The 219,992-nt window shown below is 57.4% G+C and carries 196 protein-coding genes and 2 tRNA genes; 81 read left to right on the forward strand and 117 right to left on the reverse strand.

Going from position 1 to position 219,992, the window contains the following annotated elements; genetic code table 11:
- Window positions 1-115: 115 nt before the first annotated feature.
- From fusA to fkpA, 8 genes are all read right to left on the reverse strand, one after another.
- On the reverse strand, window positions 116-2,230 hold the full coding sequence (fusA, locus tag QZQ97_RS20835) for an elongation factor G (RefSeq protein ID WP_311994993.1): 2,115 nt from the start codon (window positions 2,228-2,230) through the stop codon (window positions 116-118).
- Window positions 2,231-2,327: 97 nt separating this feature from the next.
- Complete coding sequence (gene rpsG, locus QZQ97_RS20840) at window positions 2,328-2,798, reverse strand: 30S ribosomal protein S7 (RefSeq protein ID WP_004951199.1); 471 nt, start codon at window positions 2,796-2,798, stop codon at window positions 2,328-2,330.
- Between the two features lie 96 nt (window positions 2,799-2,894).
- Window positions 2,895-3,269 (reverse strand): 30S ribosomal protein S12, encoded by a 375-nt coding sequence (gene rpsL, locus QZQ97_RS20845; RefSeq protein WP_004930426.1) that lies wholly within the window; start codon window positions 3,267-3,269, stop codon window positions 2,895-2,897.
- 143 nt (window positions 3,270-3,412) lie between these two features.
- On the reverse strand, window positions 3,413-3,700 hold the full coding sequence (gene tusB, locus QZQ97_RS20850; protein ID WP_311994994.1) for a sulfurtransferase complex subunit TusB: 288 nt from the start codon (window positions 3,698-3,700) through the stop codon (window positions 3,413-3,415).
- 9 nt (window positions 3,701-3,709) lie between these two features.
- The gene (gene tusC / locus QZQ97_RS20855) at window positions 3,710-4,069 is read right to left on the reverse strand and encodes a sulfurtransferase complex subunit TusC (RefSeq protein WP_311994995.1); all 360 of its coding nucleotides are present in this window, start codon (window positions 4,067-4,069) and stop codon (window positions 3,710-3,712) included.
- Between the two features lie 8 nt (window positions 4,070-4,077).
- Window positions 4,078-4,467: a sulfurtransferase complex subunit TusD gene (gene tusD, locus QZQ97_RS20860; RefSeq protein ID WP_442995390.1), complete on the reverse strand. Its 390-nt coding sequence runs from the start codon at window positions 4,465-4,467 to the stop codon at window positions 4,078-4,080.
- Window positions 4,467-5,189 carry a helix-turn-helix transcriptional regulator gene (locus QZQ97_RS20865; RefSeq protein WP_311994996.1) on the reverse strand — a complete coding sequence of 241 codons (723 nt, stop codon included), beginning with the start codon at window positions 5,187-5,189 and terminating at the stop codon, window positions 4,467-4,469. The genes tusD and QZQ97_RS20865 overlap by 1 nt, the downstream gene beginning before the upstream one ends.
- Before the next feature lie 414 nt (window positions 5,190-5,603).
- Window positions 5,604-6,446, reverse strand: a complete 843-nt coding sequence (fkpA, locus tag QZQ97_RS20870) for an FKBP-type peptidyl-prolyl cis-trans isomerase (protein WP_311994997.1) — start codon at window positions 6,444-6,446, stop codon at window positions 5,604-5,606.
- A gap of 370 nt (window positions 6,447-6,816) precedes the next feature.
- On the opposite strand from fkpA, the gene QZQ97_RS20875 reads away from it, so the two are divergent.
- Window positions 6,817-7,044, forward strand: a complete 228-nt coding sequence (locus QZQ97_RS20875; RefSeq protein WP_311994998.1) for a SlyX family protein — start codon at window positions 6,817-6,819, stop codon at window positions 7,042-7,044.
- Window positions 7,045-7,101: 57 nt separating this feature from the next.
- On the opposite strand, the gene slyD is transcribed toward QZQ97_RS20875, so the two are convergent.
- The 4 genes from slyD to kefG all read right to left on the reverse strand — a co-directional run bounded on the left by slyD (window position 7,102) and on the right by kefG (window position 10,404).
- Complete coding sequence (gene slyD / locus QZQ97_RS20880; protein WP_311994999.1) at window positions 7,102-7,698, reverse strand: peptidylprolyl isomerase; 597 nt, start codon at window positions 7,696-7,698, stop codon at window positions 7,102-7,104.
- Window positions 7,699-7,822: 124 nt separating this feature from the next.
- Complete coding sequence (locus QZQ97_RS20885; RefSeq protein WP_004951224.1) at window positions 7,823-8,026, reverse strand: YheV family putative zinc ribbon protein; 204 nt, start codon at window positions 8,024-8,026, stop codon at window positions 7,823-7,825.
- A 15-nt stretch (window positions 8,027-8,041) separates the two neighbouring features.
- Window positions 8,042-9,850, reverse strand: coding sequence for a glutathione-regulated potassium-efflux system protein KefB (kefB, locus tag QZQ97_RS20890; RefSeq protein WP_311995000.1), 1,809 nt, complete (start codon window positions 9,848-9,850; stop codon window positions 8,042-8,044).
- Between the two features lie 2 nt (window positions 9,851-9,852).
- Window positions 9,853-10,404 carry a glutathione-regulated potassium-efflux system ancillary protein KefG gene (gene kefG / locus QZQ97_RS20895; protein ID WP_006328470.1) on the reverse strand — a complete coding sequence of 184 codons (552 nt, stop codon included), beginning with the start codon at window positions 10,402-10,404 and terminating at the stop codon, window positions 9,853-9,855.
- Between the two features lie 133 nt (window positions 10,405-10,537).
- On the opposite strand from kefG, the gene QZQ97_RS20900 reads away from it, so the two are divergent.
- Entirely contained in the window at window positions 10,538-12,451 is a 1,914-nt protein-coding gene (locus tag QZQ97_RS20900) for an ABC transporter ATP-binding protein (protein WP_311995001.1), read from the forward strand.
- A 26-nt stretch (window positions 12,452-12,477) separates the two neighbouring features.
- On the opposite strand, the gene tauD is transcribed toward QZQ97_RS20900, so the two are convergent.
- The 9 genes from tauD to QZQ97_RS20945 form a co-directional block, all read right to left on the reverse strand.
- Window positions 12,478-13,326, reverse strand: a complete 849-nt coding sequence (gene tauD, locus QZQ97_RS20905) for a taurine dioxygenase (protein ID WP_311995002.1) — start codon at window positions 13,324-13,326, stop codon at window positions 12,478-12,480.
- The gene (tauC, locus tag QZQ97_RS20910) at window positions 13,323-14,159 is read right to left on the reverse strand and encodes a taurine ABC transporter permease TauC (RefSeq protein WP_311995003.1); all 837 of its coding nucleotides are present in this window, start codon (window positions 14,157-14,159) and stop codon (window positions 13,323-13,325) included. The genes tauD and tauC overlap by 4 nt, the downstream gene beginning before the upstream one ends.
- Entirely contained in the window at window positions 14,156-14,923 is a 768-nt protein-coding gene (tauB, locus tag QZQ97_RS20915; protein ID WP_311995004.1) for a taurine ABC transporter ATP-binding subunit, read from the reverse strand. The genes tauC and tauB overlap by 4 nt, the downstream gene beginning before the upstream one ends.
- Window positions 14,924-14,932: 9 nt before the next feature.
- Window positions 14,933-15,928 (reverse strand): taurine ABC transporter substrate-binding protein, encoded by a 996-nt coding sequence (gene tauA / locus QZQ97_RS20920; RefSeq protein ID WP_311995005.1) that lies wholly within the window; start codon window positions 15,926-15,928, stop codon window positions 14,933-14,935.
- Between the two features lie 93 nt (window positions 15,929-16,021).
- Window positions 16,022-17,158 (reverse strand): Gfo/Idh/MocA family protein, encoded by a 1,137-nt coding sequence (locus QZQ97_RS20925; RefSeq protein WP_311995006.1) that lies wholly within the window; start codon window positions 17,156-17,158, stop codon window positions 16,022-16,024.
- Window positions 17,155-18,219 carry a sugar phosphate isomerase/epimerase family protein gene (locus QZQ97_RS20930; RefSeq protein ID WP_311995007.1) on the reverse strand — a complete coding sequence of 355 codons (1,065 nt, stop codon included), beginning with the start codon at window positions 18,217-18,219 and terminating at the stop codon, window positions 17,155-17,157. The genes QZQ97_RS20925 and QZQ97_RS20930 overlap by 4 nt, the downstream gene beginning before the upstream one ends.
- Window position 18,220: 1 nt before the next feature.
- The gene (locus QZQ97_RS20935; protein WP_311995008.1) at window positions 18,221-19,294 is read right to left on the reverse strand and encodes a Gfo/Idh/MocA family protein; all 1,074 of its coding nucleotides are present in this window, start codon (window positions 19,292-19,294) and stop codon (window positions 18,221-18,223) included.
- Complete coding sequence (locus tag QZQ97_RS20940; protein ID WP_311995009.1) at window positions 19,287-20,546, reverse strand: MFS transporter; 1,260 nt, start codon at window positions 20,544-20,546, stop codon at window positions 19,287-19,289. The genes QZQ97_RS20935 and QZQ97_RS20940 overlap by 8 nt, the downstream gene beginning before the upstream one ends.
- Before the next feature lie 31 nt (window positions 20,547-20,577).
- Window positions 20,578-21,495 (reverse strand): GNAT family N-acetyltransferase, encoded by a 918-nt coding sequence (locus QZQ97_RS20945; protein WP_311995010.1) that lies wholly within the window; start codon window positions 21,493-21,495, stop codon window positions 20,578-20,580.
- A 242-nt stretch (window positions 21,496-21,737) separates the two neighbouring features.
- On the opposite strand from QZQ97_RS20945, the gene QZQ97_RS20950 reads away from it, so the two are divergent.
- Entirely contained in the window at window positions 21,738-22,718 is a 981-nt protein-coding gene (locus tag QZQ97_RS20950; RefSeq protein WP_311995011.1) for a LacI family DNA-binding transcriptional regulator, read from the forward strand.
- A 70-nt stretch (window positions 22,719-22,788) separates the two neighbouring features.
- Here the strand turns inward: QZQ97_RS20950 and QZQ97_RS20955 are convergent, their stop codons facing one another.
- Entirely contained in the window at window positions 22,789-23,571 is a 783-nt protein-coding gene (locus QZQ97_RS20955; protein WP_311995012.1) for a PhzF family phenazine biosynthesis protein, read from the reverse strand.
- 10 nt (window positions 23,572-23,581) lie between these two features.
- The gene (locus QZQ97_RS20960; protein WP_311995013.1) at window positions 23,582-24,184 is read right to left on the reverse strand and encodes a LysE family translocator; all 603 of its coding nucleotides are present in this window, start codon (window positions 24,182-24,184) and stop codon (window positions 23,582-23,584) included.
- Window positions 24,185-24,302: 118 nt separating this feature from the next.
- On the opposite strand from QZQ97_RS20960, the gene QZQ97_RS20965 reads away from it, so the two are divergent.
- The 3 genes from QZQ97_RS20965 (at window position 24,303) to QZQ97_RS20975 (ending at window position 26,533) form a co-directional block, all read left to right on the forward strand.
- Complete coding sequence (locus tag QZQ97_RS20965) at window positions 24,303-25,283, forward strand: hydrolase (RefSeq protein WP_311995014.1); 981 nt, start codon at window positions 24,303-24,305, stop codon at window positions 25,281-25,283.
- The gene (locus QZQ97_RS20970) at window positions 25,280-25,513 is read left to right on the forward strand and encodes a YheU family protein (protein ID WP_006319020.1); all 234 of its coding nucleotides are present in this window, start codon (window positions 25,280-25,282) and stop codon (window positions 25,511-25,513) included. The genes QZQ97_RS20965 and QZQ97_RS20970 overlap by 4 nt, the downstream gene beginning before the upstream one ends.
- A 150-nt stretch (window positions 25,514-25,663) precedes the next feature.
- Entirely contained in the window at window positions 25,664-26,533 is an 870-nt protein-coding gene (locus tag QZQ97_RS20975) for a phosphoribulokinase (protein ID WP_311995015.1), read from the forward strand.
- Window positions 26,534-26,577: 44 nt separating this feature from the next.
- On the opposite strand, the gene QZQ97_RS20980 is transcribed toward QZQ97_RS20975, so the two are convergent.
- Window positions 26,578-26,985: an OsmC family protein gene (locus tag QZQ97_RS20980; protein WP_311995016.1), complete on the reverse strand. Its 408-nt coding sequence runs from the start codon at window positions 26,983-26,985 to the stop codon at window positions 26,578-26,580.
- A 379-nt stretch (window positions 26,986-27,364) separates the two neighbouring features.
- On the opposite strand from QZQ97_RS20980, the gene crp reads away from it, so the two are divergent.
- Entirely contained in the window at window positions 27,365-27,997 is a 633-nt protein-coding gene (gene crp / locus QZQ97_RS20985; RefSeq protein WP_004090925.1) for a cAMP-activated global transcriptional regulator CRP, read from the forward strand.
- Between the two features lie 54 nt (window positions 27,998-28,051).
- Entirely contained in the window at window positions 28,052-30,127 is a 2,076-nt protein-coding gene (locus QZQ97_RS20990) for a YccS/YhfK family putative transporter (protein WP_311995017.1), read from the forward strand.
- Between the two features lie 38 nt (window positions 30,128-30,165).
- Here the strand turns inward: QZQ97_RS20990 and argD are convergent, their stop codons facing one another.
- The 6 genes from argD to ppiA form a co-directional block, all read right to left on the reverse strand.
- Window positions 30,166-31,383 carry a bifunctional acetylornithine/succinyldiaminopimelate transaminase gene (gene argD, locus QZQ97_RS20995; protein WP_311995018.1) on the reverse strand — a complete coding sequence of 406 codons (1,218 nt, stop codon included), beginning with the start codon at window positions 31,381-31,383 and terminating at the stop codon, window positions 30,166-30,168.
- Window positions 31,384-31,514: 131 nt separating this feature from the next.
- A complete protein-coding gene (locus QZQ97_RS21000; protein ID WP_311995019.1) occupies window positions 31,515-32,090 on the reverse strand; it encodes an aminodeoxychorismate synthase component II in 576 nt (191 codons plus the stop codon).
- 105 nt (window positions 32,091-32,195) lie between these two features.
- Window positions 32,196-33,722 carry a helicase HerA-like domain-containing protein gene (locus QZQ97_RS21005; RefSeq protein ID WP_311995020.1) on the reverse strand — a complete coding sequence of 509 codons (1,527 nt, stop codon included), beginning with the start codon at window positions 33,720-33,722 and terminating at the stop codon, window positions 32,196-32,198.
- 140 nt (window positions 33,723-33,862) lie between these two features.
- On the reverse strand, window positions 33,863-34,588 hold the full coding sequence (gene btsR, locus QZQ97_RS21010; protein ID WP_311995021.1) for a two-component system response regulator BtsR: 726 nt from the start codon (window positions 34,586-34,588) through the stop codon (window positions 33,863-33,865).
- The gene (locus QZQ97_RS21015; protein ID WP_311995022.1) at window positions 34,588-36,273 is read right to left on the reverse strand and encodes a sensor histidine kinase; all 1,686 of its coding nucleotides are present in this window, start codon (window positions 36,271-36,273) and stop codon (window positions 34,588-34,590) included. Before QZQ97_RS21015 ends, btsR begins: the two co-directional genes overlap by 1 nt.
- 159 nt (window positions 36,274-36,432) lie before the next feature.
- A complete protein-coding gene (gene ppiA / locus QZQ97_RS21020; RefSeq protein ID WP_006319053.1) occupies window positions 36,433-37,002 on the reverse strand; it encodes a peptidylprolyl isomerase A in 570 nt (189 codons plus the stop codon).
- 355 nt (window positions 37,003-37,357) lie between these two features.
- On the opposite strand from ppiA, the gene QZQ97_RS21025 reads away from it, so the two are divergent.
- The 4 genes from QZQ97_RS21025 to tsgA all read left to right on the forward strand — a co-directional run bounded on the left by QZQ97_RS21025 (window position 37,358) and on the right by tsgA (window position 41,569).
- Complete coding sequence (locus tag QZQ97_RS21025) at window positions 37,358-37,696, forward strand: PTS lactose/cellobiose transporter subunit IIA (protein WP_006328508.1); 339 nt, start codon at window positions 37,358-37,360, stop codon at window positions 37,694-37,696.
- Window positions 37,693-39,000, forward strand: coding sequence for a 6-phospho-beta-glucosidase (locus QZQ97_RS21030; RefSeq protein ID WP_311995023.1), 1,308 nt, complete (start codon window positions 37,693-37,695; stop codon window positions 38,998-39,000). Before QZQ97_RS21025 ends, QZQ97_RS21030 begins: the two co-directional genes overlap by 4 nt.
- A 96-nt stretch (window positions 39,001-39,096) precedes the next feature.
- Window positions 39,097-40,077, forward strand: a complete 981-nt coding sequence (locus QZQ97_RS21035; protein ID WP_311995141.1) for a LacI family DNA-binding transcriptional regulator — start codon at window positions 39,097-39,099, stop codon at window positions 40,075-40,077.
- Window positions 40,078-40,384: 307 nt separating this feature from the next.
- Window positions 40,385-41,569, forward strand: a complete 1,185-nt coding sequence (gene tsgA / locus QZQ97_RS21040) for an MFS transporter TsgA (protein ID WP_004951290.1) — start codon at window positions 40,385-40,387, stop codon at window positions 41,567-41,569.
- Between the two features lie 63 nt (window positions 41,570-41,632).
- Here the strand turns inward: tsgA and QZQ97_RS21045 are convergent, their stop codons facing one another.
- Window positions 41,633-42,901 carry a cytosine deaminase gene (locus tag QZQ97_RS21045; RefSeq protein ID WP_311995142.1) on the reverse strand — a complete coding sequence of 423 codons (1,269 nt, stop codon included), beginning with the start codon at window positions 42,899-42,901 and terminating at the stop codon, window positions 41,633-41,635.
- 303 nt (window positions 42,902-43,204) lie between these two features.
- On the opposite strand from QZQ97_RS21045, the gene nirB reads away from it, so the two are divergent.
- Genes nirB through cysG form a run of 4 tightly spaced genes read left to right on the forward strand, consistent with a single transcriptional unit; the run spans window position 43,205 to window position 48,362 of the window.
- The gene (gene nirB, locus QZQ97_RS21050; RefSeq protein WP_311995024.1) at window positions 43,205-45,754 is read left to right on the forward strand and encodes a nitrite reductase large subunit NirB; all 2,550 of its coding nucleotides are present in this window, start codon (window positions 43,205-43,207) and stop codon (window positions 45,752-45,754) included.
- Window positions 45,751-46,077 (forward strand): nitrite reductase small subunit NirD, encoded by a 327-nt coding sequence (gene nirD, locus QZQ97_RS21055; RefSeq protein WP_311995025.1) that lies wholly within the window; start codon window positions 45,751-45,753, stop codon window positions 46,075-46,077. Before nirB ends, nirD begins: the two co-directional genes overlap by 4 nt.
- Before the next feature lie 30 nt (window positions 46,078-46,107).
- Window positions 46,108-46,908 carry a nitrite transporter NirC gene (gene nirC, locus QZQ97_RS21060; protein WP_311995026.1) on the forward strand — a complete coding sequence of 267 codons (801 nt, stop codon included), beginning with the start codon at window positions 46,108-46,110 and terminating at the stop codon, window positions 46,906-46,908.
- Between the two features lie 50 nt (window positions 46,909-46,958).
- Window positions 46,959-48,362, forward strand: coding sequence for a siroheme synthase CysG (cysG, locus tag QZQ97_RS21065; protein WP_311995027.1), 1,404 nt, complete (start codon window positions 46,959-46,961; stop codon window positions 48,360-48,362).
- A gap of 50 nt (window positions 48,363-48,412) precedes the next feature.
- On the opposite strand, the gene trpS is transcribed toward cysG, so the two are convergent.
- The 12 genes from trpS to pilM all read right to left on the reverse strand — a co-directional run bounded on the left by trpS (window position 48,413) and on the right by pilM (window position 58,786).
- Window positions 48,413-49,417, reverse strand: coding sequence for a tryptophan--tRNA ligase (gene trpS, locus QZQ97_RS21070; protein WP_126485743.1), 1,005 nt, complete (start codon window positions 49,415-49,417; stop codon window positions 48,413-48,415).
- Window positions 49,418-49,419: 2 nt separating this feature from the next.
- On the reverse strand, window positions 49,420-50,118 hold the full coding sequence (locus tag QZQ97_RS21075) for a phosphoglycolate phosphatase (RefSeq protein ID WP_311995028.1): 699 nt from the start codon (window positions 50,116-50,118) through the stop codon (window positions 49,420-49,422).
- The gene (gene rpe / locus QZQ97_RS21080; protein WP_006319070.1) at window positions 50,111-50,788 is read right to left on the reverse strand and encodes a ribulose-phosphate 3-epimerase; all 678 of its coding nucleotides are present in this window, start codon (window positions 50,786-50,788) and stop codon (window positions 50,111-50,113) included. Before rpe ends, QZQ97_RS21075 begins: the two co-directional genes overlap by 8 nt.
- 112 nt (window positions 50,789-50,900) lie before the next feature.
- On the reverse strand, window positions 50,901-51,713 hold the full coding sequence (gene dam, locus QZQ97_RS21085) for an adenine-specific DNA-methyltransferase (protein ID WP_126485746.1): 813 nt from the start codon (window positions 51,711-51,713) through the stop codon (window positions 50,901-50,903).
- Window positions 51,714-52,029: 316 nt separating this feature from the next.
- Window positions 52,030-53,079: an SPOR domain-containing protein gene (locus QZQ97_RS21090; protein ID WP_311995029.1), complete on the reverse strand. Its 1,050-nt coding sequence runs from the start codon at window positions 53,077-53,079 to the stop codon at window positions 52,030-52,032.
- Window positions 53,080-53,237: 158 nt separating this feature from the next.
- Window positions 53,238-54,335 carry a 3-dehydroquinate synthase gene (gene aroB, locus QZQ97_RS21095; protein ID WP_311995030.1) on the reverse strand — a complete coding sequence of 366 codons (1,098 nt, stop codon included), beginning with the start codon at window positions 54,333-54,335 and terminating at the stop codon, window positions 53,238-53,240.
- Between the two features lie 95 nt (window positions 54,336-54,430).
- On the reverse strand, window positions 54,431-54,952 hold the full coding sequence (aroK, locus tag QZQ97_RS21100; RefSeq protein WP_004391482.1) for a shikimate kinase AroK: 522 nt from the start codon (window positions 54,950-54,952) through the stop codon (window positions 54,431-54,433).
- Between the two features lie 348 nt (window positions 54,953-55,300).
- Window positions 55,301-56,545 carry a DNA uptake porin HofQ gene (gene hofQ / locus QZQ97_RS21105; RefSeq protein WP_311995031.1) on the reverse strand — a complete coding sequence of 415 codons (1,245 nt, stop codon included), beginning with the start codon at window positions 56,543-56,545 and terminating at the stop codon, window positions 55,301-55,303.
- The gene (locus QZQ97_RS21110) at window positions 56,542-56,901 is read right to left on the reverse strand and encodes a hypothetical protein (protein ID WP_311995032.1); all 360 of its coding nucleotides are present in this window, start codon (window positions 56,899-56,901) and stop codon (window positions 56,542-56,544) included. The genes hofQ and QZQ97_RS21110 overlap by 4 nt, the downstream gene beginning before the upstream one ends.
- Complete coding sequence (locus QZQ97_RS21115; protein ID WP_311995033.1) at window positions 56,894-57,415, reverse strand: hypothetical protein; 522 nt, start codon at window positions 57,413-57,415, stop codon at window positions 56,894-56,896. The genes QZQ97_RS21110 and QZQ97_RS21115 overlap by 8 nt, the downstream gene beginning before the upstream one ends.
- Window positions 57,408-57,944, reverse strand: a complete 537-nt coding sequence (locus tag QZQ97_RS21120; RefSeq protein WP_311995034.1) for a PilN domain-containing protein — start codon at window positions 57,942-57,944, stop codon at window positions 57,408-57,410. The genes QZQ97_RS21115 and QZQ97_RS21120 overlap by 8 nt, the downstream gene beginning before the upstream one ends.
- Complete coding sequence (gene pilM / locus QZQ97_RS21125; RefSeq protein WP_311995035.1) at window positions 57,944-58,786, reverse strand: type IV pilus biogenesis protein PilM; 843 nt, start codon at window positions 58,784-58,786, stop codon at window positions 57,944-57,946. Before pilM ends, QZQ97_RS21120 begins: the two co-directional genes overlap by 1 nt.
- Before the next feature lie 122 nt (window positions 58,787-58,908).
- On the opposite strand from pilM, the gene mrcA reads away from it, so the two are divergent.
- Entirely contained in the window at window positions 58,909-61,467 is a 2,559-nt protein-coding gene (gene mrcA / locus QZQ97_RS21130) for a peptidoglycan glycosyltransferase/peptidoglycan DD-transpeptidase MrcA (protein WP_311995036.1), read from the forward strand.
- A gap of 59 nt (window positions 61,468-61,526) precedes the next feature.
- Here mrcA and nudE read toward each other — a convergent pair whose 3' ends face one another.
- Window positions 61,527-62,081 carry an ADP compounds hydrolase NudE gene (nudE, locus tag QZQ97_RS21135; protein WP_311995037.1) on the reverse strand — a complete coding sequence of 185 codons (555 nt, stop codon included), beginning with the start codon at window positions 62,079-62,081 and terminating at the stop codon, window positions 61,527-61,529.
- 457 nt (window positions 62,082-62,538) lie between these two features.
- Between nudE and QZQ97_RS21140 the strand changes: the two genes are divergently transcribed.
- From QZQ97_RS21140 to QZQ97_RS21170, 7 genes are all read left to right on the forward strand, one after another.
- A complete protein-coding gene (locus tag QZQ97_RS21140) occupies window positions 62,539-64,674 on the forward strand; it encodes an intracellular growth attenuator family protein (RefSeq protein WP_311995038.1) in 2,136 nt (711 codons plus the stop codon).
- A 96-nt stretch (window positions 64,675-64,770) separates the two neighbouring features.
- Complete coding sequence (yrfG, locus tag QZQ97_RS21145) at window positions 64,771-65,451, forward strand: GMP/IMP nucleotidase (RefSeq protein WP_311995039.1); 681 nt, start codon at window positions 64,771-64,773, stop codon at window positions 65,449-65,451.
- Complete coding sequence (gene hslR / locus QZQ97_RS21150; protein WP_311995040.1) at window positions 65,448-65,855, forward strand: ribosome-associated heat shock protein Hsp15; 408 nt, start codon at window positions 65,448-65,450, stop codon at window positions 65,853-65,855. The genes yrfG and hslR overlap by 4 nt, the downstream gene beginning before the upstream one ends.
- A gap of 25 nt (window positions 65,856-65,880) precedes the next feature.
- Window positions 65,881-66,759 (forward strand): Hsp33 family molecular chaperone HslO, encoded by an 879-nt coding sequence (gene hslO, locus QZQ97_RS21155; protein WP_311995041.1) that lies wholly within the window; start codon window positions 65,881-65,883, stop codon window positions 66,757-66,759.
- 196 nt (window positions 66,760-66,955) lie between these two features.
- The gene (gene pckA / locus QZQ97_RS21160) at window positions 66,956-68,575 is read left to right on the forward strand and encodes a phosphoenolpyruvate carboxykinase (ATP) (protein ID WP_311995042.1); all 1,620 of its coding nucleotides are present in this window, start codon (window positions 66,956-66,958) and stop codon (window positions 68,573-68,575) included.
- 125 nt (window positions 68,576-68,700) lie between these two features.
- Complete coding sequence (locus QZQ97_RS21165; RefSeq protein ID WP_126485774.1) at window positions 68,701-68,964, forward strand: FitA-like ribbon-helix-helix domain-containing protein; 264 nt, start codon at window positions 68,701-68,703, stop codon at window positions 68,962-68,964.
- Complete coding sequence (locus QZQ97_RS21170) at window positions 68,961-69,440, forward strand: type II toxin-antitoxin system VapC family toxin (protein WP_311995043.1); 480 nt, start codon at window positions 68,961-68,963, stop codon at window positions 69,438-69,440. Before QZQ97_RS21165 ends, QZQ97_RS21170 begins: the two co-directional genes overlap by 4 nt.
- Before the next feature lie 36 nt (window positions 69,441-69,476).
- Here the strand turns inward: QZQ97_RS21170 and envZ are convergent, their stop codons facing one another.
- Together envZ and ompR are read right to left on the reverse strand one after the other, a co-directional pair.
- Window positions 69,477-70,847, reverse strand: coding sequence for a two-component system sensor histidine kinase EnvZ (gene envZ / locus QZQ97_RS21175; RefSeq protein WP_311995044.1), 1,371 nt, complete (start codon window positions 70,845-70,847; stop codon window positions 69,477-69,479).
- Entirely contained in the window at window positions 70,844-71,563 is a 720-nt protein-coding gene (gene ompR / locus QZQ97_RS21180; RefSeq protein WP_004709363.1) for an osmolarity response regulator transcription factor OmpR, read from the reverse strand. Before ompR ends, envZ begins: the two co-directional genes overlap by 4 nt.
- 407 nt (window positions 71,564-71,970) lie before the next feature.
- On the opposite strand from ompR, the gene greB reads away from it, so the two are divergent.
- From greB to QZQ97_RS21205, 5 genes are all read left to right on the forward strand, one after another.
- A complete protein-coding gene (greB, locus tag QZQ97_RS21185; RefSeq protein ID WP_119805122.1) occupies window positions 71,971-72,444 on the forward strand; it encodes a transcription elongation factor GreB in 474 nt (157 codons plus the stop codon).
- Window positions 72,445-72,623: 179 nt separating this feature from the next.
- A complete protein-coding gene (locus QZQ97_RS21190) occupies window positions 72,624-74,954 on the forward strand; it encodes a Tex family protein (protein ID WP_311995045.1) in 2,331 nt (776 codons plus the stop codon).
- A 639-nt stretch (window positions 74,955-75,593) separates the two neighbouring features.
- Window positions 75,594-75,818 (forward strand): ferrous iron transporter A, encoded by a 225-nt coding sequence (gene feoA, locus QZQ97_RS21195; RefSeq protein ID WP_006319130.1) that lies wholly within the window; start codon window positions 75,594-75,596, stop codon window positions 75,816-75,818.
- A gap of 71 nt (window positions 75,819-75,889) precedes the next feature.
- Complete coding sequence (feoB, locus tag QZQ97_RS21200) at window positions 75,890-78,205, forward strand: Fe(2+) transporter permease subunit FeoB (protein WP_311995143.1); 2,316 nt, start codon at window positions 75,890-75,892, stop codon at window positions 78,203-78,205.
- Window positions 78,205-78,441, forward strand: a complete 237-nt coding sequence (locus QZQ97_RS21205; protein ID WP_311995046.1) for a FeoC-like transcriptional regulator — start codon at window positions 78,205-78,207, stop codon at window positions 78,439-78,441. Before feoB ends, QZQ97_RS21205 begins: the two co-directional genes overlap by 1 nt.
- 46 nt (window positions 78,442-78,487) lie before the next feature.
- Here QZQ97_RS21205 and QZQ97_RS21210 read toward each other — a convergent pair whose 3' ends face one another.
- Both QZQ97_RS21210 and bioH read right to left on the reverse strand, forming a co-directional pair.
- Window positions 78,488-78,769, reverse strand: coding sequence for a YdgH/BhsA/McbA-like domain containing protein (locus QZQ97_RS21210; protein ID WP_311995047.1), 282 nt, complete (start codon window positions 78,767-78,769; stop codon window positions 78,488-78,490).
- Between the two features lie 246 nt (window positions 78,770-79,015).
- Window positions 79,016-79,810: a pimeloyl-ACP methyl ester esterase BioH gene (gene bioH, locus QZQ97_RS21215; protein ID WP_311995048.1), complete on the reverse strand. Its 795-nt coding sequence runs from the start codon at window positions 79,808-79,810 to the stop codon at window positions 79,016-79,018.
- Window positions 79,811-79,852: 42 nt separating this feature from the next.
- On the opposite strand from bioH, the gene gntX reads away from it, so the two are divergent.
- Both gntX and nfuA read left to right on the forward strand, forming a co-directional pair.
- Window positions 79,853-80,536: a DNA utilization protein GntX gene (gntX, locus tag QZQ97_RS21220; RefSeq protein ID WP_311995049.1), complete on the forward strand. Its 684-nt coding sequence runs from the start codon at window positions 79,853-79,855 to the stop codon at window positions 80,534-80,536.
- A 58-nt stretch (window positions 80,537-80,594) separates the two neighbouring features.
- A complete protein-coding gene (gene nfuA / locus QZQ97_RS21225; protein ID WP_212557036.1) occupies window positions 80,595-81,170 on the forward strand; it encodes a Fe-S biogenesis protein NfuA in 576 nt (191 codons plus the stop codon).
- Between the two features lie 186 nt (window positions 81,171-81,356).
- Here nfuA and malQ read toward each other — a convergent pair whose 3' ends face one another.
- Window positions 81,357-83,447, reverse strand: a complete 2,091-nt coding sequence (gene malQ / locus QZQ97_RS21230) for a 4-alpha-glucanotransferase (RefSeq protein WP_311995050.1) — start codon at window positions 83,445-83,447, stop codon at window positions 81,357-81,359.
- Between the two features lie 9 nt (window positions 83,448-83,456).
- On the reverse strand, window positions 83,457-85,862 hold the full coding sequence (malP, locus tag QZQ97_RS21235) for a maltodextrin phosphorylase (protein ID WP_311995051.1): 2,406 nt from the start codon (window positions 85,860-85,862) through the stop codon (window positions 83,457-83,459).
- Between the two features lie 544 nt (window positions 85,863-86,406).
- Between malP and malT the strand changes: the two genes are divergently transcribed.
- Entirely contained in the window at window positions 86,407-89,121 is a 2,715-nt protein-coding gene (gene malT / locus QZQ97_RS21240; RefSeq protein WP_311995052.1) for an HTH-type transcriptional regulator MalT, read from the forward strand.
- An 83-nt stretch (window positions 89,122-89,204) separates the two neighbouring features.
- Entirely contained in the window at window positions 89,205-89,531 is a 327-nt protein-coding gene (gene glpE, locus QZQ97_RS21245; protein ID WP_062789891.1) for a thiosulfate sulfurtransferase GlpE, read from the forward strand.
- A gap of 34 nt (window positions 89,532-89,565) precedes the next feature.
- Here glpE and QZQ97_RS21250 read toward each other — a convergent pair whose 3' ends face one another.
- The 4 genes from QZQ97_RS21250 to rbsK all read right to left on the reverse strand — a co-directional run bounded on the left by QZQ97_RS21250 (window position 89,566) and on the right by rbsK (window position 93,618).
- The gene (locus QZQ97_RS21250) at window positions 89,566-90,858 is read right to left on the reverse strand and encodes an MFS transporter (RefSeq protein ID WP_311995053.1); all 1,293 of its coding nucleotides are present in this window, start codon (window positions 90,856-90,858) and stop codon (window positions 89,566-89,568) included.
- Window positions 90,855-91,337 carry a YhcH/YjgK/YiaL family protein gene (locus tag QZQ97_RS21255; protein WP_311995054.1) on the reverse strand — a complete coding sequence of 161 codons (483 nt, stop codon included), beginning with the start codon at window positions 91,335-91,337 and terminating at the stop codon, window positions 90,855-90,857. Before QZQ97_RS21255 ends, QZQ97_RS21250 begins: the two co-directional genes overlap by 4 nt.
- A 96-nt stretch (window positions 91,338-91,433) precedes the next feature.
- Window positions 91,434-92,357: a dihydrodipicolinate synthase family protein gene (locus QZQ97_RS21260; protein WP_311995055.1), complete on the reverse strand. Its 924-nt coding sequence runs from the start codon at window positions 92,355-92,357 to the stop codon at window positions 91,434-91,436.
- Window positions 92,358-92,412: 55 nt separating this feature from the next.
- Window positions 92,413-93,618 (reverse strand): ribokinase, encoded by a 1,206-nt coding sequence (gene rbsK, locus QZQ97_RS21265; RefSeq protein ID WP_311995144.1) that lies wholly within the window; start codon window positions 93,616-93,618, stop codon window positions 92,413-92,415.
- 407 nt (window positions 93,619-94,025) lie between these two features.
- Between rbsK and glpG the strand changes: the two genes are divergently transcribed.
- From glpG to glpD, 3 genes are all read left to right on the forward strand, one after another.
- Window positions 94,026-94,862, forward strand: a complete 837-nt coding sequence (glpG, locus tag QZQ97_RS21270; protein ID WP_311995056.1) for a rhomboid family intramembrane serine protease GlpG — start codon at window positions 94,026-94,028, stop codon at window positions 94,860-94,862.
- A gap of 36 nt (window positions 94,863-94,898) precedes the next feature.
- Window positions 94,899-95,657, forward strand: coding sequence for a DeoR/GlpR family transcriptional regulator (locus QZQ97_RS21275; RefSeq protein ID WP_004930797.1), 759 nt, complete (start codon window positions 94,899-94,901; stop codon window positions 95,655-95,657).
- Between the two features lie 266 nt (window positions 95,658-95,923).
- Window positions 95,924-97,432: a glycerol-3-phosphate dehydrogenase gene (gene glpD, locus QZQ97_RS21280; RefSeq protein WP_311995057.1), complete on the forward strand. Its 1,509-nt coding sequence runs from the start codon at window positions 95,924-95,926 to the stop codon at window positions 97,430-97,432.
- A 42-nt stretch (window positions 97,433-97,474) separates the two neighbouring features.
- Here glpD and glgP read toward each other — a convergent pair whose 3' ends face one another.
- The 6 genes from glgP to asd all read right to left on the reverse strand — a co-directional run bounded on the left by glgP (window position 97,475) and on the right by asd (window position 108,687).
- Window positions 97,475-99,922, reverse strand: coding sequence for a glycogen phosphorylase (glgP, locus tag QZQ97_RS21285; protein WP_311995058.1), 2,448 nt, complete (start codon window positions 99,920-99,922; stop codon window positions 97,475-97,477).
- Between the two features lie 144 nt (window positions 99,923-100,066).
- A complete protein-coding gene (gene glgA, locus QZQ97_RS21290) occupies window positions 100,067-101,500 on the reverse strand; it encodes a glycogen synthase GlgA (RefSeq protein ID WP_311995059.1) in 1,434 nt (477 codons plus the stop codon).
- 116 nt (window positions 101,501-101,616) lie between these two features.
- On the reverse strand, window positions 101,617-102,894 hold the full coding sequence (gene glgC / locus QZQ97_RS21295) for a glucose-1-phosphate adenylyltransferase (RefSeq protein ID WP_004951423.1): 1,278 nt from the start codon (window positions 102,892-102,894) through the stop codon (window positions 101,617-101,619).
- A 15-nt stretch (window positions 102,895-102,909) separates the two neighbouring features.
- Window positions 102,910-104,892 (reverse strand): glycogen debranching protein GlgX, encoded by a 1,983-nt coding sequence (glgX, locus tag QZQ97_RS21300; protein WP_311995060.1) that lies wholly within the window; start codon window positions 104,890-104,892, stop codon window positions 102,910-102,912.
- Complete coding sequence (glgB, locus tag QZQ97_RS21305; RefSeq protein ID WP_311995061.1) at window positions 104,889-107,075, reverse strand: 1,4-alpha-glucan branching enzyme; 2,187 nt, start codon at window positions 107,073-107,075, stop codon at window positions 104,889-104,891. The genes glgX and glgB overlap by 4 nt, the downstream gene beginning before the upstream one ends.
- 508 nt (window positions 107,076-107,583) lie before the next feature.
- Window positions 107,584-108,687 (reverse strand): aspartate-semialdehyde dehydrogenase, encoded by a 1,104-nt coding sequence (gene asd, locus QZQ97_RS21310; protein ID WP_065506727.1) that lies wholly within the window; start codon window positions 108,685-108,687, stop codon window positions 107,584-107,586.
- 327 nt (window positions 108,688-109,014) lie between these two features.
- On the opposite strand from asd, the gene QZQ97_RS21315 reads away from it, so the two are divergent.
- Window positions 109,015-109,608, forward strand: coding sequence for a YhgN family NAAT transporter (locus QZQ97_RS21315; protein ID WP_004951434.1), 594 nt, complete (start codon window positions 109,015-109,017; stop codon window positions 109,606-109,608).
- A 45-nt stretch (window positions 109,609-109,653) separates the two neighbouring features.
- On the opposite strand, the gene gntK is transcribed toward QZQ97_RS21315, so the two are convergent.
- The 4 genes from gntK to QZQ97_RS21335 form a co-directional block, all read right to left on the reverse strand.
- Entirely contained in the window at window positions 109,654-110,184 is a 531-nt protein-coding gene (gntK, locus tag QZQ97_RS21320; protein WP_311995062.1) for a gluconokinase, read from the reverse strand.
- 173 nt (window positions 110,185-110,357) lie between these two features.
- A complete protein-coding gene (gene gntT, locus QZQ97_RS21325; RefSeq protein ID WP_004951440.1) occupies window positions 110,358-111,674 on the reverse strand; it encodes a gluconate transporter in 1,317 nt (438 codons plus the stop codon).
- Window positions 111,675-112,059: 385 nt separating this feature from the next.
- On the reverse strand, window positions 112,060-113,055 hold the full coding sequence (gene gntR, locus QZQ97_RS21330) for a gluconate operon transcriptional repressor GntR (RefSeq protein ID WP_311995063.1): 996 nt from the start codon (window positions 113,053-113,055) through the stop codon (window positions 112,060-112,062).
- Between the two features lie 149 nt (window positions 113,056-113,204).
- Window positions 113,205-113,900, reverse strand: a complete 696-nt coding sequence (locus QZQ97_RS21335) for a pirin family protein (protein WP_311995064.1) — start codon at window positions 113,898-113,900, stop codon at window positions 113,205-113,207.
- A 388-nt stretch (window positions 113,901-114,288) separates the two neighbouring features.
- On the opposite strand from QZQ97_RS21335, the gene QZQ97_RS21340 reads away from it, so the two are divergent.
- Together QZQ97_RS21340 and QZQ97_RS21345 are read left to right on the forward strand one after the other, a co-directional pair.
- On the forward strand, window positions 114,289-114,810 hold the full coding sequence (locus tag QZQ97_RS21340; RefSeq protein WP_311995065.1) for a GNAT family N-acetyltransferase: 522 nt from the start codon (window positions 114,289-114,291) through the stop codon (window positions 114,808-114,810).
- Window positions 114,803-115,981: a P1 family peptidase gene (locus QZQ97_RS21345; protein WP_311995066.1), complete on the forward strand. Its 1,179-nt coding sequence runs from the start codon at window positions 114,803-114,805 to the stop codon at window positions 115,979-115,981. The genes QZQ97_RS21340 and QZQ97_RS21345 overlap by 8 nt, the downstream gene beginning before the upstream one ends.
- A 185-nt stretch (window positions 115,982-116,166) precedes the next feature.
- Here QZQ97_RS21345 and iolE read toward each other — a convergent pair whose 3' ends face one another.
- From iolE to QZQ97_RS21370, 5 genes are all read right to left on the reverse strand, one after another.
- On the reverse strand, window positions 116,167-117,063 hold the full coding sequence (gene iolE / locus QZQ97_RS21350; RefSeq protein ID WP_006328609.1) for a myo-inosose-2 dehydratase: 897 nt from the start codon (window positions 117,061-117,063) through the stop codon (window positions 116,167-116,169).
- Between the two features lie 59 nt (window positions 117,064-117,122).
- Complete coding sequence (locus tag QZQ97_RS21355) at window positions 117,123-118,007, reverse strand: sugar phosphate isomerase/epimerase family protein (RefSeq protein WP_311995067.1); 885 nt, start codon at window positions 118,005-118,007, stop codon at window positions 117,123-117,125.
- Between the two features lie 157 nt (window positions 118,008-118,164).
- Window positions 118,165-119,184, reverse strand: coding sequence for a Gfo/Idh/MocA family protein (locus QZQ97_RS21360; RefSeq protein ID WP_311995068.1), 1,020 nt, complete (start codon window positions 119,182-119,184; stop codon window positions 118,165-118,167).
- A gap of 65 nt (window positions 119,185-119,249) precedes the next feature.
- A complete protein-coding gene (gene iolD / locus QZQ97_RS21365) occupies window positions 119,250-121,190 on the reverse strand; it encodes a 3D-(3,5/4)-trihydroxycyclohexane-1,2-dione acylhydrolase (decyclizing) (RefSeq protein WP_311995069.1) in 1,941 nt (646 codons plus the stop codon).
- Between the two features lie 49 nt (window positions 121,191-121,239).
- Window positions 121,240-121,587, reverse strand: coding sequence for a hypothetical protein (locus QZQ97_RS21370; protein ID WP_311995070.1), 348 nt, complete (start codon window positions 121,585-121,587; stop codon window positions 121,240-121,242).
- Between the two features lie 86 nt (window positions 121,588-121,673).
- On the opposite strand from QZQ97_RS21370, the gene QZQ97_RS21375 reads away from it, so the two are divergent.
- A complete protein-coding gene (locus tag QZQ97_RS21375) occupies window positions 121,674-123,602 on the forward strand; it encodes a bifunctional 5-dehydro-2-deoxygluconokinase/5-dehydro-2-deoxyphosphogluconate aldolase (RefSeq protein WP_311995071.1) in 1,929 nt (642 codons plus the stop codon).
- Window positions 123,603-123,799: 197 nt separating this feature from the next.
- The gene (locus QZQ97_RS21380) at window positions 123,800-124,636 is read left to right on the forward strand and encodes a MurR/RpiR family transcriptional regulator (RefSeq protein WP_065506740.1); all 837 of its coding nucleotides are present in this window, start codon (window positions 123,800-123,802) and stop codon (window positions 124,634-124,636) included.
- An 83-nt stretch (window positions 124,637-124,719) separates the two neighbouring features.
- On the opposite strand, the gene QZQ97_RS21385 is transcribed toward QZQ97_RS21380, so the two are convergent.
- From QZQ97_RS21385 to QZQ97_RS21400, 4 genes are all read right to left on the reverse strand, one after another.
- Complete coding sequence (locus tag QZQ97_RS21385; RefSeq protein WP_062868957.1) at window positions 124,720-125,058, reverse strand: type II toxin-antitoxin system RelE/ParE family toxin; 339 nt, start codon at window positions 125,056-125,058, stop codon at window positions 124,720-124,722.
- Between the two features lie 14 nt (window positions 125,059-125,072).
- A complete protein-coding gene (locus QZQ97_RS21390) occupies window positions 125,073-125,342 on the reverse strand; it encodes a hypothetical protein (RefSeq protein WP_062868958.1) in 270 nt (89 codons plus the stop codon).
- Window positions 125,343-125,632: 290 nt separating this feature from the next.
- The gene (gene iolB, locus QZQ97_RS21395) at window positions 125,633-126,451 is read right to left on the reverse strand and encodes a 5-deoxy-glucuronate isomerase (RefSeq protein WP_311995072.1); all 819 of its coding nucleotides are present in this window, start codon (window positions 126,449-126,451) and stop codon (window positions 125,633-125,635) included.
- Window positions 126,452-126,537: 86 nt separating this feature from the next.
- Window positions 126,538-128,043 (reverse strand): CoA-acylating methylmalonate-semialdehyde dehydrogenase, encoded by a 1,506-nt coding sequence (locus tag QZQ97_RS21400; protein ID WP_311995073.1) that lies wholly within the window; start codon window positions 128,041-128,043, stop codon window positions 126,538-126,540.
- 558 nt (window positions 128,044-128,601) lie between these two features.
- On the opposite strand from QZQ97_RS21400, the gene QZQ97_RS21405 reads away from it, so the two are divergent.
- Window positions 128,602-130,044 (forward strand): sugar porter family MFS transporter, encoded by a 1,443-nt coding sequence (locus QZQ97_RS21405; RefSeq protein ID WP_311995074.1) that lies wholly within the window; start codon window positions 128,602-128,604, stop codon window positions 130,042-130,044.
- A gap of 32 nt (window positions 130,045-130,076) precedes the next feature.
- On the forward strand, window positions 130,077-130,913 hold the full coding sequence (locus QZQ97_RS21410; protein WP_311995075.1) for a TIM barrel protein: 837 nt from the start codon (window positions 130,077-130,079) through the stop codon (window positions 130,911-130,913).
- A 117-nt stretch (window positions 130,914-131,030) separates the two neighbouring features.
- Here the strand turns inward: QZQ97_RS21410 and fetB are convergent, their stop codons facing one another.
- From fetB to QZQ97_RS21435, 5 genes are all read right to left on the reverse strand, one after another.
- The gene (fetB, locus tag QZQ97_RS21415) at window positions 131,031-131,804 is read right to left on the reverse strand and encodes an iron efflux ABC transporter permease subunit FetB (protein ID WP_126485853.1); all 774 of its coding nucleotides are present in this window, start codon (window positions 131,802-131,804) and stop codon (window positions 131,031-131,033) included.
- On the reverse strand, window positions 131,791-132,468 hold the full coding sequence (fetA, locus tag QZQ97_RS21420; protein WP_311995076.1) for an iron efflux ABC transporter ATP-binding subunit FetA: 678 nt from the start codon (window positions 132,466-132,468) through the stop codon (window positions 131,791-131,793). Before fetA ends, fetB begins: the two co-directional genes overlap by 14 nt.
- A gap of 205 nt (window positions 132,469-132,673) precedes the next feature.
- Window positions 132,674-132,955, reverse strand: coding sequence for a FaeA/PapI family transcriptional regulator (locus tag QZQ97_RS21425; protein ID WP_311995077.1), 282 nt, complete (start codon window positions 132,953-132,955; stop codon window positions 132,674-132,676).
- A 15-nt stretch (window positions 132,956-132,970) separates the two neighbouring features.
- On the reverse strand, window positions 132,971-134,152 hold the full coding sequence (locus tag QZQ97_RS21430) for an FKBP-type peptidyl-prolyl cis-trans isomerase N-terminal domain-containing protein (protein ID WP_311995078.1): 1,182 nt from the start codon (window positions 134,150-134,152) through the stop codon (window positions 132,971-132,973).
- A gap of 2 nt (window positions 134,153-134,154) precedes the next feature.
- Window positions 134,155-134,568, reverse strand: a complete 414-nt coding sequence (locus tag QZQ97_RS21435; RefSeq protein WP_311995079.1) for a hypothetical protein — start codon at window positions 134,566-134,568, stop codon at window positions 134,155-134,157.
- Between the two features lie 765 nt (window positions 134,569-135,333).
- On the opposite strand from QZQ97_RS21435, the gene QZQ97_RS21440 reads away from it, so the two are divergent.
- The 9 genes from QZQ97_RS21440 (at window position 135,334) to QZQ97_RS21480 (ending at window position 144,350) form a co-directional block, all read left to right on the forward strand.
- Window positions 135,334-135,864: a fimbrial protein gene (locus tag QZQ97_RS21440; RefSeq protein ID WP_311995080.1), complete on the forward strand. Its 531-nt coding sequence runs from the start codon at window positions 135,334-135,336 to the stop codon at window positions 135,862-135,864.
- A gap of 88 nt (window positions 135,865-135,952) precedes the next feature.
- Entirely contained in the window at window positions 135,953-136,504 is a 552-nt protein-coding gene (locus QZQ97_RS21445; protein ID WP_311995081.1) for a fimbrial protein, read from the forward strand.
- 98 nt (window positions 136,505-136,602) lie between these two features.
- The gene (locus QZQ97_RS21450; protein WP_311995082.1) at window positions 136,603-139,104 is read left to right on the forward strand and encodes a fimbria/pilus outer membrane usher protein; all 2,502 of its coding nucleotides are present in this window, start codon (window positions 136,603-136,605) and stop codon (window positions 139,102-139,104) included.
- A 22-nt stretch (window positions 139,105-139,126) separates the two neighbouring features.
- Window positions 139,127-139,873, forward strand: a complete 747-nt coding sequence (locus tag QZQ97_RS21455; RefSeq protein WP_442995413.1) for a fimbrial biogenesis chaperone — start codon at window positions 139,127-139,129, stop codon at window positions 139,871-139,873.
- An 11-nt stretch (window positions 139,874-139,884) separates the two neighbouring features.
- Window positions 139,885-140,499: a fimbrial protein gene (locus tag QZQ97_RS21460; protein WP_311995084.1), complete on the forward strand. Its 615-nt coding sequence runs from the start codon at window positions 139,885-139,887 to the stop codon at window positions 140,497-140,499.
- Between the two features lie 14 nt (window positions 140,500-140,513).
- Window positions 140,514-141,518: a fimbrial protein gene (locus QZQ97_RS21465; protein WP_311995145.1), complete on the forward strand. Its 1,005-nt coding sequence runs from the start codon at window positions 140,514-140,516 to the stop codon at window positions 141,516-141,518.
- 18 nt (window positions 141,519-141,536) lie between these two features.
- Window positions 141,537-142,076 carry a fimbrial protein gene (locus QZQ97_RS21470; protein ID WP_311995085.1) on the forward strand — a complete coding sequence of 180 codons (540 nt, stop codon included), beginning with the start codon at window positions 141,537-141,539 and terminating at the stop codon, window positions 142,074-142,076.
- 25 nt (window positions 142,077-142,101) lie between these two features.
- Window positions 142,102-143,736, forward strand: a complete 1,635-nt coding sequence (locus QZQ97_RS21475; protein WP_311995086.1) for a PglL family O-oligosaccharyltransferase — start codon at window positions 142,102-142,104, stop codon at window positions 143,734-143,736.
- A 2-nt stretch (window positions 143,737-143,738) separates the two neighbouring features.
- Entirely contained in the window at window positions 143,739-144,350 is a 612-nt protein-coding gene (locus QZQ97_RS21480) for a helix-turn-helix transcriptional regulator (RefSeq protein WP_311995087.1), read from the forward strand.
- A gap of 12 nt (window positions 144,351-144,362) precedes the next feature.
- Here QZQ97_RS21480 and ctlX read toward each other — a convergent pair whose 3' ends face one another.
- A complete protein-coding gene (gene ctlX / locus QZQ97_RS21485) occupies window positions 144,363-145,289 on the reverse strand; it encodes a citrulline utilization hydrolase CtlX (RefSeq protein WP_311995088.1) in 927 nt (308 codons plus the stop codon).
- 134 nt (window positions 145,290-145,423) lie between these two features.
- On the opposite strand from ctlX, the gene QZQ97_RS21490 reads away from it, so the two are divergent.
- Window positions 145,424-145,846, forward strand: coding sequence for an Lrp/AsnC family transcriptional regulator (locus QZQ97_RS21490; protein ID WP_311995089.1), 423 nt, complete (start codon window positions 145,424-145,426; stop codon window positions 145,844-145,846).
- A gap of 5 nt (window positions 145,847-145,851) precedes the next feature.
- On the opposite strand, the gene QZQ97_RS21495 is transcribed toward QZQ97_RS21490, so the two are convergent.
- From QZQ97_RS21495 to QZQ97_RS21525, 7 genes are all read right to left on the reverse strand, one after another.
- Entirely contained in the window at window positions 145,852-146,757 is a 906-nt protein-coding gene (locus tag QZQ97_RS21495; RefSeq protein WP_311995090.1) for an arginase family protein, read from the reverse strand.
- A 70-nt stretch (window positions 146,758-146,827) separates the two neighbouring features.
- A complete protein-coding gene (locus tag QZQ97_RS21500) occupies window positions 146,828-147,118 on the reverse strand; it encodes a hypothetical protein (RefSeq protein ID WP_311995091.1) in 291 nt (96 codons plus the stop codon).
- 553 nt (window positions 147,119-147,671) lie between these two features.
- Window positions 147,672-148,265, reverse strand: a complete 594-nt coding sequence (locus tag QZQ97_RS21505; protein ID WP_311995092.1) for a PqiC family protein — start codon at window positions 148,263-148,265, stop codon at window positions 147,672-147,674.
- On the reverse strand, window positions 148,262-149,911 hold the full coding sequence (locus QZQ97_RS21510) for a PqiB family protein (RefSeq protein ID WP_311995093.1): 1,650 nt from the start codon (window positions 149,909-149,911) through the stop codon (window positions 148,262-148,264). Before QZQ97_RS21510 ends, QZQ97_RS21505 begins: the two co-directional genes overlap by 4 nt.
- Window positions 149,908-150,513: a paraquat-inducible protein A gene (locus QZQ97_RS21515; protein ID WP_311995094.1), complete on the reverse strand. Its 606-nt coding sequence runs from the start codon at window positions 150,511-150,513 to the stop codon at window positions 149,908-149,910. Before QZQ97_RS21515 ends, QZQ97_RS21510 begins: the two co-directional genes overlap by 4 nt.
- Window positions 150,506-151,138 carry a paraquat-inducible protein A gene (locus QZQ97_RS21520; RefSeq protein ID WP_311995095.1) on the reverse strand — a complete coding sequence of 211 codons (633 nt, stop codon included), beginning with the start codon at window positions 151,136-151,138 and terminating at the stop codon, window positions 150,506-150,508. Before QZQ97_RS21520 ends, QZQ97_RS21515 begins: the two co-directional genes overlap by 8 nt.
- A gap of 149 nt (window positions 151,139-151,287) precedes the next feature.
- Window positions 151,288-151,950, reverse strand: a complete 663-nt coding sequence (locus QZQ97_RS21525; protein ID WP_311995096.1) for a DUF3313 domain-containing protein — start codon at window positions 151,948-151,950, stop codon at window positions 151,288-151,290.
- A 261-nt stretch (window positions 151,951-152,211) separates the two neighbouring features.
- Here QZQ97_RS21525 and QZQ97_RS21530 point away from each other — a divergent pair, with 261 nt between their 5' ends.
- Window positions 152,212-152,838, forward strand: coding sequence for a TetR/AcrR family transcriptional regulator (locus QZQ97_RS21530; RefSeq protein ID WP_020439949.1), 627 nt, complete (start codon window positions 152,212-152,214; stop codon window positions 152,836-152,838).
- Window positions 152,839-153,040: 202 nt separating this feature from the next.
- Window positions 153,041-153,919 (forward strand): transcriptional regulator, encoded by an 879-nt coding sequence (locus QZQ97_RS21535; protein WP_311995097.1) that lies wholly within the window; start codon window positions 153,041-153,043, stop codon window positions 153,917-153,919.
- Window positions 153,920-154,165: 246 nt separating this feature from the next.
- Here the strand turns inward: QZQ97_RS21535 and QZQ97_RS21540 are convergent, their stop codons facing one another.
- Complete coding sequence (locus tag QZQ97_RS21540) at window positions 154,166-155,365, reverse strand: NAD(P)/FAD-dependent oxidoreductase (RefSeq protein WP_311995098.1); 1,200 nt, start codon at window positions 155,363-155,365, stop codon at window positions 154,166-154,168.
- Between the two features lie 301 nt (window positions 155,366-155,666).
- On the opposite strand from QZQ97_RS21540, the gene pitA reads away from it, so the two are divergent.
- Window positions 155,667-157,169 carry an inorganic phosphate transporter PitA gene (pitA, locus tag QZQ97_RS21545; RefSeq protein WP_004951543.1) on the forward strand — a complete coding sequence of 501 codons (1,503 nt, stop codon included), beginning with the start codon at window positions 155,667-155,669 and terminating at the stop codon, window positions 157,167-157,169.
- A 75-nt stretch (window positions 157,170-157,244) separates the two neighbouring features.
- Here pitA and uspB read toward each other — a convergent pair whose 3' ends face one another.
- The gene (uspB, locus tag QZQ97_RS21550; RefSeq protein WP_311995099.1) at window positions 157,245-157,580 is read right to left on the reverse strand and encodes a universal stress protein UspB; all 336 of its coding nucleotides are present in this window, start codon (window positions 157,578-157,580) and stop codon (window positions 157,245-157,247) included.
- A gap of 299 nt (window positions 157,581-157,879) precedes the next feature.
- Here uspB and QZQ97_RS21555 point away from each other — a divergent pair, with 299 nt between their 5' ends.
- The 9 genes from QZQ97_RS21555 to QZQ97_RS21595 all read left to right on the forward strand — a co-directional run bounded on the left by QZQ97_RS21555 (window position 157,880) and on the right by QZQ97_RS21595 (window position 167,562).
- Entirely contained in the window at window positions 157,880-158,170 is a 291-nt protein-coding gene (locus tag QZQ97_RS21555; RefSeq protein ID WP_311995100.1) for a hypothetical protein, read from the forward strand.
- 28 nt (window positions 158,171-158,198) lie between these two features.
- Window positions 158,199-158,645, forward strand: coding sequence for a universal stress protein UspA (gene uspA, locus QZQ97_RS21560; protein ID WP_004951550.1), 447 nt, complete (start codon window positions 158,199-158,201; stop codon window positions 158,643-158,645).
- Between the two features lie 322 nt (window positions 158,646-158,967).
- Window positions 158,968-160,311, forward strand: a complete 1,344-nt coding sequence (gene gdhA, locus QZQ97_RS21565) for an NADP-specific glutamate dehydrogenase (protein ID WP_311995101.1) — start codon at window positions 158,968-158,970, stop codon at window positions 160,309-160,311.
- Between the two features lie 339 nt (window positions 160,312-160,650).
- Window positions 160,651-161,637 carry an autoinducer 2 ABC transporter substrate-binding protein gene (locus QZQ97_RS21570; RefSeq protein ID WP_065506745.1) on the forward strand — a complete coding sequence of 329 codons (987 nt, stop codon included), beginning with the start codon at window positions 160,651-160,653 and terminating at the stop codon, window positions 161,635-161,637.
- Between the two features lie 238 nt (window positions 161,638-161,875).
- Entirely contained in the window at window positions 161,876-163,375 is a 1,500-nt protein-coding gene (locus tag QZQ97_RS21575) for a sugar ABC transporter ATP-binding protein (protein ID WP_311995102.1), read from the forward strand.
- Complete coding sequence (locus QZQ97_RS21580) at window positions 163,368-164,357, forward strand: ABC transporter permease (RefSeq protein WP_311995103.1); 990 nt, start codon at window positions 163,368-163,370, stop codon at window positions 164,355-164,357. Before QZQ97_RS21575 ends, QZQ97_RS21580 begins: the two co-directional genes overlap by 8 nt.
- A 1-nt stretch (window position 164,358) precedes the next feature.
- Entirely contained in the window at window positions 164,359-165,312 is a 954-nt protein-coding gene (locus tag QZQ97_RS21585; RefSeq protein WP_311995104.1) for an ABC transporter permease, read from the forward strand.
- Between the two features lie 13 nt (window positions 165,313-165,325).
- The gene (locus tag QZQ97_RS21590; RefSeq protein ID WP_311995105.1) at window positions 165,326-166,963 is read left to right on the forward strand and encodes an FGGY-family carbohydrate kinase; all 1,638 of its coding nucleotides are present in this window, start codon (window positions 165,326-165,328) and stop codon (window positions 166,961-166,963) included.
- Entirely contained in the window at window positions 166,963-167,562 is a 600-nt protein-coding gene (locus QZQ97_RS21595; protein ID WP_311995106.1) for a KpsF/GutQ family sugar-phosphate isomerase, read from the forward strand. Before QZQ97_RS21590 ends, QZQ97_RS21595 begins: the two co-directional genes overlap by 1 nt.
- 36 nt (window positions 167,563-167,598) lie before the next feature.
- Here QZQ97_RS21595 and rsmJ read toward each other — a convergent pair whose 3' ends face one another.
- The 4 genes from rsmJ to QZQ97_RS21615 form a co-directional block, all read right to left on the reverse strand.
- The gene (rsmJ, locus tag QZQ97_RS21600; RefSeq protein WP_311995107.1) at window positions 167,599-168,345 is read right to left on the reverse strand and encodes a 16S rRNA (guanine(1516)-N(2))-methyltransferase RsmJ; all 747 of its coding nucleotides are present in this window, start codon (window positions 168,343-168,345) and stop codon (window positions 167,599-167,601) included.
- 7 nt (window positions 168,346-168,352) lie between these two features.
- Window positions 168,353-170,395, reverse strand: a complete 2,043-nt coding sequence (gene prlC / locus QZQ97_RS21605; protein WP_311995108.1) for an oligopeptidase A — start codon at window positions 170,393-170,395, stop codon at window positions 168,353-168,355.
- 120 nt (window positions 170,396-170,515) lie between these two features.
- Entirely contained in the window at window positions 170,516-170,977 is a 462-nt protein-coding gene (locus QZQ97_RS21610; protein ID WP_311995109.1) for an HIT family protein, read from the reverse strand.
- A 16-nt stretch (window positions 170,978-170,993) separates the two neighbouring features.
- A complete protein-coding gene (locus tag QZQ97_RS21615) occupies window positions 170,994-171,398 on the reverse strand; it encodes an ASCH domain-containing protein (protein WP_311995110.1) in 405 nt (134 codons plus the stop codon).
- A 135-nt stretch (window positions 171,399-171,533) separates the two neighbouring features.
- Between QZQ97_RS21615 and QZQ97_RS21620 the strand changes: the two genes are divergently transcribed.
- Window positions 171,534-172,376: a 23S rRNA (adenine(2030)-N(6))-methyltransferase RlmJ gene (locus QZQ97_RS21620; RefSeq protein WP_311995111.1), complete on the forward strand. Its 843-nt coding sequence runs from the start codon at window positions 171,534-171,536 to the stop codon at window positions 172,374-172,376.
- Between the two features lie 129 nt (window positions 172,377-172,505).
- Complete coding sequence (gorA, locus tag QZQ97_RS21625; protein ID WP_311995112.1) at window positions 172,506-173,858, forward strand: glutathione-disulfide reductase; 1,353 nt, start codon at window positions 172,506-172,508, stop codon at window positions 173,856-173,858.
- A 93-nt stretch (window positions 173,859-173,951) separates the two neighbouring features.
- Here gorA and QZQ97_RS21630 read toward each other — a convergent pair whose 3' ends face one another.
- Both QZQ97_RS21630 and QZQ97_RS21635 read right to left on the reverse strand, forming a co-directional pair.
- Complete coding sequence (locus QZQ97_RS21630) at window positions 173,952-174,524, reverse strand: DinB family protein (RefSeq protein WP_311995113.1); 573 nt, start codon at window positions 174,522-174,524, stop codon at window positions 173,952-173,954.
- 129 nt (window positions 174,525-174,653) lie between these two features.
- A complete protein-coding gene (locus QZQ97_RS21635) occupies window positions 174,654-175,400 on the reverse strand; it encodes a helix-turn-helix transcriptional regulator (RefSeq protein WP_041417244.1) in 747 nt (248 codons plus the stop codon).
- 91 nt (window positions 175,401-175,491) lie between these two features.
- Here QZQ97_RS21635 and QZQ97_RS21640 point away from each other — a divergent pair, with 91 nt between their 5' ends.
- The 3 genes from QZQ97_RS21640 (at window position 175,492) to QZQ97_RS21650 (ending at window position 178,576) form a co-directional block, all read left to right on the forward strand.
- Entirely contained in the window at window positions 175,492-176,139 is a 648-nt protein-coding gene (locus QZQ97_RS21640) for a hypothetical protein (RefSeq protein ID WP_311995114.1), read from the forward strand.
- 161 nt (window positions 176,140-176,300) lie between these two features.
- Complete coding sequence (locus QZQ97_RS21645; protein WP_311995115.1) at window positions 176,301-176,795, forward strand: molybdopterin-dependent oxidoreductase; 495 nt, start codon at window positions 176,301-176,303, stop codon at window positions 176,793-176,795.
- Window positions 176,792-178,576 (forward strand): ATP-binding response regulator, encoded by a 1,785-nt coding sequence (locus tag QZQ97_RS21650; protein ID WP_311995116.1) that lies wholly within the window; start codon window positions 176,792-176,794, stop codon window positions 178,574-178,576. Before QZQ97_RS21645 ends, QZQ97_RS21650 begins: the two co-directional genes overlap by 4 nt.
- On the opposite strand, the gene QZQ97_RS21655 is transcribed toward QZQ97_RS21650, so the two are convergent.
- From QZQ97_RS21655 to QZQ97_RS21670, 4 genes are all read right to left on the reverse strand, one after another.
- A complete protein-coding gene (locus QZQ97_RS21655; RefSeq protein ID WP_311995117.1) occupies window positions 178,566-179,417 on the reverse strand; it encodes a helix-turn-helix domain-containing protein in 852 nt (283 codons plus the stop codon). The genes QZQ97_RS21650 and QZQ97_RS21655 overlap by 11 nt on opposite strands.
- Window positions 179,418-179,892: 475 nt before the next feature.
- Window positions 179,893-182,991 (reverse strand): autotransporter outer membrane beta-barrel domain-containing protein, encoded by a 3,099-nt coding sequence (locus QZQ97_RS21660; protein ID WP_311995118.1) that lies wholly within the window; start codon window positions 182,989-182,991, stop codon window positions 179,893-179,895.
- Window positions 182,992-183,060: 69 nt separating this feature from the next.
- Complete coding sequence (locus QZQ97_RS21665) at window positions 183,061-186,159, reverse strand: autotransporter outer membrane beta-barrel domain-containing protein (protein ID WP_311995119.1); 3,099 nt, start codon at window positions 186,157-186,159, stop codon at window positions 183,061-183,063.
- Between the two features lie 405 nt (window positions 186,160-186,564).
- A complete protein-coding gene (locus QZQ97_RS21670; protein WP_311995146.1) occupies window positions 186,565-187,113 on the reverse strand; it encodes a TetR/AcrR family transcriptional regulator in 549 nt (182 codons plus the stop codon).
- Window positions 187,114-187,469: 356 nt separating this feature from the next.
- Between QZQ97_RS21670 and QZQ97_RS21675 the strand changes: the two genes are divergently transcribed.
- Window positions 187,470-188,705, forward strand: coding sequence for a Tm-1-like ATP-binding domain-containing protein (locus QZQ97_RS21675; RefSeq protein ID WP_311995120.1), 1,236 nt, complete (start codon window positions 187,470-187,472; stop codon window positions 188,703-188,705).
- A gap of 95 nt (window positions 188,706-188,800) precedes the next feature.
- Here QZQ97_RS21675 and spy read toward each other — a convergent pair whose 3' ends face one another.
- Complete coding sequence (gene spy, locus QZQ97_RS21680) at window positions 188,801-189,295, reverse strand: ATP-independent periplasmic protein-refolding chaperone Spy (RefSeq protein WP_311995121.1); 495 nt, start codon at window positions 189,293-189,295, stop codon at window positions 188,801-188,803.
- Between the two features lie 195 nt (window positions 189,296-189,490).
- Between spy and QZQ97_RS21685 the strand changes: the two genes are divergently transcribed.
- Entirely contained in the window at window positions 189,491-189,757 is a 267-nt protein-coding gene (locus QZQ97_RS21685; RefSeq protein WP_311995122.1) for a hypothetical protein, read from the forward strand.
- 94 nt (window positions 189,758-189,851) lie between these two features.
- The gene (pdeR, locus tag QZQ97_RS21690) at window positions 189,852-191,846 is read left to right on the forward strand and encodes a cyclic di-GMP phosphodiesterase (RefSeq protein WP_311995123.1); all 1,995 of its coding nucleotides are present in this window, start codon (window positions 189,852-189,854) and stop codon (window positions 191,844-191,846) included.
- A gap of 16 nt (window positions 191,847-191,862) precedes the next feature.
- Here the strand turns inward: pdeR and QZQ97_RS21695 are convergent, their stop codons facing one another.
- Complete coding sequence (locus QZQ97_RS21695; RefSeq protein WP_006328758.1) at window positions 191,863-192,729, reverse strand: crotonase/enoyl-CoA hydratase family protein; 867 nt, start codon at window positions 192,727-192,729, stop codon at window positions 191,863-191,865.
- A gap of 339 nt (window positions 192,730-193,068) precedes the next feature.
- Between QZQ97_RS21695 and yhjD the strand changes: the two genes are divergently transcribed.
- The 3 genes from yhjD (at window position 193,069) to QZQ97_RS21710 (ending at window position 196,601) form a co-directional block, all read left to right on the forward strand.
- Complete coding sequence (yhjD, locus tag QZQ97_RS21700; protein WP_311995124.1) at window positions 193,069-194,088, forward strand: inner membrane protein YhjD; 1,020 nt, start codon at window positions 193,069-193,071, stop codon at window positions 194,086-194,088.
- Between the two features lie 328 nt (window positions 194,089-194,416).
- Window positions 194,417-195,739 carry an MFS transporter gene (locus tag QZQ97_RS21705; RefSeq protein ID WP_311995125.1) on the forward strand — a complete coding sequence of 441 codons (1,323 nt, stop codon included), beginning with the start codon at window positions 194,417-194,419 and terminating at the stop codon, window positions 195,737-195,739.
- Window positions 195,740-195,839: 100 nt separating this feature from the next.
- Window positions 195,840-196,601 carry a CDP-diacylglycerol diphosphatase gene (locus QZQ97_RS21710; RefSeq protein ID WP_442995421.1) on the forward strand — a complete coding sequence of 254 codons (762 nt, stop codon included), beginning with the start codon at window positions 195,840-195,842 and terminating at the stop codon, window positions 196,599-196,601.
- A 28-nt stretch (window positions 196,602-196,629) separates the two neighbouring features.
- On the opposite strand, the gene QZQ97_RS21715 is transcribed toward QZQ97_RS21710, so the two are convergent.
- Window positions 196,630-198,663 (reverse strand): AsmA family protein, encoded by a 2,034-nt coding sequence (locus QZQ97_RS21715; RefSeq protein WP_311995126.1) that lies wholly within the window; start codon window positions 198,661-198,663, stop codon window positions 196,630-196,632.
- A gap of 160 nt (window positions 198,664-198,823) precedes the next feature.
- Here QZQ97_RS21715 and QZQ97_RS21720 point away from each other — a divergent pair, with 160 nt between their 5' ends.
- Together QZQ97_RS21720 and QZQ97_RS21725 are read left to right on the forward strand one after the other, a co-directional pair.
- Window positions 198,824-199,060: a 4-oxalocrotonate tautomerase family protein gene (locus QZQ97_RS21720; protein WP_311995148.1), complete on the forward strand. Its 237-nt coding sequence runs from the start codon at window positions 198,824-198,826 to the stop codon at window positions 199,058-199,060.
- 168 nt (window positions 199,061-199,228) lie between these two features.
- Window positions 199,229-200,161 (forward strand): sugar kinase, encoded by a 933-nt coding sequence (locus QZQ97_RS21725; RefSeq protein WP_311995127.1) that lies wholly within the window; start codon window positions 199,229-199,231, stop codon window positions 200,159-200,161.
- A 198-nt stretch (window positions 200,162-200,359) separates the two neighbouring features.
- Here QZQ97_RS21725 and ilvC read toward each other — a convergent pair whose 3' ends face one another.
- A complete protein-coding gene (gene ilvC / locus QZQ97_RS21730; protein WP_062869030.1) occupies window positions 200,360-201,835 on the reverse strand; it encodes a ketol-acid reductoisomerase in 1,476 nt (491 codons plus the stop codon).
- A 169-nt stretch (window positions 201,836-202,004) separates the two neighbouring features.
- Between ilvC and ilvY the strand changes: the two genes are divergently transcribed.
- Window positions 202,005-202,886, forward strand: coding sequence for an HTH-type transcriptional activator IlvY (ilvY, locus tag QZQ97_RS21735; RefSeq protein WP_311995128.1), 882 nt, complete (start codon window positions 202,005-202,007; stop codon window positions 202,884-202,886).
- A gap of 134 nt (window positions 202,887-203,020) precedes the next feature.
- Here ilvY and QZQ97_RS21740 read toward each other — a convergent pair whose 3' ends face one another.
- The 8 genes from QZQ97_RS21740 to QZQ97_RS21775 form a co-directional block, all read right to left on the reverse strand.
- The gene (locus QZQ97_RS21740; protein WP_311995129.1) at window positions 203,021-203,722 is read right to left on the reverse strand and encodes a DUF2461 domain-containing protein; all 702 of its coding nucleotides are present in this window, start codon (window positions 203,720-203,722) and stop codon (window positions 203,021-203,023) included.
- Between the two features lie 21 nt (window positions 203,723-203,743).
- Window positions 203,744-205,288 (reverse strand): threonine ammonia-lyase, biosynthetic, encoded by a 1,545-nt coding sequence (gene ilvA, locus QZQ97_RS21745; protein WP_311995130.1) that lies wholly within the window; start codon window positions 205,286-205,288, stop codon window positions 203,744-203,746.
- 5 nt (window positions 205,289-205,293) lie between these two features.
- Window positions 205,294-207,144: a dihydroxy-acid dehydratase gene (gene ilvD / locus QZQ97_RS21750; RefSeq protein WP_311995131.1), complete on the reverse strand. Its 1,851-nt coding sequence runs from the start codon at window positions 207,142-207,144 to the stop codon at window positions 205,294-205,296.
- Window positions 207,145-207,283: 139 nt separating this feature from the next.
- The gene (locus QZQ97_RS21755; protein WP_311995132.1) at window positions 207,284-208,210 is read right to left on the reverse strand and encodes a branched-chain-amino-acid transaminase; all 927 of its coding nucleotides are present in this window, start codon (window positions 208,208-208,210) and stop codon (window positions 207,284-207,286) included.
- Window positions 208,211-208,232: 22 nt separating this feature from the next.
- Window positions 208,233-208,490, reverse strand: a complete 258-nt coding sequence (gene ilvM / locus QZQ97_RS21760) for an acetolactate synthase 2 small subunit (RefSeq protein WP_065506780.1) — start codon at window positions 208,488-208,490, stop codon at window positions 208,233-208,235.
- Entirely contained in the window at window positions 208,487-210,133 is a 1,647-nt protein-coding gene (ilvG, locus tag QZQ97_RS21765; protein WP_311995133.1) for an acetolactate synthase 2 catalytic subunit, read from the reverse strand. Before ilvG ends, ilvM begins: the two co-directional genes overlap by 4 nt.
- A 142-nt stretch (window positions 210,134-210,275) precedes the next feature.
- The gene (ilvL, locus tag QZQ97_RS21770) at window positions 210,276-210,374 is read right to left on the reverse strand and encodes an ilv operon leader peptide (protein WP_013814970.1); all 99 of its coding nucleotides are present in this window, start codon (window positions 210,372-210,374) and stop codon (window positions 210,276-210,278) included.
- A 133-nt stretch (window positions 210,375-210,507) separates the two neighbouring features.
- Complete coding sequence (locus QZQ97_RS21775; RefSeq protein WP_311995134.1) at window positions 210,508-211,740, reverse strand: MFS transporter; 1,233 nt, start codon at window positions 211,738-211,740, stop codon at window positions 210,508-210,510.
- 343 nt (window positions 211,741-212,083) lie between these two features.
- Here QZQ97_RS21775 and QZQ97_RS21780 point away from each other — a divergent pair, with 343 nt between their 5' ends.
- On the forward strand, window positions 212,084-213,604 hold the full coding sequence (locus tag QZQ97_RS21780) for a YifB family Mg chelatase-like AAA ATPase (protein WP_311995135.1): 1,521 nt from the start codon (window positions 212,084-212,086) through the stop codon (window positions 213,602-213,604).
- Between the two features lie 27 nt (window positions 213,605-213,631).
- Here the strand turns inward: QZQ97_RS21780 and QZQ97_RS21785 are convergent, their stop codons facing one another.
- Window positions 213,632-213,970, reverse strand: a complete 339-nt coding sequence (locus QZQ97_RS21785; protein WP_065506784.1) for a DUF413 domain-containing protein — start codon at window positions 213,968-213,970, stop codon at window positions 213,632-213,634.
- A 119-nt stretch (window positions 213,971-214,089) separates the two neighbouring features.
- Between QZQ97_RS21785 and hdfR the strand changes: the two genes are divergently transcribed.
- Complete coding sequence (hdfR, locus tag QZQ97_RS21790) at window positions 214,090-214,917, forward strand: HTH-type transcriptional regulator HdfR (RefSeq protein ID WP_311995136.1); 828 nt, start codon at window positions 214,090-214,092, stop codon at window positions 214,915-214,917.
- 4 nt (window positions 214,918-214,921) lie between these two features.
- Here the strand turns inward: hdfR and yjfF are convergent, their stop codons facing one another.
- The 6 genes from yjfF to QZQ97_RS21820 all read right to left on the reverse strand — a co-directional run bounded on the left by yjfF (window position 214,922) and on the right by QZQ97_RS21820 (window position 219,947).
- On the reverse strand, window positions 214,922-215,914 hold the full coding sequence (gene yjfF / locus QZQ97_RS21795) for a galactofuranose ABC transporter, permease protein YjfF (RefSeq protein ID WP_311995137.1): 993 nt from the start codon (window positions 215,912-215,914) through the stop codon (window positions 214,922-214,924).
- Window positions 215,911-216,933, reverse strand: coding sequence for a galactofuranose ABC transporter, ATP-binding protein YtfT (gene ytfT / locus QZQ97_RS21800; protein WP_311995138.1), 1,023 nt, complete (start codon window positions 216,931-216,933; stop codon window positions 215,911-215,913). The genes yjfF and ytfT overlap by 4 nt, the downstream gene beginning before the upstream one ends.
- On the reverse strand, window positions 216,930-218,444 hold the full coding sequence (ytfR, locus tag QZQ97_RS21805; RefSeq protein ID WP_311995139.1) for a galactofuranose ABC transporter, ATP-binding protein YtfR: 1,515 nt from the start codon (window positions 218,442-218,444) through the stop codon (window positions 216,930-216,932). The genes ytfT and ytfR overlap by 4 nt, the downstream gene beginning before the upstream one ends.
- Window positions 218,445-218,467: 23 nt before the next feature.
- Complete coding sequence (gene ytfQ / locus QZQ97_RS21810) at window positions 218,468-219,424, reverse strand: galactofuranose ABC transporter, galactofuranose-binding protein YtfQ (RefSeq protein WP_126485993.1); 957 nt, start codon at window positions 219,422-219,424, stop codon at window positions 218,468-218,470.
- 317 nt (window positions 219,425-219,741) lie between these two features.
- Window positions 219,742-219,817 (reverse strand) — tRNA-Trp (locus QZQ97_RS21815).
- A gap of 53 nt (window positions 219,818-219,870) precedes the next feature.
- A tRNA-Asp gene (locus QZQ97_RS21820) sits at window positions 219,871-219,947 on the reverse strand.
- Between the last annotated feature and the right edge of the window lie 45 nt (window positions 219,948-219,992).

The following is a 219,992-nucleotide window of genomic DNA, read 5'->3' on the forward strand; positions in this document are numbered from 1 at the left end:
AACGTTAACGTGCGGTTTGGAACGTTCAAATTTTTCTTTAGACACGGCTATATTCCTTACTCTTATGCTCTCTCCTCATGGAGAGAGCACTGATCAATGTGTTAAACCCGAAAGCTTATTTACCACGGGCTTCGATAACGGCCTGAGCGACGTTGTTCGGCGCATCATCGTACTTCAAGAACTCCATGGAGTAAGAAGCACGGCCTTTGGTCAGAGAACGCAGTTGAGTTGCGTATCCGAACATCTCGGACAACGGAACTTCAGCGTGAATCTGAACGCCAGTAGCGTTGGATTCCTGACCTTTCAGTTGACCACGACGACGGCTAAGGTCACCGATGACGTCACCAGTGTTCTCTTCCGGCGTTTCAACTTCAACCTTCATAATCGGCTCAAGCAAAACAGGTTTCGCTTTCTTAAAGCCATCTTTAAAGGCGATAGACGCAGCCAGTTTAAACGCCAATTCGGAGGAGTCAACATCGTGGAAAGAACCGAAATGCAGACGCACACCGAGATCAACAACCGGATAACCGGCCAGCGGACCAGACTTAAGCTGTTCCTGGAGGCCTTTATCAATGGCAGGGATGTATTCCGTTGGGATCACACCACCTTTAATGTCATTGATGAACTCGTAGCCTTTCGGATTTGAGCCCGGCTCCAGCGGGTACATGTCGATAACGACATGACCATACTGACCACGACCACCAGACTGCTTGGCGTGTTTACCTTCGATATCGGTAACTTTCGCACGAATCGCTTCACGGTAAGCAACCTGTGGTTTACCCACGTTCGCTTCAACGTTAAATTCACGACGCATACGGTCAACCAGGATATCCAGGTGAAGTTCACCCATACCTGCGATGATAGTCTGACCAGATTCTTCGTCAGTCCATACGCGGAATGATGGATCTTCCTTCGCCAGACGGCCCAGAGCCAGACCCATTTTTTCTTGGTCAGCTTTGGTTTTTGGTTCAACTGCAACGGAGATTACCGGCTCAGGGAACTCCATACGCTCCAGAATGATCACGTGGTTTGGATCACACAGAGTGTCACCGGTAGTCACGTCTTTCAGACCGATCGCTGCAGCGATGTCGCCCGCACGAACTTCTTTGATCTCTTCACGCTTGTTAGCGTGCATCTGAACGATACGGCCCAGACGCTCACGAGCAGCCTTCACTGAGTTCAATACGGTGTCACCGGAGTTAACGATACCGGAGTACACGCGGAAGAACGTCAGGTTACCCACGAATGGGTCGGTAGCAATTTTGAACGCCAGTGCAGCAAATGGCTCGTCATCGTTAGCATGACGCTCAGCCGGCGTATCTTTACCGTCGTCCAGGATACCGTTGATTGCAGGTACGTCAGTTGGTGCCGGCAGATATTCGATAACCGCATCCAACATTGCCTGCACGCCTTTGTTTTTAAAGGCAGAACCACAGGTAACCAGGATAATCTCGTTGTTCAGCACGCGCTGACGCAGAGCTGTCTTGATTTCTTCCTCGGTCAGCTCTTCGCCGCCCAGGTATTTTTCCATCAGCTCGTCTGAAGCTTCAGCAGCAGATTCAACCAGGTTCTGGTGCCATTCTTCGGCCAGCTCTTGCATGTCCGCAGGGATCTCTTCGTATTCGAAGGTCACGCCCTGGTCAGCATCGTTCCAGTTGACTGCTTTCATTTTCACCAGGTCAACGATACCGGTGAATTTCTCTTCTGCGCCGATAGCCAGCTGCAATGGCACTGGATTCGCGCCCAGACGAGATTTGATCTGACCAACAACTTTCAGGAAGTTAGCACCCATACGGTCCATTTTGTTAACGAACGCGATGCGTGGAACTTTGTATTTGTTAGCCTGACGCCATACGGTTTCAGACTGCGGCTGAACGCCACCAACAGCACAGTAAACCATTACAGCGCCATCAAGAACACGCATGGAACGTTCTACTTCGATGGTGAAGTCAACGTGCCCTGGGGTGTCGATGATGTTTACGCGGTGCGGCTCAAACTGCTTGGCCATACCAGACCAGAAAGCGGTAGTCGCTGCAGAAGTGATGGTAATACCACGCTCCTGCTCCTGCTCCATCCAGTCCATGGTGGCAGCGCCGTCATGAACTTCACCGATTTTGTGGTTTACACCGGTGTAGAACAGAATACGTTCGGTAGTGGTCGTCTTACCGGCGTCGATGTGAGCGCTGATACCGATGTTACGATAGCGCTCAATGGGTGTTGTACGAGCCATTTGATTCCTCTATTGCCTTAGGCGTTCAAGTTCGGTTAACCCAAGCGGGTTGGCTTCTTGAAGCGCCCGCTTGGTTAGCATAACTACTGCGTGGCAATTACCAGCGGTAGTGGGCGAACGCCTTGTTGGCTTCTGCCATACGGTGAACGTCTTCACGTTTCTTAACAGCAGAACCTTTGTTCTCAACTGCATCAGAAAGTTCGTTCGCCAAGCGCAGAGCCATGGATTTATCACCGCGTTTACGAGCAGCATCAACGATCCAGCGCATTGCCAAAGCATTACGACGGACCGGGCGGACTTCAACTGGTACCTGATAAGTAGAACCACCAACGCGGCGCGACTTAACTTCTACAGTCGGGCGAACGTTGTCGAGAGCTACTTCGAAAGCTTCCAGGTGATTTTTACCAGAACGCTGAGCCAGGGTCTCCAGCGCGGTATACACGATAGCTTCTGCAGTAGATTTTTTACCGTCTACCATCAGGATATTTACAAATTTGGCCAACAGCTCGGATCCGAACTTAGGATCTGGCAGGATTTTACGTTGGCCTATTACGCGACGACGTGGCATGGAAATACTCCGTTGTTAATTCAGGATTGTCCAAAACTCTACGAGTTTATTTTGACATTAAAGTGAAAATGTTTGGCCTTACTTAACGGAGAACCATTAAGCCTTTGGCTTCTTCACGCCGTACTTGGAACGAGCTTGCTTACGGTCTTTAACACCGGAGCAGTCAAGTGCACCACGGACGGTGTGGTAACGCACACCTGGCAAGTCTTTAACACGACCGCCACGGATCAGGATCACGGAGTGTTCCTGCAGGTTGTGACCTTCACCACCGATGTAGGAAGTCACTTCGAAACCGTTAGTCAAACGCACACGGCATACTTTACGCAGCGCGGAGTTTGGTTTTTTCGGGGTGGTGGTATATACGCGGGTACATACACCACGTTTCTGCGGGCAGGCTTCCAGCGCTGGAACGTTGCTTTTAGCAGCCTTCACAGAGCGTGGTTTGCGAACCAGCTGATTAATTGTTGCCATTAAAAAAGCTCCTGGTTTTGCTTCGTTTGTTGCTTCGTAAACATGTGATAAATCCCCTCGTATGCACTACTGGCAAAGTACGAGGCCGCAGAATTTTATGGCTGAGTGGTAGAGGTGTCAAGAAATATACAACATCACTCTCATCACCAAGCCATTTGGCTGTGGTGTTTTTCGGTTAATTCAACGAAGTGATTATAGCCGACGACCGTGATTTTGTGTGAAAAATGACCAACAAGACCTCTGGCTTCCAGGTCGTCCTTCAGCGCATAAAGTGATATGGGGGCATTGAGCAGCAATTCAAGGTGTGCGCTACCGGCCAACCCGGCCAGTACGCCATCCTGCAGCAGCAGCAGATCGTCGCCTTGTGTAGTCAAGCGCAGCAGCGCAGGCAAATCGCATTGAGTGGGAGAGTGGCTAAGGGTATACAGCATCCGAATGTCCTAAAAAGTCATTACCGCGTCATAGCCGGCCAACCGTTGGCGCAATGCATCCGGGGCCAGCACCTCGGCCTCCAGCATCCAGTCAGTAACCTGACTCAGACCGCGCTCCTGCAAAGATGCCTGGCACAGATAACACTGCTCGACGTCATACAGCGGCAGCACGCCGAAGGTGGCGATATAATTGCGCGCCAGGATTTTTTCCGGTTGCTGCCCCGGCAATAGCTGCAATACGCCATCGCCGATAAAAAAAACGCCCAGATCTTCACTCAGCGCCGAAGTCGCCAACAACGCATCCAACCCTTCCCTGCCGCCTGCGCTACCGTGCGGGCCTTGGGTAAAAACAAAAGCGACTCGTTTCATAAATTCTCTCAGAACTGCACCAGACGATCGCAACTCAGCGCCGCCTCTGCCAACGAACCCAACCCGCTAAGGGTAAAACCAGGTTGCAGATTAGCGGTTTCCAGCCCCTGCTGCGCAGCTTCCTGTTCATCGGTCACGCCGCGACGCAGCGCAGCGGCCACACAAACATTGAGCGCAATACCGTGCTGACGCGCCAGTTGTACCCAGCCGCGCACCAGATCGAACTCATCGCTGGCAGGCGATGTCAGTTGGTTGGCGTTCAGTACCCCTTCACGGTAGAAAAACACGCTGGAGAGCCGATGCCCTTTCGCCAGCAGGGCTAGTGCGAACTGATAGGCGCTGCTGGCCTGTTGAGTGCCGTACGCCGGGCCGGTGACCAAAAGGCAATAATCCAGCATCAGCGTTCGGTTCCCAGCAGGTCACCGCTTTTGAACTGGCGGATATACAGATACACGGTGTGCTTGGAAATATTCAGGCGATCCGCCACCTGATTAATCGCATCTTTGATATCAAAAATGCCTTTTTCATAGAGATTCAGTACCACCTGCCGATTTTTGGCATTGTTGGCGACATTACGATCGGCATTAACTTCCTCAATGGTGAACTCCAGCGTCTGTGCCACCAGATCGTCCACGGAAGAGGCAAAATTGACCGAGGGGGCCACGTCCTGGGTTTCCGGCGGCATGAAAGTCTGCATCACCTGGGAAAACGGCACATCGAGGTTCATGTTGATGCACAACAGGCCGATCACCCGCTGCTCGCGATTGCGGATGGCGATAGTGACCGATTTCATCAGCACGCCGCTTTTGGCGCGGGTGAAGTAGGCCTTCGAAACGCTGCTGTCATCACCTGCCATATCATGCAGCATGCGCAGCGCCAGGTCGGTGATCGGCGAACCGATCTGCCGCCCGGTATGCTCGCCGTTGGCAATGCGCACCGCCGAGCATTTCAAATCTTCCAGCGCGTGCAGCACGATCTCGCAGTGACCGCCGATCAGCATAGCAAGCCCATCGACCACGGCTTCATAAGACTTCAGGATTTCATGATCCGTCTGGCTAAACGGACGTTCATTCAGCAAATCAAGTTCGCTGGCTTCGCTGGATAAAAGCGAATTAGACATCGAAAATACCACCCTCAAAGATCGCCTGTGCCAGGGGGCGCAGCTAAAACGGCTCGTGCAGGCTCCCTTTTCACAGGCGGCATACCCTTGGGGATCCACAGGGCAGGCAGGCTGGTATCAGCATGAAACAGCACGACGGGCGTCCGCAGGCCAACACGGCCGGGAACAGTTTTAGGTACACGCCCTAAGGGGCAGACGGATGACTCATAAGTCCGGATTATTAGTCTAGCAAAACTACCAGAGTAAAGTCCTTGCGTTTGCGCGTGGTATTGACGTTAAGCCCGATGCCCGGCAGGCGTCAAGCAAACAGTGGGAGAGGGAAGTAAAAGTTACGCGTAATGGGGCATTCATCAGAGAGGCTGAAATGAGCACCGCCGCGAAAAAACTCGCGGCGGTGAGGGTAATCAGACAGGCTTATTGCGCTTTGGCGTCAGCCGCTGCGTCAGCCGGTTTTTCAGCCTTGGCGTCTGCTTTCGGTGCAGCTTTCACATCCAGCAGCTCAACATCGAATACCAGGGTAGAGTTAGCCGGAATGCCCGGAACGCCTGTTTTACCGTAGGCCAGCGCCGGTGGGATTACCAGCTTTATTTTGCCGCCCTTCTTGAGATGTTTCAGGCCTTCGGTCCAACCTGGAATCACGCCGTCCAGGCGGAATGACAGTGGTTCACCGCGGGTGTAGGAATTGTCAAACTCGGTGCCGTCGGTCAGAGTACCCTTGTAGTTCACTACCACGGTGTCGCTGTCTTTAGGCGCGTCACCCGCACCCGGTTTCTCTACCTTGTACAGCAAACCGGATTCAGTTTTCTTCACGCCTTTTTCTTTGGCGAAGGTCTCACGGTACTTGGCGCCTTTCGCTTCGTTGTCTTTGGCGTCTTGTTCCATTTTCGCCTGAGCAGAAGCCTTCACGCGCGCTTCAAAGCCCTGCAGCGTTTTTTCGATGTCCGCATCGTTCAGCTTGCTCTTGTTGGCGAAAGCGTCCTGAACGCCTGAGATCAACTGGTCTTTATCCAGTTTGATACCCAGTTTTTCTTGTTCTTTCAGAGAGTTGTCCATGTAACGCCCCAGGGATGCGCCCAGTGCGTAGGCCGCTTGCTCGTCATCGTTCTTGAACTTGCCGGTGCTTGGCGCTGCAGCTGCAGCGTCCGCTGGCTTGGCGGCTTCGGCCGGTTTAGCCGCATCAGCGGCCATAACCTGAGTCGCATTCAGAGCAAAAGCCATGGTGGTTGCCAGAAGCGTGACTTTAAACAAAGATTTCATCCATTTCTCCAGTGTCTGAAGCGGTGCCCCAAACAATCATTAAGTAAGATAACCGGGCTACTATAGCTGTCTGAAAGAAAACAAAACAGTCACACAGGTAACCAATCGAGTCAAAGTGTGACTCCGGGTTTAAGGAGAAGTTTCCTTAAATGTGCTACCCGCATGATAAATCAGATTTTTCTTGCACTCACACCATCGACGGTAACAAAATCAGCCAAGATAAGCGCTCTATTTTTCAGCACTTTACACAGTGTCCCGGCGCTTGAGATTATCCCCCGTTTCGAGAGGGGTGAAATAGCGCAGCGCAAAGCCGGCGGCAGCTGTTAACATAGCGCCAGATTCAGGATTAACCCGCTTCAGAGGTAGCATCATGCACAACGCCGATACCCAAAACCTGTTACTGCGGCTGGAAGAACTGGAGAGCCGCCAGGCTTTCCAGGAAGTCACCATTGAGGAACTCAACCAGACCGTGGTGCAGCACCAGCTTGAAATGCTGAAATTGCAGGAACACCTGCGCGTGCTGACCGATAAACTGCGCTCGACCCAAACGTCGATGATCGCCTCGCAGTCGGAAGAGACTCCACCGCCACATTATTGATAAACAATAAAAAAGGGCAGCCAATGGCCGCCCTTTTTTGCAATTGCCGCGCCGCGATTAGTGGCAGCCGCAACCACCGTTACCGCAACCGCCTTTCTTAGCCTGAGCCTGGTCATGCGCATGGTCATGATCGTGATCGTGGCCATGACCGCCGCAGCAACCGTCGCCGTGCTCGTGGTGGTGATCGTGCTCGCCGTGTACGTGACCGTGTGCCAGTTCTTCAGCGGTAGCTTCGCGGATCGCGACAACTTCCACGTTGAAGTTCAGGTTCTGACCCGCCAGCATGTGGTTACCGTCAACCACTACGTGATCGCCGTCCACCTCGGTGATTTCGACCGGAACCGGGCCCTGATCGGTGTCAGCCAGGAAACGCATGCCGACTTCCAACTCGTCAACGCCCATAAAGACGTCTTTCGGCACGCGCTGCACCAGGTTTTCGTCGTAGTTGCCGTACGCATCGTTAGCGCCAACATTCACGTCAAAACGATCGCCTGCTTCGTGGCCTTCGAGTGCTTTTTCCAGACCTGCGATCAGAGAACCATGCCCGTGCAGATAGTCCAGCGGCGCGCTCACCGGAGACTCATCAACCAAAACACCGTCTTCTGTACGTACTTGGTAAGCCAGGCTGACCACCAAGTCTTTTGCTACTTTCATGATATCTCCTACCGTTGGACACTTGGACGCAGCCCATCATCGGGTGCTGCGCCTTTACCGGACAGATTGTATCGGAAATCTGCCCCGCTGTACCCTTCAGCATAAAAAAACGCACCCGATAACGCTACTCCGGGTGGAAAATACCGATCACCTGCTCCTGCGGCCGGACGTGTTTTTCTACCTGCTGTTCGGTCTGTCGCTGGTGATGACCGCACTTGACGCACTCCACCACTTCGACCTGGTCTTCGCGCCAAACTGCCAGCGTATCCATAGCCTTACAGCTCGGGCAGACTGCCCCGGCGATAAATCTTTTACGTGTTGCGGACATCTTCTGTGCTCCAAATTATTCGTATTCATCCCAGCCGTCGAACTGGCGACTCTCTTTTTGCATTTCACGATGGAAAAGTTCCTCCAGCTCGCGCCGCGCCTCTTTCACGCGGGAAATCTGCGCCACATCGCCATGATGCGGCGGCATCAGCTCACGCAGCATACGCATGTCCAACCGGCGGAAGTGCTGCTGCGCGCGATAGGCCTGATGAGGATGCATACCCAGCTCCATCAGCGCCTTGCGCCCCAGTTCCAGTGCGCTGGAGAAGGTTTCGCGGCTGAACTGTTTGACCCCGGCCTGCAACAGTTCGTGCGCCTCCACGCGTCCGCGCGCGCGAGCCAGAATGCTCAACTCCGGAAAGTGCTGCTGGCACAAGCGCACGATCTCCATGGTATCTTCCGGCTCATTGCAGGTGATGACAATCGACTTGGCCTTCGCCGCGCCGGCCGCACGCAACAGCTCAAGTTCGGTGGCGTCGCCGTAATACACCTTGTAGCCGTAGCGGCGCAGCACGCCAACCGCGCTGACATCGCGCTCCAGCACGGTAATGCGCATCTTGTTGGCCATCAACAACCGGCCGATCACCTGACCAAACCGCCCGAAACCGACAATGATCACCTGCGGATCATCGTCCTCCACATACGGCGTTTCTTCGTCTTCATCCCTGGCGTTATACCGGCGTACCAGGATGCGATCGATAATCTGCATCAGCAGGGGTGTCGTCATCATCGACAAGGTCACCACCACCAACAGCAAGGCGAGTTGGTCAGACTGCAACACCTTCTGCGCGCCTGCGGCGGAAAACAGCACAAAGGCAAACTCTCCGCCCTGGCTGAGCACGCCGGCGAACTGCAAACGCACCGAACTGCGCAAGCCAAAGATGCGCGACAGCGAGTACAGCACCCCCGACTTGATCGCCACCAGCAGCACCACGCCGAGCAGCACTTCGACCAAATGGGTATAGAGTACGCCGATATTCAGCGCCATCCCCACCGAGATAAAGAACAGGCCCAACAGCAGCCCCTTGAACGGCTCGATGGCGATCTCCAGCTCATGGCGATATTCACTCTCCGCCAACAGCACGCCGGCGATAAAGGTGCCAAGCGCCATCGACAGGCCGAGCGTATCCATAAACAACGCCGCCCCCAATACCACCAACAGTGCGGCGGCGGTGAAAATTTCACGCACCCCGGAAGAGGCGATATAGCGGAACAACGGCCGCAGCAGAAAACGCCCGCCGATCAGCATGCCGCCGAACGCGGCTACCTTGATCGCGATTTCCGCCCAGTCGTCGCTGGTGCCACCGGCACCGGCCAGGATAGGGATCAGCGCCAGCGCCGGGATAACCGCCATATCCTGGAACAGCAGTACCGAGAACCCTAACTGGCCGCCTTCATTGCGGTTCATGCCCTTCTCGCGCATCAGCTGCAACGCCATCGCCGTTGATGACATCGCCAGCCCGATACCGCCGATAACGGCGGCCTGCCAAGCGAAATGGGTCAGATAAAGCAACGCCCCCAACACCGCGGCGGTGATCAATACCTGCCCGGCACCAACGCCGAATATCGAACGCCGCAGTTCCCACAGCTTGGTCGGGTTCAGCTCCAACCCGATGATAAACATCAGGAACACCACGCCCAGCTCGGAAAAGTGCAAGATCTCATCCACGTCGCGGATAAAGCCTAACCCCCAGGGACCGATGGCAATGCCGGCGATCAGATAGCCCAATACCGCGCCAATCCCCAGCCGACGGGCGATCGGCACCGTGACCACGGCGGCGAACAGGAACAGCAAAATTGCGGTCAGTAACGTCGAGCCTTCCATGATCATCTTCCTCCCTGCGGCAGCGGGTTACGCAGCCAGTCGCCATAGGCCGTGGCGTGACTTTCCAGCACCTCCGGCTTCTGCCGGCGCGCCCAATACACCAGCATCGGCGTCAGCCAGTGCATATGGCACATGGCGGCGGTCAGTTCGAACGGGCGCAGGATATCTTCCATCGGGTAACGGTTATAACCGCCGGTGCGGTAGGCGCCTTCAGGTTCTCCGGTGGTGATCACCGAACGCCAGTATTTGCCCGCCAGCGCATTGCCCCCCATGCCGCTGGCAAAACCGCGCGACAGCACGCGATCCAGCCATTCTTTCAGCAATGCCGGGCAGCTGTAGGTATAAAGAGGATGTTGAAAAACAATGACCTGATGTTCACGCAGCAATTGTTGTTCGTGGTGAATATCAATAAAAAAGTCAGGATAGTGCGCGTATAAATCGTGCACTGTGACATGTTCCAACTGCTGCGCCGGTCGAAGCAAAACCCGATTCGCGACCGAGTCATGGGATTCCGGATGGGCATACAGCAGCAAGACCTTGGGCGGCTGCGACATCATTCCCCTCCAAAGCGTCGTCAGGGTAACGGTTTTCCGTTACCATGCTACGCAAAGACTAATAATAGGACAGCCTGTGTCCTGTTAACTTAGAATCCTCTCAATTTAACATACTCTGAACATACGGCGCTTTATGATTGTATTCTCCTCGCTACAAATCCGACGCGGTACCCGCGTCCTGTTGGACAACGCCACGGCGACGGTTAATCCAGGTCAGAAAGTCGGCCTGGTGGGCAAAAACGGCTGCGGCAAATCCACGCTGCTGGCGTTGCTGAAAGGCGAAATCGCCGCGGACGGTGGTACTCACACCTTCCCCACTAACTGGGCGCTGGCCTGGGTCAACCAGGAAACGCCGGCGCTGGACGTGCCGGCCATTGAGTATGTTATCGACGGCGATCGCGAATTCCGTCAGCTTGAAGCCGAATTGCAATTAGCCAACGAGAAAAACGACGGCCACGCCATCGCCACGCTGCACGGCAAGCTGGATGCCATCGACGCCTGGACCATCCGCTCCCGCGCCGCCAGCCTGTTGCACGGCCTGGGCTTCTCCAACGAACAGCTGCAGAGCCCGGTGCGCGCTTTCTCGGGCGGCTGGCGCATGCGTTTGAACCTGGCGCAGGCGCTGGTCTGCCGCTCAGATCTGCTGCTGCTCGACGAACCGACCAACCACCTGGATCTGGATGCGGTCATTTGGCTGGAACGTTGGCTGAAGGGCTATCCGGGCACGCTGGTGCTGATTTCTCACGACCGCGACTTCCTCGATCCGATCGTCGATAAAATTCTGCATATCGAACAAGAGACCATCAACGAATACACCGGCAACTACTCCTCGTTCGAGCGCCAGCGCTCGACCAAACTGGCGCAGCAGCAGTCGCTGTATCAGCATCAACAGGAGAAAGTGGCGCACCTGCAAAGTTATATCGATCGCTTCCGCGCGCAGGCTACCAAAGCCAAACAGGCGCAGAGCCGCATTAAAATGCTCGAGCGCATGGAGCTGATCGCGCCGGCTCACGTCGATAACCCGTTCAGTTTCAGCTTCCGCCAGCCGGAAAGCTTGCCGAACCCGTTGCTGCGCATGGAGAAGGTCAGCGCCGGCTACGGCGAAAAAGTGATCCTGAAATCGATCAAGCTCAACCTGGTGCCCGGTTCGCGCATTGGCCTTCTGGGCCGTAATGGCGCCGGTAAATCTACCTTGATCAAAATGCTGGCCGGCTCGCTGGAGCCGCTGAGCGGTGAGATTGGCCTGGCGAAGGGCATCAAACTGGGCTACTTCGCTCAGCATCAGTTGGAGTTCTTGCGCGCCGACGAATCGCCGTTGCAACACCTGAGCCGTATCGCTCCCCGGGTGCTGGAACAGCAACTGCGCGACTACCTGGGCGGCTTCGGCTTCCAGGGCGACAAGGTCACCGAGGCCACCGAGCGTTTCTCCGGCGGCGAAAAGGCGCGGCTGGTGCTGGCCCTGATCGTCTGGCAGCGCCCTAACCTGCTGCTGCTCGACGAACCGACCAACCACCTGGATCTGGACATGCGCCAGGCCTTGACCGAAGCGCTGATCGATTTCGAAGGCGCGTTGGTGGTGGTTTCGCACGACCGTCACCTGCTGCGCTCCACCACTGACGATCTCTATCTGGTGCACGATGGTCAGGTCGAAGTTTTCGAAGGCGATCTGGACGACTACCAGCAATGGCTAAGCGACCTGCAGCGGCAGGAAAACCAGCAGGATGCGCCAGAGAAAGAAAACAACGGTAACAGCGCACAGGCGCGCAAAGATCAGAAACGACGCGAAGCCGAATTCCGCACCCAGACTCAGCCGCTGCGCAAGCAAATCGCCAAGCTGGAGCAGCAGATGGAAAAACTGGGCGCCGAGCTGGCGGCGGCAGAAGAGAAGCTGGCGGACTCTGCGCTGTATGACATCAGCCGCAAAGCCGATCTGACTGAGTGTCTGCAAAAACAAAGCCAGGCCAAATCCGCACTGGAAGAGACGGAAATGACCTGGCTGGATGCGCAAGAACGGTTGGAACAGCTGACAAACGAGTTTGAATTGTAGGAGCGCAGCGCGCTGCGCCCACGGCTTCACGCCTTGTAAAAAGGTTTATCCCCTAAAATGGTCGCACGGTGCATAATGCGCCGCTGCGGCAGATAATCCGCGTTGGCGTAATGCTGCGTCACGCGGTTATCCCAGATCGCGATGTCATTCTCCTGCCAGCGCCAGCGCACCTGGAACTCCGGCTTGGTGATATGAGCAAACAGGAAGTTCAGCAATGCCTCGCTCTCCTTCGGCGCCAGATCGACAATCCGCGTAGTGAACCCTTCATTGACGAATAACGCCTGCCGCCCGCTTACCGGATGGGTACGCACCACCGGGTGCAGCAACGGCGGGTTTTTCTGCTTCGCCACCTGCCAGCGCTGATGCTCCTCTTCGCTCGACAAATGCTTATGCTCAGGGAATGACTTGGTGAAATCATGTTCCGCCTTCAACCCGGCCAGCAGTTGCCTGAAGGGTTCAGACAACGCCTCATAGGCCGCGATGCCGCTGGCCCACAGAGTATCGCCGCCGAAAGACGGCAGCGTCTTCGCCGCCAGTATCGCCCCCTGCGGCGGGTTTTCGATAAAGGTGACGTCGGTATGCCAGTTATCGTTGTCCGGCGGATTATCGTCATGGGTATCCAGCACGATGATCTCTTCCACGTCGGTGGCGTGCGGGTAAACGGGATGGATGTGCAGATCGCCGAAGCGGCCGGCCAAATCACGCTGCTGCAACGGTGTGATCGGCTGATTGCGGAAGAACAGCACCTGATGTTTGAGCAACGCATGGTAAAGCTGCTCAAACTGACCGTCGCCCAGCGGCCTTGCCAGCGCGACGTTGTCCACCAGCGCGCCGATGTAGGGCCCCAGCGGGGTAATCTTCAGACGTTCGTTCATTGCTGTACTCCATGCCACGGGGTCAATCGGCGCTGCAAGGCGCGCAGCCCCAGCTCCAGCCCAAATGCAATAATCGCAATCACGCCGATCCCGGCCAACACCACGTCGGTGGCCAGAAACTCACCGGCGGATTGCACCATAAATCCCAGGCCACGCGTAGCGGCGATCAGTTCGGCTGCCACCAGCGTCGACCAACCGACGCCCAGCCCAATGCGGATGCCGGTCAAAATCTCCGGCAATGCGCTCGGCAACACCACAAAACGCAGCACCTGCCAGCGGTTGGCGCCCAAAGCGCGAGCGGCATGCACCCGCACCTGCGCCACACTGCGCACGCCGGCTACGGCAGATAACGCAACCGGGGCGAAGATCGCCAGGTAAATAAGCAGAATTTTCGAGGTTTCGCCGATGCCGAACCAAATCACCATCAACGGCAGATAGGCCAGCGGCGGCACCGGGCGGTAAATCTCAATCAGCGGGTCGAGAATGCCGCGCACCGTGTCGTTCAACCCCATGGCGATACCCACAGGAACGCCGATAATCACCGCCGCCAGCAGCGCCACCAAAATGCGTCCCAGGCTGGCCGCCAGATGCTGCCACAGCGTGGCGTCCATAAAGCCCTGCGGGCTGGCGATGACCAACAATTGGTGCAAGACCTGCTGCGGCGCCGGTAAAAATAACGGGCTGATCAGGTTCAGTGCGGTCACGCCCCACCAGACAGCCAAGACCACCAGCAAAGTAGCACCGCTCAACAAGACGTTGCGCGGTATGCGAAAACGACGCGACGCCGCAACCTGCGGTTGGGCAACCTCTTTGAGTGCGGAATGCAGGCTCATAGCAATGCCTCGCGCTGTTGGAAAACTTTGCCCAGCACGTATTCGCGCTGCGCGATAAATTCAGGATCGGACTTGATCGACCGGCAGGCCTCACCGTCGGCGTAGCGCTGGCCGAAGTTCAGCGACAGCCGTTCCACCACCTGCCCCGGCCCCGGCGAAAGCAGCAACAGCTCGCTGGCGAGGAACACCGCCTCTTCAATATCGTGGGTGATCAGCAATACCTGCTTGCCGGTATCACGCCAAATGGTCAGCAGCAGTTCCTGCATCTGCTCGCGGGTGAAAGCATCCAGCGCGCCGAACGGCTCGTCCAGTAGCAGCAAGCGCGGATCGGCGGCCAGCGCGCGGGCAATGCCGACCCGCTGGCGCATGCCGCCGGAAAGTTGCCAGATAAAGTGCTGCTCGTAACCCGCCAACCCCACGCGTTGCAACATCTGCTGTGCCACCTCGCGGCGCTCCTGCTTGCCGATACCGGCCAACTGCAGGCCAAACTCGACGTTATCCACCACATTGCGCCAGGGGAGTAAACCCTCATGCTGGAACACCACGCCCCGCTCGGCTCCTGGGCCGTTAACGGACGCTCCATCAAGCGTGATGCTGCCAGCTGAAGGCTCGATAAACCCGGCGATCAAATTCAGCAGCGTGGTTTTGCCGCAGCCCGACGGGCCGAGCACCACCACCAGTTGCCCGCCGGCAATCTGGAACGAGACGTCGCGCAGCGCGGGGCGCCCCTGATAGTCTGCTGAAAGATGGTTAACGTTTAGCATGCGGCTCCCCTACGACTGCGGCGCAGCCTGCACTTGTTTCACGAATCGGTCGGTCACATAGGCGCTGTAATCGCTGTCGACCTGCGGAATTTTGCCCTGCTGTTTGAGGAATTCGGCGGTATCGCGAATCGCCTTGTCCACCGGCTGACCAAGCTGGGTAATCTGCTCAGCCACCGGCAGATAGGTGTTGCCCTTCACCAGCACCGGCACCTGCTCCTCCGGCACGCCACTCAGGCGGGACAGCGTACCGAGATTGCTTTTGTCCTTCAGCCATTGCTCCGGTTGTGCCAGATAGGCTTTCTGGGCCTTCAACGCGCTGGCGGCAAAGGCCGTCACCACCTCCGGGTATTTTTCGGCAAAGTCCTTGCGCACCACCCAGACGTCGAGCGTCGGCGCCCCCCACTCCCCAACCTGTGCGGAATCGGTCAGTACCTTACCCTGTTTGGCCAGCTCGTTGACCACCGGCGCCCAAACGTAGGCTCCGTCGATATCACCGCGCTGCCAGGCGGCGGCGATGGCCGGCGGCTGCAGGTTGAGGATTTTGACCTGTTCAGGCTTGATGCCCCAATGCTTGAGAGAAGCCAGCAGGCTGTAGTGGGTGGTGGAGATAAACGGCACCGCAATGCGTTTACCGATCAGATCCTGCGGGCCTTTAATGTCCTTCTTCACCACCAGCGCTTCGGAACTGCCGAGCTGTGAGGCGATCAGGAATACTTCGATAGGGAGTTTCTGGCTGGCGGCCACCGCCAGTGGGCTGGAACCGATATTGCCGATTTGTACATCGCCGGAAGCCAGCGCGCGCAACACGCTGGAGCCGCTGTCGAATTTGCGCCAGTCAACGCTGGCGCCGGACTGTTTGGCAAAGCTGTTTTCTGCCTGCGCTACCTTGGCCGGTTCCGCCGAGGTTTGATACGCCACGGTGACGTCGACCGCCTGTGCACTGGCCGCACCGAGCGATAACACCAGCAGCGTTACGCCGCGTAATGAAAAGAGTTTGCTCGCCATGATCCGCTCCGTTGATAAAAATCTGTTCAGTTGCTGACAGTTTTATCCGAGCGGCGACGAGCGATAAAAGAATAAAAAAATATTCTTTATTACCTATTGAAATATTAACCCCGTCAATTCGACCCACTGTCCGCCGGCTGCACTGCTGCGCTGAGCGGCATCGATAAACGCCATCCCTTGCACGCCAGTTTCAATCCCTGGCAATAAGGGTGCAGCCTGTGGCCCTTCCCGCAGTCGAAGGGCAGCCTCGCGGTAAATCTGGCCAAACCCTTCCAGATAGCCTTCAGGGTGGCCCGCCGGCACCCGTGCCAACAAACGGTTTTCCACATACTGAAATGACGCCGCGCGGGTGATGCAATACGCCGGGGCATCTCGTGGGCGGATCCATAGCTGGTTAGGCTGTTCCTGACAAAACGACAGGCTGCCCTCGCTGCCGTATATCCGCAGCCGCAAGCCATTCTCATGCCCACAAGCGACCTGGCTGGCCCACAGTCGCCCTTTTGCGCCATTGGCGTAACGCATCTGAACTCGTACGTCGTCGTCCAGCCTGCGCCCCGGAATAAACGAGCTCAGTTCAGCGCTGATCGCCTGCGGCAGCAAACCGCTGACAAACTGCGCCAATTGCCAGGCATGAGTGCCCACGTCGCCAATGCAACCCGCGCCGGCCTTCTCCGGCTGCGCGCGCCAACCCGCCTGCTTGTTGTCGGTCAGTTCCAGCGGCTGCGCCAGCCATTCCTGCAGATACTCCACCTCGATAAACCGGACTTCTCCCAGTTCACCGGCCAGCACCCGGCTGCGCGCCTCGCGCACCAGCGGATAAGCACTGTAGTTATGAGTCAATATCAACTGCCTGCCGCTGCGCCGTACCGTTTCGGCCAGTTGCAACGCCTCGGCGTAGCTGTTGCACAGCGGTTTGTCGCAAATCACATCAATACCGGCATTGAGAAAAGCGGTCGCTACCGGCGCATGCAAATAATTAGGGGTAACAATCGCCACCGCGTCGATACCGTCGGCCCGCGCCGCCTCGGCCCGCGCCATCGCGTTAAAATCACGATAGCAGCGCGCCTCGTCCAGGTGCAGTAATGCGCCGGTGCGGCGGCAGTTTTCCCAGTCGGATGAAAATGCTCCGGCCACCAGCTCAAACTCATCGTCCATCCTCGCCGCCAACCGGTGTACGGCACCGATAAACGCGCCTTCGCCACCACCGACCATGCCCAGCCGTAACCTCATGATTTATCCCCTATACCCAGCATTTTCCTGACCTGTTGGCGATCGCCGCCGCCGGCGGCAAAATCATCAAAAGCCCGATCGGCGATCGGAATAATATGGCGGGCGATAAATGCGGCCCCCTCACGCGCCCCTGCCTCCGGCGATTTCAGACAACACTCCCATTCCAGCGTTGCCCAGCCGGCGTAGCCGTACTGCGTCAGCTTGCTGAAGATCGCCGGGAAATCGATCTGCCCATCACCGAGCGAGCGAAAACGCCCCGGCCGTTCCAGCCACGGCTGATAACCACCGTATACCCCGCTGCGAGCGCTGGGTCGATACTCGGCGTCTTTGACATGAAACGCCCGAATATGCGCGTGATAAACGTCGATAAAACCGAGGTAATCCATTTGCTGCAAATGCAGATGGCTGGGGTCATACAGAATGCGGCAGCGCGGATGATTGCCGACCTGTCGCAGAAAGCGTTCGAAGGTGACGCCGTCGTGCAAATCCTCCCCCGGATGCAGCTCATAGCAAACGTCCACGCCCGCATCATCGAAAGCATCCAGGATCGGCCGCCAGCGCTGCGCCAACTGGCTGAACGCCTCATCCAGCAGCAAAGCGTTGTGCGGCGGCCAAGGGTAAAAATAGGGCCAGGCCAGCGCACCGGAGAAGGTTGCATGCGCCGTCAACCCGAGTCTTTGCGACGCCTGCGCCGCCATCAGCAACTGTTCCGTCGCCCAGGCCTGCCGCGCCTGCGGTTTGCCGCGCACCTGGGAAGGGGCAAAACCGTCGAAGGCCAGATCGTAGGCGGGATGCACTGCCACCAATTGCCCCTGCAAATGGGTGGACAATTCGCTAATTGCCAGGCCGTGCCGTGCCAGGCGCCCGAGCACCTCGTCGCAATACTCCTGGCTGTGTGCCGCCAGCTCAAGATTAAAAATCTGCGGCTGACCGGTGGGGATTTGCAGGCTTTTAAACCCCAGCCCCGCCGCCCACCCGGCCAATCCATCCAGTGAATCAAAAGGTGCCTGCGCGCCGATAAACTGCGCCAGAAACAGCCCCGGCCCCTGAATCGTTTTCATGTTACCTCCGTAGCATTACCGTTCTTTGGCTGCGTACCGCTTCGTCCGCCGCCAGCACCACACGCAGGCTGTTTAACGCATCCTGCCAATGTCGGCCGAGATCCAGCCCGCCCTCTATTGCCTGAAGAAAATAGCGCTGCTCGCTCAGGCACAATGCCAGATGGTCCGGCTCGTCCTGACAATCAATCCAGCGATCCGGCCGCACAAACTGATTGTTTTCATCCAATGCCGCATGATGAATGCGCAGCGATTCCGTACGAGTATGGGCGTCGACGTTATCGGACTCCCCCGCCGCCGTGTGGCGTGCAACGATCGAAACCGCGCCTTTCGGCCCAATCACGTCTTTCACAAAGAAGGCCGTTTCGCTGATCATTGGCCCCCAGCCGGCCTCATACCAACCCACAGAACCGTCGGCGAAGCGCACCTGCAACTGGCCGTAGTTGTACATCCCCGCTGGCAACTCTTCGCTAAGCCGCGCACCAATGGCACTGACGCTGAGCGGTTCCGCCTGCGTCATCTGGCACATCACGTCGAGGTAATGCACCCCGCAATCGACAATCGGTGACAGCGACTGCATCAGGTTGCGATGCACGTCCCACATCTGGCCGTGGCTCTGCTGATTGAGGTTCATGCGCATCACCAGCGGTTTACCCAGCCCGCGCGCCAGTTCGACGAATTGCTGCCATGACGGGTGATGGCGCAGGATATAGCCCACCACCAACTGCCGTCCGGCCGCACGTGCCGCCGCGATCACCCGCTCGGCACCGGCCACGGTAGTGGCGAGCGGTTTTTCAATGAACAGGTGGCAGCCTGCAGCCAGAGCGGCCAGCGCATAAGCCTCATGGGTATCGGGCCAGGTCGTCAGACAGACAGCATCCGGCCGCGATGCCGCCAGCGCCTCGGTGAAATCACCGTACTCCGGGTAACCGCCGCCCAACTGAGCGTTGAGCCGACGACGCGAATCACCGCGCGCCACCAATCCGCAAATGTCGACCCCCTCCAGGGAGTGATAGGCTGCGGCGTGCGACGCTCCCATATTGCCGCAGCCCACCACCAGCACGCGTAAATCAGCCATCACGTTTCTCCCCTGCCGGGGTTTCCCGGTAGTTGAAAGTGAAGAAGAACAACGCCGCGATCACCAGAGCGCCGATGGCCGGATACCACCAGAAGTTTTGCCACTGCGGCAGCGCCGCCGCCCCTTCCGCAGTCACCATGCGATTGAACAGCGCACCGCTGATCTGCGAACCGATCAGCATGCCAAGGCCGTAAGTAAACAGCACCAACAGGCTCTGCGCCTGACCTTTCACCTTGTCGCCGGCCACCTTGTCGGTGTAGATAAACCCGATCACAAAGAAGAAGTCGTAACACATGCCATGCAGGATGATGCCGAGGTAGATCATCCAGCGCAGTTCTTCGGTGATACCCAGCGCGAACATCACGTAGCGCAGGAACCACGACAACATGCCAATCAGCAGCATCACCTTGATGCCCAATCGGGCAAACAGGAACGGGATCAACAGCATAAAGAACAGTTCGGACATTTGACCGAGCGACATCACGCCACCGACATTGGTGAATCCGGTTGCCGCCACGAAGGGTGCGGCATAAGCGTAGTAAGCCGCCAGCGGGATCGAGATCAGCGTGGCGCAAATGATAAACACCAGGAAATGGCGCTGTTTGAGCATGGCGAAAGCATCGGCGCACAGCAGGTCGCGCATTTTCACCGGTTTGCCGCGTTCCGGCGCCGGGGTGTGCGGCAGGGTAAAGCTGTAAATGCCCAATGCCAGCGAGGCCACCGCCGCCAGCGTGAAGATGCCGGTGCTGTCCGACAGGCCGCTGGCGCCGACAATCAGCCCGGCGACAATCCAGCCCAGGGTGCCGAACGCTCGTACCACCGGGAAGGCTTTATCGCTGTTGCTCAGGCTGTAAAACGCTACGTTGTTGCTCAGGGCGATGGTCGGCATATAGCACAGCATATAGCCGAAGATAATCCACAGCAGGCCACTCTGACCGGAGGAAAAGAAGCCGGGCATCAGCCACAGCAACCCCGCGCCGATCAGATGCAAGATGCCCAGTACCTTCTGCGAAGCGAAAAAGCGATCCACCACCATGCCAAGCACGAAGGGTGACAGGATCGAAGCAATCGGCCCCGTGGAATAGGCATCGCCTATGATTGCCGCCAGCCCGTATTTGCCCATCACCACGCCAAGCGTGACGTACCAGGCGCCCCAGACAAAAAACTGCAGAAACATCATCAGCGCCAACCGCGGCACTGCCCATTTGAATGCGACACTTCCGGCCCCCAGGACCACGCTGTCAGTTTGCATAACTCCCCCATCGGTATTGTTGTGATGTTGTCTAACCGCTTTCCGGCAGGAAGGACGGCATAACCACACCGCCGGGTTGTTGCGCTCGGCCTTTCACCTGCGCCAAATGTAATTCGCGAATCCGCCCGCCCCACTGCAACAGCACCTGGCTGAGGGCGGAACGTCGCGCCGGTACCAACACCACCGGCACGCTGCCGCGATGATGACGATCCAGCATCCAGCCCAGCAGTTCGAGGGCAATCTCTTCGCTGTGGCAACAGCCCGGCCCGAGCAAACGGGAGGCTGGATGCGCCACCGAAGCCAGATAGCCGCCAATGCCGCCGTCAAGCTCCCACACCGCCACTCGCCATAGCCCGCTCGCGTCATTAAGGAAATAGTCGATATCATTTCGGCGTTCGATACCCAGCAGCTCACGTTCCAGCAGCAGGATGCCGGGCAAATCTTCCGGCCGTGCGGCGCGCACCCGACCGCGCGTCAGCCGGGGAAATGAAAAACCCTGCGCCGGTACCGCTATCGCCATGTCCTGATAAACGGCATAGGGCGCAAAACCCGCGCGGTGATACAACGCATAGGAATCCATATTCAGCGCACTGGACAGCAGCCGCACCGGCAGATCGCCCGCCAATTCGTCGGCCTTGGCCAGCAACTGCGCGGCGATACCGCAACCAAAATAATCCGGATGCACATTCATGATGCCCAGCCCGAGATGAGTGTCGCGCGGGTGAAAGAAACAGGAACCGCAAAGCACGTCTCGCTCATCGCGGGCAATCCAGTGATGCCCGCGGTCCAGTCGATGGTAAACATCAACAAACAATTCGCAGCTTTCCGGCCCGGCGGGGAAAATAGCTTCCCGGCCATGGCGCTGGTACCAGGCATTGGTCGAAAGATGAATCAGCCGGGCAATCTCATTGCGATCGCCACTTTCCGCCAACTTCAGTTGCACTCGCATTCGCCACCTCTTTGCGGTTCTGAACTGAGTGAAATGATGCGAAATCGCAAAATGTAATCGATTTCATTTTCACCATGAGCAAAATGTAATCGATTTCTTTTTTTCATCAACCTGATTAATGTAGGGAGATGCATTCATTATTTGAATTTGTAAGCAACGTCACAAACCGGAGGTCGGGGTCGTACTTTATCCCGAGCTTCGGCATATTGTGCGAGGCAAATGGGCAGAAGGAAGAGCAAACCATGTCGATCGAAAAAGTGGCGAAAATGGCCGGGGTTTCCGCAGCCACGGTATCGCGGGTATTGAACGGCCAGCAGATCGTCAAACCGGTCACCCGGGAAAAGGTGCTGGCGGCAATTCGCGAATGTGATTATCAGCCCAATCTGCTGGCACGCCAGTTGCGCACCTCCCGCAGCCGTATGCTGCTGGTGCTGGTATCCAGCATCACCAATCCCTTCTGTTCGCTGGTGGTACGCGGCATCGAGGAAGAGGCCGAGCGTCACGGTTACCACATTCTGTTGTGTAACTCCGAATCCAATCCAACACGGGAATCCGCTTACCTCAGCCTGCTAAGCGGCAAGGTGGTCGACGGCGTGATCACCATGGATGCCGTCAGTTGCCTGCCTGGCCTGACCGCCATGATCGGTGACTTCCCCTGGGTGCAATGCGGCGAAGGCGATCCTGACTTCCGCGCGTCCTCCGTGACCATCGATAACCATCAAGCCGCCGTCGCCGGCGTACGTCATCTGGCAGGTCGGGGCCACCGACGTATCGCACTGATTAACAGTGATATGCGCTACCTCTATTCGCAACAGCGGGAACAGGGCTACCGTCAGGCGCTGGCCGATTTGGGGCTGGAATATTGTCAGGTGGAGTACGTAGAGGGGCTGGAGTATGCCGCCGGCGCACAAGCGATGGCGCGCCTGTTGAGCGCCGAACAACGACCCGACGCGGTTTTCGCCATCTCGGACGTGATTGCCGGCGGTGCGATAAGCACCTTGCACCAGCAAGGATTGCGCATTCCCGAAGACGTCGCGGTGATGGGTTTCGACGGCGTGCCGTTCGGCGCGATCACTACCCCGCCGTTGACCACCATCGAACAACCTATGCATCAGTTTGGCATTCGCAGCGTGCAGCTATTGCTGGAGAAAATTAAAAACCCCCAGTTACCGCCGAGCAATGAAGTGCTGACATGGCGCCTGGTAGAACGAGGTTCAGGCTGAACATCCGACGCCGAGGCAACCTCGGCGGCAAGCGTTCCCCGCTCCGCGGCCCCAGCGGTGCCGTGAATGATTAAGGCGTGATATCTCCACGTAAAAACGTCCGCGCATAGCCGCCAATCAGCGTGCGATCGCCTTTCCATTCGCAAAACAGCTCACCGCCACGAGCGGAAATCTGCCGGGCATGCAGCTTATGGCGCCCCAGGCGTGCAGCCCAATAAGGTGCCAGCGTGCAGTGCGCGGAGCCGGTCACCGGGTCTTCGCCGCCGTCGAGGGTAAAATAACGCGAGACAAAATCTACCTTTTCACCCGGGGCGCTGACGATGACCGCGCGGCCGGCCAGCGCGATTAACGCCGGGATGTCCGGCTGCAACGCCCGCACCTGGGCTTCGCTGTCCAGTAGCACCAACAACGCGGTGGCCTGCCACACGTCCTGCGGTTTCACGCCGAGCAGCGCCGCCAACCCGGCCGGCTCTGCCACCTTTTGCGGCAATCGCGAAGGGAAATCCAGGATCAACCGCTCGCCGTCGCCGGCATCACGCTTAACGTACAGCTCACCGCCGACCGAGCGGAAGCGGATATCCTGCAACGCCGGATTCACCGCGCTGAACATCACATGCGCCGCCGCCAGCGTGCCGTGGCCACAGAGATCCACCTCACGCTGCGGGGTGAACCAGCGAATCGCGGACATATCGCCATCGTCCCAAACAAAACTGGTTTCCGGCAGGCACAGCTCATTGGCAATGGCCTGCATCTCGGCAGTCGATAACGGTTGTTTCAGCAGGCATACACCCGCCGGATTGCCACGTAAGCCTTCGCCGGTAAACGCCACTACGTGGAAGTAATTTTCCGTCATCCGCAATTCCTTAATGCCAGATAAGTAACACACAGGCCGCGGTTAGCAGCCCCATGGAAAGGTTAAAAATGATCCAGGCCTTTTTGCTGCGCAGCAAGCGGCCAATCACCGTGCCGAACCCCAGCCAAATCACCCCGGCGACGACATTCACCACGAGAATACCCAGCGCAATCGCCAGAATAGAAGCGTTATATTTCTCGCCCGCCAGACTGAAGCTCGCCACCGCGCCCAACGCCATCAGCCAGGCCTTGGGGTTGAGGAACTGCAACAACCAGCCCTGATACAACCGTATAGGCTGCGGCGGTGCCACGTCGGTTTCCAGTTTCTCATAGGCAGCGGTAGCGACTTTCCACGCCAGCCATAACAGGTACAGGCTGCCGAGGACTTTCAGGATCAGGTGCAGCGCAGGATAAACCAAAATCAGGCTACCGACGCCAAATGCCACCAACAGCAAAATGCTTTGCATGCCGAGCATAATACCCATCATCAACAGCAGTGAGCGCATAAAGCCAAAGTTGGCGCCGGAGGTGGTCAGTAACATATTGTTGGGGCCAGGCGTGATCGCGGCAACCCACAGGAAGCCTAACATCGAAAGAAATAAACTCGGTTCCATGAAGCGGGTGCTCCTCACCCGGGGCGTTTTTTGCAGTATTATTGTTAACTCATGGTATTGAAGCTAACAGTGCGCTATTGATCAGACAATAGCCGCCAATAAGATTTTAACTCAGGTTATGCATGAATCCTTTCGCCCTTTGACCGGGGCCAGTAACCCACATTTGCAAACGCTGCTGCCACGGCTGGTGCGCCGCCGCGTGCGGTTGAAACCGCACTGGCAGCGGCTGGAATTGCCCGACGGCGATTTTGTCGATCTCGCCTGGAGCGAAGATCCGGCGCAGGCGGCCGGCAAGCCGCGCGTGGTGCTGTTCCATGGGTTGGAAGGCAACTTCTACAGCCCCTATGCCCATGGCCTGCTCAACGCCTGGCGTGAAAAAGGTTGGCTCGGGGTAGTTATGCATTTTCGCGGTTGCAGCGGCGTACCGAACCGCAAACAGCGCATCTATCACTCCGGGGAAACGGAGGATGCACGCTTTTTTCTGCGGTGGCTGCACGCCACCCACGGCGAAGTGCCGACGGCGGCGGTTGGCGTCTCGCTCGGCGGCAACATGCTGGCCTGCTACCTGGCGCAGCAGGGGGCAGACAGTCTGTTGCAGGCGGCGGTGATCGTGTCTGCACCCTTGATGCTGGAGCCCTGCTCATTGCGGATGGATCAAGGGTTTTCGCGCGTTTATCAACACTATCTGCTCGGGCAGTTGAAACAAAACGCCACCCGCAAGCTGCTGCACTATCCCGACACCCTGCCGCTCAAACTGTCGCAACTCCAGGCGCTGCGCCGTATCCGCGATTTTGACGATGTCATAACCTCGCGCGTCCACGGCTTTAGCGACGCCACCGATTACTACCGCCGTTGCAGCGCGCTGCCGCTGTTACCGGCAATTCAAACGCCGCTGCTGATCATCCATGCCAAAGACGATCCCTTCATGACCGACGCGGTGATCCCCGACATCGCCAGACTGCCGCGCAACATTGAATACCAGTTGACCGAGTTTGGCGGCCACGTCGGCTTTGTCGGCGGCAGTTTGAACAAACCCCACATGTGGCTGGAATACCGCATTCCATCCTGGCTTTCCCCTTATCTGGAACCCGCAACGTGATTATCCCCTGGAAAGAACTGGAAACCGAGACCCTGAACAGCCTGATCGAATCCTTTGTGCTGCGCGAGGGCACCGACTATGGCGAACACGAACGTTCGCTGGAGCAGAAAGTGGAAGACGTTCGCCGCCAGTTGCAAAACGGCGAGGTACTGCTGGTGTGGTCAGAACTGCATGAAACCATCAACATCATGCCGCGCGGGCAGTTTCGCGCCGGGCAGGAAGAAATTTAGTGCCTGCCGGTTCTATGACTGACGGAAAAAATCAGGTAACAATGAACCATTGCAAACCCGCGCGCGGAATTTTGCCCTTGGCGAAAGGGCGTCAAACAGACCAATAACCTACTCTGACGCCGGCGCATTTAACACGGAGTGACAACCACCATGTCCGCCAAACATCCCGTTATCGCAGTGACCGGCTCCAGCGGCGCCGGTACCACCACCACCAGCGTGGCGTTCCGTAAGATATTCCAGCAGTTGAACATCCAGGCGGCTGAGCTGGAAGGCGACAGCTTCCACCGCTATACCCGGCCGGAAATGGACGCGGCGATCCGCAAAGCGCGCGATCTGGGTCGTCATATCAGTTATTTCGGACCTGAGGCCAACGACTTCGGCCTTCTGCAACAAAGCTTTATCGAGTACGGCAAGAACGGCACCGGCCGGTCGCGCAAGTATCTTCATACCTACGACGAAGCGGTGCCCTATAACCAGGTACCCGGTACCTTTACGCCGTGGGAAGCGCTGCCGGCACCGACCGACGTGCTGTTCTATGAAGGGTTGCATGGCGGCGTGGTTACCGAACATACCGACGTGGCCAAACATGTCGATCTGCTGGTCGGCGTGGTACCGATCGTTAACCTGGAGTGGATCCAAAAACTGATCCGCGATACCGGCGAGCGCGGCCATTCCCGTGAAGCGGTGATGGATTCTGTGGTGCGTTCGATGGAGGACTATATCAACTACATCACGCCGCAGTTCTCGCGCACCCACATCAACTTCCAGCGCGTGCCGACGGTCGATACCTCCAACCCGTTCGCCGCCAAAGCCATTCCTTCACTGGATGAAAGCTTCGTGGTGATTCATTTCCGCGGGCTGGATCAGATCGATTTCCCTTATCTGCTGGCGATGCTGCAAGGCTCTTTTATCTCGCACATCAATACGCTGGTCGTGCCGGGCGGCAAGATGGGGCTGGCGATGGAGCTGATCATGGCGCCGCTGGTACAGCAACTGCTGGAAGGCAAAAAAATCGGGTAATGGCCAGAGCGCGGCGGCAGGCCGCGCCCCTGTATTCTTGCGCTTTACGCCACGTCGCGGATTTCAAAGCTGTGGGTCACGCTGGCGGCCTTGCTCAGCATCAGCGATACCGAGCAGTATTTTTCGGCTGAGAGGTTCACCGCACGTTCAACGACATTGTCGGTCAGATCTTTACCGGTCACGATAAAATGCAGGTTGATATGGGTAAATACGCGCGGCGCTTCTTCACGCCGTTCGGAGGTCAGTTTCACCTCGCAGTCACGCACGTCATTCCGCCCTTTTTTCAGGATCGACACCACGTCGATAGCGCTGCATCCACCCACCGACATCAGCACCATTTCCATTGGGCTGGGCGCTTTATCGCCGGCGTTGCCATCCATCAATACCTGATGGCCGGACGCGGACTCACCCAGAAACGTCAACCCTTCTACCCACTTAACTCTTGCCTGCATGCTGGTCACTCCGGTTAATTTCTTAAAATCAGGGTACGCTTTCGCATAGAAACTGGCAACGGAACCTGATGCTAATCATGCGCGAGCAAGACAACACGAGACACCCGCCTCACTCTGTGCTACAAACAGAGCCGCAATAAATCTTTCCGGGACACTGATTTCAGGGAAACTCCCAGAGAAAGGCTCCTTTACCGGTATGTTAATAGAATGTAGCTTGCAGCTCTCCCGGCAAGTTAATATGCTAGAGCGACAGCGTATATTTATGACACGCCTCAAAACCTGCTGCCAGCCACCCTTAAAACAACGGCGACAGCACGTTTTACAGGGAACTCTGACCCCTGTGACACAAGGCAGCGATAACAACAGAGGATAACAGCGAATGGTTCTCGGCAAACCGCAAACAGACCCTACACTCGAATGGTTCCTGTCTCATTGCCATATCCACAAATATCCATCCAAAAGTACGCTGATTCACCAAGGTGAAAAAGCCGAAACGCTTTACTACATCGTCAAAGGCTCCGTCGCGGTGCTGATTAAAGATGAGGAAGGTAAAGAGATGATCCTGTCCTACCTTAACCAGGGGGATTTCATCGGCGAGCTTGGATTATTTGAAGAAGGCCAGGAGCGTAGCGCCTGGGTCAGGGCGAAGACCGCCTGTGAAGTGGCTGAGATTTCTTACAAGAAATTCCGCCAGCTGATTCAGGTCAACCCGGACATCCTGATGCGCCTGTCAGCGCAGATGGCAAGCCGCCTGCAAGTGACCTCAGAGAAAGTGGGTAACCTCGCCTTCCTGGACGTTACCGGCCGCATCGCGCAAACGTTGCTGAACCTGGCGAAGCAGCCCGATGCCATGACCCACCCAGACGGCATGCAGATCAAAATCACCCGCCAGGAAATTGGCCAGATCGTCGGTTGCTCACGTGAAACCGTCGGCCGCATTCTGAAAATGCTGGAAGATCAAAACCTGATTTCCGCCCACGGCAAAACCATTGTCGTTTACGGCACGCGTTAATCACTGAAAAAACGGCGCGATGATTCGCGCCGTTTTTTTATGCCCCGACCAATCATGTGGCGTCGACTGATTTACCACCCGGAAGTCAACTACGCACTGCGGCAAACGCTGGTGCTGTGTCTGCCGGTGCTCTTTGGCCTGCTGATCGGCCACCTGCAACTCGGCCTGCTGTTTTCCCTGGTTCCCGCCTGCTGTAACATCGCCGGGCTGGACACGCCCCACAAACGTTTTTTCAAACGCCTGATCGTCGGCGGCTCACTGTTTGCACTCAGCAGCCTGTTGCTGCAGCAGGCGTTGCTGTGGCAACTGCCGCTCCCGGCGTTGATGCTCGGCCTGGCGCTGCTGCTCGGCGTCAGCGGCGAAATCAGCCCATTGCATGCCCGCCTGCTCCCCGCCGCGTTGATCGCCGCCATATTTTCTCTCAGCATGGCCGGCACGGTGCCGCTGTGGTACGCCCCCTTGCTGTATGGGGTGGGTACTGCCTGGTACGGTCTGTTCACCTGGTTCTGGTTCAAACTGTGGAAAGAACAGCCGATGCGCGAATCGCTGAGCCAGCTTTATCTGGAACTGGCGGACTACTTCGAAGCCAAGTATTCCCTGTTAACCCAACATACCGATCCGCAAACTGCGTTACCCCCACTGCTGGTGCGCCAGCAAAAAGTGATGGACCTGATCAGCCTGCTGTATCAGCAGCTTAACTTTTTGCCGCACGCCAATAATCTCGAGCAAAAACGCCTGCAGCGGACCTTTCAGGTCGCGCTGGATTTGCAAGAGCACATTACCGTCAGCCTGCACCTGCCGGAAGAAGTGCAAAAGCTGGTGGAGCAGAGTCAGGCCGAGGCGATTATCCGCCGCAATGCGCAGGTGATTGCCGGCCGGCTGCGCACGGTGGCGCACGATATTCTCTATCATCAATACTCTCAGCGCTTCAGTATGGTCAACGAGCTGGCGGCACTGGAGAAAGTGGCCGCACAGCACCCCGACAATCCGGTGGGTCAGTTCTGTTACTACCACTTCAACCGCATCGCTCGCCTGCTGCGCACCCAGCATCCGTTATACCGTCGCGACCTGATGGCCAATCAAAACCGCTTGCCGTTCTGGCCGGCGTTGTTCAGCTACCTGTCGTTTAAATCCAACGCCCTGCGCAATGCGGCCCGGCTGGGGGTAATGCTGGCGGCGGGCAGCAGCCTGGGAATGGTTTTCAACCTGCCAAAACCTTACTGGATCCTGCTGACCATCATGCTGGTGAGCCAGAACGGCTATAACGCGACCCGGGTTCGCATCCAGCACCGTGCGCTCGGCACATTGGCTGGGCTGGTGATAGCCGCCGGATTGCTGCAGTTGCAAATGCCCGAGGGCGCTACCCTGAGCGTAATGTTGGTCATTACGCTGGCGGCCTATCTGGTTTCGCGTAAAAACTACGGGCTGGCGGTGATAGGCTTTACGGTGACGGCGGTCTATACCCTGCAACTGCTGGCGTTGAACGGCACGCATTTCCTGATCCCTCGCCTGATCGATACCCTGATCGGCTGCGTGTTGGTGTTCGGCGGTACCATCTGGCTGTGGCCACAGTGGCAAAGCGGCCTGCTGCGCAAGAACGCTCATCAGGCGCTGGAGAAAGATCAACAGGCGCTTCGCCTGTTGCTGGAAGAGCAGGAACCCGATCCCAGCGCGCTGGCTTACGCGCGCATGCAGGTGAACCAGGCGCACAACGCGCTGTTCACCTCGCTCAACCAGGCGATGCAGGAGCCGGGGTTTGAATCCAGCTATCTGGCGGATATGCGCCTGTGGGTAACGCACAGTCAGTTTATTGTCGAACACCTGAACGCGATGACCATTCTGGCGCGCGAGCACTATATGCTGACGCCAAAGCTGGCGCAGGAGTATCTGCAAACCTGCGAGATCGCACTGCAAAGCTGCCAACAGCGGCTGGAATACGATGGGCCGAGCGGCGGCAACAGCATCATGCAGCCACCGGATTTACACCCGGAAATGCCGGTCACCGAGATGGAGCGCCACCTGCGCCGCATCCTGTCCCACCTGAGCGTCATGCATACCATTTCATCGCTGGCCTGGCGCCAGCGCCCGCATCACGGCATCTGGCTGAAACGCAAACTGCGCGATCAATAAGGGCGCCCTGCGGCGCCCCATGTCATCCCGAGATGGGGTTAAGCGTTAATCACGTCCTGCACCGCCAGTTCAAACAGCGCCATGCCATCGTCGATGTCTTTCAGTTCCACGACCAGTGAAGGGGCAAAGCGAATCACATTAGGGCCGGCGTTGAGGATCATCAGCCCACGCGCGGCGGCGGCGGTGAGGAAATCGCGTGCCTTGCCGTGATACGGTGGAGTCAGTTCGGCGCCAATCAGCAGCCCCATGCCGCGAATGTCGCTGAAAATACCGTATTTCTCGCCAATTTTCTGCAATGCCTGTACGTACAGAAGATGGCGTTGTTCGATGCCGCTCAGCACTTCCGGGGTATTGATCACGTCCAGCGCCGCTTCCGCCACCGCACAGGCCAGCGGATTACCGCCGTAAGTGGTGCCATGGGTACCCACCTGCATCACCGAGGCAATCTCTTCGGTGGTCAACATGGCGCTGACCGGGAAACCGCCGCCAAGCGCTTTGGCGGTGGTGAGAATATCCGGCGTCACGCCATAATGCATATAGGCGAACAGTTTGCCGCTGCGCCCCATGCCGCTTTGCACTTCGTCGAACACCAGCAGCGCCTGGTGTTTATCGCACAGTTCGCGCACACCTTTGAGGAATTCGGCGTCCACCGGGGTTATCCCGCCTTCGCCCTGGATCGGCTCCATCACCACTGCACAGGTATGGTCGTCCATCACCGCTTTTACCGCCGCCAGATCGTTGAACGGCACGTGCACGATATCCGCCGGTTTTGGGCCAAAACCATCAGAATACTTGGCCTGCCCACCCACCGAAACGGTGAACAGCGTACGTCCGTGAAAGGCGTTATAAAACGCGATGATTTTGGTTTTATACGGACTGTGGCGGCTAATGGCGTAGTGACGCGCCAGCTTGAAGGCCGCTTCATTGGCTTCCGCGCCTGAGTTGGCGAAAAACACCCGATCGGCAAAAGTGGCGTCAATCAGTTTACCGGCCAGCCGCAGTGCCGGCTCATTGGTGAAGACATTGCTGGTATGCCACAGGGTTTCGCCCTGCTGCTTCAGCGCCTCAACCAAGGCGGGGTGGCAATGCCCTAGCGCCGTGACCGCAATGCCGCCGGAGAAATCGATGTACTCGTTCCCCTGCTGGTCCCACACGCGGCTGCCTTTGCCCTTCACCGGGACAAACTGGGCAGGTGCATAAACAGGCAAGATAACCTGATCAAAAGTGCTGCGGCTTACTGGGTATTTTTCGGTCATTATGGGGTCCACCCTAAAATTGATTCGGTATCTTCACTGCCATTAAGTGAAAATATAATCACAAAATATGCATAAAAAACCAATAAAGGGCAAACGCAAATCGTCTTCGTCGGTAAAAAAAAGATAACCGATTAACTTTTAAGGAAATTATCCAGCAGTTGGTGACCCTGCTCGCTCAGGATGCTCTCAGGATGGAACTGTACCCCTTCCAGCGCCAGCTGACGGTGGCGGATGCCCATGATTTCATCGCGAACGCCGTCGCGCTCGCTCCAGGCAGTGACGTCGAAGCAGGCAGGCAGCGTGGCGGCTTCCAGCACCAGCGAGTGATAGCGGGTAACGGTCAACGGGTTGTTCAGCCCGCGAAATACGCCGCTGTCGAGGTGGCGGATCGCTGAGGTTTTACCGTGCATCACCTCGCGAGCGCGCACCACATTTGCTCCAAACGCCTGACCCAACGCCTGATGCCCCAGGCAAACGCCGAGGATCGGCAGCTTGCCGGCAAAATGACGGATCGCGGCCAACGAGATGCCGGCTTCGTTCGGGGTGCAGGGGCCAGGGGAGATCACCAGACGCTGCGGCGCCAGCCGTTCGATATCGGCCAGTTGCAGCTCGTCGTTACGCTTCACCAGCACCTCGGCGCCTAATTCGCAGAAGTACTGGTAAAGGTTATAGGTAAAAGAGTCGTAGTTATCGATCAACAGCAGCATAGTGTTTCCAACGGACATCATCGTAGGGGGCAAATATCTCGCCCCGATTTACACGGGCGCAGTATACAACGCCCCTACGATACTGCCGCTACCGATAATTTCCGCTTACTTTTTACGGCCGCCCATGATCGAGCCAAGCACACCGCGCAGGATCTGGCGGCCGAGATCGCGCGCCATGCTCTTGGCGGCGGTCTGGACAATGCCGTCGCGCTTGCCACCACGCGGGCCTGTGGACCCGAACAGAATTTCGTTCAGGCCCCCCATCAAGCCCCCGCCCGCCTGCTGCTGCGCCTGCGGTTGTTGCGCCGGTTGGCCCGGTTGCGGGCTGCCGACGGTGGCGAACCCTTCCGACGACAGTTTCTCATAAGCCGATTCGCGATCGACCATATCCTCGTAGCGGCCATACAGCGGTGACTTGTTAATTGCACTGTTTAGCCCTTCAGCCCCCAGCATGCCCATTTTGGACTCCGGCGCGATCACCATCGCACGCTCCACCACGTTAGGCCGCCCTTTCTCGTCGAGGAATGACACCAGCGCCTCGCCCACGCCCAGTTCGGTGATCGCCGTTTCCGCGTCGAAATCCGGGTTGGCGCGTAGGGTTTGCGCTGCGGCTTTCACCGCCTTCTGATCACGAGGAGTAAAGGCGCGCAGGGCATGTTGCACGCGGTTGCCCAACTGCCCAAGCACGCTGTCCGGGATATCCAACGGGTTTTGGGTGACAAAATAGATGCCGACGCCTTTGGAGCGGATCAGGCGCACCACCTGCTCGATTTTGGTCAGCAGCGCTGCCGGCGCGTCGTTGAACAGCAGGTGCGCTTCGTCGAAGAAGAACACCAGTTTCGGCTGTTCCGGGTCACCCACTTCCGGCAGGTGTTCGAACAATTCGGCCAGCAGCCACAGCAGGAACACCGAATACAGCTTCGGCTGATTGATCAGCTTGTCCGCCGCCAGCAGGTTAATGATGCCGTGGCCGTTGGCGTCGGTTTTCATCAGGTCATTGATGTCCAGCATCGGCTCGCCGAAGAACTGATTAGCCCCCTGCTCTTCCAGCGTCAGCAGGCCGCGCTGGATAGCGCCGACCGAGGCGGAAGAAATATTGCCGTACTGGGTCTGGAACTGTTTGGCGTTGTCGCCCACGTATTGCACCATGGCGCGCAGGTCTTTCATGTCCAGCAACAGCAGCCCATTGTCGTCGGCGATTTTGAATACCAGCTGCAGCACGCCGCTTTGCACGTCGTTCAGATCCAGCAAGCGTCCTAACAGCAGCGGCCCCAAATCGGAAACGGTAGCGCGGATCGGGTGGCCCTTCTCGCCGTAGATGTCCCAGGGAATGAGGGTGCAGGCCTGCGGCTGCCAGTCGCTAACCCCAATCGCCGACAGGCGCGCTTGCAGCTTCTCGGAGGGCACGCCTTCCGCGCCAATCCCCGACAGATCGCCTTTCACGTCAGACAAGAACACCGGTACGCCGATGCGCGAAAACTGCTCGGCCATTCTTTGCAGCGTCACGGTTTTACCGGTCCCGGTCGCGCCGGTAATCAGGCCATGGCGGTTCGCCAAAGCGGGCAGGATCGCCAGATCCTGTACCGGTTTCCCGTCTTTCATCGCTTTGGCGATAATCCGTGCTTCACTCATTTTCTTTTCCTTTGACGCTGGCCCGGCGCGAAAAGCGCCTGTTGATGTCAATAAAGCTATAAGCGCGGCGTAACCCCGTCAAGGACAAACAAAAAGGGCGTCATCAAGACGCCCGCAAAGCCAATAATTTCAGAATCGCCCTAACCCCGCAGTCCCAGCTCTTCCTTCAGAGCTTTCAGGTAGCGGCGGCTGACCGGCACCGGTTCTCCGGCCGGCATGATCATCTCCGCCGCACCGCTGTCCTCGAAGCGAATTTCGCGTACCTGCTCCATGTTGACCAGATACTGGCGGTGGCAGCGTACCAGCGGCGTACGGAGTTCCAGCGTCCGCAGCGTCAGTTCGGTGAAACACTCCATGCCGTCATTGCGCACCACGAACACCCCGCTCAACCGCGAACGGACAGCCACCACCTCGTCAAAACGCAGCAGGTAGATGCGACTGTGGCCAGTGCAGGGAATGTATTTCAGATAGCCGGCACTCTCATCCAGTGCGGCGACATTCTGCTGCCCGCGGTGCTGCTGCAGGCGCTGCAGCGTTTTGCTCAACCGCTTCGGCTCCGCCGGTTTCAGCAGATAGTCAAACGCGTGTTCTTCAAAAGCCTGCACCGCATACTCGTCATAGGCGGTCAGGAATACGATATGCGGCATGCGGTTGGGATCGAGCATGCCCACCATCTCCAGCCCGGTAATGCGCGGCATCTGAATATCCAGGAACACCACGTCCGGCTGCAGGCGGTGGATCCCGCTGATGGCTTCTATCGCGTTGGCGCATTCGCCGACAATGCAGATACCCTCTTCCGCCTCCAGTAGATGCCGCAGGTTATCGCGTGCGGAAGGTTCGTCATCGACAATCAGTACGTTTAACATCAGGCAGCCCTCGCCAGCGGCACGTTGAGCGTAATGCGGGTAAATGTTTGCGGCTCGCAGGCCACCTGAACGCCGTAACCGTCGCCGTAGCGTACGCGAATGCGCTTATCCACCAGGTTCATCCCCAGCCCGCTGTTGTTCGGCTGCGGCTGGAACAAACCGGCGTTATCGGTCACTTGCAGCAGCAGGCATTCCCCCTCGCGCCGCGCGCCGATATCGATCCGCCCCACGCCCAACAGTTGCGATGTGCCGTGCTTGATGGCGTTCTCGACGATCGGTTGCAGCGAAAAGGCCGGCAACCGCACCGCCAACAGTTCTGCCGGCAGCGAAACTGCGATCTCCAGCCGATCGGCAAAACGCGCCTGCTCAATTTGCAGGTAGGCGTTCACGTGTTCAAGCTCGTCCGCCAGGCTGACCTCGTCATCCGAACGTTTCAGGTTTTTGCGGAAAAAGGTGGAAAGATACTGCACCAATTCACAGGCCCGGTCGCTATCACGCCGGATCACCGCCACCAGCGTATTCAGGGCGTTAAACAGGAAATGCGGGTTAACCTGCGCATGCAGCAGTTTGATTTCGGACTGCGCCAGCAGCTGTTTATGGCGCTCATACTGCCCGGCCATAATCTGCGCAGACAACAGGCTGGCGATACCCTCGCCCAGCGTGCGATTGATGGTGCTGAACAACCGGCTTTTGGGTTCGTACAGCTTGATGGTACCGATCACCCGCTGATTCTCGCCGCGCAGCGGGATCACCAGAGTCGAACCCAGCTTGCAGTTGGGGTTGATCGAACAGCAGTAGGAAAGCTCGTTACCGTCGGCGTACACCACTTCGTTGTTGTCGATAGCGCGGTGGGAATGCCCCGATGAGATCGGCGTGCCCGGCAGATGGTGGTCATCGCCAATGCCGATAAACGCCAGCAGCTTCTCGCGATCGGTTATCGCCACCGCGCCAATGCCCAGCTCTTGGTAGATCACTCGCGCCACCTTCATACTGTTTTCCTGATCGAATCCCTGCCGCAAAATACCTTCGGTTCGTTCGGCAATCTTCAGCGCCTTGGCGGAAAACGCGCTGGTGTATTTCTCGAACATCGCCCGCCGGTCCAGCAGAATTTGCATGAACATCGCCGCCCCCAGGGTATTGGCGATCAACATCGGCAAGGCAATGTGCTCCACCAGCCGCAGCGCCTCGTCGAAAGGCCGCGCAATCGCCAGAATAATCGCCATCTGCAACACCTCGGTGACCAACGCCACACCAGCGACAAACAACGGATTAAACAGCAGGTCGATACGCCTGTGGCGCATGGCGATGCTGTGTACCAGCCCGCCGACCAGCCCTTCCGCTACCGTGGATACCGCGCAGGCGACATCGGTCATGCCGCCCAGGGTATAACGGTGCAGGCCACCGGTCAGCCCCACCAGAAAACCGACCGAAGGCCCACCCAGCAGCCCCCCCAGCACAGCGCCGATGGCACGGGTATTGGCTATCGAACCTTCGACGTGCAGACCGAAATAGGTGCCCATGATGCAGAACACCGAGAAGATGAGGTAGCACAACAATTTATGCGGCAGCCGGATGGTCACCTGCGTCAGAGGAATAAATAGCGGGGTTTTGCTCAGTAAATAAGCAATGACAAGATAAACGCACATCTGCTGCAACAACAGCAGAACCTGGGTAAATTCAAACATGGCAGCCGCTCATTCCGAGAGAAAACAAAGGCAAAATGCCAGGTTTCCGGTCTGATTATAAGCGGGCTATTAAAACATGCGGCGGGGAAGAAAACAGTGATGCAGGCAAAGCTTCGGAAGGAAGGAATAGCCGACCCCAGCGGGATCGGCGCAAAAAATTTATGGCAGCACTTTGGCTGACAAAATGACGATAGGCTTGCTCGGCACATTCTGGTACGGGCCCACATTGCCGGTCGGGGCCTGGGAAATTTTGTCCACCACGTCCATGCCCTTAACCACTTTGCCGAATACCGCGTAACCGAAGTCGCGCTGGCCGTGATCCAGGAAGGCGTTATCCGCCACGTTCAGGAAGAACTGGCTGGTGGCGCTGTCTTTATCGGCAGTACGCGCCATCGAGATGGTGCCGCGCAGATTGCGCAGGCCGTTATCGGCTTCGTTCTTGATTGGCGCGTTAGTGGTTTTTTGCTGCATATCCGCAGTAAAACCGCCGCCCTGAACCATAAAGCCTGGGATCACGCGGTGGAAAACGGTGTTGTTGTAATAGCCGCTGTTCACGTAGTCGACGAAGTTCTTGGTGGAAACCGGAGCCTTCTGACTGTCGAGCGCCAATTCGATATTCCCTGCCGAGGTGGTCAGCATGACATGAGTTTCACCGGCGGCGAGAGCTGCGGGTGTCATTGCTGTCAGGGAACACAGCGCAACGAAGGTCACTAAAGTACGTTTGAACATTAACGGGTCCTTTCTCTGAGAGACAAACAACGGAAAAGCGCTTTGATTCTAAAGAGCTGTACCTGCGAGTGCCAGCCATTTACCTATATTTACGCAATTGGGGAGGCATATCTTGGCCAGCCGCAGTTTTTACTGCCAAAAGTATGATCGCCGATACCCTTTTTGCCAACTGCATCACGCATTTTTTGCCCTTTTCACACCTTCGTCGCTTTTTGCGACACAACTCCCGGTTTAGTTCTCGATTCCCGTTACTCTAGACAAATGAGAGCGCTCTCATTTTAGAGAGACCGACATTAACACATGTCCGCCGGCACCGCTGCCGCGCGATAACAGGAGAAATAACGTGAGTGAATTGATGACTGAAATCAGCCCCGATTTTGAAAGCACCATCATGGAACTGCTGGTGTTCTCCGGTGGCGCACGCAGCAGTGCGCTGATGGCGCTGCAGCAAGCGCGCGCCGGGGACTTTACCGCGTCAGCCAAACACATGGCCGAATCGAAACAGTCGGTGAAAAAGGCGCACCTTATCCAGACCCAGTTGATCGGCCTGGATGAAGGCTGCGGCAAACTGGCCATCAACCTGATTACCGTTCATGCTCAGGACCACCTGATGAACGCCATGGTGATCCAGGATCTGGCAGACGACATGATTGAACTTTACCGCCGTCAGGCACTGTTGGAGACTCGCGCATGAATTCGTTGAAAATCGCCGTTATCGGCGGCGGCAGCAGCTATACGCCAGAGTTGGTCGATGGGTTGATCCAACGCATCGAAGAACTGCCGGTGACCGAATTGGCGCTGGTAGACGTTGAACCGGGCCGCGAAAAGGTAGAGATCATCGCCGCGCTGACCCGGCGCATGCTGGCGCGCAATGGGCTGGAACAGGTGAAGGTCAGCGTGCATTTCGAGCTGGATGACGCCATTCGCGGCGCCCATTTCGTCCTGACCCAGTTCCGCGTCGGCCAATTGCCGGCACGCGCCGCCGACGAACGTCTCGGCCTGAAATACGATTTGATCGGCCAGGAAACGACCGGCGTGGGCGGCTTCGCCAAAGCGCTGCGCACCATCCCGGTCATGCTGGATATTGCGCGCAGAGTGGAAAAGCTGGCGCCGGACGCCTGGATCATTAACTTCACCAACCCGGCCGGCATCGTCACCGAAGCGGTCTCTCGCTACACCAAAGCGAAAATCATCGGCCTGTGCAACGTGCCGATCAGCATGCACCACATGATCGCCACCATGTTAAAAAGCCCCTATCAAGACGTGCAGTTGCAGTTCGCCGGGCTGAACCACATGGTATGGGTGCATCAGGTGCTGCAAAACGGCCATGACGTGACCGACAAGGTGATCGACATGCTGTGCGACGGTGCAGCGCTGACCATGAACAACATCAAGGAAGAGCCGTGGCAGCCGGACTTCCTGCGCGCCGTAGGGGCCATCCCCTGCCCGTATCATCGTTATTTCTACCAGACCAAAGAGATGCTGGCCGAAGAAGTGGCCGCGGCGGCCGAGCGCGGTACCCGTGCCGAGCAGGTGATGAAGGTAGAGAAAGAGCTGTTTGAGCTGTATGCCGATCCTCAGCTCGACAGCAAGCCTGAACAGCTGAGTTTTCGCGGTGGATCATACTATTCAGAAGTGGCGCTGGAGCTAATTCGTGCGATCCATAATAATCTCGGTACGCAATTAGTCGTCAATACCGCAAACCGGGGCGCCATTCGCGGCTTACCGGACGATGCCGTGATAGAAACCAACTGTATCGTCGATGCGCAAGGTGCCCACCCGCTGACCTTCGGTACGCTGCCGGACGCCATGCATGCACTGACCCAGCAGGTGAAGGCCTATGAGCGCCTGACCATCGAAGCCGCGGTACATGGCGATCGCCGCAGCGGGCTGCTGGCGCTGGTCACCAATCCGCTGGTGGCCAATGCCAACGTGGCGCAACCGCTGCTGGAAGACGTGTTGGCGGTGAATGCGCCTTATCTGCCGCAGTTTAAATAACCGTCTGACGGGACGCGGTTACTGATACATTGCTATACCTATATGCAGGGGTTCGGTGCGCCGAACCCGGTTTAAGCCGTAATCAGGAGTCGGATGATGGTGACACTGGAAGATGTCGCAGCTTTGGCGGGTGTGTCCCGCGCCACCGTGTCACGCGTAGTGAATGGCGATACCAACGTTAAAGCGCCGACCCGCGAGAAGGTTGAACGGGCGGTAGCCCAACTCGGCTATACCCCCAATCCTGCCGCCCGCGCACTGGCTTCCAGCCACAGCAATACGCTGGGCCTGGTCACCACCTCGTATCGCGGTGGTTTCTTCGGCGCGCTGATGGACTTTGTGCAAACCGAAGCCGAATCCCACGGTAAACAACTGCTGGTGACCCAGGGCCGCAGTAGCGCGGAAAACGAATGGCGGGCGATCCAGCGGCTGTTCAGCCTGCGCTGTGACGGGGTGATCCTGCATGTGCGTTTCCTCAGCGACGATCAACTGCGCCAGTTGGCGTCGGAGCAACGCTGCTTTGTGCTGCTCGATCGCCTGGTGCCCGGTCTGGAAGACCGCTGTGTCACCTTTGATCACCCGCTCGCCAGCCGCATGGCGACGCAACAGCTGATCGACGCCGGCCACCGGCGCATTGCCTGCATCGGCGGCCCAAGCGAACGGGCTTCCAGCCGGCTGCGGCTGCAAGGTTTCGAACAGGCGATGCAGGCCGCGCATATCAAGCCGCTGGCCTGCGTGGAAGGCGTTTACGACCTGGAGAGCGGCTACCGCTGCGCCGACCGACTGCTGCAACTGCAAACCTTGCCTACCGCCATTTACTGCTGTAACGAAGAGATGGCCATCGGCGCGTTGTTGGCGCTCAACGAGCACCGTCTGCGTGTGCCGCAAGATATCTCGCTGATCTGTTACGACAGCGGCGAACGCGCGCCCTTCGTACGACCGGCGCTGAGCAGCGTACATTTTCCGATTACCGAAATGGCACAATACGCCACGCGGCTGCTGATTGATCCGGCCACCCCGCACATCAGCTTCGCGCCGACGATCGTCAACCGCGACTCGATTGTGACGATGAGCAAATAGATCACAAAAAAATCTCACAACCTTTCATTGATTGCATCAAAAAATCGACAGCCATCACAAAAACTCCCGTTGTCTGTGCTAGGATCCGCTCCCTGGTGGCCTGATCGGGACTTTTCTGCTTTTACCAGGAAAAGCCAGCGGCCTTAATCCAGCGTTATACCCTATGAATTTCAAATTGCAGCCAGGCGCCCAGCTCACTCATCCCTGGAGCTTACTTAGGTAAGTGACGGGCAGTTAGCGCAGGTAACAACGCGGCGGTTTGAAAGGCGACGGGTCTAATCCTAACAGACATAATCAGGCCTATATAATGAATGACAGCAACCGTCTACGGCTTACCTGGATCAGCTATTTTTCTTACGCGCTGACCGGCGCTTTAGTTATCGTCACAGGGATGGTGATGGGGAACATTGCAGAGTACTTTAATCTGCCGGTTTCCAGCATGAGCAACACCTTTACTTTCCTTAATGCCGGCATCTTGATTTCGATCTTCCTCAATGCCTGGTTGATGGAAATCATCCCGCTGAAGCGTCAACTGATGTTTGGCTTTATCCTGATGGTACTGGCTGTCGCCGGGCTGATGGTGACCAAGAGCCTGACGATGTTCTCCTTGTGCATGTTTATCCTTGGCGTGGTCAGCGGTATCACCATGTCGATAGGCACCTTCCTGATCACCCATATGTACGCCGGCCGCCAGCGCGGTTCGCGCCTGCTGTTCACTGACTCCTTCTTCAGCATGGCCGGGATGATCTTCCCGATTGTCGCCGCGATGCTGCTGGCGCGTCAGATCGGCTGGTACTGGGTGTATGCCTGTATCGGCCTGCTGTACGTAGGTATCTTTGTGCTGACCCTGTTCTCCGAGTTCCCGGTACTGGGCAACAAGGGCGCCAATGCCGGCCAGCCGGTAGCAAAAGAGAAATGGGGTATCGGCGTGCTGTTCCTGTCGATCGCCGCACTGTGCTATATCCTCGGCCAGCTGGGCTTTATCCAATGGGTGCCGGAATACGCCACCAAATCCTTCGGGATGGACCTTGGCCAGGCCGGTAAGCTGGTGAGCGATTTCTGGACTTCGTACATGGTTGGCATGTGGGTGTTCAGCTTTATTCTGCGCTTCTTTGACTTGCAGCGCATCGTCACTGTTCTGGCCGCTCTGGCGACCGGCGCGATGTACCTGTTCGTCAGCACCGACAATCCGGAACACCTGGGTTACTACATCATGGCTTTGGGCTTCGTTTCCAGCGCGATCTACACCACGCTGATCACCCTCGGCTCGCTGCAAACCAAGGTGTCTTCACCGAAGCTGGTTAACTTCATCCTGACCTGCGGCACCATCGGCACCATGCTGACCTTCGTGGTCACCGGCCCGATCGTGGCCAAAGGCGGCGCACACGCTGCGCTGACCACCGCCAACGGCCTGTACCTGGCGGTGTTCGTCATGTGTCTGCTGCTCGGGTTCGTTACCAAGCACCGCAGCCACGGTCACGTGACGCACTAATCTGCCGTCGGTGACATCAAAAAGGCGCCTGAGGCGCCTTTTTTTATGGTCGTGGTCCAAGCTTTAGCGCCGGAAATCCACCTTCTCATCCTGCGTCAGATATAGCGTGGTTTCCGCCGGCCGGGTCTCGGCAATCACCGCCCCCTGACGAATCGAATAGCGCACGGGGGTCTGGCGGCGTACCGCATCAAAACCGCTTTCCGCCGGCAGGATCACCAGGTTGGCGCTGTTGCCCGCCGCCAAGCCGTAATCGGTCAGGTGCAGAGTGCGTGCACTGTGGCTGGTGATCAGTTTCAGCCCGTCGTCAATTTGCCCATATCCCATCAGTTGGCAGACATGCAGCCCCATGTGCAGTACCTGCAGCATATTGGCGGTCCCCAGCGGATACCAGGGATCGAAGACGTCGTCGTGGCCGAAGCAGACGTTAATCTCCGCCTCCAGCATTTCTTTCACCCGCGTGATGCCGCGCCGTTTCGGGTAACTGTCGAAGCGCCCCTGCAGGTGAATATTGACCAGCGGATTAGCGACAAAGTTGATGCCGGACATTTTCAACAAACGGAACAGCCGCGAAGTGTAAGCGCCGTTGTAAGAGTGCATCGCCGTGGTATGACTGGCGGTGACCTTGGCGCCCATATCCAGCTTCAGCGCCAGTGCCGCCACGGTTTCGACAAAACGCGACTGCTCATCGTCAATCTCATCGCAGTGCACATCCACCAGCCGATCGTACTTTTGCGCCAGCGCAAAAGCCTTGTGCAATGATTCTACGCCGTATTCGCGCGTGAACTCGAAGTGCGGAATGGCTCCCACCACGTCAGCCCCCAGCCGCAACGCCTCTTCCAGCAATGCCTCACCGTTGGGATAGGACATAATGCCTTCCTGCGGGAAAGCGACGATTTGCAGCGTCACCCAGGGCGCGACCTCCTGCTTCACCTCCAGCATGGCGCGCAACGCGGTCAGGGTCGGATCGGAGACGTCAACATGGGTACGCACGTACTGCACGCCGTTGGCGATCTGCCATTTCAGCGTCTGCCAGGCGCGTTGTTTGACGTCCTCATGAGTCAACATCGCTTTGCGTTCGGCCCAGCGTTCTATGCCTTCAAATAGCGTGCCGGACTGGTTCCAGGCCGGCTGCCCGGCGGTCTGGGTGGTGTCCAAATGGATATGCGGCTCGACAAACGCCGGCAGCGCCAGCCCGCCCTGCGCATCAAGCACGTCGCTGCGCCATTCCTGCCCTTCAGGTTGCGGTACCAAATGAGCAATGCGCCCCTGCTCAATGGCCAGTTGCCACAGCCCTTCATGCCCGCTCAAACGCAGGTTGTCGATAAACTTCAATGGACTCTTGGCCACCCTTCACCTCTGCTGTTGCGGCTCGTTTTACTCATCATACTGGCAGCGGATCCGGCTGACAAAGCCGCAGAAGGTTTATTACTCCCTCATCTACTCCCTCAGAGGTAAGGTTCGCAATAACTGGCTCGTTTCAGCTAAAGATGAATAAAAACCGCAACTTATAAAATATTGAGAAAAATCATCTATATACCACATTAGAGGTATATGAAGGTGTAATTGATTTGCATCAATAAATTGCCCGTGGGGAGGCATAAGGTAAGCCTAGGAAATCAGAATTTTGAGGCAATAATGAGCAGAGTCAAACTTGCTGTCATCGGGAACGGCATGGTCGGCCACCGGTTTATCGAAGATCTGCTGGAAAAAGCGGACAAAGACCAGTTTGAGATCACCGTATTTTGTGAAGAACCGCGCATCGCCTATGACCGCGTGCACCTGTCGTCTTATTTTGCCCACCACACCGCCGAAGAACTTTCGCTGGTGCGCGAAGGCTTTTACGAAAAACAGGGCGTAAAGGTGTTGGTCGGCGAACGCGCCATTACCATCAACCGCAGTGAGAAGGTCATTCACTCCAATACCGGGCGTACCCTTTACTACGACAAGTTGATCATGGCCACCGGTTCTTACCCGTGGATCCCGCCGATTAAAGGCTCGGAAAGCCAGGATTGCTTCGTCTACCGCACCATTGAAGATCTGAACGCCATCGAAGCCTGCGCACGCCGCAGCAAACGCGGCGCCGTAGTGGGCGGCGGCCTGCTGGGGCTTGAAGCCGCCGGCGCGCTGAAAAGCCTGGGCGTCGAAACCCACGTCATTGAATTCGCGCCAATGCTGATGGCCGAACAGCTCGATCCGATGGGCGGCGATCAACTGCGCCGCAAGATCGAACGCATGGGCGTCAAAGTGCACACCGGTAAAAACACGAAAGAGATCGTCAACGGCGGGGAACAGGCACGCAAAACCATGCAGTTCGCCGACGGCACCGAGCTGGAAGTGGACTTTATCGTGTTTTCCACCGGCATCCGCGCTCAGGACAAGCTGGCTCACCAGTGTGGCCTGGCTACCGCCCGCCGTGGCGGCATCGTGATTAACGACAGTTGTCAAACCTCCGATCCGGACGTTTACGCCATCGGCGAATGTGCCTCCTGGCATGAGCGCACCTTCGGCCTGGTGGCGCCGGGCTATAAAATGGCTCAGGTCACGGCCGACCATCTGCTGGGTCGCGAAAATGCCTTCCAGGGCGCCGACATGAGCGCCAAGCTGAAACTGCTGGGCGTGGACGTTGGCGGCATTGGCGATGCCCACGGTCGCACTGAAGGCGCACGCAGCTACGTTTATCTGGATGAAAGCAAAGAAGTCTATAAGCGCATCATCGTCAGCGCCGACAATAAAACCCTGCTCGGCGCAGTGTTGGTGGGCGATACCAGCGACTACGGCAACCTGTTGCAACTGGCGCTGAACGCCATTGAACTGCCGGAAAATCCGGACGGCCTGATCCTGCCGGCGCATGCGGGCAGCAAACCGGCCATCGGCGTGGATTCATTGCCGGAAACCGCGCAAATCTGTTCCTGCTTCGACGTCACCAAGGGCGACATCGTCAAGGCGGTCGGGATGGGTTGCCACACCGTCGCGGCGATAAAATCAGAAACCAAGGCCGGTACCGGCTGCGGCGGCTGTATTCCGCTGATCACCCAGGTGCTGAACGCCGAGCTGAGCAAACAGGGCATCGAGGTTAACCATCACCTGTGCGAACACTTCGCCTATTCACGTCAGGAGTTGTACCACCTGATCCGCGTTGAAGGCATCAAGTCCTTCGACGCACTGCTGGCCAAATACGGCAAAGGTTACGGTTGTGAAGTCTGTAAACCGACTGTCGGCTCGCTGCTGGCTTCCTGCTGGAATGAGTTCGTGCTCAAACCGCAACACACGCCGCTGCAGGACACCAACGACAACTTCCTCGGCAATATCCAGAAAGACGGCACTTATTCGGTGATCCCACGCTCCGCCGGCGGTGAAATTACGCCTGACGGACTGATGGCGGTCGGCCAGATTGCCAAGGAATACAACCTGTATACCAAGATGACCGGTTCTCAGCGCATCGGCATGTTCGGCGCGCAGAAAGACGACCTGCCGGCTATCTGGAGCAAGCTGATTGCCGCCGGTTTTGAAACCGGCCATGCCTACGCCAAGGCGTTGCGCATGTCGAAAACCTGTGTCGGCAGCACCTGGTGTCGCTTTGGCGTGGGTGACAGCGTCGGGTTTGGCGTCAAACTGGAACACCGCTACAAAGGCATCCGTACGCCACACAAAATGAAGTTCGGCGTTTCCGGCTGTACCCGCGAATGTGCTGAAGCGCAGGGCAAGGACGTCGGCATTATCGCCACCGAGAACGGCTGGAACCTGTACGTATGCGGTAACGGCGGTATGAAGCCCCGCCACGCCGACCTGCTGGCGGCGGATCTCGACAGCGCTACGCTGGAACGCTATCTGGACCGTTTCATGATGTTCTACATTCGTACCGCCGATAAGCTGCAACGCACCTCTGTGTGGCTGGAAAGCCTGGAAGGCGGCATCGATTATCTGCGCAAAGTGATCATTGACGACAAACTGGGCATCAACGATCAGTTGGAAGCCGAAATCGCCCGCTTGCGTGAGGCGGTGATCTGCGAGTGGAAAGAGGCCGTCGAAGATCCGCAGGCCCAGGTCCGCTTCGCCCACTTTATCAATAGCAGCCTGCGCGATCCGAACGTACAGATCGTCGCCGAGCGCGAACAGCATCGGCCGGCGCGTCCGGATGAACGCATTCCCGTCACCCTGCTGGACGCTGAGGAGAACAACGTATGAGCCAGTGGATCACCCTTTGCCCCGTTACTGATATCTTGCCAGGCACCGGCGTGTGCGCCCTGATCGGCGCACAGCAGGTGGCGATATTCCGCCCCCATGCCGATGAACAGGTGTTTGCCATCAGCAATGTCGATCCCTTCGCCCAGGCCAGCGTGCTGTCACGCGGCCTGATCGCCGAACATCAGGGTGAACTGTGGGTCGCCAGCCCGCTGAAAAAACAGCATTTCCGCCTGCACGACGGCTACTGCCTGGAAGATGGCAGCCGCTCCGTCGCGCATTTCACCAGCCGGGTAGTCGATGGCATGGTGCAGGTCGCGGCCTGACATTTTCACTTTAACCTCAGGGGAAGCAGCATGTTCACCGATACCATCAACAAATGCGCCGCCAACGCGGCGCGCATCGTCAGGCTGTCGAAAGACAGCCCGCTGGGCTTCTGGATCAGCTCGGCGATGGCCGGGGCTTACGTCGGCCTCGGCATCATTTTAATCTTCACCCTTGGCAATCTGGTCGATCCGGCCCTTCGGCCATTAGTGATGGGCGCCACCTTCGGCATCGCGCTGACGCTGGTGATCATCGCCGGTTCCGAGCTGTTTACCGGCCACACCATGTTCCTGACGCTGGGCGTCAAAGCCGGTACCATTCGCCAGAGCCAGATGTGGGCGGTACTGCCGCAAACCTGGTTGGGCAACTTGCTGGGGTCGGTGCTGGTGGCGCTGATGTATTACTACGGCGGCGGTAGCCTGCTGCCGGTGGACACCAGTCTGATACATACTGCGGCACTGGCGAAAACCACCGCCCCGGCCGAAGTGCTGTTCTTCAAGGGCGTGCTGTGCAACTGGCTGGTTTGCCTGGCAATTTGGATGGCGATTCGCGTCGAGGGTGCCGCCAAATTCATCGCCATCTGGTGGTGCCTGCTGGCCTTTATCGCTTCCGGCTATGAACACTCCGTCGCCAACATGACGCTGTTCGCCCTGTCCTGGTTCGGTCATCACAGCGAAGCCTACACGCTGAGCGGGATCGGCCATAACCTGCTGTGGGTGACGCTGGGCAATATCCTGTCCGGTTCGGTCCTGATGGGCCTGGGTTATTGGTACGCCACCCCGCGCGCCGAACGTCCACTGGCCGAGAAAACCGCAGCGCGCCAGGCTGCATAATATTCCGGGGGCGACTGCGCCCCCGTTGCCGATTGCTCCGAGGATTGCCAATGGATTACCTGCCGATTTTCTGCCAACTGCAACACAAAGCCTGCCTGCTGGTCGGCGGCGGTGAGATCGCCGAACGCAAGGCGCGTCTGCTGCTGGACGCCGGCGCTTTGCTGACCGTCAACGCCTGCGCATTCAGCCCGCAGTTCCACGAGTGGGCAGCCCTTGGCCGGGTTACGCTGGTGGAAGGGGAATTCAGTGCAGCGTTGCTGGCGGAAAAATGGCTGGTCATCGCCGCAACCGATCGGATCGAGGTCAACGCACTGGTGTATCAGTGCGCCAACCAGCAACGGGTATTCTGCAACGTTGTCGACGACCCCAAGCGCGCCAGTTTTATCATGCCGTCGATTATCGATCGCTCGCCGATCATGGTCGCGGTGTCCTCCGGCGGCAAAGCGCCGGTGCTGGCGCGGCTGCTGCGTGAAAAGCTGGAAGCCGCGTTGCCGCAGCATCTTGGCAAGCTGGCACAGCTGGGCGGTTCATTGCGCCAGCGGGTGAAACGGCACTTTACCGGCACGGGCGCCCGCCGTCGTTTTTGGGAAAAGCTGTTCGCCCATGACCGGCTGGCGCAATCGCTGGCCAATGATGACCTGGCGCTGGCGGAACGGCAGATAGAACAGCTGTTCAACTGCCCTGCGGAGGAGTCCGGCGAAGTGGTGCTGGTGGGTGCCGGACCGGGGGACGCCGGTTTGCTGACACTCAAGGGTTTGCAACAGATCCAGCAGGCCGACGTAGTGGTATACGATCGGCTGGTGTCCGATGACGTCATGACGCTGGTACGCCGCGATGCCGAACGTATCTTCGTCGGTAAACGCGCCGGCCATCATTGCGTACCGCAGGAGCAGATCAACCGCATCCTGCTGGAGCAAGCGCAACAGGGTAAACGCGTAGTCAGGCTGAAAGGCGGTGACCCGTTTATTTTTGGCCGTGGCGGCGAAGAGCTGGAAACCCTGGCCGATGCCAACATCCCGTTCTCGGTGGTACCGGGCATTACCGCCGCCTCCGGCTGTTCGGCCTACAGCGGCATTCCCCTCACCCATCGTGACCATGCGCAGAGCGTGCGACTGGTGACCGGCCACGCCAAGAGCGACGGCGGCTTGGACTGGACGACGCTGGCCGCCGGGCAGCAAACGCTGGTGTTTTACATGGGCCTGACGCAGGCGGCGGACATCCAACGCCAGTTGATTGCTCATGGCATGCCCGCAACCACGCCGGTGGCGCTGGTGGAAAACGGCACTTCATGCCGTCAGCGAGTGATCGAAGGCGAGCTGAAACAACTGGGAACGCTGGCCCAACAGGCCGCCAGCCCGAGCCTGATTATCGTCGGCAGCGTGGTGAGCCTGCGCAGCAAGCTGAACTGGTTCTCCAGCCAGGAAACGCCGCAAAAACTGGCTCAACTGGCCTGATACCGACGAAAAAAAAGCGGCCCATGGCCGCTTTTCTCTCTGCGCAAAAATTAAGGCTGTGATACGAAGCCTACTGCCTGATAAACCTTCGCCAGCGTTTCCTGAGCGCGTGCACGCGCCTTGGCCGCACCGTCACGCATGACCTGCTGCAGCAAGGCCTCGTCATTGCGGAACTTGTGATAACGCTCCTGCAACTCACCCAGCATACCGGATACTGCGTCGGCAACCGCGCCTTTCAGGTGGCCGTACATCTGGCCTTCAAATTCGGCTTCCAGCTGAGCGATGCTTTTGCCGGTCACGCCCGAGAGAATATCCAGCAGGTTGGATACGCCCGGTTTGTTCGCCACATCGTAACGAATCACCGGCGGTTCTTCGGAGTCGGTCATCGCACGCTTGATTTTCTTGGCTACCGCTTTCGGATCTTCCAGCAGGCCGATCACGTTATTGCGGTTATCGTCCGACTTGGACATCTTCTTGGTCGGATCCTGCAACGACATCACGCGCGCACCGGACTTGGGAATAAACGGCTCAGGCACCTTGAACACATCGCCGTACAGCGCGTTGAAACGCTGGCCGATGTCACGGCTCAATTCCAGATGCTGTTTCTGGTCTTCGCCGACCGGCACCTGGTTGGTCTGATACAGCAGGATGTCCGCCGCCATCAGCACCGGGTAGCTGAACAGACCGGCATTGATGTTTTCCGCATAGCGTGCGGATTTGTCTTTGAACTGGGTCATGCGGCTCAGTTCGCCGAAATAGGTGTAGCAGTTCAGCACCCAGCTCAGTTGAGTGTGTTCCGGCACGTGCGACTGCACAAAGATGGTGCTCTTTTGCGGATCGATGCCGCAGGCCAGATACAGCGCCAGCGTATCCAGCGTAGCCTTGCGCAGTTTTTCCGCGTCCTGGCGTACGGTGATGGCGTGCAGATCGACGATGCAGTAGATGCAGTCGTAATCGTCCTGCAGCTTAACCCACTGACGCAGCGCACCCATGTAGTTGCCAATGCTCAGTTCACCGGACGGCTGCGCGCCGCTAAATACGATGGGCTTACTCATGTTTAAATTTCCTGATTCTCTAAAGATGACAGCCCAAGAGCGGGCAACAAATCGGCAAAGCGCTCCAACACGCGGTCGGGATGGCTCAGGGCTATCGCCTCACCGTAGTTATAACCGTAGGTCAGCGCGGCGCTTGGGCAACCCGCCCCCTGTGCCGCCTGAATATCGTTGCGCGAATCGCCCACGAACAGCAGTTCATGCGCGCGCAGGCCTAGTTTGCCAAGCACCAGATACAGTGGCGCCGGGTGAGGTTTCTTTTCCACCACGTCGTCACCGCCGATAATCAGCGAGAAATAATCGACAATGCCCAGCGCGGCCAGTAACGGCGCAACAAACGGCGTCGGTTTGTTGGTCACCAGCGCCATCGGGTAACCTTGTTCAGCCAGACGGGCCAGCGTTTCCTTTACCTGTGGAAACAGGCGGCTGCCGCTGTCGACGGTTTGCGCGTAGAAGTGATCGAAGCGTTCACGCAACTGACGATTGTGTTCCGGCGTGGCTTCCACTTCAGCCCAACGCAGCGCACGTTGCACCAGCACGTCGGCACCGTTGCCAATCCAGGTACCCACGCGGGCTTCGCCGGCCTGTGGCAGGCCCATTTCCGCCAGCGCCAGATCGATGGCTGCCGCCAGCCCCGGCGCGCTGTCTACCAGCGTACCGTCGAGATCGAAGGCCAGAGCGCGGATCGCGCTGAAGTCAGCCATGAGTCACTTTCGCCAGTTCGCTGCGCATTTCGTCGATCACTTTGCGGTAATCCGGCTTGCCGAAGATCGCTGAACCGGCGACAAACATGTCCGCGCCCGCTGCAGCAATCTCGGCGATATTGTCTACCTTCACACCGCCATCGACTTCCAGACGGATATCACGGCCGCTTTCGTCAATCAGCTTGCGCACCTGACGCAGCTTATCCAGGGTGCCGTGGATAAACGACTGGCCGCCAAAGCCGGGGTTGACCGACATCAGCAGGATCACGTCGACTTTGTCCATGACGTAATCCAGGTAGCTCAACGGCGTCGCCGGGTTGAATACCAGACCGGCCTTGCAACCGTGTTCTTTAATCAGCTGAATGGTACGATCGACGTGTTCGGAAGCTTCCGGATGGAAAGAGATGTAGTTGGCACCCGCTGCGGCGAAATCCGGGACAATGCGATCAACCGGTTTCACCATCAGGTGCACATCAATAGGCGCGGTGATGCCATAGTCGCGCAGCGCCTGGCAAACCATCGGCCCGATGGTCAGATTGGGTACGTAGTGGTTATCCATTACGTCGAAGTGCACCACGTCGCCGCCAGCGGCCAGCACGTTAGCGGTATCTTCACCTAACCGGGCAAAATCTGCCGACAGAATGGACGGGGCAATCAAAAACTTTTTCATCCGCAATCTCCAAACGTAGGGTTCGAATTGTTATCCCCTTCGCGTTTCAAGCCGCAGCATTGCAGGCTGAGCTCGAAATGCACCGGGTATATACGCCGGGGCGTACCCCGGTTTAACGATACAGCGCCAAAAGCTCGTTCACTTTACTGCGGCCAAGAATATTGCGGCTGATGGTGCGGCGCGCTTTCACCACATACAGCGCAGCATGCTGGTACCAATCACGCGTCAGTTCGGTGTCATGGTTGGAAATCAATACCGGCACCTGGCTTTCCACAGAAAGCTGATGCGCCATTAACGCCAGGCTCTGTTGATCGGCAATGCTGAAGCTGTTGGTGTGATAAGCGGTAAAATTCGCCGTCGCCGATAATGGCGCATACGGCGGATCGCAATATATCACCGTCCCGCGCTCGGCTTTTGCCATGGTATCGCGGTAATGCTCACAGACAAACGTGGCGTTGCGGGATTTTTCAGCGAACCAGTAGAGCTCTTCTTCCGGGAAGTACGGTTTCTTGTAACGCCCAAACGGGACGTTGAACTCACCACGCAGATTATACCGGCACAGACCGTTATAACAGTGGCGGTTCAGATAGAGAAACAGCAGCGCGCGGCGATAGGCATCGGCGCTCGTATTAAACTCTTCGCGCAGCAGGTAAAACTGATCCGAGTTATTGAATTCATCGGTGAAAAGAAGGCGAGCATCGCGCACGAAATCATCCGTACGCAGCTTAACGATGTTATACAGGTTGATAAGATCGCTGTTGATGTCGGCGAGAATATAGGCGTCGTACTCCGTGTTCAGGAAGACTGAACCCGCACCCACGAAGGGCTCGATTAAGCAGTCGCCCGCCGGCAGATGACGACGGATCTCGTCAACCAGCGGGTATTTTCCACCAGCCCATTTTAAAAAAGCGCGGTTTTTCTTCATGCCGTCAGTTAGCTACTTATACAATTCAGAGCGGCGGATTGTACTCTGTTTCAGACAGCACATCAGCGCACAAATTTAAATGATTAATACCCTTCATCTTTCAAGCTCAAGCAATGTTGGCTGCGTGCAGTTATTCGCCCTGTCCATGGGACCACCCCTCTCGGGACCACCGCAGGGGGTGTGCAAATCTGCTCACGGCAAACTTGCCCCCACACCGTAGGGGGCAAAAACCTTCGCCCCGCTTACACGGCCGCAGCATGTCCATCCCTGCCATGCATGAAATTCATGCCCTGGCTGCAGCTTGAAATCTATTGGGTTACTTTTTCAGGTCCTGCTGCACCTGACGTACCGGCTTGGCCCAGGGTTTTTTCGCCTGAACATCCGCCGGCAGCGACGCGATTGCGCGCTTGGCTTCAGCTGCAGAGGCGTAATTGCCGCTCACCAACACGTACCATGCCTTGCCGTCACGCTGGGTTGCGTACACCTGATAATTCTGCAGTTTCTGCTGCTTGGCGTAGGCGTTCAACGTATCGGAACGCGAAGCGCTGCTCAACTGCAGGGTATAGTGGCTGGCCGGTGCAGACTGCAGCGAACTGCCGCTGCCGCTAACAACGCCCGTCTTGGCACTCGTCGTTCCCGTTTTACTGCTTGCCGCTCCCGGTTTGGCGGAAGGTGCTGGGGTATACACCGTGGTTGGCGCTTTATGCTGCTGCGTCGTCGCCGGTTTACTGACGGTTTTTGCCGGGGTCTTATGTTGCTGTGGCGCAGTGCCTTGAATCGGGCGCGTTGGTTCTTTCGCTGCGGTCGCAGCGGCGCCGTTCATCAGGGTAGCGGGAGCCGTAGGCAGCGTTGAAGCCGGGCCACTCATGCCCTGCGTCGCCGTATCAACCTGGCCCTGCTGGGCGGATAACGCATCCGACATATTGCCCGGCAGATCGACACGCTGCTGCGCACCCTCTTGCACCGGCTGCGGTTGCGCTTCCGTCGGAGTACTGGAAATCGGCGGAACGCTGACGTTTTGCGGCTGTTGCGCGGAAGTGCTGCTCACGCCGTTGTTGTCATTAGTATCGGTCGTGCCGCCCGGAACACCGGTGTTACCGGCGGTCAGCGACGAAGAACCGGACAGGTTGATGTCTTTGGCCGCGCCGTTTTGCGCGCCTTCCTGTGCCGCCTCGTGCTTGGTTGGCGCCTTCAGCGCCGAACCGATGCCGATAATCAGCAGCAGTAGCACCAGAATACCGATACCAATCATTAAGTGTTGACGTGAAACGGCAAAGCGTGGTCCCGGAGCCGGTTTACGCGAACGTGCAGGACGACGATCGCTGCTATCAGGTCTGAGATCGTCTTCCGGTTTAAACTCATCCATCTGAAACCCTCCAACTAGAGGCAAAAGCCCACCACCGTAGACCTACCGTGGCACGGGCAGATTAACCCGATGATGACAAAGCGACATCAGTCATGCTTTGCACATTATTAATATAGATGTAAACGGCGGCTAAGCCACTGTTACTTCGTCCGATTTACTCAGGCATGCCGTTCAGGAAGACAAGCTGCGATAGAAGCAAGCACCAAATCATGCCCGACGCCACTACGAACTTCCGCCTGACCGATGGCCGTCGGCAGTACCAGACGCAGTTCGCCGGCCAATACTTTCTTGTCGCGCATCATGTGCGGCAAATAAGATTCCGGCGCCATTTCCTGCGGCCCGCACACCGGTAAACCAGCGCGTAACAACAGTTTTTTAATGCGTTCAATATCGTGGGTGGAGAACTGACCGAGACGATGCGCGGTTTCCGCCGCCATCATCATGCCGGCTGCCACCGCTTCGCCGTGCAGCCATACACCATAGCCCATTTCCGCTTCGATCGCATGGCCGTAAGTATGGCCCAGATTCAGCAGCGCGCGCAGGCCGCTTTCGCGTTCATCAGCGGCAACCACCTCGGCCTTCAGCTCGCAGCAACGGCGGATACAATAGCCCAGGGCATTCATATCCAGCGCAACCAATGCATCGATATTGTTTTCCAGCCAGACGAAGAAATCACGATCGAGAATAATCCCGTACTTGATCACTTCAGCCAGACCGGAGGAGAGCTCACGCGCCGGTAAGGTTTTCAGGCAATCCAGATCAACCACCACCGAAGCAGGTTGATAGAATGCGCCGATCATGTTTTTACCGAGCGGATGATTGACGGCGGTTTTACCGCCAACGGAAGAGTCCACCTGCGAAAGCAATGTGGTAGGAACCTGAATAAAGCGGACACCGCGCTGATAGCAAGCCGCGGCAAAACCGGTAAGATCTCCCACCACGCCGCCGCCGAGCGCGATCAATGTGGTATCGCGACCGTGGGGTTTTTGCAGCAGCGCCGAGAACACCTGCTCAAGCACGGCAAGGGATTTATACTGTTCGCCATCAGGCAGAATCACCTGATCCACCATTACACCAGCCTCTTCCAGCACCTTCCGGACACGGTCCAAATAGAGCGGCGCCAGGGTTTGGTTGGTGACCAGCATGACCTGTTCACCCGCCTTTAGCGGCATAAAAGAAGCCGGATCGTTAAACAATCCGGCGGCTATGGTAATCGGGTAGCTGCGCTCCCCAAGCGTTACGGTAATTCTCTCCATGTCGCGCTCAGTTCTCAATGTGTGGTTTATCCCCGCTGCTGCGGGGAACACAATCAGTCTTTCCGCATTTGCCGTGGCGAACACGGAAACCGCAATCAGTTGCTTTCCAGCATATTGATAATCTGGTTGGCAACCACTTTAGCGCTTTGATCGTCGGTGCGGATGGTGACATCTGCAATTTCTTCATATAACGGATTGCGCTCTTTCGCCAGCGCTTCCAGCACTTCACGCGGAGGAGAATCAACCTGCAGCAACGGACGCTTTTTGTCGCGTTGGGTACGGGCCAACTGCTTCTCGATGGTGGTTTCCAAATAAACCACGACACCACGCGCCGACAGACGGTTACGCGTTTCACGCGATTTAACCGAACCACCGCCGGTAGCCAGCACAATCCCTTGCTTTTCCGTCAGTTCATTAATGACTTTTTCTTCACGATCGCGGAAACCTTCTTCACCTTCCACGTCGAATACCCAGCCCACGTCAGCTCCGGTACGTCGCTCAATTTCTTGATCGGAGTCGAAGAACTCCATATTGAGTTGCTGAGCTAACTGACGGCCAATAGTGCTTTTGCCGGCACCCATAGGCCCAACCAGAAAGATATTGCGTTTCTCTGCCATGTTTTTGGTATTACTAAGACTATTCGTTAATGTTAACCCGCCCCGCCAATCAAATCAGCGGCGGGACCTAAACTGAAACCTCATGAGCGATAGTGCGAGATCAGACGGAAAATTATCTCAACACTCTTGGTAGTTTGGCAACCGAATAAATCGCAATCCACGCCGCAGGAGGGAAACCATACGTTTTTAACGGCGTCTTGGCGTTAACAAAAAACCTCGGTGCTCAATTCGGTAACCCTTGTAAGCTAAATCGGCCGCAGCGTCAAACGCAGATGCCCCCAAGGTGAGAAAAAAGTGCATCTGCTCATCAACTTTAGGCGATTTTCACCGAACCTGACAGCTTGCTGCTCATGCCTTAATCAATGTCGGAGTAATGAATATCACCAGCTCGCGTCGTTTATGCTGTTTGGTACTCTGTTTGAACAAGGAACCCAGCAGTGGAACATCACCGAGGCCCGGTACCTTGTCCGCTCCCTGGGCGCCCTGACGCTGAAATACGCCGCCCAATACAATGGTTTCACCGTCTTTCACCGTCACCTGGGTTTTGATCTCCTGCTTATCGATCGCCAGTGCCTCACCGGCCGCCCGAGTGATGGAACGCCCGGGCATGTTCTGGCTGATTTGCAGCGTCAGAGTAATGCGGCCGTTCGGCAAAATTTTCGGCGTCACCTCCATGCCCAGCACCGCCTCCTTAAACTCCATCGATGTCGCCCCGCTGTTGCCGCTACTCACCTCATAGGGAATTTCCGTGCCCTGTTTAATGCTGGCGGTTTGCTGATGCGCGGTCAGCAAGCGCGGGCTGGCGATGATTTCTACCCGGTTCTCCTGCTCCAGCGCCATTAACTCCAGATCCAGCAGCCGTCCGCCGATGCGCGCCAGATGGAAACCGGCGCTGATCGCACTGCGATCCAGCGGCAGCCCGACGTTAAATCCGCCCATTCGCCATGACTTTACTGCGCCTTCATCCGGGGCCAAACCCCAGCGCACGCCGAGTTCGCGCAAACTTTCACTGTTAATGGTGACGATATGCGCCGCCAGCTGTACCTGCGCCAACGGTGCGTCCATTTCCGCGATGCGTTTGGTTAATAACGCCACGATGGGGGCCGTATCGCGGATCAGCAACGCGTTAGTGCGTTTATCCGCCACCACGCTGCCGCGCTCGCTCAGCAAAATACCGCCCTGGGCATTCAGATTTTCGGCAATCTCAACCGCATCGGCATGGTTTAACGTCAGAGTTACGCTTTCCAGCGGTTGCTTTTGCGCCAAAGCCAACTGTTGCCGCTGTTTCTCCTGTTCATCCGGCTCGGGGAACACCATCATGACGTTGCCTTCCAGCGTCATCGACAGTTTCCCCATACGCAAGATCACCGCCAGCGCTTGCTGCCAGGGCACATTATCCAGCCGCAATGTCAGATTGCCGCCCACACCTGTAGCGGTAACCACATTAAGCTGCTGATAATCCGCCAGCGCCTGTAATACCAGGGTTACCGGGGCATCCTGAAACGTCAGCGATATCGGTTCCTTGTCCTGTGCTGCAATACCGGCGGCGGCCATCCCCCATAACACCGCACCCAGCCAAGTGCATCCTTTCATGTTTTTTCTTCCTTATGGTTTCCCAATGTCAGCACCACCGCATTGTCAGCCTCCGGGCAAGCCGGATCTTCCGGGCCCGCTTTCAATACCAAGCGCCCCTCAAGCACCTGTTCCACCTGCCAGCGCCCGCCCAGCAGAGTTTGCCGAGACTCTAAACGCAACCACTGCCCTGCGGGCGTGACTACCCAGGCATGGCGTGACGTTGCCTGCCCGACGGTACCCTTCAAAAGCCAGTTTGCCGGCGATTCCCTCTGCGGCGGGCAATCGGTCACGGTTGGCGGCATAAAGGGGTTGCGCGGTTGCGCCATCAATGTGCACGGCAGCAACAGCCACCAAACCCCGTAACCTTTATTCATCCGCATTTACCGGAGTGGCGCCTGCAGGCGCGTCGTATAAAACGAAGTGCGCCATCAGATCTTCGGCCTGTGCTTCAAGGGTTATTTGATCGATGCGCAATGCGGAAGGCAACGCCTCCAGCAGCCGCAATAAACCGCCGTAATGAATATTCAGGCTCAGGGTTTGACGCTGCGGTTTCTCCTGCTGCTGCCAGCGCTGCAATGCGGCGCCCGCCCGTTGCAGCACTTGCGTCAAATCATCATGAACGGCGGGCCTGGACGCGTTCTGCTGCAGGCGAAGATTAATCTCGCCCAACGTCGGCATCTGGGTCAGTTGCTGTTTTAACGGCTCAATCTGTTGAATCAGACGCTGTTGCTCCGCCAGCGTCCGCTCCCGCTGCTGCCATTCACCGTGCAACAGCGGCATACCGAACAGCAAAGCCAGGCAGCCCAACACCAACCACTGCGCGGCCAACACCTTCCAACCCGACAAATCCAACCAGCGCCTTGTCCAGAGTGGCAACGGCTTATCCATTCAGCCCCCATTGCGCCATCAGCGTGAATGAAAATAGGCCATCTTTGCGCTGTACCACCTCAGCCAGCCGACATTGCTGCAATAGCGGCAAGGCCGCCAACTGCTGCTCAAACCGGATGATCGCCCCATAACGGCGGCTGAGGCCCCGCAGCGTGATTTTTTGTGCATCGCTTTCCAGTACGGTAAGCCACAGCGGCGCGGGAAGAATGGCTGAGAACTGTTGCAACAGCTGCAGATAACGTCGGTTATGCGCCTGGTTCTTCTCCTGCCTGTCCACCAGCTCGGTCAAACGCACCAAACGCGCCATCGCCTGCCGGGTTTGTTGGTAGCGCTCTGCCAACCCTGCCTGCTGACGGGATAGCGTCATCAGAGCCTCATGCCGTTGCGTCTGCTGGTGACTCATCAGGCCAAAAACAGCCGCCATCGCTGCCAACATCAACGCCAGTTGCAACACGAAAAGGCGTAACCAGAAAGCGCAGCGGCGACGCTGGGCCAGCCTACGCCAGGGCAGAAGGTTAACCTGATACATCAGTTGTCCCCACTGCGCAGCGCCAGCCCACCGGCCAACACAAATGCCCCCGGCAACCGGGGTAACGGGGGCCGCAGTTGGTTGAATGCGCTGAATGGCGACCATGGCAAACACCCCGGCGGAGGCAACTCATCCACCGCGCTGCTGTAATAAACCGGATGTTCACCGATTGAGGGGCAGGCTGCATGCATCGCCACCAGCGCCTGGCTTGCCCCGCCCACCTCACCCTCCGGCAAAATGCCATAGGCAAAGGCTCCGCGGCGTGGGGCTGCCCACAACCACTCCCGTTCAAGGCGGTGCAGCAACCCCGCGTCGGCCGGTACGCCTGCGGCAAACGCCATCATGTGCAAGGCACAGGGAGTGATGTCGACCACCTGCGGCCGCAAATTGGCCTGGCGTAAACAATGCAGCCACTGCTGCAACTCTTGCTGGCGTGCAGCGGTGAGCAACAAAGCGGCGGAGTCAGGCGGAGATTGGCGGTAGTCCAGCGCCAGTGTCTGGCTGTCCAGCGGGAACTGCTTCAGGCCTTGGCTGGTGATATAATCGCCGCGCGCCGGCTCTTTCAGCCGGGCATCCGGCATCGGCATCAGATGCTGCAAAACCCGCTGGGCAGGCAAAGCAATGCGTAAGCAAATATGTCTTGGCAACTGGACCCGCCATTGCCGCAACGCGCGAACCAGCACCTCGGGCTGCTCGATACACCCTTCGCGCAGTACCGCTTGCGGCAGCCTTTGCTGCCACCAATGACGCAGTTGCCAACCGTTGCGCCGGCGCTGTGCCGCCAGGGCGCAGATGCGGTTACTTTGTATATCCAGCCCCACCTGCCATGCTTGAGAGAACATATTTCGCCCGACCTCCATATCGTCAGATGATAAAAGAACATATCCATGTTGCAGGCTTGCCTTTATACTACCGCGCGGTTGTTTATAAACTGCCCAAATGACATGAAAATGGGAAATCTCAGGTGAAGTTCGTAAAGTATTTACTAATCCTTGCAGTGTGTTGCATCGTGTTGGGGGCGGCCTCGATTTTTGGCTTGTACAAATATGTCGAGCCACAGCTGCCTGACGTTGCAACGCTGAAAGACGTACGGCTGCAGATACCGATGCAGGTTTACAGCGCCGATGGCGAACTGATCGCCCAATACGGTGAAAAACGTCGTATTCCGCTGAAGCTGAACCAAATTCCGCCGGTCATGGTGCATGCGTTTATCGCCACCGAAGACAGCCGTTTCTATGAACATCACGGCGTCGATCCGGTCGGCATCTTCCGTGCCGCCTCTATTGCACTGGTCTCCGGCCATGCGTCACAGGGGGCGAGTACCATTACCCAACAGCTGGCGAGAAACTTCTTTTTAAGCCCGGAACGCACCCTGATGCGCAAGATCAAGGAAGCCTTCCTGGCGGTACGCATCGAACAGATGCTGACCAAAGACGAAATCCTCGAGCTGTATCTGAACAAAATCTACCTGGGTTACCGCGCCTACGGCGTGGGTGCTGCAGCGCAGGTGTATTTCGGCAAAGACGTCAGCCAACTGACCTTGAGCGAAATGGCGACCATCGCCGGCTTGCCTAAAGCGCCGTCAACCTTCAACCCGCTTTATTCGCACGATCGCGCCGTGGCTCGCCGCAATGTGGTGCTGTCGCGCATGCTGGACGAGCATTACATCACTCAGGCCCAGTACGATCAGGCCCGTGGCGAAGATCTGGTGGCTAACTACCATGCGCCGGAGATTAACTTCTCTGCCCCCTATCTCTCCGAGATGGTGCGTCAGGAGATGATCAAGCGTTACGGTGAAAATGCCTATACCGACGGTTACAAGGTCTATACCACCGTCACCAAAAAGTTGCAGTTGGCGGCTCAGGAGTCGGTGCGCAACAACGTGTTGGCGTATGACATGCGTCACGGCTACCGCGGCCCGTCCAACGTGCTGTGGAAAGTGGGTGAGGCGGCCTGGGATCAAAAACAGATCGTCGACTCACTGAAAAACTTGCCGAATTATGGCCCGCTGGCGCCTGCGGTGATCACCCGGGCGACTGCCGAGGAAGCGACGGCCATGTTGTCCGATGGCAGCAATGTTGCCCTGCCAATGGCCACCATGCGCTGGGCGCGGCCGTACAAATCCGACACGCAACAGGGCCCAACGCCAAAACGCGTGACCGACGTGGTGCAGGCCGGCCAGCAGGTGTGGGTACGCAAGGTGAATGAAAACTGGTGGCTGTCACAGGTGCCGGACGTCAACTCGGCGTTGGTGTCGATCAACCCGAACGATGGTGCCGTTAAAGCGCTGGTCGGTGGGTTCGACTTCAACCAGAGCAAGTTCAACCGCGTTACCCAGGCGCTGCGCCAGGTCGGCTCCAATATCAAGCCGTTCCTGTACACCGCAGCGATGGATAAAGGCCTGACTCTGGCCACTATCCTGAACGATCTGCCGGTCACACGCTGGGATGCCGGTGCCGGTACTGACTGGCGGCCGAAGAACTCGCCGCCAACCTACGACGGTCCTATTCGCCTGCGTCAGGGGCTGGGACAATCTAAAAACGTCGTGATGGTACGTGCCATGCGTGCAATGGGCGTCGACTACGCGGCGGAATATCTGCAGCGTTTCGGTTTCCCGGCGCAAAACATCGTGCACACCGAATCCCTGGCGCTGGGCTCGGCTTCGTTCACCCCGATGCAACTGGTGCGCGGTTATGCGGTGCTGGCAAACGGCGGTTATCTGGTCGACCCGTATTTCATCACCAAAATCGAAGATGAAACCGGCAATACGGTGTTTGAAACCAAACCCAAAGTCGTCTGCGACAGCTGCAATCTGCCGGTAATTTATGGCGATACCCACCGTTCTGCCGTGCTTTCCGACGACAACGTCGAAAACGTCGCGACGTCGCAGGAAGGCGGTAACGGTAACGTGCCGATGCCGCAACTGGAACAGGTCACGCCGGCTCAGGTACAGCAGGATGGCGATCTGCAATATGCGCCGCATGTGATCAGTACCCAGTTGGCATTCCTGATGCACGATGCGTTGAACAGCAACATCTTTGGCGAACCGGGTTGGATGGGCACCGCATGGCGCGCCGGGCGCGATTTGAAACGGCATGATATCGGCGGCAAAACCGGTACCACCAACAGTTCGAAAGACGCCTGGTTCTCCGGCTATGGCCCGGATACCGTCACTTCGGTATGGATTGGCTTCGATGATCATCGCCGCGATCTCGGCCGCGCAACGGCTTCCGGCGCCATCGAAGATCAGATCTCCGGCGGTGAAGGCGGTGCGAAGAGCGCGCAACCGGCATGGGATGATTTTATGAAGGTCGCACTGGAAGGCATTCCTGAGCAGAAAGTCACCCCACCGCCGGGTATTATCAGCGTTACCATCGACAAAAGCAGCGGCAAGCTTTCTGGCGGCGGCGGCGGTAGTCGTTCTGAATACTTTATCGAAGGTACTCAGCCGACAAGCTACCCGACGCGAGATACCGGCACGACCTTGACGGACCCCGGCGGCGAAAGCCACGAGCTGTTCTAATAAAAAAGGGCCAGAGAAATCTGGCCCTTTTTTTATCTACGGAAATTGGGGATGTTTGTCTAACGCGAGCCGCGCAGAAACGCCTCGGTGAGAAACAGCGCGCTGACATTGCGCGCCTCGCGGAAATCCGGCTCCGCCAGCAATGCCATCATATCGGCTATCGGCCAACGCACCTGCGGCAAGGGTTCAGGCTCGTCGCCTTCCAGACTCTGCGGATAGAGCTCGTGCGCCAGCACGATATTCATTTTGCTGGAAAAATAGGACGGAGCCATGGTCAGCTTGCTGAGAAAATCGAAACGTTTGGCGCCAAAACCCACCTCTTCCATCAGTTCGCGGTTAGCCGCCTCCAGCACGCCTTCACCGGGATCGATCAATCCTTTGGGGAAACCCAGCTCGTAAGATTCGGTGCCCACCGCATATTCGCGGATCAGCAGCAGGTCGTCGCCAATCACCGGGACAATCATCACCGCCTCTCTGTCTGACGGCCGCATCCGCTCATACACCCGCCGTACACCGTTACTGAACTCCAGATCGACCGACTCAACGTTAAATAAACGCGAACGAGCGACCGTTTCCACTTTCAGAATTTTAGGTTTTTGCAGGTGTTTGTCCATGATTGCCTCAAATGAGTTATCCGGCGGTGCGCCACAGCATCAGGGGTGATGACGCGGATAACCAGAATAATGATTGGCGTGGCGTATGCGCTCAAACGCTGACCAAATTCGATCTTGATCACATTGTGCGTTAATGAGAACCTTTGTCGCAACGAGCACAAGCAGTAATTTACTTTTTTTTAACAAGCGTAGCCAGCACCCGCCGATTTTCTGTACCCATTCAGCAAAAAGAGAGCATTAAAATAGGATAATGCCGATATCGACCCCCCTGCGCGGTTGCTATCATCGCGTAGAGAAGGCACGGCAACTGAGCAGACATATTTCATAGATAAATGAGGCCGCGACGGAAAATCTGTTCCCTCCCTCATTGTTCTGAGTGCCTGTTAGCCGTTTACTCCGTATAATATTCAACGTTTCATCGGGTTGGTGAGGTTCACGGGTGCAAGATGGGGATAGCATGAGCACAATAGTGTTGATATTGGCCTTAGTGCTTGCCTGCCTGATTGCCGCCGGCCTGTATCTTTGGTTTAAAGCCCGCAATCAGCCGATGCTGACGCGAGCCCTGCCCTTTATCAAACCTACGCATCGCAAACTGTCCGGCGAAGAACGCGCGGCCGTTGAACACTACCTCAACCTGCAAAATAAGCTAAGCAACAAATTGCTGCCTGGCAGCAGTACATCGCTGCCTACCGCCAAGCTGGCGCTGACCCCGCAGAGCGACAACGTTTATCCCGTCACCCACGCCATTACCCGCTACGGGCTGGCCAGCGATGAACCCAATAAATGGCGCTACTATCTGGATGCCGAAGAAGTGCACCTGCCGCCGTTTTGGGAACAATACATCAGCGCCGATAACCACGTTGAAGTGATAAAGACCCAGACGCTGCCTCTGGTCATTTCACTCAATGGGCATTCGCTGAAAGATCATATCCACGATCGGCCGCAACCGCCGGTAGTGACGGCAACACCAACCAAAAATGCCTCTATCCGCAAGGAAGAGAGCGAGCACGTCGAGTTGGTAAACATCCGCAAGGAAACCCCCGAAGAACATGCGCTGAACCGCCCGAACGGCATCAAGGACGCCGGCATCATTTCTGCCGCCCTGCTGTTGCTGTTTTTCAGCCTGATAAGCCCGGTACTGGTCATCCCCTGGATGATTTTCGTCGCCGTGCTGACCATAGCCTGGGGCTGCTGGAACCTGTTCCGCCGGCCGGCTACGCGTGAGCTGAAGGAAGTGCACTGCCTGCGGGGCACCCCAAAACGCTGGGGACTGTTTGGCGAATCCAATCAGGGGCAGATAAGCAACATCTCGCTCGGCATCATCGATCTGATTTACCCGCCGCACTGGCAACCTTACATCACCCAGGATCTGGGGAAAACCACCGACGTGGATATCTATCTTAACCGTCAGGTGGTGCGTCAGGGACGGTTCCTTTCGTTGCACGATGAGGTGAAAAACTTCCCGCTGCAGCAATGGGGCAAAAACGCGGTGCTGATGGCTAGTTCGTTGCTGGTGTTGGTGCTATTGCTGACCTATATCCCGCTGAGCCTGCCGCTGAAGCTAAGCATGGCCTGGCTGCAAGGTGCGCAAAAAATCGAGGTGACCAATGTGCAGGCGCTGGAAGGCGCGACCTTGCGCATTGGGGACCAGTTGAAAGCCCGGGGTAGCGGTATGTGTTATGTTCCGCCGCAGGCCAACGGGACCAACGCCTCCAACTTTGTGCCTTTCGACTGCTCGGGGATTTACTGGAACAACGCCGCGCCGCTGCCACAGCCGGAGTCGGAAGTCATCGATAAGGCCTCGGCGTTGCTGGCGACGGTAAATACCCAGTTGCACCCTGAAGGCACAGAACAAAAGCTCAACCCGCAACTGGCCAGCGCGATTGAAAAATCCGGCATGATACTGCTGGATGATTTTTCCGATATCGTGCTGAAAACGCGGGATTTGTGCCAGGCGGAAAATGACTGCGTCCGGCTCAAGAACGCGCTGGTGAATCTGGGTAACGCCAAAAACTGGAACACCCTGGTGAAACGCGCCAGATCAGGATCGCTGCAAGGGATAAACGTATTGCTGCGTCCGGTGAGCGCCGAATCGCTGGAAAGCCTGACCAAAGTTGCCGCCTCCTCGTTCGTGTACAACGAAACCCGGCAGGCCGCAGCGGCGCTTAACAGCCCGCCTCCGGGCGGCTTCCTGATCAGCAGCGATGAAGGCAAACAGTTGGTGAATCACCCGCAGCCGGCAGTGCCGTTAAACGAATACAATGCGCTCGAGCAATGGAATGAACTGCAGCGCCTTGCCGGCATGTTGCTGCATACGCCGTTCGAAGCACAGGGAGTCATCACCAGTATCAGCGTCGACGCCAACGGTACCCGCCACATCGCGCTGCATAGCGAGCCGGATATGATCACCCTGTGGCGTTATCTGGGCACCAGCCTGCTGTTGCTGGCGGTCACTGTCATTCTGGGTTACAACGCCTGGCGGTTGGTGCAGCGCCATCGCCTCAACCAGCGCCGCATCGCCGATATCCAACGCTACTACGAAAGCTGCTTTAACCCGCAGCTCACCCCGATGTCATTGCGGCCGATGGCCTGAGTCATTCGCCGATTTCGGCCCTGTCATCTGCTTATGCTACGCTAACGCTATTATCCTTATCCTGCGGACCGCCGACGGTTCGCCTATGGAGTTTTCATGGTTCCCGAGTTTGACTGGCATGAGATCGACACCGTGCTGCTGGATATGGACGGCACCTTGCTCGATCTGGAGTTCGACAGCCACTTTTGGCTGCGTCTGGTGCCGCAGGCAGTGAGCGAGCAGCGCGCGATCCCGTTCGATGAAGCGCGCCAGATTATTCATCAGGAATATTTGGCGGTGCAGCACACCATGAACTGGTACTGCTTCGATTACTGGAGCGAGCGGCTCGATCTGGACATTTATCGCATGACCAGCGAAGTGGGCAACCGCGCCCGTCTGCGCGAGGATACCGAGCCCTTTTTACAAGCCTTGCGCGCGGCCGGCCATCAGACTATTTTGCTGACCAACGCCCATCCGCACAGCCTGGCGGTAAAAATCGAGCATACCGGTTTGGATAAGCACCTTGATTTATTGCTTTCCACCCACACATTTGGTTATCCGAAAGAAGATCAGCGTTTGTGGCAGGCCGTTCAGCAGCACACCGGTTTTGATCCGCAGCGCACGCTGTTTATCGATGACGGCGAGCCTATTTTGGACGCCGCCCGCAGTTTTGGCATTCGCTACTGTCTGGGCGTGCAGAACCCGGACTCCAGCATGGCGGAGAAAACCTTCCGGCACTATCCGTCGATGCGCGACTATCGCCTGTTGATACCGGCACTGGAAAAGGGCGAACGATGAAAGAAAAAACAACGCGGGACGACGCGGTCCGGCTGGACAAATGGCTGTGGGCAGCTCGTTTCTACAAGACCCGCGCGCTGGCGCGGGACATGATCGACGGCGGCAAGGTGCACTACAACGGACAGCGCGGCAAGCCGAGCAAAATTGTCGAGATCAATGCCGAGATCAAACTGCGTCAGGGCAATGAAGAACGCACGGTGATCGTGCTGGCCCTCACCGGCCAACGGCGCGGCGCCGACGAGGCGCAGCAAATGTATCAGGAAACCGAGGCCAGTATCGTCAACCGAGAGAAAATGGCGATCGCGCGCAAGATGAATGCGCTGACCATGCCGCACCCGGACCGCCGTCCGGACAAGAAAGAGCGGCGCGACCTGATTAAATTTAAATTTGGTGAGCAGGAATAAGCCCTCACCGCAATGAGAGAAAACTATGTCTAACCATGACCAATTGCACCGTTACCTGTTTGAAAACTACGCGGTGCGCGGTGAGCTGGTTACCGTCAGCGAAACCTATCAGCAGGTTCTGAACAATCACGACTACCCGGCACCGGTACAAAAGCTGCTGGGTGAACTGCTGGTCGCCACCAGCCTGCTGACGGCAACCCTGAAGTTCGACGGCGACATCACCGTGCAAGTGCAGGGCGACGGTCCGCTGAAGCTGGCGGTGATTAACGGCAACAACCGTCAGGAAATGCGGGGCGTGGCGCGCGTACAGAGCGACATTGCTGAAGACAGCACGCTGCATCAGATGATTGGCAACGGCGTCATGGTGATCACCATCGCGCCTACCGAAGGCGAACGCTATCAGGGCGTGGTCGCTCTGGAAGGCGAAACCCTGGCCGAGTGCCTTGAAGCCTACTTCCGTCAGTCCGAACAGTTGCCAACCCGCCTGTTCATCCGCACCGGCGAATCAGAAGGCAAACCGGCGGCGGGCGGCATGCTGTTGCAGGTACTGCCGGCGCAAGACGGCAATGCCGATGATTTCGATCATCTGGTGCAACTGACCAACACGGTGAAAAGCGAAGAACTGTTCGGCCTGCCGGCCAATGAGGTGCTGTATCGCCTGTACCATCAAGAAGAAGTCACCCTCTACGAACCGCAGGACGTGATCTTCCGTTGCACCTGTTCACGCCAGCGCTGCGCTGACGCCCTGATCACGCTGCCGGCCGAAGAAGTGGCGCAAATGCTGGAGCAGGACGGCAATATCGATATGCACTGTGACTACTGTGGCAACCACTATGTCTTTGACGCCGTGGATGTTGCAGCGCTGTACACCGGTAACACCGGCGAAAGCGAACAGTTGCACTAAGTAACACCCCGCATCGGCGGGTGCACCCTGCACCTGCCGGTTTTCCCCGTTTGCACGCTTGCTTTTTTCCGTGGACTATCTCTCAGATCGTAACGAAAAACCGCCTAAAACGTTAATTATTTGATACCTATCGCGGTTACGCACTGCTGAATCCCTACAATTGGCGCCAGAAATTCTGTGACCAAGGAGTAGTGACATGCGTGTTAAAGGTATAACCCCTCAGGAGCTGGCCGCTTATGGCATTCATAACGTCGGCGAAATCGTTTACAACCCGAGTTATGAACTGCTGTTCAAGGAAGAAACAGACCCGTCTCTGGAAGGTTTTGAACGTGGGGTCGTGACCAAGTTGGGCGCCGTATCCGTCGACACCGGTATTTTTACCGGCCGTTCCCCGAAAGATAAATACATCGTCCGTGACGACATCACCCGCGACACCGTCTGGTGGGCCGATCAAGGTAAAGGCAAAAACGACAACAAACCCCTCAGCCCTGAAATCTGGGCAGACCTGAAACAACTGGTCACCACGCAGCTCTCCGGCAAACGTCTGTTTGTTGTAGATACTTTCTGCGGCGCCAACGCCGACTCCCGTCTGAAAGTACGCTTTATCACTGAAGTAGCCTGGCAGGCGCACTTCGTGAAAAACATGTTCATTCGCCCGTCTGACGAAGAGTTGCAGGATTTCGAGCCGGACTTCGTGGTGATGAACGGCGCCAAATGCACCAACCCGAACTGGCAGCAACAGGGCCTGAACTCGGAAAACTTCGTCGCTTTCAACCTGACTGAACGTATGCAGCTGATTGGCGGCACCTGGTACGGCGGCGAAATGAAAAAAGGTATGTTCTCCATAATGAACTACCTGCTGCCGCTGAAAGGCATCGCTTCAATGCACTGCTCGGCCAACGTGGGCGAGAAAGGCGACGTGGCCGTATTCTTCGGCCTGTCCGGCACCGGCAAAACCACCCTGTCCACCGATCCAAAACGCCAGTTGATTGGCGATGACGAACACGGCTGGGATGACGACGGCGTATTTAACTTCGAAGGTGGTTGCTATGCCAAAACCATCAAGCTGTCTGAAGAAGCCGAACCGGAAATCTATCACGCCATCAAGCGCGATGCGTTGCTGGAAAACGTTGCCGTGCTGGCAGACGGCACCATAGACTTCAACGACGGTTCAAAAACCGAGAACACCCGCGTTTCCTACCCTATCTACCACATCCAAAACATCGTCAAGCCGGTTTCCAAAGCGGGTCATGCCACCAAGGTGATCTTCCTGACCGCGGACGCCTTCGGCGTGTTGCCGCCGGTCTCTCGCCTGACCGCGAACCAGACTCAGTACCACTTCCTGTCCGGTTTCACCGCCAAGCTGGCCGGTACCGAGCGCGGCGTGACCGAGCCAACCCCGACCTTCTCCTCCTGCTTCGGCGCAGCCTTCCTGACGCTGCACCCAACGCAGTACGCTGAAGTGCTGGTAAAACGCATGCTGGCCGCCGGCGCGCAAGCCTACCTGGTGAACACCGGCTGGAACGGCACCGGCAAACGCATCTCCATCAAGGATACCCGCGGCATTATTGACGCGATCCTCAACGGGGAAATCGATAAGGCGGAAACCACCACCCTGCCAATTTTCGATCTGGCAATGCCGACCTCACTGCCGGGCGTCAACCCGGATATCCTGGATCCACGCGCTACCTACGCCAACCCTGAGCAGTGGCAGGAAAAAGCGCGGGATCTGGCCGAGCGTTTTATCACCAACTTCGACAAATATACCGATACGCCTGCGGGCGCAGCGCTGGTCAGCGCCGGTCCAAAACTGTAACTTTCTCTTTTTACAGCTTCAGCTAAGGCGTGGAATCCACGCCTTTTTTATTTTTAACGGTTGTTTTTTAGCCAGACAAGCGAGATGATAATGCAGTGCAATCATTGACAGCAAAGGAGATTCCAATGGCTACCATAACCGTCAGAAATCTGGACGATGACATAAAGGAATTGCTGCGTATTTCGGCAGCGAAAAACGGCCACTCCATGGAGGAGGAAGCACGCATGATTTTGAAACAGGCTCTGGTGAAAAAACCGCCGCGCTATGGTTTGGGCACATGGATGCACCAACATTTCGCCGAATTCGGCGGCGTTGAGCTGGAGATCCCACCGCGCGATAAAACACCGGCGCGCATTGTCACCTTTGACGATGATGATGACCAACCATGATCATTCTCGACACTAACGTGATTTCGGAGACACTGCGTCCCGGTCCACATTACAACGTGATCAAATGGCTGAATGAAAAAGACAACGACGAGCTTTATCTGAGTGCAATTGTCGTTGCCGAGCTGTTCAGCGGCGTTGCCTGTATGCCGGAAGGGAGACGGCAGCTTGAGTTAACACATAAACTGACCGAAGCAATGCAGATAAGATTTGACGAGCAAATTCTGCCATTTGATGCGCTTTGCGCCATGCAATATGCAGACTTGATGGGAAAAAACCAACGGCTGGGAAGAGCAATGAGCACGTCTGATACGCAAATAGCCGCCACCTGCCTGCATTACGGCGCTACCCTTGCTACGCGTAATACCAAGGACTTCATCCATTGCGGAATTGAATTGATTGATCCCTGGCAGGCCAGCGCTGGCCGTCGCCTGCACGAAGAAGCGGCGGAATACTATGTGATGAGCAGAAAACCCTGACGGGGCCGCAGCGAGGCGGCCCTCTGTCAGCAAGTATCATAGGCTCTCTTTCGCCGCCTGATGCCCATTGGCCGGCTCTTTTTTCTCCATCGGCAACGGAATATAGGCCCTGATCAACAGCCCGCCACGTTCGCTGGTGCCGATATCCAACGCGCCATGATGGCCGTCGATAATACGCTGTACGATAGCCAGGCCAAGCCCGGTTCCGCTGGTGCTGCGCGCACTGTCGCCACGGACAAACGGCTGCAGCAAATGTTTCAGTTCTTCAGGTTTTATGCCCGGGCCGTCGTCTTCCACCTGGAACCAGCCGCGTTGCAGTTCACGCCCGCTGCTGACCTTGATCCAGCCGTTACCGTAACGCGCCGCATTCACCACCATGTTCACCGCCGCACGCTTAATCGATAGCGGATGCACATTCATCATCAGCTCACCCGGCGCCATGGCGGTTTCGATAACGCGCTCATAGCCGCTCTCGGCCGCCACGACTTCGCCCAGAATCGAGTTCAGATCGCTGAGCTCGGTTTGCATCTCCTGGCCGGTGCGCAAATAGTCAATAAACTGCTCGATAATGGCGTTGCACTCTTCGATATCTTTATTGATCGACTCCGCCAGATAACCATCTTCGGTGCTCATCATCTCGGTCGCCAGACGGATGCGCGTCAGCGGTGTGCGAAGATCGTGGCTAACCCCGGCCATCAGCAGCGTGCGATCGTCCGCCAGTTGCTTGACGCCCGATGCCATCTGATTGAAGGCCCGCGTCACCGAACGCACTTCCGAAGCGCCGTATTCACGCAACGGCGGCGGGATAATGCCTTTGCCGACCTGCAAAGCCGCGTGCTCCAGCTCCACCAGCGGGCGGTTCTGGATGCGGATAAACAGCCAGGCGCCGCCGATAGCCAGCAGCATAATCGCCAGGGTATAGCGGAACAGCGGCGAGAAATCGCCTTGGTGAATTTCAGTCAGCGGAACCCGCACCCAGATATCCGGTTGCAGCCAGGTTTTCAGCCACACCACCGGGGAGTTCTTGTTCACTTCCACCCGTACGTCGGTCGGCCCGCCGAGCTGCTGCGCCATCTGTTGGCTGAGGAATTGATAGTGCTGCGCCCAGCGCAGCCCGCTCTCCTCCGCCGCCGAGTTGGTGTACAGGGAAATCCCCAACTCACGGTAAATTTCACGGCGAAACGCCGGCGGCACTTCCAGCAACGTGCCATCTTCCAGCTGCAACCGATCGGTCATCAGCATACGCACTTCGTAGGCCAATACCTTGTTGAACTGCTGCAAACTGGGCAGGATGGCGAAGTTCAGCACCACCAGATAGGTCGTCACCAGGCTGACGAACAGCAAGGTGACGATCAACAGCAGGGTTCGGGCAAACGAGCTACGCGGTGAAAAGCGCAATCGTCTCATGCCTTGCTGCCGTCCGGGACGAAGACATAGCCAAGACCCCAAACGGTCTGGATATAGCGTGGATGTGCCGGATCTTCTTCAACCATGCGGCGAAGACGGGAAATTTGCACGTCGATGGAGCGTTCCATCGCGCTGTATTCACGGCCACGCGCCAGGTTCATCAGCTTGTCGCGCGAAAGCGGTTCACGCGGATGGCTCACCAGCGCCTTCAGTACCGCAAACTCACCGCTGGTCAATGGCATAGGCTCATCTTCGCGGAACATTTCACGGGTGCCCAGATTCAGTTTGAATTTGCCGAAGGCAATGACCGCCTCTTCCTGCGAAGGCGCACCTGGCAGTTCGTTGGCCTGACGGCGCAATACCGCCCGGATGCGGGCCAGCAGTTCACGCGGGTTGAAAGGTTTTGGGATGTAATCATCGGCACCGATCTCCAGCCCAACGATACGGTCGACTTCTTCGCCTTTGGCAGTCACCATGATGATCGGCATCGGGTTGCTCTGGCTACGCAGACGACGGCAGATGGACAGCCCATCTTCACCCGGCAACATCAGGTCCAGCACCATCAGGTGGAAAGATTCACGAGTCAGCAAGCGGTCCATTTGCTCAGCGTTGGCGACGCTGCGAACCTGAAAACCCTGTTCGGTTAAATAACGCTCTAAAAGCGCACGCAGGCGCATGTCATCATCGACGACCAGAATCTTATGATTCTCTTGCATTGTATTACTCCCAAAGGCTTTATTGCCTGACGTGAATATTGTTAAAAAACCCTGTCATTTCGGACAGCGTTTAATGGTATATATTCTAGACGAAATTGTTACAAAGCTTATTCTTTTGCCCATTTATCAACAATTTTCATCAAAATTCCGGTGACGGTTCGTCAAAATCCCGATATTTTCAGATTAAATTTGGGATAACTCCGCTATTCGACCAAGGGCGATGCCCCATGAATTTCGAGTTGCGGCCGGGCGGCCGGTTCGGCAGTGTAACTCAGGCGAGGCGATAAAAAACGTCAGCGATCGGCAATTTTGCGAGCCGACGCTTTATTGAGCGCTTATTGCATTCAGCAACGCCAAGCCAAAGCACCGTCATGCAACCTTTGATATCCCCATAAAGGCAGAAAACAATGAGAACGCAGCTGATAACCCGCGAGGGTTACGACAAGCTCAAACAGGAGCTGGACTTTCTCTGGCGTGAAGAACGACCGGAAGTCACCAAAAAAGTGACCTGGGCCGCCAGCCTCGGCGACAGAAGTGAAAATGCCGATTACCAGTACAACAAAAAACGGCTGCGGGAAATCGATCGCCGCGTCCGCTACCTGACCAAATGTCTCGAGCAGTTGAAGATTGTCGACTATTCGCCGCAACAGGAAGGCAAGGTGTTCTTCGGCGCCTGGGTGGAAGTGGAAAATGAGAATGGCGAGAGTAAACGCTTCCGCATTGTGGGCTACGACGAAATTTTTGGCCGCCGGGACTACATCTCCATCGATTCGCCGATGGCCCGCGCCCTGCTTAAAAAAGAGGTGGGGGATGCCGCCACCGTCAACACCCCGGTGGGTGATGCGCTGTGGTATGTGAATGAGATCGAGTACGTGAAGTAAGATTCGGTTTTTTCCGAGCGGCCGCGCAGGGGGCCGCTGTCCCGCGGAGCTTGCGGCAGCGGCCCCCCGCGCAACCTCGACGTATCGGGCAAAGACGGGCAGCGCCACTGGCATTTTTGCCGATCAATCCGTATAACTGTCCCCCTGTTTCCTAACCGTTCTCAACAGATACCAGACTTATGAATGACCCACTGAGCCGCATTATTGCAACAGAACTGCAGGCCCGGCCGGAGCAAGTTGACTCCGCTATCCGTCTGCTGGATGAAGGTAATACCGTGCCTTTTATCGCACGCTATCGTAAGGAAGTCACCGGGGGCCTGGACGACACCCAACTGCGCCAGCTGGAAACCCGCCTGGGTTATCTGCGTGAACTGGAAGACCGCCGTCAGACCATCCTCAAATCGATCGACGAGCAGGGCAAACTGACCGAACAGCTGGCGGGGGCGATCAACGCCACGCAAAGCAAAACCGAACTCGAAGACCTCTACCTGCCGTACAAACCCAAACGTCGTACCCGTGGCCAAATCGCTATCGAAGCCGGTCTGGAGCCGCTGGCCGACACCCTATGGCAGGATCCGCAGCAACAGCCGGAGCAACTGGCCGAACGCTACGTTGACGCCGACAAGGGCGTGGCGGATGTCAAAGCCGCCCTCGACGGCGCGCGTTACATCCTGATGGAGCGCTTCGCCGAAGACGCCGCGCTGTTGGCCAAGGTACGTAACTACCTGTGGAAGCATGCCCACCTGGTGTCCAAAGTGGTGGAGGGAAAAGAAGAAGACGGCGCCAAGTTCCGCGACTACTTTGATCACCATGAACCTATTGCCCAGGTGCCTTCACACCGTGCATTGGCGATGTTCCGTGGCCGCAACGAAGGCGTGCTGCAGTTGGCGCTGAACGCCGATCCGCAGTTTGAAGAAGCCCCGCGCGAAAGCCAGGCGGAGCAAATCATCATCAGCCACCTCGACCTGCGCCTGAATAACGCTCCGGCCGACGCCTGGCGCAAAGCGGTGGTCAACTGGACCTGGCGCATCAAGGTGTTGTTGCATCTGGAAACCGAATTAATGGGTACGGTGCGCGAACGCGCGGAAGACGAAGCCATCAACGTTTTCGCCCGTAACATGCACGATCTGCTGATGGCCGCACCGGCCGGCATGCGCGCCACCATGGGCCTGGACCCCGGTCTGCGCACCGGGGTAAAAGTGGCGGTGGTGGATGCAACCGGCAAGCTGGTTGCCACCGATACCGTCTACCCTCACACCGGCCAGGCCGCGAAAGCCGCTGCTGTCGTCGCCGCGCTGTGCATCAAACATAAAGTGGAACTGGTCGCTATCGGCAACGGCACAGCTTCACGTGAGACTGAGCGTTTTTATCTTGAATTGCAGCAGCAGTTCAGCGAAGTCAAAGCGCAAAAGGTGATCGTCAGCGAAGCGGGTGCCTCGGTGTATTCCGCCTCCGAACTGGCGGCGCTGGAATTCCCTAACCTCGACGTTTCGCTGCGTGGCGCCGTCTCCATCGCTCGCCGTTTGCAGGATCCGTTGGCAGAACTGGTAAAAATCGACCCGAAATCCATCGGCGTCGGCCAGTACCAGCACGACGTCAGCCAAAGCCAACTGGCGAAGAAGCTGGACTCGGTAGTGGAAGACTGCGTAAACGCCGTCGGTGTCGATCTGAACACCGCCTCAGTGCCGTTGCTGACCCGCGTGGCCGGCCTGACGCGCATGATGGCGCAGAACATCGTTACCTGGCGTGATGAGAACGGCCGCTTCAGCAACCGCGAGCAACTGCTGAAAGTCAGCCGTCTGGGGCCAAAGGCCTTTGAACAGTGCGCCGGCTTCCTGCGCATCAACCACGGTGACAACCCGCTGGATGCCTCTACCGTTCACCCGGAAACCTACCCGGTGGTAGAACGTATTCTGGCCGCCACCCGGCAGGCGTTGCAGGATTTGATGGGCAACCCGGCGGCGGTGCGCAGCCTGAAGGCCAGCGATTTCACCGACGACAAATTCGGTGTACCTACGGTCACCGACATCCTGAAAGAGCTGGAGAAACCGGGCCGCGATCCGCGCCCGGAATTCAAAACCGCCACCTTTGCCGAGGGCGTGGAAACCCTCAACGATCTGCAGCCGGGCATGATTTTGGAAGGTTCGGTCACTAACGTCACCAACTTCGGCGCCTTTGTGGATATCGGCGTACATCAGGACGGCCTGGTACATATCTCCTCGCTGGCGGACAAGTTCGTCGAAGATCCGCACACCGTGGTGAAAGCCGGCGACATCGTCAAAGTGAAGGTGATGGAAGTGGATCTGCAGCGCAAGCGCATCGCGCTGAGCATGCGTCTGGACGAACAACCGGGTGAAGGTTCGCCACGTCGCGGCGGCGGCAACAGCGCCCCGGCGAAGGACAGCCCTTCCCGCGCGCCGGCCAATAAGGCCAAACCGCGCAGCAGTTCGCCGGCCGGTAACAGCGCCATGGGTGACGCGCTGGCTGCGGCATTCGGCAAGAAATCGTAGGGGCAGTGCTGCCTACCTGAAAGACCAAAGGTACACAGGGCGGAGCCGGCTCCGCCCTTTCTCAAAAAAAGCGTCGCTATTTTTTGACCCGCCTCAATAAACCCGCTTATTTTTCCTGAAAGACAAACGCCCGGTTTTTCAGCCTGAAAATACCGCCGAATCCCTGTTCGTTAACACCGTTTTTAACACCAGGTTTTCATTTCGCTCTTTTCCGCTGGAACACAAATGGTTACCGCTCGTATTCCGCTGGCAACATGTTATCGAATAAACGCCGGCATGCTGCCATACCCTCTAAAAACCTCTCAATCTGTCACTAATCTTTGCAAATCGGAAAAAATCGCTGCAATTACGTAACTGATTTAACTCGCCATTCGCATTTGCTCCCTCGCTGACCCGGTGATAAAAATAGGGGCATCAGGCAATCCGATCGTTAAATGCCGATACCATAACCTTTGGTGACCAATACCCCTACTTTTTGTATTGAATACGATAACTATTCTCACTATTATTGCGTTGCGTGTTCACTGCATTACCTCATGGATTGAAAACGTCGGCTGCCTGCGATCCTCCTCGCGGCGCTTTGTCCGGAGCGTTCTTTTATCGTCATAGGCCCAATAGCAGGGGCTCTGAGAAGGTTATATGCATCTTCAACCTAAAAGCTCTTATAAGATTGCCGGTTTTTCCAGTGACATCGGCCCGGCCTATCGCCAGAAACTGTTATCGCTCGGCATGCTGCCCGGCTCTTCGTTTGAAGTGGTGCGCGTCGCGCCGCTGGGTGATCCGATAGAAATAAAAACCCGCCGCGTCAGTCTGGTGCTGCGCAGAAAAGACCTGGCCCTGATCCTGCTCGACGGCCAATCCTGACTCTGCGCCGTCTCGCTCTGGCCGCGCCCACCGCCCGGCTCAATGTCCATTGACTGATATCACGCGAAATGATGAAAAAACTCACTATTGGCTTAATAGGCAACCCCAATTCCGGTAAAACTACACTGTTCAACCAGTTGACCGGGGCGCGCCAGCGGGTCGGCAACTGGGCAGGCGTGACGGTAGAACGTAAAGAAGGCCAATTCACCACGCCGCAATCCCTGGTCAACCTGGTCGATCTGCCCGGCACCTATTCGCTGACCACCATCTCGGAACAAACCTCGCTCGACGAACAGATCGCCTGCCATTACATCCTGAGCGGCGATGCCGATCTGCTGATCAACGTCGTCGACGCCTCCAACCTTGAACGCAACCTGTACCTGACGCTGCAACTGCTGGAGCTGGGCATCCCCTGCATCGTTGCGCTGAACATGCTGGATATCGCCAGAAGCCAGCAAATCGAGATTGATCTCGCTGCGCTGTCGGCGCGTCTCGGCTGCCCGGTGGTGCCTTTGGTCTCCACCAAGGCCGACGGCATCGGCGCGTTGAAGCAGATGATCGACAACCACCGGTTCAACGAACTGAAAGCGCTGGTGAACTATCCGCCAGTGCTGCTGAAGGAAATGGCCACCCTGAGCGACGCCATGCCGGAGACCCTGCCAACGGAGCAACGCCGCTGGCTGGCGCTGCAAATGCTGGAAGGCGATATCTACAGCCATCAACTGGCCGGCAACGCCACCGCTTTACTGTCTGCGGCCAGGCTGGCGCTGCAACAGCAGCAACAGGAAGATCCTGCGTTGGTGATTGCCGATGCACGCTATCAGTCGATAGCCACCCTGTGTGACGCGGTCAGCAACTCGCAGCAAGCGATGCCGAACCGTCTGACCGAAACGCTGGACAAGGTGATCCTCAACCGCTGGCTGGGGGTGCCGATCTTCCTGCTGGTGATGTACCTGATGTTTTTGCTGGCGATTAACCTCGGCGGCGCGCTGCAACCGATCTTTGATATCGGTTCGGCGGCAATCTTTATCCAGGGCATTCAATGGCTGGGCTACAGCCTGCACTTCCCTGAATGGCTGACGATATTCCTGGCGCAGGGCGTCGGCGGCGGCATCAACACCGTGCTGCCGCTGGTGCCGCAAATCGGCATGATGTACCTGTTTCTGTCCTTTCTCGAAGACTCCGGCTACATGGCGCGTGCCGCGTTTGTCATGGACCGCCTGATGCAGGCGCTCGGGCTGCCCGGTAAATCCTTCGTGCCGTTGATTGTCGGTTTCGGTTGCAACGTGCCGTCTATCATGGGTGCCCGCACGCTGGATGCCCCGCGTGAACGCTTGATTACCATCATGATGGCGCCGTTCATGTCCTGCGGTGCCCGGCTGGCGATCTTTGCGGTGTTTGCCGCCGCCTTCTTCGGCCAGGACGGTGCGGGCGTGGTGTTCTCGCTGTATATGCTCGGCATCGTGGTGGCGATCCTCACCGGGCTGGTGCTGAAGTACACCATCATGCGCGGCGAAGCTTCACCGTTCGTCATGGAGTTGCCGGTTTATCATGTACCGCACCTGAAGAGCCTGCTGCTGCAAACCTGGCAACGGCTGAAAGGCTTTGTGCTGCGCGCCGGGAAAGTGATAGTGATCGCCAGCATCTTCATCGGCGGCCTGAACAGCTTTACGTTCAGCGGCAAGCCGGTCGATAACATTAACGATTCCGCGCTGGCGTCGGTGTCCAAGGTCCTGACGCCGCTGCTGCAGCCGATGGGCGTGCACAGCGACAACTGGCAAGCCACCGTCGGGTTGGTGACCGGGGCTATGGCGAAAGAAGTGGTGGTCGGCACGCTGAACACCCTTTACACCGCCGAGCACATCAATAACACCGAGTTTGATGCCGCCAATTTTAACCTTTTGCACGAACTGAGCGGCGCGGTGGGGACCACCTGGCAGGGGCTGAAAGACACCTTCAGCCTGAGCGTGCTGTCCAACCCCATCGAGGCCAGCAAGGGCGACGGCGAAATGGGCGTCAGCTCAATGGGCATGATGAGCAGCAAATTCGGCTCCGGCATCTCCGCCTACAGCTATCTGATCTTTGTGTTGCTGTACGTGCCCTGCGTGTCGGTGATGGGCGCTATCGCCCGTGAATCCAACCGCGGCTGGATGACCTTTTCCATTCTCTGGGGCCTGAACCTCGCCTACTCGTTGGCTACGCTGTTTTATCAGGTTGCTACCTTCGGCCAGCATCCGAGGTACAGCCTGACGGCCATCGCGATCGTGGTACTGGTCAATCTGTTGATTTTGTTCGGCCTGCGCCGGGCGCGCAGCCGGGTAACGGTGCGTCTGGGCAAGGCGACGCCTGCCGCCTGTTGCCAGGGTGCTCAGGGTAACTGCCACTGATGGCCGGCCTGCTGCAGCTCCGCGATGCGTTGGCGCTGCATGGCAGCGCTCAGGCGCAACAACTCAGCCGCCAGTTGGCGACCCCGCTGCCGCTGGTACTGGCGATGCTGGAACGTTTAACGGCGATGGGAAAAGTGGAGCGAGTTGAGCAGGATAACAGCGCCTGCCTGAGCGGCAGTTGCAAAAGCTGCCCGGAGGGCAAGGGATGCGGTACGGTGATATACCGGTTGAAATAATCGGAGCAGGGGCGCACATTATGCGCCCCTTGTTAATCAAGAATGATTACTTGTCTTTATACACTTCGGCTGTCGCGCTGAACTTACCGTGTTCGCGGCCGGAGATAATCACATAATACTGACCACCTTTTTCATCGGCCTTCTTCGACAGTTCTTCTTTCGCATCCATCGGTGAAGTGGTTTGCGCGGTGGTGGTGACCGTACCGATCTTCTCGTACTTACCCGGATTCTTGTCCAGATCTTCTTTGGTCAGCAAGGTTGCCGCCAGGGAGCTGAAAGACAGGGAACCGACGACCAACGCTGCAATAATCATTTTCAAAGATTTCATTACCATACCTCTCAAGAGAACATTTATTTGTTATGAAAGCCGTCCAGGGGTACATGCGCAATAACACCGGCTGCCGTGACATCTTCAGACCTCGTTGCTTTCCCTGACGAGAATCCTTTTCCCAGAGACGAAACGTCAAAGTGAAAAATCCGCGAACGGTTTTTCAGTTTTCAGCCAACGCATCTACCCCACTAAGTATCGAACAGGTTTCTTTTTTATCCACTGAGCGGCCATTTCTTTAGCGCTTTATTGTGCGTTTTCACTCGGAATGCCACCTTCGGTCACAAAGGCGTGGATAATCTCGGCAAATTCATCAGGGTGAGAAATGAAGGGTGCATGAGCCGCTTTCGCCATGACGATCGACGATGAATGCGGCCAACTGACATCGAGCAACCCGGCGACCTTGCGCGGCACCACCCCGTCCAGATAACCGTATATACGCAGCAACGGCAGGGCCAATTCCGCCATCGGCAGGCGTAAATCAGTGGTGCGCAGCATCTCCAGGCCGCCGTTCAGCACCTCGACGCTCGGCATCGGCTGATTCAGCACCACTGATTTCAGCAGGCGTGCGTCTTGCCGTGCGCTTGCCGTACCCAAGGTTTGCAATGCCAGAAAACGTTCTACCGTGCGCTGGAAATCCTGGCTCAGCTGTTGCTGAAAACCGCTCAGCACCTCTGGACGGATCCCCGGCCAATCGTCCTGTGCGGCAAAGCACGGCGAGGAAGCCACGGTGATCAGCCCGCGTACCCGCTGAGGCTGCGTCAGCGCAATCTGGCCGGCCACCAGCCCGCCGAGCGACCAGCCCAGCCACCAGGCCTGCGGCGGTGCGGCGGCCAGCACGATCGCCGCCATCTGCGCGAGCGACATGCCGCCAAACCCCTGACTGCGGCCATAGCCCGGCAGATCGACCAGATGCAGGCGAAAATGCGGCGTCAGCCGCTCAAGCATGCAACCCCACACCTCCGCATTCAGTCCCCATCCGTGCAGCAGCACAAGATCGCGTTCGCCTTCACCTATTGTTTGCCAATACAGCGTGGTCATCAGTTATTGTCCTTTCATTCTCATCCGTCAGGGAGGACGGCTATGCTATCAATCCACAGCCGCTGTTGGCTATGCCGGCAGCCATTATGCCTTAGCCGCCACGGCATCTGTAGCTACTGCCTGCGCCATCTGCCGGCCAAACCGCTGTGCTGCCCCTGCTGCGGTCTGCCCGCCGGCGACGCTGCACACCCCTGCGGTCGCTGCCTGCAACGGCCACCTCCCTGGCAGGCGCTGGTGTTCGTCGGCGACTACGTCGCGCCGCTTCGCCAACTGATCAAAAAATTCAAGTTTCAGCACGCACCGGAACTGGCGCCTCTGCTGGCGCGTCTGATATTGCTAAACTGGCAACGAGCGCATAGAGAGCAGTATCTGAACAGACCCGATGTGATTTTAGCGGTACCCTTGCAGGCTAAACGCTGCTGGCGACGTGGCTATAACCAGAGCGATCTGCTGGCGCGGCCGCTGGCGCACTGGCTGGGTTGCGATTACCGCCCCGCCGCCCTGAGACGAGTACGAAAAACGTCCCCGCAGCAACGGCTGCCCGCCCACATGCGCAGGCGCAATCTACGCGGTGCCTTTCGCTGCAATGAGCCGCTGGCAGGCCGACACGTTGCCCTGTTGGATGATGTGGTGACGACCGGCAGTACGGTGGCGGAAATCGCCAGGCTCTTGCTGCGGCAGGGTGCCGCATCGATACAAATCTGGTGTGTTTGCCGCACATTGTAGTGCTACGGCAATGGGCGTATTATAACCGACAATAGAAGTCAACTACTGAGCTAATGCTATGATTCGTATAACAGATACCGCACAGGAACACTTTGCCAAACTGCTGGCAAATCAAGAGGAAGGCACCCAAATCCGCGTATTCGTGATCAACCCGGGTACGCCTACGGCCGAATGCGGTGTCTCTTATTGCCCGCCGGACGCCGTGGAAGCGACAGACACCGAGCTGAAGTTCGAAAAGCTGTCCGCCTATATCGACGAAATCAGCAAACCCTATCTGGAAGACGCCGAAATCGACTTCGTCACCGACCAGTTGGGTTCGCAGCTGACGCTGAAAGCGCCAAATGCCAAAATGCGCAAGGTGGACGACAACGCCCCGCTGATGGAACGCGTTGAATACGTACTGCAATCGCAGATCAACCCACAGCTGGCAGGCCACGGCGGTCGCGTAACCCTGATGGAAATCACCGAAGACAGTTTGGCGATCCTGCAGTTCGGCGGCGGCTGTAACGGCTGTTCAATGGTCGACGTAACGCTGAAAGAAGGGATCGAGAAAGAGCTGCTGCAGAAGTTCCCTGAACTGAAAGGCGTGCGCGATCTGACCGAGCATCAGCGCGGCGAGCACTCTTACTACTGATACCCTTCTTACTTGAAGTTGCAGCGTTGTTGGCTGCATGCGTGCCCCCCAGTCACTTACCTGAGTAAGCTCCTGGGGATGCACGCACTTGCCGCCTAGCTGCAACTCCAATTAATTTGGGTCTCTATCATAAGAATGAAAGCCAATGTTCTTATTTCTCGTCTTTAATACAAGAATTCTTCTCTGTCACCCTACCGACACCTTGCGCCGACGCTTGTCCAAATCCTTCAGCAGCCGGTTGACTTGCTGATCGGCAAACATCTCTTCCAGCGTTTTATTCAGCTTCCGTCGCCAGTTTGGGTACTGATCGCTGGTACCGGGAATATTGACCGGTTCGGCCATGTCCAGCCAGTCTTCCGGCTGCAGGCCCAGCAGTGCGCTGGCGCTGTCGGCGACATAACGCTGTAAGCCACGGTTCAGCAACGGGCTCATGTTCAGCAAAGCCGCCTTCTTGCCCACCTTCTGCGGCACACAGCCATAATGATGCAATCCGTCCAGCAACCCCTGCTTGGCGCGCTCACGATCGGCAAACAATTCTTTCAGGATCTCCGCATCCGGATACAACCCCAGCTTGTTGCCAAGGTGCAGATCGCCGCTCTGCCAATAACCGCGCAACGTCGGCAGATCATGCGTGGTGATGGTCGCCATCGCCTGCACCGGGTAAGCCTGCGGCGCGCGGAAGTGGTTCTCGCCGTCGCGTTCGAAATACAGCACCTTATAAGAATAGACGCCGCTGTCGCGCAGCTTGGCGACAATCTCGACCGGCACGGTGCCAAGGTCTTCGCCGATCACCATACAACGGTGGCGCTGGCTCTCCAGCGCCAACACCGCCAGCAAATCATCCACCGGGTATTTCACATAAGCGCCATGATCGGCGGTTTCTCCGTAGGGGATCCACCACAGGCGCAGCAACGCCATGACGTGGTCAATGCGCAGCGCACCGCAACTGGTCATATTGGCGCGCAACAGGTCGATAAACGGCTGGTAGCCCCGCGCCGCCATCACGTGCGGATCGATCGGCGGCAGCCCCCAGTTTTGCCCCAGCGGGCCCAAAATGTCCGGCGGCGCGCCAACCGACGCTTTCAGGCAATAAAGATCCGGCTCGCACCAGGTTTCCGAACCGCCCTCCGCCACGCCCACCGCCAAATCGCGGTACAGGCCAATCGGCATTTGCTGTTGCTGGCTCTGGCGGAAACAGTCGGCGAACTGGCTGGCGGCCAACCACTGCAACCACAGATAGAAGGTCACCGAATCCTGCTGCTGCCGGCAAAACTGCTTCACTGCGACGCTGTTGCCCTGCCGATATTGCTCCGGCCAGGCCGGCCAACCCCACAGGCTGCCGTCAGCGGCGGCAAGATGAGCATGCAATGCGTCAAACGCCGCTTGTTGATACAGGCTGTCGCCACCGTCGGCAACAAACTGCTCGAACGCCTGACGCTGCTCGTCACCGGCTTTACGCTCCTGGAACAACGGAAACGCCAGCTTCAGCGCCGCCAGCTTGAGCTGCGTCACCGTGCCGTAATCTACCTGCTCGCTGCTGCGCGCTTTGGTCAGCTGTTTTTGCGTTGCCGGCTTCAGCCACCATTTCTGCGCCGCATCGCTAAGCTGGAACTCTTCCACCGCGTTCACATCGATATACACCACGTTCAGCCAACGACGCGACGACGGGCTGTACGGGCTGGCGCTTTCCGGGTTCGCCGGATACAGCGCGTGGATCGGGTTCAGCCCGACAAAAGCGCCGCCGCGTTCACCGACCTGCTCGACCATCTGCCGCAGATCGCCAAAATCGCCGATACCCCAGTTGCGATCGGACCGCAAAGTGTAAAGCTGGACGCAAGCGCCCCACAGCTTTTGCCCGGTCAGCAGCGCGTCCGGCTCAAAGCAGCGTTTCGGCGCAACAATCAACCGGCACTGCCACTGCTGTTCACCCTGGGTCAGCGTCAGTTGGTGATAACCCGGCGGTAACTCGCCCGGCAGGGTAAAGGTTTTGCGCGCGCTGGCGCGCCCCTGTTGCCGGCCACCGTCTTCACGCAGCAGCGTCCAAAGATACTCGCCGCTGCCCGCAAGCGGCAACGCCACCGGCGCCCCCTGATAAAACACCTTGACCGCCGGCAACGGCGTCACCTCAGCCTCCAGCGGTGCGGCAGTCCGTCCCATGGCATCCAGCAGCTTGCGCTTGGTGTCCTGCGCGATCGCCTGCTGTTTTCCATGAGCGTTAATATAATCAGCGGCAATACCCGCCTGAGCGGCCGCCTGGTCGATGCGCTTGCGATCCATTCGCTCTCCTTAACGCTTGGCTTGCCAGATACGCTGCTGGTAGTCGCGGATCGAACGATCCGAACTGAACATACCGACCCGCGCGGTGTTAAGAATAGTGCGGCGCGTCCACTCGTCCCGGTCGCGATACAGCTGGTCTACCTGCCGTTGAGCCTGGCAGTAAGAAGCGAAGTCGGCCAGTACCAGATAAGGGTCACCGCCTTCCAGCAGGCTGTGCAGCATCATGTCGAAGGCATGCTTGTCGCCATGGCTGAATGCGCCGCTCGCCAACTCGTCGAGGATCGCCTTCAGGTGTTTGTCCTTCTTGCGGTAGCTGAGCGGGTCGTAGCCTTTCGCCAGCAGCGCCTTCACCTGATCGACGGTATTGCCGAAGATAAAGATATTGTCTTCGCCCACCTGCTCGGCGATCTCCACATTGGCCCCGTCCAGCGTACCGACGGTCAGCGCGCCGTTCAGCGCCAGCTTCATATTGCCGGTGCCGGACGCCTCTTTGCCCGCGGTGGAGATCTGCTCGGAGATATCCGCCGCCGGGATCATCAGTTCGGCAACGGAAACGCGGTAGTCAGGAATAAACGCCACTTTCAACCGATCCTTCACCAGCGGATCGTTATTGATCATCGAAGCCGCCTGATTGATCGCATAAATGATGTTCTTCGCCAGATAGTAGCCCGGTGCCGCTTTGGCCCCGAACAGGAACACCCGAGGCACGATGTCCAGATTCGGGTTGTCGCGCAGTTGGCGATACAGCGACAGAATGTGCAACAGGTTCAGATGCTGGCGTTTGTATTCGTGCAGGCGCTTGATCTGTACGTCGAAAATGGCGTCCGGGTTCAACGTCAGCCCCATCACGCCGTGCACGTAGTTTGCCAATGCGACTTTGTTATCGCGCTTGATTTGCTGATAACGCTGGCGGAAGGCCGCGTCATCGGCGTATTTTTCCAGCCCTTTCAGCGCGTCGAGATCGTTGGCCCACTCGACTTTCAGCGTCTCGTCAATCAGCCCCGACAACGCCGGGTTACACTGTTTCAGCCAGCGACGCGGCGTGATGCCGTTGGTGACGTTGTGGAATTTGTTCGGCCACAGCTGGTGATATTCCGGGAACAGGTCTTTCACCACCAGATCGGAGTGCAGCTGCGCTACGCCGTTGACCGCAAAACCGCTGACCACGCACAGGTTAGCCATGCGCACCTGTTTGTCGTGGTGCACCGCCAGCTTGGCCCACACCGCCTTGTCGCCCGGCCAGTGTTTATCCACCAGCTTTTTGAAGTTGGCGTTGATCTGCTTGATGATGGAGAAATGACGCGGCAGCAGGCTGCGCACCAGCTTCTCGTCCCAGCACTCCAGCGCCTCGGGCATCAGGGTGTGGTTGGTGTAGGCAAAGGTGTTGCTGGTGATCGCCCAGGCCGCATCCCATTCCAGCTGATGCTCATCCAGCAGAATGCGCAGCATTTCCGGGATAGCGATGGTGGGGTGAGTGTCGTTAAGTTGAATCACTTCATACTTCGGCAGGTCTTCAATCTTGCGGCCGGCCTGGTGATGTTTGCGCAGGATATCCGCCACCGAACAGGCGCACTGGAAATATTGCTGCATCAGGCGCAGGCGCTTGCCCGCCTGATGGTTGTCGTTCGGGTACAGTACCTTGGTCAGCTTGGCGGCTTCTACTCCCTGCTTCTCCGCCTGCAGGAATTTGCCGTCGTTGAAATCCCCCAGATCGAACGGATGCTGATGGGTCGCCTGCCACAGGCGCAGCGGTTGGGTCACGCCATTACGGAAGCCCAGCACCGGCAAATCCCAGGCTTCGCCGCGCAGGGTAAACTCCGGGCGCCACAGTTCGCGGCCATCGGCCAGTTTTTCCAGTTTCCCGCCGATACCGACATCCACCGACAGCGCGGCATTGTGCTGGAACCAGGGGTAGCTTTCGCGCTGCCAGTTATCCGGCGCCTCTTGCTGCTGGCCGCCGCTGAAAGACTGGCGGAACAGCCCGTATTGGTAATTGAGCCCATAACCGGTGGCCGGTTGCTCCACCGTCGCCATCGAATCCAGGAAACAGGCTGCCAGACGCCCCAGCCCGCCGTTGCCCAACGCCGGATCGGTTTCCTGCTCCAGCAGATCCGCCAGCTTGATATCCTGCTCCGCCAACGCCTGTTCGACGGTGTCGTACCAGCCCAGGTTAATCAGGTTGTTCGCCGTCAGGCGGCCAATCAGAAACTCCATCGAAATGTAGTTCACGTGGCGCAGCGGCTTGGTGCTTTTACGCGGTGCCGGTTGTGCGGCCAGTTGCTCGGCCAGCGCTCGGCTTACCGCCTCCCACCATTGGTGTTGGGTCATCTGTTGTGCAGAACTGAGGCCAAACCGTTGCCACTGACGGGTCAGTGCCGCCAGAAAAGCATCCTTTTTAAGCATAGGCTGTGACATAAGGGAAACTCTCTATCCAGTAAGTGGGTCAAATTACCGTTATCGTGCCGGGGAGAAAGGTTGAAGGCATCATCCCGCCTGGGGATTAGCTGGGGAGGAGGATTGGGGCGTAGCTAAAATTGTGATCTCAGGCACTTTTTGACTCCCTTGCATGATGCAAAAAAGCCCGCCGACGAACGCGGCGAGCACTGAGAATAAGCAGAAAATCCCCGCCATGAAATTAGCATAGTTGATGCAGCTGATGAAGTTTTGTACATGCATCGAAATGCTTTCCCTCAACCGCGTTACCCAACCGCCCCACAACGCCGCAATTGCGCAATGATTTGCCTGCAAACGTAAAAAAGTGTGATCAATAGCAATTTAACTCCAAGCCAAAGATGAACCTTGTTGCAATACGTTTAACGTTGTCAGAAGTTAGGAGGGTGATTAATTACGAGCCATAAAATAATTAGTTTTACTCCGATCCCGGCAGGAGTCGCGATGCAATGAACCCCTTCGGGCAGGCCAACGGCTACGGGAGCCGCGATTTTCACTCTGGAATACTATGCTGATCCCATCAAAACTGAGCCGTCCGGTACGGCTGCAAAATACCGTGATCCGCGATCGCCTGCTGGCCAAATTAGCCGGCACGGCAAACTATCGCCTGACATTGGTTAATTGCCCTGCGGGATACGGAAAAACTACGCTGGTCGCACAATGGGCAGCCGGCAAATCAGATTTGGGCTGGTACTCGCTGGATGAAAGCGACAACCAACCCGAGCGCTTTGCCAGCTACCTGATCGCCGCCTTGCAACATGCCAGCGGCGGTCACTGCGTGAAAAGCGAAGCCTTGAGCCAAAAGCATCAGTACGCCAGCCTGTCGGCGCTGTTCGCCCAGCTGTTCATTGAACTTTCCGACTGGCATCAACCGCTGTACCTGGTGATTGACGACTACCACCTGATCACCAATGACGTCATCCATGAGGCCATGCGCTTCTTCCTGCGCCACCAACCGGAAAACCTGACGCTGATCCTGCTGTCCCGCACCCTGCCGCCATTGGGCATCGCCAACCTGCGCGTGCGCGATCAACTGCTGGAGATGGGCACGCAGCAGCTGGCGTTTACCCATCAGGAAGCCAAACAATTCTTCGACTGCCGCCTGGCCGCACCGATGGAGCAGCATGACAGCAGCCGCCTGTGCGACGAAGTCGAAGGGTGGGCCACCGCGTTGCAGCTGATTGCGCTGTCTGCCCGGCAATCCACCTCTTCTGCACAGCAATCCGCCAAACGCCTGGCCGGTCTGAACGCCAGTCACCTGTCCGATTATCTGGTGGACGAAGTGCTGGATCACGTCGATGCCGGGGCGCGCGCCTTCCTGCTGCGCTGCTCGGTGCTGCGCTCAATGAACGATGCGCTGATCGTACGCCTGACCGGCGAAGATAACGGCCAACAGCGGCTGGAAGAGCTGGAGCGCCAGGGGCTGTTTATCCACCGCATGGACGACACCGGCGAATGGTTCTGCTTCCATCCTCTGTTCGCCACCTTCCTGCGCCAACGCTGCCAATGGGAGCTGGCGCTGGAGCTGCCGGGGCTGCACCGCGCCGCCGCCGAAGGTTGGCTGGCATTGGGCTACCCGGCGGAGGCGATCCACCACGCGCTGGCGGCCAGCGACGTCAGCATGCTGCGCGATATCCTGCTGCAACACGCCTGGTCGCTGTTCCATCACAGCGAGCTGGCCCTGCTGGAAGAGTGCCTGAACGCATTGCCGTATGAACGACTGATCCAAAGTCCCAAGCTGGCGCTGTTGCAGGCCTGGCTGGCGCAGAGCCAACACCGCTACATCGAAGTGAACACCCAGCTGGAACGCGCCGAACAGGCGATGCGCGATCAAAAAATCGACGTCGATCAGACCCTGCATGCCGAATTCGACGCCCTGCGCGCCCAGGTGGCGATCAACGCCGGCAAGCCGGAAGAGGCCGAACGCCTGGCCACCGAAGCGCTGAAGTTTCTGCCGCTTTCCAGTTATTACAGCCGTATCGTCGCCACCTCGGTGACTGGCGAAGTCCATCATTGCAAGGGCGAACTGGCCCGCGCGTTGCCGATGATGCAGCAAACCGAGCAGATGGCGCGACGCCATCAGGCTTATCACTACGCGCTGTGGGCGCTGTTGCAGCAGAGCGAGATCCTGATTGCCCAGGGTTTCCTGCAGGCCGCCTATGAGACGCAGGACAAGGCTTTTGAACTGGTGCGCGAACAGCATCTGGAACAGTTGCCGATGCATGAGTTCCTGCTGCGTATCCGTTCGCAGATCCTGTGGTCCTGGTCGCGGCTGGACGAAGCGGAAGACGCGGCGCGTCAGGGCCTGAAAATTCTGGCCAACTACCAGCCTCAGCAGCAGCTGCAGTGCATCGCCATGCTGGCCAAATGCTCGCTGGCGCGTGGCGATCTGGATAACGCCAATGCGCACCTGCAGCGTTGCGAAGCGCTGCTGCACGGCACTCAGTACCATCGCGACTGGCTGACCAACGCCGACAAACCGCGGGTGATCCACTGGCAGATGACCGGCGACACCGCCGCTGCGGCCCAATGGCTGCGCCAGACCGAAAAACCCGGCATGGCGGATAACCACTTTATGCAGGGCCAATGGCGCAATATCGCCCGGGTGCAAATCATGCTCGGCCAGTACGAAGAAGCCGAAGTGGTGCTGGATGAACTGAACGAAAACGCCCGCCGCCTGCGGCTGGTGAGCGATCTGAACCGCAACCTGCTGCTCAGCAACCAGCTTTATTGGCAGATGGAGCGTAAAAGCGATGCGCAAAGGGTGCTGATGGAGGCGCTGTCACTGGCCAGCCGCACCGGATTTATCAGCCACTTTGTCATCGAGGGCGAAGCGATGGCGCAGCAGCTGCGTCAACTGATTCAGCTCAATACGCTGCCGGAGCTGGAGCACCATCGCGCTCAGCGCATTCTGCGCGACATCAACCAGCATCATCGGCATAAATTCGCGCATTTTGACGAAAACTTCGTCGATAAGCTGCTAACCCACCCGCAGGTGCCGGAACTGATCCGCACCAGCCCGCTGACGCAGCGCGAATGGCAGGTGCTGGGGCTGATTTATTCCGGTTACAGCAACGACCAGATCGCCGGCGAACTGGACGTGGCGGCCACCACCATCAAAACCCATATCCGCAACCTGTATCAGAAGCTGGGCGTGGCCCATCGCCAGGAAGCGGTGCAGCAGGCACAGCAACTGTTGAAGATGATGGGCTACGGTGCCTAAAAACCACAGCGTTGCTCTGGTCTTAATTGCCGCAGAGTTGGTTACAATGGCGGCATATTCTCATTACAAGGCAGTCGGAAGTCATGGAACAGTTTGAAGCGATCAACGTTGAGCAGGCCTATGCGCGCTGGAAAGAAGACAGCGCCGCCCTTGTCGATATCCGCGATCCGCAGAGTTTTGAAGCCGGGCACACGCCGGGCGCATTTCACCTCACCAACGCCAGCCTGCAAGCATTTATGCAGCACAACGATTTTGACCGGCCGGTGATGGTGATGTGTTACCACGGCAACAGCAGCCGCAGCGCGGCGCAATACCTGCTGAATCAGGGGTTTGATGCGGTGTACAGCATTGATGGCGGCTTTGAAGCCTGGGCACGTCAGTACCCGCAGGACGTTGAAACGTCGGCGTAAAAAATCAGGGCGCGTCATGCGCCCTCTTCCTTTGCTACTCCGCCGCCATCGGCCGTTTGACAAACAAGCCGTAGCTAAACGCCCCCAGCATCAGCAAACCCGCCCCCAGCAAGAACACATTGGTGAACTGCCCGGTCAGATCGAGGATCACCCCGGTGACAATCGGCGCCATCGCCGCGCCGAGGAAACCGCCAAAGTTCTGGATCGCCCCCAGCGAAGCCACCTGATGTTTCGGTGCGATATCCGTCGCCAGCGTCCAGATCACGCCGGAAGGCAGCTGCGAAAAGAAATACCCCAACGACAGCAATAAAATGCACAGCGGCGTACTGTCGACAAAGGCGATCGGCGCTACGCAGCAGGCCGCCAGTGCAGCGCCGCAGACGATCGGGATCTTGCGCGCCGTGATCGCTTTCACCCCACGACGGATCAAACGATCGGAAATCGCGCCGCCGCACAACACCCCCAAAATGCCGGCAAAAAACGGGATCGACGCGATCCAACCGGTCTGCTTCAGGCTAAAGCCCAGCGAATTCTCCAGGTAACTCGGCAGCCAGGTGAGGTAGACCCAAATGGTGAACATGATGGAAAAGTTGCCCAAAATCATGAACCAGGTGGTTTTATGACGGAACAACGACCCCCAGCTCCCGCTTTGCTCCTGGCTGACCGCTTTTGCCGCCGCGCGTTTTTCGGCGTGGATCACCGCCTCTTCCCGCGCCGACGGGTCACGGTAAAACTTCAGCCAGGCCAGCATCAGCGGAATCCCCGCCAGACCAATGGCGATAAACATGCCGCGCCAGCCGAGAGTCAGCAGCAGCACGGTGAGGATCGGCGGAGCGATGGCGTTGGCGATCTGCGAACCGGTGTTGATGATCGAAGTCGGCAGGCCACGCTCTTTCTCCGAGAACCAGCGATGGGTGATCTTGATCCCTGAAGTGAAAAACGGGGATTCCGATACGCCCAGCAGCATCCGCAGGCCATAGAACATCGAGTAGCTGTTGACGAACGCCGCCATCACGGTAAATGCCGACCACAGTCCCAGCGCCCAGGAGAACATTTTCTTCGGCCCCAGTTTGTCCACCAGCCAGCCGGCGGGCAGGTTGGCAAGCGCGTAAGGCCACAAAAACGCCGACAGCAGCAGGCCCATTTCGGTAGAGGAAAAGCCAAACTCCCGGGCGATAGTGGTATTGGCGATGCTCAGGTTGGCGCGATCGAGATAGTTCACCACCGCGGCAATCAACAAGATCAGAATAATGCCCCAGCGCAAACGGGAGATCGGCGCCGCCGGTGCGGCAGCCGATGCATGCAACGCAGAAGTCGCCTCTTTCATGATTGCGGCTCCGTAAACAGGCTGAGGTGAATTTTAATCACGGCTTTGCGAATAAAGGACTCACCGTGGGTTTGGCAGCAAGGGCGATGCAGATCGTGCGGGAAAAATACCGCAAAGGTGCCGGGCAACAGCGGGACCGCGATTTCATTTTGCACCTGTTGATAAAACACGATGTCGTGATGGCGCCGCTCTTCCGCCACGGGTTCATCGCCCCGGCGGCGCGCCACGCCGATGGTTTCTTCCCCCTGGAGCAGATACTGCACGTCAACGTGGTCAAAGTGCGACTCGGGGCGCATTTGCTGCGCCGGCACGGTGCTCATTTCCTGCAACAGACAAAACATCTTGCCGGGAATAATGTCGATTTTACCGGGTTGCAGCCCGGCAAAGTCGGTGCGTTCGATAAACGCGATAGCCTGGTGGATAATCGGATGAAACGCGTGTTTTTCCCGCGCCCAATCCTGCAGATCGCAAATCATCATGATGGTGTTCCCCGTGTAGTGATAGTTTTAGCGGGTGTAGTAGGTACAGCGGTGTTGTTGAACCGCGGGAGGATGTCGCCATCTTCCCGCACAGCCTTAACCGGCAATTTTTTGCCGGTAGAACCCGGTGCCACTGCGGATTTGATCCAGCAGCACGCCCAGCCCCCAGAACTTCTCCAGCACGTCGTCCTGATTTACCCGGCACAGCTCGCTGTCGAAAGTGCCCAAACGTTGGTGATAGATTTTGGCGTTTTTCGGGTAACCCAACGTCTCCGTGACCGCCGCCAGCGACAGGAAGGTCGCCAGTTCCTGCGCCAGCTCAGGCCGCTGCGCGCCGTGGTGATACAGCCAGTGGTACAGCTCCGGGTGGAAATTGGTGAATACCCCGCTGAACCCTTTGGATCCGGCCTGCATCGCCGGCCAGGCGATAGCGGCGTTGGCATTGATGATGTTCAGCGGCGTCCCTGCGGTTAATGCCACCCGACGCGTCACGGTCGGCAGATCGCAACTGACGTCCTTCAGTACGACAAAACGGCCACTGTTGGCGCAATAGCTCAACTCTTCATCGCTCAGCAAGCGGCGGTAAGGCGCCGGGCATTCGTACAGTCCAAGCGGCATGCTAGCCGGCAACGCCGCCAGCAGGCTGTCCAGTGTGGCGAAAAATGCCGCACTGCCCTGGCGTTGCGGGTCAAGATGGTTGGTCACCAGCACCAGCGCGTCGATGCCGGTTTGCGCCATCGCCTGCAGCTCTTCAATTTGCTGCTCCAGCGCGTCGCTGATATGACCGGAAGCGATAACCGGCACCCGGCCGTCTACCCGTTGCACCACAAAACGCGCCAACTCAACCCGTTCCGCCAGGCTGAGAAACTGCATCTCGCTGGACTGACAGACGGCGAACAAGGCATCGACGCCGCGCTGCAAATACCAGTCGATCAGGCGTGCCAAGCCAGGATAGTCAATCTCGTTGCGAGCGGTAAACGGCGTTAGCATTACCGGCACAATGCCCTCGATGTTCTTCATTTTTGCTCCTCACACCGCGCTGACGCGGCAGACAATGGTGTTGTTTGATTAGGGATCAGCGCTGGCTCAGACGAGCCACCACCTGTTGATGTTGCGGCATGTTGGACGCCCCTTCTCTTTCCACCGCCAGCGACGCAAAGGCGGCGGCATAGGTTGCCGCCTGGGCAATCGTTTGCCCGGTGGCGATAGCCGCGGCGAAGGCACCGTTGAACGCATCCCCCGCGCCGGTGGTATCGACGCTCAACGCCGGGAAAGCGGGAATGTGCTGGAACTGCGAACCTTCGAGGATCATCGCTCCGCGTGCGCCCATGGTGATGATGACCCGTCGGGCGCCCAGCCCGGCGATACGCTGCGCCGCCTCTCTGGCGCTGTTCAAATCCGTGACCTCCACGCCGGACAGCAGCGAGGCCTCGGTTTCATTCGGGGTAATCACATCGACATATTCCAGGCATTGCAGCGCATCGGCGGAGTAAGGCGCAGGATTGAGGATCACCCGAATCCCCAACGCATTGGCCAGTTTCATGGCGTTCAGGGTGGCGTTAAAGTTATTCTCCAGCTGTACCAGCAGAACCTCTGCGCCGGCCAGTTCCGGTGCGATTGCCGCCACTTCTTCGTCGGTGATGGTTTTATTGGCGCCGGAATAAATGGCGATCATGTTCTCGCCGTCCTGCTGCGAAACATAAATGATGGCGTTGCCGGTCGGCTCGGTTTCCGACTGGTATAAGGTGAACGAGTGAATTTCCGACGAAGACAGATGGTCGAAAGCGAACTGACTGAACTGATCTTTGCCCACTTTGGACACGAAATGCACCTGAGCGCCGGCCCGGCTGGCGGCCATCGCCTGATTGGCCCCCTTGCCGCCGGGGCCAAGCGTACTGCCGAGCGCCAGCAGCGATTCCCCGCCTTTGGGAAAGCGCGCCACCCTGGCGACGATATCGACATTGAATGACCCCAGAATACAGACCTTGCCTCGCATGTTTTTTCCTCTCTCCGGCACCTTTCTTTTCTGGCTTTCCAGGCGCCTTAACAGCACTTCGAACGTGCCGTCGGTTTCGGTAATTAATTTGGCCTGCAGGCTGCGGCGGATGACGATCGCGCCGCCATGGCAGCGCTGCACTAACCCCAGTTGCGCCAGCACGTTTAAATCGCTGCGGATGGTTTCTTTGGTCACCGCAAAAGACGTGGCCAGGTACGCCACGCTAACGCGTTCATATTTATCCAGATAATCCAGGATGTTATTGCGTCGTTCTTCGAGAAACATAGTCACCTCAGCACCTGTTTTTGAGAGTAAGGGACCCCCGGTGGTTAAAAAGTGACTGTGATCATATGTTGCGGGGCTAAACGGAAGTAAACAAAAATCGCTGCAATATTCGCCGGCCCATGGCGGGGAAACCGCAGGATTTATTGACCGCCACGGGGTCGTTAGTGGGTGTTTTTACTGGTTTTTTGCAGATCCCTTGCCTGCGTTCAAGATTTCAACGGTATAATCAGCCGTCAACGCCGTCGGCGGCAAACCGACGGTCCAACTTATCTTTACCCTATGAATTTCAAGCTGCGGCCAGGCGGCAAGGGTGTAAATCCCCCGGAGCTTACTCAGGTAAGCGACTGGGGTGAGCAGCCAACAACGCCGAGGCTTGAAAGGCGACGGGTATATGAAACGGAATATCTATGGTTCGAGTAATCGCCGTATCCAACCCCCGCCTGGCTCAGGCCTTTGTCGACTACATGGCGACACAGGGCATCGAGCTTAGCGTGCACAATACCGGCGAGGCGGCGGAAATCTGGCTGGCTGACGACAGCCATCTGGAGCAGGTGCAGCACGAGTTGCAGCAGTTCCTGGTCGATCCGCTCAACCGCCGCTATCAGGCCGCCAGCTGGGAAGCCGGCAACACCGGCGCCGATCTGCACTACCCAGGCTACTCCTATCTGCACACCCTGCGCAGCAAGGCCGGGCCGCTGACGCTGAGCGTGATGGTGCTGTGCATTGCGGTGTATATCCTGATGCAGGCGATGGGCGATGACACCGTGATGTACTGGCTCTCCTGGCCGCAGGACAGCAGCCAATACCCGCAGCTGTGGCGCTGGGTCAGCCACGCGTTTTTGCATTTTTCGCTGCTGCACATCACCTTTAACCTGCTGTGGTGGTGGTATCTCGGTGGCCCGCTGGAAAAACGCCTCGGTACCGGCAAGCTGTTCGTGCTGGCGGTGGTATCGGCCTTCTTCAGCGGGTGGGCGCAGTCGCTGTTCAGCGGCGCGTTGTTCGGCGGCCTGTCCGGCGTGGTCTATGCGCTGATGGGCTACTGCTGGCTCAGCGGCGAACGGGCGCCGGAACGCGGCCTGATGCTGCCGCGCGGCCTGATGGTATTTTCAGTGCTCTGGCTGGTGGCCGGGTACTTCGATATTTTAGGAATGTCGATCGCTAACGCGGCACACGTGGCCGGTTTAGTGTTAGGGTTATTGATGGCATTTTGGGACACGCGTCATCGCGCGCACAACGAACAATAACAGCCAGGTACAAGCCGGGCGTTTTAGGGGATTATCGTGAAGCAAACACAGCGTCATGACGCAATTATCGAGCTGGTGCGCCTGCAGGGGTATGTCAGCACGGAAGAACTGGTCGAACATTTTGACGTCAGCCCGCAAACGATTCGCCGTGATTTGAATGACCTGGCCGATCAGAACAAAATTCAACGCCACCACGGCGGTGCTGCGTTGCCTTCCAGCTCGGTCAACGCCGCCTATAACGATCGCAAAGTGATGTGGTCGGAAGAGAAAGCGCGTATCGCTCAGCGCGTCGCCAGCCAGATCCCCGACGGCGCCACGCTGTTTATCGACATCGGCACCACGCCGGAAGCCGTCGCTCACGCGCTGATGAACCACAAAAACCTGCGCGTGGTGACCAATAACCTGAACGTCGCCACCCTGCTGACCGCCAAGGAAGATTTCCGCCTGATCCTGGCCGGCGGCGAAGTGCGCACCCGCGACGGCGGCATCATGGGCGAGGCCACGCTGGACTTTATCTCCCAGTTCCGGCTCGATTACGGCATTCTCGGCATCAGCGGCATCGACATGGACGGCTCGCTGCTCGAATTCGACTACCATGAAGTGCGCACCAAACGCGCAATTATCGAAAACTCGCGCTGCGTGATGCTGGTGACCGACCATTCCAAATTCGGCCGCAATGCGATGGTCAACCTCGGCAATATGAACCTGATCGACTACCTGTTTACCGACCAGTTACCGCCGCCGAGCGTGATGAAAATCATCGAACAGTACGACGTGCAGCTGGAGCTGTGCTGATCTCCGCCCTTCTCGTCTAACCCAAGGGGCGCAGCCTGCCGCGCCGTCATTCCTGCCGTTTTTACCCGGGTTCAGCCTGCTGAGCCCGGCATTGCCTGCCGCAAATACCCCTTATCTTTGTATAACTACTATCGCCAAACTGTTACCTCTATCACGCCTAAATGTTTTTGTTTGGTTAAGTCTTGGCTTGTTTGTTGGTTTTTGATTACAATCATGAGCGAAAACGAACATGAAAGAGCTATTTCGAACATCTGGAGGAAGTTGACGTGGAAACCAAAGACTTGATCGTTATCGGTGGCGGCATCAACGGTGCCGGCATCGCGGCGGATGCTGCCGGGCGCGGGCTGTCCGTACTGCTACTGGAAGCGCAAGACTTGGCCTGCGCTACGTCTTCCGCCAGTTCCAAATTGATCCACGGCGGCCTGCGCTACCTGGAACACTACGAATTCCGCCTGGTGAGCGAAGCGCTGGCCGAGCGTGAAGTGTTGCTGAAGCTGGCGCCGCACATCGCGTTCCCTATGCGTTTCCGCCTGCCGCACCAGCCGCATCTGCGCCCGGCCTGGATGATTCGCATCGGTCTGTTCCTGTACGATCACCTGGGTAAACGCACCAGCCTGCCGGGCAGCAAGAGTTTGCGCTTTGGACCAGAATCGGTACTGAAGCCTGAACTGAAGCGCGGTTTCGAATATTCCGACTGCTGGGTGGACGATGCCCGTCTGGTGGTGCTGAACGCGCAGGAAGTGGAAAAACGCGGCGGCGAAGTGCGCACCCGCACCAAAGTGACCCGCGCATGGCGTGAAAACGGCCTGTGGATGGTGGAAGCGGTTGAGGTCGACAGCGGTAAAACCTTTACCTGGCGCGCCAAGGGCCTGGTCAACGCCACCGGCCCTTGGGTGAAACACTTCTTTGACGACGGCCTGAAGCTGAAATCACCGTACGGCATTCGCCTGATCAAAGGCAGCCACATCGTGGTGCCGCGCGCTCACAACCAGCCGCAGTCCTATATTCTGCAAAACGAAGACCACCGTATCGTCTTCGTGATCCCGTGGAATGACGAGTTCTCGATCATCGGCACCACCGACGTGGAATACCACGGCGATCCGAAAGACGTGAAAATCGACGACAATGAGATCGACTACCTGCTGAAAGTGTACAACGACCACTTCAAGAAGCAGTTGGGCCGTGACAACATCGTCTGGACATACTCCGGTGTGCGTCCGCTGTGCGATGACGAATCTGATTCGCCGCAGGCGGTGACCCGCGACTACACGCTGGACGTGCATGACGAGCAGGGCAAAGCGCCGCTGCTGTCGGTGTTCGGCGGTAAACTGACCACCTACCGCAAGCTGGCTGAGCATGCGATGGAAAAACTGGCGCACTACTACCCTGGCTGCGGCCCGGCGTGGACCAAAAACGGTTCTCTGCCCGGCGGCGACATCGGTGGCGATCGCGACAGCTACGCCGCCAAACTGCGCCGCGAGCACAGCTGGTTGCCGGAATCCCTGGCGCGCCGCTACGCCCGCACCTACGGCAGCCACAGCGAGTTGATCCTGGCTGATGCCAAGGGTCTGAGCGATCTGGGCGAAGAGTTTGGCCACGGTTTGTATGAAGCCGAATTGCGCTACCTGGTAGAGAAAGAGTGGGTGGTTGAGCTGGAAGACGCCATCTGGCGCCGTACCAAGTTGGGCATGTGGCTGGATGATGCGCAGCAGGCGCGGGTGAAAGCCTGGCTGGCGGAACACACGAAAACGAAAACGCTGTCGCTGGCTTCCTGAGCCAACGCATAACAGAAGGGCCGGATATCCGGCCCTTTTTTATTACAGCTTGATCGGCTTGATGTGCCAGATTTCGTCCGCGTATTCCTGAATGGTGCGGTCGGAAGAGAAGTAGCCCATATTGGCGATATTCAATATCGCCCGCCGCGTCCAGTCATCTTGATTGCGATATACCTCATCCACCTTGTCCTGCGTATCCACATAGCTGCGGTAATCGGCCAGCAGCTGGTAGTGATCGCCCAAATTCACCAGCGAATCAAACAGGTTGCTGTAGCGCTTTGGCTCCTCCGGGCTGAATACGCCGGTGGCGATCTGGGTCAGCGCCTGATGCAGTTCGGGATCCTGCTCATAGTACAGATGCGGGTTGTAGCCGTTGCGGCGCAGCTCCTCCACCTGCTCGGCGGTATTGCCGAAGATAAAGATGTTCTCTTCACCCACGTGCTCCAGCATCTCTACGTTGGCACCGTCCAGCGTGCCGATGGTCAGCGCGCCGTTAAGGGCAAATTTCATGTTGCTGGTGCCCGACGCCTCGGTGCCCGCCAGCGAGATCTGCTCGGAAAGATCCGCCGCCGGAATGATCATCTGCGCCAGACTGACGCCGTAGTTCGGGATAAATACCACCTTCAACTGGGTATGCACGCGCGGATCGTTGTTGATCACCTTCGCCACGTCGTTAATCAGGCGGATGATCTGCTTCGCCGCGTAGTAGGCCGAGGCCGCCTTGCCGGCGAAGATCACCACCCTCGGCACGCGTTCGGTTTCCGGATCCTGCAACAGGCGGTTATATAGCGTGATCACGTGCAGGACGTTAAGCAGTTGCCGTTTGTATTCATGAATGCGTTTGATCTGCACATCGAACAACGCATCCGGGTTGACCACCACATTCAGGGTTTTGGCGATGTACTTCGCCAACCGCTCCTTGTTTTGCCGTTTGGCAGCCTGAACCGCTTGCAGGAAGCTGGGGAAATCGATGTTGGCTTTGATCTCGCTCAGTTGGCTGAGATCGGTGCGCCAGGTCTGGCCGATGCTGTCGTCCAGCACGGCGGAAAGCGGCCGGTTGGCCAACCCCAGCCAGCGGCGCGGCGTGACCCCGTTGGTTTTGTTGCAGAAACGATCGGGGAAAATACGCGCGAAGTCGGCAAACAGCGACTGCACCATCAGCTCGGAATGCAGTGCGGAAACCCCGTTCACCTTGTGGCTGGCCACCACCGCCAGCCACGCCATGCGCACCCGACGACCGTTGGTCTCGTCAATGATCGACACCCGCGCCAGCAGCTCGTTGTCGCCCGGCACCACTTCCTGCACATGCTTGAGGAAGTGATCGTTGATCTCGAAGATCAACTGCAAGTGACGTGGCAGGATCCGGCCGATCATGTCCAGCGGCCAGGTTTCCAGCGCTTCGCTCATCAGCGTGTGGTTGGTGTAGGAGAATACCTGCTCCACCACGGCCCAGGCATCGAGCCAACTGAACTTGTGATCGTCGATCAACCGATGCATCAGTTCGGGGATAGACAGCACCGGGTGGGTGTCATTCAGGTGAATGGCAATCTTGTCCGCCAGATTGTCGAAGGTTTTATGCATCGTCCAGTGGCGGTTGAGGATATCCTGCACCGTGGCCGACACCAGGAAATACTCCTGCCGCAGGCGAAGTTCGCGCCCGGAATAGGTGGAGTCGTCCGGGTACAGCACGCGCGATACGTTCTCCGAGTGGTTTTTATCCTCAACCGCCGCGAAATAATCGCCCTGATTGAATTTACCGAGGTTGATTTCGTTACTGGCCTGGGCGCTCCACAGCCGCAGCGTGTTGGTGGCGTCGGTATCAAAACCGGGGATCACCTGATCGTAAGCGATGGCGATCACCTCTTCGGTTTCCAGCCAGCGCGCCTTGGCGCCTTCTTGCTGAATTCGCCCGCCAAAGCGCACCTTATAACGGGTGTTGTGGCGCGGGAACTCCCACGGGTTGCCGTATTCCAGCCAGTAGTCCGGGGACTCCATTTGCTGGCCGTTAACGATGTTCTGCTTGAACATGCCGTATTCGTAGCGGATGCCGTAGCCGCGCCCCGGCAGCGCCAGCGTCGCCAGCGAATCGAGGAAACAGGCCGCCAGCCGCCCCAGGCCGCCATTGCCCAACCCCGGATCGTTTTCTTCCTCCAGCAATTCACCGAGGCTCAGCCCCATTTCATTCAACGCGTCGTCGATATCCTGGTAAATCCCCATCGACAACAGCGCGTTGGAGAGCGTGCGCCCGAGCAAGAACTCCATCGACAGGTAATAGACCTGCCGCACGTCCTGGGAAAGCTGGGCGCGGTTGGAGCGCAGCCAGCGTTCCACCATGCGGTCACGCACCGCAAACAGCACGGCGTTAAGCCAGTCATGCTGGTTGGCGATAGCCGGATCCTTGCCGACAATAAACATCAGCTTATAGGCGATGGAATGTTTCAGCGCTTCAACACTGACCGTGGGTGAGGTGTAACTAATCGGTGTAGTCATAGCGATCCCAAGTGAGTTGTTACAATAAGCGTTGATATACCCAAAATAATTGGCGTTGCATCAAGGCGGCAACGGAACTTATCCCGATGGGCTTACTTCCGTAAGTGACTCGGGTAAGTGAGTGCAGCCAACACAGAGGCAACGTCAAATATGACGGGAATAAAGTGACAGATAAGCCTTTGCCGCTATCTGCCAGCCAAAATCCACGCTCATGGCGTGGCGCTGTACGTGACGCCAATGCTTTGGCCTGCTCCACAGCACCATGGCGCGCCGGATGGCGTTGCCCAGTGCGGCGGCATCACAATCATCAAATACAAATCCGCTGGCAGTGCCGTCGGCCAGATTCTCCAGCGCGCAATCCACCACCGTGTCCGCCAGCCCGCCGGTGCGGCGCACCAACGGCAACGTGCCGTATTTCAGGCCATAGAGCTGGGTCAGCCCGCAAGGTTCGAAACGGCTCGGCACCATGATCACATCGGCCCCGCCGATAATCCGGTGCGAGAATGCCTCGTGGTAGCCAATCTGTACGCCAACCTGTTCCGGGTAATCAGCGGCGGCGGCCAGAAACGCCTGCTGCAACACCGCATCGCCGGCCCCCAACAGCGCCAGTTGGCCCCCCTGCTCGAGCAAGGCCGGCAGCGCTTCCAATACCAAATCCAGCCCCTTCTGGCTGGTCAGGCGGCTCACCACCGCAAACACCGGCAGCGACTCGTCTACCTTCAGGCCCATCGCTTTTTGCAGGTGCAGCTTGTTCTTGGTCTTGTTCTTCAGATCCTCGGCATCGTAGCGGGCGGTCAATCGCGGATCATGGGACGGATCCCAAATCTTCTCATCCACGCCATTGAGAATGCCGCTCAGCCGCCCCTGCCGCTGGCGTTCCTGCAGCAACCCTTCCATGCCGTAGCCAAACTCCGGCCGGGTGATTTCCCGCGCGTAGGTCGGGCTGACGGCGGTGATATGGTCGGCGTAATACAGCCCGGCTTTCAGGAACGACATCTGGCCGTAAAACTCCAGGCCGTAAACGTTGTAAAACGAGGGCGGCAGCCACAATTCAGCCACGTGATGGGCGGAGAACAGCCCTTGATAGGCCAGGTTGTGCACGGTGAAAATCGAACGCGCCGGGTGGCCATTGGCCGCCAGATAGGCGCAGGCCAGGCCGGCATGCCAGTCATGGGCGTGCACCACCTGCGGCCGCCAGTAGCGGTCCAGCCCCTTGGCCAACTCGCAGGCAATCCAGCCCAACAGGGCAAAGCGCCGGTGGTTGTCGGAATAGGCATTCATCGACTGGTCGTGATAGGGGCTGCCCGGCCGGTCGTACAGCCAGGGGGCGTCAATCAGGTAGATGCCCACGCCATGATAGGTACCGTAGCGCAGGCCGACCCGGCCGGCGAACGAATCGATTTCCGCCACCAGCACGGAGTCCGGTATACCATTACGCACGTCAGGAAAAGCGGGCAATAGCACCCGAACGTCGCCGCCCTCGGCAATTTGAGCCGCCGGTAATGCGCCAACCACGTCTGCGAGCCCCCCGGTTTTCAGCAGGGGGAACATTTCAGAACATACGTGTAAAACCTGCATTATCACTCCTGAAGTCGGCAAAGAAGCAGGCTTGCCGCTGTTGTAAGTTCCGCGTTTTGCAAGCCATCAGTCCATTCACAAGGCGGCGGTATCATCGTTCCGCCGACAACCTTAACTCACAACTTTGACAGCATTTCGCGCGTCACCAGCACAATGCCGCCTTCCGAGCGATAAAAGCGCTTGCTGTCCTCATCGGCGTTTTCGCCAATCACCATGCCCTCGGGAATATGGCAGGCGCGGTCAATGATGCAGCGCCGCAGGCGGCAAGAGCGGCCGACGTTTACGTCCGGCAGCAATACGGTAGAGTCGATGGTGCAAAACGAGTTCACCCGCACCCGCGGGAACAGCACCGAATGCACCACCACCGAACCGGAGACGATGCAGCCGCCGGACACCAGCGAATTCATGGTCATGCCGTGGCTGCCGGAGCGGTCCTGCACGAACTTGGCCGGCGGCAACGGCTCCATATGGGTACGAATCGGCCAGGCACGGTCATACATGTCCAGCTCCGGCGTCACCGAGGCCAGATCGAGATTGGCGCGCCAGTAGGCTTCCAGCGTGCCCACATCGCGCCAGTACGGCGGCAGATCGGGGTTGGAGGTGACGCAAGAGAGCGTGAACGGGTGCGCCCACGCCGCTTTCTGAGCGGTGATTTTCGGGATCAGATCCTTGCCGAAATCATGGGTGGAGCCGGGGGTCGACATATCCTCTTCCAGCAGTTGGAACAGATAGTCGGCGTTAAAGATATAGATCCCCATGCTCGCCAGCGACATTTCCGGGTTACCCGGCATTGGCGGCGGATTGCTCGGTTTTTCCAGGAACTCGAGGATCAAATCGTTCTCATCCACTTCCATCACGCCGAACTCGCTGGCCTCATCGCGCGGCACCGGCAAGCAGGCCACCGTACATTGCGCGCCCTTTTCGACGTGGTCGATCAGCATGCGCGAGTAATCCATCTTGTAGATGTGATCGCCCGCCAGGATCACCACATACTCGGCATCGTAGCGGCGGATAATATCCAGGTTCTGGTATACCGCGTCCGCCGTGCCCTTGTACCAGTGCTCGGTACTGAGGCGTTGCTGGGCCGGCAGCAGATCGACAAATTCGTTCATCTCTTCATTGAGGAACGACCAGCCACGCTGAATATGTTGCACCAGGGTATGGGACTGATACTGGGTGATCACGCCGATGCGGCGGATGCCCGAGTTCAGGCAGTTCGACAGGGCAAAATCGATGATGCGGAACTTACCGCCAAAATGGACGGCAGGCTTGGCGCGGGTTGAGGTTAAATCTTTCAAGCGCGAACCGCGGCCGCCGGCCAGAATCAGAGCAACGGACTTAATCGGCAGTTGGCGCGCCAACATCAGGGGGTCTTTATTTTCAAACCTAACCATAGCTGACTCCTTTTATTATTTCTGTACCAGCACGCAAATCGAGTGCGCAGCCTGGTTCCAGGCGGGTAAAACCGCCCGCGGTCCTTCCTGAGTAAAGGGGGCGACAACCTGCCAATCGCCCGCAGGCAACGTCATCTCCGCCGCCTGCGGCGTGGCGTTAACCACCACCAGCCAGCGCTGCGACAGGCGGATCTGCAATTGCAAGCCTCCCTGCTCCCATTCCTGCGCGGCGGGCGGCTGCCCTTGCGCGTTCAGCCACTGCACGCTGCCGTCACCCTCCTGCCACCAACGGTCTTGCTGCAGGGCGGGGATCTGCCGACGCAGGTGAATCAGCGCTGCGGTATAAACGGTGAGCGAGTCATCCGCCTTGGCCCAGTCGAGCCAGGTGATGGCATTGTCCTGACAATAGGCATTGTTGTTCCCCTGCTGGCTGTGTCCATGCTCATCGCCGGCCAGCAGCATCGGCGTCCCCTGGGACAGCAACAACGTGGCAAGCAGCGCCTGCCGGCTGGCCCTGCGGCGTTGCACAATGGCGTCGTCGGCAATCGGCCCTTCAACACCGTGATTGTTGCTGAAATTATGGTCGCTGCCGTCACGGTTGCCTTCGCCGTTAAGCTGGTTGTGCTTACGGTTAAAACTGACCAGATCCTGCAGGGTAAACCCGTCATGAGCGGTCAGCATGTTGATGCTGGCGTACGGCGCACGCCCGCGTTGGTTGAACAAATCGCTGGAGCCGGCAAAGCGTTGGGCAAACTGACCCAGCGACACATCGCCCTGCAGCCAAAAGCGGCGCATATCATCCCGGTAATGATCATTCCACTCGGCGAAGCGCCCCGGAAAAGCGCCCACCTGATAACCGCCGGGGCCAATGTCCCACGGCTCGGCGATCAGCTTGCAGCGCGACAGCAGATCGTCCGCCAGCATCGCCTGGAACAGCGGCGCATCGCGATCGAACGCCGGGGTACGGCCCAGCACGCTGCCCAGATCGAAGCGAAAACCGTCGACATGGCATTCGCCCACCCAGAAGCGCAGGCAGTCCATCACCCAGGCCACGCCCTGCGGTTGATCCAACCGCAGCGTATTGCCGCAGCCGGTATCGTTAACGTATCCCCCGTCCGGGGTAAGCCAGTAATACCCCGGGTTATCGATGCCGCGCAGCGACAGCGTCGGCCCGTCCATGTCCAGCTCGGCGCTGTGGTTGAACACCACGTCGAGGATCACCTCGATACCGGCCTTATGCAGCGCCTTCACCGCATCGCGGAATTCGCGCAGCGGCGTCATGTCGGTGCGCAGGCTGCAATAACGGTTATCCGGCGCATAGGGCGCCAGCACGTTATATCCCCAGTAGTTAATCAGCCCGAGGCGCTGCAGACGCGGCTCGGAGCTATGCTGCTGCACCGGCAGCAGTTCCAGCGCCGTGATGCCGAGGCGCTTGAAATGGGCGATCATCACCGGATGACCGAGCGCGGCGAAACTGCCGCGCAGCACCGGCGGGATATCCGGGTGCAGTAGCGTCAGGCCGCGCACGTGCGCTTCGTAGATCACCGTTTGGCCCCACGGCGTGGCCGGCGGGCGATCCCCCTGCCAATCGTAGGCTTCGTCGATGACCACGCACTTCGGCATCACTTCCGCGCTGTCCTGCGGGTCCGGTCGGTCGTAGCCGCCATGCAACTCCAGATCGTCCGCCACCGGCCCCTCAACCGCACGGGCGGCGGGATCCAGCAGCAGCTTGTTAGGGTTAAACCGCAGCCCTTGCGCGGAATCAAACGGGCCGTGCACCCGGTAGCCGTAACGCTGGCCCGGTTTGCCGCCCGGCAGATAGCCGTGCCAGATATCGCCGCTGCGCGCCGGCAGCGGCAGACGCACCTCGCGCTGTTGCCCATCAAACAGGCACAGCTCCACGCCGGTGGCGTGGGCGGAAAACAGGGTAAAGTTGATGCCGCTACCGTCATAATGCGCCCCGAGAGGCGCGGCGATACCGGGCGTCAGCTCAGTCATTGCGCCTCCCGCAGCAGGTAGATCGTCGCCAGCGGCGGTACGGTCACGCTAATCGAATGCTCGCGACCGTGGTTGCCGACCGGTTCCGACACCACGCGGCCCTGGTTGCCGGTATTGCTGCCGTGATAATGGTGCGAGTCGGTATTAAGGATTTCCCGATACTCGCCGGGGCGGGAGATACCGATGCGGTAGTGATGGCGCGGCACCGGGGTAAAGTTGCTGACGGCGATCAACTCGTTGCCCTGCGAATCGTAACGGGCAAAGGCAAATACCGAGTTGTCGTGGTCATCCACCACCAGCCATTCAAAGCCGTCCGGGCGGTAGTCACGCTCATACAACGGCGCTTGCTGCTGATAGCAGTGGTTGAGATCGCGCACCAGCCGCTGCACGCCGTGATGCCAGCCGTCCAGGCCTTCCAGCAGATGCCAGTCGAGGCTGGTATCGAAATTCCATTCGCGCCCCTGGGCAAACTCACAGCCCATAAACAGCAGCTTTTTGCCCGGATGCGCCCACATAAAACCGTAATAAGCCCGCAGGTTGGCGAACTTCTGCCAGGCGTCGCCGGGCATGCGATCGAGAATCGATTTTTTGCCGTGCACCACTTCGTCATGAGAAATCGGCAGCACGAAGTTCTCGGTGTAGGCATACAGCATGCCGAAGGTCATCTGATTGTGATGGTATTTGCGGTGTACCGGATCGCACTGCATGTAGTTGAGCGTGTCGTGCATCCAGCCCAGGTTCCATTTGTAGTGGAACCCCAACCCATTGGCATCCGGCGGTAGCGTGACCCCCGGGTAATCGGTGGATTCCTCCGCCAGCGTCACCGCGCCGGGCCGCTCCTTGCCGACGGTCTGATTGGTGTAGCGCAGGAAGGCGATGGCCTCCAGGTTTTCGTTGCCGCCGTAATAATTCGGCACCCACTCGCCTTCGGCGCGGCTGTAATCACGGTAGATCATCGAAGCCACGGCATCGACGCGCAGAGCGTCGATACCGTAACGTTCCATCCAGTAAAGGGCATTGCCCGCCAGATAGTTGCGCACCTCATTGCGGCCATAGTTGTAAATCAGGGTATTCCAGTCCTGGTGGAAGCCCTCGCGCGGGTCGGCGTATTCATACAGCGCGGTGCCGTCGAAATTCGCCAAACCGTAGGCGTCGCTGGGGAAATGCCCCGGCACCCAATCCAGGATCACATTGATGCCGGCCCGGTGCGCCGCCGCCACAAAGGCTTTAAAATCGGCCGGGGTGCCGAAACGCCGGGTCGGGGCGTAGAGCCCCAAGGGCTGATAACCCCAACTGCCGTCGAAGGGGTGCTCGTTAATCGGCAGCAGTTCAATATGGGTGAACCCCATATCTTTGACGTAATTGATTAATTGCTCCGCCAGCTCGCCATAGCTGAGCCAGAAATTATCGTCGGTGTGGCGCCGCCACGAACCCAGATGCACTTCGTAGATAGAGATTGGCCGATCAAAATCGTTGGCGCGTTGGCGTGCCGGGGTATTTGCCACCACCTCCGGCAGCGGCGTCACCAGGGATGCCGTATCCGGGCGCATCTGCGCTTCGAAAGCGTAAGGGTCGGCCTTCAGCTGGGTATTGCCATAACAGTCGATGATTTCGTATTTGTACAGTTGCCCGGCTTTCACCCCTGGCAGGAACAGCTCCCAGATACCGTTTTCACGGCGCAGGCGCATTGGGTGGCGACGACCGTCCCAGAAGTTGAATTCTCCCACCACCGAAACGCGCTGGGCATTGGGCGCCCAGACGGCAAAGCTGACGCCTTCTACCTCGTCAAGCGTAGCGAGATGCGCCCCCAGCCGCTCATACGGCCGCAGATGGGTGCCCTCCGCCAACAGCCAGCCGTCGATATCCTGTAACAAGGTGCCAAAACGGTAGGGATCGTCGACGATCTGCTGGTGATTTTGCCAGCGGACCTCCAGTTGATACCGGAAGGGGGTTTTCCGACGCGGAACGGTAGCGCTGAAAAAGCCACGGGCATCGTCGCAGGCCAGCTGCACCACCCGTTTGCCGGTTTGCCGCTCCAGCAACCAGACTTCGCTGGCGTCAGGCAACAGCGCACGCACCTGCAGGCCATTATCGACCGCATGCATACCCAGCAGGGAGAAAGGATCGGCAAAATTGCCGGAGAAAAGCTGATCAATCACGTCACGATCGGGAAGTACAGGCATAGACTTCTTCCTTAGATTAAGAGCATGATTTATAAGAGGCTGCGTCTACCCATCACCGTCCAGACCGCCGCCTTGCAGGCCGCGAGTTGACATCCATTGGGTAAATGATTAATCCATAGCCGTTTTGGTTATCATGCAATTCATTCGGTATCTAAAGCGTGATTGCGGTCGGTTATTGATCAATTTTCAGCTTGCCGACCTGAATTTCCGCTCTTTATGCTTATTTTTAGTCGTCTTTTCAGCGTTGGTGAAAATTCAGTCGCCAACGCTTTAAGCATAGCCAATGTCTGTCAAAAGCAGTGCCGTATTAGCATGGAAAATCATTCATTAAGAAAACTGCCAGCCCGCAGCGCCGTTGCGCTACTGCTTGACGGAAGGAAGACCGGTTATCGGTGCGCGCCTTTCCCCTGGCAGCGACTTCGTCCATGCGCGCCAAAACGGGGTAAAAGCGGAAAATAAGGCTTTGGGGGGCTGAAAGAGGCCAGCCCCCGGGAAGTTCAGTTCAGGTTTACAGCAGGATGCGCAGCATACGGCGCAGCGGCTCTGCCGCGCCCCACAGCAGTTGGTCACCCACGGTGAACGCAGACAGGTATTCCGGCCCCATATTCAGCTTGCGCAAGCGACCGACCGGCGTGTTCAGCGTTCCGGTTACCGCAGCCGGCGTCAACTCACGCATGGTCAGCTCACGGTCGTTCGGGATCACCCGCACCCAGTCATTGTGGGTCGCCAGCATCTGTTCGATTTCCGGCAGTGAAACGTCTTTTTTCAGCTTCAGGGTGAACGCCTGGCTATGGCAGCGCAGCGCACCGACACGCACGCACAGACCGTCAACCGGGATCACGCTGGAGGTGTTCAGAATCTTGTTGGTTTCCGCCTGGCCTTTCCACTCTTCGCGGCTCTGGCCGTTATCGAGCTGTTTGTCGATCCACGGGATCAGGCTACCGGCCAGCGGCACGCCGAAGTTATCGGTCGGCAGTTTGCCGCTGCGGGTGGCCGCAGTCACTTTACGTTCGATATCCAAAATGGCCGAAGCCGGGTCCTGCAGCTCTTTCGCCACGTCGGCATGCAGCATGCCCATTTGGGTCAGCAGTTCGCGCATGTGGCGCGCGCCACCGCCGGAAGCTGCCTGATAGGTGGATACCGAAGCCCACTCAACCAGATCGTTGGCGAACAGGCCGCCGAGCGACATCAGCATCAGGCTGACGGTGCAGTTACCGCCAACAAAGGTCTTGATGCCTTTATCCAGGCCCTGCTGAATCACCGCGTGGTTGACCGGATCCAGGATGATAATCGCGTCATCCCCCATGCGCAGAGAAGATGCTGCGTCAATCCAGTACCCCTGCCAGCCGCTTTCACGCAGCTTAGGGTAGATTTCATTGGTATAATCGCCGCCCTGGCAGGTAATAATAATGTCGAGCGCGCTCAGTGCGTCAACATCGTAAGCATCTTGCAACGTGCCCTGCTGGCCGCCGAATGCCGGCGCCGCGGAACCGTGCTGCGAAGTGGAGAAAAAGACCGGGCGAATGGCGTCGAAGTCGCGCTCTTCCGTCATGCGTTGCATGAGGACGGAGCCGACCATTCCGCGCCAACCGATGAAACCAACGTTTTTCATAATAACTGTCCTGCCTTGGAGGATGACTACTTAGAGTTGTGTGCAATATCTCCCCACCTTACAAAATGTCGGCGCGGGCGCAAAGTGAATTTATTCGATGGGTGAGCGATTCTCAGCAATGCTTCTTATACACCCGTCGTCTTACAAGCCGCAGCCTTGTTACCTGCATTGGGTTACCGCCCGATTAATGCGGGCGCAGCATGCAACTGCCCCTACAATACCTGGGCATAAGCAAGCTGGATCACCCGGCTGCAACTTGAAAGCCATAGGGTATGGGTTATCACGCGGTCGGGTTGGCCGGCGCGTTTTTCAGATTTCGAGGTAATGATGACAGAGATGATTTCAGTCACGGTATTGCTGTTTTTAATCATGGATCCGCTGGGCAACCTGCCGATTTTCATGTCGGTGCTCAAGCACCTGGAACCGCGCCGCCGGCGGATGGTATTGATTCGCGAACTGCTGATCGCCCTGCTGCTGATGCTGATTTTCCTGTTTGCCGGCGAAAAAATCCTGGCGTTCCTCAACCTGCGTACCGAGACCGTGTCCATTTCTGGCGGGATTATCCTGTTCCTGATCGCCATCAAGATGATTTTCCCCTCGCAGGAGGGCAACAGCAGCGGGCTTTCCGCCGGTGAAGAACCTTTCCTGGTGCCGCTGGCGATCCCGTTGGTGGCAGGGCCTTCGATTTTGGCGGCACTGATGCTGCTCTCGCACCAGTACCCGAACCAGATTTCGCATCTGGTGGTAGCCCTGTTGATTGCCTGGGGCATTTCCGCCGCGATATTGCTGATGTCGAACCTGTTCCTGCGCCTGCTGGGCAGTAAAGGAGTCAGCGCGCTGGAAAGGCTGATGGGGTTGATTCTGGTGATGCTGTCGACCCAGATGTTCCTGGACGGCGTGCGGGCTTACATGAAGTTGTAGTGAACATACTGGCGCCTGGCGGCGCCGGTATCATGACGCAGCCGGTTATTGCGGGGCTGCCACACTGCGAATATAAGCCAAAGTATCGGCGACCACGCCATCCAACGGCTGATTGATGTCAATCGCCCACACGTCCTGCTCCTGAGCGTCCGGCTCTTCAAGCGTCGCGAACTGAGAAACCAGCATCTGCGGCTTGAAGAAATGCCCCTTACGCTGTTTCAAACGCTCTTCAATCACCGCCTTATCCCCTTTCAGATAGATAAAATGCAGGTTGCTGTTGCCCTCGCGCAGCCGATCGCGGTAGCTTTTTTTCAGCGCCGAACACACCAGCAGCGACACGTCATTGGTGCGCTGCATAGCGAAAATGGCGTCGTTCAATGCCGTCAGCCACGGAGCGCGATCGGTGTCGTCCAGCGCGTGCCCGGACGCCATTTTGTTGATATTGGCGCGCGGGTGCAGGTAGTCGCCATCCAGCATCGCGGCATGGGCCTGGTGGGCAACGTCGCTGGCGACGGCGGATTTACCGCTGCCTGAAACGCCCATCAAAATAAATACGTGGTGTTGCGGATTGCTCATAATCTCATGCCCTTATGGGGACTCACGCAGGTTTGTGCGGTGAATTGCACCGCCCAATGCGCCCCAAACTCAAAATGATGCCCGGTGCCGCGCAGAGCACCCGATAGCCTCAGGATATCCTATGAATTTCAAGCTGCAGCCAGGCGGCCGCAGCCTGAAAGATAACCGCTAAATTATACGACCGTCGCCAGCAGCAGACAGCCCACCAGCCCGCAGACCGAGATGATGGTTTCCAGCACCGACCAGGATTTGAGGGTTTCCATAATGCTCAGGTTGAAATACTCCTTGAACAGCCAGAACCCCGGATCGTTGACGTGAGAGAAAATCACGCTGCCCGAACCGACCGCGATCACCATCAGCTCCGGGCTGACGCCGGTGGTGGCAATCAGCGGGGCGACGATGCCGCCGGCGGTGATCGCCGCCACGGTGGCGGAACCCAACGCCAGACGCAGCGCCGCGGCGATGGACCACGCCATCAGAATTGGCGATACGTTGCTGCCTTCCATCAAACCGGCGATATATTTTTCTACGCCGCTATCGACCAGCACCTGCTTGAACGCGCCGCCACCGCCGATGATCAACAACATCATGGCGATAATTTTGATTGAATCGGTGATGGTGCCCATCACTTCATCCATGGTGCGGCCACGGTTAAGACCAAAGGTGAAGATAGCGATCAGCACCGCAATCAGCGTCGCCATCACCGGATCGCCGAAGAACTCGGCAAAGCGCAGCAGCGTATGCCCCTTCGGCAACACCATTTCGGCCACTGCGCGCAGTGCCATCAGGATCACCGGTACCAGAGAAGTGGCAACGCTGATACCAAAACTTGGCATTTCTTCTTCGGTGAAGATTTTCGGGTTATACAGGCCTTCCGGCACCGGCTTGTCGATGCCTTTCAGGAAGCGGGCGTAGACCGGGCCGGCCAGGATCACCGTCGGGATGGCCAGCAGCGTGCCATACAACAGGGTTTTCCCCATGTCGGCATGGAAGATGGTGGCGATCGCCGTTGGGCCAGGGTGCGGCGGCAGGAAACCGTGGGTCACCGACAGCGCAGCCGCCATCGGCACGCCAACGTACAACAACGGAACGCGCGCGGAGGCGGCGATGCTGAATACCAACGGCAGCAGCAGCACGAAGCCGACTTCATAGAACAGTGCGAAACCGACGGTAAAACCGGTCAGCACCACCGCCCATTGAATGTGTTTTTTACCGAACTTGTCGATCAGCGTAGTGGCGATGCGCTGAGCGCCGCCGCAGTCCGCCAGCAACTTGCCGAGCATGGCGCCAAAGCCCATGATCAATGCCAGGCTGCCCAGCGTGCCGCCAACGCCGGCCTTGATGGAGCCGATCACTTTATCCACCGGCATGCCCTGTGCGATACCCACCGCCAGTGCGACTAAAACCAGAGAGATAAAGCCGTTCAGCTTAAAGCGAATCATCAGCAGCAGCAGCAACGCTACGCCGCCTGCAACAATCACTAATGGCATAATTTTTCTCCAACCCTTTTATCGCGACTCTCTTTACCCTAGACCGTAAAGCGTGCGCTTGTTGTATTTTCAGGCTCTTCCCCGGTGTCAGAAGGCGAGCTGTAGGTGGTACTGAGTCAAAGGTTCTGTCCCTGCTTGTAGGGGGCGATTTACTCGCCCCGCTCCGTGCGGCCGCGGCATGCTGCGCCCCTGCACGGTCATTGACCTCGTTGTTACCGGTATCATGATACCGGTAACAACACGAAGACCGGAATCGGGTAAACGACTAAAATTCGCGTTCTGGGATAGAGATCAAACTTACGGCAGCAATAAGCGGCAAGCGAACAGGCGGGAGGTGAAACGCGCCAAACGGCGCGTGGTTCAAAATGGGATTAGTTGGAAACGATCAAATACTGCCGCCGGGGATTACGGTGAAACCCACGTCAACCATGCGCGGGCAGACGGTTTCACCCCGCAACCGCGCCAGCAGACGCTCGGCGCCGATTTGCCCCATCCTTTCACGCGGCGTCAGCACGCTCGCCAGTTTCGGCACCATCACCTGACCGATATCGTGGCCGTGGAAGCCGGCAATCGCCATCTGATCGGGGATCGACAACCCTTGACGCTGGCACTCAAAGGTGGCGCCAATCGCCAGGTCATCGTTGGTGCAGAAGATACTGTCAATCTGCGGATAGTCGCGCTGCGCCTGACGCAGCAGTTCGCCGCCGGCGGAATAGGACGACGAACGCGCGGTCATGACGCTGTACGGCTCCAGACCGGACTCGCGCATTGCCTGCTCATAGCCCTGCTGTTTGATAATGGTGCGCTCATCCTGGCGGGCGCCGAAATACACCACGTGACGGTGGCCACGAGCGATGATTTGCTGGGTCATCTGGCGCGCGGCTTCGAAGTTATTGAAGCCCACCGCCAGATCAATGCACGGCGACACGCAGTCCATCAGTTCCACTACCGGGATGCCCGCCACCTCAATCATCTTCAGGGTACGCGGGGTGTGGTGGCGTTCGGACAGGATCAAGCCGTCGATATTGTAAGACAGCAGCGAAGTCAGGCGCTGCTCTTCACGTTCCGGCAAATAGCCGTAGTGCGCGAGCATGGTCTGGTAGTTATGCGCGTCGGTCACGCTCTCGATACCGCGCAAGACTTCGGCAAACACCTGGTTGGTTAACGACGGCAGCAGTACGCCAATGGCGCGGCTGGTCGAGTTGGAAAGGATGTCCGGCGCACGGTTGGGAATGTAGCCCAGCTCATCAAGCGCGACGGCAATTTTTTGCTGCAAGGCGAAAGAAACCTGATCGGGATTACGCAGATAACGGCTCACCGTCATCTTGGTCACGCCAACCTTGTCTGCAACATCTTGAAGTACCGGCCGTTTTTTCTTCATTATCAATGAACTGGCTAACCGTGAAAGGGCGTTCATGTTAGCAAAAAAAAACCGGGGCCGATATTGTTGGTTGCCGGAGGGCGAAATGCAAAAAGGGCTCACCGCGTGAGCCCTTGATATTTACCGCTTAATCACAATTTACCGCTTAATCACACCGGCGGCAGATCGAACAGCAGGATTTCACTGTCTTCATCGGCCTGAATCGACAACTCGGCTTCATCCCACACCGCGAAAGCATCGCTGGTACCGGCCTGTTGGCCGTTGATCGCCACTTTACCGCGTACTACCTGGATCCAAACGCGGCGCTGCGCCTCAATCTGATACGCCGACTGCTCGCCTTTGTTCAGCGCCCAGCGTGACAAAGTCATATCCTGGAACACCTTCAGCGAACCCTCGCGCGCATCCGGCGACAGCACTAACTGGCGGCCCTGCGGCGCATCGAACATACGTTGCTCATAACGCGGCTCCAGCCCGACCTGATCAGGAATAATCCAAATCTGATACAGGTGCAGCGGACGATCCTTATTCCCGTTGTATTCAGAGTGGCGCACCCCGGTGCCCGCACTCATGATCTGGAACTCACCGGCCTGAATCTGCTCTTTGTTGCCCATGCTGTCCTGATGTTCTACCGTACCGCTCAGCACGTAGGTCAGGATTTCCATGTCTTTATGCGGGTGAGTGCCAAACCCCTGCCCTGCGTCGATCACGTCTTCGTTGATCACGCGCAGCGCCGAGAACCCCATAAACTCGGCATCGTAGTAGTTGGCAAATGAGAAAGTATGCCAGCTATCCAGCCAACCGTGATTGGCATGACCGCGATCTTCTGCTTTACGTAGATAAATCATATTCAACTCTCCTCAATGTTTTTTTACAGTCTAGTCCCGGCAGCAGAATAAGAAAGCGTAAAAAACTCACCCCTCTGTTCAAAAAATTAGATGGAGTCGAGAGGTCATTTTCAGCGGAGTTGTTGAAGAGGCCAAGGGGCAAAAAACTGGCAAAAAAAAAGCCAGCACCCGAGCTGGCTAAGTAACACTGGAAGCAATGTGAGCAATGTCGTGCCTTCGCAGGAAGAGTATCAAAGGGTGATGCTCTCCCCGGAACGCATCGCAATAATAATCATTATCATTCGCACCTGTAAAGCGTTATTTTGCCCCATCCGAAATAATATTGACTCGTCAGGATAAACGGATAAATTCAAAGGTTATTCAATCGGTAAGCAACAGGAGCAGCGTCATGAGTGAAATAGTGGTTCGTCACGTAGAAGCGGCAGATGCACAGGCCTTACATCAGCTTTACTCTCAACCACAACTTTACCGTGACACGCTACACCTTCCGCTAGCCTCAAAAGAACTGTGGCATCAACGCTTGGCCAACCTCGAGCCGGGCACCCACAACCTGGTGGCCTGTATCGACGGGCAGATCGTCGGCCAGCTTGCCGTGATGCTGAACCAGCGCCTTCGCCGCCGCCATGTGGCGACCTTCGGCATTGGCGTCGATGCGCGTTATCACGGTAAAGGCGTCGGCAGCAGCCTGATGAAGGCGATGATCGACCTCTGCGACAATTGGGCAGCCATCGAACGCATCGAACTGACGGTGTTTACCGACAATCAGGCCGCCATTGCGCTCTACCGCAAGTTCGGCTTTGAAATTGAAGGTACCAGCCGCGCTTATGCCATGCGCGATGGCGAGTTGGTAGATTCTCATCATATGGCGCGCTTTCGCAGCGAGCAGCGGGAAAAAGCGCATCATGAGTGATACGGAAAATGAATCAGGGCCGGTTAACCGGCCCTTAACCGTCAGCCGCCGCACTTTTGTGCAGACGCTGGCCTGTGTAACGGGTGCCATCGGCATCCTTTCTCCCACCACCTTCCTGGGGGCCGCCATGCCAACCTCTCCCGCCGTGCGGACCGGCGCCCGCAACCTGATTACCGACGTACCCGGCCTGCGGGTCGGCGTCGCCCAGAACAGCCAGGTACGTACCGGCACCACGGTTATCCTGCCGGATAGCCCGGCGATCGCCGCCGTCGACGTGCGCGGCGGCGGTCCGGCAACCCGAGAAACCGACGCGCTGGGGGAAGATAACCTGGTGCAAACCGTCGATGCGCTGGTACTGAGCGGCGGCTCGGTATACGGGCTGGCGGCGGCGGACGGCGTCGCTGCCTGGCTGGGGCAACAAGGCCGCGGCTACGCCCTGCGGCCGGCTCCCGGCGTGCCGGTTTCCCCCATCGTACCTACCGCCTGCCTGTACGATCTCAACAACGCGGGCGATAAAAACTGGCAGCTTGATCCGCCTTACCGCCAACTGGGGATAGAAGCGGCCGGCAAAGCGGGCCATGACTTCCCGCTCGGCACCGTGGGCGCAGGCTATGGTGCCATGACCGGCATGGGCAAGCTGAAAGGCGGCCTCGGCTCGGCTTCCATCGTGGCGGCTAACGGCGCTACCGTCGGTGCACTGGTGGCGGTCAATAGCCTGGGTTCGGTGGTCGCTCCCGGCACCCGAGCCTTCTGGGCCACACCTTATGAAATCAATGGCGAATTTGGCAACGGCGGCGCTACCGCACTGGCGCAGTTGCATGGCCAGGGCGAAGACTGGATGCCCACAGAGCCGACAGGCGGCAGGAAAAACACCACCCTGGCCTGCATCGCCACCGATCTGGCGCTGACCCGGGTGGAGTTGAAACGCGTGGCGATCATGGCGCAGGACGGCATGGCGCGCGCCATTCGCCCATTGCACAGCCCGTTCGACGGCGACGTCGTATTTGCCTTGTCCACCGGCAAGCGCGAGGTTCAGGGCAGCCGCGAGCTGGCGGTGCTGCAAATTGGCGCATTGGCGGCAGACACGCTGGCGCGGGCGATCGCCCGTGGCGTCTACGCAGCCACCCCATGGCCCGGCAGCCAGGTCATTACCTGGAAAACCCTCGGCTGATCCCGGCAAATAAAAAAGGTGCCTTGATAACTCAGGCACCTTTTTTATACCCAAAATAATTGGAGCTGCATCCAGGCGGCAAGGGTACTTATCCCGATGAGCTTACTCAAGTAAGTGATTCGGGTAAGTGCGCGTAGCCAACACAGAGGCAGCTTCAAGTATGACGGGTCTCTTTCACGGTCCGATTAAATGCCGGCGGTCTCCTTGATATAACGGCGCGCCTTCACCGCATATTCAAACGGGTTGGCCAGCGCCGGATCCTGTTCGGCCTCCACCACCATCCAGCCCTTGTAGCCCCGCTCATCCAGCAGTTTAAACACCGGACGGAAGTCGATCACACCATCACCCGGCACGGTGAAGGTACCCTTCTTCACGCCGTCGAGGAAACTCAGCTTATTGGCCTTCACTTCCGCCACCACCTCGTCACGCACGTCTTTCAAATGCACATGGTTAATGCGCGGCAGATACTTTTCCAGTATCGCCATCATCGCCTGCTGGCTGCCTTCCGAGTAGTAAGCGTGGCCGGTATCAAACAACAGATAGACGTCGTCGTTCACCATGCTCATGTAGCGGTCAATCTCTGCAGTAGTCTGGATGCCGGTGCCCATATGGTGGTGCAGGCAAACCTGCATCCCCTTGTCGGCGGCAATTTTCGCCAGCTCATTGTAGCCATCGGCCACCCGCTGCCACTCTTCGTCGCTGAAATACGGCTTCTCTTCGAACACCCCTTTGGTGGTGCCCTGGATGCTCTTGCTCTGCTCGGAACAGCCGATCACCCTGGCGCCCATCGCATGCAGGAAATTCATATGGTTGATAAATTCATCGATGGTTTTTTCTTTCTGGCCGTCGGCAAAAAAGGTGCTGAACCAGGCGTTGCAGATCTGGATGCCGCGGATATCCAGCATCGGCTTCAATACCGCCGGATCGCGCGGGTACTTGCTCCCGACTTCGCTGCCGGTGAAGCCGGCCAGCGCCATTTCACTGACGCACTGCTGGAAAGTGTTCTCTTTGCCCAATTCGGGCATATCGTCATTGGTCCAGCCGATCGGCGCGATGGCCAGTTTCACGTTGTCTTTGTTCATGTTCAGCCTCAATAATCGGATGACGCGCCGACGGCGTTAACGCCGACGCGCCGAAAGGGTTATTTGCCCAGCAGTTCTTTCTCGATGCGCTCTCTGGTCGCCACTGCCTGGCTTTTCATTTTTTCCGGGTAGCCAAACAGCGAAGTGCAGATGATCGATTCGCCACCGACCTTAAAGTTGCGGTTGGCGAACTCCATATCGCGCAGAGTCTGGAACAGGGCGTCGAAGTCCACCTCGCCTTCGCCAATACCCACGTGCTGATGCACGGCTGCGTCCACCCCCGGCGGATTGACGATATAGCGACAGTGTTTGGTGTGGTTCATGGTGTCGGCGATCAGCACGTGGGAAAGATCGTCTCCGGCATGCTTCAGCATGCCGGCCACGTCGCCCAGGCCTTTGTCGTAATAGAAGCTGTGCGGCACGCTGTAGAGGTACTTGACGTGGTCGCTGCGCAACGATTTCACCATGTCGGCGGTTTCGTTGCTCAGTTCGCAGAAATCCCACGGATGAGACTGGATCTCCATGCGAATGCCTTCGCGCTCAATGATCGGCAGCAACTCCTCCATTGAGCGATACCACAGCTCTTCGCAAATTTCCGGCTCATTAGGGTTGCCGGCCAGCTCGGTGTTGATCACCTGCACGCCCATTTCCACCGCAATCTCTATCATCCGGCGCCAGTTTTTGACTGCCGCCTGGCGGCGATCCTCGCCCGGGCCGGACCAGCGGTACACCACGATAAACGAGGAAATCTCCACACCGGTCGCTTTCAGCGCGTTCTTGTATTCCGCCATCACCTCACGGCCGGCTTTCGGATGCTTATAGAACGGATTGATCTGCGGGTGCGGCGACTGTTCTATATATCGATAGCCCCAGTCCGCTACCTGCTGAACCATTTTGGTGATGCCCAGGTCCCTGATGACATCAACATCAAAAGCGATCTTCATGGTCATTCCTCTTAAACGTGGGTACGACGGTCAGCCCATTATTTGTTGTATACCCTAAATAATTGGAGTTGCATCAAGGCGGCAAAAGAGCTTATCCCGATGAGCTTACTTCAGTAAGTGATTCGGGTAAGTGAGTGCAGCCAACACAGAGGCAGCTTCAAGTATGATGGGTATAGAACGCCGGGCGCGGCGGCAAGGTCACCGGCACAATCTCACCGCTGAGCTGAGCGGCCACGCAGGCGTCGGCGGCAACGGAGGCGGCGTAACCGTCCCAGGCGGAAGGCCCGGTCAGTTTCCCGGCCAGCACGTCGTTGATAAAGCCTTGCAGCTCAACGTCATAGGCATCAATAAAGCGGTCTTTCCAGTCGGTCAGGATCTCGGTGGACAGTTTGGCGCCGCTGCGCATCTGCACCGATGAAGGCTCCGGCAGTTTGGCGATGCCGGTTTCCCCTACCACTTCACACTGGATGTCATAGCCGTACTGGCAGTTAACGAAGATTTCGACGTCAATGCGCGTGCCCTTGGCCGTTTCAAACAGCACAATCTGCGGATCTTTCAGGTGCGGGAACGCCTTGGGGCTCTTACGCGGGAACACCACCTGTACCGAGACGTAGTCGTCATCCAGCAGCCAGCGCAGCACGTCGATCTCGTGAATCAAGGTGTCGGTGATCGCCATATCGGTAGTGTAGGCCTCACCGACGGTCGGGTTGCGGTGTGCGCAGTGCAGCATCAACGGTTCACCGATCTGGCCGCTGGTCAGCACCTGTTTCAAGGCGCGGTAGCCGCGATCGTAAGGGCGCATGAAGCCTACCTGCACCAGGCGTTTGCCGTGTTTCGCTTCGGCCTCGACGATGTTTTTACAGCCCTGTGCGGTGACCGCCAGCGGCTTCTCGCAGAACACCGGCTTGCCGGCGGCGATGGCCGCCAGCACAAACTCTTCGTGGCTCGGGCCCCAGGAGGTGACCAGCACCGCCTGCACGTCCGCCGCCTTGATCAGATCGTGGCCGTTGTCATACACCTTGGCATCCAGCTTCAAATCGCTCACTACCTTGGCGGCGTTGTCGCGATTGATGTCGTTGACCGCCACGATGCGGCTGCCCTGCAACACTTTGCTGCAGCGGCGAATATGATCCCGACCGATTGCGCCGGTGCCAATAACCCCAATGTTCAATGTCATCTTCGTTATCCTCTTCAAATAGTTGCGGCAGACGCAAGGTCTGGGTAATCGGGTAAGCACTCACATCAGTAGTCGCGGGCCTTATCGATGTTTTCCTGCAGCTTGCGGGCCACGGCGACAATTTTTTCGCTGTCGGCAACCTGGGCACCGCCCACGCGCCACCAGCTGAGATACTTGTGCACCATGGTTTTTGGCAGCACTTTGATGTCCAGCAGGGTCGAGACCGTCTGCAGGCGCGCATCGGCCAGCGCGTCAATCAGTTGCTGTTCGGTGGTGACGCTGTAGGTTTTACAGCCATAGGCCGCCGCCAGCATGGCGAAATTGACCGGCACAAAATTGCCGTCGAGTTTGCCGCCCTGCGGGTTGCGGAAGCGGAATTCGGTGGTGTAGCTGTCCATACCGTGTTCCATCTGCAGGTTGTTGATGCAACCGTTGGTCATGTTGTCGAACAGCACCACGTTGATTTTGCAGCCTTCCTGGATCGAGGTGACCAGTTCGGAATGCAGCATCATAAAGGCACCGTCGCCGACCATCGCATACACCTCGCGTTGCGGTTCGGCCAGCTTGACTCCCAGCGCCGCGTTAACCTCGTAGCCCATGCACGAATAGCCGTATTCCACGTGATAACCGTGCTCGCCGTGGTTGTGCCACACGCGCTGCAAATCACCCGGCAGGCTGCCGGCGGCGGCGACGATCACGCTGTCCTGCGGCAAATGCTGATTCAACACGCCCAGCACCCTGCTCTGGGTCAGCAGCGAGTCTGTCTGCTCGATAAATTCGGCGAAAACGCGGCCGCGATCGAGAGAGTCGTCAATTTCCGGCACAAAGCCTTCGCCGGTGTATTCCACCGCATAAACGCGGGCGGTTTCCTGCTGCTGAGCGCTGCGCGCTTCGGCAATGGCATCGCCCCAACCTGCGCGGTAATCGGATTGCGCCAGCAGGGCGCTCAAGGCGACCAGCGCCGCACGGGCATCGGCCAGTACCTGCACACCGTCGAGTTTGCCGGCGTCAAAGCCGCTGACGTTGATGTTGAGGAAATCCACATCCGGCTGTTGGAACAGCCATTTTGACGAGGTGGTGAAGTCGGTGTAACGGGTGCCTACGCCAATCACCAGGTCGGCCTGCTTGGCCAGCATATTGGCCGCCAGACAGCCGGTTTCGCCGACGCCGCCCAGGTTAAACGGATGGCTGGAAGGCACGGTGCCCTTGCCGGCCTGGGTTTCCACAAACGGAATGTGGAAACGTTCGGCAAACTCGCGCAGCGCCTGCCCGGCCTGCGAATACTTCACCCCGCCGCCGCACACCAGTAGCGGCTTGCGTTTGGCGGTCAACAGCGCCAGCGCATCCGCCAGCATGCCTTCGGTCGCCGGGCGGCGATCGAGCCGATGTACGCGCTTTTGGAAAAAGTAGTCCGGGTAGTCGTAGGCTTCGCCCTGCACGTCCTGCGGCAGGCACAGCGTGACCGCGCCGGTTTCCGCCGGATCGGTCAGCACGCGCATCGCGTTGATGCAGGCGCTCATCAGCTGTTCCGGCCGCACGATGCGATCCCAGTATTTGCTGACCGCGCGGAAAGCGTCATTGGTGCTGATGCTGAGATCGTAGGACTGTTCAATCTGCTGCAACACCGGGTCCGGCTGGCGCGACGCATAGACATCGCCCGGCAGCAGCAATAAAGGAATGCGGTTGGCGGTGGCGGTCGCAGCGGCGGTAATCATATTGGCGGCCCCGGGGCCGACGGAAGAGGTGCAGGCATAGATCTGCCGGCGCAGCTTCTGCTTGGCGAAGCCGGTCGCCGCGTGGGCCATGCCCTGCTCGTTACGCCCCTGATGCACCACCAGCTCGCCGCTGTCTTGCTCCAGCGCCTGCCCCAGGCCGAGGACGTTGCCGTGCCCGAAAATCGCAAAGATGCCCTTTACGAATTTGGTTTCCACGCCGTCGACCAGCAAATACTGGTTGTCGAGGAACCGGACGAGTGCCTGTGCCATGGTTAATCTGATCTTGCCCATTTCTCCACCCTCTACATTATGCCCTATGGCTTTCCAGCGGTGCCGCTCACTAAACCGACAACGTGAAACGTGAAGCGATTATAAACAAATATATTTTCCATAAAATGACATCACAGAAGAAACATTTCATTTTGCGATAAAGATCGCATAATGATGAAAATCCTGTTTCATCCATGCCTTTAGAATTCACTGACTTAGCCGCCCTTTCCTGCCTGCGCCCCCCCATTTCAACCGCGCCAAACCCGCCTTCGCACCCGATACCACCGGCCTGCGGCACATAAGCATCAACTGCGGTTACAACAGGTTTTTCTCTCAGGCGGGGCGCGGTTTTTACCCTCTGCAATCCCGGTTTCATCACGCTTTTAAATGCATCACATTTTTGGGGTGTAAATTTCATTCAATCTTGAAATTGAAATTTTTATTCCTCATACTCCAAAACATGCTTCGCAGTCGGGGTTTTGCTTAATACAGAAGGAAACGGGTATGGCTACACAAGAAAAACAGCTTGATGTCATTTGTCTCGGGCGTATCGCCGTCGATTTCTATGCACAACAGATCGGCGCACGCCTGGAAGATGCCAGCACATTCTCCAAGTATCTCGGCGGCTCTTCCGGCAACGTAGCCTACGGCACCGCCATTCAGGGGTTGAAGTCCGGCATGCTTGCCCGCGTCGGCGATGAACATATGGGCCGTTTCCTGCGCGAAGAGCTGCGGCGCGTCGGCGCCGACACCCGGAGCCTGATCGTCGACCCCCAGCGCCTGACCGGCCTGGTGATCCTCGGCATCAAGGATCAGGAAACCTTCCCGCTGATTTTCTACCGTGAAAACTGTGCCGACATGGCGCTGACGCCGGACGATATCGACGAATCCTATATTGCGTCGTCACGCGCGCTGGCTATCACCGGCACCCACTTGTCGCACCCGAACACCCGCGCTGCGGTGCTGAAGGCGCTGGAATACGCCCGCCGCCACGGCCTGCGCACCGCGCTGGATATCGACTATCGCCCGGTATTGTGGGGCCTTACCTCGTTGGGCGACGGCGAAACCCGCTTTGTGGAATCCGAGAAGGTGACCCGCGAACTGCAAGAGGTACTGCACCACTTTGATTTAATCGTCGGTACCGAAGAAGAGTTTCATATTGCCGGCGGCAGCACCGACACGCTGACCGCGCTGAGCAACGTACGCAAAGCCACCCGGGCCACGCTGGTCTGCAAACGCGGCGCGCAGGGGTGCTCGGTCTTCGAAGGCGAGATTGCCGCCGACTGGCAGCAGGTAAAACTGCATTCCGGCGTGCGGGTTGAGGTACTGAACGTGCTGGGAGCCGGCGACGCCTTTATGTCCGGCCTGCTGCGCGGTTATCTGAACGATGAAGGTTGGGATCAGGCCTGCCGTTACGCCAACGCCTGCGGCGCGTTGGTTGTTTCGCGCCACGGCTGCGCGCCGGCGATGCCCACCAAACTGGAGTTGGATGATTATTTGCAACGCGAACGGGAAGTGAAGCGCCCGGACCGCGACCCACGACTCAATCATCTGCATCGGGTGACTACCCGTAAAAAACAGTGGCCGGAACTGTGCGTATTCGCCTTCGATCACCGCAAGCAGTTAGCGGATATGGCGCGCGAAGCCAACGTCAGTGAAGAACGTATCCCCCAATTGAAAACCCTGCTATTGGCAGCGGCGCAACAGGCCGCAGAAGATGCCGGGCTGCAGGGCAACAGCGGCATTCTGGCCGACACCACTTACGGCCAGGCGGCGCTGAACGAAATCACCGGCCAGGGGTGGTGGATTGGCCGGCCGGTCGAGCTTCCGAGTTCGCGCCCGCTGCGGCTGGAGCATGGCAATATCGGCTCGCAACTGATCGACTGGCCGCAGGAACACGTAGTCAAATGCCTGGTATTTTACCACCCGCATGACGCCGCCGAACTGCGCCGCGAACAGGATGAACTGATTAACGACGTCTATCGCGGCTGCTGCAAATCCGGCCACGAGCTGCTGCTCGAGGTCATTTTGCCGGAAAGCAACGCCGATAAAGACGAGCGCTACTATCTGGACATGCTGCAACATTTCTATCGGTTGGGCGTAAAACCGGACTGGTGGAAACTGCCACCGCTGAGCGCCGAGAACTGGCGACGGGTCGGTGCGTTGATCGAGGCTAACGATCCCTTCTGCCGCGGCGTACTGATCCTGGGGCTGGATTCACCGGAGGAAACGCTGAAGGCCGGCTTCGCCGCCGCGGCGGATGCCCCTTGGGTGAAAGGCTTTGCCGTTGGCCGCACCATTTTCGGCCAGCCTTCACGCCGCTGGTTGCAGGGCGAACTGGATGACGCCGGCTTAATCGAACAGGTGAAACAAAAATACCTGACGCTGATCGGTTTCTGGCGCCAATACCGCCCCGGCCACGACGCAAGTTAATCGACAAAGACTCCCCTTACAGCGATTTTCGCCGCTTTAAGGGGATTTTTTTGCCTGTTTTCTGTGAAGTAACGCAACTTGCAATCGAATAAATCGCTTTTAGATGAAATGAAATTTCCGCTCCATCTGTTAGAATGGCCTGTCAACAACTCAGGCGTCAGGCCGATACGCCTTAGCCCCCACTGCGAGCCGAATGGATGAACAACCCAACTCAACTTTCGCTGTTACAGGACGAGATTCGCCACCGTTACGAAACGCTGAGCAAGCGTTTGAAACAGGTGGCGCGTTACATTTTGGATAACAGTAACAGCATTGCTTTCGATACCGTTGCCTCCATAGCCGCACAGGCCAGCGTCCCGCCTTCCACGCTGATCCGCTTCGCCAACGCGTTTGGCTTTAGCGGTTTCAATGAAATGAAACAGGTTTTTCGTCAGCACCTGATGGAAGAAACGGTCAACTACACCGAACGCGCGCGCCTGTTTCGTCAGACCTCGACCGACGACAACGTCGCGCCGGAAAAACCGGCGGAAATTCTTAATGTGTTCACCATGGTCAACGCTCAGGCGCTGCAACAGCTGGCTATGCAAACCAGTTCAGAGCAGCTGGACCGTGCCGTTGAACTGCTGAATAACGCCGAGAACATCTACGTGATTGGCCTGCGCCGTTCCTTCAGCGTCGCCTCCTACCTCACCTATGCGTTACGGCACCTTGAACGCCGGGCGTTCCTGATCGACGGGTTGGGCGGCATGTTTACCGAGCAATTGAGCATGGTGAAACCCAAGGACGTGGTGATTGCCATCAGCTACTCGCCGTATGCGCAAGAAGCGCTGGAGCTGGTGGAACTGGGTGCCAAACGCGGCGCGCAACAGATCGCCATCACCGACAGCCAGGTCAGCCCGCTGGCCGCCTTCAGCGACGTGTGTTTTGTGGTGCGCGAAGCGCAGGTGGACGGTTTCCGCTCGCAGGTCGCCTCAATGTGTCTGGCGCAAACCCTGGCGGTATCCTTGGCACTGAATAATGCAAAAGACGAATAGTTATGGTGATAAGAAAGGTGGCACACAGGAAACTGGGCCATTTTACCAATGAGAACGTACCCGGCGCAGCCGGGTGCTGAAAGCTATTGCAGTACCAGATAGCGGTACAATGCGCTTTCCAGATCCTGTTTCATGCTGACAAAAACCAGGATTTCGATGGTTTTGTCGTCACAGTCATAGATAACACGATACTCGCTGTCGGGATCCAGCCGCTCACGGAGCTGTACGCCGTAGCCTGACAACATCGCATTGAAACGATAACGCGTAGGGTCTTCAGCTATTGCCGATAGAGATGATAACAGCAGATTATCCACAAATTCACCGGCATTAGCCGGGCCAATGGTCCCGCTTTTAAACGACTCGATATCTTTAAGACTCCATTCTGCCGCCGGTGAAACAATAATATCCCTATATTTCGGCACTCAGCACCTCTCTATTATTTGCGAGCTTCCCGCAATCTTCTCAGCGTTTCCTCAGGTGACATTCCACGCTGATTTTTAATGTCTTGTTTAGCCAGCATAACCAGCTTTAGCAGGGCATTAGCCTGTCGTTCGAGATTGCGTTCTCTAATCTCTGCTTCTCTCTCAGCTGCTGTTTGGACAAACAGCTCAGCGACGCCATTTTTGGTTACGAAAACACCACCTTCAAATAGGTCGGGTGAACCCAACCCTTCTCGAGCGGCTTTTTGGGACATCGTAGTCGTCATAACGGATTTCTCTTTTACTCCTGTTGCGCAGACGAAAGCTTCTGCTCAAAGGGCGCCTCATTAGGCTTGCGAACGCATTACGGCAATTGCACTCCGCGGCTACCAGCTACTTTCGCTTTCACACGCATAGCCTGTCATCACACGCAGCGACTCATGTTCAAAAAGGTTATCATTTGAACAGCCGAGGAGCAAATTGAGACTAAATTTATACACGCGCCAATTGGCAGCTATGTGGCCGATAACGAGGAAAGCCCGTTTCACGGGCTTAATGTCATAACACAGACTGTGATCTAGCGTGCCGGGTAACCGTCGCTGTTAATCCAGGCGTGGTCTTTTTCCCAGGTGAATTTCCACAGCCGTACCGGCCCGGCCATCACGTTGAGATAGTAGCTGTCGTAACCGGCCAAGGTCGCCACCGGGTGGTAACCGCGCGGTACCTTGACCACGTCACGGTTATACACCGGCATGCACTCATCCAGTTCGCGATCGTCGGTATAGACTCGCTGCAGGCAAAAGCCCTGTTCAGGCTGTATGCGGTGATAGTAGGTTTCTTCCAGATAGGTTTCATCCGGCGAATCTTCCTGATCGTGCTTGTGGCTGGGGTATGAACTGGTATTGCCTTCATCGGTGTACACTTCCACCACCAGCAGGCTGTCGGCGGGTTCGCTGTCCGGCAGAATGTTGTGCACCAGACGCTGATTGCGCCCCTTGCCGCGCCGCTCGACGCCCACATCCGCCGGCGTAATCAGGCGCGACGGCAGATGCCCTTTGCCCGGCGCGCTGCACACCGCCAGCTCCAAATCGCTTTCCGCCCGCACGGTAATCTTGTCGTGATGCGGCACGTAGACCGCGTAAGGCGGCGTGCGCTCAAACGGGCTCATGCGTTTGCCGATATGCGGATATTCCGCCCGCAGGGTGGCGACGGAGGCAATGCCGGCGACCAGCACCAGGCACAGCTCTTTATCGCCGCTTTCCAATTGCAGCGTCTGGCCGGCTTCGAGGCGATAGACATCGAACCCGACAAAGCGCCAGCCGGCATTCTCTGGGGTGACGTGCTGGATGCGCCCCTCGGCGTTCGGTTGCTGACATTTGGCGAGCAATGAAGACATGATTATTCTCCTGTTAACCTATAGCGTTACAAATGCAGCGGCCGTCACTCCAATGAAGTAACGGCCCTGGTCTGTCGGTGCGGGGATTAGCCCAGCGTCGGCATACTGTATTCCGACACCGTCTGCTGCCCGGTCGGCCAGCGCGCTGTGGCGGTTTTCATGCGGGTGTAGAAACGCACGCCGTCGGTGCCGTGTACGTTCAGGGCGCCGAACACCGAGCGCTTCCAGCCGCCGAAACTGTGAAACGCCATCGGGACCGGCACCGGCACGTTGACCCCCACCATGCCGGCCTGCACTTCCTGCACGAACTGGCGCGCATAGTGGCCGTTACTGGTGAAGATGGCGCTGCCATTGCCAAACTCATGGCTGTTCACCGTGTCGATGGCGGTTTGGTAATCCGGTACGCGGACAATGCCCAGCACCGGCCCGAAGATCTCTTCACGGTAGATGCGCATGTCGGAAGTCACATGGTCAAACAGGGTGCCGCCAACGTAGTAACCCTCCGGGTAGCCCGCTACCTGATAGTTGCGGCCGTCGGCCACCAGCGTTGCGCCCTCTTCCACACCCAGATCGATATAACCCAAAACTTTCTTCTGGTGCGCCGAGGAAACCAGCGGCCCCATTTCGTTTTCTTCGCCGCCCTGCTGGATCCCCGGGCCCACGCGCAGTTGTGCAATGAGCGGTTTCAGCCTGGCGATCAACTTGTCGGCCGTGTCGTCACCCACCACCACCGCCACCGGCAGTGCCATGCAACGCTCGCCGGCAGAACCGAACGCGCCGCCCATCAGGGCATTTACGGTAGCGTCCAGATCGGCGTCCGGCATGATGATGGCCTGATTTTTCGCTGCGCCAAAGGCTTGTACTCGCTTGCCGTGGGCGCTGGCAGTGGTATAGATGTGCTCCGCTACCGCAGACGAACCGACAAAGCTCACTGCCTGAATGTGCGGATCGGTGCACAGCTGGGCGGCGTTTTCGTTAGAACAATGAACCACGTTGAATACGCCGTCCGGCAAGCCGGCTTCTTTCAGCAGCTCGGCCAACCGCACCGAGGCCGAAGGCACCAGCGCCGGCGGCTTGAGGACGAAGGTATTGCCGCAGGCCAGCGCGATGGGGAACATCCACATCGGCACCATCGCCGGGAAGTTGAACGGGGTGATGCCCGCCACGACGCCCAGCGGCTGCATCAGCGAGAAGCTGTCGACACCGCTGCCGACGTCCGCCGAATACTCGCCTTTGATCAAATGCGGAATGCCGCAGGCAAACTCGACCACTTCCAGGCCACGGGTCAATTCGCCCAGCGCATCGGAATAAACTTTGCCGTGCTCACTGACGATGAGCTGCGCCAGTTCTTCGCGATGCTGTTCCAGCAATGCCTTGAAATTGAACATGATGCGCGCGCGGCGCAGCGGCGTGGTGCGCGACCAGTCGGTAAACGCCTGATGGGCGACATCGATGGCCTGCTTTACCTCGGCGGCGGTGCTCTGCGTGACGCGACGTTCGACCTGGCCGGTAGCCGGGTTATGCACGTCGACGGTTTGATTGCTGCTGCTCAGGCACACCTGCCCGCCAATAAAATTACCCACGGTTTTCATGTCTCACCCTCTTTTAAGTCCGCTGTCGCCTGGCCGCATGCGGGGCTGCCGCACGCCGTGGCGTTTGAGTCACACTGCCAGCTCATGCCCGCAAGCAGGCTAAATCCTGACCGGATAAAGCAAACTCTATTTCATTGAAAAAAAAGTTTCAAATAAATTATTTTAGAAATTTTGTTTTTAGTGCGGGCGGTCGCAGTTTTGCCGTGTCGTCATGCAGGCTCATTGCATTGCGGTAAAAAAGCACGCCCTCCGCCAACCCGACACTGGGCGGCAGTTTACCCTGACTTTTATACAGAAAAAGAGCGGCGGCCGCTCAACGCAGCGGTGCCGGACGCACGCAAATCCTTCGGTAACGCCGGCTGCCGGTTTGCGCTTTTTTTTGAACTGGATCTAAAAATCAATATTTCATTATTCACTAATTATGAAATAAATGTTTTTGTTTAAGGAAGAACTGCACCAATATCACCGCCTTGATGACAGGCACGGTTCACTCTTCTGCTCCCTTTCCCCTACAACGCAACATGCGGGCAGAAGCCAGGATAAAAATCGGAGCAATAAATGTCATACCAGCGTAAGCGCAATACCGGCTACATCATGAAGATTTGCGGGGTCGCCGCTCTGGGCGGTCTGCTGTTCGGCTACGATACCGCCGTGATCTCCGGCGCGATCGAATCCCTGAAAACCTATTTCAACCTCAGCCCGGCCGAAACCGGCTGGGCGGTATCCAACGTGGTGATCGGCTGCGTGGTTGGCGCCTTCGCCGCCGGGCCGCTGGCGGGGCGTTATGGCCGCAAGAAGGCCCTGATGCTGGCGGCACTGTTGTTTACCGTCTCGGCCATTGGTTCCTCGTTGGCACCGACCTTCACCTGGTTTGTCATTTACCGCATTATCGGCGGGCTGGCGGTGGGCATCGCCGCCACCGTCTCGCCGATGTACATGTCTGAAGTGTCGCCGAAAGACATGCGCGGCCGCGCACTCAGCATGCAGCAGTTCGCCATCGTGTTCGGCCAGATCGTGATCTTTTACGTTAACTTCAAGATTGCCAGCATCGCCAGCGAAGCCTGGCTGGTGGAGATGGGCTGGCGCTGGATGTTCGCCTCCGGCGTGCTTCCCTGCATCCTGTTCTGCATTCTGGTGTTTATCATTCCGGAATCCCCGCGCTGGAGCGTGATGGTCGGCCGCGACGATCAGGCGCTGGCGATGCTGACCCGCGTCTCCAACGCCGAGCATGCCAAAAACGTCCTGCGGGAAATCAAGGACTCGATACGGCAGGATCAACAATCCAGCAAGCAAAAACTCAGCTACGCCGATAAGCGCGTGCGTTTCATCCTGTTTGTCGGCTGCATGATCGCCATGCTGCAACAGGTCACCGGCGTTAACGTCATGATGTATTACGCGCCGGTGGTGTTGAAAACCGTCACCGAGAATGCGCAGGAAGCGCTGTTCCAGACCATCTGGATTGGCGTAATGCAGCTGGTCGGCTCGGTGATTGGCGCCATGCTGATGGATCGCATGGGCCGTATCCCGCTGATGCGCTGGGGCACTCTGGGGGTCATCGCCGGGCTGCTGATCACCTCTTATGCGCTCTATACCGAGGCTACAGGTTACTTCGCGCTGTTCGGCATGCTGTTCTTCATGGTGTTTTACGCGTTGTCCTGGGGCGTCGGCGCCTGGGTGCTGGTGTCGGAGATTTTCCCCAACCGCATGCGTTCGCAGGGCATGAGCATCGCCGTCGGCTGCATGTGGCTGGCCAACTTTGTGGTCTCGCAAACCTTCCCGATGATCAACGACAATCCGTATCTGTTCTCCCAGTTCCACGGCGCCTTCCCGATGTGGATTTTCGCGGCGTGCTGCCTGTTCAGCTACTGGTTTGTCAGCCGTTACATCCCGGAAACCCGGGGCGTCTCCCTCGAGAAAATGGAAGACGTGGTGATGGCGAAACGCTATCGCCTGCCCTTGTCCGAAATACAGCCGGTGCCGTTGCAAGACGGCAAGCCCTAAGCTTTCTCAATCCCCTTCAGGAGTAATGCATCATGACCATTGCGCCAGAGCGTTTTTGCATCAACCGCAAGATCGCGCCGAATCTCGATTTGGAATCCTTTTTCCGCCTGGTGAAAACATGCGGGCTCAATAAAGTCGAGCTGCGCAACGATATGCCGAGCGGCAAGGTGACCGACAGTCTGAGCAACGAGCAACTCACTGCGTTGGCGGCAAAATACGGCATAGAGATCATCACTATCAACGCCCTCGGCAGGTTTAATCTGCTGGACGACGAAGCCAGGCTGCTGAAAAACGCCGAGGCGCTGCTGTCGCAAGCCCAGGCGATCCACAGCAAGGCGCTGGTGCTGTGCCCGCATTGCAGCGCGGACGACCGCCGCAGCGAAGCGCAAAAAAAGAACGATACACTGGCAGCCCTGAAACTGCTGGCGCCGCTGTTTAAACAATACGGCGTGCAGGGCTATGTTGAACCGTTAGGGTTCGGCATCAGTTCGCTGCGTTCGTCACTGTTGACGCAGTCGCTGATCGGGGATTCAGGCGCACCCTACAAAATCGTGCTCGATACCTTCCACCATTATTTAAGCGAGGTGACGCAACCCGAGTTCGATGCGCAGATTGACATCGATGGCATTGGCCTGGTGCACCTTTCCGGCGTGGAGGATCCGCTAAGCAAAAGCGCGTTAAGCGACGAAGAACGCATCATGCTGAGTGGCAAAGATCGGCTGGAAAGTAAAAAACAGGTGCAGAATCTGGAACGCCTCGGTTATACCGGCATTTACGCCTTCGAGCCGTTCTCTTCGCAACTGGATAACTGGTCAGAGACGGATATAGAACGTGAAATCCGCCAGAGCATCGCCCTGCTGCAAGAGTAGCGGATAGCATAACGGCCTCCCCGGAGCGCCCCTCGGTGCGCTAGGCCCGGGTATCTCGGGTTCAAAGACAACTTTGTCATCAAACTAACGGCCTCTTCGGAGGCCGTTTTTTTAGCGCTACTTCAGCTTACTGACCACCAATTGATGGCGGGCGTTATAGAACTTACGGTAAGCCAGATAGCAGGCAATAATGGTCGACAGGGCGGCGGTGGAAAGCAGCATAAAGGTCACCATGATCTGGTATTTGATCGCCTTGACCGGATCAATGCCGGCGAAGATCAAACCGGACATCATGCCCGGCAGGCTGACCAACCCGACGGTTTTGGCCGAGTCGACCGTCGGAATCAACGACGCGCGAATGCTGTCGCGGATCAGCGCCGTCGAGGCAAACTTCGGCGACGCGCCCAAACTGAGCATCTCCTGGATTTTCTGCTGATCGCCTTTAAAACGCTGCCCCAGATTGTTGTAACACAACCCAACCGCCACCATCGCATTGCCGGCGATCATGCCGGAAATCGGGATCACCTGCATCGGCGTAAACTCTATCGAACCGGTCAGCACCAGCACCACCAGCGTCAATACCGCGCCCGTGGTAATGGCGATAAATGAGGTAACAAACGCATGCTCAATATATTTACTGCGCTTTTGCGCGTTATAAGCGGCGTTAAAACAAATAAACAGCACCATCAACACCGTCAGAATGGCATTGTTCACGTCAAAAATGTATTTCAGCACGTAGCCGACAATAATCAGTTGCACTACCGCGCGGCAAATGCTCCAGATAATGTCTTTTTCCAGCGCCAGCTTTTCTTTATGGCTGATCAAAATAGCGATGACCACCAGTATCATCGACAACCCTAAGGATTCATTGGTGATATTATGCTGGTTCATCGGTTTTCTCCTGTGCCCGTGCGCCATGCGCGCTCAGAGTAATCACATCATCCGCATGTTTGATTTCGTCTTTATCGTGCGTGACCCATAGCGCCGCTACGCCATGTTGCGACACCAACTGATGAATAATCTCGTTGACGTTGCGCTTATTATCTTCATCCAGCGCGCTGGTAATTTCATCCAACAACAGCACCTTGGGCATAAATTGCAGGTTGCGGATCAAGGAAATGCGCTGCTTCTCCCCACCGGATAATTCGTTAATGCTTTTTTCCAGCTTATTTTCCGCCAACCCAAAGCGCGCCAGGTCGGCCTTCATTTTTTTCTCGTCCGGCTTTTGCTTGCGGATCAGATAAGGCAACGCAATATTGTCATACACCGTATCGCCAAACAGCGCCGGGGTCTGAAAACAGTAAGAGACCTGTTGGCGGTATTCTTCCGGCGGCATATCGGTGATGGGCTTACCGTCAAAGATAATTTTTCCGCGGGTCGGGTCGATCAAAGAGGAAACGATTTTCAGCAGGGTGCTTTTTCCGCAGCCGGACGGCCCGGTAATCAGTTTGAATTCACCCGCCTTTAGGCCGAAAGAGACGGAATCCAAAATAACCTGGTCGTCTATTTGATAATGAATATCATCCAATAAAAGTATTTCTTTGCTTTCCTTCATAATATACCCGCATCGCCATAAAACGCCTTTCAATCAGCCGGCAAGTATACCCTATGGATTTCAAGTTGCAGCAGGCGGCCGGCTCGCTCATCCCCCAGCGAGGGCAGTCGCCGGGTAACAAAACGACAGGGCTGGGGGCTCGCAACCCCCAGCCTTATTATGATCGGCTGTGAAAGGTAGTCCAAAATTTGAAACAGAAAAAGAATTACGCTTTTTGGGTCGACGTGCAGATATACCAGCGTAACGAATTATTGATGCTGCGGTGGGTACAACGCACTTTTCCCTCTTTTTCCAATGCTAATAACAGCGTGCGCGTGGTGTAAATATTTTCGCCGCATTTGTCTGCCAGCTCCCTTGTTTTAGGCCACTGTTCCGGCGGTGGCGGATGATGATCCCCGGCTCCCGTCGCACGTTCCGTACACAGTTTTCGTAACACGTTTAGCATATGCGATTTCCTGATTTCATAGGTTATCGGTGCCTTGGCCATCGCGTCCTCCTGGGGTTACTTTTGCCTGTCCTTATCCGGCGGTAGCACGTCGGCCACGCGCAGGGTGTAAATCATGGTGGCTCCTGGCGGGATGGCGGGTGGGCTGCCCTTATCGCCATACGCCAGCTCCGGCGGCACAGCCAGAGTAATGGACCCGTGTTTGTCGAGTTTGCCGATAGCTGCGCGAAACAGCGGCGGGTATTGCGCCAGCGGCAGCGAGATGGTCGTACCGGCCAGCTCCATGTCCTTAATCACCGTGCCGTCGGGCAGGCTTTCACGCACCACGATGCTGACGTTGTCGCCCGCGGCTATTTTTCCGCTACCGGCGTAATCCACGCGGTAATAGAACCCGAGCGCGTCCTGTTGCACCCCCGGCCTGACGGCGAAATCGGCGAGATAGGCTTTACCGTCCTGCTGTAAGGTCTGCTGCCGTTGCCGATGGGCCTGCTGCAAAGCGCGGTCTGCGGCTTGCAGGGCGCCGTCGATGGCGGCGTTGTCCAACCGGGGTTTGCCGTTCAGCGTATCGGCGATACCCGCCAGCAAACGCACCCGGTCGGCTTCAATGCCCAGCTGTCGGTTCTGTTCTTGCAGTTGCACAATGTCGCGCCCAAGCGAGACCCCGGCGGCGTAAGCCTGTTTATCCGCATCGCTGACCAGCGTCGGCGGCAGTTGCATCTGTGCCAACTGTCGGCTGAGCTGCTGTAGCCGTTGTTTTTGTTCTCCGGCTATCCGTTGTTGCCGCGCCAACGATGCCGCCATGGCGAGCAGATCCGGCGGCGGCGCAATAGCCCGTCGGATCCCCTTCAGCGCCGCCGCCAACGGCCGGATATCCACCGCCGCAGGCTCTGTGGGAGGCGGTACGGTGGCCTGAACCGCTAATAACCGCTCCAGCCGACGGACAGTGTCGGCCTGCTGCTGAATCACCTCGGCCTGTTGACGCAGGGTCTGATTCAGTGCCGACAGCCGGGCGGCATCCCCACGCGGTTCGATAACGGGCTTGGGTTTGGCGGCCACCGGCGGCGAAGCCGACGGCGCCTTTTCTGCCACCGAGGGTGCCGGAGCCACCACCTGCTGCTGCTCGGCAAATTTCAGCAGCGCGGGAATACCGTCATCGGCCGACGTTTTGCCCACCGCCGACACGCTGCCTGCCACCACTAACAAAAGAAAGGCTGCGGCTCCTTCCGCATACTTTTTCATGGTTACAGGCTCTCCACCCGGCTGGACAGATCGGACATCAGCTCATGCTCGACATCGGCACAGAACTTTTCAGTTTTATATTTATAAAGCGCGTCGATAGCCTTACGGGTACTGTCATCGACATGACTGCGAATACCGGCATATCCAGAGGCGTTGGACAGCAGCCCATTAAAATAAGCAATCCGTTTCTGGTAACTTTGCGGATTAATATTCTTAAGTGAATTCACCCGCTGCTGACAAAGTACGATGCGCTGCTCATCAGTCTTTTCGTTAGGATTATTCTGTGAGACTTTTTTCACGGCGACAGCGCCCGCGCCATTCTTCCCTGCACAGCCCGACAACATTAAACCGAACATTATCAATACGACCAAAGCAACGGCAGCGCGGCGAATTGAATCATTAATTATGGTAATCATTCCGTTTATCATCCCTTAATTATCACTTAGGTCATTATTATGTCGCGAAGCCCGGCAAAACCTCACCTTTTTGGATTAATCCGAACGAGTTAAATAACGAAAAAATGCGCAATATCGGCGGGTGCCGATAATAATTCGACACACATCGACATTGTTATTTTTTTGTTAACGCAACGAAAGAGAGCCACGCCGGCACTAAGTATAAAAGCCGCGTTTCAAGTTGACGATATCGCAACACTTTCCTTTTAAAACAATGAGTTAAATTTCACCTATCGATTAACAGCCGCAATTCATCATCTGCTGTCTGATAGCGATATTATCAAAACAATATTGTGAATTGTAGTGTCATCGGTATATCTGGCGATCTAAAATCTCGCACATCGCCATTTATATAGTCATTTATTCTGGATAATATTTGTATACGATCTATTGATTTTCAATTATATATATTTCTTTTTCCTTTTGGTTTTATATTCTGTATTTGACCTAACTTAATAAAAGCTATTTCCAACAACACCTATTATTTGCAAGAATATTCTCACCAAGACGCCAGGGTGATATTCATATTTTCATTTTAATGGAATGCGTTTTTACGCCTTCCAAAAACTTTCGTTATTGCTGAGCTAATAACGGAGGATGGCGTATTGCCCAGAGCAAAAGGATCTGGCTCCAACTTCGATGCCGGTGACATGACGTTACCGTCGTCGTGGGGGATTTAGATGTGCTTTTCTTTTTATTTAAATACTCTCTACAGGAACTTGAGAAATGAAACTGAATAAATTAATGTTGGCAACCATGATTGCTTTCGCTTCCGCATCTGTTGCTCACGCCGCATCTAACCAGGGCAGCGGTAAAGTGACTTTTACCGGTGAAATCATCGATGCGCCATGCAGCGTAGCGCCAGAGTCCGTTGACCAGACGGTACCGATGGGCCAAATCAGCAGCCGTATCCTGGCCAAAGAAGGGAAATCCAGCTCTCAGCCATTCAGCATTGAGTTGAAAGACTGCTCTCTGACGACCATGAAGAACGTCCAGGTGACCTTCACCGGCACCCCGGATTCTGATAACAGCAAGCTGTTGGCACTGAGCGGCACCGCGACCGGCGCCGGCATCATGATCTACGACAACCTGCACTCCAAAGACGTTGAACTGGGCACCGCGACTGACGGTCAGGGCCTGAACGAAGGCAACAACTCCCTGAAATTCGCCGCTTATCTGCAAGGCAGCAGCGCGTCTGGCGCCGTGGTCCCAGGCGAGTTCACCAGCGTAGCGAACTTCACTCTGGCTTACCTGTAATCCCCTTGGGGGGCGCCGTTTCGGCGCCCCCGCTTTTACCTGCACGGATATTAGGTAGCGAGACAGACGGCAACAGGGAGACGCCAGCATGACAACCCGGATTTGGGGCGCACTGCTTATCGCGCTCAGCGTTTGCAGCGTAGAGGCGACGGCGAAAAATCAGGGCCACGGCACGGTCAGCCTGGGCGGCGAGATCGTCGAGACCCCCTGTGGGATTGCCGGTGAAAGCCTCGACCAAACCATTGATTTCGGGCTGATCTCCATGACCGATGCGACATTGGGCGCACAACCGGTGTTGATCGGCAGCCGCCGCAATTTTGAGATCAAGCTGGTGAACTGTGAACTGGCAAGCGTAGTGAAGCCCGACTTTATTTATCGCGCGGCTACCGTCACCTTCGACGGCACCGCAGACAGCCGGGATCCCGAGCTATTGGGCGTTTACGGCGAAGCGCAAGGCGTGGCCATTGAACTGCTTACCGCAGCCGGTACCCCTATCCCGCTGGGCACCACCACGGCGGATTACCAGATCGTCGCCGGCGACAATACGCTGCGCTTCGGTGCCCGATTACGTATTCACCCTGATAAGGCCCGAGCCGGCGGATTCAGCTCGTTGGCGAAATTCACCCTGTCTTATCTGTAACGCCGCGTTAGGCGGGTACCGGCATCAGGTACCGAACGACATCACGTATTACGTATTCAGGTCGTACAGGATGACCTGCTATTGGGCGCGGATTTGCCATGAGTGATTATTCTATGACGTCATTACTGACACGGAAAAAAAGACCCCTTACCGTCATTCTATCTTTCCTCTGGGCGCATTCGGCTTTTTCCGCCACGGAATTCAATACTGACGTATTGGATATCGGCGATCGCAGCAAAGTGGATTTATCGCGTTTTTCCGACGCCGATTACGTCATGCCCGGGACCTATCTGCTGGATATCAAGATCAACCAGAAAACCCTGCCGCAGCGCCGCATCCAGTACTATCCGTCAGCGGATAAAAAGGACCGCTCGCGCGCCTGTCTACCGCCGGATCTGGTGGAAAAAATGGCGCTGAAAGAGGAAGCCGCCAAAAAAATCACCCTGTGGCACGACAACCGTTGCGCCGATATCAGCGGGATCAAAGGGGCGACTCTTTCCGATCGTATCGGCGGCGGCGTGTTGGCGATCACCATTCCGCAGGCATGGATGAAATATTCCGATCCGGACTGGACCCCACCTGAACAATGGGACGAGGGTATTCCGGGGCTGCTGCTGGACTACAACCTCAGCGGCCAGGTCGGCAAGCAAAGCCACAATAACAACACCTCAGAAAATCTCAGCAGCTACGGCACGCTGGGTGCCAATATGGGCGCCTGGCGCCTGCGTGCCGATTATCAGGCCAATTACAATCAGCAGGCCGGCCAGCGTGACAGCGGTTTTGACTGGAACCAGATCTACGCCTATCGCGCACTGCCAATGCAGGCCGCCAAGCTCACCCTCGGCGAAATCTTTCTCGACTCGGGGGTGTTCGATTCGTACCGCTTCACCGGCCTCAATCTGGCCAGTGACGAGCGCATGCTGCCGCCAAACCTGCAGGGCTATGCGCCGGAAGTCCGCGGCATCGCCAAGAGCAACGCCAAAATCACCGTTTCCCAGGAAGGCCGCACGCTGTACGAAACCACGGTGCCCGCCGGGCCGTTCGCCATTCAGGATCTCAACAGTTCGGTGCGTGGCCAGCTGGATGTGAAGGTAGAAGAACAGGACGGCAGCGTTTCCACCTTCCAGGTCGATACCGCCACCATCCCTTATCTGACCCGACCCGGCTATGTGCGCTACAACGTCGCACTGGGTAAGCCCTCGGCTTACGATCACCGCACGCAGGGGCCGCTGTTCTCCGCCAGCGATTTTTCCTGGGGGCTGACCAGCGCCTGGTCGCTGTACGGCGGCGCGTTGCTCGGCGGCGATTACAATGCCTGGGCGCTCGGCCTGGGTCGTGATCTGAACGTGTTTGGCGCCATGTCGCTGGACGTCACGCAGTCTATCGCGCATCTGCCCAACGAACCGACCGCCAGCGGCATGTCGTTCAAGGTCAACTACGCCAAACGCTTCGATGAACTGAACAGCCAGATCACCTTCGCCGGCTACCGCTTCTCGCAGCGCAAGTTCATGAACATGTCGCAGTATCTGCAAGAGCGTTACAACGACTACGACGAACACTACAACGGGCGCCAAAAAGAGCTGTACACCATCACCGCCAGCAAAACCTTTATGGCGGAAGACAGCGCCAAAGCGATCACCGCCTACCTGACCTATTCCCACCAGACCTATTGGGACGCCAAGGCACAGGATCGCTACGGGCTGTCTGCCAGCAAATTGTTCAACGTCGGTAACGTCAGCAACATTACCGCCTCGCTGTCGGCCTACCGCACTACCTATCACGGCCGTACGGATGACAGCGTGATGCTGAACTTCAGCGTGCCGATTGGCGATCGTCGCCGTATCGGTTACTCGCTGCAAAGCAGCAACAGCGACGTCACGCAGATGGCGTCCTACAACGACTACACCGATCCGAATAATACCTGGCAAGTAAGCGGCGGCTTTAACCAAGCCGGCAAATCGCTGGCTCGCGGTTACTACACCCGTAACGCCTCATTCGGCTCACTCAACGCCAGCGCCTCTTATCAACAAGACAGCTACTCCTCTATCGGCGGCACTTTCCGCAGCGGCATTACCGCCACTCGACACGGCGTGGCTGCGCACCAGAACTCCAGCAACGGCGGCAGCCGGATGATGCTGGATACCGACGGCATCGCCGGGGTGCCGATCAACAACGGCCGTACCTACAGCAACCACTTCGGCCTGGCGGTGATTTCCGATATCACCAGCTACTACAACACCGATACCCGAATTGACGTCAACCAACTTGCGGATGACGTCGAAGCGACCCGAGCGGTAGTGCAAGGCACGCTGACCGAAGGTGCCATCGGCTACCGCCACTTTGAGGTGGTGAAAGGCAGCAAGCTGCTGGCCACCATCAAGCTGGCCGACGGCAGCGAACCGCCGTTTGGCGCCACGGTGCTGAGCGAGCGAGGCCGCGAAGTGGCGGTGGTGAACGACGGCGGATCGGTCTACCTGACCGGTGTCCAGCCGCAAGAGCAACTGGATGTCGCCTGGGAAGGCCAACGCCAGTGCCGCATCGTGATACCGGGTGCCGCCAAGCCGCTGGACCAGCTGCTGCTGCCGTGCGCCAAACTGTAATCCGTAACATTTTAACGAGTCGATGAATATGAACAAAAACCTGACAGCAACAATCGGCCTGGCGCTGCTGACCGCCATTCCCGCCGCCCAAGCGGCGATCTCGCTGGATCGTACCCGCGCCGTCTACCTCAGCGACGCGAAATCCATCAGCCTGAATATCGTCAACGAAAATAAGGAGCTGCCTTTCCTTGCGCAATCCTGGCTGGAAAACGAACAGCACCAGAAAATCACCTCGCCGCTGGTGGTACTGCCGCCGTTGCAACGGGTAGAAGCCGGCGAACGCAGCGTAGTGCGCATCACCAAGACCCCGGATGCCGAGCGCCTGCCGCAGGATCGCGAATCGGTGTTCTATTTCAATCTGCGTGAAATCCCGCCGAAAAGCAGCAAAACCAATGTGATGCAGCTGGCGCTGCAGACCCAGATCAAGCTGTTTTACCGGCCGAAGGCCATCGTCGCGCCCAAAGGCGAGGTGTGGCAGGAGAAGCTGGTGTTCCGTAGAAGCGCCGGCGGGTTCAGCATCGAAAACCCCACGCCGTTTTATATCACTCTGACCGGCATGACCCGCCAGCCGCAGAAACAGGGCGGCGGCGCGCTCGGTGACTTCCAGCCGGTGATGCTGAAACCGAAATCCAGCGAAAGCGTGAAGCTGCGCGACAACGGTCTGAACAGCTTTGTCGTCACCTACATCAATGACTACGGCGGCCATCCCGAGCTTCGCTTCGCCTGCAGCGGCAGCGTCTGCCATGTCGTGCCCGATACCAAAAAATAAGGAGATACCGCATGGCTGAATTCACCGGCGGCCGCCTGCGGCCCTTGCTGTTCGGCGCATTGCTGTTTAGCGGCTGCGCGGTGGCGGCAACGCCGCTTGACGTGATTGAAGGCACTACCGGCACCGTCAGCTTTTTCGGCGGCCTGCTCAGTTCCCCTTGCAGCCTGACGCCGGACAGCCAGGATCAGGCCATCGATTTGGGCGAGGTTAACGCGCGTGACTTCCAGAATGCCGGCGATAGGAGCGTGCCGGTGCGCTTTCGTCTCTCCTTCCGCAACTGCCTGTTGGGGGCCAAAGCGCTGGCGGATAACCCCGCCGGCCAACGTAATGGCGATGCCGGGCAGCTCTATTTACAGGGTGAGCAGGCCGCTACGTTGGTGTTTCTTGGCGACAGCGACGTGAATAACCCGGACTTGCTGAAACTCAACGGCGGCGTGCAAGGCATCGGCCTGCGTTTGCAGGACCAACAGGGCCGCGCGCTATCGCTCAATCAGCAAAGCCGGCCCTACGTTCTGCAACCCGGCAGCAACACGCTGTGGTTCAGCGCCAGCGTGGAGTCAACGCAGCGGGCGGTGATGGCGGCCGGGTTTTCCGGCGTGGCGCATATTCAGGTGATTTACCTGTGAGGTTCACAAACGCGATGAAAAACCAATACGTTAACTGTTACCTGCCGCTGGCGTTCGCGCTGGCGGCGCCTACCGTCTGGGCAAATGGCTACGTGACGCCGGACGGCGGGGCGAAACAATTTTATATCGACCTGAATGAAACCAACATCACCAATCAGGTGGGCTTCACTAAAGAATTTACCTATTCATTAGGCGGGAAATATACCGGCAAGGCCTATTGCGATACTCGTATTCCGACCAGCCCGCACTTTTATAAGTCTGATTCGGCACTGCCCCCCTCCGAGTTCGGCAACGGTTATTTAAAACTTAATGATTACCTGGATTTAAAAGCCGAGGTTTGGATCGCCGGCAATAAAAAGGCCTACGTCACCGTGCCTTTTTACAATGTATCCAATGAATTGAGCCAACATTCATGCAACCCACCCTACGTGCAAATCAACAACTACGAAAGTGGCTCCCGGGGCAAAGTCACCTTTCGGGTGCGCAAAAAAATCATCAATGGCGTGCAGATTAACGACCGGCAAATCATCGAGATGTATGGTCGCCTGGGTTCAACCGATGCAGGTTTCGGCCCCAACCCTATGGCGCAGGTGTTTATTCAATCCGCCATTCTGTACGTGCCGGATAAATGCGTGGTGAATGAAGGCCAACTGATCAACGTCGAATTTGGGGAAATCAGCGGCAGCAACCTGAACGGCGCAAGCTATCCGCAAAGCATTCCGGTGCGCTTCCAGTGCGAAGGAGGCAGTTTTGAGGACGGTACCCTGAATATCAAACTGGCGGTATCCGGTACCCCGGCGCCCTTCACCAATAACGCGTTTAAAACCGATAAAACCGATCTCGGCATCGAGATCAAACATAACGGCCAACGGGTGATCCCGAATGAGTTTTACCCGGTGCAGAATATCGGTAACGGCGGCAGCTGGAACCTGGTTGCCGCGCCGTTGGCCAATGGCGGCAAGGACATCGCTGAAGGGGAATTTAACGCCTCGGCCACCATTGTGGCGGCCTTCGAGTAACCCAGGGAGAAACAGACCATGCGTTTACGCGCTTTAGCGATGCTCAGTTGCTCGCCCTTATTGTTTACGGCGTTGCCGGCTCTGGCGAATACCGAATTGATCGGTTCACCACTGCAGTTCCACGGTACCGTGGTGAGCCGGCCATGCAATATTGAACCGCAATCGGCCGATCAGGTGGTGGAGATGGATAGCGTGATCGTCAAAACCCTGTACCGCTATGGCCACAGTAATCCGGTGCCGTTCAACATCAAACTGACCGACTGCAAAACGGCGGTGTTCAAATCCGTCAACGTCACCTTCAGCGGTACCGAAGACAGCGAACTGCCGGGCAAACTGGCGATCAATAACGGCACCAACGGTGCCGCCATCGCGCTGTTTGACAGCAAGGGCGCCGACATTGATTTGAACCAGGCCACCAGCGCGGTGGCATTGCAGGACGGTGCCACCATGTTGAATTTCACCGCCTATGTGCAGGGCCACCCCAGCGCGATACAGAATAAAACCATTACCGAGGGTGAATTCAGCTCGGTGGCCAATTTTGTGCTGGCTTACCAATAATAAGGCCTGGTTTCAGGAAAGCGTGATGATATACAACAACAAAACGGCCGGGTTATTCGGACTGGCGGCGTGCTATTGCCTGATCGCCATGCATATTTACTGGCCCAATCGCGGCGGCAGCGGTTTTTATTTGCCGTGGAATCTGGTCGGCGGAATATTTATCGCCCTGTTTATTCTCGGCGCGATGCTATTGAGCCGGCCACCGTTGGCCGTGTCCGTTTTTTTTAATCGGCTGGCACCGGGCGCTCTGATTTTATTGTTGCCGCTGCTGTGGGCGAAAGATCCCTGGTTGAGTGAAGCTCTGCCGCGCCTGTTGGGGCTGACGCTGGGCGTCGCCGCCTACTTCGCGCTGTTGCAGATACCGCTCGATCGTCTGCGGCGGCGCAGGCTGCTGGTTTTACTGCTGGCGGCGACGCTACTCGAGGCGCTGTTGGGCCTGGTGCAGTACGGGCTGTTGGAGCCGGGTAACGCGATGGGCTACAACACCGTGAAAAACCGCCCTTACGGCATCTTCCAGCAGTGGAACCTGATGGCCAGCTTTATGGCCACCGGCTTGGCGCTGGCACTGTACCTGTTGAGTAACCGGCGTCCGCTGCACCGGGGCGTGCAATGGCTGACGGGCGGCATGCTGGTGCTGGCGCCGCTGTTGCTGATCGTGATCGCCTCACGCGTTGGCCTGCTGGCGGCCGTTCTGCTGTCGCCGCTGCAATTGTTTATGCTCTACCGGCTTAATCGCCGCCGCGCCGCCGCCGCCCTGCTGCTGTTGCTTGCCGGAATAGCCGCCGGCCTGCTGTTGGTCATGCTTAACGGCGCGACGCGGGCGCTCACCGTGGCGGAGCCGATTTTCTACCGGCTGGCCTACTGGCAGGAAGCGCTGCGCATGATCGCCGAACGACCCTGGCTCGGCTGGGGTTACGGCCACTTTCAACACGATTTCCTGCATCACTTCTACACCACTCACCGCAGCGGCATGGAAAGCGTCAGCATCAGCCATCCGCACAACGAGATCCTGCTGTGGGGCATCGAAGGCGGCCTGCTGAGCCTGAGCGGCATTGCCTTGATCGGCTGGGGATTATGGCGCCTGCTGCGACGTACCCGCGCCCTGCCGCTGCGGCCCGCGCCCTGGCTGGCGGCGCTGCCGATCCTGCTGCACATGATGGTGGAGTACCCGCTTTATCTTTCCACCGCGCACGCCGTGCTGCTGCTGGCGATTCTGCGCACCGCCGATGTGCGTTGCCGCCTACGCCTGTCACCGCGCCCGCAGCGCACACTGCGACTGCTCACCGCCGGTTTGGCCGCGCTGGCGTTGCCGTATCTGATCAACGGCCTGCACAGCGCCGTGATTATTACCGCCGTAGAAAAAACCGGCCTGCGGCAATTTGCCGCCATGAGCCGGGTGATGACGCCGACGCCCTGGCAGGTGCGTTACGACTACGACATCCAGTTGCAACGGCTGCTGCAATACCCGCGCACCCGCGATCCGGCCGCGCTGCTGAGCTACCAACGTTGGGCGGAAAATGAAATCCGCGTGCGGCCGGACGCCAATATCTACGTCAACCTGATGGCGACCAGCCGGTTGCTGCAACAGCCGCAGCGAGCGGAGGATCTGCAACGTCAGGCACGCCGACTGTTCCCGCACGATGCGCGTTTCAAGGAGTAACTATGCTTAATATCCGGTTCACCCTGCTGGGCAGCGATAACTTTTATCAACAGGGGTTACGGCAGCTGCTGGAAGAGTATCTGCATGACCTGAATCACAGCCGCCGCGGGCATCTGCACGAGCTGCGCAACCTGGAGCCTGTCGAGATCGTGTTCCGCACACTGGAAGACCAATGCGGCTGCGCCAGTTGCTACCAAAGCCCATACCAGACACCGCGCCATCGGCAAATGATCGTGCTGATCCTTGACGATCGCGACACCCGTTATCTGCACGCCCACCCGGCGTTGTTCAGCATTAACCGGCGCGACGACGCCGCTACCGTCCGCAACAAACTGCAGATGGCGCTGGAACGCTTTTGCCGGCAACCCTGGGTAGCGCTGCACGCCAGCGCCATCTGGAAATGCCGGCAGTGCCGCATCGCCGCCCTGAGCAGTTGCGAAAAGAAAGTGCTGAAGCTGATGAGCACCGGCATGTCCGCTTGCACTATCGCCGGGATGCTGCACCGCAGCCAGAAGACCATCAGTGCCCACAAGCGTTCGGCGATGCGTAAATTGAATGTGCGCAAAAATACCGAGCTGAACAAAATGCTGCTCAATCAGATGGGGCTGAACTGAAAGGGAGCGGGATCAGGCCAGCTCGCGTTTCTTTGGCAGAAAGATCTCCGCCAGCATGCAGCGTGCGCCACCGCCGCCGAGATCTTCGATAATGTCGAGCTTCCCCAGCGCCAGCCGGGCGTAGCCGCCAATCAGCGCCTGCTGCGGCGGCGTAAAACTGGCCCAGGCGCGGGTCGACATGGCGTAAACCGGGCTGCCGTCTTTGGCGCGCAGTTCCAGCACGTTGCAGGCGAACGCCTCCATCTGGGCGTAGCTGACGTCAATCAGGGTTTTGCCGCTCCCTTGCAGCCTGGCGATCAGCGCGCTCTTTTGTTCCGGATTGCGCAGGCTTTCCAGGCAGAGAACGGCGTAGCGCGCGCCGACGCTCATCATCACGTTGGTGTGATAAATCGGCTGATTATGGCGATCTACGGCGTCGAACCAGAGGATTTCGTAGCCGGAATGGCGCTCAAATTCGCGTCCCACCTCCGGCGAACTGCGTGACGACAGGCAGGCATAAGCCAACTTGTTGGAGTGATCCAGGATCAGCGAACCTGTGCCCTCCAGAAAGCGCCCGGCCCGTTCGTGGGCCGAAAGATCGATACGCCGTTCAATCACGAAATCATTGGCGAGCTGCGCGATAATATCCTGGCGGCGTTCTCGTCGCCGGTTTTCCGCCTCCATCGGGAAAGTGAACAGGCTGCCGTCGTCCAGCAGCGCAATCCAGTTATTCGGGAATAATGCGTCCGGCGTTTCCTGCCCGGCGATATCATCCATCACCGTCACGTCGACACCGGCCTGCTGCAAGGCGTCAACGTAGCCGTTAAAGGCGATTAATGCCCCGGCCGCGTGATGTTCATGATGCTGCATGGCCTTCTGAAAGAAATTGCTGTGCTGGGTCTGTATATTCGCGGCAAAGCCGGAAGGCCGGATCATCAAAACGGATTGGGTGGTTTGCATGATATTTCTCACAGGGATCGGGGGAATAACGCGACCCTATTATGGAAAATCAATGTGACACCAGGCAGTGTAAAAAATGACTAAATTGCTCTATATTTTTACAAATCGCCACCACCAGCCGACACTTTGCCACCATGAATGATACCGATCGCCACATCCTCGCGCTGCTGCGCGAAAACGCCCGCAGCTCGGTGACCGAGATAGCCCATAAGGTCCGGGTTTCGCGCGCTACGGTGCAAAAAAGAATTGAGGCGCTGGAAGCGCAAGGGATCATTACCGGCTACACCATCCGCGTGAAACCGGGCGTGGAACATAACCGCATTCGCGCCTGGATGTGCGTGGCGGTGGAAGGCACCAAGGCGCAAAGCGTGTTGCAACAGCTGCGCGGCGAACCGGCGGTGTTCACCCTGCACACCACCAACGGCAAGTGGGACATTCTGCTGGAGATCCGCACCGACAGCCTGGAGAGTTTCGATAAAATACTGGGGCGTATCCGGCGCATCGCCGGTATTTCCAACACCGAAACCAGCATCCAACTGTCGACGCACAAGGCATAACGCCGTCAGCGGGAGTGGAACATCCCCTCCAGCATTTCCACTATCAGCGCCGCGTACCGGCCGTCGGGATCGAGCTCGGGATCGAATACCGACAGCGTCATGCCGCAGCACAACGGGTTTTGCAGCAACCGCGCCACGATATTTTCCAGCCAGAGGCGATCGATACCGGGGCTACCGGGGGAATCCACCGCCGGCATGATGGTTTGGTCGAGCACGTCCACATCCAGATGCAGCCAAAAGCGCCATTCCGGCTCGGTGGCCAGCATCTGTTCGATCTGCCGCACAATCTCCGCTTTGCCCATCCGGTTGGCGGCGAAGACGTCAATGCGCGCAATTGCCGTTTGATTGATATCCGGCCAGGCAAAATCCGCGTCCCGGCACTCACGCTCGCCCAGCTGTAAAACCTGCCGTTCCGGCACCAGCGGCCCTGTTACGCCAGGCCATTCGGTCAGCAACGGTTCCCCGCGCCCGGTCGCCAACGCCAAATCCATCCCTGCCACCGCGCCCAACATTTGCTGCGGATCGTAGTTGCCGGGATGACGGAAATCGCTGTGTCCGTCGATGTGTACCAGCGAAAGCGGCCCCGCACGGCGCGAACCGGCCAGCGCCCCCAGCAGAATCGAGCAGTCGCCGCCGACCACCAGCGGGAACTCGCCACGCGCCTGCACCGCAGCAATCTCTGCGGCCAACGCGATATTGAAGGCGCGGATCGCATGACCATTTCGTATGCGGGTGCCGGGCTGCGCAGCCGGCGAATAAGTCGGCTGCGGCAACTCGGTGACGGCCCCCGCTCCCAACCTTTGCGCCAAACCCTGTGCCATCAACGCCTGCGGCGCTCGCCAGGTTCCGGGAACATGGCCCGGCCGCAAAGGGCTCAGCCCCAGATTGGTAGGTGCAAGAATAATATGCATGGTGAATACCCCGGATAAACCCTCTAAAAATCAGCTTAGTCTATCCGGCTGCACCGGGCCTGAGTTTTGCCTACGGCTGCCGCGTATCGACGTCAAAATGCAGGAACGCCAGCTGAACCACCCGGTCAATCGTATGTTCACTCTGATTATTGAGGTGCAGATAATGCTGTAAATGCAGTAAATCAGCGATAAACGCGGCAATGCCGAGCTCGGGTTCAACGATGCCGGCTTGTTGCATAAACGGCAGAAGTTGCTGTGCGGCTTTCGCCGCCCGAATAAGGTTATCGCCGCTGTTTGCCTGGAACGGTTGTTCGGCGAAGGTGGCGATCAGGGTATTCAATTCAGGAAGCGCAGTTTTCATGATTACGCCCTACGGAGGTGGATTATCAGCGTGATTCGCGCCGCCTGCAGCTCTGAGGCGGCGATGTAAATCAGGGTCAATGTCTTCGATAATCACCACGCTCGTAGCGATAAGCGCTATCTCTGTCGTATTGCGATGGGCCATATTGCGCTCCCTCGTAATGCGAGCGGTTATGATGGCTATGTTTCCCGAGGGAAATACAGCCGCTTAATAAAAACGCCGCGGCGATACAGCTCAGAACAAGCATTTTCTTCATTTTCTTTCCCCAGGTATCAACGGTAAAAGGTATTAAAAAGCGGTGGCCCCATCAGTGCCGGCCACCGGCTTATCCAAGACAATTCACTACCAACCTATGGACAGGCAGCCGCTCAGTAAAAACACTGAAGCGATACCGCAGCTCAGTAAAACCCACTTTTTCATAGTTTCTCCCATGACATCAGCTCAGGTGAACGTATCACCACATAACAGTACCGTACGGTTTAGTTTTGCATTGATTTTATCCAGCTGTCAAGACAATGTCTCTGTCGCCCTGATTCGCGAAGTTGTCCTGCGGTCAGGGTATGCAGCGACCCCGATCGTCCACCACCCAATGCCGCGCCGTGGCGGCAATCCGCCCTGCAAGATTGCCGATAACCTGCTGCTGCCCCAGCAACATCGCCGTGTAGCCCGGCTGGACGGCCTGCGTCAGGCGGCTGCGGCACACCAGCCTTCGCCCCGCTACGTTCAGGCTCCAACCGGCGTCTAACTCGACGGCTCGTCCCGGCCAGGCGTCAAAACGCCGTATCTCAAGCTGTATTCTCACCGTGGGGCTCTCCCCGGCTTTAGCCAGCCCGGCAACGTCTTGCGTGCCGAGACGCTGCACCAGCTCGGCGGAAAGCGCGGTACGGACCTCATCGCCAAGCGGGCTGAGCCAGCGCTCATTTTCCAGCACCAGCGCGCCACTCTGCCCCTGACGCACCACCAGTTGCGGCAGGTCAATCTGCGGCGGAATGCCGACCGGCAGTACGGCAATCAGAAAGGGCGCAGGCTGCACCGGCGGCGGATCCGCTGTCGGCGCCACCAGCGTGTGGTAATGCACCGACGGCGACGAGCAGGCGGTCAGCGAAACCATAAGCATCAAAAAACAGAGCCGCGACGGTGAAATCATTTTTTCGAACCTTGCTGGGAAAAGTCATGGCTGCCTGGATTGGGCAGAGGGGGATCGTCAGGGCGGCCTTGCAACAGCGACTCGGGGTGGCGGTCAAGCTGGTCAGCCAGGTTGCGCACCGCGCGCAGGGCGCGCAGCGCTTCCTGCAAGGACTGGCTAAACGTCAGCATCAGCGGCGAATCTTCCGCCAGCAGGTCCTGTGCGGTCTGCGCCGTTTGGCTCATTTGCCTGAGCAGTTGGTTCGCCGCCGGCAACGTCTGGCCATTGACCTGTTTAAGGCTGTTATCCACCCCGGCCAGCGTGGCGTTCAGGTTCTGCGCAATCGACACCAGCGGCATTTTATCCACCTTGCTGACGATACTGGCGACCTGCTCCTGCAACCGGTCGAAACCGCCGTTGATGGTTGGCAGCATCAGCGGGCGGGCATGAATATCAAACGGCACTCTGGCGGCATTGGATACAAAATCCAGCGAGATATAAAGCTGCCCGGTGAGCAGGTTGCTCGGCGTGGCCTGGGCGCGCAGGCCGTGCTCCACCAGATCGCGGGTAAAGGCCGCTGTCTCTTGCTCCAGCCCCTGGGTTTGCTTCGGCAGCTTGCTCAACACGTTGCCAAGCCGGTTCGGGTAAACCTCGATACCGACCACCGACGGAAAGCGATAACCCTGGGGGCTGTAATCCAGATCGACCGAGACTACCCGGCCAATCTTGATGCTGGAGAACTCGACCGCCGCGCCGACTTCCAGACCGTGCAATGAACGCTCAAAGCGCAACTTGAACCGTATCGGCGGGCCATCGGGAGCCGCCAGAGCGGATTCCTGATCTTTGGCCAGCACGTATTCGCCCTTCGGCCCGACGGGGGAAGCCCCTGAAGCGCTTTCCGGCGTGGCGAAGGCGATGCCGCCCACCATGATGGCGGCGACCGTTTGCGTTCTGAGCCGGAATCCGTTGGCCCCCACCGACACGTCCAGGCCGCTGGCGTTCCAGAAACGTGAGTTCGGCGTCACGAAGCGATCGTAAGGCGCATCGATAAAGATTTGCAGGCTGACGCTCTTGCTGTCGGCGTTAAGCTGATAGGACGCGATCCGCCCTACCGGCACCCGTCGGTAATAGACCGGCGAGCCGATATCCAGCGAGCCCAAGTCGTCTGTCTGCACCACAAAGCGCGAACCCGGCATGTTGTTGATGATGGCCGGCGGCGATTCAAGCCCGGTGAAGGCGCTGCGGGTGCGGGCCGAGCTTCCTTTGTCCACGCCGATGTACGCCCCCGACAGCAGGGTATCGATGCCGGTGACGCCACCAATACCGACGCGCGGGCGCACCACCCAAAACCGGGTGTCGGCACGGGCCAGATTCTCCGCGCTTTCGTTGAGGCTGACCGTCACCAGCACCTGCGAGTCGTCGCCACGCAGCTGGATGTCTTTGACGATGCCGACCGTCACGTCTTTATATTTCACCGCCGTTTTGCCCGGCTCCAGACCGGTGGCGGTCTGGAAGGCAATGGCGATCTCCGGGCCGGCCGCGAGCCAGGCATGCAGCAGCATCGAAGCGCCGATCAGCAGCGCAATGACCGGCACCAGCCAGATCGGCGATGGCCAGCGGCGACGGCTCACCCCAGGCTCACCGGGTTGTTGTGGAATCGGGTTCACTTATCGTCACCTTCCCAGATCAGGCGGGGGTCATAAGCCATGGCGGACAACATGGTCAGGATGACCACCAGGCCGAAAAACAGGATGCCGCTGCGGGGTTCCGCCGCGCTCAGCGTTTGGAACTGCACCAACGCCGACACGACGCCCACCACCACCACGTCCAGCATCGACCAATAACCTATCCCTTCGGTCAGCCGGTAGAGCCTTGCTCTTTCGCCCATCGCCCAGGTACTGCGGCGCCGGGAAGCGAGCAGCAGCAGGCCAAGGCTCAGAAATTTCATGCAGGGGATCACCACGCTGGCGACAAAGATCACCAGCGCGACACCATAAGAGCCGGCACGCCAGAAATCGATCACGCCGGCCAGGATGGTACTTTCACTGTCCTTGCCGAACAGACGAGTGGACATCACCGGCAGAAGGTTGGCGGGGATATACAAAATTACGGCGGCAATCAGCAACGCCCAGGGACGAGCCAGGCCACCGGGCCGCCGGCCATGCAACCGGGTACGACAACGCGGACAGCGGGAAAGACTGCGGCACGCCAGCCCGCAGAGCGGGCAGCCCACCACGTTAATTTGCCGGGCATAGAGTGGCCTATTCATGATCTGCCGCCCCCTCATCCGGTGCTACCGGCACCCGTTCCCACAATGGTTGAAGATCCTGGCTGCCGATGATGACAATCAGCAACATCAGGGCCGCCATCGCCCAACAGCCCGGGCCTGCTACCACCTGCAAAAAACCGGACAGTTTGATGGCCGCCACCAGAAAACCCACCATGCCAACCTCCACCCGGCTCCAGGGCCGCAGCCATTTCAACAGCCTGACCGCACTGATAAAACCCGGTGCGCAACGGCCCGCATGGGCAAACATCAGTACCCAACCGAAGAGCGCAATTTGCAGAAAAGGCGCCACAATCAATAAAAACACCATGCAAACCGCCAGCGGCAGCGTGACACCCTGAGCCAGCGCCACGGCGGCCTGCCAGACGGTGGCGACATTCTGTACCGCATGAAAGCTGACGCCGATCACCGGGAAAACGTTGGCCACGACAAAAACGATGATTGCGGTCAGCGCCAGCGCCAACATTCGTTCGGTGTTGATCTGCCCAGCGCGATAGAGCGTGGCGCGGCAACGCAGGCAGCGCGCTTCGTCGCCCGCCGTGAGTAGCCGGTAGCGATAGACGCTGTCGCAGTGCCGACACACCACCATATTGGGTAAGATTTTCATCAGGTTAATGGGAGCGATGTTCCTGGCAAGATGTTGAGAGCGGATAACCGGCGTGTGCCGGCTACCCACCTCATTTTTTATTATCAGGCGGTGTTTGCCCGCCTGTTTTCCCCTGGGTGTTGACTGACTTTTTCCACGCTTCACACTCTTTACTTCAGGATCCCGGCCAGTTCTTCGGCGGCCTTATCGATCCCCACCTCGGCGGCGCTCAACGAGCCGATGCTGGCGCCGACGTTCATGGCGTTCGGGTATTGCCTGGCGACGTAAGCGTTGAGCAGACGCTGGGTCGAGGCGTCATAGACCTCGACGGCGTAATTGACCGATCCGTTGAGCATCCCTTCTTTGCCGCGAAGGGATTGCACGATGTTGTATGGCCCGCCCGCCAGATCAAACTTGGTGAAGGTGCCGACAACCGGCGTGGTGGTCTCTGCCCCGGTCAGCGTCAGTTTCAGGCGAAGCGCATCGGGTGCCGGGCTGCTGACCTCACGAAAACGGGGGCGCAGCGCTTCGCTGAATTTGCTGTGCATATAGTCTGCCAGCGCCTTGCGATCTTCCTGCGAGACCTCGCCAAACTGGTTGTCCGCGCCCTGATAAATGACAACCGGCTCAATGATGATGTTGGTGTATTTTTTCCACTCCACCGGGGTGGAATAGCGGTAAGGAATACGGTCGGATTGATCGTCAGTGTTAGGCTTTAACTGTGACGATGAATCAATACTGGCGTAACGCACCGGCGGCGTTCCGGCGCAGCCGACCAGCGCGATGGCAAGTGCCAGCATTGCCGGACGAGAAACCTTGAGGTATGCGAACATTTAGGTGATCCTGTAAAAGAAAATGCCACCAATATCGGTCAGAACGTGCTGTTTCAGCGACGATATTTGCCCGCTGCGTACGCCCGAGTATGCGGCCTTGACGGCCCGTACAGCACTGTACCTGGCGGGGTAAACAGACATGAAAATGGATGAAAAACCGCCAAAACAAAACTGTACAGTTGAGTTTTGCATTGATATTCTTCGCTTGTCAAGAAGATGTCTTTTTTTGTGCGATTTCCCGGTTAGCTTGCAGGAGAGATGATGAAAGTACGGACCAACGCACGCCGCGATGCCATCGTTGAAGAGGCGGCACTGCTGTTCCAGGAGATGGGCTATGAGCGTGCATCGATGAATGAACTGGCGAAACGAGTCGGCGGCTCCAAAGCGACGCTGTACGGGTATTTTCCTTCCAAGGAGGAGTTGTTTACCGCCGTTGTTCGCCAGCACGCCACTCAGCATCTGTCCGAAGCCGCCACCGAGTTGATGAATGAAAAACGGGGCAAGGAGACGCTGGAGCAGACGCTGACGCGCTTCGGCGAACAGATGCTGCTGGTGCTGACCAACGACAACAGCGCAATGGCGGTTTACCGCATGGTGGTCGCCGAGGCCGGGCATTCTGATATCGGCACGCTGTTTTACGAGGCCGGCCCGCGCGAGAGCGTCGAAAAACTGTCGGTACTGATGTCCGCCGCCATGGATCGCCAGGAACTGCGGCTGGCCGATCCTTACCTCAAGGCAACCCAGTTCCTTTCACTGCTTACCGCCGAGATCGACATGCGGGTATTCCAGCGCGAATTGCAGCCGATCAGCCTGCCGCGCATTCGCGAGATGGTCAGCAACGCGGTGAGCATGTTCCTGGGCGGGGCGGCATTTAAAAAGGGCGTTTGACGGGCAGGTTAACTGGCTTTAGTGCCTCTGTGCGGCAAACGTCCGGGACGGTATCTTGCGTCACTGAAGAGTGATAAGTCGCCGGGAATTTGCTGCACTGGAATCATCCTCTGTTATTTATAAATCATGCACTTTTCGTTTGGCTGTCGTTTGGTTGCGTAACATTACATTGTTGTTTTCGGCAATAAATGTAAAAAAATACATGAAAAACGCTATTTTTGGTTGGGAACCGACAACGCCGGAAGCCTACAGGGAGGCCTATTTTCTCTTTGGGGGCAGTGTATGTACTCATCCTGACGTGATTGAATTCTTAAGTCAGCGGCTTGTTTTCCCTGAGTTTTACAGTTACAAAAGGAAAGGTTCGGTTATATCTGCAGCCTTTTCTCTAAAGGGTAACATTTCACTTAAGGTGAGTGGATATCCCTTTTTTTTCGATGACATTATCATTCCGATTAAAAAAGGCAGCGGTAAGATTGTTATGCCTTTTAAAACCAAACAGTTATCTTCTTATCATAAAGGCGATTTTTACAACTGCATTCATTGGGAAAGGTTAAAAAGAAAGACATGCCGGGTCAAAGATGATTTTTCCAAAAAAACGTATAAGAAAAGACTAGCGGAATTTAATAAATTCATCAGCAGCGGTGGGCAATGCTTGTCAATTGACCATTTTTCCGATAAGGATCTATCTGATATTTACATCTCGCTTTTCAAAAAAAGATGGGGGGATACATTAGAGTGTTATTCTGAGGAAGTCCTGTTGGATGTCTTTAGTAAATTACGCCACCTGCTATTTGGTTATGTATTGTTAATAAATGGCAAGCCTTGTGCTTACGACCTGGTATTTAAAGCAGAATGCAGGGAGTGGATTTTCTTTGATTGTCATAATGGCGGCGTTGACCAAACCTATGCAAGCCTCAGCGTAGGAAGTGTTCTGATGTATATGAACATCAAGTTGGCAAAAGAATTATGCAATCAAAAAGGCGTAAAGATGATTTACTCTTTAGGCATGGATAATCCGAGGTGGAATTATAAAAAGCAGTGGTGTGAAATAGTCGCTCTGGGTCGAACCTTGATGCTCTAAAATCATTCGCTGGCTAAAACCTTCTGATCCCCCGAGCCTGACAGCATCGTCCCGAATCCATGCGCCTGTCGCAAAACGCCGCGCCCGGCGATGCTATCGCGATCGAGCGGACCGATTGTCACCGTCTCGATGAGTGTGACCCCAGAAGTTCGTGTCAGCGATGACTTCACGGGGGTAATGGATGCTCCGCCCCCCTCATTCACGGCATGATGCCAATACCTTCCGGCTACGGAGCAACGATCTGCCTTACTGCCCCCGCGCCGCCAGCGCCTGAGCGCAAGCCCAGGCCGAGCTCCAGGCCCACTGGAAGTTGTAACCGCCCAGCCACCCTGTCACATCCACCACTTCGCCGATAAAGTACAGGCCGGGCACTTTGCCGGCTTCCATCGTTTTGGATGACAGCTCTTTGGTATCCACGCCCCCGAGCGTTACTTCCGCCGTGCGATAACCTTCGGTGCCGTTCGGCTGCACGCGCCAATTCTGCAAGGTTTCGACCAGCGCGGCCTGTTGCGTGGGGTTCAGTTGCTTTAGCGTGGCTTCCGGCAATTGCCCCAGCGTCTGCAGGCACTCCACCAGGCGTTTTGGCAGGTGCAGCGCCAGGGTGTTTTTCAGGCTTTGGTTGGGGTGCGCCTGGCGTTGCTCATTAAGGAAGCCCGCCAGATCGAGTGCAGGAAGTAAGTTAACGCTCACAAACTCACCAGGCTGCCAGTAGCTGGAAAGCTGCAATACCGCCGGGCCAGAAAGGCCACGGTGGGTGAAAAGCAGGCTTTCGCGGAAGCTGACGCCGTTTTCGGCGGTGATCACCGCCGGCACCGAGACGCCGGACAACGTTTGCAGGTGTTCCAGCAGCGGTTTATGCAGGGTAAACGGCACCAGCGCGGCGCGGGTCGGCAGCACCTTCAGGCCAAACTGTTCCGCCAGCTTGTAGCCGAACGGCGAAGCGCCCAGCCCCGGCATGGAAAGCCCACCGCTGGCCACCACAAGTGAGCGAGCGCTCACTTTCTCGCCATTAAGCGCCAGTTCGAAACCGGCTTCGGTTTTTTCCACGCCCAGCACTTCACTGCGCAGGCGCGTCGTCACCTGGCCCAACTCGCACTCTTTAACCAGCAGCTCGACCACCTGCTGCGCCGAGTCATCGCAAAACAGTTGCCCCAGCGTTTTCTCGTGATAGGCGATGCCGTAGCGGTTAATCAGATCGATAAAATCCCACTGGGTATAGCGCGCCAGCGCCGATTTACAGAAATGCGGGTTGTTCGACAGGTAGGCGGCCGGTTCGGTGTACATATTAGTAAAGTTACAGCGTCCGCCGCCGGACATCAGGATTTTGCGCCCCGGTTTTTTGCCGTTATCGAGCAGCAGCACCCGGCAACCGAGTTGCCCTGCCTGTGCGGCGCAAAACATGCCCGCTGCGCCCGCACCTATTACCACGACATCAAACTGTTCCACCTGCGCCTCTCTGAATAAAAACCACAATCGCGACAAAAGGCCGCCATATTACGCCGAATCGCTACCGGTAACCGACAACTTTACGGCGGCAGATTGTAAAGCCATGCCGCCGCCAGCGCCATAGTAAGAAAATATTACAGCGCGCTTATCAACATAAGGTTCTGATATTTCATACCTTTGTCATACCAATGACATCGTTTCGCCATGTTCAAATCAAAAAAACGTCATATTTTCCTTTTCCCCGGCCCCGGTTGTCACTGATAATGCGCGGCGTTCATGTCCACAAACTGGCGTAACGCTTATGCTGCATTTGTTCGCTGGCCTGGATTTCCATACCGGCCTGATGTTAATTCTCGCATTGTTGTTCGTGTTGTTTTATGAAGCCATCAACGGCTTTCATGATACGGCCAATGCGGTCGCTACAGTAATCTATACCCGTGCCATGCGCTCGCAACTTGCGGTCGTGATGGCGGGCTTGTTCAACTTTCTTGGCGTTATGCTCGGTGGTTTGAGTGTTGCTTACGCCATTGTTCACCTGTTGCCTACCGATCTGTTGTTGAACGTCAGTTCAGCGCACGGATTAGCCATGGTCTTCTCCATGCTGCTGGCGGCGATTATCTGGAACCTCGGCACCTGGTATTTCGGTCTGCCGGCCTCCAGCTCCCACACGCTGATTGGCGCAATTATCGGTGTTGGTTTAACCAATGCACTGATGACTCACACCTCGGTGGTGGATGCGCTTAACGTCCCGAAAATGATCGGTATTTTCCTGTCATTGCTCATCTCGCCGCTGGTCGGCATGATGGTCGCCGGGCTGATGGTGTTTGCCTTGCGCCGCTATTGGAGCGGCAACAAGAAACGCCAGCGTATCCACATGACCCCCGCGGAACGTGAAAAGGTCGACGGCAAACGCAAGCCGCCGTTCTGGACCCGTATCGCACTGATCCTGTCGGCTATCGGCGTCAGCTTCTCGCACGGCGCCAACGACGGCCAGAAAGGCATCGGCCTTATCATGCTGGTGCTGATCGGCGTTGCGCCGGCCGGCTTCGTGGTCAATATGAATGCAACCGGTTATGACATCACCCGTACGCGTGATGCCGTGACCCACCTGCAACAATATTACCAGCAGCACGGCGATGCCCTGTCACACGTGGTGTCTCTGACGCCGCTGGTGCCAAGCCCGGAAGACGAGGTTTCGCCGAATAAGCCGACCGAGTTCCATTGCGACAGTTCCCGCGCCATGCCGGCGATTGAGCTGACGCAGGGCCTGCTGAACAACCTGCAAAGTTACGATCAACTGACGGTAGAACAGCGCAGCCATCTGCGCCGCCTGCTGATGTGCGTAACGGATACCGCAGACAAGGTCGCCAAACTGCCGGAAACCTCCGCCGCGGACCAGCGTTTCCTGAAGAACCTGCGTCAGGATCTGCTGCAAACCGTTGAGTATGCACCGCTGTGGATCATCGTTGCGGTTGCTCTGGCGTTGTCACTCGGCACCATGGTTGGCTGGAAGCGCGTTGCCACCACTATCGGCGAGAAAATCGGTAAGAAGGGCATGACCTACGCTCAGGGCGTGTCGGCTCAGATGACCGCGGCCTTGTCGATCGGCGTGGCCAGCTACACCGGTATGCCGGTTTCCACCACCCACGTGCTCTCATCGGCGGTTGCCGGGACGATGATCGTGGATGGCGGCGGCGTGCAAAGTAAAACCGTGAAGAACATCCTGTTGGCCTGGTTACTGACCCTGCCGATTTCGATTCTGCTTTCCGGTTCACTGTACTGGCTGGCGCTTAAGGTTATCTAAGCAGCTTGTTCCATGAAAAAGGCGGCCCGATGTGGCCGCCTTTTTTTTGCCCGTAGCAAGGGAAACCGCCCGGTTTCAATACCAGATCATCAGCGCCAGCAGGCTGATGACCACCAGCCCGCACAGGGCGGAAGTCAGCATGAACTGCCCGCGCACCCGCTCACAACGGCGGATAAACTCCGGGTCGTGATGCTCGACGTAGCGCTGCGAGAAGATATAACGCACCAACCGCAGCTGTTTGCTCGGTTGACCGTGGGCAGTAAAGAAACCGCCGCCGTCGACGTATTGGTACAACAGCGGATCGCAGCCGCGCAACACCACCAGCAGCGCACGCAGAGAAGAGTAATACCGCACCATGTTTACCACACACACCACACACAAAGCCCAAAACAGCGCGACGGTACTGATCATGATTGCCCCCTCAAGGCGTTGTTATCCACGGCTCTCCGCCGGGTCCAACTGCCCTACCTCGATACCCATTACTGCGGGAGCCTACCGCTCCGATCCCCTTTTTACCGCTCGGGCCGCGCATACCCCACAGCCTCTGAAACAGGCCGTCGCCAGGCAAGGTACCTGCAGCGCGGTCTGACTCTGAGGAGAAAGGGTGAGGCCCATATTCATTATTGTAGGTGAATGAAACGCAAACTGGCCTGAGCAGTAGATAAAATTTACCGAAACCTGCCTATTTGTCATCCATCGATGGGTTATAAGTGATAACCGCCCTGCCCGCCATTCCCGGTATTTTCCACGGGCAGAGGGGCGTTTGGGACTATACTCTGTTTAAGAATGCTTATGTTTCAAGCGGTCAAACCGCCAATAACCCCAGTAATGATAGGATTTTCAACCCGGCGGGTGTAAAACTGACGGGGGTAGAGATGAAGAGATTTTTTGATGCAGCACACTGTGATCGCCCCAACATATCATTGTGTTATCTGAATGATAAAATGCAGGTAAACCTAAAGCGCCAGGCTGGTACGCTGAAATGCCTGCCAACCCATTAATCGGCATTATATGGAAAGGAGTATTCTCATGGCTTACAAACACATTCTGATTGCGGTAGACCTGTCCCCGGAAAGCAAAATTCTGGTGGAGAAAGCCGTATCTATGGCGCGGCCGTACAACGCCAAAGTTTCCCTGATCCACGTAGATGTTAACTATTCCGACCTGTATACCGGCCTGATCGACGTTAATCTCGGCGATATGCAAAAGCGTATCTCTGAGGAAACCCACCACGCACTGACCGAGCTTTCGCAAAATGCCGGTTACCCGATTACCGAAACCCTGAGCGGCAGCGGCGATTTGGCGCAGGTGCTGGTCGATGCCATCAAGAAATACGATATGGACCTGGTGCTGTGCGGTCACCACCAGGATTTCTGGAGCAAGCTGATGTCCTCTGCGCGCCAGCTGATCAACACCGTGCATATCGATATGCTGATCGTGCCGCTGCGTGACGAAGAAGACAGCGCCGAAGATTAAGTAAGCGCTCGCAAACGTAGCTCGCCAACGCCCGCCTCCTGCGGGCGTTTTTCGTTCTGCCGCCATCATTAATCGCTTGTTAATCAACCGCCCTCCAGTGATATAGTCGCTAAAGACACAACATCATCCCCCAGGCTTTATTCATACCAATATTTATAAAAATAATGGGGGAAATTAATAGTATTACCCTATGAATTTCGGGCTGTAGCCAGGCAGCCAGCTCGCGGCTCCCCAGGCGCTTACTTAGGTAAGTAACTGGGGAACCGCGAGCTCAGCTAACAAGGCTACAGCTTGAAAGGCGACGGGTATAAAGGAGCTATCCATGGAAAATGCTTTATCGGTAGAGTCGTTTTTGTCCTCGCTACAACGCCACAATCCCCACCAACCTGAATATTTGCAGGCGGTAAGAGAAGTGTTCACCTCACTGTGGCCGTTTATCGAACGCAACCCGCGCTATCGCGAACACGCGTTGCTGGAGCGGTTGGTGGAGCCGGAGCGTGCCATCCAGTTCCGCGTCAGTTGGGTGGACGATCGCGGCCAGGTGCAGGTTAACCGCGCCTGGCGCGTGCAGTTCAATTCCGCCATCGGGCCGTATAAAGGCGGCATGCGTTTTCATCCGTCGGTGAATTTATCGATTCTGAAATTCCTCGGCTTCGAGCAGACCTTCAAAAATGCGCTGACCACCTTACCCATGGGCGGCGGTAAAGGCGGATCGGACTTCGATCCTAAGGGCAAAAGCCAGGCGGAGATCATGCGTTTCTGCCAGTCGCTGATGACGGAACTGTACCGCCATCTTGGCCCGGATACCGATGTGCCCGCCGGGGATATCGGTGTTGGCGGCCGTGAAGTCGGCTTTATGACCGGCATGATGAAAAAACTGTCCAACAACACCGCCTGCGTATTTACCGGCAAAGGGCTGTCGTTCGGCGGCAGTCTGATCCGGCCCGAGGCCACCGGTTATGGGCTGGTCTATTTCACCGACGCCATGCTGCAACGCCACGGGCTGGGCTTTGAGGGGATGCGGGTCGCCGTTTCAGGTTCAGGCAATGTGGCGCAGTACGCCATCGAGAAGGCGTTGGAACTGGACGCGCGCGTGATCACCGCGTCCGACTCGGGCGGTACCGTGGTCGATGAGGCCGGTTTCACCACCGAGAAACTGGCCCATCTGGCGGAAATCAAGAATCAGCGTTATGGCCGGGTGGAAGACTACGCCCGTGAGCGCGGCCTGGTCTACCTGGCCGGCCAGCAGCCGTGGAGCGTGCCGGTGGATATCGCCCTGCCGTGCGCGACCCAAAACGAACTGGATCTGGAAGCCGCACAGTTGCTGATCCGCAACGGGGTCAAAGCCGTGGCTGAGGGCGCCAATATGCCCACCACCATTCAGGCTACCGATGCGTTCCTGGACGCCGGCGTACTGTTTGCCCCAGGCAAGGCCGCCAACGCCGGCGGCGTGGCCACTTCCGGGCTGGAGATGGCGCAGAATGCCGCGCGCATCAGCTGGCGGGCAGAAAAAGTGGATGTACGTTTGCAACATATCATGGCAGATATTCATCAAGCCTGCGTCGAATACGGCGGTGAAGGGAAACAAACTCACTATGTGCATGGCGCCAATATCGCCGGATTCGTCAAGGTTGCCGACGCCATGCTGGCACAGGGTGTGCTGTAACCCGTCCTTAAGGTGATCTTGCTCACACATCCGTTAAATGCTTCAATGCCGGCTCTCCTGCCGGCATTTTTACCCCCCAAAAACGGCGTTCCCATCTTTAATTGGTTACATTTATGTAAATCAATATGGTTTATTTTGTTAAATTAATGATGATTTTTCGTAGTAATATTACCACCGAAAGATTATTAAACATTTAATTAACATTAAAACCGTCATAATTTTACCTCAATGTGCGTGGATCACATTTCCCCAACTTCGGTTACGCCCCCTCTTCCATTCCTTTGTAATCTGCACTGGTGGAAAAACAGCCACCCCTACAGATAAAAAAGGTACAGCGAAATGAAATTTAACCTCGCATTATTAAATGCATGTGTGGTTTCTGCGTGCATGTTATCGACAACACCTGCTTTTGCCGCTGAAAAGTACGAGATCGCCGTGGTCGCCAAAGTGACCGGCATTCCCTGGTTCAACCGTATGGAAGTGGGCGTAAACGACGCAGCCAAGAAGCTCGACGTCAACGCTTACCAAACCGGGCCTTCCACGCCAGACCCGGCCGCACAGGTCAAAGTGATTGAAGACCTGATCGCCAAAAACGTTAACGCCATCATCGTGGTGCCTAACGACGCCAAGGTGCTGGAACCGGTGCTGAAAAAAGCGCGCGAGAAAGGCATCGTGGTACTGACCCATGAATCCCCGGATCAGCAGATCGGCCAGTGGGACATCGAAACCATCGACAGCGAGAAGTATGCGCAGGCCAACGTTGATGAGCTGGCGAAAGACATGGGCGGCAAAGGCGGCTACGCCATTTACGTCGGCTCGCTGACCGTGCCGCTGCACAACGCCTGGGCCGATTCCGCCATCAAGTACCAAAAAGCGAAATACCCGGATATGTTCGAAGTCACTTCACGCCTGCCGGTGGCGGAAAGTATCGATAAATCCTACGCCACCACGCTGGATTTGATGAAAACCTATCCGCAGATGAAAGGCATTATCGGTTTTGGTTCCCTTGGCCCGATCGGTGCCGGCCAGGCGGTCGCCAAGAAGCGCGCCAAGGACAAAATCGCCGTGGTGGGTATCGCCATGCCGGCGCAGGCTGCTCCTTACCTGATGCGCGGCGATATCAAGAAAGCGCTGCTGTGGGATCCGAAAGACGCCGGCTATGCGCTGGTGACGGTGGCCGACCAATTGTTGCAGGGCAAGGAAGTGACCAAAGATTTGTCGATCGAAGGGCTGGGTAAAGCCGACGTCGATATGGATAAAAAAGTGATTCGGTTTAATAAAATTCTTGAAGTCACCAAAGATAATGCCAAATCGCTAGGTTTTTAACCTTAATTAATATTCGCCACACCGGGAAAGTTATTCAATAACGTCGGCGCGCAACCCACCGCGCACCGAATTTCAGCCACTATTATTATATACCCTATAGCTTTCAACTTGCAGCTAGGCGGCCAGCTTGCTCATCCCCAGGCACTTACTAAAGTCAAGTAACTGGGGTGCGCAAGTACAGATAACAACGCTGCAACTTGAAAGATGACGGGTATAAAAACCTGCACGGGTTAACGCTATGGCAGCATCCACCGCATTTATTACCCTGGAGAATATCAGTAAACGATTCCCAGGCGTGCTGGCACTGGACCAGATCAACCTGACGCTAAATATTGGCGAAGTGCATTGTCTGGCCGGACAAAATGGCTGCGGCAAAAGCACCATTATCAAAATTATTTCCGGCGTTTATCAGCCGGAAAAAGGCGCCAATATTTCGCTGGAAGGCAAACTTTTTCATTCCCTGACGCCGCAGCTCTCCGGCTATTACGGTATTCAGGTGATTTATCAGGATCTGTCGTTATTCCCCAATCTGACGGTGGCGGAAAATATCGCCATTCATCGCTATCTGCCCGGCGGCCATTTCTGGGTGCGCAAGCAGGTGATGCGCCAGACGGCGCTGGACGCCATGGCGCGTGTCGGGGTGCATATCGATCCCGATAAAAAAGTCGAAAAACTGTCGATTGCCGATCGCCAACTGGTGGCAATTTGCCGCGCCATTGCCGCCGAAGCACGGCTGGTGATTATGGACGAGCCTACCGCATCGCTGACGCGTCAAGAGGTCAACGGCCTGCTGCGGGTGGTCAACGAGCTGAAAGCGGCGGGCATTTGCGTGGTGTTTGTCAGCCATCGCCTGGATGAGGTGATGGAAGTCGCCGACCGTATCAGCGTAATGCGCGACGGCAAGCTGGTCGGCACCTACCCGGCAAGCCAGCTCGACAGCCACGAACTGGCGTTCCTGATGACGGGCCAACGCTTCCACTACAGCCAGCTGCCGGCACGCCCGCCAGCCGATACCGCCCCGCTGCTCGAGGTCTGCCACCTCAGCCGGCGCGGCAAATACCAGGACATCAATCTTTCACTGCGCGGCGGCGAAATAGTCTCGATCGTCGGGCTGCTCGGCGCAGGCCGCACCGAGCTGTGCCTCAGCTTGTTCGGCATGACGCGCCCCGACAGCGGTGAAATCAAAATCGACGGCCAACCGGTGCAACTGCACAACAACCGCGACGCGGTGCGCCACGGCATCGGCTACGTATCGGAAGATCGTCTGACCCAGGGGTTGATCATGGAGCAGTCGATCTACGACAACACCATCGTCACGGTGTTTGATCAACTGCATACCCCGCTTGGGTTGCTGGATCACGCCAAGGCGACCGAGCTGGTCAACCGGCTGATCCGTGACCTGAACATCAAGGTGTCCGACAGCGCTTTACCGGTCAAAACCCTGTCCGGAGGCAACGCTCAGCGTATCGCCATCGCCAAGTGGGTCGCGACCCGGCCGAAGATCCTGATCCTCGACTCGCCCACCGTCGGGGTAGATATCGCCAACAAAGAGGGGATCTACCAGATCGCCAAAGATCTGGCCGAGCTCGGCATGGCGGTGTTGATGATCTGCGACGAGATCCCGGAAGCCTATTACAACAGCCATCGGGTGATGGTGATGCGCAAAGGCGAACTGATCGCCGAGTTTTCGCCGCACCACAGTACCGAACAACAGATCGCCGAGGTGGTGAATGGATAAATCATTATTGGCCCGCCTGGCCGGCCGGCACGAGTTTTACCTGGGCCTGCTGGTGTTGCTGCTGGCCATTGGCCTGAGCGCCGGCACCAGCGAATTCCTGACGCTCGGCAACCTGACCGACGTCGCCACCAGCTACGCCATTCTCGGCATTCTCGCCTGCGGCCTGTTCGTGGTGCTGATTGCCGGTGGCATCGACATTTCGTTCCCGGCGATCACCGCCATCGCCCAATACGTGATGGCTACCTGGGTTATCCAGCACGGCGGCGGCTTCCCTTTGGCATTCGTGCTGGCGATGGGCGTCGGCCTGTTGCTCGGGCTGGTAAACGGTTTTCTGGTGTACTGGCTGAAGGTGCCGGCCATTATCATCACCATCGCCACCCTGAACCTGTTCTACGGCCTGCTGGTGTACGCCACCAACGGCACCTGGCTGTACGGGTTCCCGGACTGGTTTATGGACGGCATCAACTGGTTCTCGTTCCAGGGCGCCGATGGCTACGACTACGGCCTGACGCTGCCGCTGCTGTGCCTGCTGGGGGTAGTGATCGTCACCGGCGTGCTGATGAACTTCACCCGCCTCGGCCGCCAGATCTTCGCCATGGGCGGCAACCGCGATGCGGCGTCGCGCCTGGGGTTGAACCTGCTGCGACTGCACTTCTACGTTTATGGCTACATGGGCATTCTGGCCGGTATCGCTGCGGTGGTTCAGGCGCAAATCACCCAGTCGGTAGCGCCCAACTCGCTGCTCGGCTTTGAGCTGACGGTGCTGGCGGCGGTGGTGCTCGGCGGCACCAGCATGACCGGCGGCCGCGGATCGCTGACCGGCACGCTGCTTGGCGTCGTATTGCTGGCATTCCTGCAAAACGGCCTGACGCTGCTCAGCGTATCGGCTTACTGGCACCAGGTGTTCAGCGGCGCGATCATTCTGATCAGCATCAGCAGCACCGCCTGGAATGAAAAACGCAAGCTGGCCAAGGAGCTATGACATGAATTCGTTAACCCGTCTGATCCCGAACGATCGGATCATCCGCCTGCAAAGTGCGATCATCATCGCCGTGGCGCTGCTGTTTGCCGGGCTGCTCGGATCGCGTTTCTTCAGCGTCGGCAACTTCCAGTCGATCGCCTCGCAGCTGCCGATCCTCGGCATGCTGGCGCTCGGAATGGGCATTACCATGCTGACCGGCGGCATTAATCTGTCGATTATCGCCGGTGCCAACGCCTGCTCGCTGGTGATGGCGGCAATTATCGTCAGCCATCCGGATCAACCGCTGTTTTTAGCGCTGGCACTGCTGGCCGGGCTGCTGGTCGCGGTCGCCATCGGCGCGCTTAACGGCGTGCTGATCGCCTGGATCGGCGTTTCGCCGATTCTGGCCTCGCTCGGCACCATGACGCTGATCACCGGCCTGAATATCCTGCTGTCCAACGGCGCGGTGATCTCCGGCTTTCCGGCAGTGATTCAGTACCTCGGCAACGGCAGCCTGCTCGGCATTCCGGTGGCGCTGCTGCTGTTCCTGCTGGTGGCCGTCGGCCTGTGGCTGCTGCTGGAGCACACTACGCTGGGCCGCAGTTTGTACCTGATCGGCTCCAACGAACAGGCCACCCGTTTTAGCGGGGTGAATACCGCCCGGGTGCAAATTGCGGTGTATATCCTGTCCGCCCTGCTCGGCTGGGGCGCAGCACTGTTGATGATGGCCAAGTTCAACTCGGCCAAGGCGGGTTACGGCGAATCCTACCTGCTGGTGACCATTCTGGCCTCGGTGCTGGGCGGCATTAATCCGGACGGCGGTTTTGGTCGGGTGCTTGGCCTGGTGCTGGCGCTGATCGTGCTGCAAATGCTGGAAAGCGGCCTCAACCTGCTGGGCGTCAGCAGCTATCTGACCATGGCCCTGTGGGGCGGTGTGCTGATCCTGTTTATCGCATTACAGAATCGAAAAGCCTGACTGGAGAAGAACAATGGCGAGTTATTTTATTGGCGTAGATGTAGGCACCGGAAGCGCACGCGCAGGGGTATTCGATCTCAACGGCCGCATGGTCGGGCAGGCCAGCCGGCCCATCGATTTGTACCGCCCGAAGGCGGACTTTGTCGAGCAGTCTTCGGACAATATCTGGCAAGCGGTGTGCAGCGCGGTGCGCGATGCGGTCAACCAGGCCGACATCAACCCGATTCAGGTCAAAGGGCTGGGGTTCGACGCCACCTGTTCGCTGGTGGTGCTGGATAAAGAAGGCCGGCCGCTGACCGTCAGCCCATCCGGCCGTACCGAGCAGAACATCATTGTGTGGATGGATCACCGGGCGATCGTTCAGGCCGAGCGCATCAACGCCACCAAACATCGGGTGCTGGACTTCGTCGGCGGGATCATCTCGCCGGAGATGCAGACCCCCAAAATGCTGTGGCTGAAACAGCATATGCCGACCACCTGGGCCAATGCCGGCTACCTGTTTGACCTGCCGGATTTCCTCACCTGGCGCGCCACCCAGGACGCCACCCGTTCGCTGTGTTCGACGGTGTGCAAATGGACTTACCTCGGCCATGAGCAGCGCTGGGACAAAAGCTATTTCAAACAGATTGGGCTGGAAGACGTGCTGGAACACGACGCCGCCAAGATCGGCAGCGACGTAAAAATGATGGGCGAACCGCTGGGCCACGGCCTGACGCAACGCGCCGCCGGCGAGATGGGCCTGATTGCCGGTACGGCGGTCAGCGTGTCGATCATCGACGCTCATGCCGGCACTCTCGGCACGCTGGGCGCCACCGGTGTTTCCGGTGAAGTGGCGGACTTTAACCGCCGCGTCGCGCTGATCGGCGGCACTTCTACCGGCCATATGGCGATGTCGCGCACCGCGCGCTTTATCGGCGGCGTGTGGGGGCCGTATTACTCGGCAATTCTGCCGGAATACTGGCTGAACGAAGGCGGCCAGTCCGCTACCGGCGCGCTGATTGACCATGTGATCCAGTCTCATCCGTGCTATCAGGATCTGCTGGCGCAGGCGAAAACCCAGGGGCAGACCATCTATGAGGTGTTGAACGCCCTGCTGCGCCGCATGGCCGGCGAACCGGAAGACATCGCCTTCCTGACCCAGGATATTCACATGCTGCCGTATTTCCACGGCAACCGTTCGCCGCGCGCCAACCCGACGCTGACCGGCACCCTGACCGGGCTGAAGCTGTCGCGTACCCCGGAGGACATGGCGCTGCATTATCTGGCGACCATCCAGGCGATCGCGCTCGGCACTCGCCATATTATCGAAACCATGAACCAAAGCGGCTACAGCATCGACACCATTATGGCCAGCGGGGGCGGCACCAAGAACCCGATCTTCGTGCAGGAGCACGCCAACGCCACCGGCTGCGCCATGCTGCTGCCGGAAGAAAGCGAAGCGATGCTGCTGGGCGGCGCGATGATGGGTACCGTGGCGGCGGGCGTGTTCGACACGCTGCCGGAAGCGATGAGCGCCATGAGCCGCATAGGTAAAACCGTCACGCCGCAGACCAACAAAATCAAAAGCTATTACGACCGCAAATACCGCGTGTTCCATGAGCTGTATAACGACCATATGAAATACCGCCGGCTGATGCAGGAGGAAGCCTGATGCAGCAGGAATGGCAGCGTGCGGCGGAGGCCTGGGCCGTCTATAGCCGCGAACTGGCGCAACTCAGCCAACGCATCGACGCCCCCACCTGGCAACGGCTGCTGACGCTGCTGGCGGCGTGCAAGGGCAAGATTGTGGTCACCGGCGTCGGCACCTCCGGCATCGCGGCGCGCAAGATTGCCCATATGCTGGCCTGCGTGGAACGGCCGGCCATCTACCTGAACGCCACCGACGCGGCGCACGGCGATTTGGGCTTTCTGCGCGGCGATGATCTGATGATTCTGATTTCGCGCGGCGGCAATTCCGATGAGCTGACCCGCCTGCTGCCGACGCTGCAGGCTAAAGGCGTGCCCTTGATTGGCGTGACGGAGAACCCGGATTCGGCGATCGCTCATGCGGCGCAGCTGGTGATCCGCACCGGGGTGGAAAACGAGATAGATCCGCTTAATATGCTGGCAACTACGTCTATCGTGCTGGTATTGGCGATTTTCGATGCCGCCTGTGCCTGCCTGATGGAACGCAGCGGCTACAGCAAAGAAACCCTGCTGGCGGTACATCCGGGCGGTGACGTGGGGAAAAGCCTGCGCGAGCAGGAATAACAGCGGGGCGAAGATGTTCGCCCCCTGGGAATAAGCTTACAGCGGCATATAGATATCGAAGCGGTGACTTTTGGTCAGGCTGGCCGCGTGCGCAGGCACGTTGGCCAACGGCGGAGCGTAATCCGGCCGCTTCACCACCACGCGTTTGGTCGCCAGGCGGCGCGCCGGCTCCAGCAGGCCGTCGGCATCGTCATCGCTGCCCACCAGCGACTGAAACACCCGCATCTCTTTCTTCACCAGCGCGCTTTTTTGCTTGTGCGGATACATCGGATCGAGATACACCACTTCAGGCCGTGGATTGAGGCCGGTCAGCGCGGTCAGGCTGGAGGCGTGCAGCAGCGTCAAACGCTCACGCAGCCACGGGCCGATTTCCGCATCCTGATAGCCGCGTTGCAGGCCGTCATCCAACAGCGCCGCCACCACCGGGTTGCGCTCCAGCATCCGCACCTTGCAGCCCAGCGAAGCCAGCACAAAGGCGTCACGCCCCAGCCCGGCCGTCGCATCCACCACCTCCGGCAGGTAATTGCCCTTGATGCCGACCGCTTTCGCCACCGCCTCACCGCGCCCGCCGCCGAAACGGCGCCGATGCGCCAGCGTGCCGGAAACGAAATCGACGTAAATCGCGCCCAGTTTGGGCTCGTCGCGTTTGCGCAGCTCCAGCCGCTCCGGCGTCAGCACCAACGCCATCGGCGCGTCGTCGTCCGACGTTAACTGCCAGCGTTCCGCCAGAATAGACAAGGCGCCGGGATCGGCGCCTTCTTCACACAATAAACACACGCTCACCGGTGGGTTATCCTTTAATACCGTAATGGCGCAGCATAGCATCCAGCTGCGGCTCACGGCCACGGAAGCGTTTGAACAGTTCCATCGGCTCTTCCGAACCGCCGCGCGACAGGATGTTGTCGAGGAAGGATTTGCCGGTTTCGGCATTGAAAATCCCCTCTTCTTCAAAGCGCGAGTAGGCATCGGCAGACAGCACTTCCGCCCACAGATAGCTGTAATACCCCGCCGCGTAACCGCCGGCAAAGATATGGCTGAAAGCATGCGGGAAGCGGCCCCAGCTCGGTGAAGGCACCACAGCCACCATTTTCTTCACTTCCGCCAGCGTCGGCAGGATTTGCGCACCTTTTTCCGGGCTGTACTCGGCGTGCATGCGGAAATCGAACAGGCCGAACTCCAGCTGACGCAGGATAAACAGCGCCGCCTGGTAGTTTTTGGCCGCCAGCAGCTTGTCGAGCATCTCTTTCGGCAGCGGCTCGCCGCTCTGATAATGGCCGGAGATAAAGGCCAGCGCTTCCGGCTCCCAGCACCAGTTTTCCATAAACTGGCTCGGCAGCTCGACCGCATCCCACGGCACGCCGCTGATGCCGGAGACGCCGGCGGTATCGATTTGGGTCAGCATATGGTGCAGACCGTGGCCGAACTCGTGGAACAGCGTGGTCACTTCGTTATGGGTGAACAGCGCCGGTTTGTCGCCCAATGGGCGGTTGAAGTTGCAGGTCAGGTAGGCGACCGGTTTTTGCAGCGAGCCGTCGGCCTTGCGCAGGCTGCCGACGCAGTCGTCCATCCAGGCGCCGCCGCGTTTGTTCTCACGCGCGTACAGATCAAGGTAGAAGCTGCCGCGCAGTTCGCCGTCGGCATCGAACAGGTCGAAGAAGCGCACTTCAGGATGCCAGGTATCCACATCCTTGCGTTCTTTGGCGGTGATGCCGTAAATGCGCTTCACCACTTCGAACAGCCCTTCTACCACGCGCTGTTCAGGGAAGTACGGGCGCAGCTGTTCGTCGCTGATGGAGAACAGGTGCTGTTTTTGTTTTTCGCCGTAATAGGTGATGTCCCAGGCTTCCAGCTCATCCACGCCGTAATGCTGTTTGGCGAAGGCGCGCAGCTGCGCCAGCTCTTTCTCGGCCTGCGGGCGGGCGCGCTTGGCCAGATCGCTCAGGAAACCGAGCACCTGCTCCGGGTTTTCCGCCATTTTGGTCGCCAGCGATTTGTCGGCATAGCTGGCGAAGCCCAGCAGTTCGGCCAGTTCGTGGCGCAGAGCCAGCGTTTCCGCCATCACTTCGCTGTTGTCCCATTTGCCGGCGTTCGGCCCCTGATCGGAAGCGCGGGTGGCGAAGGCGCGGTACATTTCTTCGCGCAGCGCGCGGTTGTCGCCGTAGGTCAGCACCGGCAGGTAACTCGGCATATCCAGCGTCAGCAGCCAGCCATCCTGCTCTTTGGCCTGCGCCATCGCCTGGGCCTGTGCCAGCGCGCTTTCCGGCAGGCCGCTCAGTTCGGCTTCGTCGGTAATCAGTTTGCTCCAGCCCATGGTCGCATCGAGCACATTGTTGCTGTAGGTGGAACCCAGCTCGGACAGGCGCGCGACGATCTCGCCGTAGCGCCGCTGTTTTTCCGGCGACAGGCCAATACCCGACAGTTCGAAATCACGCAGCGCGTTTTCCACCGACTTGCGCTGTGGCGCGGTCAGTCGGTCGAACGCTTCGCCCTCTTTCAGGCTGCGATAGGCCTGATACAGCCCCTCATGCTGGCCCACCCAGGTGCCGTATTCAGACAGCAGCGGCAGCGCCTGCTCGTAGGCGGCGCGCAGCTCCGGGCTGTTTTTGACCGAATTCAAATGCCCGACCGGCGACCAGATGCGCGACAGGCGATCGTCCGACTCCGCCAGCGGCTGACACAGGTTATCCCAGGTGAACGGCCCCGGCTGCGCAACCACGCGCTCTACCGCTGCGCGGCAATCGGCCAGGGCGGATTGCACCGCAGGCACGATATCTTCAGGGCGAATGGCGGAAAACGGCGGCAGGGAAAACGGTGTCAGCAACGGATTTGTCATAGGGCAGTCCTGATTAGCGTTGGGGCCCGCCGCAGCGGGCAGGCCTTAAAATGCGGATGAATATCTAACATGGAGCCAAGCAGCGGGAAAATCAATGGCCGGGCGTTGATAGATAGTGCCTTAAGCTGTGCTCTGGCGGATTTTCGCCGCCAGCGCGGCCAGATACCCATCGTCCGCGCGCACGGCATCGTGCGAGGAGAGATAACCTTCGTAACGATCGAAAAATTTGGTCGATTTGGACTCTATCGGCTGCCAGTGATCCAGCCCGGCGGTGCCGTGCATCGGGATCAGTTTGGCATGCACGTGATCGACGCCGAAACCTTCGAACACCATGCCGCAGCGGCCCACGTCGTCAAACGCCCGGTCGAGCAATTGCGCCACCCGCTTGGTCGCCAGCATCAGTTCGCTGAGCGCCGCGTCCGGCAGGGCGAAGGCGTAGCTGTCGAAGTGCGCCTTGGGGATCACCACGCTGAAACCTTCGGTATTCGGGTAAATGGACAGAAACGCCATGTGAGCGTCGTCCTCCCAGATTTTATGGCACGGCACTTTGCCCGCCACCATGTCGCAAAATATGCAGCTCATTTTCTCTCCTTGTGATTCACAGCGTTTCGACCAATTCAAACTCTTCAAACACCAGCCACATATCCGGTGCGAAGCTGCCTTCACGGCTGAAAAAAGCCTGATGCCCCTGCTGCCAGAACGCCAGGCTTTTATCCCCTTCCCCCTCTTTGGCCGCCATCTCGGCGGTGACGTGACAGTAGCGGATCAGCCGCAGGGAGAGCGTTCTGATCACGCAGGCGGGTTCCCCACGCCCATCAAGGATAACGCTATAGTCGCCCACCCTAGGCGACTTCTCTTGCCGGTAGCTGGCATAGGAGCCGCAGGTCGCCGTTTTATCCCCGCTCAGCACCAACTGCAGCAGTTCATTGGCCAATTCGGGCCCATCGCCGAATGCCCAACGCGCAGCGTCGGGGTAGCGGTCCAAAATCGCGTTTTCACTCATCGTTTTATCGCTCCCTTTGATTACCTGCGGCAACGCAGTTCAGTTTTTCCCTGCCAGACAGTTTATACTGTGCAGATTATAAGCCTTCATTATCTTCAGCACGCTCCGCAGGAGCACAAGGAATTACCACCAGCCATGTTAAGTTACCGCCACAGTTTTCACGCCGGCAACCACGCCGACGTGCTCAAGCACACCGTTCAGAGCCTGATCATTGAATCGCTGAAAGAAAAAGACAAACCTTTCCTGTACCTGGATACCCACTCCGGCGCAGGGCGCTATCAGCTGAGCGGTGAGCACGCCGAACGCACCGGGGAATACCTGGAAGGCATCGGTCTGCTGTGGCAACGTGACGATCTGCCGGAAGAGCTGGCGGCTTACATGAGCGTGATACACAACTTTAACCGCACCGACAGGCTGCGTTACTACCCTGGCTCCCCACTGATTGCCCGTCAGTTGCTGCGCCCGCAGGATAAAATCCACCTGACCGAGCTGCACCCGAGCGATTTCCCGCTGCTGCGCAGCGAATTCCAGAAAGATGAACGCGCCAAGGTGCAACGTGCCGACGGCTACCAGCAACTGAAATCCCAGTTGCCGCCACTGTCGCGCCGCGGGTTGATCCTGATGGACCCGCCGTACGAAATGAAAACCGATTATCAGGATGTGATCAAAGGCTTGCAGGAAGGCTATAAACGTTTTGCCACCGGCACTTACGCGCTGTGGTATCCGGTGGTGATGCGCCAGCAGATCAAACGCATGCTCAAAGAGCTGGAAGCCACCGGTATCCGCAATATTCTGCAGATCGAACTGGCGGTAAGACCGGACAGCGATCAGCGCGGCATGACCGCCTCCGGCATGATCGTGATTAACCCGCCGTGGAAGCTGGAACAGCAGATGAAAAACGTGCTGCCGTGGCTGCACAAGACGCTGGTGCCGTCGGGCAATGGCCACCATTTGGTGAACTGGGTGGTGCCGGAATAAGCCCCCCGGGCGCGGCACGCCGCGCCTTCACTCCACCTATCGCAGCCATCGACGCAATCTTTGCGACAAACCCGTATCAGGCGTTAAACTCTTACCCTCTTCGATTCACACAATTCATGGAAATCCCAGATGACCAAACATTACGATTATCTAGCAATTGGCGGCGGCAGCGGCGGCATCGCATCGATCAACCGGGCAGCCATGTATGGCCAGAAATGCGCGCTGATTGAAGCCAAGGAACTGGGCGGCACCTGCGTGAACGTGGGTTGTGTACCGAAAAAAGTCATGTGGCACGCGGCGCAGATCGCCGAAGCCATCCACCTGTATGGCCCCGATTACGGCTTCGATACCACCGTCAACGCCTTTGACTGGAAGAAACTGGTCGCCAACCGCACCGCTTATATCGACCGTATCCATAATTCCTACGACAACGTGTTGGGCAAAAACAAAGTCGACGTGATCAAAGGTTTCGCGCGCTTTATCGACGCCCACACGGTGGAAGTGAACGGCGAGAAGATCACCGCCGACCATATCCTGATCGCCACCGGCGGCCGCCCGAGCCACCCTGATATTCCCGGCGCCGAATACGGTATCGATTCAGACGGCTTCTTCGAGCTGGATGCGATGCCAAAACGCGTTGCGGTCGTCGGCGCGGGCTATATCGCGGTGGAGATCGCCGGCGTGATGAACGCGCTGGGGGCCGAAACCCACCTGTTCGTGCGTAAACACGCGCCGCTGCGTACCTTCGACCCGATGATTGTCGAGACCCTGGTGGAAGTGATGAACACCGAAGGGCCAAGCCTGCACACCGAATCGGTGCCAAAAGCCATCGTCAAGAACGCCGACGGCAGCCTGACGCTGCAATTGGAAAACGGCAAGGAATTCACCGTCGACAGCCTGGTGTGGGCGATTGGCCGCGAACCGGCGACCGATAACCTGAACCTGAGCGTTACCGGGGTGAAAACCAACGAAAATGGCTATATCGACGTCGATAAATACCAGAACACCAACGTAAAAGGCATTTACGCGGTGGGCGACAACACCGGCGCGGTCGAACTGACCCCGGTCGCGGTCGCCGCCGGCCGTCGCCTGTCCGAACGCCTGTTCAACAACAAGCCGGAAGAGCACCTGGATTACAGCAATATCGCCACCGTGGTGTTCAGCCACCCGCCGATCGGCACTATCGGGCTGACCGAGCCGGAAGCTATCGAGAAATTCGGCGCCGACAGCGTGAAAGTGTATAAGTCTTCCTTCACCGCCATGTACAGCGCCGTGACGCAGCACCGCCAACCGTGCCGCATGAAGCTGGTCTGCGTGGGTAAAGAAGAGAAGATTGTCGGCCTGCACGGCATCGGCTTCGGCATGGACGAGATCCTGCAGGGCTTCGCCGTCGCCATCAAGATGGGCGCCACCAAGAAGGACTTCGACAACACCGTGGCGATCCACCCGACCGCAGCGGAAGAGTTCGTTACCATGCGTTGATTTGCCTGCCCGGTGGTCAATACCGCTGGGTAAACGGCAATAAAAAGGTCAGGTGCCTCAGGGCCCTGACCTTTTTTATCGCGATGCCCCCGCTTAACGAGCCTGGTTGAAATGATCCCTGATAAACACCGGCAGGTCGTTTGACGGCGGCGTAAAGGGCACCTGGTACATCATGTCGCCGACAAAACCCCGGTGATAGGTGGCGTGATTCACCAGGTGCAGCACGATTTCCTCTCGCGTCATCACACCCTCGCCCCCACCGACAAATTCGAAATGTACGGCTTTCGCCAGATCCTCGTTTGACCAGCTATCCACCAGGTCGATATACCAACGGTCCATTTCCTGCACCGCCTGCCATAAATCCTCAAACGCCGGCGTATGCTCGGTATTGCGCGCGGTATAACCGTGCTTTTTCCCCTGCAGGTGGTGCCTGAAAATATCGTCCACCACGTAGGTATGGTTTAACGTATGCACCATATTGCCAAACCGCGTCGGGCGCTGTTTCAGGGCTTCGCCCTCCGGCAAGGATCTGACGTTGCTGAACGTCAATGCGTCCGCCCAGGCTTTGTACCGCACCAGCATTTTCAAGGTATTGAGGGCCGAGGCCATCGGTGCAGTCTGAACGGCAGTTTCACTGAGAAGCGAGTTATTCGTCACCACTGACATGCTGTGAACTCCTGATTTCAACATTTTACGTTTTTTAAAAAGCGTTGATTACCCTGCATCAGTCACCTGATTGTGCATTAAAAAAATCAGGTTGCATCAGCACCTGGCTCTTTTATTTTGTCACTGTAATTACATGCCATTTTTTACCGAGCTTGGGGGCACGCCATATTTGGCGGAAAATGCCCGCGAAAAAGCCTCCACGCTGCCAAACCCAACCTGATAGGCCACCTGCTTGACGCTTCGCCCCGACATCAGCGCCTTTCTGCCCAGCGTTAAACGCCATGCCGTGAGATAGGCGCCCGGCGTTTCTCCCACAACCGTGCCGAATCGCTCGATAAAATGGCTGCGCGACATGCCGGCGATCTGCGCCAGCCTTTCAACCGACCATTTGCAGGCCGGCTCGTCATGCATGGCGACCAAACTGCGGTGCAGGGCAGGATGGGCCAGCCCGGCCAACATGCCGGCCTTCACCGCACCGGCGGCAATAGCGCGTCTGATGACCAGCACAATGATGACTTCACATAACCGGTCTTGCACCGACACCGTGCCACAACGGGGGGATTGCGCTTCGCCAATAAACAAGTCGGCAACGCCCTGCAGCGCCGGCGTATCCGCCAGCAAGAAATCCATTCTGTCAGGCAAGGTACCGACCAGCGGGTTCAGCTCGCCGGAAAAGTCGACGCCGGCGCTGACGATGACCGCAAACTCACCTTCCGGCGGCGGCCCGCCGGCGACGTTAAAACGGATATGCGACGCCCCTTCCCCCACCTCACGCGCAGCGACGTAGAGGTTGGCAGAGTCTGTCGGGCCGGAAAGCACCCTGGCTTTCAGATCAAATGCCCTGAGAAAGGCGGCCAGCCGGTCATGCTTGTGCATATTTGTACTATTCATCATGAAATTTGGACATTATCCGTCAGAAAGTACGCTAGTTTGCAGGCAACCGTCAAAACCTCATGGAGCCCCGCACATGCGCATCGCGTTACTGCATACCTTTGAAACCAATATTGCGATATTTACTCAAACCGCGTCCCGGCTCGGCTTGCCTGCAGATTCACTGGCGCATGCCGTTCGCGCCGATCTGCGTGCCGCCGCGGAAGCGGGAGCGCCAGACCTGGAACAACAGGTCTGCGCCGCACTTGAAACACTCGGCCAAACTGCCGATGTGGTGGTGCTGACCTGCTCAACGCTCTCCAGCGCCGCCAGAGCGCTCGCCGCCACCTCGCCAGTCCCGATACTCAGAGCGGACTATGTGCTGGCGCAAAGGGCGCTGCAGGCAAGTGATTCGATTGTGGCCCTGTGCGCCACAGAAACCTCGGCGCTGTATACGCAACGGTTGTTTGAAGAAGCAGGCAAGCGCGCCGCCCAGAGAGTTGAAGCCCGGGTTGTGCCGGGCTGTGGCTTGCAGCTGCAACAGGGTGATACCCAAGCGGCCCTGCGGCTGACCGCATTGGCTGCCGAACAGGCCAGCCAACAAGGGGCAACCGACGTGGTGCTGATGCACCCGTGGATGGAAGGGGCGCTAGCCACGATCGCAATCGACCGGGTTCCCCTGTCCAGCGCCCCGGTTAGCCTGTCGGCCGCATTGAATATTCTCCGGGCCGCCTCAGCCGACTAAACCCGGCACCTATTCCCCTCTCAGACCGGGGTCATGCTCCGGCCTGATTAATTTCACTTCCCTTACTATTCCCTCCGGCACAACCCTGTATTTTCTGCCATGATTTTGCCTGTTAAATTAGCAGGCCTTATGCAGACTTCCGCTACTTCTGGAGAGCACCGATGCTGTTCACTTTTTTTAAAAACGCCGCGTGGGCATTTTTTGCGCTGGTCATCGTTCAATCCAGCGCGCTAAGTTTCACCCTGGAAGTAACGGGCAATATCGAAAATGCCACCGACCCGGCAAAAAAAAGCTATCTGTTTACCGATAAGCAACTGTTGGCAATGCCGGTGCACAGCATCACCACTTCAACCTCCTGGACGCCGCAAAGAAAGTTCGAAGGGGTGGCCGTGGCGGATATTCTGGCACGCGTGGGGGCCAAAGGCAGCACGCTGACGTTTTATGCGCTGAACGATTATTACATCGACGTGCCGCTGTCCGACGTCGAGAAATACAATATAATTTTGGCCTACAAGATGGACGGCGAAATGCTGAAGATCAGAAACTTCGGACCGCTGTTTTTGGTTTATCCAAGGGATGACGCAGGGCCTGAGCTAAATTCTCCGCTCTACAACTCGCGCTTTATCTGGCAAGTGGACAGGATTGTAATTAAATGAAGCTTAAAGGATTTAAAAGCGGCAGCAGGTTGGCGATCCCAGCGATTTTTGCCGCGCTTTTTTTGGTTGCCTCCACGGTAACGCTGTATTACTACAGCGCCACCCTGTCAAAAAAAGGGCTGTATGCCATTGCCGGCACTCAGGAAAATTACTCCTGGTCGATCGCCAAATTCGCCATCAAGCTGGCCGAATTTGAAACCCTGGTCGAACAACAGAAAAACGCGCCTCGGGTGGATAGCGAAGATCTCAGGCTTAAATTTGAAATCCTTTACTCACGCTTTTACGTGCTGGAAACGGTATCCGAATCCACGCAACCGCTGTATGCCGAGCCGGGTTACCCTGAAGTGGTCACCCAAATGCGCCGGCAAATGGATCGGATCGATACGTTGCTGAATAGCCCGGCGATTGACTTCACCCGCATTTCGCAGGCCATGAAGCAAATCAAGCCCTACTCGATTGAGATGGCCAACCTGACCGATCACGCCGAAGTGAAGCAGCGTACCGTCGCCTATGAAGACTATATCGAAAAGCGGCACATCATTTTTTATGGCCTGGTGATCGTCATGTTCTCGGTGATCGCGCTGATTGCCATCACCCTGATTGTGTTGCGCCAGCAGCGCCTGACCATCCGGCAGCAGGCCAAAGCGATTGAGGCGGAGAAAGCCACGCGCAGCAAAAATGCCTTTCTCGGCGCCATCGGCCACGAATTGCGTACCTCGCTGCAAAGCATCATGTCCGCCATTGACGTGTTGGTGAATACTAAAGTGTCGGCCGAACATGCAGACACCTTCCAGCGGCTGGAAACCGCCGCGCAGCAGGTTGAGAGCCAGATGAAGGACCTGACCGATTATGCCCATCTGGACAGCGGCATGATGGAACTGCGCATAGTGCCGTTCGACGCCCAACGGTTGATCGAGGAAACGGCGAATGAAATCACCACGCTGAGCCAAAAAGATCGGGTTACGCTACTGTGCGAGGTTGAGTGCGGCCACCAGCAAATACATTCCGATCCGCTGCGTATCAGGCAGATTATCGTCAACCTGCTGACCAACGCCTACAAATACACCGAAAACGGCACCATCACGCTGCACAGTTGCCTGCGGCGGCAACCTACCGGCAGTTCGCTGATTATCGAGGTCACCGACACCGGTATCGGCATCGAAAAAGAGATGCTCGATCAGATATTCAAGCCCTTTACCCAGCTTGATCAGTCGCACACCCGGCAGTATGGCGGCGTCGGCATGGGGTTGGCGATTGTGCACGGGCTGGTGACGCTGCTCAACGGCACCATTACCGTCTACAGCGAAATCAAAAAAGGCAGCACCTTTATCGTCAGCATCCCTGTCGAGATCGGCGATGAAGAGGAGTCGGGCGCAACACCGACGCAGCACCACGGCCTGGCGCAGAAACAGCAGCATATTCTGGTGGTGGATGACAATAAGTCGGTAAGCGACGCCTTTGCGGCGCTGTTGGACAAGCTGGGTTACCGGCACGAGCTGTGCAACTCGCCTGAACGGGCGCTGCAAAAACTGTTCCGGCGGCCTTACGACGCGCTGCTGCTGGATCTGCAAATGCCCGGCATCGATGGCGCCGCGCTGGCCAAACAGCTGCGCAGCCGCCGCGGCCCCAACCGCCAGGTGCCGATTATCGGCATCAGCGCCTACCCGCCGGAACAACTGTCTGCCGAACAGCGGGCGCTGTTCGATAACTATTTAATGAAGCCGGTGCGGTTGGACGCATTGTCCACCGCGTTGGCTTCGCTGTTCACCGCTAAAGATTAAAGCACCGCAACAAGGCGGCTTCGATGACGTGAAGCCGCACCGGTTTTTCATAGGGGCCGAGCACGTCATAGTCACGCATCGCTTTGGCGATTTCCGACTCGCGCTGATCGGTGCCCAACTGGCCGGTCAGCACCAGCACCGGTGCATCCGGGTTGTCGGAGCTGCGGATGGCTTCGATGCATTTATCCGCCGTTTCCTCGCCGATCAGCCAGTCGACCACATAACCGTCGAACAGGCTTTGTTGCAGCGCCTGGCAAAAACTGCCGACGTCGTAGAATGCCACCGCCGTGAAACCGCGGCCATCGAGGTATTTTGCCAGTTCATCCGCCGCCTGATGCGAATCATCCAGCACCGCAATGCTCAGACGCTCATCATCGGTATGGCTCGGGCGGATCTCGATCAATTCAACCCAAAAGCGTTTACCCAACGGCGCATCGTCCGCACGATAAATATGCCACTGCTGGTCCGGCTTCAGCGCCACGAACTCCGCCTGTCGCCCGGCCGGCAGTTCATCGCCGATATGACCGACGCAGGCAATTTCCGCACCCGCCATAAAAAAGATGGCATCCTGCGCCATAGTTTGCGCCGTCGCCTCTTGTTCGGCACCCATGTCCGCGATAGCCGCCGGCGTTTCGCCCAACGCAGCAGCTACGCTGTTGATCTGTTCCAGCGTCCAGGGGCTTTGCCCTTTCAGTTTTCGATGCGCATGTGAAAAACTCAGATCCAGAATACGGCTAAGCTCTTTTGCATGCTGCCGCTTACCAATGCCGTAATGCAAAAACAGTTCCCTGACCCGGTTTGCAATCGACAACGAATCGAATTTGTGGTGATTGTTATCCATTTTTCCCTTCGATTTTTCTGCTTATTTATCAATTATTTTAATTATTAATTATGAAGAAGTACCAACAAAACATTGCATGGTATGCAATCTTAATTTAAAAACGTTGCTTGACATACCATGTTCTATAGTCAAACATGGTATCAAAAGACACATACAGCAATACACTATAAAAAATAATACTAGACCCACTTTTAACAATAACCATAATAACACCAGGGAAAATTAGTTCCGATTGCCGCTGCTGAAGGATGCACACATTCATTCAGTTTGTAAGCAAACCGGGATTTGAGCCGTAGCGCTAATCTGTTTTACCCACTTTTGAACCGGGATCCGCAAGGGTCCCGGTTTTTTATTGCCGTTTTTTCGCCAAACCGGGCGAGGCATCATACGGACAGCTTCCCTTGTCGTCACTGTTACCCGGCCCCAATAAAAACGGGGCCAGCAAGCTGACCCCGTATCTTTCAGGCTAAGATCGTTAAAAACGCCAGGTAAAACCGGCGTTGACGCTGTTGTCCTGATGGTTTTGCGACAGCAGGCCGCCGTAACCCAGCGACAGCGTGGCGTTTTTGTTCACCGCCACTTCCGCGCTGGCCTTCAGCACCGCACCGTCACGCGATGCCGATACGCTGTTCACCACGAACGGCGAACTGCCGCCGTTGAACCGCAGCCCGGTGCCGCGATCCAGATCGCCGTACTGATGCTGCCAGCCCAGTTCGCTGCGCAGCGCGACAGCCGTCGTTTTGCTCGCCTGCCACTCGGTATCGGCCCGCAGCCCCAGCGTCGAGACGGTGGCGTCGGTGTGCTGCTTGTCGCCATGCAGCGCCGCCGCGCCGCCGTCTTCAGAGATGCCGTTGTTCTGGAAGTTGATGTACGCCAGGTTGGCGAACGGCTCCAGGTTCACCCAGCCGGCCTTCACGCTGTAACCCGCTTCGGCGAACACCTGCTCGGTGCGCGCGCTGTACTTCGCGGTTTCGCGATCCGACTGCGCGCCGTAATTGACCGAGCGCGAGGTATCGATACGGTGCCAGGTGTAGGCACCCCCGGCGCGCAGCGCCAGCTCACCGAACTGTTTGCCGCCGTACACCGCCAGGTGATAGTTGTCGCTGTCGGCGTTCGAACCGTAGCCACCGTCCAGCGAGGTGCGGGTATAGCCGGTCGCGACCCCTAAGCGCCATTCATCCGCCAGCGCCGAGTCCAGCCCCAGCAGCACCCCGTAGGTGGATGCCTGATACCCCGTGGCGTTGGCATCGCCCGATGCATGATCCCAGGCCCCCAGCAGCTGCGCCCAGGCACCGCCTTCGTCGGACTTGATGTCCGGTGAGGTCGCCAGCCCTTCCGCCTGCCGCAGGCGGCCGTTGAGCGCCTCACGCAGGTAGCGGCTGTCGTTGACCTGCGCCGACGCGATATCCGCGTGGATCTGCCCGGACAGCTGACGGAACGCCTGCCGCGCTTCCCCCGCCGAACCGGCGTTGAGGATGCTCTCGTACACCGGATTGCCCGCCACCAGCGCATCTGCCGCCGCCGCCACCGCACGCTCGTTTTGCGTTTTCGCCACGCTGGCGAAGGAGGTGTCATTACGGCCAACGTTCAGCGTTACCTGATTCGGCTGATAGGTCAGCCCGGTGCCCAGGAACAGATAATTCGGCACCACCGAGTCAAACTGCCCGCTGACGCCCTGATCCGCCGTCAGGATGTTGTACTGCTGGCCGAGCAGGCTGCGTACTTCGCTCTGCGATAACAGGTTAGGGCTGTTCTCCAGCGAGACCGCCACCTCGCCGCCGCCGATCGTCGCCGATCCGCCGCTGTGGATCCGATCGCTCTGGCCGTTTGCCGCCACTTCCACCGCATAGCGCGAACCCGGTTCGAAGCTGACGTTGTTGGCCACGTTGAGCGTGCCGATCGAGTTGCCCGGTGCCACGGTGCCGCCACGGCGGGCGGTCAGCGAACCGACGCTGCCGGAGCCGCCCAGAATACCGGCGTTCTGCACCGTCACCGCCGAGGTGACCGAACCGTTGATCGCCAGCAGACCTTCGTTAATCAGCGTCGGGCCGGCGTAGGTGTTGGCCCCGGTCAGCACCAGCGCGCCCGCTCCCTCTTTGGTCAGGCCGCCGTGGCCGGAAATGTTATTTGAGTACACTTCCCAACCACAGTGGAAGTCATCACAAATGCGCGCATGCAACGTGCCTTGATCGACCTCCGCTCCCAGGCCGGGAATATTGGCGACAAACTGCGACGAGCCGTAAGCCACGCCCGCCGGATCGGGAATACGGAACTCCTGCGGGATATCTTCAACGGTATAGAACATCCCAGGCCCATTAATCGCTTTGCCCAGGTTGATCATCCCCCAGCCGTACAGCGCATCGATACCCGGCGCGCCCATGTCCGTGGCGGTGGTTTTCAGCACGTCGGCAATTTGCGCCGACGTCATATACGGGAAACGCTGCAGCAATACGGCGACCGCGCCGGTCACGTGCGGCGTCGCCATTGAGGTGCCGTTTTTATTGCCGTAGTCCGAGACCAATTGATTCGGATCTGAACCGTTAGCCACGGTGCTGTAAATTTTACTGCCCGGCGACGAGACGCAGAAACTGGCGGTATAACCGCAGCGCGAAGAGAAACTGCTGAGGGTATAAGGCACGCTGTTGGTGGAAGCGGCATCTTGCGCGACGCTGGCAACCGACAGCCAGTTAGGCGCAATATCCGGCACAAAATAAGCCAGGCCGCTGATCACATCCGGTTGGTTGTAATTCCCGTCGTTACCGGCGGCAAACAGCACCAGAATGTTTTTACGGGCGGCGTCGATCGCCCCCTGATACCCCGCACCGGCCAGGCTGCCAAGCAGGGGTTTAACCTGATCAAACTGTTCTTGCGCGTCTTTTAACTCAAAATGCAGGGCATCGGGGTTTTTGCCATTGTCCGAGAGAAAATCGGGGATACTGACGCCCCAACTGTTGTTGATCACCCGTACGCCGTTGTTGATCATCGCCTGCCAACCTGCGTTGGTCACGCTGCCGTCCAGCCCGAGGAACTCGCCGTAAGCCGGGCCATCATTATCGTTGTCCACGCTGACGATCTGCGAATCAAAGGCAACGCCGTGCATGCCGGTACCGTCGCGATTGGCCGCGGTGATACCCGCCACATGGACACCGTGATTACTCAACATGCCTTGCGATCCGCTGTAAAAATGGAAGGTCCCGTCGAAGTAAAAACGATCACCGGCATTAATTCCCGGCCGATGCGGATCGGTATAGGCGCGATAGCCTTCGGTCACCACGTTGGTCAGCTTGCCGTCGCCGGCAAATTCAGGATGCTTGTTCACCGGGGTATCGAAGATCCCCACTTTTTGCCCTTTGCCGGTATAGCCCGCCGCATAGGCCTCATCGGCATGGATCGCGCCCAACCCCCAGTTGGCATTGAATTCATCGCTGCGCCAGCTGGCCGGCTCGCCTGGGTTGCCACCCACGTCATGCGGGGCCGCCTGCGCCCCTCCCGCCGCCAGCATTGCGCATAGCAAGGCGTTCAGTTTCCAGGCTGGCGCCAATGCCGGTTTATTGTTTCCTGTAGATTGCTTCATTCCCTTACCCTTTTTGTTTTGCGTAAAACCGCCCCAGGCGGGGCGGCTGTTCCGTTTGTTTTTTTAAGATCAGAAATGCCAGGTAAAACCGGCGTTGACGCTGTTGTCCTGATGGTTTTGCGACAACAGGCCGCCGTAACCCAGCGACAGCGTGGCGTTTTTGTTCACCGCCACTTCCGCGCTGGCCTTCAGCACCGCACCGTCACGCGATGCCGATACGCTGTTCACCACGAACGGCGAACTGCCGCCGTTGAACCGCAGCCCGGTGCCGCGATCCAGATCGCCGTACTGATGCTGCCAGCCCAGTTCGCTGCGCAGCGCGACAGCCGTCGTTTTGCTCGCCTGCCACTCGGTATCGGCCCGCAGCCCCAGCGTCGAGACGGTGGCGTCGGTGTGCTGCTTGTCGCCATGCAGCGCCGCCGCGCCGCCGTCTTCAGAGATGCCGTTGTTCTGGAAGTTGATGTACGCCAGGTTGGCGAACGGCTCCAGGTTCACCCAGCCGGCCTTCACGCTGTAACCCGCTTCGGCGAACACCTGCTCGGTGCGCGCGCTGTACTTCGCGGTTTCGCGATCCGACTGCGCGCCGTAATTGACCGAGCGCGAGGTATCGATACGGTGCCAGGTGTAGGCACCCCCGGCGCGCAGCGCCAGCTCACCGAACTGTTTGCCGCCGTACACCGCCAGGTGATAGTTGTCGCTGTCGGCGTTCGAACCGTAGCCACCGTCCAGCGAGGTGCGGGTATAGCCGGTCGCGACCCCTAAGCGCCATTCATCCGCCAGCGCCGAGTCCAGCCCCAGCAGCACCCCGTAGGTGGATGCCTGATACCCCGTGGCGTTGGCATCGCCCGATGCATGATCCCAGGCCCCCAGCAGCTGCGCCCAGGCACCGCCTTCGTCGGACTTGATGTCCGGTGAGGTCGCCAGCCCTTCCGCCTGCCGCAGGCGGCCGTTGAGCGCCTCACGCAGGTAGCGGCTGTCGTTGACCTGCGCCGACGCGATATCCGCGTGGATCTGCCCGGACAGCTGACGGAACGCCTGCCGCGCTTCCCCCGCCGAACCGGCGTTGAGGATGCTCTCGTACACCGGATTGCCCGCCACCAGCGCATCTGCCGCCGCCGCCACCGCACGCTCGTTTTGCGTTTTCGCCACGCTGGCGAAGGAGGTGTCATTACGGCCAACGTTCAGCGTTACCTGATTCGGCTGATAGGTCAGCCCGGTGCTCAGGAAGGGGGAGAAGCTTGACGTTGAAGAAAACTGCCCGCTGACGCCCTGATCCGCCGTCAGGATGTTGTACTGCTGGCCGAGCAGGCTGCGTACTTCGCTCTGCGATAACAGGTTAGGGTTGTTCTCCAGCGAGACCGCCACCTCGCCGCCGCCGATCGTCGCCGATCCGCCGCTGTGGATCCGATCGCTCTGGCCGTTTGCCGCCACTTCCACCGCATAACGCGAACCCGGTTCGAAGCTGACGTTGTTGGCCACGTTGAGCGTGCCGATCGAATTGCCCGGTGCCACGGTGCCGCCACGGCGGGCGGTCAGCGAACCGACGCTGCCGGAGCCGCCCAGAATACCAGCGTTCTGCACCGTCACCGCCGAGGTGACCGAACCGTTGATCGCCAGCAGACCTTCGTTAATCAGCGTCGGGCCGGCGTAGGTGTTGGCCCCGGTCAGTACCAATGTGCCAATACCCTGTTTGGTCAGGCCGCCGTGGCCGGAGATAGCATTGCTCCAGACGTCCAGCCCGCAGTGAATATCGTCACACACGCGTTCGGTCGGTTTGCCCTTGTCCAGTACCGCGCCGATGCCCGGCAAATTCACCACAAACTGCTCGGGACCATAGGCGCCACTGACGCGAAACTCCTCCGGAATATCCTGCTCGGTGACGAACATGCCCGGGCCGCGAATCGCTTTGCCCAGATCGATCATCCCCCAGCCAAACAGCGCATCGATACCCGGCGCCCCCATATCGACGGTGGTGGTCTTCAGTACCGAAGCGACCTGCGCGCCGGTCATGTACGGGAAGCGCTCCATCAGCACCGCAATGCTACCGGCCACGTGCGGCGCCGCCATCGAGGTGCCGCTGTATTTGGCGTAGCCCGTGGTCAGATTCTCCAGACTGTTGCCTTCGATGATCGAGCTGTAGACCTTGCTGCCCGGCGCGGCAACGCAGAAGCTGGCGGTGTAACCGCAGCGCGAGGAGAAGGTACTGATGCTGTAATCGCCGCTATTGTTCGGATCTTGCAGGCTGGCGACCGACAGCCAATTAGGGGCGATCTCCGGCACGAAATAGGCCAGACCGGCCATCGCATCGGGGTTATTCAGGTTGTAGTCATTACCGGCGGCAAAAATAGTGACGATGCCGCTGCGCGCCGCATCGATAGCGCCCTGATAGGCACCGCCGGCTTTGGTGCCCAGTATCTGTTTGATTTGATCGAACTGTTTCTGCGCGTCGGCGAGAGTGAAGTGGGGGTAAGCCGGATCCTTGCCGCCTTCATCGAACTTCTCGGTGATGCCGATACCCCAACTGTTATTGATGATGCGCGCACCGCTGGCGATCAGCGCATCCCAACCTGCTTGGTACACCGCGCCGTCGTTGCCGAGAATGATGCCGTCTTCCGGCCCCGGATCACCGTTTTCCGCACTGATGATTTGCGCATTGAACGCCACGCCGTGCATCTCGCCGCCATCGCGGTTACCGGCTGCGATACCGCCCACATGGGTGCCATGTGAGCCGAGCGTGCCGTCGGAATCCACGCTCGGCGTGCCGTCATAACGAAATGCATCGCCTTTCTTCACCGGGATGTAAGGATCGGTGTACTCGCGGATGCCGGTCGTGACCAGGTTGATTACCTTGCCCTGGCTGGCAAACTCCGGGTGTTGTGCATATACCGGCTGATCGAAAATACCGAGTTTAACGCCTTTTCCGGTATAACCGGCGGCGTAGGCCTGATCGGCATGGATCGCCCCCAGGCCCCATTCAGCGTTGAATTCATTACTGCGCCAACTGGCCGGATCGCCCTGCCTGCCGCTCTCGACATAAGGTGCAGCCTGCGCGCCGCCGATCGCCGCCAGACATAAAAGCACTGCGCTCCATTGTGCGCGATTCACGCCAATTTCAGGCCAGCCAAAGGTCGCCTGAGCAGGCTTGACTCCTCTACGTTTACTTTCCATCCCAGTTACCATCCATTGTTGTTTGCAAATGTTTTATTGGTTTTTTTGTGTAACAGTTTCGTAACACCAAATAAATAAAGCACAACAATCTCAAGCTCGCCTAATGGGTCAATAGCGCAATCACCTGACTGAGGTCGACAATCGTTCGATAGATGAGGGGGGATATATAAGGATTTCAAATGACCAAAAATGGTCGGAGAGCCTGTTTTAATTACGGCAGATAAAAATATAATTCAATGATAAATATGAATAATATAAAAACAAAAAGGCCAAGGGCTATTTTCCCTTAGGCCTATTTAAAAAGCTTGCTTGCCTCTTCTTATCACTTTAAATTATAAGAATTGCCAATATTTACTCAGTGAAATGTGCTGGTTTTGACAGAGAATAACGTTGAAAATTGGATTATCATGCTAACGGTTTTCTGCTGTTCATCGCATCTTCTTCGGCCTGCCGAATAATGGCCTTTGCCATCCACTGAGTCACATCCTGAATGCCGCCGAGATCCAACCCCCAAATATCTTTCAGTACCAGAAAAACTTCCGAACCGTAAATCAGTGAAAAAGAATGAATCACCCGCTGTAGCGCCTCTGGCGGCAGTTTATCCTGCAGCGGTTCTACCGCCAGTTTCAGCAGGCGTTTGCGGTTGCCGCGCACGAACTTTTCACCCGGCGTCGCGTTCGCCCACTGCTGCAACGACAGTTGTAGAGCAGCTCGCAGAGCGCCTTCATGCTGCTCCATCTGGGGATAAGCGAAGGTCAACAGTTGCTGAATACGTTTCAACGCATCGTTATCCTGCGGCCGCCATTCCAGGATCGGCCCCAGACTTTCAGCCACTACCGCAGCGATCAATGCGCTTTGGGTAGGAAAATAACGGTAGGCGGTAGCGCGTGATACCTGAGCATGCGCCGCAAGCTCAGTGATCGAAGGAAATACACCTTCGTCATACAGCGCCATGGCGCTGGCCAGCAGTAAGCTGTGGGTTTTGGCCCGAGCAGAAGTCAGGGAACTCTCTTGCTGTACGGGAAAAGCAGTTATTGGCACGTCAACCTCATACTTCTTCGCATTTTCCCAGCCGGGAAACGCGCATTCACTTTCAAACCGACCACATCCTGCTTCGCCGGCAACATTCAGCAGCCCAAAATGAGACTGGCATCTCACTTCAAACTGAAATGGTCTTGCATAAATGATACTGTCGTCTCATTATATAAATACATTAGCTATTTTAACTTAATTATCCAACACCAGGGTTCCAAATAATTAAATAACATTATAATTTTACTTATAAAAATAAAAAACCCCAGGAAATGACCATGAGTAACACTTCAAATTTTGTCTACATTGCTACCACAGCAGATACTAAAGGACAAGAGTTGGAGTATGTGCGCCAGCTAATCGCCGGGCACGATTTACCCACGATTACCGTCGATCTCTCCACCCGTGGCTCCCCTGAAAGCTCGCCAGCCAATATTTGCGCTGCTGAAGTCGCCAGCCACCATCCCGAGGGAGCCGAAGCGGTATTCTGCTCCTGCCGCGGTCAGGCTATCGCCGCCATGGCGGTCGCGTTTGAACATTTTATCCTGACGCGTCATGACATTGCCGCCCTGCTTGGCCTGGGGGGTTCCGGCGGCACCGCCATCATCACCCCGGCAATGCAGCAGCTGCCTATCGGCCTGCCAAAACTGATAGTATCGAGCATGGCAGCGGGGGATGTCTCCGCTTATGTCGGTGCCAGCGATATCGGTATGCTGTACTCCGTGACCGATATCGCCGGCTTAAATCGCCTGTCACGCCGGGTATTGAGTAATGCAGCACATCAGATTGTCGGGGCGGTGCGCTTCGCCACCCACGATGACGCTGATGACAAACCCGCGATCGGTCTGACCATGTTTGGCGTCACCACGCCCTGCATACAAGCGGTGATTGCCGCCCTTGAACCTCACTGGGACTGCCTGGTGTTCCATGCCACCGGTAGCGGCGGCAGAGCGCTGGAAAAACTGATCGACAGCCGTTTACTTAACGCCGCGCTGGATCTGACAACTACCGAAGTGGCTGATTATCTGTTCGGCGGCGTTTTGGCCTGCAGTGAGGATCGCTTCGGCGCCATCGCGCGCACCGGTATCCCTTGCGTACTCTCCTGTGGCGCATTGGATATGATCAATTTCGGCTCGCCAAAAACCGTGCCGGATCGCTATGCCGGGCGCCGGCGGCATCACCACAACCCGCAGGTCACTCTGGTACGCACCAGCGTACAGGAGAATGCCCTTATCGGACGCTGGATCGGGGAAAAAATGAATGCCTGTAAAGGTGAAGTGAGATTCGTGATCCCGGGAGGCGGCGTGTCAGCCCTGGATGCACCGGACCAGCCATTTTGGGACCCGCTCGCATTGGCCGCCTTTGTGCAAGCGCTGGAAAACACGCTGCGGCCAACAGACAGACGTCGGCTGATAAAAACGCCTTATCATATTAACGATCCGCGTTTTGCGCAGGTCATTGCCGAACAATTTCAGCATATTACTTTTACACCGGATGATTTTCATTCTCATTGACCAATGGGGTAAAACCTTTTTGGCCAGCAATAACGGACCAAAAGCAAAAGGGCCAGATGAATAATCCGGCCCTTTTTATTTACCCCATGACGTTATTACTGTTCGGTCGTCATTTTCGATTTCATTTTATTCATGTGGTCCATCATTTTCTGTTCGCGTTTCTGATAATTCTCATTGTATTGTTTTTTCTGCTCAGGGGTCAGCAGGTTATACATTTTATTTTCCGCTTTGGCGCGTTCCAGCATATGTTCGGACTGCGCTTTGCTGATGGCATCAATTTGGGATTTCGCTTTTGCTTCATCGAAGCTGTCGCTAGCCACCAGGTTATGCAACGCCTGACGTTCTTCTTTTACGCCCGCACCGCGATTCTGATGCGATTCTTTCATGATGTCGCGCATTTGCTGGCGCTGCTGTTCGGTCAGGTTCAGGCCGGCAAATGGCCCACCTTTGCCTTCACCTTTATGGTGCATCATTTTCATCGGTGCGGCATCAGCCGTAGCCGGTACTGCCGTGGTATCGGCGGCAAAGGCCATGGAAGCAGAACCCAGCGCCAGAGTAGAAGCTACAAATAAAGCGGTCAGTTTACGCATAATCATTTCCTTAAAATTATTCTTCATCAGGAGCTCTGTACGTGAACAGGCTCTTCTTTCGTTCGTCGGGGATAATAGTAGGCCGTTAAACATAGAGTAATGCGATGCTGTGTAAATTTTTTAAAACCCAAAACAGGTTTATTCGACAACTTTGAGTAAATTATGAAGAAAGTGTTCATTGTCCGGAAATTTTGATTGCCTGAGGAAATTAAAATTCCCCCCAATGGGGTTATTCCTGCCGTACGCCCCCTTTATTATAATTTACCCTCATCCACTGCAACCGCCCTTCAACAATATGGCGGCATCCATGCGCAGAAATCGTACGCATTTCCCGTGACTGAAGGTTTTTCTCTTACACTCAAAGCAACCGGCGGCAAAGGGGACTTTTACACAGCAAAACTAATTATTGCTTATATAATAGTTTCATCACCCATGCCCGCCCGTGAAAAACGTGTTATATGATGGAGATACGTGCACTGCGGCCGCTACCGAGCCGGAAAAACGCTGCTACGCTCATTGCGGAGACTTGGCTGTCGTGCCCTTTTGAGGAATCATCATGTTCGCAGACCAAGGTCCTATGCTTCTTAACGCCCACTTTGGCACCAACAGCCCCTACTGGCGGCTGGCGTTCGACAGCAATGCCCTGGAGCTGTCCGCTGTCAAAGGCAAAGCTCATATGGCCGTTGCGCTCAGCGCCATGCAGGCGGCAAAGATCCGGCGCCTGAGCGGCATAACAGCCAGCCTGGACATTTCAATTACGCTGGTCGGCGAACCGATCCATTTGCACCTGGTGGGCCGCCGGATCAACAAACTCGAATGGGCCGGCACCGCCTCCGCTTTCAGCGACACCAAGTCCGTCGCCCGCGATCTGGTGCATGGGCTTTCCTTTGCCGAGCAAGTGGTATCAGAAGCTAATTCGGTGATTGTGATTGTCGATCAGCATGGCCGCATCCAACGTTTCAACCGCCTGAGCGAAGAATATACCGGTCTGCACGAACATGATGTCATAGGCAAAAACGTCTTTCAGCTGTTTATGAGCCCGGAAGAAGCGGCGGCATCGCGGCGAAATATCGCCGGTTTTTTCCGCAATGGCTCATCCTACGAGGTGGAACGCTGGGTCAAAACGGTAAAAGGCGAGCGGCTGTTTTTGTTCCGCAACAAATTCGTCCACAGCGGTAGCGGAAAAAACGAGGTCTTCCTGATTTGCTCCGGCACCGACATCACTGAAGAACGCCGTGCCCAGGAGCGCCTGCGGGTGCTGGCCAATACCGATATCATCACCGGCTTGCCCAATCGCAACGCCATTCAGGACAAAATTATCCAGGCCATTGCGACGCGTGGTGACAGCAACGTTGGGCTGGTGTACCTCGATCTCGATAATTTCAAAAAAGTGAACGACGCCTACGGGCATATGTTCGGCGATCGCTTGCTGGTGGAAGTGTCGCTGGCGGTGCTCGGCTGTCTTGAACCCGATCAGGTTCTGGCCCGCCTTGGGGGCGACGAATTCCTGGTACTGGCCCAACAGGCCAAGCGCGAACAGTTGCAACAGCTGGCCCAGCGTATTATCGACCGGTTGAAAACGCCCTTCCGCATCGGCCTTATCGAAGTCTATACCGGCTGTTCGATTGGTATCGCGCTATGCCCTGAACACGGTAACGATCTCGACGGCTTGATTCGTAGCGCCGACACCGCCATGTACGTCGCCAAAGAGCACGGCAAGCGTACCTTTACCGTGTTCTCACCGGAAATGAACAAGCGAGTCGCGGAATATATGTGGCTGGACACCAACCTGCGCAAGGGTCTGGAACAGAATCAACTGGTGGTTTATTACCAACCGAAAATCGATGCGCTCAGCGGCACGGTGCGCAGCGTGGAAGCCCTGGTGCGTTGGAACTCGCCCGAACGCGGTTTGATCCCGCCGTTGCAATTCATCTCTTACGCTGAAGAGTCCGGGCTGATTGGCCCGCTCGGCCGATGGGTGTTGCAAACCGCGGCCAAACAGGCCGCCCAATGGCAACGCCAGGGGCTGGCGCTGCGGGTCGCCGTAAATCTTTCCGCACGTCAGTTGGTTGATGATTCCATCGTGGAGGATCTGATCAACGTGCTGCAGCACAACCAGTTAGCGCCATGCCTGCTGGACTTCGAACTGACGGAAAGCAGCCTGATCGAGGATGAGAAACGTGCGCGCGCGGTCATCACCCGGCTGCGTGAGTTGGGTGCGCAGGTTCATCTTGACGACTTCGGCACCGGTTACTCCTCACTGGCGCAGCTGGCGCGCATCCCGCTGGACGCCATTAAGCTGGACAAGAGCTTTGTGCGCGGCGTGAATTTCAATCCGGTTTCACAGTCGCTGGTACGCGCTATCGTTGCGGCGGCCGAAGCGCTGAAATTCAGGGTGATCGCCGAAGGCGTAGAGACCGAAAGCGAGAACAGGTTCCTGGATGAAGTGGGCGTGGACGAAAAACAGGGGTTCCTGTTTGCGCGGCCAATGCTCCCGGAACAGCTGGAACATTGGCTGCAGTCTTATTGCCCGTCACCGCCCTCAGCGTAATACGGGCAGGTTTACATTAGCCGGCACGGCGCAGGTTCAGCGTATGACGATCCTGCAGCATAACCAGACGTTCAATATAGGCGCGGTCTTTCTCCTCGATAGTGAAAGCCGAATGCACCCAATCTTCGGTGATGTCCATCAACTCGGAACGCGTAAGCTGCAATACCCGCTGGCGAGCGCGCAGCATGGCGCGCATGCCGTTCAGCTTGGGCCGGATGGTATCGATAAAGGTGCGGGTGGCTATATAGGCGTCGCCGGGCTGGAAAAGTTGATCGACCAGACCACGGCTTTCAAACCATTCGGCAGTGTGCGACTCGCCGCTCCAAATAAGCTCCTCCGCCAAACGCATGCCCGCCTTGCGAGCCACCAGCGAATAACCGCCCATACCGGGGAACAGATTGAAAGCAATTTCCGGGAAACCCATGCGCGCATTGTTCTGCGCCAGAACGAAATGGTGCGCCAGCGCCGCCTCAAACCCCCCGCCAAGTGCGCTGCCCTCCACCATCGCTATGCTGACCGCTCCGGTATCGAACCCGCGCGCCGCCGCATGCACACAATCAATACAGGCACGCGCGTAAGCCATCATCGCTTCACGTTTGCGGTTTTTAATCGCTTCGGCGAAGAACTGCAGATCGCCGCCGACGTTGAACATGTTTGGCACCAGCGAGCCGGTCACCCAAAAATCAAACTGCAGCGACGACTCTTTTGCCGCCTGCGCCAGCGTCATGATGTCTTCGATCAGCGCCTGATTGAAGCAAGGGCGCGGCTCGGCGCGCAGCAGCATCCACATGATGTGCCGCTCTTCCTCATAGTAGGCGGAAATCTGTGTCAAAGTGCCCGCTTCGGTAAACGGACGACAGGTGGGGTGATTAAGTAATTTCATATGACCTTCCATTTTCTCTATTGATAACAGTTGAAACCGTTCCAGCCCCTACGGCTGCAGCAACGCCGCGATGGGTAAACCGCAGCGCCACCCCATGAGTAAACGCTTTCTTGGTGATGAAATAGATAAAAATTGGCGGCCAGTGAATGAAAAAAACCGCGCAGGCAGGCGGCTGATATAAGAATTTTACCTATCGGCGAGCAATAAGATTTCACCCTGCAGGGCAACGCGATAAGCTCACAAATTGCCCGGTTGTCGCTCCCGACGGCCAATCGGCGGGCATTTTGGCTATAATCAAGGCTGAGACAGCCTATTTATCGTTAAGGAAATCGTGACGTAATGCCTACAGGATCAGATAAAGAACCCCGTCAGCCCCACAGTGAAACGCCGCAAAAGCCGCTGATCGCCATCAAAACCGGCAACGGGAAAATTGACCGGCGCATTTCCGGTTTTTCACGCCTGGTTGAGCGCATCAAAGCCTGGCCAAGCATCGCTCATCTGCTGCGTGCCACCGAACGCTTTAACGATCGTCTGGGCAGCCAGTTTGGCGCCGCCATCACCTATTTTTCGTTCCTCTCGCTGATCCCGATTCTGATGGTATCGTTCGCCGCCGTCGGCTTTGTGCTGGCGTCCAATCCTGACCTGCTGGCCGGGTTGATCAATAAAATTGTCGGCAGCATCAGCGATCCTACGCTGGCCAGCACACTGAAAAATACCGTTAATACCGCCATTCAGCAGCGCACCACCGTGGGGCTGACCGGCCTGGCGCTGGCGCTGTATTCTGGGATCAGTTGGATGGGCAACCTGCGTGAGGCGATCCGGGCGCAGTCGCGTGACGTGTGGGAACGTAATCCGCAGGACCAGGAAAAGCTCTATTTCAAATATACCCGCGACTTTATCTCGCTAACCGGCCTGGTGGTGGCGCTGATCATTACCCTGACGCTGACCTCCATCGCCGGTTCAGCGCAGGCGGCAATCGTCAGCGCGTTGGGCCTGGAAGGAATAGAATGGCTGCGGCCGGCAATGACGCTGATTGCACTGTCGATTTCCATTTTCGCCAACTACCTGCTGTTCTTGTGGATCTTCTGGATGCTGCCTCGCCACAAACCGAAGAAAAAGGCGCTGCTGCGCGGGACGCTGCTCGCCGCCATCGGTTTCGAGGTGATTAAGTTCGTGATGACCATGACGCTGCCGCAGGTGGCTAAATCCCCTTCCGGCGCTGCCTTTGGCTCAGTGATTGGGCTGATGGCGTTCTTCTATTTCTTCGCCCGCCTGACGCTGTTCTGCGCCGCCTGGATCGCCACCGCGCAGTATAAAGAGGATAAAACCCTGCCGGTGTCCGAGCAGCCAGCCCCCTGAAGCAATGCAATCATACCGGCCACCACTCGTTGGCCGGTTTTTTATGTTGCAATAAAGCCAACACCCCAGCATATACAACCAAAACAAAACCTTTCGCTCCAGCAAAACCAGCATAACAAACTACCGGCTAACTTTTCTTTCCGATTTTTACAGCGATTAAATCCGTATATTATTCATTTTGCAACGTTAAAACCTGCAGAGAAACTCAGCGTTGAAACATTAAGCTTTTTAACCGGTTAATGGCGGCATTGTACAAAGTTTCACCATTGAAAAGGCATTTTGCTATGACTAAGATGGATTTTTACAAATTCAAAAAATAAGAAACACTATGCAAGCATCCATCGCACCAACTCTGGACGCCGACGAGGCGTCAACACCGGTAAACTCACGCGGAAAAGTGATTGTCGCCTCGCTGGTCGGTACCGCCATCGAGTTTTTCGATTTCTATATTTACGCCACCGCTGCGGTGATCGTATTCCCACATATCTTCTTCCCACAGGGTGACCCGACCACTGCCACGCTGCAATCGCTGGCCACCTTCGCCGTCGCCTTTGTTGCGCGCCCGATTGGCTCGGCGCTGTTTGGCCACTTCGGCGATCGCGTGGGGCGCAAAGTGACGCTGGTCGCCTCGCTGCTCACCATGGGGATTTCTACCGTGCTGATCGGCCTGCTGCCGAGCTACGAAACCATTGGCATCTTTGCCCCCATCCTGCTGGCACTGGCACGTTTTGGCCAAGGGCTCGGTCTCGGCGGTGAATGGGGCGGCGCGGCCTTGCTGGCCACCGAGAATGCTCCTGCCAAAAAGCGCGCGCTGTACGGCTCGTTCCCACAGTTGGGTGCGCCTATCGGCTTCTTCTTCGCCAACGGCACTTTCCTGCTGCTCTCCTGGCTGCTCACCGACCAGCAGTTTATGCAATGGGGCTGGCGCGTACCCTTTATCCTGTCGGCCGCGCTGGTGCTGATCGGCCTGTACGTCCGCGTATCGCTGCATGAAACCCCGGTGTTCGCCAAGGTGGCGAAAGCCGGCAAACAGGTGAAAATCCCGCTCGGCACGCTGCTGAGCAAGCATTGGAAGGCAACCATCCTCGGTACCTTCATCATGCTGGCGACCTATACCCTGTTTTACCTGATGACGGTCTACTCAATGACCTACGGCACCACGGCTCAGCCGCTGGGGCTGGGCTACTCACGCAATACCTTCCTGTGGATGCTGATGGTGGCGGTGATCGGTTTTGGCGTGATGGTGCCGATTGCCGGCCTGTTGGCGGATGCCTTTGGCCGCCGCAAGACCATGATCGCCATTACCCTGATGATGATCGCTTTCGCCTTCCTGTTCCCGAGCCTGTTGGGCTCTGGTAACCAGGCGCTGGTGATGGGCTTCCTGCTGTGCGGTCTGAGCATCATGGGCCTGACCTTCGGCCCGATGGGCGCGCTGCTGCCGGAGCTGTTCCCGACAGAGGTGCGCTATACCGGTGCCTCGTTCTCCTACAACGTAGCGTCAATCCTCGGGGCTGCAGTGGCGCCTTATATCGCCACCTGGCTGGCAACCCATTACGGTCTGTTCTACGTCGGTCTGTATCTGGCCGCCATGGCCAGCCTCACGCTGATCGCCTTGCTGATGATGAAAGAGACCCGGGATCTGTCGCTGTAACCCTTCTTTTGCGGCCCCCTCAACGGGGCCGCACTCCCCGCGTTGTCTCCTGTCATAAAACCAGACTATGCTGTGCGTTCCTCCCGTTGAACGGAAATCGATGATGTCTCTGCGCCGCAGGCTGTATGGGTACCTTGTTCTCCTGGTGATTGTCGCCCTGTCGCTGGCTGCCTGGTACGGGCTGAAACCGTCCCACCCGGACGCGCTTTGGCGCATCGTCAGCCGACAGTGCTTACCCAACCAACAGGCGCACAATAACCCGGCGCCCTGCGCACAGGTCGACACGCAGGCCGGCTTTGTCGTGTTTAAGGATCGCAACGGGCCGCTGCAGTATTTACTGATGCCAAGCGCTAAAATTACCGGTATTGAAAGCCCGACGGTGCTGGAAGCCGCCACCCCGAACTTCTTTGCGCAAGCCTGGGCGGCGCGCCATTTTATGGCAGATAAATATGGCAAAGAGATTGATGACGCAGATATTTCACTGGCAATTAATTCAGAATATGGGCGCAGCCAGAATCAGTTGCACATTCATATTTCCTGTCTGCTGCCGGCGGTAAAAACGCAGTTGGCGCAGTTTGCGGCGGATTATAACGAACAGTGGCAACCGCTGCCTGGCGGCCTGCTGGGCCATGATTATCTGGTACGCCGGGTCGCGCCTGACGAATTGGCCAGCCTGGGTGCTTTCCGCCTGTTGGCCAAAGGCATCCCACGCGCCAATGGCCGCATGGGCAGTTTTGGCCTGGCGATGACCGCACTTCCGGGCGGCGACTTCCTGCTGCTGGCCACCGAACGCAGCCTGTTGCCCTTTACGCTGGCCTCGGCGGAAGAGATTCAGGATCACGACTGCCGGGTGCTGAATTAAAAATGGCCCGTTTGGCGGGCCATCGAGATCATTTTTTTTGCTTCATCTGTTGCAGGATTTGCCCGCATTGGTTTTCATCGTCGCCTTCGCTTGGAGAGACCAACGCCAGCAGGGCCGCAGCCGGTGCCAATACCACGCCCAGCGCCACCGCAGCCGCACCGCGCGCAATCAGCGGGCCGGCTTTAACGCCGGCATCCGGGTGCTTGAAGGTGCCTTTCACATACAGCGGTGAGCGCAGCGTCAGTACGCGCATCCCCTTGCTTTCCGGATCGATGGACAGATCCAGCCGCTCGGTGGCCAAATTGGTGTTGCCGCTGATATTGATAACGGCGTTCTCGGTGTCAAACACGAACAGCCGCGGTGCGGCGACGCCATCGCGAATACCGACATCCGCCGCTGCGCAGTTTATGCTCACTACGTCGTCACCAAACAGTTTCGCCACCAGATAGTTGCCCACATTCAGGCCGAGGAGCTCCATCAGGCCACGGCTGATCACGCCGTTGTTAACCACCATGCGCAGTTCGCCGCTGCTGGTTGCCAATAGATCGGCCACCGAATTGCCGCGTCCGGTCAGTTTAGCATCCCCGTTCATCTGCCCCAGGCTGCGTTTCATCGACGCCACGTTAGGCAGCAGTTGCTGAAGCTGGAATTTGCGCGCGTGCATATCGACCCGGCCCTGCATCGGGTTTTTACCGCCGTCCAGACGAAGGGTGGCGTTGAGGTTGCCGCCGGCCATGCCGAATCGCAGCGGGTCCATCAGGAGCACACCGTTATCCAGCTGTAAATGGGTAGAGAGATCGCTCAGCGGCAGCGAATTGCCGCGTTCAATGCGCTTCGCGGCAAATTTAACGTCCGCATCCATCAGGTTCCAGCTTTTGGTGTCAAATTTCTCAACCGGTAACACCTTGTCGGCCGGTTGGCGGCTCTTCTCCCCACGGCCGGCTTTTTCCGTATTGGAATCCGCACCAATCAACGGCGCCAGATCGGCCAAACGCAGCTGTTTCGACAGCACTTCACCGCTCAATTTAGGCCGTGGTTTACTGGCCACATATTTCAAATCGCCGTGGATATCGCTGTCGCCGATTTTGCCGTCGAACTTCTGGTACTGGAATACCGCGCCGCCTTTCTCGTGCAGCCGGGCGATCAGATGCCCATCGGTAGAGTACGGCGGGGTATTCGGCAGCAGCACGCCGGTCAGGGCGTACAGATTGCCCAAGCTATCGCCGGAGAATTTTACCCGCAGATCCAACCCGCCAAAGTTCATCGGATCGGACAGCGTGCCGGCCACCACCACCCGGGTTGCGCCAGAGCGTACGTCCGCTTGCAGCGGGAAAGGCACTTCCGCGTTCTGCAACGACAGCATGCCGCCCATCTTGCCGCTGCCCGACAGCGGCTCGCCGTTGTATTTCCCCTTCACCTTCCAACCAAAAACATAGTCGGGGGTAACCGCTTTGTCGGCGTCTTTTTTTCCTGTGACCTCGCTGAACGGCAGCGGCTTGCCAAGCGGATCGATCAGCGCACGGAAATCTGCCTTGAGCGTGGCGTCTTTAAAATCAATCTGACCACGATCGAAGACGATGTCATGAATATTCACCGACCAGTCGGACGTCGGTTGTTTGGGGTCACCGGCCAGGTTGAAGGTCCAGTTATTGTCACCGTTCGCCAGCCGCTGCAAGGTGGCGTTCGGCTGTTTCAGCCAAATGCGCGGAATCAATACCTCTTTGCCGAGCAGCGCCAGCGGTGCAATGCTGGCATCGGCGCGCTGCAGCTGGACCATGCTGTCGCCGGGAATATTTTTGGGATTGCCCAGCACGATATCTTCGGCATGAATATGCGGCCACGGCACCCAGCCACGCCAGCCGACCTCATCTTTCTCACGCGCCCAGTCCACACCCAGCTCGCCGCGGATCGCGAACGGTCGCTGCAATTCGGCAGACACCTTGTCATTTATGGTCGGTTTAAGGCGGTTCCAGTCGAAGGTCATCACAAAGATCACCAGCGCGGCAATCACCAGCAGCACAATGCCACCAACCCAGCTGAAAACTTTTCCTGTTCTTGTCATAACGGCTCCCTGAACACGCTAATCTGCCAGTAAAATTGATAAGCAGGCTTTATCAAGCCTAGCCGAGGATAGGCAAGAGTTCACGCTTTAGGCGAACAGTGCGTCAGCTAGCCGGCGCAGCGGGGCGATAAAACTTTAAGCGCCGGCAAAAGCCTTCTACATTGAAAGCGGTATCAATAACCAAGGAAAAAATATGCCCTACGTAAATATCAAAATTACTCGTGAAGGCGCGACGCCGGATCAAAAGAAACAGCTGATCGCCGGCGTGACGCAACTGTTGGTGGATACGCTGGGGAAAAACCCGGCGACCACCGTGGTGGTCATTGATGAAGTAGAAACCGACAATTGGGGTATCGGTGGCCATAGCGTCACCGACCTGCGTGCAGCCGCTAAATAGTGGCAGCCGGCTCGCTTCGCATCGGGAAACTTTTCGGTTTCCCGATCGCGATCATAAATTAATTAAAACATCGTTTTATTTTAATTGACTCCCCCCGCCCTTGCGTTGAGACTGGAGGCATTGCGCATTCCTTTGTTTTCTTCTTTCTTTCAGCCAGGGCCGTTGACTATGACCACCCAGAAACTTGCCGTGATCGGCGAATGCATGATTGAGCTGTCGCAGAAAGGCGCAGATCTCAGCCGCGGCTTTGGCGGCGATACCTTAAATACCGCCGTCTACATTGCCCGGCAGGTACCGGAAACCGCGCTGCAGGTGCATTACGTCACCGCCCTCGGCACCGACAGCTTCAGCCAGGAAATGCTGCAGGCCTGGCAACAGGAAAAGGTTAAAACCGATCTGATCCAACGGTTGGAAAACAAGCTTCCGGGGCTGTACGTGATCGAAACCGATGACACCGGTGAACGCACCTTTTATTACTGGCGCAACGACGCCGCCGCACGCTACTGGCTGGAAGGACCGCAGGCGGAGAGCCTGTGCGAACATCTGGCCCAATTCGATTATCTGTACCTGAGCGGTATCAGCGTGGCCATTCTCAATCCGGCCAGCCGCACCCGATTGCTGGCGTTGCTGCGCCAGTGTCGCGCCAACGGCGGTAAAGTGATTTTCGATAATAACTATCGGCCGCGTCTGTGGCAGAACCGCGAGGAAACTCAACAGGTTTATCGCGATGTGCTGGCCTGTACCGACATCGCCTTCCTGACGCTGGACGATGAAGACTTGCTGTGGGGCAAACAGCCGGTGGAACAGGTGGTCCGGCGCACACAGGCATTGGGCGTGACGGAGATTGTGGTAAAACGCGGCGCAGACGCCTGCCTGGTATTCAGCGCCGAAGGCACCGAGCTTGAGATCCCGGCGGTACGGTTGCCGAAAGAGAAGGTGGTAGATACCACCGCCGCAGGGGATTCCTTCAGTGCCGGTTACCTGGCGGTACGTTTAACCGGCGGCGATGCGGCACAGGCGGCACAGCGCGGCCATCTGACTGCCAGCACGGTGATTCAGTATCGCGGGGCGATTATTCCACTTGCAGCCATGCCGCAATAATTCCTGCTCCGTAGAAATGCGAAAGGCCAGCAACGATGCTGGCCTTTTTATTGGATTCGAAAACCAATCTTAATACCCTATGGATTTCAAGTTGTAGCCAGGCGCCAAGCTATCTCATCCCCAGGCGCTTACTTCAGTCAAGTGACTGGGGTGTGATAGTGCAGGTAACAAGGCTACGGCCTGGAAGACGACGGGTATTTAGCCTGCTACCGCGATACGTTTCATATCAGTCATATAACCACGCAGTTTACGGCCAACGGATTCGATTGGGTGATTGCGCACCGCTTCGTTCACGTCACGCAGTTGCGCGTTGTCTACCGAAGTTCCGGCTACGGATTTACCCAAATCACCGGCCTGCAGAGTTGTCATAAACTCTTTCAGCAACGGCACTGCGGCATTAGCGAACAGGTAGTTGCCGTATTCAGCGGTATCAGAGATAACCACGTTCATTTCATACAGACGCTTACGCGCGATGGTGTTGGCGATCAGCGGCAGCTCGTGCAGCGACTCGTAGTAAGCGGATTCTTCGATGATGCCTGCGTCAACCATGGTTTCGAACGCCAGCTCAACGCCAGCTTTTACCATAGCGACCATCAGCACGCCATTATCAAAGTATTCCTGCTCGCTGATTTTGCCTTCGAACTGCGGTGCATTCTCGAATGCCGATTTGCCGGTCTCTTCACGCCAGTTCAGCAGTTTTACGTCGTCTTCTGCCCAGTCGGCCATCATGCCGCTGGAGAAAGCGCCGGAGATGATGTCGTCCATGTGTTTCTGGAACAGCGGCGCCATGATCTCTTTCAGTTGCTCGGACAGCGCATAAGCGCGCAGCTTGGCCGGGTTGGACAGGCGATCCATCATCAGGGTGATGCCGCCTTGCTTCAGCGCTTCGGTGATGGTTTCCCAGCCGAACTGAATCAGTTTTTCTGCGTAAGCCGGCTCGGTACCTTCAGCAACCAGTTTGTCGAAGCACAGCAGCGATCCCGCCTGCAGCATGCCGCACAGAATGGTTTGCTCGCCCATCAGGTCGGATTTCACTTCGGCAACGAAGGAAGACTCCAGCACGCCGGCACGGTGGCCGCCAGTCGCTGCGGCCCAGGCCTTGGCGATCGCCATGCCTTCGCCTTTCGGGTCGTTTTCCGGGTGAACCGCAATCAGGGTCGGCACGCCGAAACCGCGTTTGTATTCTTCACGCACTTCGGTACCTGGGCATTTTGGCGCAACCATCACTACGGTGATGTCTTTACGTACCTGCTCGCCCACTTCAACGATGTTGAAGCCATGAGAGTAGCCCAGCGCCGCGCCGTCTTTCATCAGCGGCTGTACTGCACGAACCACTGCGGTGTGCTGTTTGTCCGGCGTCAGGTTAACCACCAGGTCCGCCTGCGGGATCAGATCTTCGTAGGTACCGACTTTGAAGCCGTTCTCGGTCGCTTTACGCCATGAAGGACGTTTCTCGTCGATGGCTTCTTTGCGCAGGGCATAGGCAACGTCCAGGCCCGAGTCACGCATGTTCAGCCCCTGGTTCAGGCCCTGTGCGCCACAGCCGACGATCACCACTTTTTTGCCTTTCAGGTAGCCGGCTTCATCCGCAAATTCGTCGCGTGCCATGAAACGACACTTACCCAATTGCGCCAACTGCTGACGCAGGTTCAATGTGTTGAAATAGTTAGCCATGGTGGTACTCCAGTTAGATGTTGTGTCTTGCTTGTTATTTTCATTCCCCGCCCTGTCTGTGCGGAGATTCGTTAAACTCAATGTATAACAGGAAACGCGTTGCTTAAATTGATATATTACGAACGTGATATTGCAATTTATGCAACACTCTTGCTGCGAGCGTACCGATATGGATTTACGTGATTTAAAGCTGTTCCTCCATCTTGCTGAAAGCCATCACTTTGGCCGCACCGCCAAGGCGATGCACGTCAGCCCGTCGACGCTTTCCCGTCAGATCCAACGGCTGGAAGAGATCCTCGGGCAGCCGCTGTTTTTACGCGACAACCGCACCGTGCAACTCACCGACGCAGGTGAACAGCTGAAGGATTTTGCCCAGCATACACTGCTGCAATACCAGCAGTTGAAACATTCGCTGGGTCAGCACGGCCCTTCGCTGAGCGGCGAATTGCGGCTGTTTTGCTCGGTTACCGCCGCCTACAGCCACCTGCCGCCGATCCTCGACAGGTTCCGGGCGCAGCATCCCTTGGTGGAAATCAAGCTGACCACCGGCGACGCCGCCGACGCGGTCGATAAGGTGCAGTCCAACGAAGCCGACCTCGGCATTGCCGGCCGGCCAGAAACCCTGCCCACCAGCGTGGCGTTCACTAAAATCGGCGAAATTCCGCTGGTGCTGATTGCGCCGGCTCTTCCCTGCGCGGTACGCAGCCAGGCGTTTGCCGAGAAACCCGACTGGGCCACTATTCCGTTTATCCTGCCGGAGCACGGCCCATCGCGAAAACGCATCGAACTCTGGTTCCGCCGCCAGCGCATCGCCAATCCACTGATTTACGCCACCGTCGGCGGTCACGAGGCCATTGTCTCGATGGTAGCGCTGGGCTGCGGCATTGCGCTGATCCCCGGCGTGGTGGTAGACAACAGCCCGGAACCGGTGCGTAACCGTATCTCGCAGCTTGAGAATATTTCGATGGTCGAACCCTTTGAACTGGGCGTTTGCGTGCAGAAAAAACGCCTCGGCGATCCGCTGATCGAGGCTTTTTGGCACCTGCTATAAACGATCGAAATCTTTAATACGAAACCACTGCATTCAGACATGAGCATTTGAAATTCCAAGATCAAAATACCCTATGGATTTCAAATTGCAGCTAGCGCAGCCAACAACGCTGCAGCTTGAAAGACGACGAGTATTTAGAGATCGGCCGGATCGATTTGCTTCATCGTCTCCACCTGCATCAGCCAGTGATACAGCGGCTCAAGCTGTTGGAAACCCTGCGTCAGCGTCTGAACCAGGCCGGCGCTGAACAGCTTTTCTACCTGGCTGTCGCTGGCCATCACCGCGAAAGATTTGCGGTTGTACCAGGTGGCAATTTCCGCCGCCTGTTCTTTCACCAGCGGGCGCTTGTAGCTTTCCCCCACCAGCTCGAACGGCGGCCGGCAACAGGCCGCTACCTCTAAAAACGGCTGCGGCCGGCGCAGCAGCGTATGGCGGAACAGATCCATCGTCGGCTTGTTGGCGCTGTAATAACCCAGCCCATAGCGCAGCATATCCGGACCCAGTTCGAAGAAATACACCGGTGCGTCCTTCCAGTCTTTGCTTGGTCGTTTGAACGTCAGCCACATGCGGCTTCGATAACGCGATTTGTCGTGAGAAAAACGCGTGTCGCGATGGATACGCGACAACGTTTTACCGATCGCCGGCCGGGTTTCAAACTGCGGATCGATCGCCAGCATGGCCGGGCCAAGCTCGGCCACCAGCGTACGGAACGGCGTCAGCAGCTCCCGCTCGTAAACGTTGCGATTGGCTTCAAACCAGTCTTTGTCGTTCTCGAGCCGCACCTGTTGGAGAAAATTCAGCCCCTGTTGGCTGAAACCGGTAAAACTGTCTGTCATACGCCGTCCTTGTCGATTCCCTTAGCCCTGCAAGAAAAAACGGAACGCCGGGTTATCGGTTTCATCGTGGCAATCGTAGCCCAACGCCTGCAAGTGTTGCTCAAACTCGGGTTCGGTCTGCGACAGCTCGAAGCCCGCCAGCACGCGGCCAAAATCGGTGCCGTGGCTGCGATAATGGAACAGCGAAATATTCCAATGGGTACCCAAGGTCTGCAGGAACTTCAGCAGCGCACCCGGCGACTCCGGGAATTCAAAGCTGTACAGACGTTCGCGCAGCGGCTTCGAAGGGCGCCCGCCCACCATGTAGCGCACGTGCAGCTTGGCCATTTCGTCATCGGACAGATCCACCACCTGATAACCGTCGGCGTTCAGTTCGTCGATGATTTCCAGCCGTTCAGCATGACCGCGCGTCAGGCGAACACCGACGAAAATGCAGGCATTATCCGCATCGGCATAGCGGTAGTTGAACTCGGTCACCGAGCGGCCGCCCAGCAGTTGGCAGAACTTCAGGAAGCTGCCCTTCTGCTCTGGAATGGTCACCGCCAGCAGCGCTTCACGCTGTTCGCCCAATTCGCAGCGTTCGGACACGTAACGCAATCCATGGAAGTTCAGGTTGGCACCGGACAAAACGTGCGCCAGGCGCTCGCCCTGAATATTGTGCTGCTGCACATACTTTTTCAGCCCGGCCAGCGCCAGCGCGCCGGAGGGCTCGGCAATGGCGCGCACGTCTTCGAACAAATCTTTGACCGCCGCGCAGATAGCGTCGCTGTCGACGGTGATCACGTCGTCCAGGTATTCCCGGCACAGGCGGAAGGTTTCGTCACCGATGCGTTTCACCGCCACGCCTTCGGCAAACAGCCCGACGCGCGCCAGATCCACCGGATGTCCGGCATCCAGCGCCGCCCGCAGGCAGGCGGAATCCTCCGCCTCCACGCCGATCACTTTGATTTGCGGCATCAGTTGCTTGATCAACACCGCCACGCCGGCCGCCAGACCGCCGCCGCCAACCGGCACGAACACCCGGTCAAGATGCGCGTCCTGCTGCAGCAATTCCATCGCCAACGTGCCCTGCCCGGCAATCACCGTTGGATGATCGAACGGCGGTACGAAGGTCATGCCCTGTTTCTGCGACAGCTCAATCGCCCGTGCCTTGGCTTCATCAAAGTTGGCGCCATGCAACAGCACTTCGCCACCGAAACCGCGCACCGCATCCACTTTGATGTCCGCGGTGGAAACCGGCATCACGATCAGCGTTTTGATCCCCAGCCGTTTACCGGAGTAGGCAACGCCCTGCGCATGGTTACCGGCGGAAGCCGTCACCACGCCGCGCGCCTTTTGTTCTTCGTTCAGGCTGGCGATCATCGCATAGGCCCCGCGCAGCTTGAAACTGTGCACCGGCTGACGATCTTCACGCTTCACCAGAATGGTATTACCCAGTCGCGAAGAGATTTTGCTCATGGTCTGCAACGGGGTGACCTGAGCCACCTCGTAAACCGGCGAGCGGAGCACCGCTCGCAAATACTCCGCGCCGCCGGGGGCGTCGGATAGGGGTTGTGATACCGCCATGATGCTTAGCCTCCCAGCTTGCTCTTGTCGCGCACTGCGCCTTTGTCGGCGCTGGTCGCCAGGGTGGCGTAGGCGCGCAGGGCGTAGGAAACCTGACGCTCGCGATTCTTCGGTGTCCAGGCGCGATCGCCGCGCGCCAGCTCAACCTCGCGGCGTGCCGCCAGTTCGCTGTCTGTAACGTCCAGCACCATGCTGCGTTTTGGAATGTCGATGTCGATCATGTCGCCATCTTCAATCAGGGCAATCAGGCCACCGCTGCCCGCTTCCGGAGAAACGTGGCCGATAGACAGGCCTGAGGTGCCGCCGGAGAAACGCCCATCGGTGATCAGCGCACAGGCTTTGCCCAGCCCCATGGATTTCAGGTAGGTCGTCGGATACAGCATTTCCTGCATGCCCGGCCCGCCTTTTGGCCCTTCGTAGCGGATGACCACCACGTCGCCGGCAACCACTTTACCGCCGAGGATCGCCTCCACCGCCGTATCCTGGCTTTCGTAGACTTTCGCCGGGCCACGGAAGGTCAGGTTATCGTTGTCGACGCCGGCAGTTTTAACGATGCTGCCGTCGAGTGCCATATTGCCGTACAGCACGGCCAAACCACCTTCCAGGCTGAACGCGTTTTCCAACGAGCGGATACAGCCCTCTGCGCGATCGTCGTCAAGCGTATCCCAGCGGCAATCCTGCGAGAACGCCTGAGTGGTGCGGATGCCCGCAGGGCCGGCGCGGAACATTTTCTTCACGGCCTCATCTTTGGTCAGCATGATGTCGTACTGTTCCAGCGTTTCCGGCAGCTTCAGGCCCAGGATGTTATCGACATCGCGATTCATCAGCCCCGCGCGGTCCAATTCGCCGAGGATCGCCAGTACGCCGCCGGCGCGGTGCACGTCTTCCATATGGTATTTCTGGGTGCTTGGTGCCACTTTGCACAGATGCGGGACCTTGCGCGACAGACGATCGATGTCCGCCATGGTGAAATCAATCTCACCTTCCTGCGCCGCAGCCAACAGGTGAAGTACGGTATTGGTCGAGCCGCCCATGGCGATATCCAGCGTCATGGCGTTCTCGAATGCCGCCTTGTTGGCGATGCTGCGCGGCAGCGCGCTTTCGTCGTCCTGCTCATAGTAACGTTTGGTCAGAGCAACGATGCGCTTGCCGGCGTTGAGGAACAGATCCTTACGGTCCGCGTGGGTCGCCAACAGCGAGCCATTGCCCGGTTGGGACAGGCCCAACGCTTCGGTCAGGCAGTTCATCGAGTTGGCGGTGAACATGCCGGAACAAGAACCGCAGGTCGGGCAGGCGGAGCGTTCGATTTGCGCGCTGTCGGCGTCGCTGACATTCGGGTTGGCACCCTGGATCATCGCATCGATCAGGTCCAGCTTGATTATCTTGTCGGACAGCTTGGTCTTGCCGGCTTCCATTGGGCCGCCCGAAACGAAAATCACCGGAATATTGAGGCGCAGTGACGCCATCAGCATCCCTGGGGTGATTTTGTCGCAGTTGGAGATACACACCATCGCATCGGCACAGTGGGCATTCACCATGTATTCAACCGAGTCGGCGATCAGTTCGCGCGACGGCAGAGAATAGAGCATGCCGCCGTGGCCCATGGCGATACCGTCATCCACCGCAATGGTATTGAATTCTTTGGCGACGCCGCCGGAGGCTTCGATCTGCTCTGCAACCAGTTTGCCCAAATCGCGCAAGTGCACATGGCCCGGCACGAACTGGGTAAATGAGTTGACCACCGCAATAATCGGCTTGCCGAAATCGTCGTCGGTCATCCCGGTCGCGCGCCATAATGCGCGGGCACCCGCCATATTGCGGCCGTGGGTGGTGGTGGCGGAACGGTACTTAGGCATGCTCTTCACTCCAAATGTATTCATTACAGGCGGCGAACGAACCGCCTGGGTAGTTATTCTTGTCTGTCTGTCGTTTTACCCTATGGATTTCAAGCTGTAGCCAACAACGCTGCGGTTTGAAAGACGACGGGTAGAGTTGTTATTGGTTTACCGGGTCCAACCAGCCGTACTTGTCTTCGGTCTTGCCGGTAAACAGGCCAAAGAACGCCTGCTGAATTTGTTTGGTTATCGGGCCGCACTTGCCGATACCGACCTGGATGCCGTCAACGCTGCGCACCGGGGTGATTTCCGCAGCGGTGCCGGACATGAACACTTCGTCGGCCAGGTACAGCGACTCGCGCGACAACACCTGCTCACGCACTTCAAAGCCCATGTCTTTCGCCAGTTTGATAATGGCGTCACGGGTGATGCCCGGCAGTGCGGAAGAGGTGAACGGCGGGGTAAACAACACGCCGTCTTTCACTTCGAACAGGTTCTCGCCCGCGCCTTCGGAAATATAACCGTGCACGTCAAGCGCAATCCCTTCCTGATAACCGTGGCGGCGCGCTTCGCTGCCCACCAGCAGGGAGGAAAGGTAGTTACCGCCGGCTTTGGCCGCCGTTGGAATGGTATTTGGCGCCACGCGCTGCCAGGAAGAAACCATCGCATCGATACCTTGGTCCAGCGCTTCTTCACCCAGATACGCGCCCCAAGGAAACGCCGCGATAATCACGTCGGTTTTGTAACCGGCCGGTGGGTTAACTCCCATGCCGACGTCGCCAACAAACACCAGCGGACGAATATAAGCGCTGACCAAATTGTTTTTACGCAGCGTGGCGCGGCAGGCCTCCATCAGCTCATCGACGCTGTGCGATACCGGCATGCGATAAATTTTTGCCGAGTCGTGCAGACGCTGCATATGTTCGCGATGGCGGAATACCACCGGGCCTTTATGGGAGTCGTAGCAACGGACTCCTTCAAACACCGAAGTGCCGTAGTGCAACGCATGCGACATCACGTGCACCTTGGCGTCAGCCCAAGGAACCATCTCACCATTGAACCAAATGTAATCGGCTTTCTTCGTCATTGTTCTTTATCCTTCTCGCGCCTCAGGCGCGTATTTGTTGTGATGTTGGTTGCTGGATCTCAACGCAGGAGACGTCCATCAGTTTGCTTAACTGTGATGACAGTAGATCCACCGGGCGCTGGCTGGCAACGGTCAATTCAATATTAATATTGTCGGCATTCACCGCTGAAACCATATTCATAGCACAAACCTGAAAGCCGCGATGACGCACGACGCGCAATACGCGCTCTAACATTTCAGGACGGAAACGGGCCTGGATCGAGAGTTGGTGCTGCATCATGACATTTTCTCCAACATGGTTTCGTTGCCGGCGCCCGGCGGCACCAGCGGCCAGACGTTTTCGAGCTCATCAATGGACACATGCAGCAGGTAAGGCCCTTCGCTGTTGAGTAAGGCGTCGAGGGCGTCTGCCACCTGGTCTTTACGGGTAATGCGCTGGCCGGGAATACCGAAGGCAGTGGCCAACATCAGGAAATCGGGGTTGTCGGACAGGTTGGTTTCGCTGTAACGACCATCAAAAAACAGCTGCTGCCACTGTCGAACCATGCCTAAACGCTGGTTATCCAGTAAAACGATTTTCAGCGGCAGCTGTTTTCGTTTTATGGTGCCCAGCTCCTGCACGTTCATCATGAAGGAACCGTCGCCCGATACGCAGATCACCGTATCCTGCGGCCGCGCCATTTGGGCCCCCACCGCGGCCGGCACGCCGAATCCCATGGTGCCCAGACCGCTGGAGGTGATGAAGTTTTCCGGGCGTTCAAAGGTCATGTGCTGCGCGGTCCACATCTGGTGTTGGCCCACGTCGGTGGTGACCACCGTATTGGCCGGTTTGCGTTCGGACAACTGTTTCAACAGCAACGGCGCGTAGATCGGTTGGCCTGGGTGATCGTAACGCCAGGTATGGGTTTCTTTCAGCTCAGCGACCCGCCGCTGCCAGGCGCTGATATTCAACGGCTGTTGCAAAGCCGGCAGCAAGGCTTTCAAATCGCCCTGCAATGCCACGTGTGCCTGACGCAGCTTGCTCATCTCCGCCGGGTCGATATCCATATGGATCACCTTGGCATGCGGCGCGAACGCGTTCAGTTTGCCGGTCACGCGATCGTCAAAACGCGCGCCGACGGCGATCAGCAAATCGCACTCCTGCACCGCCAGGTTGGCGGCCTTGGTACCGTGCATGCCCAGCATACCGAGATAATAGGCGTGTTCCGCGTCTGGCGCGCCCAGCCCTTTCAACGTGGCAACGCTCGGCATCTGGGTCAGGGCGACAAACTCGCGCAGTGCCGGCACTGCCTGTGCCATGCCAACGCCGCCGCCAACGTACAGCATCGGTTTATGCGCCTGCGCCAGCAATTCAGCGGCTTGCATCAGCTCTGCTGCCGGGTAGTTCAGTTCTTCCACTACCGGCATCAGGTGCGGGTGCAGGTCACCCTGCGCCAGCTGGATGTCTTTCGGGATATCGATCAGCACTGGGCCTGGGCGACCACTGCCGGCGATGGCGAAGGCTTCCGCCATGATGCCCGGCAACGCGTCCAGTGATTCCACCAGGAAGCTGTGTTTGGTGCAGGCCAGAGACAGGCCGAGAACATCGATCTCCTGAAAGGCATCTGTGCCGATCAGCGCAGAACCTACCTGACCGGTGATAGCCACGACCGGCACAGAGTCCAGCAGCGCATCAGCCAGGCCGGTGATCAGATTGGTGGCGCCAGGGCCGGAGGTAGCGATACAAACGCCGACTTTACCGGTTGAACGGGCATAGCCGATGGCGGCCATTGCGGCACCTTGCTCGTGGCGGCACAGCAGGTGTTCCACCCCGCCGTCATACAATGCATCGTAAACCGGCATGATTGCGCCACCCGGATAGCCGAATACCGTATCAACTCCCTGCGCACGCAACGCTTGTACTACCCACTGAGCCCCATTCATGGTTATTTCCTCGCCTTACTTCGACAACCGCAGGATTTTGTTCTGTTATTCATTCTCTTATCCTTAATCCACTTTTCTTATGCCAATAAAAAACCCCCGGACCTTACGGTGCGGGGGTTCTCTTGCGATTCCGGCTTGTTTTCTAAGCCTTTCTTCGTCCAAGTGCAGCCCCGCACGGTGGGATAATAATCACCACCACGCTAATCACGACTAGGCTAATCACTTGGGCAAAGGCTTTCATAATAGGTTTGTTCACTGTGCTCGTTTCGAACTAATGCCTACAGAGGTACCATAGTCACGCTCGGCATGACAACACTTTTTTTGCGTTATTATTCGACGCAATCTGGTCATACCTCGCGCAAACTATCGCGATTTCAAACGTTAGCGTGCAGGCTTGGGGTGTGCGCCTCGCCAGAGATTGTCTTGCCGCGCGTATCCTTGCCGAAGAACACCAGCAGTGCGATCACTATCGCCACCGTCCCGGCAATCATCGCCATCGCCAGCCCGTAGTTATGGCCGTGGTGGGCGGCAATCGTCGCTTGCAGCGTTGCGTTCACCGATGCGATCAGATTACCCAACTGATAAACGAATCCCGGCAGCACCGCACGGGTATTGGCCGGTACCAGTTCGGTGAGATAAGTAGGCACCACGCCCCAGGCACCCTGCACCATGAATTGCATCAAGAACGCGCCAATTCCCAGCATCAGCGAACCGCTGGAAAACGCCCACAGCGGGATCACGGGCAAGGCGAGCAGCGCAGCGATGATTATCGCTTTCCTGCGGCCAATTCTTTCCGATAGCGCGCCGAAGAAAACCCCGCCGATAATTGATGCGATATTGTAGCTAATAGCGATGATACTGACGGTTTTAGCATCGAAACCGTGCTGAACTTTCAGGAACACCGGATACATATCCTGGGTGCCGTGCGAGAAGAAATTGAATGCCGCCATCAGCAACACCAGATAGCCGCACAGTTTCCAATGGCTCTTCAGCACCGGCAGCAACGCGCTGCTTTCCTTGCGTTCACGAGCCGCCAGCCACACCGGCGATTCCTGTACGCAATAATAAATAAACGGCAGCAGTAAAATCGGCGCTGCGCCGATCACAAACATGCCACGCCAACCCACCACCTCAAACAGCAGGCCGTACGCCACCGCCGCCAACAGATACCCGAACGGATAACCAGCCTGGAAGATCCCCGACATCAGACCGCGTGAACGGTCTGGGATGGTTTCCATCGCCAGCGATGACGCCACGCCCCAGATCCCGCCCATCGCCACGCCGTACAATACCCGTAACAGCAAAAATACCGTCAGCGACGGTGCCGCAGCAGACAGCAACTCAAACACCGAGAAGAAGACGATATTCAGCATCAAAATCGGTTTGCGGCCGTATTTTTCCGCCGCGCGGCCAAAGATCAGCGCACCGATTGGGCGAACTGCCAACGTCAACAGGATCGCCAGCGTCACCTCCTCCATGCCGACATGGAAAGACTGCGCGATATCGCTGAGCAAAAACACCAGCACGAAGAAATCGAACGCATCGAGCGTCCAGCTTGAAAAGCTGGCGATAGCCGCATTGCGTTGTTGCGGGGTCCAACCAAACATAGTGTTATCCCTACCCTAGAGTACGAAGTCATGAGGTTTAGCGGCTGCCGTGGCGGAACGCGTCGGCGGTCGGAGTTTGTTAACGAAGTGATTTTTATTTTAATCAATTGTTAAATACACCCGTTCACCCTCCGGCCGCAACAAGGTTAGCTTGCTAATTTGTTGCAGCATTCGCGTAATTGTTAAGGGGTATTACCTCCCTCCTTGCGATGTACTTCGCAAAATATCGCTATCCCTTTGAAATAAAATATCTACATTGCGGCTTGGCGCGCAGAACCCTTAACGCTGCCGCGCCTCGGCGGCCCTAATCCCGCATCATGTTGCCTTCAGCAAGGAGAGCAATATGTCGCTGGCGGTTATCTATACCCGGGCAACGATGGGCGTTCAGGCCCCTTCGGTGACGGTAGAAGTGCATATCAGCAACGGGTTGCCCGGTCTGACCATGGTCGGTCTGCCGGAAACTACAGTGAAAGAAGCTCGCGATCGGGTACGTAGCGCGTTGATCAACAACGGTTTCACCTTTCCCGCCCGACGCATCACCGTTAATTTGGCGCCGGCCGATCTTCCCAAGGAGGGCGGCCGTTACGATCTGCCGATTGCCCTGGCGATCCTCGCCGCCTCCGAACAACTGCCGGCCGATCAGCTGGCGCGCTACGAGTTCTTAGGAGAGCTGGCGCTCTCCGGTGCTCTGCGAGGGGTAAGCGGCGCGATACCCGCCGCGCTGGCGGCTATGGATGCCGGAAGACAACTGATTCTCGCGGCGGCCAATGGTAAGGAAGTCGGCCTGATTGCACAGAGTGAAACCCGGGTGGCGGAGCACCTGCTTGAAGTGTGCGCCTTCCTGTTGGGCAAAGGTGTTTTACCGACGGCCAGCACCCCAGCCGCCGAAACCCGGCAGGACCCCGCCGATCTGCAGGATATTCTGGGCCAGGAGCAGGCCAAACGGGCGTTGGAGATTGCCGCCGCGGGGGGGCATAACCTGCTGTTGGTCGGCCCGCCGGGCACCGGAAAAACCATGTTGGCCAGTCGTCTCAATGGCCTGCTGCCGCCGCTGACCGACCGGGAGGCCCTGGAAAGCGTGGCCGTAGCCAGCCTGTTGCACCACCCTGCTGAAACACTGCCATGGCGCCAACGGCCATTTCGCGCACCGCATCACAGCGCCTCAATGGTCGCGCTGGTCGGCGGTGGCTCGCTGCCGCGGCCGGGGGAAATCTCCATGGCGCACAACGGCGTACTGTTTCTGGACGAGTTGCCGGAATTCGAACGGCGCGTGCTGGATGCCCTGCGTGAACCGCTGGAGTCTGGCGAGATCGTCATTTCACGCGCCAGCGCCAAGGTCTGCTTTCCGGCCAGGGTGCAGTTGATCGCAGCAATGAATCCCAGCCCGACAGGACACTACCAGGGCATGCATAACCGCGCGTCGCCGCAGCAGGTTCTGCGCTATCTCGGGCGGCTTTCAGGGCCGTTTCTCGATCGTTTCGATTTATCGATTGAGGTGCCGTTGCTGCCGCCAGGCGTTCTCAGTAAAAAGCGCGCCGGCGGAGAAAGCAGCATTCAGGTACGGGAGCGGGTATTGCAGGCGCGTGAGAGGCAGCTCTGTCGGGCAGGAAAAATCAACGCTCTGTTGAGTAATCCCGAAGTCGAGCGGGATTGTACGCTTAGCGCAGCGGACGCCGATTTTCTTGAGACTACGTTAAACAAGTTGGGATTATCGGTTCGCGCCTGGCAACGAATTTTAAAAGTGGCACGTACGCTGGCAGATTTGGCAGGGGATCGGGATATTGATAAGCGCCACCTGAGCGAAGCGCTTGGCTACCGCTGTATGGACCGCTTGTTGTTGCAGCTGCACCGCAGCCTGGAATAGAAATGGGGCCTGAAGGCCCCATCGTTATCAATCGTCGCTTTCGGTGTAATCTTCCACCGCATCAGCCTGCGGCTTGCCACCGGACAGGGTATGGAATTTTTTCGGGCGACGTGTGCGCGCCAGATATTTAGCCCATACTTTTTCCTGGTCGGTTACCGGCTCGCGCTCACCGTGACACACTGCGACGAACAGCTGTTCTTCTTCAGTGGCCGGCTGACGTTTGCCTGCGTCCAGCTCGTTGAACGCATACCCGAAGCGCTCTAGCAATTGCGCTTCTTTAATGGTGAAATCGCCGTGACGGGAGAACCCGCGAGGATAATGTTTATTATCAAAAAAACGATTGGTCGTGGTGAAGCTATCCGCCATCTGACACGCTCCTAATTCTCTCATGGCCGTGCTGTTTATGGCGCGGAGTATTAGATAGGCTTGACATTGTGTAAAACAAAACATTTAAATCTTAACGATAAAAATTTCTGGAGACAGGTGTGGATACCGAATTACTGAAAACCTTTTTGGAGGTCAGTAGAACGCGTCACTTTGGCCGAGCCGCGGAATCCTTGTACTTAACGCAGTCTGCGGTCAGTTTCCGCATCCGCCAGTTAGAAAACCAATTAGGCGCGAATTTATTCACCCGTCATCGTAACAATATCCGCCTGACGCCCGCCGGGGAGCGGCTTCTGCCCTATGCTGAGAGCCTGATGACAACCTGGCAGTTGGCAAAAAAAGAGGTGGTGCGTTCGCTGCAGCATACCGAGTTGTCCATCGGCGCCACCGCATCTTTGTGGGAGGCCTACCTAACCCCGTGGTTGCAATCGCTCTATCAACAACGTGAGGCGCTACAACTGGAAGCCAGGGTCGCACTACGGCATTCTTTGGTAAAACAGCTGCATGAGAGACAGCTCGATTTGCTCATCACGACCGAACCGCCAAAGATGGATGAGCTGGCCAGCCAGTTGCTGGGTAATTTCTCGCTGCGGCTATTCTCTTCCACACTACGTGATCAGCATGCGCCGATGCCGTATATCAAGCTGGAATGGGGAGCAGACTTTCATCAGCAAGAAAGCCGCATGCTGGAGGGTGATAGTCTGCCGGTACTGACCACCACCTCGGCGCACCTGACCCGCCAGTTACTGGAAACCACCGGCGGCTGCGCCTTCTTGCCCAGCCAGTGGGAGAAGGACTATCCGCAGTTGGTCGCCGCCCCCGAGATCCCGGCGATTATCCGCCCGCTGTATGCCGTGTGGCTGCAAAATAGCGACCAGCAGCCGCTCATCCGGCAATTGCTGAAGATACCTTTAAACACCGCAGCCTAAGACGCTATAACGGCTTCAACCGCGGATGACGTGGTTTGGTTCGTCTGTTGAGCCAAAACGCGCTCATCGCCTTCTGGAGGCCGATAAAGCAGAACAACAGGATACCGATGACGATTTTGGTCCACCAGGAGCTAAGCGTACCGTCGAAGGTGATATAGCTCTGAATCAGCCCCTGGATCAGCACGCCAAACAGCGTGCCCAGCACGGTACCGACACCGCCGGTCAGCAACGTACCACCAATCACCACGGCGGCAATGGCATCCAGCTCTACACCGCTGGCTGCCAGTGCATAGCCCGCAGAGGTGTATAACGAGAAAATAATCCCTGACAGCGCCGCCAGCGTGCCTGAAAGCATATAAATCAGCACAGTGGTACGCTGCACTGGTACACCCATTAATGCCGCAGACACCCGGTTACCGCCGATGGCATAGACGTTATGGCCGAAGCGCGTGCGGTGTGCCAGCACCATACCGAACGCCACCACCAACAGCATTACCAGCGCTAACAGCGTGAATCGGCCGCCACCCGGCAGTTTCCAGGCGTAGTTGGCCAGCGTCGCATACAGCGGATGATCAATGGGTATCGACTCTTCCGAAAGAATAAAACTCATGCCCCGTACGAAGAACATCCCAGCCAGCGTGATGATAAATGCCGGTAGTTTGAGCGCATCAATGATCCAGCCCATCAGAGCGCCAAACGACGCCCCCATCAACAGAGCAATGATAAACGCATAACCCGGCGCAATACCGTAAACGCCGATCAGCTTGGCCAACAATACACCGGTGAAGGCGATCACCGACCCAACCGACAGATCGATACCACCGGAAAGGATCACAAACGTCATCCCTACCGCCACTATGCCGAGAAACGCGTTGTCAGTCAGTAAATCGCACCATACCCGCGTTGACGCAAAGCTGGGGAACTGGGTGAGACAAAACCCATAACCCAGAAGAAAGACCACGAGGGTAATCAACAATGACAGATTACGTTTGATCATGGTTTCCGTCTCCTTAACAGCCGATGCAACGACACGCTCGGCGATTGAACCATCAGCACCGCCAGTACCACTATCGCCTTCAGCACCAGATTGAACTCCGGCCGATAGCCAGACAGCAGAATACCGGTATTCATCCCCTGGATTATTAATGCCCCAATGACTGACAAAAGAAGGTTAAAACGCCCTCCCAGCAAGGATCCCCCGCCAATCACCACCGCTAAAATCGCATCCAGCTCCAGCCACAGCCCGGCATTATTGGCATCCGCGCCACGGATATCCGCCGTAACAATAATCCCGGCTACCGCGGCGCACAGCCCGCAGATCACATAGACTGCCATGACCACCCAGCGCGTACTGACCCCCGCATTGCGCGCCGAACGCAAATTAATCCCCACAGCCTCGATAAACAGCCCCAGCGCGGTTTTGCGCGTCAGCAGCCAGATCAACAACAGCATCACGGCGGCAATGATCGCCGGCATCGGCAAATACATCAGCGCGCCGCTGCCCAACTGTGCCAAACCTTCGCGTTCGAAAGTGACGATTTGCCCTTCGGTGATCAACTGTGCAATACCGCGACCGGCTACCATCAGCATCAGCGTGGCAACGATCGGTTGTATCTGCAACACCGCCACCAGAAATCCGTTCCACAAGCCACACAACGCCCCCACGGCCAGCGCGGCGGCCAGCACGTAACCCAGTGGATAGCCCGCGCTGGTCAGCGTTGCCGCCGTAGCACCGGCGATTGCCATCACCGCCCCTACGGAAAGATCGATACCCCCGGTGGCGATAACCAGCGTCATGCCCAAGGCAAGCAATGCGACCGGTGCACCGCGGTTAACGATATCGATCACGCTGCCAAACAAACGGCCATCCTGAATGTGAATGGAAAAGAAATTCGGGGCGACCAGGCTGTCGATCAGCAAAATCGCCGCCAGCGCTCCCAACTGCGTCGCCCCGGCAGGGAATACCCATTTGACTTTGCGTGGTCCACCGGTCATGGAGAAGCTCCTGTGATTCATCCTGCCCCCTGTTGCACAGCAATCGCCTGCATAATTGCAGGCACCGTAATAGCCGCATGCTCAAGCTGCGTAACATGTTTTCTGTCGCGTAATACCACGATGCGGTCGGCATATCCCGCCAGTTCTTCCAGTTCAGAAGAAATCACCAGTAGCGCTAACCCTTCATCGCATAGCCTTTCAATCAGCCGAATGATTTCAGCATGCGCACCAACGTCGATCCCGCGCGTCGGTTCATCCAGGATCAGAAAGCGGGGTTTGGTTGCCAACCAACGCGACAGCAGCACTTTCTGCTGATTTCCCCCGGACAGGTATTGGATCTGTTGCTCCGGGCCCGGCGTGCGAATACCCAACAATTGGATAAAACTATCGGCAATGCGGGTTTGTTCTCGTAGCGAAAGCGGTTTTAACCAGCCATGCTGAGCCTGAAGGGCCAGAATGATATTTTCTCGCACCGTCGCGGCACCGATAATTCCGTCGGTTTTACGATCCTCCGGGCAATAGCCGAAGCCAAGACTGGCAGCTTTGCGCGGCGTACGAATATTCACCGCGCGGCCCTCCACTTTTGCATTGCCGCTATCATGCGATTTGATGCCAAATATCAGTTGGGCCGTTTCGGTGCGCCCCGAACCGAGCAGACCGGCCAATCCGACAATCTCACCCGGCCTTATTCTCAGATCGAAGGGTTCAACCATGCCGCGACGCCCGTAGCCGTTAAATTCGACCAGCGGAGACGCATCCGTCGGCGCATGCTCGCCCCGCTTGAGCAAAGACTCGTCAAAGGCGTGACCGAGCATCATCTGGACCAGCTCCAGCCGTGGCAAGTCGTTGGCAGGCTTGGTGCCCACCAACTTACCGTTGCGCAGCACGGTAATGCGATCGCTGATGCGGTAAACCTGATCGAGGAAATGAGTGACAAAGATCATGCCTATTCCCTGCGATCGCAGCTGACTGAGAATATCCAGCAGCATGGTGACTTCTTTAGCATCCAGGCTGGCAGTGGGTTCATCCAGGATCAGGACTTTGGCTGAAAGATCGACCGCCCGGGCGATGGCGACAATCTGCTGGATCGCAATCGAATAATTGCCCAATGGCTGGCTGACATCCAGCTGCAATCCATAGCCCTGCAAAAGTTGCTGGGCTCTTAGCCGCATGGATTTTTGATCGACCAGGCCGAAACGAGTCGGTTCGCGCCCGATAAACAAATTGGCGGCCACCGAGATATTCGCCAGCAGGTTAACTTCCTGATAAACCGTACCAATCCCCAACGCCTGCGCCTGCGCGGTGCTTTGCGGCGCAATGGCTTTGCCCTCCAGCAGAATTTCACCGGCGGAACGTTGATAAACGCCGGTCAGCGCTTTTATTAGCGTGGATTTCCCCGCGCCGTTTTCACCCAGCAGCGCCATGATCTCTCCACGCTGTAGAGTGAAATCAACCTGTTCCAGCGCCTTTACGCCAGGAAACTCGACGGATAGTCCCTTAATCGCCAATAACGTGGTCTGAGATGCGGCCATCTTTTGTCCCGTCGGTGAGTGGATTAATAACCCATGCTTTTCTTCAGCTCAAATTCCTGTTTTGCGGTATCAGGCTGCAGCAGTTTCGATTCGGTCTGAATAAACTTCGCGGGTTGCGTGCCGTCTTTTTTCATCGCCAACAGCGCGTCGAACGCAGGACCAGCCATATTTGGCGTCAACTCGACCGACGCATTGGCCTCGCCGTTGATCATCGCTTTGAAAATATCGGGAACACCATCGATAGAGACAATTTTGATTTGTGAACCCGGTTTCAAGCCGGCTTCTTTAATCGCCTGAATGGCACCTATCGCCATATCGTCGTTATGCGCATAAACGGCGCAGATATTTTTACCGTTCTGCTCAGCCTTGATGAAGCTTTCCATCACCTCTTTACCCTTGCTGCGGGTGAAATCGCCGGATTGCGAACGGATGATTTTTACGTTGGCGGCACTGGCGATACCATCAGCGAAGCCTTTCTTACGGTTGATTGCGACGCTGGAACCCACAGTGCCTTGCAGTTCCACCACGTTACAAGGTTTGCCGGCCACCTCTTTTACCAGCCACTCCCCCGCGACTTTGCCTTCATGAACACTGTCCGATGCCACAGCAGCGGTATACAGCGAGGGATCGTTCACCTCAATCATTCTGTCGAGCAGGAATACCGGGATTTTGGCCTCTTTCGCCTCTTGCAGCACCGGGGTCCAGCCAGTAGCAACAACGGGCGCAATGAAAATAGCGTCAACGCCCTGGGCAATAAAAGATCTTACCGCTTTGATCTGATTCTCTTGTTTTTGCTGCGCATCGGCGATTTTCAGCGTAATTCCGCGCTTTTCCGCCTCTTGTTTTGATACCTTGGTTTCTGCCGAGCGCCAGCCCGATTCAGAACCAATCTGAGAAAAACCGACGACCAGCGGTGCTGCCTGTGCCGTACCGATCAATGCGCCTGTAATGGCGGCTGCTAACAGCAGACGTTTAACCATGTTGTTCTCCTCGCTTTGCACAGGGATGTGACTCCCTCCGACAGGGGTAGCCGTTGTTGTATATGCTGCATATTTTTCTGGTGAAGTTGGCGCTTAAAGGGTCAGGCGCTAATTAGGTGTAGCTGAAAATCAGGCAGGAATAATGCGCGGCATCACATCGCGGCAGAACAACCATTTTGTACATGGATTCAGCTAAAAATGTCTAAATTGGGAACGATTTCAGAGGGGTTTTTAGGCGATCTTTCAGAAGGGTAACGGGGATTATAGAAAAGCAGAAAGCAAAAAAAACCCTTCGCTTTCGCAAAGGGTTTTTAATATGGCAGGGGCGGAGAGACTCGAACTCGCGACACCCGGTTTTGGAGACCGGTGCTCTACCAACTGAGCTACGCCCCTAAATCTCGCTTAACATTATGCCTGCTAAAATTAGCAGGCATAATTTAAATAAGTGGCGGAACGGACGGGGCTCGAACCCGCGACCCCCTGCGTGACAGGCAGGTATTCTAACCAACTGAACTACCGCTCCACCGATTCTTTTACGTTACATCTTTCGATGCAGGCAAAACCGCTC

The organism is Serratia sp. root2, assembly GCF_031931805.1.
Classification (GTDB): domain Bacteria; phylum Pseudomonadota; class Gammaproteobacteria; order Enterobacterales; family Enterobacteriaceae; genus Serratia; species Serratia inhibens.

What these genes read in the sequence shown, in the direction of transcription:
- fusA (WP_311994993.1), bottom strand. Translation starts at nt 2,230, where the DNA reads ATGGCTCGTACAACACCCATTGAGCGCTATCGTAACATCGGTATCAGC.
- rpsG (WP_004951199.1), bottom strand. Translation starts at nt 2,798, where the DNA reads ATGCCACGTCGTCGCGTAATAGGCCAACGTAAAATCCTGCCAGATCCT.
- rpsL (WP_004930426.1), bottom strand. Translation starts at nt 3,269, where the DNA reads ATGGCAACAATTAATCAGCTGGTTCGCAAACCACGCTCTGTGAAGGCT.
- tusB (WP_311994994.1), bottom strand. Translation starts at nt 3,700, where the DNA reads ATGCTGTATACCCTTAGCCACTCTCCCACTCAATGCGATTTGCCTGCG.
- tusC (WP_311994995.1), bottom strand. Translation starts at nt 4,069, where the DNA reads ATGAAACGAGTCGCTTTTGTTTTTACCCAAGGCCCGCACGGTAGCGCA.
- tusD (WP_442995390.1), bottom strand. Translation starts at nt 4,467, where the DNA reads ATGCTGGATTATTGCCTTTTGGTCACCGGCCCGGCGTACGGCACTCAA.
- QZQ97_RS20865 (WP_311994996.1), bottom strand. Translation starts at nt 5,189, where the DNA reads ATGTCTAATTCGCTTTTATCCAGCGAAGCCAGCGAACTTGATTTGCTG.
- fkpA (WP_311994997.1), bottom strand. Translation starts at nt 6,446, where the DNA reads ATGAAATCTTTGTTTAAAGTCACGCTTCTGGCAACCACCATGGCTTTT.
- QZQ97_RS20875 (WP_311994998.1), top strand. Translation starts at nt 6,817, where the DNA reads ATGCACAACGCCGATACCCAAAACCTGTTACTGCGGCTGGAAGAACTG.
- slyD (WP_311994999.1), bottom strand. Translation starts at nt 7,698, where the DNA reads ATGAAAGTAGCAAAAGACTTGGTGGTCAGCCTGGCTTACCAAGTACGT.
- QZQ97_RS20885 (WP_004951224.1), bottom strand. Translation starts at nt 8,026, where the DNA reads ATGTCCGCAACACGTAAAAGATTTATCGCCGGGGCAGTCTGCCCGAGC.
- kefB (WP_311995000.1), bottom strand. Translation starts at nt 9,850, where the DNA reads ATGGAAGGCTCGACGTTACTGACCGCAATTTTGCTGTTCCTGTTCGCC.
- kefG (WP_006328470.1), bottom strand. Translation starts at nt 10,404, where the DNA reads ATGTCGCAGCCGCCCAAGGTCTTGCTGCTGTATGCCCATCCGGAATCC.
- QZQ97_RS20900 (WP_311995001.1), top strand. Translation starts at nt 10,538, where the DNA reads ATGATTGTATTCTCCTCGCTACAAATCCGACGCGGTACCCGCGTCCTG.
- tauD (WP_311995002.1), bottom strand. Translation starts at nt 13,326, where the DNA reads ATGAACGAACGTCTGAAGATTACCCCGCTGGGGCCCTACATCGGCGCG.
- tauC (WP_311995003.1), bottom strand. Translation starts at nt 14,159, where the DNA reads ATGAGCCTGCATTCCGCACTCAAAGAGGTTGCCCAACCGCAGGTTGCG.
- tauB (WP_311995004.1), bottom strand. Translation starts at nt 14,923, where the DNA reads ATGCTAAACGTTAACCATCTTTCAGCAGACTATCAGGGGCGCCCCGCG.
- tauA (WP_311995005.1), bottom strand. Translation starts at nt 15,928, where the DNA reads ATGGCGAGCAAACTCTTTTCATTACGCGGCGTAACGCTGCTGGTGTTA.
- QZQ97_RS20925 (WP_311995006.1), bottom strand. Translation starts at nt 17,158, where the DNA reads ATGAGGTTACGGCTGGGCATGGTCGGTGGTGGCGAAGGCGCGTTTATC.
- QZQ97_RS20930 (WP_311995007.1), bottom strand. Translation starts at nt 18,219, where the DNA reads ATGAAAACGATTCAGGGGCCGGGGCTGTTTCTGGCGCAGTTTATCGGC.
- QZQ97_RS20935 (WP_311995008.1), bottom strand. Translation starts at nt 19,294, where the DNA reads ATGGCTGATTTACGCGTGCTGGTGGTGGGCTGCGGCAATATGGGAGCG.
- QZQ97_RS20940 (WP_311995009.1), bottom strand. Translation starts at nt 20,546, where the DNA reads ATGCAAACTGACAGCGTGGTCCTGGGGGCCGGAAGTGTCGCATTCAAA.
- QZQ97_RS20945 (WP_311995010.1), bottom strand. Translation starts at nt 21,495, where the DNA reads ATGCGAGTGCAACTGAAGTTGGCGGAAAGTGGCGATCGCAATGAGATT.
- QZQ97_RS20950 (WP_311995011.1), top strand. Translation starts at nt 21,738, where the DNA reads ATGTCGATCGAAAAAGTGGCGAAAATGGCCGGGGTTTCCGCAGCCACG.
- QZQ97_RS20955 (WP_311995012.1), bottom strand. Translation starts at nt 23,571, where the DNA reads ATGACGGAAAATTACTTCCACGTAGTGGCGTTTACCGGCGAAGGCTTA.
- QZQ97_RS20960 (WP_311995013.1), bottom strand. Translation starts at nt 24,184, where the DNA reads ATGGAACCGAGTTTATTTCTTTCGATGTTAGGCTTCCTGTGGGTTGCC.
- QZQ97_RS20965 (WP_311995014.1), top strand. Translation starts at nt 24,303, where the DNA reads ATGCATGAATCCTTTCGCCCTTTGACCGGGGCCAGTAACCCACATTTG.
- QZQ97_RS20975 (WP_311995015.1), top strand. Translation starts at nt 25,664, where the DNA reads ATGTCCGCCAAACATCCCGTTATCGCAGTGACCGGCTCCAGCGGCGCC.
- QZQ97_RS20980 (WP_311995016.1), bottom strand. Translation starts at nt 26,985, where the DNA reads ATGCAGGCAAGAGTTAAGTGGGTAGAAGGGTTGACGTTTCTGGGTGAG.
- crp (WP_004090925.1), top strand. Translation starts at nt 27,365, where the DNA reads ATGGTTCTCGGCAAACCGCAAACAGACCCTACACTCGAATGGTTCCTG.
- QZQ97_RS20990 (WP_311995017.1), top strand. Translation starts at nt 28,052, where the DNA reads ATGTGGCGTCGACTGATTTACCACCCGGAAGTCAACTACGCACTGCGG.
- argD (WP_311995018.1), bottom strand. Translation starts at nt 31,383, where the DNA reads ATGACCGAAAAATACCCAGTAAGCCGCAGCACTTTTGATCAGGTTATC.
- QZQ97_RS21000 (WP_311995019.1), bottom strand. Translation starts at nt 32,090, where the DNA reads ATGCTGCTGTTGATCGATAACTACGACTCTTTTACCTATAACCTTTAC.
- QZQ97_RS21005 (WP_311995020.1), bottom strand. Translation starts at nt 33,722, where the DNA reads ATGAGTGAAGCACGGATTATCGCCAAAGCGATGAAAGACGGGAAACCG.
- btsR (WP_311995021.1), bottom strand. Translation starts at nt 34,588, where the DNA reads ATGTTAAACGTACTGATTGTCGATGACGAACCTTCCGCACGCGATAAC.
- QZQ97_RS21015 (WP_311995022.1), bottom strand. Translation starts at nt 36,273, where the DNA reads ATGTTTGAATTTACCCAGGTTCTGCTGTTGTTGCAGCAGATGTGCGTT.
- ppiA (WP_006319053.1), bottom strand. Translation starts at nt 37,002, where the DNA reads ATGTTCAAACGTACTTTAGTGACCTTCGTTGCGCTGTGTTCCCTGACA.
- QZQ97_RS21025 (WP_006328508.1), top strand. Translation starts at nt 37,358, where the DNA reads ATGACTGAAATCAGCCCCGATTTTGAAAGCACCATCATGGAACTGCTG.
- QZQ97_RS21030 (WP_311995023.1), top strand. Translation starts at nt 37,693, where the DNA reads ATGAATTCGTTGAAAATCGCCGTTATCGGCGGCGGCAGCAGCTATACG.
- QZQ97_RS21035 (WP_311995141.1), top strand. Translation starts at nt 39,097, where the DNA reads ATGGTGACACTGGAAGATGTCGCAGCTTTGGCGGGTGTGTCCCGCGCC.
- tsgA (WP_004951290.1), top strand. Translation starts at nt 40,385, where the DNA reads ATGAATGACAGCAACCGTCTACGGCTTACCTGGATCAGCTATTTTTCT.
- nirB (WP_311995024.1), top strand. Translation starts at nt 43,205, where the DNA reads ATGAGCAGAGTCAAACTTGCTGTCATCGGGAACGGCATGGTCGGCCAC.
- nirD (WP_311995025.1), top strand. Translation starts at nt 45,751, where the DNA reads ATGAGCCAGTGGATCACCCTTTGCCCCGTTACTGATATCTTGCCAGGC.
- nirC (WP_311995026.1), top strand. Translation starts at nt 46,108, where the DNA reads ATGTTCACCGATACCATCAACAAATGCGCCGCCAACGCGGCGCGCATC.
- cysG (WP_311995027.1), top strand. Translation starts at nt 46,959, where the DNA reads ATGGATTACCTGCCGATTTTCTGCCAACTGCAACACAAAGCCTGCCTG.
- trpS (WP_126485743.1), bottom strand. Translation starts at nt 49,417, where the DNA reads ATGAGTAAGCCCATCGTATTTAGCGGCGCGCAGCCGTCCGGTGAACTG.
- QZQ97_RS21075 (WP_311995028.1), bottom strand. Translation starts at nt 50,118, where the DNA reads ATGGCTGACTTCAGCGCGATCCGCGCTCTGGCCTTCGATCTCGACGGT.
- rpe (WP_006319070.1), bottom strand. Translation starts at nt 50,788, where the DNA reads ATGAAAAAGTTTTTGATTGCCCCGTCCATTCTGTCGGCAGATTTTGCC.
- dam (WP_126485746.1), bottom strand. Translation starts at nt 51,713, where the DNA reads ATGAAGAAAAACCGCGCTTTTTTAAAATGGGCTGGTGGAAAATACCCG.
- QZQ97_RS21090 (WP_311995029.1), bottom strand. Translation starts at nt 53,079, where the DNA reads ATGGATGAGTTTAAACCGGAAGACGATCTCAGACCTGATAGCAGCGAT.
- aroB (WP_311995030.1), bottom strand. Translation starts at nt 54,335, where the DNA reads ATGGAGAGAATTACCGTAACGCTTGGGGAGCGCAGCTACCCGATTACC.
- aroK (WP_004391482.1), bottom strand. Translation starts at nt 54,952, where the DNA reads ATGGCAGAGAAACGCAATATCTTTCTGGTTGGGCCTATGGGTGCCGGC.
- hofQ (WP_311995031.1), bottom strand. Translation starts at nt 56,545, where the DNA reads ATGAAAGGATGCACTTGGCTGGGTGCGGTGTTATGGGGGATGGCCGCC.
- QZQ97_RS21110 (WP_311995032.1), bottom strand. Translation starts at nt 56,901, where the DNA reads ATGAATAAAGGTTACGGGGTTTGGTGGCTGTTGCTGCCGTGCACATTG.
- QZQ97_RS21115 (WP_311995033.1), bottom strand. Translation starts at nt 57,415, where the DNA reads ATGGATAAGCCGTTGCCACTCTGGACAAGGCGCTGGTTGGATTTGTCG.
- QZQ97_RS21120 (WP_311995034.1), bottom strand. Translation starts at nt 57,944, where the DNA reads ATGTATCAGGTTAACCTTCTGCCCTGGCGTAGGCTGGCCCAGCGTCGC.
- pilM (WP_311995035.1), bottom strand. Translation starts at nt 58,786, where the DNA reads ATGTTCTCTCAAGCATGGCAGGTGGGGCTGGATATACAAAGTAACCGC.
- nudE (WP_311995037.1), bottom strand. Translation starts at nt 62,081, where the DNA reads ATGGACAAACACCTGCAAAAACCTAAAATTCTGAAAGTGGAAACGGTC.
- QZQ97_RS21140 (WP_311995038.1), top strand. Translation starts at nt 62,539, where the DNA reads ATGAGCACAATAGTGTTGATATTGGCCTTAGTGCTTGCCTGCCTGATT.
- yrfG (WP_311995039.1), top strand. Translation starts at nt 64,771, where the DNA reads ATGGTTCCCGAGTTTGACTGGCATGAGATCGACACCGTGCTGCTGGAT.
- hslR (WP_311995040.1), top strand. Translation starts at nt 65,448, where the DNA reads ATGAAAGAAAAAACAACGCGGGACGACGCGGTCCGGCTGGACAAATGG.
- hslO (WP_311995041.1), top strand. Translation starts at nt 65,881, where the DNA reads ATGTCTAACCATGACCAATTGCACCGTTACCTGTTTGAAAACTACGCG.
- pckA (WP_311995042.1), top strand. Translation starts at nt 66,956, where the DNA reads ATGCGTGTTAAAGGTATAACCCCTCAGGAGCTGGCCGCTTATGGCATT.
- QZQ97_RS21165 (WP_126485774.1), top strand. Translation starts at nt 68,701, where the DNA reads ATGGCTACCATAACCGTCAGAAATCTGGACGATGACATAAAGGAATTG.
- QZQ97_RS21170 (WP_311995043.1), top strand. Translation starts at nt 68,961, where the DNA reads ATGATCATTCTCGACACTAACGTGATTTCGGAGACACTGCGTCCCGGT.
- envZ (WP_311995044.1), bottom strand. Translation starts at nt 70,847, where the DNA reads ATGAGACGATTGCGCTTTTCACCGCGTAGCTCGTTTGCCCGAACCCTG.
- ompR (WP_004709363.1), bottom strand. Translation starts at nt 71,563, where the DNA reads ATGCAAGAGAATCATAAGATTCTGGTCGTCGATGATGACATGCGCCTG.
- greB (WP_119805122.1), top strand. Translation starts at nt 71,971, where the DNA reads ATGAGAACGCAGCTGATAACCCGCGAGGGTTACGACAAGCTCAAACAG.
- QZQ97_RS21190 (WP_311995045.1), top strand. Translation starts at nt 72,624, where the DNA reads ATGAATGACCCACTGAGCCGCATTATTGCAACAGAACTGCAGGCCCGG.
- feoA (WP_006319130.1), top strand. Translation starts at nt 75,594, where the DNA reads ATGCATCTTCAACCTAAAAGCTCTTATAAGATTGCCGGTTTTTCCAGT.
- feoB (WP_311995143.1), top strand. Translation starts at nt 75,890, where the DNA reads ATGAAAAAACTCACTATTGGCTTAATAGGCAACCCCAATTCCGGTAAA.
- QZQ97_RS21205 (WP_311995046.1), top strand. Translation starts at nt 78,205, where the DNA reads ATGGCCGGCCTGCTGCAGCTCCGCGATGCGTTGGCGCTGCATGGCAGC.
- QZQ97_RS21210 (WP_311995047.1), bottom strand. Translation starts at nt 78,769, where the DNA reads ATGAAATCTTTGAAAATGATTATTGCAGCGTTGGTCGTCGGTTCCCTG.
- bioH (WP_311995048.1), bottom strand. Translation starts at nt 79,810, where the DNA reads ATGACCACGCTGTATTGGCAAACAATAGGTGAAGGCGAACGCGATCTT.
- gntX (WP_311995049.1), top strand. Translation starts at nt 79,853, where the DNA reads ATGCTATCAATCCACAGCCGCTGTTGGCTATGCCGGCAGCCATTATGC.
- nfuA (WP_212557036.1), top strand. Translation starts at nt 80,595, where the DNA reads ATGATTCGTATAACAGATACCGCACAGGAACACTTTGCCAAACTGCTG.
- malQ (WP_311995050.1), bottom strand. Translation starts at nt 83,447, where the DNA reads ATGGATCGCAAGCGCATCGACCAGGCGGCCGCTCAGGCGGGTATTGCC.
- malP (WP_311995051.1), bottom strand. Translation starts at nt 85,862, where the DNA reads ATGTCACAGCCTATGCTTAAAAAGGATGCTTTTCTGGCGGCACTGACC.
- malT (WP_311995052.1), top strand. Translation starts at nt 86,407, where the DNA reads ATGCTGATCCCATCAAAACTGAGCCGTCCGGTACGGCTGCAAAATACC.
- glpE (WP_062789891.1), top strand. Translation starts at nt 89,205, where the DNA reads ATGGAACAGTTTGAAGCGATCAACGTTGAGCAGGCCTATGCGCGCTGG.
- QZQ97_RS21250 (WP_311995053.1), bottom strand. Translation starts at nt 90,858, where the DNA reads ATGAAAGAGGCGACTTCTGCGTTGCATGCATCGGCTGCCGCACCGGCG.
- QZQ97_RS21255 (WP_311995054.1), bottom strand. Translation starts at nt 91,337, where the DNA reads ATGATGATTTGCGATCTGCAGGATTGGGCGCGGGAAAAACACGCGTTT.
- QZQ97_RS21260 (WP_311995055.1), bottom strand. Translation starts at nt 92,357, where the DNA reads ATGAAGAACATCGAGGGCATTGTGCCGGTAATGCTAACGCCGTTTACC.
- rbsK (WP_311995144.1), bottom strand. Translation starts at nt 93,618, where the DNA reads ATGTTTCTCGAAGAACGACGCAATAACATCCTGGATTATCTGGATAAA.
- glpG (WP_311995056.1), top strand. Translation starts at nt 94,026, where the DNA reads ATGGTTCGAGTAATCGCCGTATCCAACCCCCGCCTGGCTCAGGCCTTT.
- glgP (WP_311995058.1), bottom strand. Translation starts at nt 99,922, where the DNA reads ATGACTACACCGATTAGTTACACCTCACCCACGGTCAGTGTTGAAGCG.
- glgA (WP_311995059.1), bottom strand. Translation starts at nt 101,500, where the DNA reads ATGCAGGTTTTACACGTATGTTCTGAAATGTTCCCCCTGCTGAAAACC.
- glgC (WP_004951423.1), bottom strand. Translation starts at nt 102,894, where the DNA reads ATGGTTAGGTTTGAAAATAAAGACCCCCTGATGTTGGCGCGCCAACTG.
- glgX (WP_311995060.1), bottom strand. Translation starts at nt 104,892, where the DNA reads ATGACTGAGCTGACGCCCGGTATCGCCGCGCCTCTCGGGGCGCATTAT.
- glgB (WP_311995061.1), bottom strand. Translation starts at nt 107,075, where the DNA reads ATGCCTGTACTTCCCGATCGTGACGTGATTGATCAGCTTTTCTCCGGC.
- asd (WP_065506727.1), bottom strand. Translation starts at nt 108,687, where the DNA reads ATGAAAAACGTTGGTTTCATCGGTTGGCGCGGAATGGTCGGCTCCGTC.
- QZQ97_RS21315 (WP_004951434.1), top strand. Translation starts at nt 109,015, where the DNA reads ATGACAGAGATGATTTCAGTCACGGTATTGCTGTTTTTAATCATGGAT.
- gntK (WP_311995062.1), bottom strand. Translation starts at nt 110,184, where the DNA reads ATGAGCAATCCGCAACACCACGTATTTATTTTGATGGGCGTTTCAGGC.
- gntT (WP_004951440.1), bottom strand. Translation starts at nt 111,674, where the DNA reads ATGCCATTAGTGATTGTTGCAGGCGGCGTAGCGTTGCTGCTGCTGCTG.
- gntR (WP_311995063.1), bottom strand. Translation starts at nt 113,055, where the DNA reads ATGAAGAAAAAACGGCCGGTACTTCAAGATGTTGCAGACAAGGTTGGC.
- QZQ97_RS21335 (WP_311995064.1), bottom strand. Translation starts at nt 113,900, where the DNA reads ATGATTTATCTACGTAAAGCAGAAGATCGCGGTCATGCCAATCACGGT.
- QZQ97_RS21340 (WP_311995065.1), top strand. Translation starts at nt 114,289, where the DNA reads ATGAGTGAAATAGTGGTTCGTCACGTAGAAGCGGCAGATGCACAGGCC.
- QZQ97_RS21345 (WP_311995066.1), top strand. Translation starts at nt 114,803, where the DNA reads ATGAGTGATACGGAAAATGAATCAGGGCCGGTTAACCGGCCCTTAACC.
- iolE (WP_006328609.1), bottom strand. Translation starts at nt 117,063, where the DNA reads ATGAACAAAGACAACGTGAAACTGGCCATCGCGCCGATCGGCTGGACC.
- QZQ97_RS21355 (WP_311995067.1), bottom strand. Translation starts at nt 118,007, where the DNA reads ATGAAGATCGCTTTTGATGTTGATGTCATCAGGGACCTGGGCATCACC.
- QZQ97_RS21360 (WP_311995068.1), bottom strand. Translation starts at nt 119,184, where the DNA reads ATGACATTGAACATTGGGGTTATTGGCACCGGCGCAATCGGTCGGGAT.
- iolD (WP_311995069.1), bottom strand. Translation starts at nt 121,190, where the DNA reads ATGGGCAAGATCAGATTAACCATGGCACAGGCACTCGTCCGGTTCCTC.
- QZQ97_RS21370 (WP_311995070.1), bottom strand. Translation starts at nt 121,587, where the DNA reads ATGAAATTTACACCCCAAAAATGTGATGCATTTAAAAGCGTGATGAAA.
- QZQ97_RS21375 (WP_311995071.1), top strand. Translation starts at nt 121,674, where the DNA reads ATGGCTACACAAGAAAAACAGCTTGATGTCATTTGTCTCGGGCGTATC.
- QZQ97_RS21380 (WP_065506740.1), top strand. Translation starts at nt 123,800, where the DNA reads ATGAACAACCCAACTCAACTTTCGCTGTTACAGGACGAGATTCGCCAC.
- QZQ97_RS21390 (WP_062868958.1), bottom strand. Translation starts at nt 125,342, where the DNA reads ATGACGACTACGATGTCCCAAAAAGCCGCTCGAGAAGGGTTGGGTTCA.
- iolB (WP_311995072.1), bottom strand. Translation starts at nt 126,451, where the DNA reads ATGTCTTCATTGCTCGCCAAATGTCAGCAACCGAACGCCGAGGGGCGC.
- QZQ97_RS21400 (WP_311995073.1), bottom strand. Translation starts at nt 128,043, where the DNA reads ATGAAAACCGTGGGTAATTTTATTGGCGGGCAGGTGTGCCTGAGCAGC.
- QZQ97_RS21405 (WP_311995074.1), top strand. Translation starts at nt 128,602, where the DNA reads ATGTCATACCAGCGTAAGCGCAATACCGGCTACATCATGAAGATTTGC.
- QZQ97_RS21410 (WP_311995075.1), top strand. Translation starts at nt 130,077, where the DNA reads ATGACCATTGCGCCAGAGCGTTTTTGCATCAACCGCAAGATCGCGCCG.
- fetB (WP_126485853.1), bottom strand. Translation starts at nt 131,804, where the DNA reads ATGAACCAGCATAATATCACCAATGAATCCTTAGGGTTGTCGATGATA.
- fetA (WP_311995076.1), bottom strand. Translation starts at nt 132,468, where the DNA reads ATGAAGGAAAGCAAAGAAATACTTTTATTGGATGATATTCATTATCAA.
- QZQ97_RS21425 (WP_311995077.1), bottom strand. Translation starts at nt 132,955, where the DNA reads ATGGCCAAGGCACCGATAACCTATGAAATCAGGAAATCGCATATGCTA.
- QZQ97_RS21430 (WP_311995078.1), bottom strand. Translation starts at nt 134,152, where the DNA reads ATGAAAAAGTATGCGGAAGGAGCCGCAGCCTTTCTTTTGTTAGTGGTG.
- QZQ97_RS21435 (WP_311995079.1), bottom strand. Translation starts at nt 134,568, where the DNA reads ATGATTACCATAATTAATGATTCAATTCGCCGCGCTGCCGTTGCTTTG.
- QZQ97_RS21440 (WP_311995080.1), top strand. Translation starts at nt 135,334, where the DNA reads ATGAAACTGAATAAATTAATGTTGGCAACCATGATTGCTTTCGCTTCC.
- QZQ97_RS21445 (WP_311995081.1), top strand. Translation starts at nt 135,953, where the DNA reads ATGACAACCCGGATTTGGGGCGCACTGCTTATCGCGCTCAGCGTTTGC.
- QZQ97_RS21450 (WP_311995082.1), top strand. Translation starts at nt 136,603, where the DNA reads ATGAGTGATTATTCTATGACGTCATTACTGACACGGAAAAAAAGACCC.
- QZQ97_RS21455 (WP_442995413.1), top strand. Translation starts at nt 139,127, where the DNA reads ATGAATATGAACAAAAACCTGACAGCAACAATCGGCCTGGCGCTGCTG.
- QZQ97_RS21460 (WP_311995084.1), top strand. Translation starts at nt 139,885, where the DNA reads ATGGCTGAATTCACCGGCGGCCGCCTGCGGCCCTTGCTGTTCGGCGCA.
- QZQ97_RS21465 (WP_311995145.1), top strand. Translation starts at nt 140,514, where the DNA reads ATGAAAAACCAATACGTTAACTGTTACCTGCCGCTGGCGTTCGCGCTG.
- QZQ97_RS21470 (WP_311995085.1), top strand. Translation starts at nt 141,537, where the DNA reads ATGCGTTTACGCGCTTTAGCGATGCTCAGTTGCTCGCCCTTATTGTTT.
- QZQ97_RS21475 (WP_311995086.1), top strand. Translation starts at nt 142,102, where the DNA reads ATGATATACAACAACAAAACGGCCGGGTTATTCGGACTGGCGGCGTGC.
- QZQ97_RS21480 (WP_311995087.1), top strand. Translation starts at nt 143,739, where the DNA reads ATGCTTAATATCCGGTTCACCCTGCTGGGCAGCGATAACTTTTATCAA.
- ctlX (WP_311995088.1), bottom strand. Translation starts at nt 145,289, where the DNA reads ATGCAAACCACCCAATCCGTTTTGATGATCCGGCCTTCCGGCTTTGCC.
- QZQ97_RS21490 (WP_311995089.1), top strand. Translation starts at nt 145,424, where the DNA reads ATGAATGATACCGATCGCCACATCCTCGCGCTGCTGCGCGAAAACGCC.
- QZQ97_RS21495 (WP_311995090.1), bottom strand. Translation starts at nt 146,757, where the DNA reads ATGCATATTATTCTTGCACCTACCAATCTGGGGCTGAGCCCTTTGCGG.
- QZQ97_RS21500 (WP_311995091.1), bottom strand. Translation starts at nt 147,118, where the DNA reads ATGAAAACTGCGCTTCCTGAATTGAATACCCTGATCGCCACCTTCGCC.
- QZQ97_RS21505 (WP_311995092.1), bottom strand. Translation starts at nt 148,265, where the DNA reads ATGATTTCACCGTCGCGGCTCTGTTTTTTGATGCTTATGGTTTCGCTG.
- QZQ97_RS21515 (WP_311995094.1), bottom strand. Translation starts at nt 150,513, where the DNA reads ATGAATAGGCCACTCTATGCCCGGCAAATTAACGTGGTGGGCTGCCCG.
- QZQ97_RS21520 (WP_311995095.1), bottom strand. Translation starts at nt 151,138, where the DNA reads ATGAAAATCTTACCCAATATGGTGGTGTGTCGGCACTGCGACAGCGTC.
- QZQ97_RS21525 (WP_311995096.1), bottom strand. Translation starts at nt 151,950, where the DNA reads ATGTTCGCATACCTCAAGGTTTCTCGTCCGGCAATGCTGGCACTTGCC.
- QZQ97_RS21530 (WP_020439949.1), top strand. Translation starts at nt 152,212, where the DNA reads ATGAAAGTACGGACCAACGCACGCCGCGATGCCATCGTTGAAGAGGCG.
- QZQ97_RS21535 (WP_311995097.1), top strand. Translation starts at nt 153,041, where the DNA reads ATGAAAAACGCTATTTTTGGTTGGGAACCGACAACGCCGGAAGCCTAC.
- pitA (WP_004951543.1), top strand. Translation starts at nt 155,667, where the DNA reads ATGCTGCATTTGTTCGCTGGCCTGGATTTCCATACCGGCCTGATGTTA.
- uspB (WP_311995099.1), bottom strand. Translation starts at nt 157,580, where the DNA reads ATGATCAGTACCGTCGCGCTGTTTTGGGCTTTGTGTGTGGTGTGTGTG.
- uspA (WP_004951550.1), top strand. Translation starts at nt 158,199, where the DNA reads ATGGCTTACAAACACATTCTGATTGCGGTAGACCTGTCCCCGGAAAGC.
- gdhA (WP_311995101.1), top strand. Translation starts at nt 158,968, where the DNA reads ATGGAAAATGCTTTATCGGTAGAGTCGTTTTTGTCCTCGCTACAACGC.
- QZQ97_RS21570 (WP_065506745.1), top strand. Translation starts at nt 160,651, where the DNA reads ATGAAATTTAACCTCGCATTATTAAATGCATGTGTGGTTTCTGCGTGC.
- QZQ97_RS21575 (WP_311995102.1), top strand. Translation starts at nt 161,876, where the DNA reads ATGGCAGCATCCACCGCATTTATTACCCTGGAGAATATCAGTAAACGA.
- QZQ97_RS21580 (WP_311995103.1), top strand. Translation starts at nt 163,368, where the DNA reads ATGGATAAATCATTATTGGCCCGCCTGGCCGGCCGGCACGAGTTTTAC.
- QZQ97_RS21585 (WP_311995104.1), top strand. Translation starts at nt 164,359, where the DNA reads ATGAATTCGTTAACCCGTCTGATCCCGAACGATCGGATCATCCGCCTG.
- QZQ97_RS21590 (WP_311995105.1), top strand. Translation starts at nt 165,326, where the DNA reads ATGGCGAGTTATTTTATTGGCGTAGATGTAGGCACCGGAAGCGCACGC.
- QZQ97_RS21595 (WP_311995106.1), top strand. Translation starts at nt 166,963, where the DNA reads ATGCAGCAGGAATGGCAGCGTGCGGCGGAGGCCTGGGCCGTCTATAGC.
- prlC (WP_311995108.1), bottom strand. Translation starts at nt 170,395, where the DNA reads ATGACAAATCCGTTGCTGACACCGTTTTCCCTGCCGCCGTTTTCCGCC.
- QZQ97_RS21610 (WP_311995109.1), bottom strand. Translation starts at nt 170,977, where the DNA reads ATGAGCTGCATATTTTGCGACATGGTGGCGGGCAAAGTGCCGTGCCAT.
- QZQ97_RS21615 (WP_311995110.1), bottom strand. Translation starts at nt 171,398, where the DNA reads ATGAGTGAAAACGCGATTTTGGACCGCTACCCCGACGCTGCGCGTTGG.
- QZQ97_RS21620 (WP_311995111.1), top strand. Translation starts at nt 171,534, where the DNA reads ATGTTAAGTTACCGCCACAGTTTTCACGCCGGCAACCACGCCGACGTG.
- gorA (WP_311995112.1), top strand. Translation starts at nt 172,506, where the DNA reads ATGACCAAACATTACGATTATCTAGCAATTGGCGGCGGCAGCGGCGGC.
- QZQ97_RS21630 (WP_311995113.1), bottom strand. Translation starts at nt 174,524, where the DNA reads ATGTCAGTGGTGACGAATAACTCGCTTCTCAGTGAAACTGCCGTTCAG.
- QZQ97_RS21635 (WP_041417244.1), bottom strand. Translation starts at nt 175,400, where the DNA reads ATGCACAAGCATGACCGGCTGGCCGCCTTTCTCAGGGCATTTGATCTG.
- QZQ97_RS21640 (WP_311995114.1), top strand. Translation starts at nt 175,492, where the DNA reads ATGCGCATCGCGTTACTGCATACCTTTGAAACCAATATTGCGATATTT.
- QZQ97_RS21645 (WP_311995115.1), top strand. Translation starts at nt 176,301, where the DNA reads ATGCTGTTCACTTTTTTTAAAAACGCCGCGTGGGCATTTTTTGCGCTG.
- QZQ97_RS21650 (WP_311995116.1), top strand. Translation starts at nt 176,792, where the DNA reads ATGAAGCTTAAAGGATTTAAAAGCGGCAGCAGGTTGGCGATCCCAGCG.
- QZQ97_RS21655 (WP_311995117.1), bottom strand. Translation starts at nt 179,417, where the DNA reads ATGGATAACAATCACCACAAATTCGATTCGTTGTCGATTGCAAACCGG.
- QZQ97_RS21660 (WP_311995118.1), bottom strand. Translation starts at nt 182,991, where the DNA reads ATGAAGCAATCTACAGGAAACAATAAACCGGCATTGGCGCCAGCCTGG.
- QZQ97_RS21665 (WP_311995119.1), bottom strand. Translation starts at nt 186,159, where the DNA reads ATGGAAAGTAAACGTAGAGGAGTCAAGCCTGCTCAGGCGACCTTTGGC.
- QZQ97_RS21670 (WP_311995146.1), bottom strand. Translation starts at nt 187,113, where the DNA reads ATGGCGCTGTATGACGAAGGTGTATTTCCTTCGATCACTGAGCTTGCG.
- QZQ97_RS21675 (WP_311995120.1), top strand. Translation starts at nt 187,470, where the DNA reads ATGAGTAACACTTCAAATTTTGTCTACATTGCTACCACAGCAGATACT.
- spy (WP_311995121.1), bottom strand. Translation starts at nt 189,295, where the DNA reads ATGCGTAAACTGACCGCTTTATTTGTAGCTTCTACTCTGGCGCTGGGT.
- pdeR (WP_311995123.1), top strand. Translation starts at nt 189,852, where the DNA reads ATGTTCGCAGACCAAGGTCCTATGCTTCTTAACGCCCACTTTGGCACC.
- QZQ97_RS21695 (WP_006328758.1), bottom strand. Translation starts at nt 192,729, where the DNA reads ATGAAATTACTTAATCACCCCACCTGTCGTCCGTTTACCGAAGCGGGC.
- yhjD (WP_311995124.1), top strand. Translation starts at nt 193,069, where the DNA reads ATGCCTACAGGATCAGATAAAGAACCCCGTCAGCCCCACAGTGAAACG.
- QZQ97_RS21705 (WP_311995125.1), top strand. Translation starts at nt 194,417, where the DNA reads ATGCAAGCATCCATCGCACCAACTCTGGACGCCGACGAGGCGTCAACA.
- QZQ97_RS21710 (WP_442995421.1), top strand. Translation starts at nt 195,840, where the DNA reads ATGATGTCTCTGCGCCGCAGGCTGTATGGGTACCTTGTTCTCCTGGTG.
- QZQ97_RS21715 (WP_311995126.1), bottom strand. Translation starts at nt 198,663, where the DNA reads ATGACAAGAACAGGAAAAGTTTTCAGCTGGGTTGGTGGCATTGTGCTG.
- QZQ97_RS21725 (WP_311995127.1), top strand. Translation starts at nt 199,229, where the DNA reads ATGACCACCCAGAAACTTGCCGTGATCGGCGAATGCATGATTGAGCTG.
- ilvC (WP_062869030.1), bottom strand. Translation starts at nt 201,835, where the DNA reads ATGGCTAACTATTTCAACACATTGAACCTGCGTCAGCAGTTGGCGCAA.
- ilvY (WP_311995128.1), top strand. Translation starts at nt 202,005, where the DNA reads ATGGATTTACGTGATTTAAAGCTGTTCCTCCATCTTGCTGAAAGCCAT.
- QZQ97_RS21740 (WP_311995129.1), bottom strand. Translation starts at nt 203,722, where the DNA reads ATGACAGACAGTTTTACCGGTTTCAGCCAACAGGGGCTGAATTTTCTC.
- ilvA (WP_311995130.1), bottom strand. Translation starts at nt 205,288, where the DNA reads ATGGCGGTATCACAACCCCTATCCGACGCCCCCGGCGGCGCGGAGTAT.
- ilvD (WP_311995131.1), bottom strand. Translation starts at nt 207,144, where the DNA reads ATGCCTAAGTACCGTTCCGCCACCACCACCCACGGCCGCAATATGGCG.
- QZQ97_RS21755 (WP_311995132.1), bottom strand. Translation starts at nt 208,210, where the DNA reads ATGACGAAGAAAGCCGATTACATTTGGTTCAATGGTGAGATGGTTCCT.
- ilvM (WP_065506780.1), bottom strand. Translation starts at nt 208,490, where the DNA reads ATGATGCAGCACCAACTCTCGATCCAGGCCCGTTTCCGTCCTGAAATG.
- ilvG (WP_311995133.1), bottom strand. Translation starts at nt 210,133, where the DNA reads ATGAATGGGGCTCAGTGGGTAGTACAAGCGTTGCGTGCGCAGGGAGTT.
- ilvL (WP_013814970.1), bottom strand. Translation starts at nt 210,374, where the DNA reads ATGAAAGCCTTTGCCCAAGTGATTAGCCTAGTCGTGATTAGCGTGGTG.
- QZQ97_RS21775 (WP_311995134.1), bottom strand. Translation starts at nt 211,740, where the DNA reads ATGTTTGGTTGGACCCCGCAACAACGCAATGCGGCTATCGCCAGCTTT.
- QZQ97_RS21780 (WP_311995135.1), top strand. Translation starts at nt 212,084, where the DNA reads ATGTCGCTGGCGGTTATCTATACCCGGGCAACGATGGGCGTTCAGGCC.
- QZQ97_RS21785 (WP_065506784.1), bottom strand. Translation starts at nt 213,970, where the DNA reads ATGGCGGATAGCTTCACCACGACCAATCGTTTTTTTGATAATAAACAT.
- yjfF (WP_311995137.1), bottom strand. Translation starts at nt 215,914, where the DNA reads ATGATCAAACGTAATCTGTCATTGTTGATTACCCTCGTGGTCTTTCTT.
- ytfT (WP_311995138.1), bottom strand. Translation starts at nt 216,933, where the DNA reads ATGAATCACAGGAGCTTCTCCATGACCGGTGGACCACGCAAAGTCAAA.
- ytfR (WP_311995139.1), bottom strand. Translation starts at nt 218,444, where the DNA reads ATGGCCGCATCTCAGACCACGTTATTGGCGATTAAGGGACTATCCGTC.
- ytfQ (WP_126485993.1), bottom strand. Translation starts at nt 219,424, where the DNA reads ATGGTTAAACGTCTGCTGTTAGCAGCCGCCATTACAGGCGCATTGATC.